Origin of the sequence: Micromonospora sp. NPDC047644 (genome assembly GCF_040704315.1) — a bacterium.
Classification (GTDB): Bacteria; Actinomycetota; Actinomycetes; order Mycobacteriales; family Micromonosporaceae; genus Micromonospora.
This window is the reverse complement of record NZ_JBEYSY010000006.1, coordinates 1-230,686: the sequence shown is the minus strand read 5'-3', so window position 1 is coordinate 230,686 and position 230,686 is coordinate 1. Positions and strand designations below refer to the sequence as shown.

At 70.7% G+C, this 230,686-nt stretch carries 196 protein-coding genes and 3 pseudogenes; 119 read left to right on the top strand and 80 right to left on the bottom strand.

Annotated elements, in window-relative coordinates:
* The first annotated feature begins 230 nt into the window (after nucleotides 1-230).
* The 7 genes from AB0877_RS12200 to AB0877_RS12170 all read left to right on the top strand — a co-directional run bounded on the left by AB0877_RS12200 (nucleotide 231) and on the right by AB0877_RS12170 (nucleotide 6,179).
* Nucleotides 231-866, top strand: coding sequence for a TetR/AcrR family transcriptional regulator (locus AB0877_RS12200; protein WP_366608618.1), 636 nt, complete (start codon nucleotides 231-233; stop codon nucleotides 864-866).
* Entirely contained in the window at nucleotides 839-1,228 is a 390-nt protein-coding gene (locus tag AB0877_RS12195; RefSeq protein ID WP_366608729.1) for a DsbA family protein, read from the top strand. Before AB0877_RS12200 ends, AB0877_RS12195 begins: the two co-directional genes overlap by 28 nt.
* 22 nt (nucleotides 1,229-1,250) lie before the next feature.
* Complete coding sequence (locus AB0877_RS12190; protein WP_366608617.1) at nucleotides 1,251-2,234, top strand: NADP-dependent oxidoreductase; 984 nt, start codon at nucleotides 1,251-1,253, stop codon at nucleotides 2,232-2,234.
* 69 nt (nucleotides 2,235-2,303) lie between these two features.
* Nucleotides 2,304-3,068, top strand: a complete 765-nt coding sequence (locus AB0877_RS12185) for an SDR family oxidoreductase (protein ID WP_366608616.1) — start codon at nucleotides 2,304-2,306, stop codon at nucleotides 3,066-3,068.
* Between the two features lie 71 nt (nucleotides 3,069-3,139).
* Nucleotides 3,140-3,742, top strand: a complete 603-nt coding sequence (locus AB0877_RS12180; RefSeq protein WP_366608615.1) for an HD domain-containing protein — start codon at nucleotides 3,140-3,142, stop codon at nucleotides 3,740-3,742.
* A 722-nt stretch (nucleotides 3,743-4,464) separates the two neighbouring features.
* Nucleotides 4,465-5,037 (top strand): sigma-70 family RNA polymerase sigma factor, encoded by a 573-nt coding sequence (locus AB0877_RS12175; RefSeq protein WP_366608614.1) that lies wholly within the window; start codon nucleotides 4,465-4,467, stop codon nucleotides 5,035-5,037.
* 77 nt (nucleotides 5,038-5,114) lie between these two features.
* Nucleotides 5,115-6,179, top strand: coding sequence for a hypothetical protein (locus tag AB0877_RS12170; RefSeq protein WP_366608613.1), 1,065 nt, complete (start codon nucleotides 5,115-5,117; stop codon nucleotides 6,177-6,179).
* Between the two features lie 277 nt (nucleotides 6,180-6,456).
* Here AB0877_RS12170 and AB0877_RS12165 read toward each other — a convergent pair whose 3' ends face one another.
* Nucleotides 6,457-6,708 carry a hypothetical protein gene (locus tag AB0877_RS12165; RefSeq protein ID WP_366608612.1) on the bottom strand — a complete coding sequence of 84 codons (252 nt, stop codon included), beginning with the start codon at nucleotides 6,706-6,708 and terminating at the stop codon, nucleotides 6,457-6,459.
* Between the two features lie 87 nt (nucleotides 6,709-6,795).
* Between AB0877_RS12165 and AB0877_RS12160 the strand changes: the two genes are divergently transcribed.
* The 5 genes and pseudogenes from AB0877_RS12160 (at nucleotide 6,796) to AB0877_RS12140 (ending at nucleotide 13,542) form a co-directional block, all read left to right on the top strand.
* Nucleotides 6,796-8,928, top strand: a complete 2,133-nt coding sequence (locus AB0877_RS12160; RefSeq protein WP_366608611.1) for an NACHT domain-containing protein — start codon at nucleotides 6,796-6,798, stop codon at nucleotides 8,926-8,928.
* Nucleotides 8,925-11,237 carry an NACHT domain-containing protein gene (locus AB0877_RS12155; RefSeq protein WP_366608610.1) on the top strand — a complete coding sequence of 771 codons (2,313 nt, stop codon included), beginning with the start codon at nucleotides 8,925-8,927 and terminating at the stop codon, nucleotides 11,235-11,237. The genes AB0877_RS12160 and AB0877_RS12155 overlap by 4 nt, the downstream gene beginning before the upstream one ends.
* Nucleotides 11,238-11,243: 6 nt before the next feature.
* A pseudogene (locus AB0877_RS12150) lies at nucleotides 11,244-11,372 on the top strand (IS5/IS1182 family transposase); the annotation flags it as partial.
* A 202-nt stretch (nucleotides 11,373-11,574) separates the two neighbouring features.
* Entirely contained in the window at nucleotides 11,575-12,612 is a 1,038-nt protein-coding gene (locus AB0877_RS12145) for a DUF808 domain-containing protein (RefSeq protein WP_366608728.1), read from the top strand.
* Between the two features lie 300 nt (nucleotides 12,613-12,912).
* A complete protein-coding gene (locus AB0877_RS12140) occupies nucleotides 12,913-13,542 on the top strand; it encodes a hypothetical protein (RefSeq protein WP_366608609.1) in 630 nt (209 codons plus the stop codon).
* 157 nt (nucleotides 13,543-13,699) lie between these two features.
* Here the strand turns inward: AB0877_RS12140 and AB0877_RS12135 are convergent, their stop codons facing one another.
* From AB0877_RS12135 to AB0877_RS12120, 4 genes are all read right to left on the bottom strand, one after another.
* Nucleotides 13,700-14,992, bottom strand: a complete 1,293-nt coding sequence (locus tag AB0877_RS12135; protein WP_366608608.1) for an MFS transporter — start codon at nucleotides 14,990-14,992, stop codon at nucleotides 13,700-13,702.
* Nucleotides 14,989-15,576: a helix-turn-helix domain-containing protein gene (locus AB0877_RS12130; protein ID WP_366608607.1), complete on the bottom strand. Its 588-nt coding sequence runs from the start codon at nucleotides 15,574-15,576 to the stop codon at nucleotides 14,989-14,991. The genes AB0877_RS12135 and AB0877_RS12130 overlap by 4 nt, the downstream gene beginning before the upstream one ends.
* Before the next feature lie 173 nt (nucleotides 15,577-15,749).
* Complete coding sequence (locus tag AB0877_RS12125) at nucleotides 15,750-16,988, bottom strand: hypothetical protein (RefSeq protein ID WP_366608606.1); 1,239 nt, start codon at nucleotides 16,986-16,988, stop codon at nucleotides 15,750-15,752.
* Between the two features lie 179 nt (nucleotides 16,989-17,167).
* Entirely contained in the window at nucleotides 17,168-18,196 is a 1,029-nt protein-coding gene (locus AB0877_RS12120) for a hypothetical protein (RefSeq protein WP_366608605.1), read from the bottom strand.
* Between the two features lie 272 nt (nucleotides 18,197-18,468).
* Here AB0877_RS12120 and AB0877_RS12115 point away from each other — a divergent pair, with 272 nt between their 5' ends.
* Nucleotides 18,469-19,776 carry a hypothetical protein gene (locus AB0877_RS12115; RefSeq protein ID WP_366608604.1) on the top strand — a complete coding sequence of 436 codons (1,308 nt, stop codon included), beginning with the start codon at nucleotides 18,469-18,471 and terminating at the stop codon, nucleotides 19,774-19,776.
* Nucleotides 19,777-19,872: 96 nt separating this feature from the next.
* Here AB0877_RS12115 and AB0877_RS12110 read toward each other — a convergent pair whose 3' ends face one another.
* From AB0877_RS12110 to AB0877_RS12100, 3 genes are all read right to left on the bottom strand, one after another.
* Nucleotides 19,873-20,118 (bottom strand): hypothetical protein, encoded by a 246-nt coding sequence (locus AB0877_RS12110; protein WP_366608603.1) that lies wholly within the window; start codon nucleotides 20,116-20,118, stop codon nucleotides 19,873-19,875.
* A 374-nt stretch (nucleotides 20,119-20,492) separates the two neighbouring features.
* Nucleotides 20,493-21,095, bottom strand: a complete 603-nt coding sequence (locus AB0877_RS12105) for a SigE family RNA polymerase sigma factor (protein WP_366608602.1) — start codon at nucleotides 21,093-21,095, stop codon at nucleotides 20,493-20,495.
* Between the two features lie 34 nt (nucleotides 21,096-21,129).
* Nucleotides 21,130-21,360 (bottom strand): hypothetical protein, encoded by a 231-nt coding sequence (locus AB0877_RS12100; RefSeq protein WP_366608601.1) that lies wholly within the window; start codon nucleotides 21,358-21,360, stop codon nucleotides 21,130-21,132.
* Nucleotides 21,361-21,699: 339 nt separating this feature from the next.
* Between AB0877_RS12100 and AB0877_RS12095 the strand changes: the two genes are divergently transcribed.
* Nucleotides 21,700-22,410 (top strand): MerR family transcriptional regulator, encoded by a 711-nt coding sequence (locus AB0877_RS12095; protein WP_366608727.1) that lies wholly within the window; start codon nucleotides 21,700-21,702, stop codon nucleotides 22,408-22,410.
* A gap of 42 nt (nucleotides 22,411-22,452) precedes the next feature.
* Here AB0877_RS12095 and AB0877_RS12090 read toward each other — a convergent pair whose 3' ends face one another.
* Nucleotides 22,453-23,493 carry an alpha/beta fold hydrolase gene (locus tag AB0877_RS12090; protein WP_366608600.1) on the bottom strand — a complete coding sequence of 347 codons (1,041 nt, stop codon included), beginning with the start codon at nucleotides 23,491-23,493 and terminating at the stop codon, nucleotides 22,453-22,455.
* Between the two features lie 575 nt (nucleotides 23,494-24,068).
* Here AB0877_RS12090 and AB0877_RS12085 point away from each other — a divergent pair.
* Both AB0877_RS12085 and AB0877_RS12080 read left to right on the top strand, forming a co-directional pair.
* A complete protein-coding gene (locus tag AB0877_RS12085; RefSeq protein WP_366608599.1) occupies nucleotides 24,069-24,830 on the top strand; it encodes a GNAT family N-acetyltransferase in 762 nt (253 codons plus the stop codon).
* 112 nt (nucleotides 24,831-24,942) lie between these two features.
* Nucleotides 24,943-26,226 (top strand): MFS transporter, encoded by a 1,284-nt coding sequence (locus AB0877_RS12080; RefSeq protein WP_366608598.1) that lies wholly within the window; start codon nucleotides 24,943-24,945, stop codon nucleotides 26,224-26,226.
* Nucleotides 26,227-26,315: 89 nt separating this feature from the next.
* Here AB0877_RS12080 and AB0877_RS12075 read toward each other — a convergent pair whose 3' ends face one another.
* Both AB0877_RS12075 and AB0877_RS12070 read right to left on the bottom strand, forming a co-directional pair.
* On the bottom strand, nucleotides 26,316-28,235 hold the full coding sequence (locus AB0877_RS12075; RefSeq protein WP_366608726.1) for a penicillin-binding transpeptidase domain-containing protein: 1,920 nt from the start codon (nucleotides 28,233-28,235) through the stop codon (nucleotides 26,316-26,318).
* A 90-nt stretch (nucleotides 28,236-28,325) separates the two neighbouring features.
* Nucleotides 28,326-29,054 carry a tetratricopeptide repeat protein gene (locus AB0877_RS12070; protein ID WP_366608597.1) on the bottom strand — a complete coding sequence of 243 codons (729 nt, stop codon included), beginning with the start codon at nucleotides 29,052-29,054 and terminating at the stop codon, nucleotides 28,326-28,328.
* Between the two features lie 328 nt (nucleotides 29,055-29,382).
* Here AB0877_RS12070 and AB0877_RS12065 point away from each other — a divergent pair, with 328 nt between their 5' ends.
* The gene (locus AB0877_RS12065; protein ID WP_366608596.1) at nucleotides 29,383-29,742 is read left to right on the top strand and encodes a VOC family protein; all 360 of its coding nucleotides are present in this window, start codon (nucleotides 29,383-29,385) and stop codon (nucleotides 29,740-29,742) included.
* Nucleotides 29,743-29,789: 47 nt separating this feature from the next.
* On the opposite strand, the gene AB0877_RS12060 is transcribed toward AB0877_RS12065, so the two are convergent.
* Both AB0877_RS12060 and AB0877_RS12055 read right to left on the bottom strand, forming a co-directional pair.
* Nucleotides 29,790-32,762 carry a BTAD domain-containing putative transcriptional regulator gene (locus AB0877_RS12060; RefSeq protein ID WP_366608595.1) on the bottom strand — a complete coding sequence of 991 codons (2,973 nt, stop codon included), beginning with the start codon at nucleotides 32,760-32,762 and terminating at the stop codon, nucleotides 29,790-29,792.
* 71 nt (nucleotides 32,763-32,833) lie between these two features.
* On the bottom strand, nucleotides 32,834-33,631 hold the full coding sequence (locus AB0877_RS12055) for an alpha/beta fold hydrolase (RefSeq protein ID WP_366608594.1): 798 nt from the start codon (nucleotides 33,629-33,631) through the stop codon (nucleotides 32,834-32,836).
* A gap of 157 nt (nucleotides 33,632-33,788) precedes the next feature.
* Between AB0877_RS12055 and AB0877_RS12050 the strand changes: the two genes are divergently transcribed.
* Nucleotides 33,789-34,424 (top strand): helix-turn-helix domain-containing protein, encoded by a 636-nt coding sequence (locus AB0877_RS12050; RefSeq protein ID WP_366608725.1) that lies wholly within the window; start codon nucleotides 33,789-33,791, stop codon nucleotides 34,422-34,424.
* Nucleotides 34,425-34,712: 288 nt separating this feature from the next.
* Here the strand turns inward: AB0877_RS12050 and AB0877_RS12045 are convergent, their stop codons facing one another.
* The 4 genes from AB0877_RS12045 to AB0877_RS12030 all read right to left on the bottom strand — a co-directional run bounded on the left by AB0877_RS12045 (nucleotide 34,713) and on the right by AB0877_RS12030 (nucleotide 37,946).
* Complete coding sequence (locus tag AB0877_RS12045; RefSeq protein WP_366608593.1) at nucleotides 34,713-35,375, bottom strand: hemerythrin domain-containing protein; 663 nt, start codon at nucleotides 35,373-35,375, stop codon at nucleotides 34,713-34,715.
* A gap of 284 nt (nucleotides 35,376-35,659) precedes the next feature.
* Nucleotides 35,660-36,838 carry a GDSL-type esterase/lipase family protein gene (locus AB0877_RS12040; protein WP_366608592.1) on the bottom strand — a complete coding sequence of 393 codons (1,179 nt, stop codon included), beginning with the start codon at nucleotides 36,836-36,838 and terminating at the stop codon, nucleotides 35,660-35,662.
* 84 nt (nucleotides 36,839-36,922) lie between these two features.
* A complete protein-coding gene (locus AB0877_RS12035; RefSeq protein WP_366608591.1) occupies nucleotides 36,923-37,492 on the bottom strand; it encodes a WHG domain-containing protein in 570 nt (189 codons plus the stop codon).
* 97 nt (nucleotides 37,493-37,589) lie between these two features.
* Nucleotides 37,590-37,946 carry a VOC family protein gene (locus AB0877_RS12030; RefSeq protein ID WP_366608590.1) on the bottom strand — a complete coding sequence of 119 codons (357 nt, stop codon included), beginning with the start codon at nucleotides 37,944-37,946 and terminating at the stop codon, nucleotides 37,590-37,592.
* 91 nt (nucleotides 37,947-38,037) lie between these two features.
* Here AB0877_RS12030 and AB0877_RS12025 point away from each other — a divergent pair, with 91 nt between their 5' ends.
* Nucleotides 38,038-38,235: an epoxide hydrolase N-terminal domain-containing protein gene (locus tag AB0877_RS12025; RefSeq protein WP_366608589.1), complete on the top strand. Its 198-nt coding sequence runs from the start codon at nucleotides 38,038-38,040 to the stop codon at nucleotides 38,233-38,235.
* On the top strand, nucleotides 38,235-39,305 hold the full coding sequence (locus tag AB0877_RS12020) for a winged helix DNA-binding domain-containing protein (RefSeq protein ID WP_366608588.1): 1,071 nt from the start codon (nucleotides 38,235-38,237) through the stop codon (nucleotides 39,303-39,305). The genes AB0877_RS12025 and AB0877_RS12020 overlap by 1 nt, the downstream gene beginning before the upstream one ends.
* A 74-nt stretch (nucleotides 39,306-39,379) precedes the next feature.
* Here the strand turns inward: AB0877_RS12020 and AB0877_RS12015 are convergent, their stop codons facing one another.
* Nucleotides 39,380-39,919, bottom strand: coding sequence for an RNA 2'-phosphotransferase (locus AB0877_RS12015; protein ID WP_366608587.1), 540 nt, complete (start codon nucleotides 39,917-39,919; stop codon nucleotides 39,380-39,382).
* 163 nt (nucleotides 39,920-40,082) lie between these two features.
* Here AB0877_RS12015 and AB0877_RS12010 point away from each other — a divergent pair, with 163 nt between their 5' ends.
* The 4 genes from AB0877_RS12010 (at nucleotide 40,083) to AB0877_RS11995 (ending at nucleotide 45,139) form a co-directional block, all read left to right on the top strand.
* Nucleotides 40,083-40,847, top strand: a complete 765-nt coding sequence (locus tag AB0877_RS12010) for an ATP-grasp domain-containing protein (protein ID WP_366608586.1) — start codon at nucleotides 40,083-40,085, stop codon at nucleotides 40,845-40,847.
* On the top strand, nucleotides 40,844-41,065 hold the full coding sequence (locus AB0877_RS12005; protein WP_366608585.1) for a hypothetical protein: 222 nt from the start codon (nucleotides 40,844-40,846) through the stop codon (nucleotides 41,063-41,065). The genes AB0877_RS12010 and AB0877_RS12005 overlap by 4 nt, the downstream gene beginning before the upstream one ends.
* A gap of 232 nt (nucleotides 41,066-41,297) precedes the next feature.
* On the top strand, nucleotides 41,298-44,075 hold the full coding sequence (locus tag AB0877_RS12000) for a LuxR C-terminal-related transcriptional regulator (RefSeq protein ID WP_366608584.1): 2,778 nt from the start codon (nucleotides 41,298-41,300) through the stop codon (nucleotides 44,073-44,075).
* A gap of 101 nt (nucleotides 44,076-44,176) precedes the next feature.
* A complete protein-coding gene (locus AB0877_RS11995; protein WP_366608583.1) occupies nucleotides 44,177-45,139 on the top strand; it encodes an alpha/beta hydrolase in 963 nt (320 codons plus the stop codon).
* Nucleotides 45,140-45,242: 103 nt separating this feature from the next.
* On the opposite strand, the gene AB0877_RS11990 is transcribed toward AB0877_RS11995, so the two are convergent.
* The 3 genes from AB0877_RS11990 to AB0877_RS11980 form a co-directional block, all read right to left on the bottom strand.
* Nucleotides 45,243-45,968, bottom strand: coding sequence for an alpha/beta hydrolase (locus AB0877_RS11990; protein ID WP_366608582.1), 726 nt, complete (start codon nucleotides 45,966-45,968; stop codon nucleotides 45,243-45,245).
* A gap of 8 nt (nucleotides 45,969-45,976) precedes the next feature.
* Nucleotides 45,977-46,744 carry a carotenoid biosynthesis protein gene (locus tag AB0877_RS11985; RefSeq protein ID WP_366608581.1) on the bottom strand — a complete coding sequence of 256 codons (768 nt, stop codon included), beginning with the start codon at nucleotides 46,742-46,744 and terminating at the stop codon, nucleotides 45,977-45,979.
* A gap of 353 nt (nucleotides 46,745-47,097) precedes the next feature.
* On the bottom strand, nucleotides 47,098-47,274 hold the full coding sequence (locus AB0877_RS11980) for a hypothetical protein (protein WP_366608580.1): 177 nt from the start codon (nucleotides 47,272-47,274) through the stop codon (nucleotides 47,098-47,100).
* 221 nt (nucleotides 47,275-47,495) lie between these two features.
* On the opposite strand from AB0877_RS11980, the gene AB0877_RS11975 reads away from it, so the two are divergent.
* Nucleotides 47,496-48,965 (top strand): NAD(P)/FAD-dependent oxidoreductase, encoded by a 1,470-nt coding sequence (locus AB0877_RS11975; RefSeq protein WP_366608579.1) that lies wholly within the window; start codon nucleotides 47,496-47,498, stop codon nucleotides 48,963-48,965.
* A gap of 92 nt (nucleotides 48,966-49,057) precedes the next feature.
* Here the strand turns inward: AB0877_RS11975 and AB0877_RS11970 are convergent, their stop codons facing one another.
* Complete coding sequence (locus AB0877_RS11970; RefSeq protein ID WP_366608578.1) at nucleotides 49,058-50,710, bottom strand: helix-turn-helix transcriptional regulator; 1,653 nt, start codon at nucleotides 50,708-50,710, stop codon at nucleotides 49,058-49,060.
* On the opposite strand from AB0877_RS11970, the gene AB0877_RS11965 reads away from it, so the two are divergent.
* The 6 genes from AB0877_RS11965 (at nucleotide 50,642) to AB0877_RS11940 (ending at nucleotide 57,087) form a co-directional block, all read left to right on the top strand.
* On the top strand, nucleotides 50,642-51,598 hold the full coding sequence (locus tag AB0877_RS11965; protein WP_366608577.1) for a hypothetical protein: 957 nt from the start codon (nucleotides 50,642-50,644) through the stop codon (nucleotides 51,596-51,598). The two genes, AB0877_RS11970 and AB0877_RS11965, sit on opposite strands and share 69 nt — an antisense overlap.
* Nucleotides 51,599-51,745: 147 nt before the next feature.
* Entirely contained in the window at nucleotides 51,746-52,660 is a 915-nt protein-coding gene (locus tag AB0877_RS11960) for an alpha/beta hydrolase (protein WP_366608576.1), read from the top strand.
* Nucleotides 52,660-53,181 carry a sigma-70 family RNA polymerase sigma factor gene (locus tag AB0877_RS11955; protein ID WP_366608575.1) on the top strand — a complete coding sequence of 174 codons (522 nt, stop codon included), beginning with the start codon at nucleotides 52,660-52,662 and terminating at the stop codon, nucleotides 53,179-53,181. Before AB0877_RS11960 ends, AB0877_RS11955 begins: the two co-directional genes overlap by 1 nt.
* A gap of 102 nt (nucleotides 53,182-53,283) precedes the next feature.
* Nucleotides 53,284-55,173 carry a Na+/H+ antiporter NhaA gene (locus tag AB0877_RS11950; protein WP_366608574.1) on the top strand — a complete coding sequence of 630 codons (1,890 nt, stop codon included), beginning with the start codon at nucleotides 53,284-53,286 and terminating at the stop codon, nucleotides 55,171-55,173.
* Nucleotides 55,174-55,232: 59 nt separating this feature from the next.
* A complete protein-coding gene (locus AB0877_RS11945) occupies nucleotides 55,233-55,946 on the top strand; it encodes an SDR family oxidoreductase (RefSeq protein ID WP_366608573.1) in 714 nt (237 codons plus the stop codon).
* 55 nt (nucleotides 55,947-56,001) lie between these two features.
* On the top strand, nucleotides 56,002-57,087 hold the full coding sequence (locus AB0877_RS11940; RefSeq protein ID WP_366608572.1) for an LLM class flavin-dependent oxidoreductase: 1,086 nt from the start codon (nucleotides 56,002-56,004) through the stop codon (nucleotides 57,085-57,087).
* Between the two features lie 155 nt (nucleotides 57,088-57,242).
* Here the strand turns inward: AB0877_RS11940 and AB0877_RS11935 are convergent, their stop codons facing one another.
* On the bottom strand, nucleotides 57,243-60,065 hold the full coding sequence (locus AB0877_RS11935) for an immunoglobulin-like domain-containing protein (RefSeq protein ID WP_366608571.1): 2,823 nt from the start codon (nucleotides 60,063-60,065) through the stop codon (nucleotides 57,243-57,245).
* 703 nt (nucleotides 60,066-60,768) lie between these two features.
* Between AB0877_RS11935 and AB0877_RS11930 the strand changes: the two genes are divergently transcribed.
* A complete protein-coding gene (locus AB0877_RS11930) occupies nucleotides 60,769-61,494 on the top strand; it encodes a flavodoxin family protein (RefSeq protein ID WP_366608570.1) in 726 nt (241 codons plus the stop codon).
* A 68-nt stretch (nucleotides 61,495-61,562) separates the two neighbouring features.
* Nucleotides 61,563-62,504 carry a DUF5996 family protein gene (locus tag AB0877_RS11925; RefSeq protein ID WP_366608569.1) on the top strand — a complete coding sequence of 314 codons (942 nt, stop codon included), beginning with the start codon at nucleotides 61,563-61,565 and terminating at the stop codon, nucleotides 62,502-62,504.
* Nucleotides 62,505-62,529: 25 nt separating this feature from the next.
* Here the strand turns inward: AB0877_RS11925 and AB0877_RS11920 are convergent, their stop codons facing one another.
* Both AB0877_RS11920 and AB0877_RS11915 read right to left on the bottom strand, forming a co-directional pair.
* Nucleotides 62,530-62,928, bottom strand: coding sequence for a cupin domain-containing protein (locus AB0877_RS11920; RefSeq protein ID WP_357227197.1), 399 nt, complete (start codon nucleotides 62,926-62,928; stop codon nucleotides 62,530-62,532).
* Between the two features lie 125 nt (nucleotides 62,929-63,053).
* Nucleotides 63,054-63,491, bottom strand: coding sequence for a hypothetical protein (locus AB0877_RS11915; protein ID WP_366608568.1), 438 nt, complete (start codon nucleotides 63,489-63,491; stop codon nucleotides 63,054-63,056).
* A 262-nt stretch (nucleotides 63,492-63,753) separates the two neighbouring features.
* Here AB0877_RS11915 and AB0877_RS11910 point away from each other — a divergent pair, with 262 nt between their 5' ends.
* The 5 genes from AB0877_RS11910 to AB0877_RS11890 all read left to right on the top strand — a co-directional run bounded on the left by AB0877_RS11910 (nucleotide 63,754) and on the right by AB0877_RS11890 (nucleotide 71,485).
* Nucleotides 63,754-64,419, top strand: a complete 666-nt coding sequence (locus AB0877_RS11910; protein ID WP_366608567.1) for a DUF4241 domain-containing protein — start codon at nucleotides 63,754-63,756, stop codon at nucleotides 64,417-64,419.
* A gap of 9 nt (nucleotides 64,420-64,428) precedes the next feature.
* Nucleotides 64,429-65,451, top strand: a complete 1,023-nt coding sequence (locus tag AB0877_RS11905; RefSeq protein WP_366608566.1) for a helix-turn-helix domain-containing protein — start codon at nucleotides 64,429-64,431, stop codon at nucleotides 65,449-65,451.
* Between the two features lie 38 nt (nucleotides 65,452-65,489).
* Nucleotides 65,490-67,013, top strand: a complete 1,524-nt coding sequence (locus AB0877_RS11900) for an ABC transporter ATP-binding protein (protein WP_366608565.1) — start codon at nucleotides 65,490-65,492, stop codon at nucleotides 67,011-67,013.
* On the top strand, nucleotides 67,013-68,758 hold the full coding sequence (locus tag AB0877_RS11895; protein ID WP_366608564.1) for an ABC transporter ATP-binding protein: 1,746 nt from the start codon (nucleotides 67,013-67,015) through the stop codon (nucleotides 68,756-68,758). Before AB0877_RS11900 ends, AB0877_RS11895 begins: the two co-directional genes overlap by 1 nt.
* A 255-nt stretch (nucleotides 68,759-69,013) precedes the next feature.
* Nucleotides 69,014-71,485, top strand: coding sequence for a GDSL-type esterase/lipase family protein (locus AB0877_RS11890; protein WP_366608563.1), 2,472 nt, complete (start codon nucleotides 69,014-69,016; stop codon nucleotides 71,483-71,485).
* 82 nt (nucleotides 71,486-71,567) lie between these two features.
* Here the strand turns inward: AB0877_RS11890 and AB0877_RS11885 are convergent, their stop codons facing one another.
* Nucleotides 71,568-72,236, bottom strand: a complete 669-nt coding sequence (locus tag AB0877_RS11885; RefSeq protein ID WP_366608562.1) for a class I SAM-dependent methyltransferase — start codon at nucleotides 72,234-72,236, stop codon at nucleotides 71,568-71,570.
* Nucleotides 72,237-72,295: 59 nt separating this feature from the next.
* Here AB0877_RS11885 and AB0877_RS11880 point away from each other — a divergent pair, with 59 nt between their 5' ends.
* The 5 genes from AB0877_RS11880 to AB0877_RS11860 all read left to right on the top strand — a co-directional run bounded on the left by AB0877_RS11880 (nucleotide 72,296) and on the right by AB0877_RS11860 (nucleotide 77,408).
* Nucleotides 72,296-72,934: a helix-turn-helix domain-containing protein gene (locus AB0877_RS11880; protein ID WP_366608561.1), complete on the top strand. Its 639-nt coding sequence runs from the start codon at nucleotides 72,296-72,298 to the stop codon at nucleotides 72,932-72,934.
* Nucleotides 72,935-73,118: 184 nt separating this feature from the next.
* Entirely contained in the window at nucleotides 73,119-74,354 is a 1,236-nt protein-coding gene (locus AB0877_RS11875) for a cytochrome P450 (protein ID WP_366608560.1), read from the top strand.
* 31 nt (nucleotides 74,355-74,385) lie between these two features.
* Nucleotides 74,386-75,567: an acyl-CoA dehydrogenase family protein gene (locus AB0877_RS11870; protein ID WP_366608724.1), complete on the top strand. Its 1,182-nt coding sequence runs from the start codon at nucleotides 74,386-74,388 to the stop codon at nucleotides 75,565-75,567.
* Nucleotides 75,568-75,589: 22 nt separating this feature from the next.
* Complete coding sequence (locus tag AB0877_RS11865; protein WP_366608559.1) at nucleotides 75,590-76,000, top strand: SgcJ/EcaC family oxidoreductase; 411 nt, start codon at nucleotides 75,590-75,592, stop codon at nucleotides 75,998-76,000.
* Nucleotides 76,001-76,025: 25 nt separating this feature from the next.
* On the top strand, nucleotides 76,026-77,408 hold the full coding sequence (locus tag AB0877_RS11860; protein ID WP_366608558.1) for an FAD-dependent oxidoreductase: 1,383 nt from the start codon (nucleotides 76,026-76,028) through the stop codon (nucleotides 77,406-77,408).
* A gap of 62 nt (nucleotides 77,409-77,470) precedes the next feature.
* Here AB0877_RS11860 and AB0877_RS11855 read toward each other — a convergent pair whose 3' ends face one another.
* Genes AB0877_RS11855 through AB0877_RS11845 form a run of 3 tightly spaced genes read right to left on the bottom strand, consistent with a single transcriptional unit; the run spans nucleotide 77,471 to nucleotide 80,763 of the window.
* Entirely contained in the window at nucleotides 77,471-78,559 is a 1,089-nt protein-coding gene (locus AB0877_RS11855; RefSeq protein ID WP_366608557.1) for an LLM class flavin-dependent oxidoreductase, read from the bottom strand.
* Between the two features lie 36 nt (nucleotides 78,560-78,595).
* Entirely contained in the window at nucleotides 78,596-79,600 is a 1,005-nt protein-coding gene (locus AB0877_RS11850; protein WP_366608556.1) for an acyl-CoA dehydrogenase family protein, read from the bottom strand.
* Nucleotides 79,601-79,611: 11 nt separating this feature from the next.
* Nucleotides 79,612-80,763 carry an acyl-CoA dehydrogenase family protein gene (locus AB0877_RS11845; protein WP_366608555.1) on the bottom strand — a complete coding sequence of 384 codons (1,152 nt, stop codon included), beginning with the start codon at nucleotides 80,761-80,763 and terminating at the stop codon, nucleotides 79,612-79,614.
* Nucleotides 80,764-80,927: 164 nt separating this feature from the next.
* Here AB0877_RS11845 and AB0877_RS11840 point away from each other — a divergent pair, with 164 nt between their 5' ends.
* From AB0877_RS11840 to AB0877_RS11755, 18 genes are all read left to right on the top strand, one after another.
* Nucleotides 80,928-81,125, top strand: coding sequence for a ferredoxin (locus tag AB0877_RS11840; protein WP_366608554.1), 198 nt, complete (start codon nucleotides 80,928-80,930; stop codon nucleotides 81,123-81,125).
* A gap of 26 nt (nucleotides 81,126-81,151) precedes the next feature.
* Nucleotides 81,152-82,306, top strand: a complete 1,155-nt coding sequence (locus tag AB0877_RS11835) for a steroid 3-ketoacyl-CoA thiolase (RefSeq protein WP_366608723.1) — start codon at nucleotides 81,152-81,154, stop codon at nucleotides 82,304-82,306.
* Nucleotide 82,307: 1 nt separating this feature from the next.
* Nucleotides 82,308-83,498 carry a CoA transferase gene (locus AB0877_RS11830; RefSeq protein ID WP_366608553.1) on the top strand — a complete coding sequence of 397 codons (1,191 nt, stop codon included), beginning with the start codon at nucleotides 82,308-82,310 and terminating at the stop codon, nucleotides 83,496-83,498.
* A 116-nt stretch (nucleotides 83,499-83,614) separates the two neighbouring features.
* Nucleotides 83,615-84,355: a 3-oxoacyl-[acyl-carrier-protein] reductase gene (gene fabG, locus AB0877_RS11825; RefSeq protein WP_366608552.1), complete on the top strand. Its 741-nt coding sequence runs from the start codon at nucleotides 83,615-83,617 to the stop codon at nucleotides 84,353-84,355.
* Nucleotides 84,356-84,363: 8 nt separating this feature from the next.
* Nucleotides 84,364-84,747, top strand: a complete 384-nt coding sequence (locus AB0877_RS11820) for a hypothetical protein (RefSeq protein ID WP_366608551.1) — start codon at nucleotides 84,364-84,366, stop codon at nucleotides 84,745-84,747.
* Nucleotides 84,740-85,264 carry a beta-hydroxyacyl-ACP dehydratase gene (locus tag AB0877_RS11815; RefSeq protein ID WP_366608550.1) on the top strand — a complete coding sequence of 175 codons (525 nt, stop codon included), beginning with the start codon at nucleotides 84,740-84,742 and terminating at the stop codon, nucleotides 85,262-85,264. The genes AB0877_RS11820 and AB0877_RS11815 overlap by 8 nt, the downstream gene beginning before the upstream one ends.
* Entirely contained in the window at nucleotides 85,261-85,515 is a 255-nt protein-coding gene (locus AB0877_RS11810) for an acyl carrier protein (RefSeq protein WP_366608549.1), read from the top strand. The genes AB0877_RS11815 and AB0877_RS11810 overlap by 4 nt, the downstream gene beginning before the upstream one ends.
* Nucleotides 85,516-85,518: 3 nt before the next feature.
* On the top strand, nucleotides 85,519-86,724 hold the full coding sequence (locus tag AB0877_RS11805; protein WP_366608548.1) for a beta-ketoacyl-[acyl-carrier-protein] synthase family protein: 1,206 nt from the start codon (nucleotides 85,519-85,521) through the stop codon (nucleotides 86,722-86,724).
* The gene (locus AB0877_RS11800; RefSeq protein WP_366608546.1) at nucleotides 86,721-87,803 is read left to right on the top strand and encodes a beta-ketoacyl synthase N-terminal-like domain-containing protein; all 1,083 of its coding nucleotides are present in this window, start codon (nucleotides 86,721-86,723) and stop codon (nucleotides 87,801-87,803) included. Before AB0877_RS11805 ends, AB0877_RS11800 begins: the two co-directional genes overlap by 4 nt.
* Nucleotides 87,781-88,893, top strand: coding sequence for a beta-ketoacyl synthase N-terminal-like domain-containing protein (locus AB0877_RS11795; protein ID WP_366608545.1), 1,113 nt, complete (start codon nucleotides 87,781-87,783; stop codon nucleotides 88,891-88,893). Before AB0877_RS11800 ends, AB0877_RS11795 begins: the two co-directional genes overlap by 23 nt.
* On the top strand, nucleotides 88,890-89,702 hold the full coding sequence (locus AB0877_RS11790; protein ID WP_366608544.1) for a beta-ketoacyl synthase N-terminal-like domain-containing protein: 813 nt from the start codon (nucleotides 88,890-88,892) through the stop codon (nucleotides 89,700-89,702). Before AB0877_RS11795 ends, AB0877_RS11790 begins: the two co-directional genes overlap by 4 nt.
* Complete coding sequence (locus AB0877_RS11785) at nucleotides 89,699-90,481, top strand: alpha/beta fold hydrolase (protein WP_366608543.1); 783 nt, start codon at nucleotides 89,699-89,701, stop codon at nucleotides 90,479-90,481. The genes AB0877_RS11790 and AB0877_RS11785 overlap by 4 nt, the downstream gene beginning before the upstream one ends.
* A 3-nt stretch (nucleotides 90,482-90,484) precedes the next feature.
* Nucleotides 90,485-91,420 (top strand): thioesterase, encoded by a 936-nt coding sequence (locus AB0877_RS11780; protein WP_366608542.1) that lies wholly within the window; start codon nucleotides 90,485-90,487, stop codon nucleotides 91,418-91,420.
* Nucleotides 91,417-92,106 (top strand): DsbA family protein, encoded by a 690-nt coding sequence (locus AB0877_RS11775; RefSeq protein ID WP_366608541.1) that lies wholly within the window; start codon nucleotides 91,417-91,419, stop codon nucleotides 92,104-92,106. Before AB0877_RS11780 ends, AB0877_RS11775 begins: the two co-directional genes overlap by 4 nt.
* Complete coding sequence (locus AB0877_RS11770) at nucleotides 92,103-92,843, top strand: class II aldolase/adducin family protein (protein WP_366608540.1); 741 nt, start codon at nucleotides 92,103-92,105, stop codon at nucleotides 92,841-92,843. The genes AB0877_RS11775 and AB0877_RS11770 overlap by 4 nt, the downstream gene beginning before the upstream one ends.
* 8 nt (nucleotides 92,844-92,851) lie before the next feature.
* Nucleotides 92,852-94,447 (top strand): AMP-binding protein, encoded by a 1,596-nt coding sequence (locus AB0877_RS11765; RefSeq protein ID WP_366608539.1) that lies wholly within the window; start codon nucleotides 92,852-92,854, stop codon nucleotides 94,445-94,447.
* Entirely contained in the window at nucleotides 94,444-95,700 is a 1,257-nt protein-coding gene (locus tag AB0877_RS11760; RefSeq protein WP_366608538.1) for a cytochrome P450, read from the top strand. The genes AB0877_RS11765 and AB0877_RS11760 overlap by 4 nt, the downstream gene beginning before the upstream one ends.
* A 34-nt stretch (nucleotides 95,701-95,734) precedes the next feature.
* The gene (locus tag AB0877_RS11755; protein ID WP_366608537.1) at nucleotides 95,735-96,886 is read left to right on the top strand and encodes an epoxide hydrolase family protein; all 1,152 of its coding nucleotides are present in this window, start codon (nucleotides 95,735-95,737) and stop codon (nucleotides 96,884-96,886) included.
* Between the two features lie 51 nt (nucleotides 96,887-96,937).
* Here AB0877_RS11755 and AB0877_RS11750 read toward each other — a convergent pair whose 3' ends face one another.
* From AB0877_RS11750 to AB0877_RS11730, 5 genes are read right to left on the bottom strand one after another with little or no spacing between them, the layout of a single operon-like run.
* Entirely contained in the window at nucleotides 96,938-98,317 is a 1,380-nt protein-coding gene (locus tag AB0877_RS11750) for an NDP-hexose 2,3-dehydratase family protein (RefSeq protein WP_366608536.1), read from the bottom strand.
* Nucleotides 98,314-99,375 (bottom strand): glucose-1-phosphate thymidylyltransferase, encoded by a 1,062-nt coding sequence (locus AB0877_RS11745; protein ID WP_366608535.1) that lies wholly within the window; start codon nucleotides 99,373-99,375, stop codon nucleotides 98,314-98,316. The genes AB0877_RS11750 and AB0877_RS11745 overlap by 4 nt, the downstream gene beginning before the upstream one ends.
* A gap of 40 nt (nucleotides 99,376-99,415) precedes the next feature.
* Nucleotides 99,416-100,726 (bottom strand): lipopolysaccharide biosynthesis protein RfbH, encoded by a 1,311-nt coding sequence (gene rfbH, locus AB0877_RS11740; RefSeq protein WP_366608534.1) that lies wholly within the window; start codon nucleotides 100,724-100,726, stop codon nucleotides 99,416-99,418.
* Entirely contained in the window at nucleotides 100,723-101,652 is a 930-nt protein-coding gene (locus AB0877_RS11735; RefSeq protein ID WP_366608533.1) for an NAD(P)-dependent oxidoreductase, read from the bottom strand. The genes rfbH and AB0877_RS11735 overlap by 4 nt, the downstream gene beginning before the upstream one ends.
* Nucleotides 101,649-102,635, bottom strand: a complete 987-nt coding sequence (locus tag AB0877_RS11730; RefSeq protein ID WP_366608532.1) for a Gfo/Idh/MocA family oxidoreductase — start codon at nucleotides 102,633-102,635, stop codon at nucleotides 101,649-101,651. Before AB0877_RS11730 ends, AB0877_RS11735 begins: the two co-directional genes overlap by 4 nt.
* A gap of 312 nt (nucleotides 102,636-102,947) precedes the next feature.
* Here AB0877_RS11730 and AB0877_RS11725 point away from each other — a divergent pair, with 312 nt between their 5' ends.
* Together AB0877_RS11725 and AB0877_RS11720 are read left to right on the top strand one after the other, a co-directional pair.
* Complete coding sequence (locus AB0877_RS11725; RefSeq protein ID WP_366608531.1) at nucleotides 102,948-104,549, top strand: FAD-binding protein; 1,602 nt, start codon at nucleotides 102,948-102,950, stop codon at nucleotides 104,547-104,549.
* 204 nt (nucleotides 104,550-104,753) lie between these two features.
* Nucleotides 104,754-106,655 (top strand): annotated as a pseudogene (locus tag AB0877_RS11720) (KedN5 family methylcobalamin-dependent radical SAM C-methyltransferase); the annotation flags it as partial.
* Between the two features lie 311 nt (nucleotides 106,656-106,966).
* Here the strand turns inward: AB0877_RS11720 and AB0877_RS11715 are convergent.
* Nucleotides 106,967-108,508: a 4-hydroxyphenylacetate 3-hydroxylase N-terminal domain-containing protein gene (locus AB0877_RS11715; RefSeq protein WP_366608530.1), complete on the bottom strand. Its 1,542-nt coding sequence runs from the start codon at nucleotides 108,506-108,508 to the stop codon at nucleotides 106,967-106,969.
* Between the two features lie 174 nt (nucleotides 108,509-108,682).
* Here AB0877_RS11715 and AB0877_RS11710 point away from each other — a divergent pair, with 174 nt between their 5' ends.
* From AB0877_RS11710 to AB0877_RS11660, 11 genes are all read left to right on the top strand, one after another.
* The gene (locus AB0877_RS11710; RefSeq protein ID WP_366608529.1) at nucleotides 108,683-109,684 is read left to right on the top strand and encodes a methyltransferase; all 1,002 of its coding nucleotides are present in this window, start codon (nucleotides 108,683-108,685) and stop codon (nucleotides 109,682-109,684) included.
* 52 nt (nucleotides 109,685-109,736) lie between these two features.
* Complete coding sequence (locus AB0877_RS11705) at nucleotides 109,737-112,982, top strand: BTAD domain-containing putative transcriptional regulator (protein ID WP_366608528.1); 3,246 nt, start codon at nucleotides 109,737-109,739, stop codon at nucleotides 112,980-112,982.
* Nucleotides 112,983-113,076: 94 nt separating this feature from the next.
* Entirely contained in the window at nucleotides 113,077-113,325 is a 249-nt protein-coding gene (locus tag AB0877_RS11700) for a phosphopantetheine-binding protein (RefSeq protein WP_366608527.1), read from the top strand.
* 36 nt (nucleotides 113,326-113,361) lie between these two features.
* The gene (locus AB0877_RS11695; RefSeq protein WP_366608526.1) at nucleotides 113,362-114,732 is read left to right on the top strand and encodes a condensation domain-containing protein; all 1,371 of its coding nucleotides are present in this window, start codon (nucleotides 113,362-113,364) and stop codon (nucleotides 114,730-114,732) included.
* Complete coding sequence (locus AB0877_RS11690; RefSeq protein WP_366608525.1) at nucleotides 114,729-115,994, top strand: GNAT family N-acetyltransferase; 1,266 nt, start codon at nucleotides 114,729-114,731, stop codon at nucleotides 115,992-115,994. The genes AB0877_RS11695 and AB0877_RS11690 overlap by 4 nt, the downstream gene beginning before the upstream one ends.
* Before the next feature lie 10 nt (nucleotides 115,995-116,004).
* Nucleotides 116,005-116,637 carry a dTDP-4-dehydrorhamnose 3,5-epimerase family protein gene (locus tag AB0877_RS11685; protein ID WP_366608524.1) on the top strand — a complete coding sequence of 211 codons (633 nt, stop codon included), beginning with the start codon at nucleotides 116,005-116,007 and terminating at the stop codon, nucleotides 116,635-116,637.
* A 34-nt stretch (nucleotides 116,638-116,671) separates the two neighbouring features.
* Nucleotides 116,672-117,919 (top strand): activator-dependent family glycosyltransferase, encoded by a 1,248-nt coding sequence (locus tag AB0877_RS11680; protein WP_366608523.1) that lies wholly within the window; start codon nucleotides 116,672-116,674, stop codon nucleotides 117,917-117,919.
* A 110-nt stretch (nucleotides 117,920-118,029) separates the two neighbouring features.
* Nucleotides 118,030-118,626, top strand: coding sequence for an NADPH-dependent FMN reductase (locus tag AB0877_RS11675; RefSeq protein WP_366608522.1), 597 nt, complete (start codon nucleotides 118,030-118,032; stop codon nucleotides 118,624-118,626).
* Nucleotides 118,623-120,254 (top strand): MFS transporter, encoded by a 1,632-nt coding sequence (locus AB0877_RS11670; RefSeq protein WP_366608521.1) that lies wholly within the window; start codon nucleotides 118,623-118,625, stop codon nucleotides 120,252-120,254. Before AB0877_RS11675 ends, AB0877_RS11670 begins: the two co-directional genes overlap by 4 nt.
* Nucleotides 120,255-120,304: 50 nt before the next feature.
* Nucleotides 120,305-120,811 (top strand): SRPBCC domain-containing protein, encoded by a 507-nt coding sequence (locus AB0877_RS11665; RefSeq protein WP_366608520.1) that lies wholly within the window; start codon nucleotides 120,305-120,307, stop codon nucleotides 120,809-120,811.
* Nucleotides 120,812-120,814: 3 nt separating this feature from the next.
* Entirely contained in the window at nucleotides 120,815-121,252 is a 438-nt protein-coding gene (locus tag AB0877_RS11660) for a nitroreductase family deazaflavin-dependent oxidoreductase (RefSeq protein WP_366608519.1), read from the top strand.
* A gap of 68 nt (nucleotides 121,253-121,320) precedes the next feature.
* Here the strand turns inward: AB0877_RS11660 and AB0877_RS11655 are convergent, their stop codons facing one another.
* The 10 genes from AB0877_RS11655 to AB0877_RS11610 form a co-directional block, all read right to left on the bottom strand.
* On the bottom strand, nucleotides 121,321-122,595 hold the full coding sequence (locus AB0877_RS11655; RefSeq protein WP_366608518.1) for a nucleotide disphospho-sugar-binding domain-containing protein: 1,275 nt from the start codon (nucleotides 122,593-122,595) through the stop codon (nucleotides 121,321-121,323).
* Nucleotides 122,596-122,625: 30 nt separating this feature from the next.
* A complete protein-coding gene (locus AB0877_RS11650) occupies nucleotides 122,626-123,603 on the bottom strand; it encodes an aldo/keto reductase (protein ID WP_366608517.1) in 978 nt (325 codons plus the stop codon).
* Nucleotides 123,604-123,620: 17 nt separating this feature from the next.
* Nucleotides 123,621-124,334 (bottom strand): class I SAM-dependent methyltransferase, encoded by a 714-nt coding sequence (locus AB0877_RS11645; RefSeq protein ID WP_366608516.1) that lies wholly within the window; start codon nucleotides 124,332-124,334, stop codon nucleotides 123,621-123,623.
* Complete coding sequence (locus tag AB0877_RS11640; RefSeq protein WP_366608515.1) at nucleotides 124,331-125,077, bottom strand: class I SAM-dependent methyltransferase; 747 nt, start codon at nucleotides 125,075-125,077, stop codon at nucleotides 124,331-124,333. Before AB0877_RS11640 ends, AB0877_RS11645 begins: the two co-directional genes overlap by 4 nt.
* Nucleotides 125,074-126,243, bottom strand: coding sequence for a DegT/DnrJ/EryC1/StrS family aminotransferase (locus AB0877_RS11635; protein WP_366608514.1), 1,170 nt, complete (start codon nucleotides 126,241-126,243; stop codon nucleotides 125,074-125,076). Before AB0877_RS11635 ends, AB0877_RS11640 begins: the two co-directional genes overlap by 4 nt.
* A 6-nt stretch (nucleotides 126,244-126,249) precedes the next feature.
* Entirely contained in the window at nucleotides 126,250-126,957 is a 708-nt protein-coding gene (locus AB0877_RS11630) for a DUF899 domain-containing protein (RefSeq protein ID WP_366608513.1), read from the bottom strand.
* Nucleotides 126,941-128,548: a tyrosine 2,3-aminomutase gene (cmdF, locus tag AB0877_RS11625; protein WP_366608512.1), complete on the bottom strand. Its 1,608-nt coding sequence runs from the start codon at nucleotides 128,546-128,548 to the stop codon at nucleotides 126,941-126,943. Before cmdF ends, AB0877_RS11630 begins: the two co-directional genes overlap by 17 nt.
* Nucleotides 128,545-130,101 carry an AMP-binding protein gene (locus AB0877_RS11620; protein WP_366608511.1) on the bottom strand — a complete coding sequence of 519 codons (1,557 nt, stop codon included), beginning with the start codon at nucleotides 130,099-130,101 and terminating at the stop codon, nucleotides 128,545-128,547. Before AB0877_RS11620 ends, cmdF begins: the two co-directional genes overlap by 4 nt.
* 38 nt (nucleotides 130,102-130,139) lie before the next feature.
* Nucleotides 130,140-131,330 (bottom strand): cytochrome P450, encoded by a 1,191-nt coding sequence (locus AB0877_RS11615; protein ID WP_366608510.1) that lies wholly within the window; start codon nucleotides 131,328-131,330, stop codon nucleotides 130,140-130,142.
* Nucleotides 131,331-131,407: 77 nt separating this feature from the next.
* Nucleotides 131,408-132,202, bottom strand: coding sequence for a TIGR03084 family metal-binding protein (locus tag AB0877_RS11610; protein WP_366608509.1), 795 nt, complete (start codon nucleotides 132,200-132,202; stop codon nucleotides 131,408-131,410).
* Between the two features lie 466 nt (nucleotides 132,203-132,668).
* Between AB0877_RS11610 and AB0877_RS11605 the strand changes: the two genes are divergently transcribed.
* Together AB0877_RS11605 and AB0877_RS11600 are read left to right on the top strand one after the other, a co-directional pair.
* Entirely contained in the window at nucleotides 132,669-132,863 is a 195-nt protein-coding gene (locus tag AB0877_RS11605; protein WP_366608508.1) for a DNA-binding protein, read from the top strand.
* 143 nt (nucleotides 132,864-133,006) lie between these two features.
* Nucleotides 133,007-134,206 (top strand): FAD-dependent monooxygenase, encoded by a 1,200-nt coding sequence (locus tag AB0877_RS11600; protein ID WP_366608507.1) that lies wholly within the window; start codon nucleotides 133,007-133,009, stop codon nucleotides 134,204-134,206.
* Here AB0877_RS11600 and AB0877_RS11595 read toward each other — a convergent pair.
* Nucleotides 134,193-135,245, bottom strand: coding sequence for an LLM class F420-dependent oxidoreductase (locus tag AB0877_RS11595; RefSeq protein WP_366608506.1), 1,053 nt, complete (start codon nucleotides 135,243-135,245; stop codon nucleotides 134,193-134,195). The genes AB0877_RS11600 and AB0877_RS11595 overlap by 14 nt on opposite strands.
* Before the next feature lie 330 nt (nucleotides 135,246-135,575).
* Between AB0877_RS11595 and AB0877_RS11590 the strand changes: the two genes are divergently transcribed.
* Together AB0877_RS11590 and AB0877_RS11585 are read left to right on the top strand one after the other, a co-directional pair.
* A complete protein-coding gene (locus AB0877_RS11590; RefSeq protein ID WP_366608505.1) occupies nucleotides 135,576-136,025 on the top strand; it encodes an SCP2 sterol-binding domain-containing protein in 450 nt (149 codons plus the stop codon).
* A 64-nt stretch (nucleotides 136,026-136,089) separates the two neighbouring features.
* Entirely contained in the window at nucleotides 136,090-136,371 is a 282-nt protein-coding gene (locus AB0877_RS11585) for a hypothetical protein (protein WP_366608504.1), read from the top strand.
* Between the two features lie 162 nt (nucleotides 136,372-136,533).
* Here AB0877_RS11585 and AB0877_RS11580 read toward each other — a convergent pair whose 3' ends face one another.
* From AB0877_RS11580 to AB0877_RS11560, 5 genes are all read right to left on the bottom strand, one after another.
* Nucleotides 136,534-137,304 (bottom strand): MerR family transcriptional regulator, encoded by a 771-nt coding sequence (locus AB0877_RS11580; RefSeq protein WP_366608503.1) that lies wholly within the window; start codon nucleotides 137,302-137,304, stop codon nucleotides 136,534-136,536.
* A gap of 157 nt (nucleotides 137,305-137,461) precedes the next feature.
* Entirely contained in the window at nucleotides 137,462-138,298 is an 837-nt protein-coding gene (locus AB0877_RS11575; protein ID WP_366608502.1) for an AraC family transcriptional regulator, read from the bottom strand.
* A 999-nt stretch (nucleotides 138,299-139,297) separates the two neighbouring features.
* On the bottom strand, nucleotides 139,298-140,398 hold the full coding sequence (locus AB0877_RS11570) for a carboxymuconolactone decarboxylase family protein (protein ID WP_366608501.1): 1,101 nt from the start codon (nucleotides 140,396-140,398) through the stop codon (nucleotides 139,298-139,300).
* Between the two features lie 59 nt (nucleotides 140,399-140,457).
* Nucleotides 140,458-142,092 (bottom strand): GMC family oxidoreductase, encoded by a 1,635-nt coding sequence (locus AB0877_RS11565; protein ID WP_366608500.1) that lies wholly within the window; start codon nucleotides 142,090-142,092, stop codon nucleotides 140,458-140,460.
* The gene (locus AB0877_RS11560) at nucleotides 142,089-142,658 is read right to left on the bottom strand and encodes a DUF5987 family protein (protein WP_366608499.1); all 570 of its coding nucleotides are present in this window, start codon (nucleotides 142,656-142,658) and stop codon (nucleotides 142,089-142,091) included. Before AB0877_RS11560 ends, AB0877_RS11565 begins: the two co-directional genes overlap by 4 nt.
* Nucleotides 142,659-143,033: 375 nt before the next feature.
* Here AB0877_RS11560 and AB0877_RS11555 point away from each other — a divergent pair, with 375 nt between their 5' ends.
* The 12 genes from AB0877_RS11555 to AB0877_RS11500 all read left to right on the top strand — a co-directional run bounded on the left by AB0877_RS11555 (nucleotide 143,034) and on the right by AB0877_RS11500 (nucleotide 160,513).
* Nucleotides 143,034-144,098: a carboxymuconolactone decarboxylase family protein gene (locus AB0877_RS11555; RefSeq protein ID WP_366608498.1), complete on the top strand. Its 1,065-nt coding sequence runs from the start codon at nucleotides 143,034-143,036 to the stop codon at nucleotides 144,096-144,098.
* A 129-nt stretch (nucleotides 144,099-144,227) separates the two neighbouring features.
* A complete protein-coding gene (locus AB0877_RS11550; protein WP_366608497.1) occupies nucleotides 144,228-144,806 on the top strand; it encodes a hypothetical protein in 579 nt (192 codons plus the stop codon).
* Entirely contained in the window at nucleotides 144,803-145,375 is a 573-nt protein-coding gene (locus AB0877_RS11545; protein ID WP_366608496.1) for a copper resistance CopC family protein, read from the top strand. The genes AB0877_RS11550 and AB0877_RS11545 overlap by 4 nt, the downstream gene beginning before the upstream one ends.
* A gap of 102 nt (nucleotides 145,376-145,477) precedes the next feature.
* Nucleotides 145,478-146,470, top strand: a complete 993-nt coding sequence (locus AB0877_RS11540; protein WP_366608495.1) for a DUF1702 family protein — start codon at nucleotides 145,478-145,480, stop codon at nucleotides 146,468-146,470.
* Between the two features lie 146 nt (nucleotides 146,471-146,616).
* On the top strand, nucleotides 146,617-147,585 hold the full coding sequence (locus AB0877_RS11535; RefSeq protein ID WP_366608494.1) for a DUF1702 family protein: 969 nt from the start codon (nucleotides 146,617-146,619) through the stop codon (nucleotides 147,583-147,585).
* Between the two features lie 75 nt (nucleotides 147,586-147,660).
* Nucleotides 147,661-153,459, top strand: a complete 5,799-nt coding sequence (locus AB0877_RS11530; RefSeq protein ID WP_366608493.1) for a type I polyketide synthase — start codon at nucleotides 147,661-147,663, stop codon at nucleotides 153,457-153,459.
* A 5-nt stretch (nucleotides 153,460-153,464) separates the two neighbouring features.
* Nucleotides 153,465-153,905, top strand: a complete 441-nt coding sequence (locus AB0877_RS11525) for an acyl-CoA thioesterase (RefSeq protein WP_366608492.1) — start codon at nucleotides 153,465-153,467, stop codon at nucleotides 153,903-153,905.
* Nucleotides 153,906-153,953: 48 nt separating this feature from the next.
* On the top strand, nucleotides 153,954-154,460 hold the full coding sequence (locus tag AB0877_RS11520) for a flavin reductase family protein (protein WP_366608722.1): 507 nt from the start codon (nucleotides 153,954-153,956) through the stop codon (nucleotides 154,458-154,460).
* On the top strand, nucleotides 154,457-155,812 hold the full coding sequence (locus tag AB0877_RS11515; RefSeq protein ID WP_366608491.1) for a cytochrome P450: 1,356 nt from the start codon (nucleotides 154,457-154,459) through the stop codon (nucleotides 155,810-155,812). The genes AB0877_RS11520 and AB0877_RS11515 overlap by 4 nt, the downstream gene beginning before the upstream one ends.
* A gap of 324 nt (nucleotides 155,813-156,136) precedes the next feature.
* Nucleotides 156,137-158,071, top strand: a complete 1,935-nt coding sequence (locus AB0877_RS11510; RefSeq protein ID WP_366608721.1) for a CRTAC1 family protein — start codon at nucleotides 156,137-156,139, stop codon at nucleotides 158,069-158,071.
* A complete protein-coding gene (locus tag AB0877_RS11505; protein WP_366608490.1) occupies nucleotides 158,068-159,114 on the top strand; it encodes an enediyne biosynthesis protein in 1,047 nt (348 codons plus the stop codon). The genes AB0877_RS11510 and AB0877_RS11505 overlap by 4 nt, the downstream gene beginning before the upstream one ends.
* Before the next feature lie 85 nt (nucleotides 159,115-159,199).
* Nucleotides 159,200-160,513: a glutamyl-tRNA reductase gene (locus AB0877_RS11500; RefSeq protein ID WP_366608489.1), complete on the top strand. Its 1,314-nt coding sequence runs from the start codon at nucleotides 159,200-159,202 to the stop codon at nucleotides 160,511-160,513.
* Nucleotides 160,514-160,536: 23 nt separating this feature from the next.
* Here AB0877_RS11500 and AB0877_RS11495 read toward each other — a convergent pair whose 3' ends face one another.
* On the bottom strand, nucleotides 160,537-161,079 hold the full coding sequence (locus AB0877_RS11495; RefSeq protein WP_366608488.1) for an SRPBCC family protein: 543 nt from the start codon (nucleotides 161,077-161,079) through the stop codon (nucleotides 160,537-160,539).
* 248 nt (nucleotides 161,080-161,327) lie between these two features.
* Here AB0877_RS11495 and AB0877_RS11490 point away from each other — a divergent pair, with 248 nt between their 5' ends.
* Nucleotides 161,328-162,872, top strand: coding sequence for an NAD(P)-binding domain-containing protein (locus AB0877_RS11490; RefSeq protein ID WP_366608487.1), 1,545 nt, complete (start codon nucleotides 161,328-161,330; stop codon nucleotides 162,870-162,872).
* Here AB0877_RS11490 and AB0877_RS11485 read toward each other — a convergent pair.
* From AB0877_RS11485 to AB0877_RS11455, 7 genes are all read right to left on the bottom strand, one after another.
* Entirely contained in the window at nucleotides 162,856-163,455 is a 600-nt protein-coding gene (locus tag AB0877_RS11485) for a nitroreductase family protein (RefSeq protein WP_355008772.1), read from the bottom strand. The genes AB0877_RS11490 and AB0877_RS11485 overlap by 17 nt on opposite strands.
* A gap of 162 nt (nucleotides 163,456-163,617) precedes the next feature.
* The gene (locus AB0877_RS11480) at nucleotides 163,618-164,769 is read right to left on the bottom strand and encodes a glutamate--cysteine ligase (RefSeq protein ID WP_366608486.1); all 1,152 of its coding nucleotides are present in this window, start codon (nucleotides 164,767-164,769) and stop codon (nucleotides 163,618-163,620) included.
* Nucleotides 164,770-164,842: 73 nt separating this feature from the next.
* The gene (locus AB0877_RS11475; RefSeq protein WP_366608485.1) at nucleotides 164,843-165,985 is read right to left on the bottom strand and encodes a M20/M25/M40 family metallo-hydrolase; all 1,143 of its coding nucleotides are present in this window, start codon (nucleotides 165,983-165,985) and stop codon (nucleotides 164,843-164,845) included.
* A gap of 91 nt (nucleotides 165,986-166,076) precedes the next feature.
* Nucleotides 166,077-166,643, bottom strand: coding sequence for a carboxymuconolactone decarboxylase family protein (locus AB0877_RS11470; protein ID WP_366608484.1), 567 nt, complete (start codon nucleotides 166,641-166,643; stop codon nucleotides 166,077-166,079).
* 237 nt (nucleotides 166,644-166,880) lie between these two features.
* Complete coding sequence (locus tag AB0877_RS11465) at nucleotides 166,881-167,945, bottom strand: PHB depolymerase family esterase (protein ID WP_366608483.1); 1,065 nt, start codon at nucleotides 167,943-167,945, stop codon at nucleotides 166,881-166,883.
* Between the two features lie 204 nt (nucleotides 167,946-168,149).
* On the bottom strand, nucleotides 168,150-169,073 hold the full coding sequence (locus tag AB0877_RS11460) for an AEC family transporter (protein WP_366608482.1): 924 nt from the start codon (nucleotides 169,071-169,073) through the stop codon (nucleotides 168,150-168,152).
* A gap of 139 nt (nucleotides 169,074-169,212) precedes the next feature.
* The gene (locus tag AB0877_RS11455; protein WP_366608481.1) at nucleotides 169,213-170,013 is read right to left on the bottom strand and encodes a helix-turn-helix transcriptional regulator; all 801 of its coding nucleotides are present in this window, start codon (nucleotides 170,011-170,013) and stop codon (nucleotides 169,213-169,215) included.
* A 106-nt stretch (nucleotides 170,014-170,119) separates the two neighbouring features.
* On the opposite strand from AB0877_RS11455, the gene AB0877_RS11450 reads away from it, so the two are divergent.
* Together AB0877_RS11450 and AB0877_RS11445 are read left to right on the top strand one after the other, a co-directional pair.
* Entirely contained in the window at nucleotides 170,120-170,587 is a 468-nt protein-coding gene (locus AB0877_RS11450; RefSeq protein ID WP_366608480.1) for a VOC family protein, read from the top strand.
* 95 nt (nucleotides 170,588-170,682) lie between these two features.
* Nucleotides 170,683-173,379 (top strand): AAA family ATPase, encoded by a 2,697-nt coding sequence (locus tag AB0877_RS11445; RefSeq protein WP_366608479.1) that lies wholly within the window; start codon nucleotides 170,683-170,685, stop codon nucleotides 173,377-173,379.
* A 66-nt stretch (nucleotides 173,380-173,445) separates the two neighbouring features.
* Here the strand turns inward: AB0877_RS11445 and AB0877_RS11440 are convergent, their stop codons facing one another.
* The 3 genes from AB0877_RS11440 to AB0877_RS11430 form a co-directional block, all read right to left on the bottom strand.
* On the bottom strand, nucleotides 173,446-174,081 hold the full coding sequence (locus AB0877_RS11440; protein WP_366608478.1) for an SRPBCC family protein: 636 nt from the start codon (nucleotides 174,079-174,081) through the stop codon (nucleotides 173,446-173,448).
* Complete coding sequence (locus AB0877_RS11435; protein WP_366608477.1) at nucleotides 174,078-174,563, bottom strand: SRPBCC family protein; 486 nt, start codon at nucleotides 174,561-174,563, stop codon at nucleotides 174,078-174,080. The genes AB0877_RS11440 and AB0877_RS11435 overlap by 4 nt, the downstream gene beginning before the upstream one ends.
* A gap of 431 nt (nucleotides 174,564-174,994) precedes the next feature.
* Nucleotides 174,995-178,111 (bottom strand): hypothetical protein, encoded by a 3,117-nt coding sequence (locus tag AB0877_RS11430; protein ID WP_366608476.1) that lies wholly within the window; start codon nucleotides 178,109-178,111, stop codon nucleotides 174,995-174,997.
* Nucleotides 178,112-178,255: 144 nt separating this feature from the next.
* Between AB0877_RS11430 and AB0877_RS11425 the strand changes: the two genes are divergently transcribed.
* Nucleotides 178,256-179,485: a serine protease gene (locus tag AB0877_RS11425; RefSeq protein ID WP_366608475.1), complete on the top strand. Its 1,230-nt coding sequence runs from the start codon at nucleotides 178,256-178,258 to the stop codon at nucleotides 179,483-179,485.
* 130 nt (nucleotides 179,486-179,615) lie between these two features.
* Here AB0877_RS11425 and AB0877_RS11420 read toward each other — a convergent pair whose 3' ends face one another.
* Complete coding sequence (locus tag AB0877_RS11420) at nucleotides 179,616-180,659, bottom strand: NAD(P)-dependent alcohol dehydrogenase (protein WP_366608720.1); 1,044 nt, start codon at nucleotides 180,657-180,659, stop codon at nucleotides 179,616-179,618.
* Between AB0877_RS11420 and AB0877_RS11415 the strand changes: the two genes are divergently transcribed.
* The 3 genes from AB0877_RS11415 to AB0877_RS11405 all read left to right on the top strand — a co-directional run bounded on the left by AB0877_RS11415 (nucleotide 180,601) and on the right by AB0877_RS11405 (nucleotide 182,485).
* On the top strand, nucleotides 180,601-180,765 hold the full coding sequence (locus AB0877_RS11415; protein WP_366608474.1) for a hypothetical protein: 165 nt from the start codon (nucleotides 180,601-180,603) through the stop codon (nucleotides 180,763-180,765). The two genes, AB0877_RS11420 and AB0877_RS11415, sit on opposite strands and share 59 nt — an antisense overlap.
* Before the next feature lie 149 nt (nucleotides 180,766-180,914).
* Nucleotides 180,915-181,088 carry a hypothetical protein gene (locus AB0877_RS11410; protein WP_366608473.1) on the top strand — a complete coding sequence of 58 codons (174 nt, stop codon included), beginning with the start codon at nucleotides 180,915-180,917 and terminating at the stop codon, nucleotides 181,086-181,088.
* Between the two features lie 161 nt (nucleotides 181,089-181,249).
* Entirely contained in the window at nucleotides 181,250-182,485 is a 1,236-nt protein-coding gene (locus AB0877_RS11405) for a PP2C family protein-serine/threonine phosphatase (protein WP_366608472.1), read from the top strand.
* Here the strand turns inward: AB0877_RS11405 and AB0877_RS11400 are convergent, their stop codons facing one another.
* Nucleotides 182,486-182,851, bottom strand: a complete 366-nt coding sequence (locus tag AB0877_RS11400; RefSeq protein WP_366608471.1) for an STAS domain-containing protein — start codon at nucleotides 182,849-182,851, stop codon at nucleotides 182,486-182,488.
* 188 nt (nucleotides 182,852-183,039) lie between these two features.
* Here AB0877_RS11400 and AB0877_RS11395 point away from each other — a divergent pair, with 188 nt between their 5' ends.
* Complete coding sequence (locus tag AB0877_RS11395) at nucleotides 183,040-183,465, top strand: ATP-binding protein (protein ID WP_366608470.1); 426 nt, start codon at nucleotides 183,040-183,042, stop codon at nucleotides 183,463-183,465.
* A 78-nt stretch (nucleotides 183,466-183,543) separates the two neighbouring features.
* Here the strand turns inward: AB0877_RS11395 and AB0877_RS11390 are convergent, their stop codons facing one another.
* The gene (locus AB0877_RS11390) at nucleotides 183,544-185,046 is read right to left on the bottom strand and encodes a protein kinase (protein ID WP_366608719.1); all 1,503 of its coding nucleotides are present in this window, start codon (nucleotides 185,044-185,046) and stop codon (nucleotides 183,544-183,546) included.
* A 153-nt stretch (nucleotides 185,047-185,199) separates the two neighbouring features.
* Nucleotides 185,200-185,622, bottom strand: a complete 423-nt coding sequence (locus tag AB0877_RS11385) for a GNAT family N-acetyltransferase (protein ID WP_366608469.1) — start codon at nucleotides 185,620-185,622, stop codon at nucleotides 185,200-185,202.
* 87 nt (nucleotides 185,623-185,709) lie between these two features.
* Here AB0877_RS11385 and AB0877_RS11380 point away from each other — a divergent pair, with 87 nt between their 5' ends.
* Nucleotides 185,710-186,210 (top strand): LURP-one-related family protein, encoded by a 501-nt coding sequence (locus tag AB0877_RS11380; protein ID WP_366608468.1) that lies wholly within the window; start codon nucleotides 185,710-185,712, stop codon nucleotides 186,208-186,210.
* A gap of 76 nt (nucleotides 186,211-186,286) precedes the next feature.
* On the opposite strand, the gene AB0877_RS11375 is transcribed toward AB0877_RS11380, so the two are convergent.
* Entirely contained in the window at nucleotides 186,287-187,639 is a 1,353-nt protein-coding gene (locus AB0877_RS11375; protein ID WP_366608467.1) for an FAD-binding protein, read from the bottom strand.
* Nucleotides 187,640-187,686: 47 nt separating this feature from the next.
* Here AB0877_RS11375 and AB0877_RS11370 point away from each other — a divergent pair, with 47 nt between their 5' ends.
* On the top strand, nucleotides 187,687-189,111 hold the full coding sequence (locus tag AB0877_RS11370; RefSeq protein WP_366608466.1) for a PLP-dependent aminotransferase family protein: 1,425 nt from the start codon (nucleotides 187,687-187,689) through the stop codon (nucleotides 189,109-189,111).
* A 127-nt stretch (nucleotides 189,112-189,238) separates the two neighbouring features.
* Here AB0877_RS11370 and AB0877_RS11365 read toward each other — a convergent pair whose 3' ends face one another.
* Nucleotides 189,239-191,515 (bottom strand): glycoside hydrolase family 44 protein, encoded by a 2,277-nt coding sequence (locus tag AB0877_RS11365; protein ID WP_366608465.1) that lies wholly within the window; start codon nucleotides 191,513-191,515, stop codon nucleotides 189,239-189,241.
* Between the two features lie 286 nt (nucleotides 191,516-191,801).
* Between AB0877_RS11365 and AB0877_RS11360 the strand changes: the two genes are divergently transcribed.
* The 6 genes from AB0877_RS11360 (at nucleotide 191,802) to AB0877_RS11335 (ending at nucleotide 196,373) form a co-directional block, all read left to right on the top strand.
* Nucleotides 191,802-192,581: a hypothetical protein gene (locus tag AB0877_RS11360; RefSeq protein ID WP_366608464.1), complete on the top strand. Its 780-nt coding sequence runs from the start codon at nucleotides 191,802-191,804 to the stop codon at nucleotides 192,579-192,581.
* Nucleotides 192,582-192,880: 299 nt separating this feature from the next.
* Complete coding sequence (locus tag AB0877_RS11355) at nucleotides 192,881-194,110, top strand: cytochrome P450 (RefSeq protein ID WP_366608463.1); 1,230 nt, start codon at nucleotides 192,881-192,883, stop codon at nucleotides 194,108-194,110.
* Nucleotides 194,107-194,331, top strand: coding sequence for a ferredoxin (locus AB0877_RS11350; RefSeq protein ID WP_366608462.1), 225 nt, complete (start codon nucleotides 194,107-194,109; stop codon nucleotides 194,329-194,331). The genes AB0877_RS11355 and AB0877_RS11350 overlap by 4 nt, the downstream gene beginning before the upstream one ends.
* Nucleotides 194,332-194,485: 154 nt before the next feature.
* Nucleotides 194,486-194,773, top strand: coding sequence for a hypothetical protein (locus AB0877_RS11345; protein WP_366608461.1), 288 nt, complete (start codon nucleotides 194,486-194,488; stop codon nucleotides 194,771-194,773).
* Between the two features lie 112 nt (nucleotides 194,774-194,885).
* Complete coding sequence (locus AB0877_RS11340; protein WP_366608460.1) at nucleotides 194,886-195,725, top strand: AraC family transcriptional regulator; 840 nt, start codon at nucleotides 194,886-194,888, stop codon at nucleotides 195,723-195,725.
* A 66-nt stretch (nucleotides 195,726-195,791) separates the two neighbouring features.
* Nucleotides 195,792-196,373: a dihydrofolate reductase family protein gene (locus AB0877_RS11335; RefSeq protein WP_366608459.1), complete on the top strand. Its 582-nt coding sequence runs from the start codon at nucleotides 195,792-195,794 to the stop codon at nucleotides 196,371-196,373.
* Nucleotides 196,374-196,404: 31 nt separating this feature from the next.
* Here AB0877_RS11335 and AB0877_RS11330 read toward each other — a convergent pair whose 3' ends face one another.
* The gene (locus AB0877_RS11330) at nucleotides 196,405-197,697 is read right to left on the bottom strand and encodes a serpin family protein (protein WP_366608458.1); all 1,293 of its coding nucleotides are present in this window, start codon (nucleotides 197,695-197,697) and stop codon (nucleotides 196,405-196,407) included.
* A 152-nt stretch (nucleotides 197,698-197,849) separates the two neighbouring features.
* On the opposite strand from AB0877_RS11330, the gene AB0877_RS11325 reads away from it, so the two are divergent.
* Both AB0877_RS11325 and AB0877_RS11320 read left to right on the top strand, forming a co-directional pair.
* Nucleotides 197,850-199,097, top strand: coding sequence for an NAD(P)/FAD-dependent oxidoreductase (locus AB0877_RS11325; protein WP_366608457.1), 1,248 nt, complete (start codon nucleotides 197,850-197,852; stop codon nucleotides 199,095-199,097).
* An 8-nt stretch (nucleotides 199,098-199,105) separates the two neighbouring features.
* Nucleotides 199,106-199,594, top strand: a complete 489-nt coding sequence (locus tag AB0877_RS11320) for a MarR family transcriptional regulator (RefSeq protein ID WP_366608456.1) — start codon at nucleotides 199,106-199,108, stop codon at nucleotides 199,592-199,594.
* A 25-nt stretch (nucleotides 199,595-199,619) separates the two neighbouring features.
* Here the strand turns inward: AB0877_RS11320 and AB0877_RS11315 are convergent, their stop codons facing one another.
* Together AB0877_RS11315 and AB0877_RS11310 are read right to left on the bottom strand one after the other, a co-directional pair.
* Entirely contained in the window at nucleotides 199,620-201,002 is a 1,383-nt protein-coding gene (locus AB0877_RS11315) for a transposase (protein ID WP_366608455.1), read from the bottom strand.
* Between the two features lie 90 nt (nucleotides 201,003-201,092).
* Entirely contained in the window at nucleotides 201,093-203,909 is a 2,817-nt protein-coding gene (locus tag AB0877_RS11310) for a BTAD domain-containing putative transcriptional regulator (protein WP_366608454.1), read from the bottom strand.
* 205 nt (nucleotides 203,910-204,114) lie between these two features.
* On the opposite strand from AB0877_RS11310, the gene AB0877_RS11305 reads away from it, so the two are divergent.
* Nucleotides 204,115-209,502, top strand: coding sequence for a LamG-like jellyroll fold domain-containing protein (locus AB0877_RS11305; RefSeq protein WP_366608453.1), 5,388 nt, complete (start codon nucleotides 204,115-204,117; stop codon nucleotides 209,500-209,502).
* 88 nt (nucleotides 209,503-209,590) lie between these two features.
* Here the strand turns inward: AB0877_RS11305 and AB0877_RS11300 are convergent, their stop codons facing one another.
* Nucleotides 209,591-212,446, bottom strand: a complete 2,856-nt coding sequence (locus tag AB0877_RS11300) for a BTAD domain-containing putative transcriptional regulator (RefSeq protein WP_366608452.1) — start codon at nucleotides 212,444-212,446, stop codon at nucleotides 209,591-209,593.
* 186 nt (nucleotides 212,447-212,632) lie between these two features.
* On the opposite strand from AB0877_RS11300, the gene AB0877_RS11295 reads away from it, so the two are divergent.
* A complete protein-coding gene (locus tag AB0877_RS11295; RefSeq protein ID WP_366608451.1) occupies nucleotides 212,633-213,487 on the top strand; it encodes a hypothetical protein in 855 nt (284 codons plus the stop codon).
* A 99-nt stretch (nucleotides 213,488-213,586) separates the two neighbouring features.
* The gene (locus AB0877_RS11290) at nucleotides 213,587-213,835 is read left to right on the top strand and encodes a DUF1737 domain-containing protein (RefSeq protein WP_366608450.1); all 249 of its coding nucleotides are present in this window, start codon (nucleotides 213,587-213,589) and stop codon (nucleotides 213,833-213,835) included.
* Here AB0877_RS11290 and AB0877_RS11285 read toward each other — a convergent pair.
* Nucleotides 213,782-214,621, bottom strand: coding sequence for an NAD(P)H-binding protein (locus AB0877_RS11285; protein WP_366608449.1), 840 nt, complete (start codon nucleotides 214,619-214,621; stop codon nucleotides 213,782-213,784). The genes AB0877_RS11290 and AB0877_RS11285 overlap by 54 nt on opposite strands.
* 108 nt (nucleotides 214,622-214,729) lie before the next feature.
* Here AB0877_RS11285 and AB0877_RS11280 point away from each other — a divergent pair, with 108 nt between their 5' ends.
* Entirely contained in the window at nucleotides 214,730-215,092 is a 363-nt protein-coding gene (locus AB0877_RS11280; RefSeq protein ID WP_366608448.1) for a helix-turn-helix domain-containing protein, read from the top strand.
* A gap of 908 nt (nucleotides 215,093-216,000) precedes the next feature.
* On the top strand, nucleotides 216,001-219,186 hold the full coding sequence (locus tag AB0877_RS11275; protein WP_366608447.1) for a penicillin acylase family protein: 3,186 nt from the start codon (nucleotides 216,001-216,003) through the stop codon (nucleotides 219,184-219,186).
* A 134-nt stretch (nucleotides 219,187-219,320) separates the two neighbouring features.
* On the opposite strand, the gene AB0877_RS11270 is transcribed toward AB0877_RS11275, so the two are convergent.
* The gene (locus AB0877_RS11270; protein ID WP_366608446.1) at nucleotides 219,321-219,965 is read right to left on the bottom strand and encodes a TetR/AcrR family transcriptional regulator; all 645 of its coding nucleotides are present in this window, start codon (nucleotides 219,963-219,965) and stop codon (nucleotides 219,321-219,323) included.
* A 179-nt stretch (nucleotides 219,966-220,144) separates the two neighbouring features.
* Complete coding sequence (gene msrA / locus AB0877_RS11265) at nucleotides 220,145-220,651, bottom strand: peptide-methionine (S)-S-oxide reductase MsrA (RefSeq protein ID WP_366608445.1); 507 nt, start codon at nucleotides 220,649-220,651, stop codon at nucleotides 220,145-220,147.
* Nucleotides 220,652-221,110: 459 nt separating this feature from the next.
* Here msrA and AB0877_RS11260 point away from each other — a divergent pair, with 459 nt between their 5' ends.
* Nucleotides 221,111-222,034 carry an NADP-dependent oxidoreductase gene (locus AB0877_RS11260; RefSeq protein ID WP_366608444.1) on the top strand — a complete coding sequence of 308 codons (924 nt, stop codon included), beginning with the start codon at nucleotides 221,111-221,113 and terminating at the stop codon, nucleotides 222,032-222,034.
* Between the two features lie 30 nt (nucleotides 222,035-222,064).
* Here AB0877_RS11260 and AB0877_RS11255 read toward each other — a convergent pair whose 3' ends face one another.
* The gene (locus tag AB0877_RS11255) at nucleotides 222,065-223,027 is read right to left on the bottom strand and encodes a zinc-binding dehydrogenase (RefSeq protein WP_366608443.1); all 963 of its coding nucleotides are present in this window, start codon (nucleotides 223,025-223,027) and stop codon (nucleotides 222,065-222,067) included.
* A 188-nt stretch (nucleotides 223,028-223,215) separates the two neighbouring features.
* On the opposite strand from AB0877_RS11255, the pseudogene AB0877_RS11250 reads away from it, so the two are divergent.
* From AB0877_RS11250 to AB0877_RS11240, 3 genes and pseudogenes are all read left to right on the top strand, one after another.
* Nucleotides 223,216-223,260 (top strand): annotated as a pseudogene (locus tag AB0877_RS11250) (hypothetical protein); the annotation flags it as partial.
* A gap of 27 nt (nucleotides 223,261-223,287) precedes the next feature.
* Complete coding sequence (locus tag AB0877_RS11245; protein WP_366608718.1) at nucleotides 223,288-223,677, top strand: TetR/AcrR family transcriptional regulator; 390 nt, start codon at nucleotides 223,288-223,290, stop codon at nucleotides 223,675-223,677.
* A gap of 36 nt (nucleotides 223,678-223,713) precedes the next feature.
* On the top strand, nucleotides 223,714-223,983 hold the full coding sequence (locus AB0877_RS11240) for a hypothetical protein (protein WP_366608442.1): 270 nt from the start codon (nucleotides 223,714-223,716) through the stop codon (nucleotides 223,981-223,983).
* A gap of 85 nt (nucleotides 223,984-224,068) precedes the next feature.
* Here AB0877_RS11240 and AB0877_RS11235 read toward each other — a convergent pair whose 3' ends face one another.
* Both AB0877_RS11235 and AB0877_RS11230 read right to left on the bottom strand, forming a co-directional pair.
* Nucleotides 224,069-225,274, bottom strand: coding sequence for an esterase-like activity of phytase family protein (locus tag AB0877_RS11235; RefSeq protein WP_366608441.1), 1,206 nt, complete (start codon nucleotides 225,272-225,274; stop codon nucleotides 224,069-224,071).
* 193 nt (nucleotides 225,275-225,467) lie between these two features.
* Nucleotides 225,468-226,808 carry a glycosyl hydrolase family 18 protein gene (locus AB0877_RS11230; RefSeq protein WP_366608440.1) on the bottom strand — a complete coding sequence of 447 codons (1,341 nt, stop codon included), beginning with the start codon at nucleotides 226,806-226,808 and terminating at the stop codon, nucleotides 225,468-225,470.
* 346 nt (nucleotides 226,809-227,154) lie between these two features.
* Between AB0877_RS11230 and AB0877_RS11225 the strand changes: the two genes are divergently transcribed.
* Nucleotides 227,155-228,021, top strand: a complete 867-nt coding sequence (locus AB0877_RS11225; RefSeq protein WP_366608439.1) for an alpha/beta hydrolase — start codon at nucleotides 227,155-227,157, stop codon at nucleotides 228,019-228,021.
* A gap of 107 nt (nucleotides 228,022-228,128) precedes the next feature.
* Here the strand turns inward: AB0877_RS11225 and AB0877_RS11220 are convergent, their stop codons facing one another.
* Both AB0877_RS11220 and AB0877_RS11215 read right to left on the bottom strand, forming a co-directional pair.
* Nucleotides 228,129-228,980, bottom strand: coding sequence for an alpha/beta hydrolase (locus AB0877_RS11220; protein WP_366608438.1), 852 nt, complete (start codon nucleotides 228,978-228,980; stop codon nucleotides 228,129-228,131).
* Between the two features lie 15 nt (nucleotides 228,981-228,995).
* A complete protein-coding gene (locus AB0877_RS11215; RefSeq protein ID WP_366608437.1) occupies nucleotides 228,996-229,829 on the bottom strand; it encodes an alpha/beta hydrolase in 834 nt (277 codons plus the stop codon).
* Between the two features lie 208 nt (nucleotides 229,830-230,037).
* Between AB0877_RS11215 and AB0877_RS11210 the strand changes: the two genes are divergently transcribed.
* Nucleotides 230,038-230,686, top strand: a 649-nt coding sequence (locus tag AB0877_RS11210) for a BTAD domain-containing putative transcriptional regulator (protein WP_366608436.1), incomplete at its 3' end; no start/stop codon positions are given.

Below are 230,686 nucleotides of genomic sequence, written 5' to 3'. Positions count from 1 at the left end.
GCCGAGGTCACCTTGCGGAAGGCATGAAAAACGGACGGCTCCCGTCCCATTGAGCTAGAGTCAAATACGGACGACTTCCGTCCGCCTAGAGGTGCTCGATCGAGTGATGGCTGCGCAGGGAGGCTCCGTGAGTCATTTCCATTTCAACGAAACCGTCCGGCCACGGCACGCGTCGGAGGCGGTCGGAGGCAGTGAAGAGCGCCGGATCCCTCATGTCTGGCCTCGGCCCCATGTCTGACGTTCGGGCGGACGCTCGCCGAAACCGACGCCAACTGATCGTCGCGACACGGGAGGCGATCGCCTCCCGTGGGCTCGACGTGTCGGCTCTGGACATCGCCACCGCCGCGGGTGTGGGAGTGGGCACGTTGTACCGCCGCTTCGGCACCAAGGAAGCACTGCTCGACGCCGTGGTCCTCGGCCTCTATGACGAGTTGGGCGAGGCCGCGCAAGCTTGCATCGAGCGCCCGGATCCATGGAACGGGCTCGCCGAGTTCGTGATGGAGTTGGCGGGAGCACATCGGGACAGTCGGGGTCTGGCCGAGGTCACCGCAGCGTGTGAAAGGCCGCCGTCGCCCGAGTTGGCGCAGCGGACCGCCGCACTGCAGGAAGCCGTCATCCGGCTGACCGAGCGGGCGCACGCCGCCGGTGAACTGCGTGCCGACGTGACCTGGCAGGACATCATGATCTGCTCACGGGCGCCGCTGGACACCGACCACTGCCTCGGTGTCGACGCGGGACCCGACGGGTGGCGTCGAGTTGTCACCATCCTGCTCGACGGTCTGCGCGCGCCCGGGCGAACACCCCTTCACGGACCCGGGCCACAGATGAGCCCAGCAGGATCATCGGAAACGCCGCCGCCGACGTAGCTCCGAGCGTCTACGACTCCGAGCAGCAGGTGGAGATTGCCATCCGCGCGGGACTCGACGAGGCCGAGGTACGCGCCGTGCTCGCCCACAGGCGGGCGTACGCCGATGAGGTGCGCAGAGACGAGGACGAGGCCGCGCGACTAGGCATCACCAGCGTGCCGTTCTTCGTGATCGACCGGAAGTACGGCGTCTCCGGCGCCCAGTCGGTCTGGGCCTTCTCCGAGGTACTGAGGCAAGCCTGGGCCCAACGCCAACCGGAGCTGACCGTCCTCGGTGCTGGAGACCAAGCCGGGTGCGACGCGCACGGGTGTGAACTGCCGAGCGGCAGGACCACCGGCGAACCGAGTGCACCAGTTATTTGATGGACCACGAGAGGAAGATGTTGTGCGAGCTGTTGGTCTACACGAATTCGGGGCGCCGGAGGTGCTGCGCGTCATCGAACTGCCGGAACCGCATGCGGGCGCCGGCGAGGTTCGAGTACGCGTACACGCGGCGGCGGTGAATCCGTCCGACACCCTGCTGCGCTCGGGCGTGCACGCGTCGGCCCTGGCCGGGGTGCCAGGGCCCTACGTGCCCGGAATGGACGTCGCGGGCGTGGTCGACGAGATCGGCAGGGGTACGGTCACCGATCTGTCGGTCGGTGACCGGGTGATGGCGATGCTCCTGCCGGTGACGCCGACCCCCGAAGGCACCCTGGAGAACAGCGGTGGCGGTTACGTCGAGTACGTGGTGCGTCCGGCCAACTGGGTCGTCCGCGCGCCGGCCGGCACCAGTCATGAAGCGGCGGCGACGCTGCCGATGAACGGACTCACCGCACTGCTCGCACTCGACCAGATGGCGCTCGCGCCAGGCTCGACCCTGGCCGTGGTCGGGGCCGCCGGAGCGCTCGGCGGCTACCTGGTTCAGATGGCCAGCAACGCCGGGCTGACCGTGGTCGCCGACGCCGCCCCGGCCGACGAGGCACTGGTCCGGGAGTCCGGTGCAGCCATTGTGGTGGCCAGGGGATCCGAGGTCGTCAACGGTATCCGGGCGCACTTCCCGGATGGTGTGGATGCCGTCGCCGACGTGGCGCTGTTCGGAACCATGCTGTTCGATGCCGTACGCGACGGTGGCACCCTGCTCCGGATCCGTCAGGCCGACGAGCCCGGCGGTTACCAGGCCGCGAGCACCCGGGGCATCACGGTGTTGACGCCGTTCGTGCCCGACTACGCCGGCCGGACGGACAAGCTGGACGAGATCCGTCGGCTCGCCGAGGCGGGTGTACTCATTCCGCGGGTGGCGAAGGCGCTCCCCGCCGCCGAGGCACCCGACGCGCACCGCCGATTCGCCGCCGGCGGTGTCCGCGGCCGTCTCGTGCTCACCTTCTGACCCACGCAGCGACCACCCAGCCTGAACCATCCACTGAGACACCCCACTGACAAGAGACAAGGATCAACTGTGTCCACCCGTTTTGCAGACAAGGTCATTCTGATCACCGGTGCCACCTCCGGCATGGGCAGGGCCACCGCCGAGCGGGTCGCCGCCGAGGGAGCAAAGGTCGTCCTGGCGGCCCGCAGCAAGGACACCGGCGACGCGTTCGCCGCCGAACTGCGTTCCGCCGGGCGCGACGCCCTCTTCGTGCCGACCGACGTGACGGTCGAGGCCGAGATGGCGCGGCTGGTCCAGCAGGCGGTCGACCACTACGGCCGCCTCGACGGGGCTTTCAACAACGTCGGCGCGGCCACCGCGTACGGCCCGGTAACCGACATCAACGGTGACGCCTGGGGTGCCGAACTGGCACTCAACCTCAACAGCGTCTTCCACGGTCTGAAGCACCAGATCCCTGCGCTGCAAGGCTCCGGCGGCGGTTCGATCGTGAACAACGCGTCCAACCTCGGTGTCACCGGTATGGCGGGCATGGCGGCCTACAGTGCGGCCAAGCACGGCGTCGTCGGGCTCACCCGGTCGGCGGCACTCGACGTGGCCGCGACGGGCGTGCGGATCAACGCGCTTGTCACCGGTGGTGTCGACACCCCTCTGCTGCGCGGAAACATGGGCCCGAACCCGGAGGAGGCCCTCCGTTCTGCCGGTGCCATGCACCCGGTGGGCCGTATCGCAAGGCCCGAGGAGATCGCCGCGTTCGCGGCCTTCCTCCTGAGCGACGAAGCCCCGTTCGTCACCGGAGCCGCGCTCGCGATCGACGGCGGCCTGACCGCCGTCTGACGGCTCCGTATCCCGCTGAGGGGCGTCGACAGAACTGATCTCGGTGCCTCGGGCACTGCTAGCAGGTTTGGATGGGCATGTTCGACAGTCTCGTGCACACAGTTCCTGGCGGGCCGGCAGCTTTGGCCCTTCTCAACGATGCCTGTGAACCGGCGATCGTTCATCACAGCATCCGGGTTCTGCGGTATGCGCTGGCACTGCGCGAGCAGGACAACCTCGACGTTGAGGACGAAGTGCTGGTGCATAGCTGCCTCCTGCACGACATTGGGGCGTCGAGGCTGGCGAGCGGTCCAGAGCGCTTCGAGGTGCAGGGCGCCGACCTGGCTGTCAACCTGCTCATTGGGCAGGGTTGGAGGACGGACCGACTCGAAGCTGTGTGGACGGCGATCGCCGTCCACACAAGCCCTCATATCGCCGAGCGCATCAGCGCCCCTGCCCGTCTAGTGCGGCTTGCCGTGCGGGCCGACTTCAGCGACGACCTGATCACCCCGGAGCTGCGGCGCGCGACCGAGGATGATCTGCCCCGCCTGGATGTCGAGCGCGTGCTCAGCGGAGTCGTCGTCGCACAAGCGGAAATCGACCAGCGGCGGGCGCCCGGTGGTAGCTGGCCTGGCGATCTGCTGGCCGCCCATCGGTGCGGTTCAGGTCCGGACGCGCGGCTTGCTGGATTTTGACCACAATGCGTGCGGTCGCTGGGCGACCGCACGCATTGTGGAGCGGGTTCAGGCGGCGGTGAGCCCGCCCGGTCAACGCCTCGGCGGATGCGCGCGGGGCGGCGGTAGCGGCGGGTCCTTCGAAGTAGTAGCGCAGAGACGCCGCATGGCAGCATGCGCCGATCAGGAGGGACGCGACCGCGCCAATGCCGCAGGTCAACGCCCGCACACTCGGCCGCAGTCTGCTGATCGGTCAAACGCCGGTCACTCGTGACCACGTTGGCTGTAGCGCATGTCGGTTGATGCTGGTCGAGGCGCACCAATCTGCGCGGACAGCTCAAGGGACCGCCCGATGTGCCGCGCCGGCATTCGGACCAGCCGTAGGCCGTACGCGACCGTGAGCAGTGCGGCGTTCGTCGTCAGACCCCGATGACCGGTCGCCGCCGGCGCGGCCTGCTGCGCCGTACAGCCGGGCCAATGGGGACGTTGCACCCCGTGTGATGGCTGCGCTTCAGGGTGATACGTCAGCCGTCGATGCCGTCGATGAGCTGCCGCTTCTCCCACTTCGGCCCTCGGTTGCGGCCCGGTGCCACGCTCCGGCCCACGCTCAGCGCGCCGCAGCCGCTCATGCCGCCGAGAGGTCGCTGTCGGGCGACCTGCTCGCCGTCGGGCCCCGGGGGCTGAACACTTTCCCGTCTGATCGGCAATGTCAGGGTGAAGCGCGGACTTTGCCGAGGAGGGCCATGGCTTCGGATGCGGATTTGATAGGCCGGTCGCTGGATGGCGATGCCGACGCCTTCGTCGAGGTGGTCGAGCGTCATGAGGCTGCCGTCGGTTCGTACCTCGTTCGCCGGGTTGGGCGGGATGCCGCTGAGGACCTCCTGGGCGAAGTTTGGGTCGCGGCGTTCGAGTCGCGGCGGTCGTACGACCGGTCGTACAACGATGCGCGGCCATGGCTGTACGGGGTGGCAATGAATCGTTTGCGGCGCTACTGGCGGTCCCGGCCGGCCGAGGACCTGGTCGCGGACGTGCCGGACATGGCTCCTGGATGGGATCCGTGGTCGGCGGTGGACCTCGGCGTGGACGCCCGGGCGGTGCTCCGGTCGGCCCTCTCGCGGCTCAAACCCGAAGAGCGGGAGGTCCTGAGGCTCGTCGCCTGGGAGGACCTGACCGCGGCTGACGCCGCGCGGGCACTCGGCATACCGGCCGGCACCGCGCGGCGGCTGCTGAGCCAGGCCAGGACGGCATTGCGCGACGCCCCGGGGGTGTCCGCGCTTCTGAAGGACCGCAACAGCGCGAAGGAGAGACACCGATGACCGACGAGCTCGATCTGGTCGGTGCGTTGGGAAGCGCAGAACCACTACGCCCGGAGGCGTACCAGCGGGCGCGGGCGGTGCTGCGGGCGGCGATGGCCGACCCCGCAACCGTGCCGCTGCTGGGCGCGGGAGCAGCGGCGGACACGACTATGGAGGCGACTTCAACAATGGACAGGACGACAACCGCGCGGGCCCACGAATCCAGCCCGGCGCCTCAGCGCCGCCGCGGGATCGGTATCGCGGGCCGATGGGGCATCGGCGCCGGGGTGGGGGTTGCCGCCGCGGCGGCAGTCGTCGCTGTGGTGCTCACCTCGTCAGCGACCGGGGGCATGGAGGCCGGCAAGGATTCGTCAGCCGCCGCCTCGGGCTCGACCACCGTCGACGGTTCGGCCGAGCACGCGCCGCTGATGACCCTGGCCGGGTCCATCAAGACGGTCACCCCGGCGGCGGGCGACGCGTGGCTGGTGAAGGCGACGCAAGTCCACGGCACCAAGACCATGCAGGTTGTCTACACGCTGTACACCGACGGTCACGCGATCTACACGGGTAGCAGCGTGAAGGACATCAAGCGGGCGATCGTCCGTCAGCAGGACCAGATGACGGACGGTGGTTACGCCCCGCTCCTCGAGGCAGCCGTCGCCGCGGCGGAGAGCAGCCCGGCCGACGGCCGGACCCTCATGCTCAAGGCAGCCGAGGATCCGCTGGTGGGCCTCGACCCCGCAGCGCAGAAGGCGGTGTGGGACAAGCAGCAGGCGGACGCTCAAGTGATCATCAAGCAGAAGGGCGGCAAAGTCGAGCCGAAGCTGTACAGCCCCCAGGCCGTTCAGCGGCACTTCGACAACGCCCTGTGGACGTACAGCACCCAGGCGCTGTCCGCCGGCGACGGCAACACGCAGGTCCGGGCCGGCGTGCTGCGTCTGCTGTCCACCATCTCCGCGGTCAGCGTCGAGAACTCGACCACCCACGGCAAGGCCACCCTGACGATCACCGCCGGCCCCGAGGTGTTCGGCGGTGAGGGCAGCGAGGTGCTGACCATCGACGCTCTGACCGGCATGCTGGTGAAGGACGTATCGACCGTGCCGGGCCTTCCCCGGGCCTCCACGACGTACGAATCCTCCCGCGTGACGACGGCCGAGCTGTAGGCCGGGAACTCCCAGCCACCAGCATTCGGCAGACGGGCGGGCGTAACGCGCCCGGCGTTCGATACGGTGCGGGCCGCCTGCGGGCGGTCCGCACCGTCGGCGTTGGCCGTCGGGTTGACGGGCGTCGCGCCGTCCGCATAGGAAGGCTCAAAGGACGAGGAGTTGGTCTGCCCGGTACCGACTTGTGTCGCGGCGCTGCACGAAAGACGTCCTGAGTAGACGCCTCAGATGGTGACCTCTTCGCTGGGCGGAAATATCAGCCATCGTGTTTCGGTCGTCAGCTGGATGACACCACTTGATCAAGGCCGTTGCCGACGCGGCATGGCTCTGGACGATCGGCATGGCTCTGGACGATGCGGTAGACCGCGAGCTGTACGCCCCGGCCGAGGCTGTGCAGCTCGTCCGGCGTGGAATAGGTGGGTGGCAGCCCGGCTGCCCGCACGCTCGGGACCGGCCGGTCGAGATCGTCGATGCCAACTTGTAGGCCGTTGGCCAGAGACGCCGGGAATGTCGGTTCGGGCTCGTTCACTGCTGACCGTGTCTTGAGCCGCCCGGCGGGCACCGCGCATCTACGCTTCGTCTCTCCGGGCTGATTCAGGATGGGAGGCTGCCGCCGGTGAGTCGGGTCAGCAAGAAGACTGAGCTGCGACTCGCCGACGCGCTGGTGAAGACGCTGGCCGCGGTGGTCTTACCCGGCGTAGGTGGGACTCTGGCGGGCGAGCTGGGTGCCTGGCTCGTCGAGAAGAAGCTCGGGACCGCCGACCAGGGAATACAACTGGCAAAGGAGATCGAACGGACCATCGACGACGTCACAAGGAAGCTTCTGCGCAACCTGGTCAGCACCTTCCCGTCGCATGACATCGAAGCGGCCGCGATAAAAGTCGTCGCGACCATGGATTCCGTCGAACTCGATCTCAGCGGCCTGGTCGACCTCGGCCTCTCGGGCGAGCGGCTGACCGCTTACTACCTTGCTTCCGCGCCACCCGACCTGGAGGCGGAGCTCGGTGAGGCAGCCGCCGCCTACCGCATGCTCCTGGCCGAGATCTGCTATCGGATGGCCCAGCTGTTCCTGGAGAACGCGTACGTTCACGGCAGGATCCTGCGGGAACTGCTGGAACGCCGTCGGGGCGAGGACACTGCCCTCTTCGAACGCAAGATCGAGTGGGAAGACGACGAGTTCACCTGGGATTACCGCTTCGAGGCTCGTGACCTCATGCCGACACTCGATGTGTCCGGCCCGAGCAGGGCGACAATCGAACTTCCGCTGGACACGGTGTTCCAGGAACCGGCAGCCGTCCTCGACATTGACGGCAGCGACTGCGGCTGGATCGTGCGAGGCCCCGCTGGCTCCGGCAAGACCTATCTACTGCTGTGTCTCGCGCTCAAAGCCCTCGCCGGCGGCCTTCCGGGGCATCTCGCCGCGTGGGGTCCGAAGGTTCCGCTCTACCTCGACCTGGGTGGCGACAGCGCCCCGGTGCCGGCGGACGCAATGGCCAGATTCGACGGGCGGCTCGCGAGCCGCGCCCCGAGGGGCTGGGAGGAGCGCCTGATCAGGGACGGTAAGGCGATCCTGCTCATGGACAATGTTGACGTTCACGCCGTTCCTCCCAGATTGAGGAAGATCAAGCAGCTGGTGCGCGACGCGATGGGCTCCGGCTGCGTCGTCCTCGTCAACACCCGTTCGGCCGTGCCCGCCGCCTGGACGGCCGAGCTCGGCCTGCGCGAGATCAAGCTTCGGGAGATGCTGCCGATCGAGGTCGACCGCTTCATTGTCGGCTGGCACGCGGCAGTGGCCGAGGAGTGCGCCACGGAAGAGGAACGGAAGGCGGTACGAGCGGCGCGGGACGGGCTCCTCATGGCCGTCGGTCGGTGCTCGGACATACGTGGCCTGTGCGCCGTCCCGATCTTCCTTGCTGGGCTCTGCCGGGAGCTGCTCGGCGGGGGACTCACACTCCCAGACGACCGGGCCGCGCTCGTCGAGCGGATCCTTCGGGCGACGAGCGCGACCGACCCGCTGAGCCCGGCCGACGGAGAGACGGTTTCGGTTGACGACTGGGACGACCTCATCGAGCTGGCGCACTGGTCGACGCAGAACGACGAGGAGTTCACCGCCGCGCAGGCCGCAGCGTGGCTGAGGACCACGCCGGCGCGTATCGGCGAGTTGGCGCACCGGCATCGTCTCCTCCGACACTGCGACCGTCAGCGTTTTGCCTTCGTTCAGGACACGGTGCGTCAATCGCTGGCCGCCCGATTCCATGCGCAGCGCGAGTTTCTCGGCCAGCTCGTCGATTGGGCGGCGACTCCGGAGAAGCGGCGTGCCGTGGTGGCCGCCGCAGCCTGTCTTCCGAAGTCGGTCGCGAGCGAGCTGCTGAGCCGCCTCGCCAATGCCAGGCAACTCGGCACGGCTCGCGCGGCGCTGCAGGTCATGCAGCAGGTCGATCCCGACAAGCGTGAGCGGATAGCCGGCCTTACGGCCGACCTGGTCCCGCCGCGGTCGCCGGAGCTGGCCGCCCAAGTCGTGGCGATCGGGGAGGTCATGCTCGACCTACTGGCCCAGGAGGAATTCGTTGGGCCTGAGACAGCCGCGTGTGTGATCGCGCTTGCCCGGCCCGAGGACCTCGCAGCCGTGGCGACGGTCGCTGCCACGGCTGACGCGGCGACGCGGAAGATGATCATCGAGTCATGGAATGATCGGCCGGAGAAGGCGGCGTTGGCAGAGATGATCCGGCATCGGGAGGAGCGGGGATGATGGAGATGCTGCCCGTGATGTCGCTCAGCTCCAGCGTCGTCCGCATCGTCATGGAGTATTGGCTTGGCGAGCAGAAGGCCCCGGGCGAGCCGCTAGATGAGTTCCTGGACGCGCAGGTCCCAAACGCCCTCGATCGGCGTCGCCTCACCCGGCAGCTTGAGTCGCTCACCGGCATCGTCATGGCGAGCATCTCCGCTGATCTGGAGTACGAACAGCTCGACGACACCTCGCGGTCGAGAGTCGTCGACACCGTGCGCCTCAGCCTGCACCAAGCCGCCCTGTCACCCGCCGATCTGAAGGACGCCGGGCTTGAACCCGCCCGGCTGATCACGGTCATCTGGGAACGATCGACAGTTGCGAACGCCCTGGACCTCACTGAGCCGGAACGACGCTTTCACGACGTGCTCCTCGCGAAGACCGCCTCCGTGTTGATCACCGCCGCGTCCGCGTTCCCCGAATCCAGCCCGTACGTCGTAGCCGAGCTTCTCCGCGACGGAGGCGAGATCGGCGGCATAGTGCGAAGCAGGCTCGGCGAGTTGCCCACGGCCGGCGACGATGCCTACCGCCTGGCGATCGTCACCAGCCTCGACCAAGCCGAGATAGTCGGCTTCACGCTGCCTGCCGCGATGCGCAAGTTCTCGCTCAGTAAGACTTACAGCCGCCCCCGGATAACGGTCAAGGGCGACGAGATGCCTGTCGAGTGGGCGCTGGCCGATTCCCGCAGGCTTTACCTGACCGGCCCAGCGGGTTCCGGAAAGACGGCACTAATGCGCTGGCTCGCCGTCGACGGAGCGCGCAAGTCCCTCGATGGCCTCCTTGCGACGCACAACGAGCTGCTGCCGATTTACGTGCCCGGAAGCCGGCTGGGTGACACCCCGGAGAAGGAGCCGAGCTCCGTCGTCGACTTCATTTTCCAGTATGCCCGCCCATCGCTGCGGCCGAGCTTGTCGCCCGCAGAGCTGAATCGACGATGCGACCAGGGCAACGCAATTCTGTTGATCGACGGCCTCGACGAGTTTGGGCAGGGGCACCTTCCCAGGATCCGCAAGTGGCTGAACCAGCTTGTCGAGCGTTATCCAGAGTGCCGCTTCGTGGTCTCGTCCCGCCAGGCCGCGATCGACCCGGCGTACCTCGCGGACCTCGGCTTCACCGTCGCCTCACTCAAACCGCTGGATGACTCGGGCGTGACCGACCTGGTCACACGTTGGTTCGCCACGGTTGGCCCGGTTGTACCGGAGCGGACGGGCCGCAGGTTGCCGATCCAGCTCGGCAAGGAAGTCGTTCGACTCATCCGTAGTAATCCGCAGCTACGCGAGCTGGCCACCAGCCCCTTGATGTGCACACTGGTCTGCGGTGTCTATCTCGACCGAGGCCCCGAATGGCTCAGGGGATCCAACGTCTATGAGGCATTCGTGGAGATGCTGATCGAACGTCGGGACGTTGAACGAGGACTTGGCCGAGTGCGGTTGCCTCGTTCCATCGCCTCGATCTTCCTCGAGGAGCTGGCCGGTCTGATGCTTCAGGAGGGATGGATCGAGTTACCCCGCAGCCGGGTGCTGGATCAGTTTGCGCTCACCAGCCGTAGCCTGACCAAGCAGGTACCGGATCCCTCAGAAGTCCTGGACTCGCTCCTGGTGGAGAGCGGCGTCCTCGTCGAGCCGGAGAAAGGCCGAATCCGGTTTCTGCACTTGACCTTCCTGGAATACCTCGCTGCACAGAACATTTTGCACAATGGCCGGGCCGATATGCTGGTGGCACGTGCCCATGAGCCACTCTGGCGTGCGACGTTCGTTATGGCCGTCGCGCAGGCCCGGCACCGCGAGGCCGAAAAACTGGTTCTGCTGCTGGTCGCCCGCTTCGAGGGCGACCCGCACCGGCGCAGGGTGCTCGCGGGCGTGCTGCAGGAGTGCCTACAAAGCGCCCAACGGCTCGAGCCCTACGTGCGGGGGCGGGTGAATGACGTCGTGGAGCAGTTGTCCCACGAGTTCGACGAGTCCTGGCAGCTCTGGCTGAGCACGTCTGAGTCGGCCGTCGCCGACAGCTTGGAGTCCTGGCTGCTAGCCGAGCCGGCCCTTCGGCGTGAAGGTGGCCTGGCCTTCGTCGCGAACCGTCGTGCCCGGCAACACCCGGCCCCGTACGGGATGATGGGCTGTCTGTCTCTCACTATGACTGGTCTGATACCGGTCGGCGACCTTGTGAACGCGATGACCGCCTGGCGAGCGGCCCAGCACGACCAGAACCACTTGGAAATCGTCCTGGTCGTTCCCGAATCCTCTGTGTCTATCCGGATCTCGCCCCATTACCCGTAGCGTCGGGCGTCTCTGACCGGCGGCAACCGCCACGACGCCACCCAGCTACTGCCCCTGGTCGACAAGATCCCGCCGATCACAGGCATCCGCGGGCGACCCGGACAGCGACCAGAACGCATCGACGCCGACCCTGGCCAACGATGACTGCGACGGATGGGTTCGGCCTGAGCTGGCACCAGGTGATGACCCGGGCGCGGTGGTGGCGGGCCGTCGCCGAGCGCGACAATCGCTTACCTCTAGCTCTCGCCCGACATGCGACCGGGTGGTGGCGTGCCGCGCGCAGGAACCTGAGCGAGAATGGGCAGGTTCGAACCACAACCCCTGGAAGGATCCTCCGTTGGCCGGTGGACTCGTAGCCCTGCTGGATGACGTGGCGGTGCTGGCCCGGGCCGCTGCCGCGTCGATCGATGACATCGGGGCGGCCGCCGCGAAGGCCGGCGCCAAGGCTGCGGGTGTCGTCGTCGACGATGCTGCCGTCACGCCGCAGTACGTGCGGAGCCTGGCGGCCGAGCGCGAGTTGCCGATCATCAAGCGCATTGCCGTGGGGTCGCTGCGCAACAAGTTCCTCATCATCCTGCCGGCGGTGCTGCTGCTCAGTCAGTTCGTGCCCTGGCTGCTCACTCCGATCCTCATGCTCGGCGGCGCCTACCTCTGTTACGAAGGCGCGGAGAAGGTGTGGGCCAAGATCGCCCATCACGATGCCCACGGCGCGGGCGAGGAGAAGGTGCAGGACGAGACGACACTGGTGTCCGGGGCGGTACGAACCGACCTGATCCTCTCGGCGGAGATCATGGTCATCAGCCTCAACGAGGTGGTCGATCAGGCGTTCTGGTCCCGCCTGGTGATCTTGGCTATCGTCGCCGTCGTCATAACCGTCCTGGTGTACGGCGTGGTGGCCCTGATCGTGAAGATGGACGACGCCGGGCTGCGCCTGTCGCAGCGTTCCGGCGCCGTCGCCACGTTCGGCCGCGGTCTGGTGAGGGCGATGCCAGTGGTCCTCACCGTGCTGACGGTGGTCGGCACCGCGGCGATGCTGTGGGTGGGCGGGCACATCCTGCTGCTGGGCACGAACGAGCTGAACCTGCACTTCCTGTACGAGGCCGTGCACCACGTGGAGGTAGCCGCCCACGACGCCACGGGTGTTCTCGGTGGGCTCGTCGGCTGGCTCGTCAACACGGTGGCCAGCGCGATTCTCGGGCTCATCGTCGGAGCGCTGGTCGTGCTGGTCATGACTCTCACGCTCCACCGCCGCAAACCCAAGGCTGCGGCAGAGACTGCGACGGCCACGACTCGTACCGACGGCACCATCCCCGCGCCGGCGAGCCGTGCAGCTCAGCGTCCCGACGCTCCTGCGGACCCGGCACCGCGCGGATGACCGTGACATCACCGTAGGTCGACCGCGGGCCTCAGGTGCGGGGTCGGCCTTCACTCCAGCGGCCCGAATGATCTGCTCGGCCCGGCGGATCGCCTCCTCGCGTGTCGGCGGCAAGACCCGGTGCGGCGGGTCACCGAAGGCGTCGCTCGTCTCGCAGATCGGGCGGCGCCTTCTGTGTGGGTGCAGCGGACACGCAGCGAGTCGGCCGGCGGGCCGTCAGTTGCTCAAGCGGATTCGGGCAGGCTGCGCGTCACCGCTGCGGCGCAGGCCGTGCTGACGGGATCATGTTTAGATGCCTCTATGACTCAAGCGACCTCGTTGACGTCAACGGAGGCGCCGACCCTCCGGGTCGTAGCTGACCTCGGCGAAACGCCGCCGCTGGCCAACGTCGCTGACTATCTTCGGTCGCTGCATACGCTGGGCGAAGCTGCGATCTTCATCGTTGACCCCACGATGCCGCTCCGAGAGTTCCTCGTGCGCCGGGCGCTCCCTTCGCAGGAGGATCCGCGACGAGCCGAATTTCGGGTAGCTCGCGTCTCTCTCGCCAGCCCTCTCGAGACAATCCTTGTCTCGGTGGCAGCGGAGTTCACGCCGGTGGCCTACTCCCTTGCCGCTATGGCGGTCGTCAAGCAGGGATTGACCTCCGTCATGGAGTGGCAGAAGCATCGGCTGGACTTGCAACTACAGCGCCAGCACATCCGGATGGCCGCACTGGAGGCCGACGGTATGGCTGAGGCTGCGCTTCGGGACATGCACACCACCGCGGATGAGGTTCTGGCTGCACTCGGACGCGAACGGCAAGATCCGTCGTCCGCGTCGACTGATCCGGCAAGGGTCAGCGCAGTGGCTAGAGGCACCCTCGAAGACCTCGCGGCGTACCGCGTGCTCGCCGCGGAACACGAGCCGCCGAGTCCGCCCCGTCAGCGGTAGGGCGGGGTTTCGCGCGGACGGGCCCACGGCGAGGACCGACTGACCGGCATCCGGCCCGCCGGGGTAGCCGTCAGCGTGCCGGGCACGCGGTGGTCACACCGTACGCGGGAAACGGAGGTCCTCCTCTGGGCCTGCCCCGTTGACGAACATTCAAGGATCAGGGGACCCGGGGTCTTCCGCTTGCAGGTCTGGGTTCCGGCGTGGCTGGCGGAGCGCTGCTCGTGAAGCGTTGATCATCGGACCGGTGAGGAGTCGACTGCGGAAGTCCAGGACGTGTACCACGGCTTCGGAACAGTAGTGCTGCGAGCGCGGGGAGGGCGGCGGCGACGGCGATCGTCGCCCACGGCCCAGTGCCGGCGACCAGCACTCCGCCCGCGGCGTAGGCCAAGGATCCGGCCAGCCCGTTCGCGGACGCCAGCCAAGCGAACGCGGTCAGCCGATGCCCGCCCGTCAGGTTCTCGCTCAGATCGGTCAGCAGGGCCGCTGCCGCCGGGGTGATGAACACGCCGGCGAGGAACGCCAGCGGGTACAGGGCCGGAGCCGACCGCGCGGCGAGCAGCAGGGCGAACCCGACCGCGCTGCCGAGCAGCAGCAGGCGTACCTGCCGGCGCACCGGGGCGTGCCACGACCGCGACCCGTACCACAATCCACCCACCACACTGCCCGCCGCCCACGTCGCGAGCACTGCCCCGCTGGCGGCCGAGGAGCTGAACGTGACCGCGACCGCGATCAACGCGACCTCCACGAGACCGATCGCGGCCATCTGGACCGCCGCCACGCCCAGCCACGGGGAGAGCCGGATCAGCAGCCGGCGGTCCGCGGCCTGCTCCGGCGCGTCCGGCGACGACTGCGGCGACGGGACGCGACGCTGCTGGATCAGCAGGGTGGTGGCACCGACAACCGGGAGCAGCGCGGTTCCGGCCAGGGCAGCCGCTGGGCTGCTCACGGCCACGACCAGACCGACGAGGGCTGGCCCCAGTACGAACAGCACTTCAGTGCCCACGGTGTCCAGGCCGTACGCGGCGATGCGTTCCTGTGGGTCCTCGATGCTGGTCGCGATCGTGGCTCGCAGCGTTGCGCTCAGCGGCGGGATCGCCGCACCCGCCAGCACGACACCGGCCCAGAAGTTCCACGACTGCCACGGTAGGACGATGACCAACAGGCCGGTGCTGCTCAGGATCCCGGCGATCAGGAGGACGAGGTTGCCGTAGCGCTCGGCCAGCCGGGCGATCAGCGGCCCGCTCAGGCTCGCGCAGAGCCCATAGGTGGCGGCGGCCGCGCCTGCGATGGCGAACCCGCCGTACCGCTGGTTGGCCAGCAGCAGGATGAGCAGCGGTGACATCGTCTGGGCGAGCCGTGCGACCAGTGCGCCGATCAGGGCGGCCAGAATCTGCCGGTTCGCGACCACTCCGGCGTAGCGGCGTAGGCCCGTCGTCTCATTACCGGTCATTCGGCAGTCCCCGTCCCTGGCACCGTCTGAGCGAAGCCACGTATGGCCAGCCGGACCGGGCCGCGTCCGTCGCGGCGGGTCCGGCTCGCCTTCTCCACGTGGCAGCGGGTGATGTCCTCGACCGCCTCGCCCCAGGCTTCGAGTTCGGCGGGTGTCATGAGGACGGTCCGGGTGTGCACGGTGGTGCTCGATGCCCAGTCGCCGCTCCCTGCCTGCGGTGACGCCAGGAAGCTCAGGAAGAGCCTGAGGTCGTGCCGGGCCGCCACGCCGAGCGCGTCCGTGCGGGCACTGTCGGAGTCCGCGCCACCGGTCTCTCCTGCAAGGGGCATCCGTACCTCGTCGAAGCGGCGTTGCCAGGGTCGCTGCCGGGTGTCTTCGGCAAGTGGGGCGCCCTGTTCCACCAGGCCCTGTTTGGCGAGCACGTGCAAGTGGTAGGAGCAGGACTTGGGAGAGAGTTTGAGCTGCGCCGCGCATTGCGAGGCGGTCAGCCGGTCGTGGACGCGGAGTAGATCCAGGATCCGGAGCCGCGCGGGATGAGCCAGCGCGCGCAGCCCTTCGACATCTGTGACAGATGTGGAAGACATGTTCCGAATCTACCCGCAGCGCCGGAGCCCCGCCACCGCTCGGCTGCCGCGGTAGAGCCAGCGATGAGGTGAACGGCACGACCTGCGTCAGCTCGGCGGACGATGCGCCGCGAAGTTGAGCGGTGAGAACGTGCGGGCGGCGTCAGTGAGCACACCGCCCGCACAGGCCTCTGTCAGGTGCCGGCGACCACGACGACGGCGCCCGTCGCCGCCTCGATGCGGTGGATCGGGTCGAATTCGGCGTAACTGCTGCGGTCGGAGCAGGTGACGGTGCCCTCGGCGACGAGGTCGTTCGCTGCTGAGGTGGCGGTGTTCCACCTCGTCACCGGCCCGCCGGAGTCACCGCCGAGCACGGGACCGTCCTGCGCGTGGCCGGTGACGGTGTCGACCTCCACCACCGGGGAGCCGGTGCATCCGGTGTTGCCGGTGTCGGTGACCTTGCCGTACACCAGGCCGCCGTTGGAGCCGGAGATGTAGACGGCGGAACCGATGGCGGGCCACCCGGTCAGCTTCGCCGTGACCGGGTTGGCTGTCGACGTGTCGCGCTCGCCGAACCAGGAGTACCGGCTGAAGTAGGCCCCGTTCTCGCCGGCGACCATGGAGACGTCCGTGCCCAGGGTCAGGTAGTTCGAGCTGACGCGGAGGTTCCAGCCGCCGTTGTGCCAGAAGGTGGTGCCATTGGCGCCGCAGTGCCCCGCGGTCGTCACCCAGTTGCTGTTCGTTCCCCCGCGAGTCATCCGGAAGCCGGTCGTGCAGTACGCGTTCACGGTTCGCGGGTTGTCTCCCGCGGCGGTGACGTTGTAGTTGAACATCGCCAGCCCGCCGTAGTACGGGCTGGTGTCGACGCGGCGGCTGGCGGGCGTGATCCCGGCCTGCGAGACCGACACCCGGGGAGTCACGCCGGTAGCCTTGAGGGCGGCGGCGACCAGTGCCTCCGCGTCCCCGGAGGCGTGGATGACGACCTCTCCGGCCAGCCGGTCCAGCTTTACACGGTCGACACTGGCGGCGTGGGAGCCAGCCCAGGCGTGGCTGTTCCCCAGCCGCTCGGCTGCGGCTTCCAGCCGCTTGATCGGTACCGCAGTGGTCTCGAACCGGACCGGGACCTCTCCCGCTTGTTGCGAGCGGGAGCCGGCCGCGGAGCGAAGCCGGGCACCTTCGGCGTTCTGTACCTGGCGGACGACCAGTTGACCGGTCGCCTCGTCGAAGTAGGTGCCGCCCGCGCCGTCGGGGTGCGCCGCGGCGGCGGCTTCCAGTCGGTGGAATTGCGCGGTCATCGCCTCCACGTCGACTGCTGCGGCAAAGCCCGGTTGCGAGGCCGGCTGCCCGGCCGAAGACTCCTTCGCCTGAGCGGTGGACGGCGTGACCGCGATCGTGGTGACTAGGCAGCAGAGCAACACCATGCTTTTACGCATGGAGCCTCCTTAGTGGATGGTGCCCGGATGGTGTGGGGATCGTATAGTCCCGATCGCGGCGACGATGTCCCACGCATTGATAAACGACATAGTCTGACTTGCTTCATTCGTCCAGACACGTAAAGGGTCCAGGGCCCCCACGCGAGGGCTCCTGGACCGGTGTACGACCGTGCGACCCGTCAGAAAATGTTCATGGCGATGCCGTTCGTGAGCGACGTGGTGCTCTGTACGCCGTCGATCTTGATCGGGTTGCCGGAGACGTGCTGCACGAAGATCCGCATGATGAAGGTGCGGGTGCCGCAGGTCGGGTCGACCGGGATGCCGGACAGGGCGAAGTTCGCGACGTAGTGGTGCGCGTCGTCGCGGATCGTCTTGCGGGACGTCGCCGTGCTCGTCGTGCGACAGGTGTGCGCCGTCGTGTCCAACTGGATCATCTCGAAGCGCACATCCACCACGGCGTTCGTGCCGCGCGGTTTTTCGTAGGCGTCGACGCTGCTGCTGCACGAGGCGGTACCCGTGTAGCAGGTGGTGAGCTCAAGATTGGCCAGCGCCTGAACGCTGGTGGCGAGGCTGTGGGCGTTCCACTTGTAGACGGGCGTGCCGTCGTTGTAGAACACCCAGGCCGTGGAGGTGCCCGCCCCGACGTAGGTGCAGGTGCTGGACGTCCCGGTGCTGTTGCAGGAGGGGTTCTGCCACCAGCGTGCGCCCACCTGGTTGGTGTCGCTCACCTCGAGCCAGGTGTTGGTGGCGACGGCGGTCAGATGGTAATCGGTGAGCGAGCTGGAGGCCGTGTATCCGTAGAGGCCGCAGGTGTAGGTGCCGGCCGACGGCGCGGTGAACAGCAGATCGGCGTAGATGGGCAGATGCCCAGGCGTGGCGTAGTACGTGGTGTCCGAGCCCTCGTGGTTGCGGGACGACGTTGAGGTGGTGCCGACCACGGTGCCGCCCGCGTCCACGCACTTGAGCGTGTTGTTCATGGCCACGACCTGCGTGACGCTGCTCGTCGCCTCGAGACGGCCCCGTACGTGCCTCGACTCTCCGGCCGAGAGCGTGACCGTTCGGCTCAGCAGGCGCTCCTCGACTCTTGAGTGGAAGTCGTTCCCGCTCGTCAGCGTCAGTCTCGTCACCGGCCCCGCATCCGCCTGCGCGGCCTGCGCGGACCCGGTGATGATCAGCAGCGCCACGAGCATGCTGAATGCTTTCCGCACGTAACGACTCCTTCAGAGTTGAGGACAGGCGCCCGGGAGGGCGCGTCGTCGGCCGAACTCCCGGCCATGACCCGAATCGGACCGCAATTCGAGGCGAGTGAATGTTAATGCCGGACGGTGCCCCACCTGGTGCCGTCACCGCCCTGCTGGCTGCTCGATGGTCAGCGGGGAACCGGCCGGGCGCTTCGCGTACCCGCTTCCGGCGAGCGGTGCAGCCGGGTCGATGGCACGATGCTCTGGATCAAGCATGTTCATCGATCGAGGGGGCGACGATGCACCGAGCAGACAGAGCAGCGGCCGGACGGCGTGCGCGACGGCTCACCGCCGGCGTGGTCGGCGCGTTGAGCGTCCTGGCGGTCATCCCGGCACCGGCGTGGGCGGCCACCTGGTCCCCGGTCCAGGTCGTGTCGGAAGCCGGTTGGAGCGGGCAGGACCAGCCCTTCGTCGCGGTCGACCGGCAGGGTGACTCGCTGCTCGCCTGGGCTGGCTGCGACAGCGCCGCGAGCGGCTGCTACGACCAGGTGAAGGCGCAGACCGTGTCGGTCGACGGCGTGCTCGGGCCGGTCCAGACCCTGTCGCCGCTCGGCGCGTCCGCGTCCTGGCCCAAGGTCGCGTCCGACGACGACGGTGACTCCGCGGTGGTGTGGACACAGGACGGCCTCGTGGCGGGCCGCCGGGTGTCCGCCACCGGCGACCTGGGGCCGCTGCAGATGATCACGACGTGGCACGGGGTCAGTCCGGCCGTCGCGGTCGACCCCTCGGGTCTGGCGCTGGTCACCTGGACGGAGATCCGCGACGGCGCGTACACGACGAAGGCCCGCTACTTCGGCGCGGACAGCTCGCTCGGCCCGGAGCTGACCCTGGGCGTCGGCGTCGACCAGCCGGTCGTGGCCGTCGACCGCACCGGGACCGCCGTCGTCGCCTGGACGGAGAGCTACGAGCGGGTCGTCGCGCGCCGGGTCCGCCCGGAGGGCGTCTCACCGCTGCGCGTCATCGCCGGGACGGCCACCGATGTCAGGTACGCGAGCGTCTCGCTCGCTCTGGACCGGGACGGAGACGCGGTGATCAGCTACCGCTGGGTGAAGGCGGGTGAGCTGCCTCGCCTGCGGGTGCGCCACTACCACCACACCGACACGTTGGGCAGCGTCATCAGCGTCTCGCCAGCGGCCCACGAGCTGACCCTCTTCGACGAACTCGCCGGCGACCTCGACGGTGACGCGGTGCTGACCTGGGGCCGCTGGACCTCCGACGGCAGGCAGGTCTTCGCCCGCTCGATCTCCAGCACCGGTGCTCTCGGCCCGGTCACCCGACTCGGTGCCGGCGACTGGCCGAAGCTCACCCTCGACGACGACGGCGACGGCCTTGTCACCTGGCAGGCACCCAGCCCGGACTTCTCGACCAGCCAGGTGCACGCCCGGACGATCGGGTCGGACGGCGTGTTCGGGGCGTCCGAGATCCTCGGCCCGGACGGGCGTTACGCGCAGCCGGCGTCCAGCCCGACGGGCCGATTCTCGGTGATCTGGCAGAAGGGTTCCTACCCGAGCGACATCCGCGCCCGCTTCGGCGGGCAGGCGAGCTGACGCGCCACCTCGCCCGCACCGGCCACCCGGTGCGGGCACATCAGACCGCGCTGATCACGACCGTGCCCGTGGCCTACCCGTAGCGACGATGGCTGCTCAATAACAGAACGGTGGCGGGTCGTCCGGGTCCTTCGTGATTCCCAGGTCCGCGCAACTGAACGCGCTGCCCGCTCCATGGATGCGCCAACCCCGGCTCGGCGTGTACCGGAAGAGGTATGCGCCGTCGCCCTCCTGCTTCGGGTCCCAACCGGTCGCCCAGTCCCGCCAGCAAACCACCTTGTCCGGGTTGATCCGGTATCCATCCGGCAGACCGGGGACACGGTTCAAGGTCGCCGCCGTCACCGGGCAGCCATGGTCGGGTCGCCCACCCGCCGTCGTCCTCGAAGGCTGTGGTGGGGATGTCGACGGCGATGGCGGTGGCGATGATGCCGACGGTGTCGGCGAGGCGGAGGTCGGCTCCGTCGAGGGCGGGGGGATGGGGACAACCGTCGGTGGATCGGTGGCCGGCGGCGCTGGAGGACCAGAGATTCGGCCGCCCACCAGCGTCGCGGAGGCGACGATCGCCAGCACGCCCGTGGCCGCGGCGGCGCCCCTCGTGACAACGCTGCGCCGGCGCAGCCGGCGGGACTCGTGCAGGGCGCGCTCATACAGGTCGGTGCTTCCGCTGTGCTCCGCCACATCGGTCATGACGCCGCGCAGCCGGTCGAGATCGTCGGTCAACGGGGGACTCCCTTCGTCTCCGTCGCCGACAGCAGCTCGGGTGCGATCTGTCGCATCCGTGCCAGCGCCTTGCTGGTCTGGCTCTTGATCGTGCCGATCGAGCAGGAGAGCACCTCGGCCGACTCGGCCTCGCTGCGGTCCTCGAAGAAGCGCAGCACCAGCACCGCGCGCTGGCGGCGGGTGAGTTGATCCAGCGCCCGGAGCAGCGACAGTTTCAGGTCGGTGCGACTCGCGTGGTCGCTGTCCGGGTGAGCCCGGTCGGCCAGTTCACCAGACAGGTTCTCGGCAATCCGGGTCCGTCGCCAGCGGCGGACATGCAGGTGGTACATGACGGTGCGGGTGTACGCCTCGAACTCTCCGCCGTCAGCGAGCCGATCCAGCGCCCGGTGGGTGCGCGCCAGCGCGTCCTGCACCAGATCCTCGGCCAGGTGCCGATCGCCGGTCAGGAGGAAGGCGCTGCGTTGCAGCGCCGGCGTCCGGGCCCGGACGAACGCATGGAATTCCGCCTCGGCCGGATCCTCCGGCCGCGCTCTGGTCCTCGTCGCCGGGACAGCCCGACGCGCCAATGGGTCGGCCACCATCGCTCCGTCTCTCGTCATCGGAACAACACCCGCAATCGGGAACTACCACCTGTCATCCGGTTTGCCACGAGCAGAACGGTGGCGGGTCGTCCGGGTCCTTCTCGATGCCCAGGTCGCCGCAGTCGAAGGCGCTGCCTCGTCCGTGGATGCGCCAGCCCTGGCTCGCGGTGTACCGAAAGAGGTACATGCCGTCGCCCTGCTGATCACGGTTCCAGCCGAACGCCCAGTCTCTCCAGCACCCCACAGTGTCCGGGGTGATGCGGTCGCCTTGTAGCCCGGGCACACGGTTCAGGGTCGGTGCGGTCACGGGACAGCCGCCGTCGGGCCGCCTGCTCGACGGCGACGGCAGTGCCGGAGGTGTCGACGGCGATGCCGAAGGGGTCGACGGCGGCGGGGTGGTGGTGATCGGGGCGGACGCCGTCCCGGGCGCGGTCGAGGGGAGTGCCTCGGCGACAGGTTGACCGTCGGAGCAGCCGGCCGAGGCGACCGCGACGAGAGCGGCGGGCACGAGGATGCGTAGTCCGGTGTGGAGAGCCATACCTGGGAAAAGACCCGCCACACCGGAAAGGTTGCCGTCAGCTGAGGAAGACTTTCGCCACCTGGGAGGAGCACAGACCACCAGATCGGGCTCCTGCCCGAGCCGGAGCGGGACGCGTCGGGCTACCGGCGATACGGGGCGACGGCAGTCGTGTCGCTCATCAAGATCCGCACCCTCGCCGACGCCGGCGTGCCACTGTCGCAGATCAGCCGGATGCTGGAAGCCGACGCGCCAATCTTCGCCCAGGCGATCCGCACCATTGACAAGCACCTGTGCGACGAGATCCAACGGCTGGAGACCAGCCGTAGGTATATCGCGCAGCTCACCGCCGGGGACAGCCTGGCGCTTCCACCGGAGGTCGCCGCCTATCTCGACCGGCTGCGGGGCATCGGGGCGTCACAGCGGATGGTGAAGGCCGAACGGGACGGGTGGATCCTGGTCGCGGCGCGCTGGCCCAGCCGGGTCGTCGAGTGGATGCCCGGCAAGATCGCCGCTCTCGACGATCCGCAGGTCGTCCGGCTCTATCGGGTGCTCTCGGAGATCTTCGAAGGGGACGAGGAGGACGATCCGCGGCTGGCGGAGGCCGCCGACATTATGGCCTGTCTGGCAGAGCAGGCATACGCCGCAGGCCAGGTGGTTCCCGGTGAGGTGGTCGACGACGACCTGCCGCACGACCTGATCGACGCGCTTGCCGTCGAGTCCGAGCCGCGGGTGCGGCGGCTGCGGGAGCTGCTGCGCGAGCGCGGCTGGTCCGGGTGGAACCGGATGGAGCGGTTGGCCGAGCCGCCCGGCTGACCTGCCTGACCATCAACACGTAGGCCCACTCGGGCCCATCGCCTAGGGCCGCTCGTTCCCCTCGTAGAGGTCGAGATAATACTGATTGATCTCGTCGGCTCTGCTCCTCAATTCATCGGGATCGACGACGTCGTGCCCGATGCCGAGTTCGCGCGGCAACTCGTGCACCGAGAACGCGGTGTCGTTTCGATCGCCGATGACCCTCGGGATGTCGACGGCCGCCCGCCGGTCGATGAGTTCGTCGTTCGGTGAGGTGACGACCGCCAGTTCTCGCAGGTGCGGGCTACTCGGGTCGGTCGTGAAGTTGCCGACGATGCGCAGGTACTGCGACAGCGCCGCGTTCGAGAAGCCGTCGGAATTGCTTCGGTCCGGGATGAGGTGCGACCCGAAGAGGACGACGAATGGCTTGACGGCCAGGTCAGGGACGTCAGCGGGTCCGGGTTTGTAGAGGGGCGACAGCAGGAGAGCACGGTGCACCGCATCGGGACGGTGGCCGACAAGCCAGGTGGCCAGTACGGCGCCGCCGGAGATGCCCACCACACCGACCGAGTCACCCAGGCCCGCTGCGACGTTCAACGCGTCGTTCGCATAGTCGACCAGCTCGTCGGCGTCGAGCGTCGCGTGCGCAGACCGGTCGGTGACCCCGTGCCGCGGCGCTCGTGGCACCCACACGTTGTAGCCCCGGTCGAAGAACAGCTTCGCCAGGCCACGGTACTGCGCGGGGCAGCCGGTGTAGCCGTGCAGCAGAAGAACAGCCTTCGCGCTCGTGCGCCCGTGTGAGAGGAACCGGCTCCGGCACTCCGGGCGTACCTCAGGATCGGTGGATTCCGCCGAGGCGGTCCGGGTGGCCCGCTCGCTCGCCGCGGCATAGCTCAGGGTCTCCGGCTCCGCGCGCTGAAGCTCGTCGCTCCGCAACGGCCACCCGTACACCGTCAGGACGGCCACCCCGACCAGCGTGAGGACGAGCACCAGCACGAGGGCGATCCGGCCCAGGGGACTGCGACGGGCACGGGCGGGGCTGTCCCGGCGATCTCGGTTGGCCGTCTCCGCGTTCGGGGTGCCGGCCGGCATCGACGTGTCCACAGTGTTCCTTCCCGGTGGGCCTGGCCGCGAACGCGCCACCGGTGGCCGTGAGTCGAGCGCTTGTCGCAGGGACCCACCTTCGGCCTCTCCTCGTCGGAGCTGTTCGCGATCAGTCAACGGGCGCCATTCTGCCCACGACCCACTGGGCGAACTCTGAATCAGCGCCGACCGGGTGGTGAGAGTGAGTACGGGAGGGGGAGGTCGCGCTTGTGACCTCGTCGTCGCGGCGGCGGGGTGAAACCCCTCAGTGCTCTCCGGGACGCGGCAGAAATGCACATGGCCGAATGAGCCGTCGCCGCAGACCGTCCAGTCGCTGTCAAGAGGCCTTTCACTGAACGCGACTAGCGTCGTCTCAGGCGTTGAATCGTGTCAGGGCTCTGGATTGCGGTGACAGAGTTCCCGCAACCAGAAACGCGACGCTGGAGCAGGCGCCCGGAGACGTCGCCGGGACACCAGTGGTTTCCAGCGAGCCAGGGCGCTGCCGGCCGGCTTCCCGAGGGCGGGGCGGAGCGACTGCGGGATCGCTTCGCCTGGCTGGCGCAGAAGACGCCGACCGAACACGAAGGGCAACGACCATGAGCAGCGCCGCCGACCGGATGACGGCTGCCTATTTTGACGGCTTCGAGTCGCTGGTGCGTGCGACGCCGAAAGGCTGGCACGCCGCGCGAGGCACTGCCCGCGCCGCTGTGACTCACAGCGGGGTGCCACCGTTGAACATGGCCTATGACACGACGCCGGAGCCGGATCTCGGGTCGCTCGACGAGATGGCGACCGAGGTCGGCAGGCAGGGTCTGCCGTGGTCGATCATGGTTCGGGGTGGGGTGGGCGACCGGGTCGCCGATCTCGCGGCCCGGCACGGGCTGGTCGAGCGTAGCGCCGTGCCGTTGCTGGCCTGCGCCGCGGACAACCTGGTGTTCCGGGCGAGCGCGGCGCAGCGGGAACTGGTGCACAGGGTCGACGCGGCGCAGAGCGATCTCTACACGGAGATCCTCGCGCAGGGCTTCGAAACCTCCGAGGGCCTCTTCGGCCCACTCATGCGTGGACGTGTGCTCGACGCCCCCTCCATGGCCGGCTACCTGGTCGAGGGGCCTGGCCGGCCCGTCGGTACCGGCTTCGGGATTCGAACCCCGGGTGCGATCGGCGTGTTCAACATCGCCGTCGTCCCGCCCGCGCGGGGTCAGGGTCTGGGGCGGGCGATCACCGAGGCTGTGCTGCACGACGGTGTCGTCGACGGCGCCGACTGGGCCTACCTGCTGCCCAGCGTGATGGGCCAGCCGCTCTACCGGTCGATGGGCTTCCGTCTCGTGACCAGGTGGGCCATGTTCACCTCGCGCTGACCGGCCGCCTGACGCCCGCGCGTGGGCGGCCTCTGGACAACAACTCAGAGCCTGTCAACTGGCCATCGTCAGTATCTGCCCGGAAATGTCACTCCCAGCAAGGACGGGCTCCATGACTGCGTCAGATAGCAGGACGCTGAACGCTCCGGCTCGAGTCGGAATGCACAACAAGGCGTACGAATCCCAGTGTGCCGCCGAAGAGGACCGACACACCCCGGGTTCGGTGTCGGGTCGTCGACGCGGACGGGCCCTGTTCGCACTGGCTCTGGGAACCTTCGCCATCGGCACAGGTGAGTTCGGCAGCAACGGGATCATCCAACTCTTCGCCGCCGACATGGGGGCGTCCATCCCGGTCGCCACGTACGCGATCAGCGCGTACGCGTTCGGCGTCATGATCGGTTCACCAGCGATCACACTCCTCGCGGCCCGAGCCAACCGCCGCACCCTTCTGCTCGGCCTGATCGCCCTGTTCCTGGTGGGTAACGTGCTCTCGGCCCTGGCCCCGACCCTCGCGACCCTCATCATCTTCCGGTTCATCACGGGAAGCGTGCAGGGAGCGTTCTTCGGCGCCGGAGCGGTCGTGGCCGCATACGTCTACGGTCCCGGCAAGGGCGGAAAAGCCTTCGCCACAGTGATGGGGGGCCTGACCGTGGCCACCGTCATCGGGTCACCGCTCGGGACCTTCGTCGGCCAGCACGCCGGATGGCGCGTCATGTACTGGACCGTCGTCGGCGTGGGCCTGCTGGCCGGCGTGGCGCTGCTGGCGTGGCTGCCCCGCACCGACGATCTACGTGGCACCTCAGTGGCACGCGAACTCGGCGCTCTTCGCCGGCTCAACGTCTGGCTCATGGTCGCGGTCGCGGCCCTCGGCATCTCCAGCATCTTCGCCGTCTACACGTTCATCGGGCCGTTCATCACCGACGCTGCGCGGGAGAGCCGGTCGCTCATTCCCATCGCCCTCGCCGTCTTCGGGTTGGGCATGGCCTTCGGGAACTACTTCGGCGGCCGGGCCGCCGACCGGTACGGCAGCCGTCCGTTGATCTACGGCTACGGCTACGTCCTGGTGGTGCTGGTGGCGATCGGTCTCGCCGGCAGCAACATCCTGATCCTCCTGCCGGCGCTGTTCGGCGTCGGAGCGAGCATGATGTTCGCCATCCCCACGATCCAGGTACGGCTGACCGGGTTCGCACCCGACGCGCCCACCCTCATGGGCGCCCTCAACCTGGCCGCGCTCAACCTCGCCAACTCGCTCGGAGCGATCGGCGGCGCCGTCACCCTCGGCCTCGGATGGGGAACCCTCTCCACCGTCTGGGCGGGACTCGTCCTCACCGCCGCTGGCCTGTTCCTCTACCTCACCACAGTGGGTCGGATCAGGCCGACCGTCACGGTTGCCTGACGGTCACACCCGGTCGGCGGGCGGTCGGACCCTGAGAGGCCCGGCCGCCCACCGGCGCGGTTGCCGAGCCGCGCCGGTCCGCCGGGCTGTCAGCGGGGGAGCGCGCGAAGGAACCGTTCCGCGATCGGGACGGCGGCGTCGGTGCCGGATCCGCCACCCTCCACGAAGACGGCGAACGCCACGTCGCCCTGCCAGCCGATGAACCAGGAGTGGGTGTGGGCCGGGTCGTTGTCGTACTCGGCGGTGCCGGTCTTGCCGTGCACCGGCCGGCCCGGTACGTCCTTGAGCGCGGTGGCGGTGCCGGCGGTGACCGCCTCGCGCATCATGGCCCGGACCGCCTTCACCGAATTCGGCTTCAGGCCGGAGGCCGGGGCCGGTGCGGCCGGAGCCGGGTCCAGCAACAGCTTCGGCTGCTCAAAGCGCCCGCGAGCGACGGCGGCCGTGGCGGCGGCCATGGCCAGCGGGCTGACCACGGTCCTGCCCTGCCCGAAGATGGCAGCGGCCTGCTCGACCGGGGACCCGTTCGTCGAGACCTTGCCGGTGAACGCGTCGACGCCGACGTCCCACTGCCGCTCCAACCCCAGCGCGCGACCGGCGAGAACGAGCCCGTCGCCACCCAGCTTCGGCGCCAGGGACGCGAAGGCCGTGTTGCAGGACTTGGCGAAGTCGGTGCGGAACGGCACCCGGCCAAGCGCGAAGTCGTCGGAGTTCTTGAACGAGCGGCCCTGAACCTTCAGGGTCTGCGGGCAGTCGACAACGGCGTCCGGGGTCACCGCTCCCCGGTCGAGCAGCCCGACCGCGCTGACCATCTTGAACGTCGAACCCGGCGGAACCTGGGCGGTGAAGGCCAGGTTCACCGCGGCCGCGCCGGGTCCGTTGGCGGCGGCGAGCACCGCGCCGTCGCTCACCCGCACCGCCACCACGGCAGCTCGCCGCTGCTCGGCCCGAAGCGACGCGTCCGCCGCGTTCTGGACAGCGACGTCGAGAGTGGTCGTGACCGCCTGCCCCGGCTCCGGATCCCGGTGGAACAGCTCGGTGCCGGTCGGCGCGAGCTCGCCGTCCTGGCCCGGCCGCTCGACGGTCACGGTGAACCCTGACCTGCCGCGCAGCCGGTCGTCGTAACGCTCCTGGAGACCGCCCTGACCGATCAGGTCACCGACGACGTACCTGCCGGGGTGTGCGGCCAGGTCGTCGGCCTGCACCGCGTCCACCGAGCCGAGCAGCGCGCGGGCGAACTCCCGGGTGGGGGCGAGGTCCAGCTTCTCGGCCTGGAACCTGGTGCCCGGCAGGGCCTGGAGGCGGGTCTTGATCTGCTGGTACGCCTCGTCGCGCAGCGTCGCCACCTCGACGAACGCGTCCGGGGCGGCCTCCACGAGCTGTTTCGGCAGGTCGGCGACGTCGACGGTGGGCACCAGCGCCGGACGGATCGCCCGCATCGCAGCGTCCAGCTCGTCGACCAGATTCCCCACATCAGTCACCTGGTTCGGCTGTACGCCGACCCGCACCACGGGCCGGGGCTCCACGATCGGCTTGCCGGCCCCGTCCAGGACCCCGCCGCGGCGGGCGGCGTCCCGACGTAGCCCGAGCCGGTCGCCGTTGGTCAGCTTCTCCTGCACCAGTTGCGGCTCCCAGATCACCCGCCACCCGTCGTCGTCGCGGGTCAGCCGCACCTGCCGGTCGTACGTCCAGTGGGTGTCGCCCGGCAGCGTCCAGTCCACCCGGATGGTGCCGGTCGCCGTGTCGTCGTCGACCTTCGGGTCATCCTGCCGGGCGACCGCGGGTGGGGTCCTGGCCAGTTCGCCGGACAGCTCCCGGAGCTGTCGGGTCACCTCGGCCGCCGGCAGCTCTGCGCCCGTGCTGTCGACGAAGTCGACAGCGTGCAGGTCGTTCTTGCGCCAACCGGCCACGAAGGCGTCGATGCTGCCCTCCGGACCGTCATCGGCCGAACAGGCGGTCAGCGCCCCGCCAGCGAGCACCGTCACGGTGATCGCGACGAGCAACCCCCGCATCCGGAGGCGGCCAGCGCACGACGGGTGGAACGGGTGCGACACGCGAAATCTCCTCAATTGTGAAACTGCCCTGCCCGGTGGACGCTGCGGTCAGTGCTGCTCGTCGTCGAGCGCCGTACGCGGATCGAGGTGTCTGCCGCTCGCTCGTGCCAGGGCGAAGGCGTTTACTCCGATCGCCCTCTCCCCGGCGGTCCGCACGGCGGCGAGGTCGGCGGCGTCGTCGGGATCCGGTACCTGACCGAGTGCCGCGAACGCCGTGTCCGCGACGCCGCTCAGGCGTGCCGCGCGCTCGTGGTCACCCTCGGCGGAGGCGAGCGCGGCGCCCGCCACGCAGACGTACGGCACGAAGTCGGTCCAGCCGTTGCGGAAGATCCGCTGGCGGCTCTCGGCCAGCAGCTGCGTCGCCACGGCGAGGTTGCCCAACCCCAACTCGCAGAGCGCGAGGTTGTGCATCTCCGAGGCAACCATCCGGGGCTGGTCCAGAGCCTCGTTGAGGGCGATGCTGTCCTGGTAGAGCACCCGGGCACGTCCCAGGTCACCGGACATGCGGGCCACCGCGGCCAACACGTGCCTCGGCCGTTCCTCAAGGCTCCGGTCGCCGGAGCGCAGCGCGACCGCGAGAGCCTCCCGGGCACGGGCCTCCCCGCGAGGCAGGTCACCGCCGCGGAGGGCGACTCTGGCCAGGCTGTACCGGGCCTCCACCTCGCCGGCCGGGTCGCCAGCCGCCTGGGCGCGCTCGATCTCGGCCTCACTCAGGCGCACGACGGTGTCGGTCTCGCCACGCCGAAAGGCCGAGCGGACGCTCTCACTGAAGCTCACGGGTGTTTCCTCGTATTCGTCGTTCGCCGCTCGGTGCCAGTGCGGGCCGGGAGGCTCGAACCACAGTTCTTGAGGGAACGTCCGCTTCCTACCGGCCACTCTCCTGAGGAGTGCAGGGCTCACCTATCCCTGGAGAGGCTAGGTCGGCCTACTGGAAACCGAGTGGACGCGCACTGAACGCGGAACGACCCCCCGTACCGCGGTCTGCCTGCTCCGCGTGGACCCGGTCACGGTCAAGTCTTTCTACATTCGGCCGCCCTACCGTCCTGGATACCTGCCAGAGTGGTTCATGCCCTTGAGCGCGTACCACCTCAGAACCTCTGTCGCCGTGTCCGACATCCAGCAGGCTGTGGCCTTCTACGAGGGCGCGCTGGGCCTGCGGGCGTTGCGGTCCGGGCCCAGCGCCACCATCGCCGACGGCAGCCGCGTGTACGGCTCCGGTGGCGGGCCGGCGTTGAATGTGTACCAGTCGGTCACCGCCGGGAAGACCCCGGCGACGCTGGCGACGTGGTACGTCGACGACATCGATCAGATTGTCGAGGAACTCTCCTCGTCCGGCGTCGAGTTCGTTCGCTACGACGAGTTCGAGCACGACGCCAAGGGGATCACCGCGCGGGCTGGAGGTGGACGTATCGCGTGGTTCCAGGACCCGGACGGCAACACCTTCGCCCTCGAAGCCGACGTGTGACCCCCTGGATCGCGATCCGGACCGTCACCACCACCCCGTCGTCCCGCTCAGGATCGCGCCGACCGGTGGGTGCCGCGGACTCCCGGGTGGAACTCGATTATCTGGTTCAGCTTCTCGCCCCGTTCGACGATCGCGTCCCGCATGCTCTGGGTCCCGCCGTTCTGCATGGCGTGCATGGCGTCGCACGCGTTCCGCCACGTGCGGCAGGCACCTTCCTTGTCGTCGCGGGACAGCCTGATGTCGTGGAGCAGAATCTCGGCCTGGAAGACATCGAGCGTGTTCTGGGTCTCGGACGCCACTCGACGGGCCTGGTCGAGCTGCTCCACGGCGTCGTCCTGGCGGCCGATCTGGACGAGGTACCGCGCGAGAGACATCCGGATCTCAGACTCGTCCGGCTTGCGCCCGGCCTTCTCGGCGAGCGCGAGCGCCCTCTCCAGACACTGCCGAGCCTGGTCGGTGGCGCCGAGCATCACCAGTGACCGGCCCCGGGTCTCCGACGTCCAGATCTCCGCATCCTCCACGCCGACGGTCCGGTACAGGGCCAGGGCCCGGTCGCTGTGCTCGATCGCGCACTCGTGCCGGCCGAGATCGGTGTAGGTGCGGTGCAGGTTCAAGTGCACGACGGCCTGCTCCAGCAGCATGCCGCTCTCCGCGAAGATCCTCAGCGCGTCCGACAGCAGCTCAAGGGACTCCTGGTGGGCCCCGAAGTAGTGCCGGGCGCCGGCCAGGCTCCGCAGGGCGTGCGCCTCGCCGGCGCGATCGCCACTGTCGCGCGCGGACCGCAGGGACAGGCGCATGACGTCCTGCCAGTCATGGAAGCGACCCCTGCGCTGGAGCCACGCCTGCATTCTGAGGGCGAGCTGCCAGGGGACGATGCCCGAGCCGAGCTCTCCCGCGACGCGTACCGCTTCGTGGAGGGTCTCGTGCTCGTTGTCGAACCAGCGGACGGCCTCGTCGTAGGTGCGGGGCCGTTCCGGGACGACACCGTGGGCCGGGGGCGGCACGGCCAGGGTTCCCTTCGGCATCAGCATCGCCATGGCGTATTGGCTGCTGTGCAGGTAATGCTGGAGTAGCCGGGTGACGGCGGCGTTCCGGTCCCCCTCGGACTCCTCGGCCAGGAACAGCTCCTGCGCGTACGCCTTGACCAGGACGTGCGACGTGAAGTGGCCGCGGTCGTCCTCGTCCAGCAGCGCGGCGTCGGCGAGTTCCGCGAGCAGCGTACGGGCGACCAGCGGCGGGACCCCGGCCAGACTGGCACCTGCCTCGGCGGAGATGCCGGGAGAGAGAGCTGCGGAGAACAGGCGGAACAGTCGAGCCGCCTCCGGGCTGAGCTGGTCGTACGACCAGGCGAAGGCGGCCCGGGGGTCGCGGACTCCACGGCCGCCGGGGAAGGACGCGAGCCGCTGCGTGCCGTCGCGGAGTTCGGCGGCCAGAGCCGGGAGAGAGAGTCGGGGGCGGGCACTCAACCGGCCGCCCAGGATCGCCAGGGCCAGCGGCAGACGCCCGCACAGCTCGATGATCTCGTCCAGGGCATCGCCGGGTGCGGTCAGATCGGCGGCGGACCGGTTGGGCATGCGCTCGATCCGACGCCTGAGCAGCGCGCGGGCGGTCGGCATGTCCGGAGGATCGAGGTGGAGGAGATAGGCGCCGTCGAGAGCCGCGAGCCCGACGAGTGGCTTGCGGCTCGTCACCAGCACCAGGCTCTCGGCCGAGTTGGGCAGCAGAGGACGCACCTGCGCGAAATCCTGGACGTTGTCCAGGAGGATCAGAACCCGCTGTCCGGCGGTCAGACTGCGCCAGGTCCCGACAAGCGCTTCCAGCGTCTCCGGCATGCTCGACACCCGGACACCCTGAGACGACAACAGCGAGCGCAGGGCCTCCGCAGCCGGCACGGTCTCGCTCTCGCCGTCATGCCCGCGTAGATCCAGGCAAAGCTGACCGTCGACGAAGCGGTGGGCGACCTGATGGGCGAAACGAGTGGCCAGGGTCGACTTCCCGACCCCACCCATACCGTCCAGGGCCACGATCAGTGGCCCGGTCCGCGCACCGTCACACGCCCCCAACCACTCGCTCAACGTCGCGAGTTCCTCGGTGCGCCCGACAAAGATGGGCAGGTCGGGTGGCAGCTGCGCCGGCCGTGGTAGCGGGGTCCGCGCGAGCGCGGACGGTACACCGGCGAGGCCGACCGTCGCGGCCGGCGTCACGGCCTGGCTCAGTACCTGCCGGTGTGCCTCCTGTAGTCCTTCCCCGGGGTCGAGGCCCAGATCCTCGGCGAGACGGGCACGGACCGTCTGGAACACCGACAGGGCCTCGGCCTGCTGCCCGGCGGCGGCCAGCGTGTAGATCAGGCTCGCCTGCACCTGCTCGTGCAGCGGCGCGATCGACGTGGCCAGTCGCAGGGCCGGCAGCACGCGGCTGGGCTGCCCGAGTGTCACGGCGAGCTCGGCCGCGACCACGCACACGTCGACAAGCTCACCGTCGAGAGCGGCGAAGACCGAAGTCGCAGCCGGGCAGTACGCCAGCGCGTCACCCGGGGAACCACGCCAGAGCTGGAGCGCCTCGACGTAGTGGTCGAGGGCTTCCTCCCGGCGCTCAGCGCTGAGACTGACCCGGGCGGCCTGCGTGGACTCCCGGAACGCCAGCAGATCCACCACCATGCCGGTTCCGGCGGTCAACAGGTAGCCGTTGCCGTGCCGCCGCAGGTACGAGCCGGCGTCCCGGGTCGAGAGGGTGGGCTCCATCAGCCGCCGCAGTGCTCCCACGTACTTGTGGATGACATTCCGTGCGGCGGCGGGGGCGTCACCACCCCAGATGAGGTCGATCAGGCTCTCGGTGCTGATCGGTCGCCCGGCCCGGGCGAGAAGGAGTGCCAGCAGCAGGCGCTGTTGCTGGGGGCCGGGGTTCACCTCGACGCCGTCCCGCCAGAATCGGAGCGGACCGAGAATCTCAAGGTGCAGATTCTCGGTCGTGGTGTGCCCCGCCCCCCGGTCGGTCCGGGACGTGCTGGTCGATCTGGGCATCTGCGTGGTCCTTCTTCGGTATTTCGTGCGTGCCGCCGCGTCCTGCCTGGCCCGCCGTCAAGCGGGCGAGTCTAGAAGCCTCGCTCACGCAACCAGCCAAGGGTACGGTCGGCGACCTGCCGCCAGCCCTTGTCGAAGACCAGGCTGTGCCCCCGGTCGGCGTACAGGTGGAAGTCGGTGACCGCCGGCGAGCCGGAGTAGAGGTCGTACGCCTCACGAGCGACGGAGCCCGGGACGGTGTGGTCCTTCTCCGCTCCGATGATGAGCAGCGGTCCGCGGTCTCCCCGTGCGGTGTCCACCGCCGCCGGCGAGGACGGGTCCTTCTTGGCCGAGGCGACCTCGAACAGGGGCCGGCCCGGACCCGGAATCGTCCACCGACTGTGCAGTTCGTCGGATTCTTCCCGCGAGAGGACGTTGCCGAACCCGTACCGGAACTGTCGCTGGGTCAGGCTGACCGCGCCGGTCCGGTTCTTCCTGCGGGACAGGACGGGAAACGCGCTGCGCAGTTGGCTCAGCGGGAGCTTGCGGACGCCCCTGATGGGGGCGGGGTCGATGGCGACCGCGGCGGCGGCGACTCCCTCGGTCACCAGCTTCTGAGCGATCAGACCGCCGAACGAATGCCCCACGACGATCGGTGTCGTGCCGGTCGATCGGGCGGCGCGGGCGAACGTGTCGTAGATCTCGGCGATTCCATGGCCGGCGACAGCGGCCGGGTTGGCCCGGGTGGCAGCGACGCTGTCGGCGTCCCCGGGCCAACCGGGGGCCACCGACTCGTAGCCGGCCGCCCGGTAGTGGTCGATCCAGCTCTGCCACGAGCTGCCGTGGATCCACAGACCGTGGATGAAGATCACTGGCTTCTGGTCGCCCATGGGGAGCACTCCTCGGAGGGATTCGAGATAGGTAGAGTTACCGGTCATTCTACCGGCGTTGACCAGGATGCCACGCGGCAATCCCCATCGACAAGCCGACGTGACGGGTACCGTTCCTGGCCGGAGAGAACCTCAGGCAGGAGGCAGTGGCGTGGACATGCGGGACACCTTCTCGTCCGACAGCATCAGGGCCGCCATCGCCGAGCGCGCTGCCTGGACGGCGAAGCGGACCACCCGGGGGTCCGTCCGCGACCAGATCCTCGACGCGGCCACCACCCTCTTCTACGAGCAGGGCATCCGGGCGGCCGGCGTCGAGGCGATCGTGCAGCGGGCCGGCGTCACGAAGGTCACCTTCTATCGGCACTTCTCCGCGAAGGACGACCTCGTCGTCGCCTATCTCGACCGTCGGGCGGCGTGGGAGCGGGAGTCCGTCGAACTCGCGCTCCAGATGACCGGCAACGACCCCGCCGCGGCATTCCGCGTGATCGCGGAGGCGATCGGTGTCGAGAGCTGCGCGCCGGGATTCCGCGGCTGTCCGTTCATCAATGCCGCCGCCGAGTTCCCCGACCCCGACAGCCCGGTCCGGCAGGCCGTCGACCGGCACCGGCGCTGGTTCCTCACACTCGGCGAGTCCCTGCTCGTCGACCTCGGGGTACGGGAGCCGGCGGAGGTCGCCACGGAGTTGATGATGCTGCGCGACGGCGCCATGGTCAGCGGCTACCTCGGCGACCCGAGCAGGGTTGCCACCGCCCTCTACCGGGCCGGTCGGGCGGTCGTCCAGGCGTACCGCTGACGCCCGCCGTCGTCTTCACGCGCCTCCCCGTCGGCAGACCAGAGGAGACCGGCGTGGCCCCCGCCGCTGGAGGAAAGCCGGGGCCACGCCGGAGATCGAGGTGGAGTCGCCGATGGTCCTGGGCCGCAAGGCCGGGGCGCGGCACGGCGGGCCGGCCAACGTCGCCCCCCGGAAACCCGGTCGCGGTTCGCCGCCACGCCGGTCGTCCCCCTACCCAGCCCAGGCGCTACTTAGCGGGCCGGCCCGGGTCATCGGTGGCCGGCCGGACCGACCGCCGTGCTCATCGATTCATCGCTGTTGGGGCTCGCGCAGCCGGGCCACCTGCTGTCGGTACTGGCGCTGACCCACCAGGCGCCACATCACTCGGCCCACCGCGGGCACCTTGGCGAGGAAGTAACGCTGTTCGTCCGGTGTGGCGTCTTCGAGGATCGCGCCCAGCGCGTGCATCACCTTGTTTCGAGGCACGGCCTCCAGGCCGCGGCGACCGACGAGGTTCCACTCGTCCACACTGAGATGTTCCGCGATCAACGGGAGTACCTGCCTCTCTTCCTCGTCGAGGTGTTCGACGAGGACCGCCCGGTGGTCGGCGAGGCTCGCGGCCAGCTCGTCACGAACCTCGGCGGTGGCGTGGCCTTCCCAGCGTGGGAGCAGCGCGTCGAGGGCTTGCAGTGTGGTGTCGAGCTGGCCGTGCTGCTTCTCCATCCGGGTCACCAGCTCACTGTGGAGACTGGCGCGTTCGTGCAGCAAGGGCCAGATCAACTCGTCCTCAAGGTGATGATGGTGGTGCAAACCGCCGACGTACTCCCGAATGGCGGCGGTGACCTGCGTCGCCCGGGCGATGTCACCGGCCCCGGCCGAGGCGACCAGCTTCTGGAGGACGGTGGCTTCCCGGCGGAACACCCGGTGGATGATCACCATCTCGTGGGTGTACGGCCTATCGCTCACGGGCACAGCGGCACTCCTAGTGCAGAGAGGTTGCGAAGAACGCACGCTATCCCAGTGGACTTGACGGCGACTTGACAGCGACTTCCGGCCGTCACTGCGCCGGCCAGAGTCGGTAATGGGCAATCGGCAGCCGGTGACAACCGCCGGGTCGGCTCCAGCGTGGAGGGTGGACGGTGTCAGAACAACCCCCGAAGGCGCCATGGTCACAGGCCCGGGGTTGGGGAGCAGCCGACTGCGCGCCGCGGTCGCCTGCGGCGCGTATCGGTCGCTGCTCGGCGCGCGACAGACGGTCAGCTGGCCTTGGTGGCGAAGGGACCGCCGTCGCCGAACGCGAGCCGCGCGAAGTTCTCGGCGATACGGCGATGTCCGGCCGGGTCGGGGTGCACCTCGTCGGGCAGTGGGAGTTGCGCGTAGTCCGCCTCGCCGTACAGGTCACGTCCGTCGAGGTAGTGCAGGTTCGGGTCATCGGCCGAGCGCTGCTCGACGATCCGGGCGAGTTCGTCACGGATGACGGTGAGGGTCAGCCGCCCAGCGCTGCGTTCGGCCGGATCGCCGGTGGCCTTGAACCGCAGGGTTCCGCCCTCGAAGTCCGGCACGAGAGGACCCGGCGTGTCCTCCTGAACCGGGCACAGGATGGCGGACACGACCAGCAGCGGTGTGGTCGGGTGCCCTTCGCGGACAGTGTCGAGGAAGCCGTGGACCGCCGGGGTGAAGGCGCGCAGACGCATCACGTCGCTGTTGACGATGTTGATGCCGATCTTGACACTGATCAGGTCCGCGGGGATGTCCCGCATCGCTCGGGCGGTGAACGGGTCGAGCAGCGCGCTCCCGCCGAACCCCAGGTTGACCAACTGCACGCCGCCCTCCGCCGCGGCCAGGGCTGGCCAGATCGCGGTGGGATGATCGGCGTTCGAGCCGTGGCTGATGGAACTGCCGTGGTGCAGCCACGTCCTGCTTCCGTTGGGCGGGTTCTGCTCGACGGCCGCGTCGGTGCGCAGCGCGATCAACTCGGTGATCTCGGTGTGCGGAAGCCAGATTTCGACGTCTTTCTCACCCTCCGGCAGATCCGCGAAGCGGGCGGTGCCGGCCGGCCCTTCGGCCAGCACAGAGGTCTGGGTGAACATGTTGGTGACCGTCCGGACGTTGCCGTCGGGCACCGAGGTCTGTGCGGCCAGGCGGCCGTTGATCAGCAGGTCGTAGACGCCGTCGGGTGGGGCCGGGAAGCCTTGGTAGACCCGCTTGGTGGGCAGCGTGTCCAGTTCGATGGTGGTGGCCCGGGTGCGGAAAGCCAGCCGCACCCCGGAGGGCTGGGCCTCAGCCATGGCCAGTTGGTCATCGGGGATCTGCTGGCGCGCCCGGCCGGTCAGCCGATGCGGCAGGAGACCGCGCGCGGTCTCCTCCAGATCGACAGCCCCGCGCACGAGGGCCGCGGTGACCGGTGTGGTGATCCACTGATGTTCGGTGGGCATTGCCTCAAGCCTCTCGATCGAGATCTCGATGTTCGTCGGCGCACCGCGCTGCGAACCGCCGGCGGTGGTGCGGCCGCGGTCGGGTCAGCGAGCGCTGCGGTTGCGTAACACCGCGTCGAGCGAATCCACGATCCATTCCCAGGATTCCAGCGCGGCGGGAGCGCTGTGTTCGAAACCACCGGCCAGCTCCAAGCTGACGTAGCCGTGGAAGACGCTGCCCAGCATCCGGACCGCATGGGTCGCGTCCGGCTCGTCCAACCCGTAACCCCGCAGGATCGCCCGAGCCATCTGCGCGTGCCGGACACCCGCGCTGGCGGCCGCCGTTTCCGGACCGAGCCGGAGCCGGGCGGCAGCGTAGCGGCCGGGGTGCTCCCTGGCGTAGTCGCGGTAGGCGTCAGCGAACGCGGCCAGAGCGTCCCTGCCGGCCCGACCGGCGACGGCATCGGCGACGCGGTCGGCGAGTTCCTCCAGCGCGAACAGCGCGATGCGGATCCTGAGGTCCTGCGAGTTTTTCAGGTGCGAGTACAGGCTCGGGACCCTGACGTCGAACCGCCGAGCGAGCGCCGAGACGGTGACCTGGTCGAAGCCGACCTCGTCGGCCAGTTCCGCCCCCGCTCGGGTCAGACGCTCCGGCGTCAGCCCTGGTCTGTCCACCACACCCCCCCTGTCTGCCTACGGCAACTATGCTCCTGCCTAATACCTGTAGGCAAATCCGACAGTGAAGGTGAAACTGAGGCACTGGTCGCTACCGTCAGCGGTGATACTGGACCAGGCAGAACTCGTGGTCCTCAGGGTCGGCCATAACGACAACCACGCCGTCGTCGTAGTCGTGCCGCTCGCCGGTGAACCGGCCACCGAGTTTGACGGCCAGGGCCATTGCCTCGTCGATCTGGTCGACGGAGATGTCGAGGTGAATCCGCACCTTGCCGGTCCTGGCCTCCGACACCGGCTGGAACACCAGCCGTGGCTGAGGGTCACCGCGTTCACCGAGGTAGACCCAACCCTCCTGCGAGGGACCGGGCTCGCGACCGAGCAGGCCGCTCCAGAACCGGGCTACCCGCTCGGGATCAAGGCAATCAATCGTCACACCGGACCAGACGTTCGCCACCCACCGATCCTGGCGGAACTCCCGTCACTCGACACCTTCCGCCTCCGCGCGCCGTATCGGTCCGTCCGGATGAGCTGACAGAGTTCACGGCATGACCGAGATCCGCGAGTCCCGCACCGACACTGCGCGGGCCGACCTGGACGACCTCACCAACCGGCTCGCCCGTACCCGGTGGTCCGACGACCTGCCCGGCGCACGCGACGACCACGGTGCGCCGAGGGCTCGGGTCCGCGTGCTGGCCGCATGCGGGCAGCACGGGTACGACCGGCGGGCATGGGGGAAACGTTGATGGATCGCCGGGCGCTCAACCGGGCCACGCTCGACCGCCAGCTGCTCCTGCGCCGATCCGACATGAGCGTCCCAGCGGCCCTCGCCCACCTCGTCGGGCTGCAGGCACAGACCCCGCACACCTGGTACGCAGGACTGTGGAGCCGGCTTGCCGACTTCCGGGCGGTCGACGTCGCGGCGCTGCTGGAGAGCCGGGCGGTGGTGAGGATCGCGCTGATGCGGTCCACCATTCACCTGATCGGCGCCGCGGAAGCCGCGCGGATTCGGCCGCTCGTGCAGCCGGTGCTGGACCGGGACCTGTTCGCCAACCACACCCACGGGCGGTGGATGCGCGGGCTCGACACGAGTGCGGTGGCGGCGCACGCGCACGACCTGCTCGCCGAGCGGGCGATGACGCCCGCCGAGACGGGTGCCGCACTGCTGCGGCGGTGGCCGGACAACAACGCGGCGGCGCTCGCGTACGCGGCGCGTAACCTGCTGCCTCTCGTGCAGACGCCACCTCGCGGGGTGTGGGGCCGTAGCGGCCGTACCGTGCACGCGCCGCTCGACGTCTGGGCGAACCCGCCGCTGCACCCGATGACAATCGATGACCTCGTGCTGCGTTACCTGGGCGCGTACGGCCCGGCGACCGTGGCCGACGCGCAGACCTGGAGCGGCCTCACCCACCTCGTCGAGGTGGTCGACCGGCTCCGGCCGCGGCTGCGGGCGTTCCCCGGCGGGTACGTCGACCTGCCCGACGCGCCACGGCCCGACCCGGACACCCCGGCACCGGTGCGGTACCTGTACGACTTCGACAACCTGCTGCTGTCCTATCGTGACCGGACGCGGGTGCTCACCGACGAGTTCCGCGAGCGGGCGGTGACCCGGCACGGTCCGGTTCCCCGAGCGGTACTGGTTGACGGGTTCACCGCGGGAGCGTGGACGGTCGCAGCTGCGGCGCTCACCGTTCGGCTCTTCGTACCGCTGACTGCCGCCGACCGCGACGCGGTGACGGCCGAAGGTGCCGCGCTGCTGGCCTTCCTGCACCCCGACGCCGCGCCCGACGTACGGCTCGTCGAGGAATTCGAATGAGGAGAGGGTGCAGCACACGAACCTTCGTGTCCGCGCCGCCGCGGATCCAGCGTGCCGTGCCGCCGGGCCAGGGGTCAGTCGAGCAGATAGCTGGCGGGGACCGCGTCGGTCAGCCAGACGCCGTTCGCGCTGCGGTGGAAGACGTGCCCGTCGGCGGCCATCGCCGCCGCGTCGACGGTGAGGATCACGACCCGACCGGCCCGCCTGGCGCCCACCCGATAGGCGGTGTCGGTGTCGGCGGAGAGATGGACGTGGTGCCGGCTGCCGCGGTGCAGGCCGGTGGCCCGGATCGACTCCAGTGCGCCGGCGCCGGTGCCGTGATAGAGCCGGTCCGGCGGGATCACCGGGGGCAGCCCGAGGTCCACCGGCACCGAGTGGCCCTGGTTGGCCCGGATCCGCAGCACCCCGTCGGTGCCGCGCTCGACAGCGAACCGCTGCTTGTCGTTGCCGGCGACGACCGCGTCCAGTTCGGCCCGCTCGATCCGTAGGGCGGCGAGCAGAGCGTCGACGGGAGTCCAACCGGCCGGGTCGAGCACCAGACCGGCCCGGTCGGGATCGTGCCGGAGGGCCTTCGACATCCGTTTGCTCACCTTCACCAGGCGCTCGCGATCCACGGTGGCATTGTGCTCGATCCCCGGCGGTCGCATCGAGAGGTTTTCCGACGACACCGAAAACGGGATCTCCTCCGCTGGGCCACCGCAGGATCGTTGCCGGCGACACCGGAACGCCTGATAACCGCTGTCATGGTGACGGCGTAATGGGGCAGGATCATCAGCCGTGACACTGGTCCTGCCGCCACGCCTGACGGCCTCGGCTCGGAGCTTGCGTGACGCCGCTCATCGACGCGGAATAGGCACCGTCCAGCTCGGCTCCTTCGAAGTGCCCGCCGGACTATGTGCTGATCACCTTCATGCGGGTCCGAGCTTCGCCGATGTCGTCGCACCGTTGCTCGGGATCGCGCCCCTGGAAGCGGAACCTGGCTGGCTGACTGGCCTTCCCCGTGAACTTACCCGCCGTGACATCACCCTGGTCGCCATCGGCGAGGCCTACGAACTTCGTCGACCGGCGTTCATCAAGTCGCCCAATGACAAGAACATCCCGGCGATGATCTATACGGATGGCTCCCGTCTGCCCGGCCCGGATGCTGTCGACCGGCAGACTCCGGTGCTCGTCAGCGACATCGTCGACTTCACCGCCGAATACCGGCTACACGTGCTCGACGCTGTTGTCCACGCCGGCAGCCAGTACGCCGCGCGCGGCCGATTGCACCTCGGCCCTCCGTCGAGCGACGCGCTGGCCTTCGGCGCCGATCTCATCGCCGGCTACGGGCACACGTTGCCCTCCGCCATCGTCGTAGACGTGGGACTGGTCGACGGTCACTGGGCCGTGATCGAGGCAAACGCCGCATGGGCCAGCGGCGCCTACGTAGCGAATCCCGACCTGGTCCTCGATGTCGTCCTTCGAGCGGCAAGCCCAACGTCCTCGGTGACCATCCGCGATCAACAGTTCATCCGACGCGGAGCGCCATCATTGGCTCCGTGACCAGCTTCCCTGCGCAGGCGCGCCACGTCCGCGACAGCACGCTCTCGCCGCAGCGCAGGCTCTCCGCATTGCGGGAGTGCGCTCTGCACTGTGCCCCGTACGGATTCCGTGCCACCTGGCACCACCTGGTCGTCGCCGCCCGTATCCCACGCCGTCTCACCGACGACCTCGACGCGCTCGTGCGTGCCGCCGACGAACTGCAGCCACACGCGACGTGATCCCGTCCGGGCCGCGCGTGCCCGACCTGTGGCGTCCATCCGGACGGTCCCGCCGCGCGCTGGCGTGAATTCGCGGCCGAGGAACGCTGGCAACGGATCTGGCGCCGCGAGCTGAACGATCGGCCGTCGCCGCTCGTCTAATGCCGTTGGCTGGGGGGAGAGGGGGATTTGTCGCTCGGGGTTGGCCACCGCGCCGGCTCAGCGGCTACGTCCCCGACTAGGGTTTATGGCGATGTTTCCCCAGGACGGCCGTGATGCGGCCACGAGCAGGCGAAGACGACGCGACGTGCTGTTGGACAGGAGCGTCGAACGTGCGGCGCTCGATCAGCTCCTCGCGGATGGGCGGGTCGGCGTCAGCGGGGCCCTCGTACTTCGTGGTGAGGCGGGAATCGGCAAGACCGCGCTACTGGATTACGCCCTGGCTCAGGCCGGGGACTGCCGGGTCGTCCAGGCCGCCGGGGTGGAGGCCGAAAGTGAACTCGCGTTTGCCGGCCTGCACCAGATCTGCGCGCCGGTCCTGGACCGCCTTGCGCAGCTGCCGGCTCAGCAGGGCCGTGCGCTGAGCACCGCGTTCGGCCTAAGCGTTGGCGAGGCGCCGGACCTCTTCATGGTTGGTCTGGGCGTGCTCGGCCTGCTTGCCGGCTTCGCCGACGGACAGCCGGTCGTCTGCATCGTTGACGACGCCCAGTGGCTGGACCAGGCTTCGGCCCAGGTCCTCGGGTTCGTGGCCAGGCGGCTGAGAACCGAGTCGCTGATCATGATCTTCGCGGTACGCGCAGACCTCGACAGCGACGACATGCCGGAGCTGAAGGGCCTGCCGGTCATGACCGTCACCGGCCTGACCGACGAGCATTCGCGGGCGTTGCTCGCGTCCACGTTTCTCGGGCCTGTCGACGAGAGGGTGCTCGACCGCATCATCGCCGAGTGCCACGGCAATCCCCTGGCGCTCACCGAACTGCCGCGTGGCTTCACCGCTGCTGAACTCGGCGGCGGCTTCGGAATTGTCAGCCACGACGCTCTGCCTCGCCGCATCGAGGAGAGCTTCCGGCGGCAGATTGCCGCGCTCCCTCCGGACGTCAGGACGTTGCTCCTGGTCGCCGCGGTCGAGCCCGTCGGGGATCCCGTGCTGGTATGGGGCGCTCTCACTCGTATGGGCGTTCCCGTCGAGAATCATCTCGCCGCTTCGTGGCTCGCCGCGGAATTCGTGGATTTCGGCTTCGGGGTGCGGTTTCGGCATCCCCTGTTGCGCTCGGCGGTCTACCGGGCAGCCAGCGAAACGCAGAGGCGGAAGGCACATGCCGCGCTCGCCGACACGATGGAGCCCGGCACGGATCCGGACCGGCGAGCCTGGCACCGGGCGCAGGCAGCCGCAGGCCCCGACGAAAGCGTGGCGACCGAGTTGCAGGCGTCCGCCGCTCGGGCCCAGACCCGTGGCGGGTTCGCGGCGGCCGGAGTGTTCCTGGAACGAGCCGCGGAGCTGACTCCGGATCCGGCCCGGCGGGCTTCGCGGCTGTTGGCGGCGGCGCAGGCCCGACACCTGGGCGGTGCTCCGGACGTCGCGCTGCGCCTGCTCGCCTTGGCCGAGGCCGATCATTCGTCCGAGCTTGACCGGGCACGCGCGGATCTCCTGCGGGCCGACATCGCCTTCACGGTCGACCGAGGTCGCGAAACGGCCGACCTCTTCCTGAAGGCGGCTTCGCGGCTCGAGCCGCTGGACGTCGGTCTCGCCCGGAGCACGTATCTCGACGCACTGCGCGCGGCCTGGTACGCGTCAGACTCCGGCAGCAGCGGCACCCTGGGCGATGTGGCCCGGGCGGCCGCTGCTGCGCCGGTCGCCACAGCGCCGGTGCGGCCCTCGGACCTTCTCCTGGACGGTCTGGCAGTGCGGTACACCGCGGGCTTCGCTGCTGCTGTGCCGAAGATGAAGGAGGCGCTGAAGGCGTTCCAGAACCCGGATCTGGCGAGCGAGGAGGGCCTTCGGTGGATGTGGTTCGCCAGCTCCATCGCTACGGACCTCTGCCAGGACGACGCGGCGGACGCGCTCACCGGCAGCTACGTGCGGCTGGCGCGCGAGAGCGGGGCGTTGGCCGACCTGCCCCTGGCGCTGACGACACGCATCCTCATGCACCTGTTCGCAGGCGACCTGTCCGAGGCATCCGTACTGATCATGGAACTCGACGATGTGGCGGATGGAACCGGGATTCCGGTGCCGAGCTACATGGCGCTGTTGCTCGCCGCGTGGCAGGGCGACGAGGCGCGGACCCTCGACTTGGCCGCTGTCAGCACCGCCGACGCCAGCCGCCGCGGTGAAGGGCTGGCCCCGGCCATCGTCGGCTGGGCCCAGGCGTTGCTCTACAACGGCGCGGGCCGGTTCGGTGAGGCGCTGACCGCAGCTCAGCTGACGATCCAGTCGAGCCTGGAACCCGGGGTGTTGACCGGTGCGCCGCTCGTCGAGCTGATCATCGCCGCCGCTCGGAGCGGACAGCCCGAACTCGGGGCTGACGCGTTGGAGCGGCTGTCGATCTCGACGCAGGCGTGCGGCACCGACTGGGCACTCGGTGTGGAGGCGTGCTGCCGCGCCATGCTGACCAACAGCGCGAGGGCGGAGGAGCTGTACGTCGAGGCGATCGAGCGGCTCAACCGTACGATGATTCGGCCGCTGACGGCACGCGCCCACCTCTACTACGGTGAATGGTTGTGCGAGCTCGGTCGACGCGATGATGGCCGGGACCAGCTTCGGACGGCCTACGACATGTTCGCCGGGATGGGCATGGAGGCGTTCGCCGCCTCAGCCGCTCATCGGCTTGGAATGAACGTCCGTCAACGGCCGAGCAACGACGCCGGCCCGCTGACGCCACAGGAGACCCACATCGTCAAGCTGGCCCGGGAAGGGCTCTCGAACGCGGAGATCGGAACCCGTCTGTTCATCAGTCCACGAACGGTCGAGTGGCATCTGAGTAAGATCTTCGCCAAGTTGGGCATTACCTCACGGCGTCAATTGCGTCGCTGACCCCGGGACACTGGCGGTGCGGGGAAGCTGCGGCGCACCTGGTCGCGATCGGCAACAGCCTGCCGTCTCGGGTCGCTCACCACGAAGCACACTGGAGTCGCATGTCGCAGAGTCGTCTCGTCGCGACCAACGGTATCAATATCAGGATTTCGGAGGCGGGCGACGGGCCTCTCGTCCTCCTGCTGCACGGCTTTCCGGAGTCGGCTCACTCGTGGCGGCACCAGATTCGCCCGTTGGTGGAGGCTGGCTACCGAGTGGTCGCTCCCGAGCAACGAGGCTATGGCGACAGCTCGCATCCGACAGCGGTCGACGCTTATTCGATCATGCATCTGGTTGCCGACATCACCGGCCTCATGCGGGAGCTGGAGGCCCAGGATGCCGTGCTGGTCGGCCACGACTGGGGCGCCACTGTCGCGTGGAACATCGCCCTTATGCGTCCTGACCTCATCCGGGGGGTCGTGGGGCTCAGTGTTCCCCCGTATCTGCGGGGAGAGGCTGGACAGCTGAGCACCATGCGCGCGATGCACCGCGGGCGGTTCTACATCAACTACATCGAGGAGCCTGGCGTCGCGGACGAAGAGTTCGGCCGAGACCCGATGACGAGCCTGCGTCGTACCTTCTATGGCGTGAGCGGGGACAACCCGGCGAACCGCGCGCCCCGGGACATGCTGGTCCCCGTCGGTGGCGGGCTGCTGGAGGCGATCGACCCGGAGCACAGCGCGGCGCTGCCGGGCTGGCTGACCGAGGAGGACCTGCGGGTTTATGCCGCCCAGTTCGAGGACGGCTTCACCGGAGCATTCAACTGGTATCGCAACCTCGACCGCAACTGGGAACTCACCGCTGCCTTCGACGGGATCCGTCTGCCGATGCCCGCGCTGTTCGTCTCGGGCGATCTGGACCCGGTACTGGCGTTCCGTGGTCTCGAAGACTATGTGCGGACCCTTCCCCGTCGGCATGACCACTTCGCGGAGCCGATTTTCCTGCCGGGGTGCGGACACTGGATTCAGCAGGAACGCCCGCAGGAGGTCAACCGTTTGCTGCTCCAGTTTCTTGCGGCTCTCTGACAGACCATCCGGACACTGACCGGTCCGGCCGCGGAACGGCCGGACCGGCAATGGCGTCCTCGATCGGGACCGGTTCGTCCGGCCGGTCAGTCGGCTCGCATCCTCAGCGCCGCACTGCTGTGCCCGCACGAGCTGTTAGGATGTCCGCGACCTGGTCCGGCGCTGACAGCATCGGTGAGTGGCCCGTCCCAATCCGCACGACGTCGCTCGTCTGCGACGCGTACTGCTCCTGCAGGGGGACCGGGAACTGCTTGTCCTCAGTGCAGATCACGTAGGTCGAGGGGACCCTGCGCCAGGCCGCCCGCGTCGTCGGCTGCACACACGACAGCAGGCTCTGGTCGACGAGTTGGTCGATGGCCACCTTCGCGTCGACGTCCGAGAGGTCCGAGTAGAACGTCTCCCGCGGATTTCCGTACGCCTCGCGCGGCGCGAGGCCGCTGGGGTCGTCGGGAACCGGAATGCCGAAGGCCGTCGCGGCGGAAACCCCTTCGGCCGGCATGAACGCGGCGACGTAGATCAGACGGACGAGGTTCGGGTGGTCATCGCCGAGCTGGGTGATGGTCAGACCTGCGTGGGAGTGACCGACCACCACGACCGGGCCTTCGATCTCCCGCAGCCTCGCGGCCAGCGCGTCGGCGTCCTCGTACAGGCCTGCCGTGGGCTGTTTGCCCGCGCTGGGCATGCTGATCGCCTCGGACGTCCATCCCTGGGCGTCGAGAATGCCCTGTACGGGCAGCCAGGCGGACGCGGTGTGGTAGCCGCCGTGCACCAGCAGGAAGGACGGGGGAGGAGCGGAGTCAAGCAAGGTGGAACTCCTTCTATGGGACATGCGACCGCCTAGGAGCGGTGCTGATCGGCCAGCCGGAGAGCGGCCAGCAGGGCAAGGAAGCCCATTCCGTAGATGGCGGAGAGGGCCGAGCTTTCGTAGACGTCCGTGGTGCGCCACAGGTGTCCGGTGGCATCCATGACGTGTGCTGGCACACCGTCGTGGCCGCCGGTCAGCCAGGTGACGACGTAGTCGCCGGCCACCACCACGTACGCGACGATCGGTAACGGGAGGTAGCCACCGCGGGTCCGTCCGAGACTGTCGGCCTCGGGTCCCCACCGGCGCAGGTACAGCGCGAAGAGCTGGTAGAAGACGTAGACGGTCAGGCTCCAGCCCAGGAAGTTCGTGAGCGGCACGCCGAAGTACCCACCGCCGTCCTCCCACTCCCAGCGACCCCGCAGGGTCGACGACGACGGATCCAGGGCCAGATCCCAGGCCACCATCGCGAAGGAGGCGACGAGAGGTGTGCCGATGACTGCGACGACAGGGCTGCCCCGGTGCACCGGGCGGAACAGGATGCTGGCGATGGACCAGGCCAGGTAACCGACGGCGACGTAGGCCGGCCCGATCAGCACGGGCACCTCGATCAGCTTGGCGCCCAGCTCGTCGGTGTAGTGATAGTGGCCGAACGGCACGCCGGTCAGCACGCCGATGTCCTCGATGACGTTGCTGACCACCAGCGCCAGCAGGAGGAAGACCAGAATCCCCCGCCATCGGTAGGCCACGGCGCCGTGCGACAGGGCGAACGTCAGCTCCATCAGCAGGCTCACCACGGTCACCACCGAGCCTGCCAGAGGCAAGGGGATCAGGTTCGCGATCGCGTCCACGCCGACGGCGAACCACATCACGACGAGGACTGCCCGGGTGGGGCGCCGCCGTTCGCGCCGACCCCCGGCCTCGATCTGTTGTATTTGAGCACTCACAACCAACAGGTACGAACCGACGCGGGCGAAGTTCTCCCGGTGTGAGAGATCACAGAGGTGGGCTCGTCTGACGAGGTTCAGGTCGCCGTGCGCGCCGGACGTGGTGGCGTTTCACGCCGCGGCGGGTGCGTGCTCCGCTCGATCAGCGCAGCAGGCAGATGACAACGCGCAGCCCGTCGGCTTCGGGCTGCGCGTCGTGTTCGCCGATGTCAACTGGTGATGGCGCCCATGATGGCGGCATTCGTCCCGCCGTTCTCCGCCCGGTCCGCAGCCTTACGAGCCTCTTGCGGGGTAGCTCCTCGTGCGGATGCCCGCAGGTACGCCTCCTGGCGCCGCTGCTGGATCTGCTTGTTTCGCCGGTCCTTGAGCCTGCTCCATATGGTCATGACAAGATCCTTTCCAGATCGGGGCGGCGACAAACCGCGAGGTCCCGTCGTGTAGCGGGCTGAGGCGGCAGGCGACGCGCAACGTGTCGGTAGGCGCAGGCCGATCGACACCTGACGGGAGCCCCGGGGTTGGTCCGGGGTCAATACGGACTCGCTCGAGGCGGCCGACTGCGACAGTGGCCGAAGCTGACCCGACTGTGCGATCCCGAAAGGCGAGAAGGATGCAAAATTCCGAGTTCGAGGGCTCCGCGGGCAGGACCTACGACGTGATCGTCATCGGCGGTGGTCCCGTCGGACAGAGCGTCGCCGCTCGCGCCACGGCAGCTGGCCTGACCGTGGCGCTGGTCGAGAGGGAACTCGTCGGCGGTGAGTGTTCCTACTGGGCGTGCATTCCGAGCAAGGCGATGCTTCGCCCGGTCGTGGCGGTGGACGAGGCTCGCCGGCTCGACGGTGCACGGCAGGCCGTCACGGGGCCCGTCGACGCTGCCGGCGTGTTCCGCCGCCGGGACCTCGCCGTCACCGGGTGGGACGACTCCGGGCAGGCGCGGTGGGTCAAGGACATCGGCGCCGACCTGTTTCGCGGCCACGGCCGTGTCGACGGTCCACGTCGTGTCGCCGTCGTGACCCCGGAGGAGCAGATCGTCGGTCTGACGGCCCGACACGCGGTAGTGGTCTGTACCGGCAGCCGCGCGGCGATCCCGGACATGCCGGGTATCGCCGAGGCGTTGGTCTGGACGAACCGGACCGCCACCGACACATCGGCCGTTCCCGCCCGCTTGGCCGTCATCGGTGGCGGCGCGGTCGGTGTGGAGATGGCCACCGCCTGGCAGGGGCTGGGGTCCGCGGTGACGCTGCTGGCGCGAGAGTCGCGTCTCCTACCGCGGCTCGAATCCTTCGCCGGCGAGATGGTCGGCGCGGGTCTGCGGAAGGCGGGGGTCGACGTCCGACAGGGTGCGACCGTGATGTCGATGCGCCGGCCGTCACCCACCGGTCCCGTGACGCTGGTGCTCGACGATGACACCGAGGTGGAAGCGGACGAGGTGCTCGTTGCCGTCGGACGCGTCCCGCTCACCGGCGACATAGGTCTTGAGACGGTGGGACTCAGGCCGGGGTCCTGGCTCGACGTGGACGACACCTGCCGGGTTCACGGCGTCGAGGGCGGCTGGCTGTACGCGATCGGTGACGTCAACCACCGCGCACTGTTGACCCACCAGGGCAAGTACCAGGCCCGCGTCGTCGGCAACGCCATCGCGTCCGTTGCCGCAGGTCGGGCCCTGGACGCCTCAGCCTGGGGTCCGCACGCGGCTACGGCTGACGTGCACGCCCTACCGCAGGTCATCTTCACCGATCCCGAGGTCGCGGCGGTGGGGCTCGCCGCTGAGCAGGCGCGCCGCAATGGTCATGACGTGCGGGTCGTCGACGTCGACATGGCGGCAACCGTCGCTGGCGCTCGTCTGTTCGCGGACGACTACGAGGGCCGTGCCCGCATGGTCGTCGACAGCGCAACCGAGCACATCCTCGGGGTGACCTTCGTGGGGCTCGGAGTCGCCGAACTGCTTCACTCGGCCACGGTGGCCGTGGCCGGGCAGGTGCCCATCAGCCGGTTGTGGCATGCCGTGCCGTCGTTTCCGACGGTCAGTGAGGTGTGGCTGCGGCTGCTGGAGGCGTACCGGGACGGAAAAGACGGTTGAGCAGCATCACTGCCCTGCGGGAATCCGCCCGCAGGGCAGGTGACAACCGGCTTGCGGATGCCGTTGGCCGGCCCGCCCCGATATCGACGCTGCTACAGCTTCGCGCGGGACCTGATGCCGAGTTTGGCGAAGGCCTTATACAGGTGATATTCCACCGTACGGGTGCTGATGGCCAACTGGGCGGCGATCTCGGCATTGCTCGATCCGGCCCGAGCCAACGATGCGACCTGGGTCTCCTGCGGGGTCAGCTGCCGTCGAGCCCCGCCGGTCTGCTGACGCGTGTTCTCCCCGGTCGCGAGCAGTTCCCGGCGGGCCCGCTCGACGAAGACGTCGGCGCCGACCTCGCCGAAATGCCCGCTCGCCGAGCGCAGCTGAGCCCGCGCTTCGACGCGGCGGTTACGCCGACGCAACCACTCGCCGTAGAGCAGTTCGGCCCGTGCCAGCCGCTCGAGCAGGCCGGTGCGACCGAGCCGCTCGATGGCCTCCCGGTAGGACGCCTCCGCGTCCCGTTCCTCGGCGAGTAGCGCCTCGGCGGTTGCCTGGACGCCCATCGCCCAGTCGCTCCCCGCCGCTGTGGTGCGCCGCGAGAGCCGGGCCGCGGCTTCTGCGGCCGAACTCTCGTCACCCGAGCGGACCGCCGCTTCGACCAGCTCGATCAGCGCCCCGCCGGTGAAGCCGGGATGCTCCGACCGTAGCGCCGTGCGAGCCGCCCCGACGGCCAGGTCGTACCGCCCTGCCGCGTTGTGCAGCGCCGCAGCCGCGAGCACCTCGGCGGTCCCGCTGTCGTGACCGCGAGCCCGCAGGGGAATCAGCGAGAGCCGGTTGTCGGGTCCTGGGCCTCGTCCGGTCGCGAGGTGACGCTGAGCCAGGTCCCGCCACGCCTGGCTGTCCCACACGTCCGCGGCGAGCAGACCCGCGAGGCCGAGCCACCGTGCCTCCCGACGGTCGAGAGAGGGCTCCCGGAAAGCCGAGATTGCGGCCCGCAGCGGGGCAACCGAGCGGGCGTAGCCGTCGAGTGCCCGCGTGGCCAGCCCGAACAGAAGCTCATCGGCCGGTCCGCAGCCGCTTTCGCGCACGGCGGCTCGGGCCTCGGTCGCCGTGACGAGCAGCAGCGCGCGATCCGTGGGCCCGCTGGCGAGCATCGCTGCGAGGAGGGCATCGAGGTACGCCTCCCGTGCGTCGGCCGGGTCGAGTGGCCACAGTCGTCGGGCGGCCTCCAGCAGGTGGCGTGCGGGCTCCTCGCCGGAGCACACGACGGTCTGGATCCGAGCTCGGTGCCAGTTGCGCCGAGCGGCGCTGACGGTGTCCTGCGACTCCGGCGTCACGCTGGCCAGGAGCCGCTGGGCACCGGCGACGTCGCCGTGGTCGTACATCGCCGCCGACGCCGCGAGCGCGCGGTCGGCGCGTACGGCCGGCTCGCTGGTGAGCAGGGCGGCCCTCTCGAGGAATGCGGCACGGGCCGCTGTGCCACCGCGCGTCTGCGCCAGGTCGGCGTGGGTCGCGAGATCATCGGCGAGAGCGTCGTCGTGGGCGGCGGCCGCCAGGCCGAGGTGCCACAGTCGCCGCGTCGGATCGCCGGTCGTGTTCTCGGCGAGCGTGCGGTGGATCAGTCGCCGTTCACCGGGCCCGGCCGAGTGGTAGCTGACCGATCTCAGCTCTGGACAGGTGAAGGTGACATGATCGCCGACCTCGACCAGATGGGCCGCGACGAGGATTTCCGGGTCGGCGCCCAGCGCGGCGGTCACCCGCTCGAAGAGTGCGACGTCACCGGTCGGGTCGGCCGCCGCGGCGAGCAGCAGCCGCCGCGACACCGGGGTGAGCTGACCGATACGGCTCGGACAGTCGCCCGCGTGCGAGCACGAACGGGCGCGACGTGGGCCGGGGATCGCGAATCCACCGCGGAGCTCGCTGCGATCGATCGGCCGCACGTGGATCGCCGGGAACTGCCCGAATGGGGCGAGCCGCGGCGTACGCACGCCGGCGATCACGATCATCAGGGCTCGCTGGGTTGCGTGGGCGGCGACGAAGGCCAGAACCTCGGCGGTGGCCTCATCCAGCCAGTGGGCATCGTCGACGGCGGCGCAGACGGGCTGCGCCTGGGCGATGCCGCTGAGCAACTCGAGCACAGCGGGCGCGACCACCCCAACGCACGGCCTGGGCTCGTCGATCAGGCCGAATGCGGCCTTCAGTGTCGCGAGATGAGCGCTCGGAAGGAACGCGCAACCCTCAAGCAGCTCACCACAGAGCAGATGCAGCGCTGCGAAGGGGATCTCCTGCTCGGCAGCGACCGGCCGAATCCGGAGTACGCGGAGATCGGCAGCCTGGTCGATCAGCTGGTCCAAGGCTGCCGAGCTGCGGTGTCCGACGATGCGCACCCCACCGCCGCAACCGGCGGCCGTACGCCGCCTCAGCTCTTCGAGCCGGAACTCGTCAGGCCCGTGGAGCGGCGGTCGAGGGCTTGCCGGCAGACCCTCGGCGTCTGGGTCAACGTCCATCGGGCAATCCTGCGCGCCGTCGGCCGCATCGCGCCACGGGTCCGCCACCGGTCGTACCCCCGGACGTGGCAACCTTCCCCGGGGGATGCCCGCGAACAGGACAATATGCCTGAAAGGTGCGGCCGGCCTCGCTGCTGACTGACGTGTCGCCCGGCACCCCCGGGTCGAGACCGGGGGTCGACCCGGGGCTGATTCGGAGGCGAAGCCCTTTCTCGCCGAGCCAAGCTCACAGCCGTACAGGTCGAAGACCGTCCTGACGGTCCACCGCAGTGAAGAGGAGGAGTCGTGCCGAACGTTCACCACCGGTATGCCTCAGTGGCAGGGCGTCAACTGTTCTACCGGGAGGCCGGCCCGACCGACGCGCCGACCGTGGTCCTCCTGCACGGGTTCCCGACGTCGTCGTTCATGTTCCGCAACCTCATCCCGGCGCTGGCCGATCGCTATCACGTCATCGCGCCCGACCACCTCGGGTTCGGGTTGTCGGACGCTCCGACAGCCGACGAGTTCGGCTACACCTTCGACGCGTTGACCGACCTCACCGCCGACCTGCTCAAGCAGCTCGGCATCGCGCGGTACGCCATCTACGTCCAGGACTACGGGGCGCCCGTCGGATTCCGGCTGGCCCTGCGCGACCCTGGGGCGATCACGGCGATCATCACGCAGAACGGCAACGGGTACGAGGAGGGCTTCGTCGACAGCTTCTGGCAGACGGTGTGGAACTACCAGAAGGAGCAGACCCCGGAGACCGAGTCCGCCATCCGTGCGGCGCTCACCCTGGACGTGACCCGCTGGCAGTACCTCACCGGCACGCCCGACGAGACCCTGGTCAGCCCGGACACCTGGCACCACGACTACGCCCTGTTGAGCCGCCCCGGCAACGACGACATCCAGCTCGCCCTGTTCCGCGACTACGCCACCAACCCGCCGCTCTACCCCCGCCTGCACGAGTACCTGCGCAGCAGTGGCGTACCGGTGCTGGCGGTGTGGGGCCGTGGTGACGAGATCTTCGGCCCGGACGGTGCGCGGGCCTTCGCCACCGACGCCACCGACGCCGAGATCCACCTGCTCGACGGCGGGCATTTCCTGCTCGAAAGCGCCGGCGACGAGGTTGCCACGATCATCCGCGACTTCCTCGGCCGCCGGCTGTCCGTGGCCATGCCCGACAGTGGGAAGGCGACCACGCGGTCCAGGAGTTCCTGATGACCAGTCCTGCTCCGCGCCCCGATGACGTGGACACGTTGCGGCAGATCTTCGAGGAACGCTCCGGCGTCCTGCTCCGGTACCTCAAACGAATCAACATCTACCGGCCGCAGATCGTCGAAGACCTCCTGCAGGAAACGATGCTGAAGGTCTGGCGGCACATCGGCGACGTCCCCGTCGACGAGGACCACATCCAGCCATGGCTCTTCACGATCGCTCGCAACGTGTCGGCGGACGAGGCGCGCAAGCGCGTACGGCGGCCCCAGGAGTTCCCGGGCGAACGCGAACTACAGAACTACTCCTCGCCAGCGGACCCGATGGACTTCGTGGTGGCCCGCGAGTCCATGCTGGACGCGTTCCGCAAGCTGAGCCCCGAGCGCCGCAGAGCGTTCGAGGAGGTCTACCTCCAGAGCCGCAGCGCAGGCGACGCCGCCGACCTCCTCAGCGTGCCGATCGGGACGGTCAAGTCGCGAGCCTTCCACGCGATGAGCTCCCTGAGATCAGCGGTTCTCTCCGCCTGACGATGCCGGCACGCCGAGCCCGGGGCTGGCCGGTGGACCTGCGGAAGCGGACGGCAAGGCTCTCACCCGACCGGACCGGTCACGAGGAAAGCGAAGCGGCAGGTGCGACAAGCGATCAAGTCCGACTCGATGACGTCGATGGTGATGACGCCCCTCGGGACGACGGCGCGCCGCAGGTTTCCCCGTACCCGATCCGCCGATGCCACGCTCCTCGTCGCCGCCGTCGCCGTCGCTCTCGTCTGGGCGAACCTGCCCTCGCTCGACTACGACGGCTTCTGGTCCTGGATCTTGACCGTCCAGCTCGGCCCCTGGGCGGCGCACCTCGACCTACGCACCTGGGTCAACAGCGGGTTGATGACGGTGTTCTTCCTCGTCGTCGGTCTCGAAGCGCGCCAGGAGTTCGACCTGGGCGATCTGCGCGAGCGGCGACGCCTGGCCCTCCCGGTGCTCGCCGGCGCCGCGGGGATGGTGATTCCGGTCAGCATCTATCTGATCGTCAACCACGGGGGAGCCGGCGCCGCGGGCTGGGGAATCGCGATGTCCACCGACACGGCGCTCGCGCTGGGAGCTTTCTCGCTGATCGCGGCACACGCGCCGGAGCGAATCCGAACCTTCGTCCTGACCGTGTTCGTCGTCGACGACCTGGTTGCCCTGATCGTGATCGCCCTCGCCTACAGCGAGCACATCGCGGTGCCGGGCATGGTGGTGGCCGTGGTGGCCTACGCCGGCCTGCTGGCAGGCCGGCGCCTGCCGCACCGGCTCCGAGGCTGGAGCTTCGCGCTGGGTACCGTCCTGACCTGGGCTGGGCTGCTCTCGGCCGGCGTCGACCCGGTGGTCGCCGGGCTGGCGGCAGGGCTGGCCACGACGGCGTACACGCCCAGCCGCACCGAGCTTCAGGAGGCAACCAGGCTGGTCCGGCTGTTCCGGGAGCAGCCGTCGGCGAAGCTGGCGGCCGTGGCCACCCGGGGCCTGACTGGTGCGCTGTCGGCCAACTCCCGGATGCGCCATACCCTGCACGCCGCGACCAGCTACGGGATCGTCCCGCTGTTCGCGCTGGCCAACGCGGGCATCGTCATCGACGGTGACTCGCTGCGCCAGGCCCTCCGATCGCCGATCACGATCGGCGTCGTCCTCGCCTACGTCGTGGGCAAGCCGGCTGCCGTCGTCGTCACCTCCTGGCTGGCGGAACGCCTCAGCGGAGGCTCGCTGCGCCCACCCGTCGGTTGGGGCGCGGTCCTGGAGAGCGGCACGATCGCCGGGATCGGCTTCACGGTATCGCTGTTGATCGCCAACCTGGCCTTCACCGGTGATGCGCTCGACCAGGCGAAGACCGGGATCCTTGCGGCGGCGGCCGGTGCGGCTCTGTTGAGCTTCGCCGTCTACCGCGTCATCGAGACCCTTCCGGCGGGAGTACGGGCGCGGGCGCTGCTCGGCACGGCGGGGCGGCTCGTCGACCTGGCCGAGCCGGTGGACGACAACCGTGACCACATCCAAGGCCCTTCCACCGCCGTCGTCACCGTCGTCGAGTACGGCGACTTCGAATGCCCGTGGACCGCGATGGTCGGGCCCACCGCCCAGGAGTTGCTCGTCGCGAACACCGACGTGCGGTACGTGTGGCGGCACCTGCCGCTGCCGGACGTCCATCCGTACGCGCAGACAGCGGCCGAAGCAGCCGAGGCCGCCGGGGACCAGGACGCCTTCTGGCCAATGCACACCCTGCTGCTCGACCGCCAGGACCGGCTCGCCCCCGAGAACCTGATCGGGTACGCCGAGCAGCTCGGCCTCGACCTCGACCAGTTCCGCGACGACCTGGCCCGCCACCGGCACGAGGCCCGGGTTCAGCGCGACATCGATTCGGCCGACCGCAGCGGTGTGGCCGGCACTCCCACGTTCTTCGTCAACGGCCGACGTCACGACGGACCTCAGGACCTCACCACTCTCAATCGCGTCATCGAGGAGGCGCGGGCCCAGGCCACCGTCGTGCACCGCTGATCAACTCCGCCTGGCGGCCCTCGACGGCGTCCGCCTGAATCCCGAGAAGGAACCGAGTCATGAACACCGACCTGCACAACCGAACAGTCCTGGTCATTGGCCGGGCCGGCGGCATTGCCGGCGCGATCGTCACCGCCGTACGCGCCTGCGGCGCCACAGTGGTGGTCGCCTCCCGCAACCGTGGTGCCCTGGCGGACGCGTACGGCGAGGAGCTGACCGTCGAATCCGTCGACGTCACGGATGAGGCGAGCGTGGCGGCGCTCGCTCAACGGATGGGTCGTGTCGACCATGTCGTGTCGACAGCATCGGCCCGGGCTCGCGGACGTCTGGGCGACCTGCAACCGGCCGCCGTGCTGCAGTCCCTGTCGACCAAGGTGCTCGGCCCGATCCTGCTGGCCAAACACCTCGGGCCGCGGATGCCGCAGGACGGCAGCTTCGTCTTCTTCTCCGGCGCGACGGCCCGCAAGCCGGTGCCGGGCATGCTGGCGGTCGCAGCCACCAACGGCGGCGTCGACGCGGTCACCCGGGCCCTGGCCGTGGAACTCGCACCGCTGCGGGTGAACGCGGTCTCGCCGGGCACCATCGACAGCGGTGCCTACGACGCGCTCGGCGAGGAGCAGAAGGCCGAGCTCTTCGCGAGTCGGGCGGCCCGCAACCCGGTCGGTCGCGTGGGCGAGCCGGACGATGTCGCCCGCGCGGTCCTCCATGCCCTCACGAGCACCTTCACGACCGGCACCACGCTGGCCGTCGACGGTGGCGAGACGTTGGTCTGACGACGGTGCCCCAGTAGCCCCACGTTCGTTTCGGTTCAAGGTCAGGGGAGTGGCGATGGAACAAGGACGTGGCACCGATCTGCCGACAGGCGCGGCCGCCGACGGACGGCACGGGACGAGTCCCGCACCCCTGTCGATTCTCGATCTGGTCATCAGGGGCACCGGGAGCCAGCCGGCCGAAGCGCTCCAACTGACCACGACCCTGGCGCAGGCCGCCGAGCGTTGGGGTTATCGGCGCTTCTGGGTCGCCGAGCACCACAGCTTCCCCGCCTCCAGCAGCCCGGCCCCTGCCGTCCTCCTTGCCCATCTGGGTGCCGCGACCCGCTTCATCAGGTTGGGGTCGGGAGGGGTCATGCTCACCAACCACGCGCCACTGATCGTGGCCGAGCAGTTCGGCGTCCTGAACGCTCTCCACCCCGGCCGTATCGACCTGGGTGTCGGCCGAAGTCCCGGCGGTCTGCCGTCGGTCATGCGGGCGCTGCGTCGCAGCGGCGAGGGCTCGGACGGCAGCGCTTTCGGCGACGACGTGGAGGAGCTTCTAGGCTTCCTTCGGAACAACTTCCCGGAAAACCATCCCTACCGGCGCGACAACGTGCACGTGGTGCCGGCGGCGCCCAGCCTTCCCGTCTGGACACTTGGCTCGGGAACCACGGGTGCGGAGGTGGCCGCACGCCTCGGCCTGCCATTCGCCGCTGCCTTCCACATCAATCCCGTGCAGTCCCTGCGGGCCGTCGACGAGTACCGGAGAACGTTCCGGCCGTCCGCTGCCCTGGCCACACCACACGTGATGGTCTCCGTGAACGTCACCTGCGCCCCGACCGCGCCCGAAGCGGAACGTCTGGCCCGGCCGGGTGCGCTGATGATGATGCTTGCGCGGCAGGGGAGGCAGACCGCCCTGCCCAGCCCGGACGAGGCGGAGAGCCGCCCGTACGCGCCGGAGGAGAAGGACTTCGTCGACAGCTGGCTGGGCAACGTCATCCACGGAACGCCCGACACGGTGCGCGCAGGTCTGACAGAACTGCAGAGGCGAACCCAGGCCAACGAACTGATGCTCACCTCGTTGATCTACGACCCCGCCGACCGGGTACGTTCCTTCAGCCTCGTCGCCGAGGAGTTCGGACTTGCCCCAGCTCCTTCCTGACCCCGGCCGGCGGCGACGACGGCCCGAGCCGGTGGGCGCAGCTGTTCGTCGAAGAGCCGAACGTCACCGACGCCGAGTGGTCGAAAAGGGTGGGACCGTGGGCGGGCGAGATCGAACTCGCCCGCCCACTGCTGTGGCGCGTCCCGTCGGGGTGCCTACCGCTTCCGTACCGTCAACGTCTGGTAGTCGGCGGCGTGGGGTCGATAGGTCGGGTTGCCGGAGTAGGCGACGTGGACCCGGTAGGCCCCGGGCGGCAGGTCGGCGGTCGGCAGTTCGACGACGGCCTTACCGTGCGCCAGTGGTACCACCTGCACGGTGCCGCCGAAGGTGACGGTGACCTCGCCGGTCGGGATCGGAGGGTGCTGCTTCGGTCCGCCCGCCGGCCCGACGGTCACGTTCAGTCGGAACGTGTCCCCACGGACAACCGACGCCGGTGTGGCCTTCGCCTTGACCCTGACGGCGGCCGGGCCGGAGGGCACCTCGAACGACGCCGTACCGTCCGACGCCTTCAGGTAGTCGAAGCCGAGGTACTCGGCCTTGACCGTCCGGGCACCCGCGGGCAGACCCGTCGGCAGCGTGACGGACGCCGCACCGTCGCTCAGGTGGGCGAGCTTCGACCACGCGCCGACGCTGACCCGTACCTGACCGCCGGTCTCGAAACCGTCGGCTGCCGTGACCGTCACGGTGGCAGTGGTCGTCTGGGCCCCACTCGCGTACGGCTCGACAGCCACCTCGGTCGTCGTAGCGACGTCGCTGTTCGGGATTCCGCGGATGTCGTTCCACTCGCGGACGGTCAGCGGGATCACGGTGCCGTGACGCGGACGGACGACACCCGCGTTGGTCATCGTGATCGCCTTGGCGTTCCACGTCGGAGCCTCGATGTTCTCGTGGCACGCGGCCTGGTAACCCCCACCGTTCGTGTACCGGTCACCCCAGAGGTAGAACTGGCTGGGGCAGGCGGTGTCACCGGGGTTGGCCTTGAAGATGACCGGTCCCTCGTACCCCTGGTTGGCGACCCACGTCGTGCGCCCCAGAGCCGGCGCGACCAACGTCCAGTTGTCGATGTCGCTGTCAAGGAAGTCGGTGTGCTTCTCCGAGAAGATGTCCGAGCCCTGGTTGCCGGCCTCGTTCTTGGTCACCCGGTAGTAGTTGTCGCCGACCCGGATCGCGGTCGTGTCGATCCGCGACAGCGGGGCCGGATCCTGCCAGACCCGGGGAGCGGAGAACGTCTTGAAGTCTCGTGTCGTGGCGTACCACATCTGCGCGTTGCCCTGACCGGTGCGGTTCACGGGGTCGTTCCACAGCGACTGGGCCCAGAACACGACGTAGGCGCCCAGTTCTTCGACCCACAGCGACTCTGGTGCGAAGGCGTTGCCGGCGTTGTCGGGCGCCACCTTCACGTGCCGTTGAGGGGTCCAGTTCACCAGGTCGTGCGACTCGAACACCTCGATGTACTGCGTGTCGTTGATGGCGTACCCGCCCTGGTCGTACCAGTTCAGGTCGGTGGCGATCATGTAGAACGTGTCGCCGTCGGGGGAGCGGACGATGTGCGGGTCACGAAGCCCCTGGTCGCCCAGCTGGGAGATGAGTGACGGCCGACCTCCGGTCAGACCGGTCCAGTCCAGAGCGGTGTTTCCGTTCGAGGTGGCGAACATGATCTGCTCGCCGTCGGCGATTCCCTCGCCCTTGAAGTACCCCATGAAGTACCGCTCGTACTCCTCCGAGCGCGGCATCGCGGTGATGGTCACCGGGAACGACTTCTTCTGCGAGGCCCTGCCCTTGGTGATGGTCGCCGTCAGGGTGGCGGCAACGTCCGCCCGGCCGAAGGCCGGGCGGCTGACCACGCCGGTCGGGGTGACGAGGCCGGTGGACGACCTCCAGGTGATCGTGGAGCCGAACTCGCCCTCGGCGGTGAGGTCGAGGTTTCCGCGTACGCCGTCGGCGCCGTCCACCCTCAGATCGAAGGCGTCCCGGTCGACAGCCTGCGCGTCGTCGAACTCGGCCTTCACCACCACGGGGATCTCTCGCGTGGCAACCTCCTGCGCGCCCTTGCGGACAGTCGCCGTGAGCGTGGCTGTCGCGTCGGCCTTTCCCTGTGCGGGCCGGGTGATCCGGCCGGTCACCGCGACCTTTCGGGCGCTGGCGACGGCCGGCGGGGTGTTGACCTCGACGACGGAGGGGTCGGAACTCGTCCAGGTGATGGCCGAGCCCGCCACGGAGCCCACCTTGGGCAGAACGAGGTCGCGTACGACGGCGCTGGTGCGGCCGAGGTCGATGGCCGCGGCGTCGGCGCGGACGCCGTCGGAGACGGTCTTCTCTGCCAGGAGCAGTGTCTCGTCGAGACTCACGGCCCGGTCGTACACGCGGAAGTCCCGGATCGTTCCGCGGAACGAGTAGTGACCCGCTGTCTGCGAGCGACCGAGGAAGTTGCAGTTGGTCCCCGCGGCGTTCACCGACGGCGCCGTCGTCAGGTTCGTCGACGTCGCGTGCAGCACACCGTCGAGGTAGACCCTGCCGGTCCAGCTCGTTCCGTCCGAGTTCAGTGACTGGGTGTAGGTGACATGGGTCCACGCTCCCTCGAGCATGCGGACCCTGCTCTGTTGGAGGTTCGTCGGGCCCACCGCCACGCGGAACCGCTGGGTGTTCGACGCGAAGATGGAGCCCTCGGCGCCGGTGTCGACGTCACACGAGCCGGACTTACGGCCGAAACCCCACATCTGGTGCTCGCCGACGTTCGCCGGGTCGACCCACACTTCGTAGTCCACCGTGAGGTTGGACATGCCGGCGGTGATGTCGTTCGGTAGCGCCACGTATGCGCCGTCGAGGGCGCTCTCGTAGGAGTCGGGGTTGAACCTGACTCCTTGGCCGGTCAGGGCCGCCTTCTCGGGATTCACGAGGGTGGCGTTCGCCGCCGCACCCGCGCTACCCGAGTTGACCAACGTCGTCCCACTGGTCTCATCGAGGGCGAAGTGATGCACCAGGCCCTCGGTGAGCTGCTCCTCGGCAGCGTACGAGGGCGTCGCCGCTATCGAGACCGAAAGAAGCGCACCCAGTGCCAGGACCGCGACACCTCTGCCCTTCCGACTCCGCCCGAGACGCGGTCTTGGCTGTCGCAGTCTCAATTGATCCTCCTTGGCCGGGGGTGCGTTTCTCTCCAAACTGGACGGGCCGGTTAACGCTAACTACGGGGTGCTGCCGGGTCAACGCGATGCGTTGCAGGCAAGCCCCCGCAGGCCCGCGCCTGATGGGCTCCCAACCGCTCGACCGGTCGAGGGCTGGACGGTGATCCGATACGCGGTCGTCCGGGGCGGGTCGGCCTGGGCGGCCGAGGCGCCAGTGGCGTGGTGTCACGTCCGCTGGTGACGTGGTGTCACTGTTCGCTCGCCGGTGAGCACCGAATAGTGGGGTGGTCACCGCACCATTGCCGCTTACGCCCGCGTCGATCGCGGCGGCCGCGGCGGCGCTCAGCGCGTAGGCGCTGCGTCCGGCCCGCCGTGGCCGACCCGTTGACCGGCCGATTCGGCACAGGTCACGACATACCACGCTCGTTACGTTGATCCACCGGATGCGCCGCCGCGCTCGGGAGCTGGACGGTGCTTCGTCGGACCCTGCCCAGGGTGTGACGCTCGTTGAGCCGACCGGCAGGCCGGGGCGCGACCGATAACCAGGAAGGACCCGCCCATGACCGCGTCGATGATCTCCAAGCCCGACTTCACCGGGCTGCGTGCGATGTACATCAACTGCACCCTCAACCGTTCTCCCGGCCGTAGCCACACGCAGGGGTTGATCGATCGCAGTGTGGCGATCATGGAGGCGAACGGGGTCGCCGTGGACCAGATCCGCGCCGTCGACCACGACATCGCCACCGGCGTCCGACCCGACATGACCGAGCACGGGGCGGACAGCGACGAATGGCCCGCGTTGCTGACCCGGGTGCTCGCCGCCGACATCCTGGTCATCGCCGGGCCGATCTGGCTCGGCGACAACAGTTCGGTGACCCGTCGGGTGATCGAGCGGCTCTACGGCTACTCCGGCGTGCTCAACGAGCAGGGCCAGTACGCTTACTACGGGCGGGTCGGGGGCTGCCTGCTCACCGGCAACGAGGACGGCCTGAAGCACTGCGCGATGAGCATTCTCTACAGCTTGCAGCACATCGGCTTCACCGTCCCACCGCAGGCCGACGCGGGCTGGCTCGGCGAGGTCGGCCCCGGCCCCTCCTACCTCGACGAGGGCTCCGGCGGGCCGGAGAACGACTTCACCAACCGCAATACCGCGTTCATGACCTACAACCTGCTCCACCTCGCGTCGATGATGCGCGGCGCTGGAGGCTTCCCGGCCTACGGCAACCAGCGCACGGCCTGGGACGCGGGAGTTCATCCGGACGCCGCCAACCCCGAGTACCGCTGACGCCGACGACCGGCCACGACAACGACTTCTGTCACCCTCTCGTGACAGCGCCAAGGATGTGAGTAGTGATGACGAGCCCGGCAACGACGACCTGGCCGAGCCTGCGGGTCTCGGACTGGACCGCCACCCGCGACACCCTGCACATGTGGACCCAGATCGTGGGCAAGATCCGGATGGCACACGCGCCGTTTCTCAACCACTGGTGGCAGGTGCCCCTGTACGTGAGCCCGCGCGGGTTGACGACCTCCGCCATCCCGTACGGCACGGGAGCCTTCGAGATCGAGTTCGACTTCATCGGCCATCGGCTCGACGTGCGGACCAGCGACGGCGGCACGCGGAGCCTCGCGCTCCGGCCGATGCCGGTCGCCGAGTTCTACTCGCGGGTCATGGCCATGCTCGACGAGCTCGGGATCGAGGCCCCGATCCGGCCGTACCCCAACGAGGTCGACCCGGCGATCCCGTTCGCCGAGGACCACGAGCACGCCTCCTACGACGGCGACGCGGCCGCCCTGTTCTGGCGTCAGCTGTTGCAGGCGAACCGGGTCATCGGCGAGTTCCGGTCGCATTTCGTGGGCAAGGTCAGTCCGGTGCACTTCTTTTGGGGCGGGATGGACCTCGCCTGCACCCGCTTCTCCGGCCGGTCGGCCCCGCCGCACCCCGGGGGTGTGCCCAACTGCGGGGACTGGGTGATGGTCGAGGGCTACTCCCGGGAACTGTCCAGCTGCGGGTTCTGGCCCGGCGGCGGCGAGGAAGGCGCCTTCTACTCGTACGCCTACCCCGCGCCCGACGGGTTCGCCGAGCGGCAGATCGGTCCCGAAGGCGCCTACTACAGCTCCGAGTTCCAGCAGTTCCTGCTGCCGTACGAGGTGGCCCGCGCCGCACCGGACCCCGATCGCGCGGTCGCCGAGTTCCTCCGCACCACCTACGAAGCCGCCGCGGACCTCGGGCACTGGGACCGCTCCGTGCTGGAGGACGACCCCCTCCGGTGGCATCGTGGTCCCGCCCGGTGAGGACCGTCAACGGCGACGTTCGTGCTCACGGCATGGTGAAGTCGGCGAAGTCGAAGCCCGGACTCACCACACAACTGACCAGGACGTGCTCGTCGCCCGCCGGTTTCGCCGACTGCCACTCGCCCGCCGGAACCAGGATCTGCGGGCACTCGGCGCTCAGGATCGTCGGCCGACTGTCCCTGCCGACTGTCAGCGCCAACGGCCCACCCGAGTGCCAGAACCAGATCTCGTCCGACCGAACGGTGTGCCAGGCCGACGAGTCACCCGGCTCGAGGAGAAAGAGGATCGCGGTCGCGGCGGCACGGCTGCCCGGGTAACCATCGGGCTCGAACGTGACAGCGGACCGATAGGTTTCCCGGAACCAGCCGCCTTCGGGATGCGGGCGCAGATCGAACTGTTCGGCGAGCGGCGGACGTACGGACATGAGGGCCACTGTAGTGGCCGACACCGCCGAGGGGCGCGGCACCGAGCCGCGCCCCTCGCTGACGGGAACGCCAGCGCCGGGCGTCGGCGGGCGGTCCGTCAGCGGGGAACACGCACCGGGTTCGATCAGCGGTTGTCGTCGGGTCCCAGCGCGTCGCGGCGCCAGGTGTACCAGCCACGGCAGAGCAGGTAGGCGACGAGGGTGGTCAGCGACACGAGTCCATCGGCGATCAGGGTGCGGTCCGCGTGGGGGACATCCAGGATGAACGCGGCCTGGATGGTGACGGCGATCTTGTGGAACAGCAGAAGCTCCCACATGCCGCGCTGCTTCCGTGGCGCGACCGCCAGCAGAGCCCACATCCCGGCGAAGACGATGTAGGCGCAGGTTCGCCAGTACTCGGTCAGGATCAGGTCATCGGAGAGGCCGCCGAGGCGGGTGACGCCCTCGACGAACGGCACCAGGGTCGCGGCTGCCGTGATGGCCATCAGGATGCGCCCGGTTCGATCCTGCCAGCGGGTCGGTGCTGTGGCGGCGGTGGTGGCGACGTCGGTCTGGGTGGTCATGTAGCTTCCCCGTCTGCTCGATCACGTCGTACTCGTGGACGGGAAGATCATCCGTCAGCGGGGCGCGGCACCGCGTCGGTGGAAATTGCCTAGTCGCCCGCGTGGCCGGCGCGGCTCCCGGTGAGACCGCACGCCGTCGTGGTGGCGCGGGTGATCCGAAGGTAGGTAGTTGTCGCCGACGCGACGGACGTGCCGGCCGCGACATGGTCATTCCCACGACATGTCGCACCGAGTCGAAGGTCTTCGGGAAGAGGGTGGGCGCGTGCGGAGCGATCCGATCGAGTACGACAAGCGGTTCGCGCTCGGTGCGGGTGCCAGCGATGCGGGGTGCACGATCGACCGTACGTGGCTTCTGTTGCCGACCGGTCGAGTTGTCGCCACGGATCCGCTCGGAGGACCGTACGACGAACCACCGGCCCCCTTCGTCCAGGCAGTGCCGGCCGGCCGTTACCGGGTGGACCTGCTGATGATGGACGGACTCGTCGCCGCGGCACGGCTCTGTGTGCGGGATGAGCGGGCGGCGACCTGGGAGGAGGCGTTGCCGGGGAGTCTTCGTGACGGCGACCCGGAGGTCGCCGGGTACGACGTCAATGCCGGTGCGGGTTGTTTCACCGACGAACAGACCTTCCGCCAGCTCCGCGAGGAGTCCGACAGCGGCTGGAAGCTGACCCTCCTGGAGGATCTGGCCTGGCTGCGCGACGGACCCACCGTCATACCGCGCTGCGAGGTGGATGGCTGCTCCGGCGACGAGGGCGACGAGAACGTTCTGGTCGCGTTCGCGTCCGGCGAGGGCGACGGGACGTACCGGACCTGGGTCGGCCGCACGCGGCACGGAGAGATCACCTGCTTCGTGACCGACTTTCTCCTGTCCGACGCAGAGGCTGTCCCCCGGGCCGGGCAACACCTGACGGAGCCCGCACCGAGCTAGGCTCCCGGCGTGATCCGGATCCGATTCGACGACTCCTCGATCGACCGCACCCGGATCGCCGTCAGCCCGATCACCGAGCTGGTCGGCGGCTTGGAGATGGTGCATCGCGAACGGAGCCGCCGGGCTGCGCCGTGGCCGTACACGGCATGGGTCGGGCGGGCCCGTGAGGTGCTGCGGACGGTCCCCGAGACGGCTCCGCTGAAGATCTACGCGCAGCTGTACGGCGAGAGTCACAACCGGCCGACCCCGGACGTGTTCACGCCGGTGCCATCGGCGGCGCACTCCACCGTGAGTGAGCAGCTCGACGACCTGCGCCACACGCCGCACGCCGTCGTGCGGGAACAGTTCGCGAAGCACTATCCGCAGGAGCTGCCCGCCTTCCTCGCGCCCTACCGTGACGACCCGGATCGCGCCTTCGGCCGTCTCGCCGATGCCCTCGCCGCGTTCTGGCAGCTCACGACCGCCGCGCACTGGCCGGCAATGCGGACCGCGCTCGACGAGGAGGTGCTTCTGCGCGCCCGCACGCTTGCCGTGGCCGGCCCCGAGGCCCTGCTGAGCGGCCTGCGCGGACCCGCGCGGTGGGAGCGGCCCGTGCTGTCGCTGTCGAGGCAGCACGAGTCGGTGCTCGATGCGCGCGGGCGGCGGCTGGTGTTGGTGCCCGTGCTGCTCCTGCAGAACAGGATGACCTGCTCGACCGACCACCCCGAGGTCCTGATGGTGACATATCAGGCCCGGGGTGCGGCAGCGCTGGCCGAGCGCCCGGCGCCACCCGATCGCGAGCGCGATCGGCTCGCCCGGCTGATCGGGTCTGGTCGGGCCGCCGTGCTGCGCGCCCTGACCGAACCCACGACCACCACGAGCCTGGCCGCGGCTCTCGGCCTGTCGTCCGGCACGGTTTCCGAGCACCTCAGTGCCCTGCGAGAGGCCGGCGCGGTCAGCCGGACGCGGTTCGGGCGGCAGGTCTTCTACGCGCGCCGGCCCGAGGGCGACACGCTGCTGGCTACGTTCGAGGATTCGGCATCCGCCGAGTAGTTGGAAGCCGCCGAGGGCGACTCCTAGCGTCCGGAGTCATGCACCCCGTTCTCGCGGGCATCCTGCACCGCAGGGCACGCCCGCTCGCCCTTGCCTGTGCCGCCTCGGCCGGTCACCAGATCTGCGAGGCCCTGATCCCACTGGCCATCGGGCTGACCGTCGCCCACGCCGTCGACGGTGGCCCGCCCATGTCTATCGTCCTGGCTGTCGGGGGAGTGCTGACCCTGTTCGCTGTGCTCGCGACCGGCGGTGGCATCAACTACTGGAGGCTGACCTCCGACACCACCCGGGAAGCCCACCACCTGCGCATCCACGCCGCCGGCCGCATCCTGAGCGGCGGCGTCGGCGCGGAGCGGCTGCCCGGGGACCTGTCGACGGTCCTGGTCTCCGACGCCAAAGCCACCGCCGAGGTGCTGCGGGCGGCCGTGCTGCTGGTTTCGGGAACAGCCGGACTGCTCGTCACCGTCGCCGTGCTGCTCTCCATCGACCCCTGGCTCGGCCTCGGCGTCGCCGCCGGGGTGCCCGCGCTCGGGCTTGCCGTCAGCCGACTCAGCCCCGTGCTTGAGCGGAGGATCGCCCAACGGCAGCGCACCGCCGGGTCAGCCGCCGCCCTCGCCGCCGAACTGGTCCAGGCCCTGCGACCGCTGCGCGGCTTCGGCGGCGTCGGGGAGGCGGTCCGCCGCTACCGTACGGTGAACCTGACCTCCCGCGATGCGGCGCTCCGAAGCGCGACGGCAGCAGCGGCCGCCGAAGGCATCGGCGCGGTGGCCAGCGGCCTCGTGCTGGTCGGCACCACCGCCGTCGCGGCCTCCATGACGCTCTCCGGACGCATCGACGTCGGCGGCTTCGTCACCGTCGTGGCCATGGTCTCGTTCGCCGGCGAGCCGGTCGACCGTATCGCCGCCGGCATCAAGCAGTTGGCGATCTCCAGGGCCAGCGCCATCCGTGTCGCCGTCCTGCTCGACGCCGCGCAGCCGACCCGCGACGACCCGACCCGCGCGGATGCCGCTCACGGTCTTGCCGTGCGCGAGGGTGAACTGCTTGGCGTCGTCGCCACCGGCACCGGGTCCGCCGACGCCCTGATCACCGCTCTCGCGGCGACGCACCCGGACGCGCTGGTGGAGCCGCATGTGGTGCACCTGTTCGGCCGCACCCTCACCGAGGCCCTCGACACCGGCCGCGACACCGAACCGGCCACCCTGCGTCGTGCCCTCGGCGCGGCACAGGCCACCGACATGACCGGGGCGCTGCTCGACGGCGGCGCCAACCTCTCTGGCGGACAGCGCCAGCGGGTGGCGCTCGCCCGTGCCCTGGCAGCCCAGCCGTCGCTGCTGATTCTGCGCGACCCGCTCACCGCAGTCGACGCGGTCACCGAAGACCGGGTTGGCGCGGGACTGGCCGCCATGCGAGGCAGCAGCAGCACCGTCATCGTGACCACGTCCCCCACGATGCTCGTCCGTTGCGACCGTGTCGCCTTTCTGTCCGGGGCCGGGGCCGCGCACGTGTCCACCCACGATCGGCTCGTCACCGACGCCGGCTACGCCGCGGCGGTCCTGCGATGATGACGCTCCCGATCGCCACCGGCCGGCAGAGCGTGACTCTGCTCGCCAGGGCCCTGAGGCCCCATCGAGGCGCAGTCGTCGCCGCCCTGCTCTGGACCGCGCTGAGCGCCGCCGGTGCCGTCGCCGCCCCGCTGCTGCTGGGCTGGCTGGTCGACGCGGTCCGCGCCGACAGGGCACCGCACGCGACAGGCCTGGCCGCCGGGCTCTGCGCGGTAATCCTGGCTGGCACCGCCGCTACCGCCTTGTCAGTACGCGCCACCGAACGTCTCGGCGCGCACGTCGCGGCGGACCTGCGCGCCCTGGCGGTCCACCGCACCCTCGAGCTGCCACCGGCCGTACTCGAGAACGCCGGCCGCGGCGAGGTGGCGTCGCGGGTGACCGAGGACCTGGAGAATCTCGTCGCCTCGGTCCCGTTGGTGGCCGAGGTCATGCGCGCACTGGTCACCGTCATGCTGTCCACCGTGGGCTTCCTGACCCTGGACTGGCGGCTGGCGCTCGCCTTCCTGGTGGTCTTCCCGATCTACGCACTCAGCCTGGGTGTCTATCTGCCGCGGGCAGCCCTGCTGTGGGCACAGGAACGGTCGCTCGCCGCCGAGCGCGGACGGGTGCTGCTGGAGTCGCTTCAGGGCCGGGAGACCGTGTCCGCGTACCGGATGGCCGCGCTGCAGACCGAACGGCTGGCAACGGCGTCGCGGAACAACCTGGTCGCATCCCTGCGCGCGGCGCGCAGCTTCCTGTGGTTCAGCAAGAGCATGAACGCGGCCGAGGCGATCGGGCTGTCTGCCGTCCTGCTGACCGGATACTGGCTGGTCCGCGCCGACCTGGTCACCGTCGGCGCGGTGACCGCCGCGGCCCTGCTGTTCCACCGGCTGTTCACGCCGCTGGGGACCCTGCTCCTCTCCTTCGACGCCGTGCAGCGCGCCCAGGCATCGATGGCGCGTACCGCCGGAGTTCTGCTGGTGCCGCCGCCCGCCCCCGGCAGGCGAGTGCGACCCGGTACGCCGGGAACGGTCGCGGTCACGGTGCGCGGGCTGCGGCACGCGTACGACGGCGAATCCGACGTCCTGACCGGCATCGACCTCGACGTGCCGGCGGGTAGCTCGCTGGCGCTGGTCGGCGGCAGCGGCGCCGGTAAGACGACAGTGGCGAACCTGATCGCCGGCACCTTCCCCGCGAGCGCCGGCCGGATCACGCTGACCGGCCCAGACGCCCCGGTCGGCGTCGCTGAGCTGGACCGCGCCGTGCTGCGTGACTGGATCGGTCTGGTGTCGCAGGAGACACACGTCTTCACGGGCACCCTGCGCGACAACCTCACCTACGCCGCACCGGACGCCGGCGACGCCCGTCTTCTCAGCGCCCTGGCGGCGGTCGGCGCGAGCGACTGGGCGTCGCGCGACCTGTTGGACAGGGCAGCCGGCCCGCTGTCGCCCGCGCAGGCGCAGCAGCTCGCGCTGGCCCGGCTGCTGCTGCGCGACCCGCCCGTCGTCGTGCTCGACGAGGCGACCGCCGAAGCGGGCAGCGCGGGTGCCGGTGACCTGGACCGGGCGGCGGCAGCGCTCATCGAGGGCCGCACGGCCGTGGTGATCGCGCACCGGTTGACCCAGGCCCGTGGGTGCGATCGCATCGCACTGCTGGAGGCCGGAACCATCGTCGAGATCGGTACGCATGACGACCTCATCGCCCGTGGCGGGGCCTACACCGCCCTGTGGTCGGCCTGGTCGCACTCCGCGACGTCGACGACCTGACCCGCCGGCGGCGGCCGGTCGGGCGTACCTCCAGGTCTCCGGGCTGGCCGCGCGGCGACGTCGCGAGTTGTCGGGGCATGGTCCGGGAGTTCATCCTAAACGTCCACATTGGACAAACGTTCGGTGCCTGGCGGACCGTACGTCGCGCTGACATGAGGAGATCGCATGGCAATCCGATCCGGCCGGGCTTTGTCGTCCCCGGTGGTGTCACGACAACGAAGACTCCTGGCGGGCATTCTCTGTGTCCTCGTACTGTTGCTGGGACTGCCTCCCGGCCGGCCGGCGCTGGCCGCGGGCCTCGACCCCTGCGACCGGGGGGAGAGCGCGTTCACCCTGCCGACGGGAACGTCGGCCGGTGACGTCACACTGCGGCTGGGGTGCGCCAGGCACGCGGGCGACCTGCGGGCGTTGGCCGACAGCGACGACGACGCGATGTTCCAGATCACCGGTCACGGCGCCGAGTACCAGGACCATTTTCACGACTCCATGCAGAGGCTCACCGACGACTCGCGGCGGGCGAAGGCCAGCGGCACGTCGCTCGGCGAGTTCCTCGGGGACCGGTTCACGTTGCGCCTTCCCGGCGTCGTGCCGCCCACCGGTGAATGGGCGCCCCCTGCTCTCGACTTCGAAGGGAAGTTGGTCACCGTCGGCGCCACCCTCGTGGTGGTGATCCCGGTGGGGGAGGTCCAGGCGACCACGAACTGGTGGCAGAAGTCGATATCCCTCATCGGCGGTGCGGCGATCGGCTACCTGATCGATATCGTCTGCTTTGCCGCGGCAGGAGTTCTTCCCCCGCTCCTGCCCGCCTGTGCCATTCTCACCGGGTTCTTCGGTGGCCTCTTCGCCGACCTGTTCAACTCGATGTTCGAGGGCAAGTCGCTCGGCGACTACAACGTCTGGGTCGAGGCGATCTGTATGGCAATCCTGGGGGGCGCTATTGCTGGTCTGGCACCGTACGTTCAGGCGTGGGCCAAGGACTTCGGCGCAAGGCTCGCCGCGAAGCTGGACGATTATCTGGGCAGCGCGTTCCTCAGCATGCTCAAGTGGTTGCGTGCCGGTCAGTCGATTCTGTCGGCGTTCTCCTCCCTGCAGGCCGGGATGCGGCGGTTCATGCCGGCTCTGGCCGAGCGACTCGGCCAGGCGATCGGGCAGTCCTCCACCGAGCTGCGGGTCATGCCGCTCGGTGACTCGATCACCGCAGGTATGGAGAGTTCGGACAACAACGGCTATCGCCGAAAACTGTTCGACGCGCTGGACATCGTCGCCGGCGACGTCGACTTCGTCGGCTCGCAGGAGGCCGGCACCATGGACGACCCCGATCACGAGGGGCACCCCGGGTGGCGGATCGACCAGATCACACGGGTGGCCGACTGCAAGGTGGCACAGTACAAACCGAACGTCATCACACTGATGGCCGGCACGAACGACATCAACCAGAGCTACGACCTGTCGGCCGCACCGCAACGCCTCAAGAACCTCATCAACAAGGCGCTCGCCTACTCTCCCCGGGCCACTGTCGTTGTCGGCAAGCTGTTGCCCACCGACAAGTCCGGCCTCCAGCCCCGCATCGACGCCTACAACCCGGGAATCTACACCGTGGTGCGCGACCTGCGGGCCGAGGGCAAGCACGTCCTGTGGGCGGACACCAGCACAGTCCAGGCCAGTGAGGGCATGCAGAACGACGCCCACCCGAACGACGGCGGCTATGCGAAGCTCGCCCACGCCTTCTACTTCGGCATCCGGGAGGCCATGGACCAGGGCTGGATCCGGACGCCCGAGATGCCGGAGCCGGGCGAACCGTGCGACGCGACCGGCAACCCGGTCGACGACGGCACGGCGCTGGGGTCCGGTTGGAGCCGGATCGGCGTGATCGCTCCGGGCATGCAACGGCCGGCGAACTACGTCCGGACCGAGATCGCGGAGATGAACGGCGACCGGCGGCAGGACTACGTCCAGATCCGCCAGGACGGCTCGATCCGGGTCGCGATCAACACCGAGGACGAGCCCGGGCACATCACCTGGCCGCTCTGGCTCGGTGGCACCGGGGTGTTCAACCCCTGCTCCACGTGTGCGCAGGTCGGCACCGGCTCGAACCCACCCGAGTACGGCAACCAGATCCGCCTCGCCGACATCGACGGCAACGGCCGCGACGACGTCGTCTTCGTCAGCGAGGACGGCGCCATGGACGCCTACCTCAACCTCTCCCTCACGAACACCTCACCCCCGGGGTGGACCAAGATGGCGAACGCGGGCCCGGCGCAGTTGCAGGGCGTCAAGCGCGCGCACATCCGGTTCGCCGACGTCAACGGCGACGGGCGCGACGACGCCCTGCGCATCGGTGACAACGGCCGGGTCCACGCCTACTACAACACCGACGACGGGGACTCGGGCACGCTGATCAAGAAGCCGAAGTGGGTGGAGAAGCTGAGCTGGGCCCCCGGGGTCAACGGCGCCTCGCTCAACAGCCTCCGCTTCTCCGACGTCGACGGCGACCGCCGGGCCGACTACCTCATGGTCGGCACCGACGGCAGCGTCCACGCCTTCCTCAACCGGGGCGGCAAGGACGCCGGCGGCTTCGAGCAGCACCTGAACTGGTCCAACGCCTCGCACTACCCGCGCGAGTACGTCCAGTTCAACGACGTCACCGGTGACGGTAAGGCCGACTACCTGGTCGTCTACCGCCAGGGGGCGGTCCGGGCCTGGCTCAACCGCGGCGGCAACCTCTGACCGTGGCGGGCCGCCGTCCACCCGGACGGCGGCCCGCGCCAGGGCGCACGTTGTCGGCTCCACCCCCCTGATGAAACAGGCCTCAGGCGTCGCGGCGCAGCGTGAACCAGAAGGTCGGCACCGGGTTGGTGCCCGGCGTGACGTCGGTCAGTTCCCAGCCGGGGAACCTGGCGCGGAGCTCGTCGGCGGTGACGCCCGCCGCCCACGACGTGATGTCGGGCATCGGATTGCCGAGCGGCTCGGGGCCGTACCCGAACATCAGCAGTCGTGCTCCGGGGGCGGCGCGCTCGGTGAGCCCGGCGGCGTAGGCGTCGCGGCGGTGCAGCGGGATGCCGCAGTAGCAGCTCAGGTCGAAGAACAGGTCGAAGGGACCCGGCACGTCCAGCTCGTCGAGGCGGGTCGCGTCTCCGTGCCGTAGGTGTAACGCCACTCCCGCCTCCGCGGCCTTCTCCCTGGCCTGGTCGACGGCGGAGTCGATCAGGTCGATGGCTGCCACCTCCCAGCCGTGCCGGGCGAGGTAGGTGGCGTTGGTCCCGGTGCCGCAGCCGAGTTCGAGGGCGCGGCCGGGCGGCAGCGCAGCGTTCCCCTCCACCAGGGCGACCAGTTCGGGTGGCGTCACGCCGGTGTCCCAGGGTGGCTTGCCGGTGCGGTAGTAGCTCTCCAGTGCGCGGTGGACGGCCTCCTCCTCCGGGTCCCGCCGCGTTGGGGCCGGGTCCGGCTCCGGCTTCTGGATGGCGTGGGGATGGTCCATCGTCTCCTCCAAATTTAGAGTCAAACTCTAGTGACCGTCTCTAGATATAGACTCGCGACATGGACAAAGTCAAGCGGCCGGACAAGCGGACCGAGCGCTCGCGCCGCACCCGTGAGAAGGTCGTCGAGGCGGCTCGCGAGCTGTTCCTCGCGCAGGGTTACGGGGCGACGAGCCTGCAGGAGGTCGCGGACCGTGCGGGCGTGGCCGTCCAGACGGTCTACTTTGTCTTCCGCAACAAGCGCACGCTGTTCAAGGACGTCGTCGACACGTCCATCGCCGGGGACACCGAGCCGGTGGCCACGATGGACCGCGAGTGGTTCCGTGCCGCGTGCGCCGAGCCCACGGCCGCCGGGCAGTTGCGCGCGCACGTGCACGGCACCCGCGAGATCCTCGGCCGGGTCGCTCCGATCATGCCGCTGATCGCGGCCGCGGCAGCCACCGATCCCGAGATCGCCGCACAGTGGCCGGACGGCCCCGACCCGCGTTACACGGTGCACCACGCAGCCGCAGAAGCACTGGTCGGCAAGCCCGACACCCGTCCTGGCCTCTCCGTCGAGATGGCGGCGGACCTGCTGTTCGGCCTGCTCAGCCCGCAGCTCTATCTGATCTTCGTCCGCGACCGGGGCTGGTCACCGGACACCTGGGAGGAGTGGACCCGCGCCGCCCTGACCTCCCACCTCTGCGCCGACGCCGGCTGAGCGGACCGGCCTCACGGCCACGGAAACCGAGTGCGCACACCGAGAGATGCACCGCCGGATCGGCTGGTGACACGCTCGTGCAACGCCACCGGTCGATCCGCTGCGCCCGACGGAACGGGCACTTCGGCGTCGCCGGGCGGACCGGCGCGTGGCCGAAACACTCCGCCGAAACTGGGAGTCATCCATGGACAGTTGCCCGTTCTCTCTGGACACCACCGGAAAAGATATCCACGGTGAGGCCGCGAAGCTGCGTTCGCAGGGTGCCGCTACTCAGGTGGTCCTGCCCGGTGGCGTGGTGGCGTGGTCGATCAACAGCTATGCGGTGATCAAGCAACTGCTCACCGATCCGCGGGTGACCAAGAGCGCCCGCAACCACTGGCCGGCGTTCATCAACGGCGAGATCCCGCCGGACTGGGAGATGATCAGCTGGATCGCGATGGACAACATGGTCACCGCGTACGGCAAGGACCATGTGCGGCTGCGCAAGCTGGTCGGCAAGGCGTTCACCCCGCGGCGTACGGAGGCCATCCGACCGTGGATCGCCAAGATCACCGAGGAGCTTCTCGACGGGCTGGCCGCCGCCGCCCCCGGTGAGGTGGTGGACCTGCGTGAGCGGTTCGCGTACCCGTTGCCGGCCCGCCTGGTGGCCGACCTCATCGGCATGTCCGAGGAGGCCCGCGCCAAGACGGCGAAGGTGATCGACATGATGGTCGACACCACCGTCACCCCGGAGCAGGCGCAGGCCGTGCTGGCCGGATGGCGCGGTGCGATGGCCGATCTCATCGCCAGCAAGCGGGAGAACCCGGGTGAGGACATCACCAGCGACCTCATCGCCGCGCGCGACGAGGACGGTTCCCGGCTCAGCGAGGAGGAGTTGACGGACACCATCTTCGCCATCCTGGGCGCCGGCTCCGAGACCACCATCAACTTCTTCGACAACGCCATCACGGCCCTGCTCAGCGACCCGGAGCAGCGGGACCTCGTGCTGTCCGGCGAGGCCACCTGGAACGACGTCATCGACGAGACGCTGCGGGTCGAGTCGCCGCTGGCGCACCTGCCGTTGCGGTACGCCGTCGAGGACATCGAGCTGGACGGCGTGACGATCCCGCAGGGCGATCCCATTCTGATCAACTACAGCGCGGTCGGTCGTGATCCCGCCCTGCACGGCGACGACTCCGACCGCTTCGACCTGAGGCGCGCCGACAAGGAGCACCTCTCCTTCGGCCACGGACCGCACTACTGCCTCGGCGCCGGGGTGGCCCGGGCGGTCGCGACCACCGGTCTCTCCTCGCTGTTCGAGCGCTTCCCCGACATCGCGCTGGCGGTGCCGGTCGCCGACCTGCAGCCGTTGCCCACCTTCATCATGAACGGCCACCGGACGCTGCCGGTCCGGCTGACCGCCCCCGTACCCGCTGCCTGACAACCACCGACGACCTGAGGGAGCCGCCGTGCTGACCACCACCGACACACCCAGGCGCGAGGAGATCGTCGCGCGCGTCACGGACCTCGCCCCGCTGCTGCGCAAGAACGGCGTGCAGGCCGAGCGGGACCGCCGACTGCCCGACGAGACGATCGAGGCACTGGCCGACGCCGGGGTCTTCAAGCTGCGGGTGCCGAAGCGGTTCGGCGGCTACGAGGCCGACACCCGCACGCTCGCCGACGTCGCGACCGCGCTCGGCCGGGCCGACGGTGCCACCGCGTGGACCGCCTCCGTCTACTGGATTCCGACGTGGATGGCCGGCCTGTTCCCCGAGGCGGTGCAGGAGGAGGTTTTCTCCACGCCGGACGTGCGGATCTGCGGCACCCTGAGCCCGTCCGCCATGGCGGTCCCGGCCGACGGCGGCATCGTCGTCAACGGCAAGTGGGGCTTCATCAGCGGCGCGTTGCACAGCCACTGGCAGGAGATCATCGCGGTGCTGGTCGGCGGTGACGGTCCGCCGATGCCGGTGATGGCGCTGGTGCCGACCTCCGAGTTGCAGATCGTCGACGACTGGCACACGTCCGGCCTGCGCGGCACGGGCAGCGTCAGCACCGTCGCCCAGGACCTGTTCGTGCCGGCCGAGCGGTTCCTGCCGCTGCCGGTGGCGCTCCAGGGCCGGACCGGACCGGACGCGGCCGGCGCGCCCGCCATGTACCGGGCGCCGCTGCTGCCGGTCGCCTCCGCGTCGTCGGTGGGCACCGTGCTGGGCCTGGCCCGCGCGGCCGGTGAGACGTTCCTCGAGCGGCTGCCCGAGCGCAAGATCACCTACACGGGGTACGAGAAGCAGGCCGAGGCGCCGCTGACCCATCGCCAGGTGGCCGAGGCGGAGCTGAAGACCGACGAGGCCGAGTTCCACGTGCACCGCCTCACCGCGCAGGTCGACGACAAGTCGGCCGGCGGCCAGCCGTGGAGCCTGGCGGAGCGCGCCCGGGCCCGGGCCGACCTGGGGGCCGCGTGCCGCCTGGCGAAGGAGGCGGTCGGCATCCTCGCCGGCGCCAGCGGTGGCTCCTCGCTCTACGACGACGTGCCCATCCAGCGCATCGCCCGCGACGTGCAGGCGGTCAACCTGCACGCGCTGATGAACCCGGACACCAACACCGAGTTGTACGGCCGGATCCTGTGCGGCCTCGAACCCGACACCCTCTATCTCTGAGCCGCCGAGAAAGGACACCAGAATGACCACGAGCACCTTCAACGCCGACGCTCAGGCCGCCGTGGCCGCGGTACCGCGGCACATCGTCGCCGCGTGGGCGGAGCACGACGCCGACGCCTTCGCCCGCACGTTCACCGATGACGCGACCATGATCCTGCCCGGGGTCTTCTGCCGTGGCCGGGACAAGATCCGCGGCTACATGGAGCAGGCGTTCCAGGGCCAGCTCAAGGGCACCCGGGTCACCGGCACGCCGGTCGACGCCCGCCTGATCGCGCCCGGCGTCGCGGTGCTGACGACCGAGGGCGGTGTCCTGGAGCCCGGCTCCGAGGACGTGTCGCCGGCCCGGGCCATCCGGGCGTCCTGGATCCTCGTCGAGCGCGACGGCGAGTGGTTGCTGGCGGCTTACCAGAACAGCCCGCGCGGCGAGTCGTGAGCAACCAGGCCAGGAAGGGGCAGCCGTGAGCGCACAGGTGGGAGAGCGTGCCGTCGTTCTCGGCGGCAGCATGGCGGGCCTGCTGGCGGCGCGGGTACTGGCCGACGCGTACGCCGAGGTGGTCATCGTCGACCGCGACCGGCTCACCGGCGTCTCCACCGCCCGACGTGGCGTGTCACAGGGCCGGCACGTGCACGGCCTGCTCGCCCGGGGCCAGCAGATCCTGGACGAGCTGTTCCCCGGATTCACGGCGGAGGCGGTGGCCGCCGGGGTGCCGACCGGCGACCTGGGCGAGCTGCGGTGGTTCTTCAACGGACGCCCGCTGGCACCGGCCAGCACCGGGCTGACCTGCGTGTCGGCCGCCCGACCCGTGCTGGAGCGGCTGGTGCGCGAACGGGTGGCCGAGCTTGCGGCCGTACGCTTCGCCGAGGAGCGCGACATCGTCGGGCTGACCACCACCGGGGACCGCCGGCGGGTCACCGGGGTGCGGGTGCAGGGGCGCGACGGCACGGCCGAGGAGACGATCACCGCGGACCTGGTGGTCGACGCCACCGGCCGCGGGTCGCGTACCCCGGTCTGGCTGGAGGAACTGGGGTACAACCGGCCGGACGAGGACCGGATCCGGATCGACCTGACCTACACCACCCGCCTCTATCGGCTGGCCTCGGACGACGTTCTCAAGGGCGACCTGTCGATCAACCCGGTGTCGTCGCCGTCGCACCCCCGTGGCGCGTTCCTGTCCCGCATCGACGGCGGCCGGTGCATCGTCTCTCTGACCGGGGTGCTCGGCGACAGCGCGCCGGCCGACCCGGCCGGCTTCCTGGAGTTCGTCAAGTCGCTGCCGGTTCCGGACATCTACCAGGCCATCCAGGACGCCGAGCCGTTGGACGAGCCGGTGTCCCTGCGGTACCCGGCCAGCGTCCGTCGCCACTACGAGCGGTTGTCCCGGCTGCCGGACGGCTTCCTGGTCCTCGGCGACGCGGCGTGCAGCTTCAACCCGGTCTACGGCCAGGGCATGACAGTGGCGGCGTTGGAGGCGCTGACGCTGCGCGACCACCTGGCCGGCGGCACGGCACCCCGGCCGACCGACTTCCAACAGGCCGTGTCCGCGGTCACCGACGTGCCCTGGGAGATCTCGGCGGGTGGTGACCTGAGCTTCCCGCAGGTGCAGGGCCCGCGACCGCTCAAGGTGCGGATGGCGAACGCGTACATGGCCAAGATGCAGGCGGCCGCCACCCGCGACCCGCAGGTGACGCGGACCTTCATGCGGGTGGCGGGGCTCGTCGAGCCGCCACAGGCCCTGATGCGGCCCGCGATGATGCTCCGGGTGCTGACCCGCAGCCGCCGTCCGGCACCGGAGGTGCCGGCGTGGCAGCCCGACGCCGTCGGCACCGCCTCGGAGGTCTGATCCCGCAAACCCGGTGCCCCGGCCCTTTCAGGGCCGGGGCACCGACGGGTTCTGGGCCGGCATCAGCCGGCGAGCACGCCACGCTTGCGCAACAGCGGGAGGACGCCCTCCCCGACGACGTAGGCCTCTTCGAGGTGCGGCTGCGCCGACAGGATCAGGTGGTCCAGGCCGAGCCGGTGGTATTCCTCGATCCGGTCCGCCACGTCCTCGTGACTGCCCACCAGCGCGGTGCCCACGCCGGGACGGACCAGGCCGTACCCGGCCCAGACGTTCGGGTAGACCTCCAGGTCGTCGGTACGCCCACCGTGCAACGCCGCCATCCGCTGCTGCCCCTGCGACTCGGTGGATCGGAAGCGCTGCTGCGCCTGCCGGATCCGCGCCGGGTCCATGCCGTCGACCAGTTGCCGCGCCACCTTCCATGCCTGCTCGGACGTGTCCCGGGCGATGACGTGGAAGCGGGTGCCGAAGCTCAGCGTCCGTCCGTGCGCGTCGGCGAGTTCGCGGGCCCGGCCCATCGCCTCCGCCATGGCCGCCGGTGGCTCGCCCCAGGCCAGCAGCACGTCGGCGTGCGCGGCGGCCACCTCCCGGGCCGCGTCGGAGGAGCCGCCGACGAAGATCTCCGGAGCGACCGGGTACGGCCGGGTGAGCAGGCCCGCCCGGATGCGGTAGTGCGTGCCGGTGTGGTCGAACCGCTCACCGGTCCAGGCTCGGCGGAACACGTCGAGGAACTCGCCGGTGCGGGCGTACCGTTCGTCGTGCGACAACCAGTCCCCGTAGCGCCGCTGCTCGTCGGCGTCGCCGCCGGTGACCACGTTGAGCTGGAGGCGACCGCCGGAGAGACGTTGCAGAGTCGCCGCCGACTGCGCGGCCAGCACCGGCGAGATGAGCCCGGGGCGCATCGCCACCATGAAGCGGATCCGCCGGGTGTCCGCGGCGAGCGCGGCCGACACCAGCCACGGGTCCTCGCAGAACATGCCGAAGGGCACGAGCATTCCGGTGAACCCGAACCGGTCCGCCGCGAGGGCGACCTGACGCAGGTAGTCCGGGTCGACGTCGCGGCGCGCGCCGGGCGGTGGCGGGCCGGAGGAGGGCTGGGCCACCTCGCGCCCGTCCCCGTGCGTGGGCAGGAACCAGTGCAGCTGCAACGACATCTGTCGTCCTCTCGATTCGGCGGTGCGCGCCGGCGGTCAGCTCAGCAGCAGGGCCGCGAGCACGTCGTGCGGTGGCACGGAGGTGACCCGGTGGGCGTCCAGCCACAGCGCCCGCCGGTAGCGCAAGTGCAGACCGAACTCCCAGGTCATGGCGATGCCACCGCAGACCTGTAGGGCCACCTCGCAGGCCAGCACGGCCGCGCGCGGACCGGCCACGGCGGCACAGGCCACCGCCTCGACGGCGCCGTCGCCGTTCAGCGTCACCGCCGCCCGGTAGGCCAGCGACCGGGCGGTCTCGATCTCCGCGTACGCCTCGGCCAGTTGGTGTCCCACCGCCTGGAACGAGCCGATCGGCCGGCCGAACTGGGTCCGGATTCCGGCGTACCGCACGGCTTCGGCCAGGGCGCCGTCCGCGACACCCACCGCCTCGCAGGCCAGCAGCATGGCACTTCGCAACCGCAGCGCGGGCAGCAGTTCGGCGGTACGGGCCGGGTCGGCCAGCAACCGGGCAGGCGCGTGCAGCATCCGGACGGTGGCGTACCGGCGCAGCGGATCGATGTCGTCCCGCTCGGCGACGGAGACCTCGGAGGGAGCGACGCCGAACAGCGCCACCCCCTGGCGGGTCGTGGCGGCCACCACCAGTTCCGTGGCCAGGTGAGCGTCGACCACGCCGGGCGCGCTCCCGCTGATCCGCCAGTCCGGAGTGTCGTGCGCGGCGCACGTGTCCGAGGAATCGACCAGCGCGGCCGGTCCGGGTAGCGCCAACCCCGCCGACTGGTACACCGGCAGAGCCGACCCGGCCGTGCCGACCCAGGGTTGCGGGAGCAGCGCCCGTCCGCTCTCCTCGGCCAGCAGGGCGAGATCCACCGGTCCGAGGTCCGCGTCCAGCCAGCCCTGCCGGTCCAGCGCGGTCCAGTCCTCCGGATCGAGGAGGCCGTGATCCGCCGTCGCGGCGAGCCGGGCCGGTGGGAAGCGGTCGCTCAGGTGGCGTCGGGCCGCGTCGGCCAGGTCCCGCTGTGCGGTGGTGGTGGCGAAGTCCATGGTGCACGCTCCTAACGGTGCCGAGGCAGGCCGAGAACACGTTCGGCGACGATCCCGCGCAGGATCTCCGAGGTGCCGCCCTCGACGCTGTTCGCGCGGCTGCGCAGCTGCGCCCGCCGCCAGTACGCCGCCCACTGCCCGGCGTGTCCGGCGGTGTCGCCCTGCACCAGGCGCAGTCCCAGCCGGCACATCTGCTGGTGGGTCTGCGACCAGCGCAGCTTGAGCACCGAGCTCTCCGGGCCGGGCTCACCGCCCCGTTCGAGCTGCGCGAGCGCGCGGTAACCGGTGAAACGCAGCCCCTGAAGCCGCACGTGCAGATCGGCGATCTCCCGGCGCACGGCCTGGTCGGCGGTGGCGCCGACCGCGTGCGCGGTACGGATCAGCCGGTCCAGTTGCACCGCCAGGCGAGCGGTGAGCGTGATGCCGAACGTGCCGCGTTCGTGCGAGAGAGTCGTGAGCGCCACCTTCCAGCCCTCGCCGCGCGCACCCACCACGCTGTCCTCGGGCAGTTCCACGCCGGTCAGCACGATCTCGCTGAAGTCGGTGTCACCGGAGATCTGGCGCAGCGGGCGTACCTCGACACCGGGCGCGCGCATGTCGAGCAGGAAGCAGGTCAGGCCGCGATGCTTGGGCGCGTCGGGTTCGGTGCGGGCCAGCAGGAGACAGCGGTCGGCGAGGTGGGCGTACGAGGACCACACCTTCTCGCCGGTGACCGTCCACCCGTGCGCGGCCCGTTCCGCCCGGGTGCGGACCGCGGCCAGGTCCGAGCCAGCCTCCGGCTCCGAGAAACCCTGGCAGAAGATGAGGTCGCCGGACAGGATCCCCGGGAGGTTGACGGCCTTCTGGGTCGCGGTGCCGTACCGGATCAGCGTGGGACCGACCATGTGCAGGCCGATCACGTTGAGATGGTCCGGGGCGCCGGCCAGGGTGCTCTCCTCGGCGTGGATCGCCTGGTACAGCGGTGGCAGGCCCCGCCCGCCGTGCTCCCGGGGCCACGTCAGACCGGCGTACCCGGCCTTGCCGAGGGTGGCGCTCCACTGCCGCATCTCCGACTCCGGCCACGGCTGTGGCGGACCCGCGGAGGGGGCCGGCACATGCGCGCGCAACCAGGCGCGCAGCTCGGCCCGGAATTCGCCTTCTTCGTCGCTGTCGTCCAGCCGCATAGAGGCACGCTAATGCCCACGCAGGCCGGCGTCGCCATTTGTCGGCGAATTCCGCAACGTGCGAGAAGAAGCGGCACCGAAAATGCGAGGCGGCAATTTTGAAGATGCGCGCCGACGGGCCGGGCGGCGACGATGGCGTCGGATACGGACCCGGGGAGGCACTCGTGCACGTCATCGTCGATTTCGACCAGTGTGACGGCAACGGCCTGTGCGCCGACGCCGCCCCGGAGGTGTTCGAGTTGGGCGAGGACGACGTGCTCCGGGTCCGCGCGGAGCACCCGGCGCCCGAACTCTGGCCGGCGACGGAGATCGCGGCCCGGGGCTGCCCCAAGCTCGCCATCACCCTGCGGACCGACGCGTGACGACGTCCGGTGATCGGCTGCCGGTCATGGTCGCCGCCACCCGTACGCCGATCGGGCGGCGGGGTGGCGCGCTGGCCGGTCTCAAGGCGGTGGAGCTGCTGCGGCACGTGCTGTTGGCGGTGCTGGACCAGAGCGGCACCGACCCGTCCGACGTGGAACAGATCATTGGCGGGTGCGTCACCCAGTCCGGCGAGCAGAGCCTCAACGTCACCCGCAACGCCTGGCTGAGCACCGGGCACGACCCGGCCGTCGGCTGCACCACTGTGGACGTGTCCTGCGGCTCGGCCCACCAGGCCAATCACCTGGTGGCCGCGCTGATCGCGGCCGGGGAGATCGACGTCGGCATCGCCTGCGGCGTCGAGTCGATGAGCCGGGTGCCGGTCGGCACGAACCTCTACCAGGGCCCCGGGCACTACAAGACCGCCGACTATCCGTGGGACGACCCGCCCCAGGCGCAGTTCGGTGGCGCGGAGCGGATCGCCCGGCGTGAGGGCATCACCCGCGCCGACGCCGACGCGTACGGGTTGGCGTCCCAGCAGCGGGCCGCCGCGGCGTGGACCGAAGGCCGTTTCACCGAGGAGGTCACGCCGGTCCGCGCGCCGGTGCTCAACGGCGACGGCACCCCCACCGGTGTGGTCCGTCTGGTCGAGCGCGACGAGGGGCTGCGCCACACGACCGCCGCAGGGCTGGCCGCGCTGGCGCCGACCATCGAGGGAGGGGTGCACACCGCCGGGACCACGTCGCAGATCTCCGACGGCGCGTCCGCCGTGTTGTGGATGTCCCAGGGGCGGGCCCGGGCCGCCGGCCTGCGCCCGCGGGCGCGGATCAGCCACCAGGTGGTCACCGGCGCCGACCCGTACTACCTGCTGGATGGCCCGGTCGCCGCCACCGGTCGGCTGCTCGCCCGAGCCGGACGCAAGATCAACGACATCGACCTGTACGAGGTCAACGAGGCGTTCGCCGGCGTCGTGCTCACCTGGCAGGCGGCGTACGGCGCGGACCTGGAACGCGTCAACCCGAACGGCGGCGCGATCGCCCTCGGCCACCCGCTCGGTTCCACCGGCACCCGGCTACTGGTGACCGCACTGCACGAACTGGAGCGCTCCGGCCGGGAGTCGGCGCTGATCACCATGTGCTGCGGGGGCTCTCTCGGCACCGCCTCCCTGCTGCAGCGGCTCTGACATGCGGGCCGAGGACTTCTACGCCGAGGCGCGGACCGACCTGTCCGGGCCGCTGCACGGCGTCCGCGTGCTCGACGTGACGAAGGTGTGGTCCGGGCCGCTGGCCACCTGCGTCCTGGCCGACCTGGGCGCGGACGTGATCCGGGTGGAGCTGGCGCACGGCCGCGACGGCGAGGTGCCCCCGGTGATCCCGGGCACCTCGCTGTCCTGGTTCCGCCAGACGGTGCACCGCAACAAACGCAGCCTCGCCCTCGACCTGCGCACGACCGAGGGTCGCGCCGAGTTCCTCCGGCTGGTCCGGGTGGCCGACGTGGTGGTCGAGAACTACCGACCGGGCACGCTCGCCAAGTGGGGCGCCGGATACGCCGACTGCCGTGCCGTCCGCCCGGACGTGGTGTTCGTGTCCGTCTCCGGGTGGGGCCAGTACGGTCCCGGCCGGGACCGGCCCGCGTACGACCCGGTGGTGCAGGCGGCCGGCGGCTGGATGGCGCTCAACGGGCCAATCGACGGCGATCCGGTGCGCGCGCCCACCTTCATCGCCGACGAGTTGGCCGGGCTGCACGCCGCGATCGGGGCGCTCGCCGCGCTCGCCCATCGGGACCGGTCCGGCGAGGGCCAGCACGTCGACGTGTCCATGCTGGACGCTCTGCTGTTCGGTAGCAGCGGCCTGCCGACCCTCGCCGCCGCCGGGGACCCGCCCGCCCGGCAGGGCAACGAGACCCCGTTCGCGGTGCCGTCGAACGTCTACGCGTGCGCCGACGGGCACCTCTACCTCGTCGTGGCGCTGAACAAGCACTGGCGCGCGCTGGCCCACACGATCGGCCGCCCCGAACTGGCCGACGCCGACGGGTTCCGGACCGGCGACCAGCGGATCGCCAACCGCGACGCGGTCAACCTCGTCGTGGCCGGCTGGTGCGCGGGACGCCCGGTCACCGAGGCGGTCGACGTGCTGACCGGCGCCGGGCTGGTGGCCGCTCCGGTCCGGACGCTGAGCGAGGCGGTCGCCGACCCGCACGTACGGGCCCGCGGAATGCTCCAGGACACCGTGCTGAGCGACGGAACCACCGCGCCGCTCGTCGGTCCGGCGGTGAAATTCTCGCGTACCCCGACCCGGATCCGCCGTGGCGCACCCGCGCCCGGCGCCGACTCGGAAGAGATTCGCAACGAGCTGAAAAGTGATGTCGCAACGTGAGAGAAGGACCCCGGCCGGTCGGCCGATAAAGTAGGCGAGTAGCGATCTCCACCATTTAAGGCCAATTCATCAATGCGGCCGTTAATGGTTCGCGCGCAAATGACGACGGAGGCGAAATGGCCGAACAGCACCGGGTTCTGATCACCGGGGCGTCGCGCGGCATCGGCCGGGCGGTGGCCCTGCGACTGGCCCGCGAGGGGTACGCCGTCGCCGGCTGTCACCACACCGGCGGCGACGCCGCCCGGCGTACCGAACAGGACGTCCGGGTGCTCGGCGTGCCGTGCTACTTCGCGCGCTGCGACGTGGCCGACCCGGCCGCCGTCGAGGACTTCGTGCACGCCGCCGAAGAGCACCTCGGCACGTTCGACCTCGTCGTCAACAACGCCGGCATCACCCGCGACGCGCCCCTCGTGCTGGCCCCCGCGGACGACTGGGACGCCGTGCTGGCCACCAACCTCACCGGAACCCGCAACGTCTGCCGGGCCATGGCGTTCCGCTTCATGAAGCAGCGCAGCGGCGCCATCGTCAACATGTCGTCCGTGGCCGGGGTCTACGGCAACGTCGGCCAGACGGCCTACGCCGCCAGCAAGGCCGGCATCATCGGGTTCAGCAAGTCGCTGGCCAAGGAGGTGGCCCGGCACGGCGTACGGGTCAACGTGGTGGCGCCCGGCTTCATCGAGACCGAGATGACCGACGCGCTCCCGGACCGGCTCCGCCAGCAGGCGCTGGGCCAGATTCCGGTACGGCGGTTCGGCCGGGCCGACGAGGTCGCCGAACTGGTCGCCTTCCTGCTCAGCGAGCGCGCCTCCTACATCACCGGCCAGGTGTTCCAGGTCGACGGGGGGATCACGCTGTGATCCGGGCGGTGGCATCCCCGTTGTGCGACACCGACCTGGTGCGCCTGGACTCCGCCGGGGCGGCCTTCGCCGTGCGGGTCCCCGTGCGCGGCGACGATCCGTACCTGCGCGGCCACTTTCCCGACCTGGCGGTGTTCCCCGGGGTCTTCGTCGTGGAGGCGCTGTGCCGGGCGATGGCCGGCGCCGCCGGGGACCGCCCGCCCGAGCTGGCCGAGCTGCGCTCGGTGCGGTTTCTCGCGCCGCTGCTCGACGGTGACACGCTCACGCTCGAGGTACGGGCCGAGGAGTCGCCCGGTGGTTGGGACGTGCGCGCGGTGGCGTACCGCGCCGACGGCACCACCACCGCCAAGCTGCGTGCCCTCTTCGCCGCCGCCGGAGCCGGCGATGGGTGAGCACGCCGAGATCCGCTCGGTTCTCCCGCAACGTCATCCGATGCTGCTGGTGGACCGGGTGCTCGCGGTGGAGCCGGGACGCCACATCCGGACGGTCAAGCTGGTCAGCGCGACCGAACCCTGCTACGCCGACCTGCCGGAGAACGCTGAGCCGTGGCGGTTCGCGTACCCGCGGTCGCTGTTGATCGAGTCGTTCGGGCAGAGCGCCGCCCTGCTCTGGCTGGGCGACAGCCCACCGCCGGACGACGACGGCGTCCTGATGTTCGCCGGCGCCCGCGACTGGCACTTCGCCGGCTCGGCGTACCCCGGTGACGTCCTCCGACACGAGGTCCACCTCGACTCCGTGGTCGCCGACACCGCGTTCGCCCACGGCGAGACCTGGATCGGCGATCGCCGGGTGGCCACCGTGGGCACCCTCATCGCCACCCGCCGCCCCGTCGCCCGGCCGGCGGTCCCGCCGTCCGGCGTCGCCCACCCCCATCCAATGGTTTCGGTCAGCACGGAAGGACAGCGATGACGATCAAGGAACAGCAGCTGGAGGAGCTTCGCGAGATCGTCGCGGAGGTGCTGGAGGTCGAGCCGGAGGAGCTCAGCGACACCGGCGACTTCATGGACGAGTACGAGGCGGACTCGCTGCGTGCCATCGAGATCCTGGCCCGTATCGACAAGCAGTTCAAGGTGGAGATTCCGCAGGCGGAGCTCCCCGAACTGCGCAACCTGAAGGCCGTGCACGCCGCCCTGACCCGGCACGCCACCGGCCGGGACTGAGCCGTGGTCCGCGTCGCGGTGACCGGGCTCGGTCCGGTTTCGAGCATCGGGGTCGGCGTGTCGGCGTTCGCCGACTCGCTGCGCTCCGGGCGATCCGGCATATCCCGGATCACCAGCTTCGACACCTCCGGGTTCCCGTTCGTCAAGGCAGGTGAGGTGCACGGGTTCCGGCCCGGTGACCACCTGTCCAGGCTGGACCCGTCCCGGTGGGGCCGGTCCAGCCTGTTCGCGGCCACCGCGGCGCGGCTCGCGGCTGCCGACGGCGGTCTCGACCCGGACGGGATCGACGCCGGACGCGCCCACGCGGTGATCGGCACCACCAGCGGCGAGTCACAGGTGCTGGAGGCGCTGACCGCCCAGATCCTCGCCGAGGGGTTCGCCGGCCAGGACCCGGCCCTGCTGGCGCAGCTACCGGCGAACCGGCTCGCGCACGCGGTGAGTGAGGAACTCGGCCTCGCCGGTGAGTCGCTCACCCTGGCCACCGCCTGCTCCGCCAGCAACTACGCGATCGGGTACGGCTACGACCTGCTCGTCGCCGGTGAGGCCGACGTGGTGTTCGCCGGCGGCGCCGACGCGGTGTGCCGGTGGGCGCACGCCGGCTTCTTCCGGTTGGGCGCGCTCACCGAGCACGCGTGCGCGCCGTTCGACCGGGACCGCTCCGGCATTCTCACCGGCGAGGGCGGGGCCGTGCTGATGTTGGAGACGTTCGAGCACGCCCGCGCCCGCGGCGCGCGGATCTATGCCGAGCTGCTGGGGTACGGGCGCAACTGCGACGCACACCATCCGGTGGCACCGCACACACCCAGCATCGCGGACTGCATCCGGCTGGCGCACCGCAACGCCGGGGTGAAACCCGAGGACGTCGACTACATCTGCGCGCACGGCACCGGCACACCCGCCAACGACCTGGTGGAGGGCGCGGCCATCCTCGAGGTCTTCGGGCCCGAGCCGCCGCCGGTGAGCTCGATCAAGTCGATGATCGGGCACACCATGGGCGCGGCGAGCGGGTTCGGCGCCATCGCCGGGGTGCTGGCGATCGACCGGGGTTTCCTGCCGCCCACCGTGAACTGGGAGCATCCCGACGAGGGGCTGCCGGGTCTCGACCCCGTGCCGAACGTGGCCCGCGACGCCACCGTGCGCGTGGTGCAGAACGACGGGTTCGCCTTCGGCGGCAACAACGCCATCGTGATGCTGGGAGCGGTGGCATGACCGGCGTCAGCGTGTTCGGCTGGTCCGCGCTCACCTCGGCCGGCATGGCCACGTCCGCGGCCACCGCGTCGCTGCCGCGCTCCGACGCCCCGGTCGCCCCCGGCACCGGTGGCCTGTCCACCGAGTCGCTTCCGTCGCCGCGCGGACACGTCGTGCCGGGCTTCGACATCCGGGCCCGGCTCGGCCGCAAGGGGACCAGCACGTACGACCGGGCCACCGGGCTGGCGGTGGCCTGTTGTGAGGACGCCCTCGGCGCGGCGGAACTGGCCGCCGACGCCGACCGGGGTCGCGTCGGCGTGGTGCTCGGCACCACGATCGGCAGTTTCCGGTCCACCAGCGACTTCAGTCGCGAGACGCTGGTGCAGGAGAAGCCGTACCTGGTGAACCCGATGCTGTTCCCGAACACCGTGATGAACGGCGCGGCCGGCCAGGTCGCCATCCGGCACGGCCTGCGCGGTGTCAACGCCACCGTCGCGGGCGGCGCGCTCGGCTTCCTCAACGCCGTCCGGTACGCCGAGATGGTGCTCGCCGGCGGGTACGCCGACGTGATGCTCGCCGGTGCCGTCGAGGAGTTCTCCGCACACCGGGCGTGGGCCGCGCACCTCACCGGCACGACGGCCGAGGTTCCGCTCGGCGAGGCGGCCGCCGTGTTCGTCCTGTCCGCGCCCCGGCCACCGGCCTGGGTCGGCGCCGCCCCGGTCGCCGACCTCGTCACCGCCACCGGGTTCGGTCCGGGTGGCACCGGGGCGCGGGCACTCCTGGCCTGCGCCCGACGCGCCCTGGACCGGGCCGGCGTCGCACCCTCCGACGTCACCGCGGTCCTCACCGGCGAGGCGGACGAGGCGGGTCGGGACGAGTACCTCGCGGTCGCCGGGCTGCTGCGCCACCGACCTCGCCGGGTAGCGGCGAAGAGGCTGCTGGGGGAGTGCGACGCGGCCTCGTCCGCCGCCGCGCTCGCCGTCTGGCTGGCCGACCCGGAGCCGGCCGGACCGGCCCTGCTCACCGCCCGCAACGCCGACGGCGCGGTGGCCGTGGCCGTCGTGAGGAGGTGCGCCGATGCCGGCACTGGTGACCGGTAGCGCCGTCCGTACCTGCCTGGGCGACGGCCAGCGGACGTTCGCGGCGCTGCTCAGCGGCGCCTGCGGCGCGGCACCGTTGCGGCACCCCGGCGGGGCGCTGCTGAACGTCTCGCACGGCTACCACGCCGCCGGCGCGGCGCCGTTCGGCGCCGCCCGGATGTTGTCGGCGTGCGTGGCGGAGGCGGTGGCCGCGTCCGGGCTGAACGCCGGCCGCCGCCGGGTCACCGCCCTGGTCGGTACCGGGCTGCGGGAACTCGGCGCGGTCGAGGAGTTCGCCCTCAGCGGGGTCCGCCCGCCACGCTCGAAGCTGCACTTCGCCGATGCGGTGCGCCGCGTGCTGCCGGGCGTCACCGACGTCATCACGGTGTCCAACGCGTGCAGCGCGGGCGGCCACGTCCTCGCCCTGGCCGAGGACCTGCTGGCCCTGGGCGACGCCGACGCCGTCGTGGTCGCCGCCGCCGACACCATGACACGCTCCATGCTGGCGATGATCGGGCGGGTGAGCGACCCGCCCACCACGCGGGTCCGCCCGTTCGACCGGGACCGCACCGGTGTGCTGCTCGGCGACGGCGCGGCGGCGCTGGTCGTGGAACCGGCGGACGCCACCGGAGCGGCGCTCGCGCGGGTCGCCGGCACCGGCCTGTCCTGCGACGCCCGGCACGAGACCGCGCCCGACGTGGACGGCATCTGCCGGGCCATGCGCGACGCGTACGCCCGCGCGGGGCGGGAGCCGTCGGAGACCGATCTGGTGATAGCGCACGGCACCGGCACCGCGCTCAACGATCCGGCCGAGTGCCGGGCACTGCGGGCCGTGGTCGACGCAGCGGGCGGCACGCCGCTGATCACCGCGGTCAAGGGCGCGGTGGGGCACACCTCCGGTGCCGCGGCGCTCGTCAACGTCGACGTGGCGATCCGTTGCCTGGCGACCGGGCTGGTGCCGCCGGTGGCCGGTCTGCGCACGGTCCTGCCCGAGGGCGCCGGACTGCGGTTCGTCGTGGGCGACTTCGTCGGGTCGCGGCCCGAGCTGGTGCAGGTGAACGCCTTCGGGTTCGGCGGCGTCAACGCGGTCTCCCTGCTGGAGGCGTCGTGAGCACCGCCATGTACGTGACCGGTTGGAGCCTCCACCTGCCCGGTGCCGACCTGAGCGCCGCGGGGACGGGGCAGTGGGCGCGCGCGGAGGCCGCCACCGCCGACCGGGCGGCCACGCTACTGGGTCGCAAGGGCCTGCTCTCCAAGGACCCCGCGACGCGGCTCGCGCTCTGCGCCGTGCACCGGGCGCTGGGACTGCCGCCGGGCCGTCACCCGCTGCCGACGCCGCTGCCCGCAACCGCGGTGGTGGCGTGCAGCAATCTGGGCAACGTCGAGACCGTGGCCCGGGTGGCCCGGACGGTCACCGAGGAGGGTGGGCGCGCGGTCAGCGTGCTCGACGCGCCGGGCGTGTCCAGCAACGTGGTGTCCAGCGCGGTGGCGCTGTGGTTCGGCTTCGGCGGCCCGAATCTGATGATCTGCTCCGGTGCCCGGTCCGGGCGGGCCGGCCTGCGCACCGCCGCGCTGCTGCTGGCGGCGGGCCGCGCCGACCGGGTGGTCCTGGTCGGCGTGGAACCGGCCGACGAGATCGCGTCGGCGCTGCACGCCGGTGCCCCGCCGCTGCGCGCGGGTGCCGCCTGCGTCGTGCTCACCGCCCGCCCGGGCCCCCTCGCCGTCCACTCACGACCGCCGCTGCCCGCGGCGCAGCCGTTGCCGTCGGGCCCGGTCGACGACTGGGGTGACTCCTACGGCGCCCGCGACGTCGTCGCCCTCGCCCTGGCCGCGCACCTGGTGGCCGACGAGGGACACGGTGCCCTGGCCGTGGGCGATCCCGGCGACCTGCCGTTCGCCGTGCTCGGCGGTGCGTCATGACCGTCCCCCTGCACGTGCTCAACGAGGGTGAACCGGGTGCCCCGCTCGTGGCGTTCGCGCACGGGCTGGAGGACACCTGGCAGAGCTGGCGACCCATCGCCGGGTGGCTCGGCCCGCGCCGGCGTCTGGTCGCCCTGGACCTTCCGTGGCGTGCCGGCAACGACTACCGGTGGCGGCACCGGTCGCCCGCGGACTGGCTGCGCTCGGGCCTGGCCGCGTTGCCGCGGACCCCGGACGTGCTGGTGGCGCACTCGTTCGGCGGTAACGCCGCACTCCAGCTGCTCTGCGCCGACGAACCCCTGGCCGGGCGGGCCGTCGCGCTGATCTGCCCTCTGTACCGACCTCCCGGAGGACCGGTCACCTGGGCACTGTTCGACCGTTCCCGGGAGACGTTCGTGCAGCACATCCACGACGGCCTGCGCGCCCGGATGGGCAGCCGGGCGACCCGCATCGACGCCGGGCTGCTGGCGGCGATGACCGACCTGGCCATCGAGCGGGTGGGACCGGCCGGGTTCCTCACCGTCTTCGAGCAGTACCTGGCGACCGCCGATCTGTCGCTCGACGCGGTGGGCAGGCCGGTCGCGGTGCTCGCCGGCGGCGCGGATCCCACGCTGACCCCGAAGGCGGCGCAGGTGCTCGCCGCCGGTATGCCGGGCGGCCTCCTGCACCTACGCGACGACTACGACCACTTCTGCCATGTACGGCACGCCCAACAGATCGCCGACCGGGTCGCCGACCTGGCCCGGCTGGCCCGGGCGACGATGGGAACGGCGGGATGAGCAATGACCGTGACGATCACACCAAGACCCACAGTGGTGCACACCGAACCGGGGTACGAGGGCGCCAACATCCGTACCTGGATCGGTTTCAAGCACTTTCTCTACCTGGTCGAGCAGGGCGTGCTGCGCTGGCTGCGCGACCAGGGCGCCGGCGCCGGTGAGCTGTACCTGCGGCACGGTCTCGGCCTGGAGATCGTGGAGAGCTCCGTGCAACTGCCCGCCGTGCTCGAACTCGACGACGAGGTGCGGGCCGAGGTCACCGCGGCCAAGGACAACCTGCTGAGCGTCCGGCTCGTGTCGACGCGGGACGGACAGGAGGTGACCGCGCTGCGGGGCCGGGTGCGGGTCGCGCTCGTCCGCGAGCGCACCGCCGAGACCTACCGTCGCGCGCCCGGCGGGCTCGATGCCCTGGAGGTCCCCGAGCTGGCCACCGCGACGACGGTGAGCCACCCGGACCACCGGTCGTTGGCACCCGGTGAGACCGCCGAGGACGTGCTGGGCGCGGAGCCGGGCGCACACCTGTGGTCCTGGCGGGCGCCGTACTTCTACTGCCACTACTCCGACCGGGTCCAGCACTCCGGGTTCGTGCGCGCCCTGGAGGAGGTGGTGGACCGGTTCCTCGCCGACCGCGGCATCTCCGTCGGCCGCCTGCTGACCGAGCGGTCCTGGATCCCGGTGGTGTCGCGCAGCCACCTGCAGCTCGTCGAGGCCGCGCGGATGGAGGAGACCGTGCACACCGTCTTCACCGTCACCGACATCCTGCGCGGCACGCTGTTCGACGGACGGATGCGCTGCCACGTCCAACGCGGCGACCGCCTGGTGCAGGTCGCGCAGGCGCGGATCCTGCACGGCTACGCCATCGCCGCCGGACCCGGCGCGGGCGGCATGGCCGAGCTCGACGACGAGGTGGTCGCGGCGCTGCGAGGAGATCGACGGTGAGCGCCCGGCCGCCGCGGCTGTACTTCTCGTTCCGCAGCCCGTACAGCTGGCTCGCCGTGCGGCGGTTGCGCGAGGCCGTACCGGATCTGTTCACCAGGTTGGACCTGCAGCCGTACTGGGACCCGGACGAGCGGTCGACGGCAGCGCTGGCGGCGCGCGGCGGCGAGTTCCACTACGTGCAGATGAGCCGGGCCAAACACCTTTACATGCTGCTCGACACCAAACGCCTGGCCCAACGCCAGAACCTGACCATGGCCTGGCCGATCGACCGGGACCCGTGGTGGGAGCTGCCGCATCTGGCCTGGCTGGCCGCACGACGCGAGGGTCTGGCCGAGGCGTTCTACGACGCGCTGACGCAGGCCCGCTGGGGGCGGGGTGAGGACATCTGCCAGCCCGACACGGTGCGCCGTGCCGCCAAGGAGGCCGGGTTCGCTCCGGAGACGGCCGTGCTGGCCGCCGAGTCGGCGAGCATCCGGGAGGAGGGCGTGGACTGCCTGTACCGCGCGTACCTCGACGACATCTTCGGCATCCCCTACCTGAAGCTGGGGCGGCACCGGTTCTGGGGGCTGGAACGGGTCGACGCCTTCCTGGAGGTGTGGCAGGCGGGTGACGACCGGCCGGTGGTCACCGAGTCCGCCCGGCTGACCCCGCCGTACGACCTCGACACCCCGGGCGGCTGCGGATGAGCACGCGACGCGAACCGCTCGCCGAACGGCGCTACCGCAAGCAGCGGCTCGCCGCGACATTGCGGCTGTTCGCCCGCTTCGGCTTCGACCACGGCGCCGGCGGACACGTCACCGCCCGCGACCCGATCGAGCCGGACCACTTCTGGATCAACCCGTTCGGCATGCACTTCGGACACGTGCGGGTCGCCGACCTGCTGCTGGTCGACGAGTCCGGCGCGGTGGTCGCGGGCGAGGGCAGCGTGAACCCGGCCGGGTACGCGATCCACTCGCACGTACACGCCGCCCGGCCGGACGTGGTGGCCGCCGCGCACACGCACTCCACGTACGGGCGGGCCTGGTCCACCCTCGGCCGGCCGCTCGACCCGCTCACCCAGGACGCCTGCGCCTTCTACGAGGACCACTCGGTCTATGACGGCTTCGAGGGCGTGGTCCTGGAGTCGCAGGAGGCGAAGCACATCGCCGACCGGCTCGGCGACAACAAGGCGGTGATCCTGCGCAACCACGGCCTGCTCACCGTCGGCGGGAGCGTGCAGGAGGCGGCGTGGTGGTTCATCACCATGGATCGCAGCTGCCAGGTGCAACTGCTCGCCGAGGCGGCCGGACGGCCGGTGCCCATCCGCCCGGACGCCGCGCGGGCCACGGCGGCCGTGATGGGCACGCCGGGCATGGGCCGGCTCAACTTCTCCCCGCTGTACGACGACATCATCCGCGCCCAACCCGACCTGATCGAGGAGTAGACGCGCCCATGCCGACGTTGATCAACGACCTCATCGCCGCGAACGGACTCCGCACAGCCCTGGTCGACAAGAGCGGCCGTTCCAGCTGGCCGGAGCTCGGTTCGCGGGTGCATCGCTGGATGGGCGTCCTGGCCGCCGAGGGGCTGGGCCGCGGCGACCAGGTGGCCTGCGTGCTCGGCAACCGCCGGGAGACGTTCGAGATCCTGCTCGCCTGCCTGCACCGCGGGATCACCGTGGTGCCGGTGAACTGGCACCTGACCGAGCCGGAGATCGCCTACCTGATCACCGACTCGGAGTGTCGGGGGCTGATCGTCGAGGAGCCCTACGCGCAGGTGAGTGGTCGGGCCGCCGCCCGTGCGACGGGGGAGGTGCCGACGCGACTGGTGCTCGGCGACCGTGACGTGCCCGGCTTCCGGGCGGTGGAGCCTCTGCTGGCCGCCGCGGATCCGGCCGAACCGGCCGAGCAGGTCTGCGGCTCCACCATGCTCTACACGTCCGGAACCACCGGCGCGCCCAAGGGCGTGCTCAACGGCATGTTCGTGGTCGGAGCGCCGTTCACCCGGGTGGCCAAACTGCTGGAGTACGCCCGCGTGGTCCTCGACGTCCCGGCGAACGAGCGGTTCCTGCTCGACGGGCCCTGGTACCACTCCTCGCAGCTGTTCCTCGCGCTGCTCGCCCTGCTGCGCGGCTGCACGCTGCACATCCAGGAGCGGTTCGACCCGGAGGCCACGCTCGCGGTCATCGACGCGGAGCAGATCTCCGCGGCGCATCTGGTGCCGACCCAGCTGGTGCGGTTGCTCCGGCTGCCGGAGCACGTCCGCCGCGGCTTCTTCGGCGCATCGCTACGGCGGGTCTGGCACGGCGGCGGGCCGTGCCCGCCGGACGTCAAACGGGCCATGATCGAGTGGTGGGGGCCGGTGTTCCTGGAGTACTACGGCGCCACCGAGGGCGGCGTCGTGAGCCTGATCAACTCGAACGACTGGCTGCGCCGGCCGGGCAGCGTGGGCCGCGCCGTGCCGCCGTACGAACTCGTGGTCGTCGACGAGGAGGGTGCCCCGGTGCCCGCCGGTGTGTCCGGGCGGGTGTTCGTCCGGCGCCTCACCGGGCGCACGTTCCAGTACCACAAGGCACCCGAGAAGACCCGGGCCGTGCATCTGTCCGCGGACAAGTTCACCTACGGCGAACTGGGACACCTGGACGAGGCCGGCTTCCTGTACCTCGACGGCCGTGCCCAGGACCTGATCGTCACCGGGGGCGTGAACGTCTATCCCACGGAGGTCGAAGCGGTGCTGCTGGCCCATCCGGCGGTACGGGACGCGGCCGTCATCGGCGTGCCGGACCACGAGTTCGGGGAGCACGTGGTCGCGGTGATCGAACCGGCTCTGCCCGAGCCGGCTGACCTGTTCGCGCTGCTCGATCCCCACTGCCGCCGCTCACTCGCGGGTTTCAAGACACCTCGGGCGTACCACGTGGTGGCCACCTTGCCGCGGGACACCTCCGGCAAGTTGCGCAAGGACGCGCTGCGCCGCGCCATCGCGCCGCCCGCGCCGGACGACCCGGATGCGGTGCTGGAGCGGACGTCGTCCGCGGAGCCGGTGCCGTGACCGCCGTGTCGGGCGTCACCCGGCCGGACATCGCCCATCCGGCCACCTACGCGCACGGGGTGCCGCACGACGAGTTCGCCCGGCGGCGGCGCGACGAACCGGTGGCCTGGGTCGACGAGCCGCTCCTGACCCGGCACAGCGCGAGCGGCCGGATCACCGAGCGGGGTCGCGGGTACTGGGCGGTCACCACGCACGCGGCGGTGCAGGAGGCGTCGCGGCGCACCGGCGACTTCTCGTCCGGGCGGGCCGGCGCCTTCCTCGTCGACCCGCGGACACCGGCGGACCTGCGGCAGACCCGGCAGCTGCTGATCAGCATGGACGCACCGCAGCACGTCCAGATCCGCCGCCTGGTGACGTCGGTCTTCACGCCCCGGGCGGTGGGCGGTCTCGCCGACGGGGTCGCGGCACACGCCACCGAACTGGTCCGGCGCGTCGTGGCCGCCGGCGAGCTGGACGTGGTCACCGACCTGGCGGCCGAGTTGCCGTTGCTGGTGCTCTGCGACCTGCTCGGCGTCCCCCGCGCCGATCGCCACCTGCTGTACCGGTGGAGCAACCATCTGGTCGGCTTCGACGATCCCGAGTTCGGCGGCGGGGACGTGGACGCGTACCGGCGGACGTTCGCCGAGGCGTTCACCTACGCGCTGGAGCTGGCGGCCGAGCGCCGCGCGCACCCGCAGCCCGACCTGATCAGCCGGCTCGCCGTCGCCGAGGTGGACGGCCGGCGGCTGTCCGACCGCGAATTCTGCATGTTCTGGCTGCTGTTGGTGGTCGCCGGTAACGAGACCACCCGACACCTCATCGCCGGCTCGCTGTCGGCCCTGGTCGACGACCACGAGCAGCGCGACCGACTGGTGGCTGGCACGGTGCCCATCGCCGCGGCGGTCGACGAGCTGGTTCGCCATGTCACGCCGATCATGCAGTTCCGACGGACCGCCACCTGCGACACCGAGCTGGCCGGGCAGGCCATCGCGGCCGACGACAAGGTGGTCCTCTACTACACCTCGGCGAACCGCGACCCGGCCGTCTTCACCGAGCCGGACCGGCTCGACCTCGGCCGCAGTCCCAATCCGCACCTGGCGTTCGGCATCGGGCCGCACTTCTGCCTGGGCGCCCACCTGGCCCGGCACGAGCTGACCGCCCTGCTCCGGGCGATCCTTCCGCACCTGCCGTCGCTGGTGCGTACCGGACCGGAGATCCGGTTGGAGTCGAACTTCGTGAACGGCTTGAAGTCTTTTCCCGCACAGATCCGATAAGCGCGTGCTTCAGCCTATGGAAGGGAATTGCGCGATGGAAGAGTTCCGGATCGACATCCCCCAACCCGACGTCGACGACCTGCGTCGCCGACTGGCGGCCACCCGGTGGCCCGGCGAGCTCGCCGACGTCGGCTGGGAACGCGGCGTGCCGCTGGCCTACCTGCAGGAGCTCACCGACTACTGGGCCACCACCTTCGACTGGCGGGCTGCGGAGGCTCGGCTCAACCAGTTGCCCCAGTTCCGGACCGAGATCGACGGCGCGAGCATCCACTTCGTGCACGTGCGCAGCCCGGAACCGGACGCCGTGCCGCTGATCCTCACCCACGGCTGGCCCGGCTCGTTCGCGGAGTTCACCCGGATCATCGGCCCGCTCACCGACCCGCGCGCACACGGTGGCGACCCGGCCGACGCGTGCCACGTCGTGATCCCGTCGCTGCCGGGGTACGGCTTCTCGTCCCTGCCGGACACCGGCTGGGACGTGGTGCGGATCGCCTCCGCCTGGTCGGAGCTGATGCGCCGGCTCGGCTACGACAGGTACGTGGCGCAGGGCGGTGACGCCGGATCGGTCATCTCCCAGGCGCTCGGCGTCATCGACCCGACGCACTGCGCGGGAGTGCACGTCAACATGCTGATGACCTTCCCGTCCGGCGACCCGGCCGACCTGGCCGACCTGAGCGAGCGGGACATGGCGCGGCTGGGCCGGCTGCGCGAGTTCGACGAGCACCTGTCCGGGTACATGAAGATCCAGCAGACCCGCCCCCAGACGCTGGCGTACGCGCTCACCGACTCACCGGTCGGGCAGCTCGCCTGGATCGTGGAGAAGTTCCGGGAGTGGACCGACAGCGAGAAGGTGCCGGAGGACGCGGTGTCGCGCGACGACATCCTGACGCTGGTGTCGCTGTACTGGTTCACCGCCACCGCCGGGCCCTCGGCGCAGTTCTACTACGAGGGAGCGGCCGCGGTGAAGGCGGCGGCCGCCGGGGCGGCACCCCCACCGATCACTGTGCCGGTCGGTGTGGCCGTGTTCCCGAAGGACATCTTCCTGCCGGTGCGCCGATTCGCCGAGGCGCACATCCCCACCATCGCCCGGTGGACCGAGTTCGACCAGGGCGGCCACTTCGCCGCCCTGGAGCAGCCCGGCCCCCTGGTCGACGACGTCCGGGAGTTCGTGCGTCTGGTGCGCTGACCGACCAACGCCACGGCCGGCCGGGATCAACCCGGCCGGCCGTGGTGTGTGTCAGAGGACGACAGCGCCGGTGGTGATGGCGGACAGCAACGTCCTGGCCTGAACGTTGACATAGTGCCCGTGCCGCAGCAGCGCGGTCAGCTGCCCCGGTGTCAGCCAGCGGTATCCCGGCGGCGGATCGGCCGGCGCCGCGTCGGATTCGAGGACGACGCAGCGGTTCTCCGCGTGGTAGAAACGCCCGCCCTCCTCGGCGTGCACCACGTCGTAGCGGATCTGGCCGGGTGCCGCCGACCTGATCAGGTCCAGGAATGCCGGCCCGGTGCCCGAGCCGTGGTGCGCGGGTGTGCACTGCACGGTCGGTCCGAGCTCCACGGTGTTGTGGAAGCCGGCCTCCACCCGGGCGTGCGTGAGCAGATGCGGCACACCGCCGAAGCGGCGGGTCAGGAACGCGATCAACCCTCGTTCCAGCGGTTCGAAGAGGGGCTGGGTCCAGCCGCGCACCTCGCGGTTGTCGGCCTCGACCGAGACCGCCATCACCCGGAAGTAGCGCGGCGGAACGTGGTCGATGGTCCGGTCGCCGATGGACCAGCCGGGCAGCCCGCGTAGCGGCACGAGCCGGCCGTGGAGGTCGTGGCGGGTGCGTTCCGCGGTGAACCAGGACCGCACCTCGGTGTCGTCGTGCCGGGCCACCGCATCGCCGTAGTCCACCGGCGCGCAGGCCAGAACCGTACGGGTGTCCATGTTGACCAGGTTGTCGACCTGCATCAGACGGCCGATCTGACCGAGGGTGAGCCAGCAGAAGTCGGGGCCTGCGTCGATCGCGGCGCCAGTCTCGACGATCATGTTCCGGTTCGTCTTGTGGTGGAACCAGGACCCGTGCTCGGACTGCAGCACGTCGGTGAGCGGCCGGCCGCGATGCGGATCGGTGAAGAGCTCCAGGTGGCGCACCGGCGCGCCGCGGTGAGCCCCGGTGTAGTTGCTGCGGGTGGCCTGAACCGTCGGTGAGAGCTGCACCGGTGTCGGGTTGCCGGGCTCGGCCTTGGCCTGCAGGAGGAAGTGCAGGACGCCGTCGAACTCGGTGGCGACGATGCCCAGGATGCCCACCTCGGGCTGGTTGATGATCGGCTGCCACCACTCCAGGTGCGGCGACCCACCGGTGCGCACGTGCAGGCCCTCCACGGTGAAGAAACGGCCGCTGTGGTGCGCCAGGTTGCCGGTGCCCGGGGCGAACGCCCAACCGTCCAGCTCGTCGAACGGGATCGGCGTCACCCGGAACCGCTGGGCGCGCGCCCGCTCCGCCAGCCAGCCCGGCACGTCCGCCGTACGGATGGCCGCGCCGGCCTCGGTCTCGGCCGCCGAACGGGCCAGGCGTTGCGCCAGCCCGTCGTCCTCACGCGGACGCAGCCGGAGCGCCGCCCCCGGCGCGCTCATGCGGCCAGCTCGATCCGGGTGTCGTCACCGATCACCAGCCGGTGCGCGAGGCCGTCGCCCGCACTGACCGTCGCGGCACGCCCGATCAGCGACCGGGCCAGCGGCGGCACCGCCGAGATGGTGGCGCCGGCGAGCACCACCGAGTCGGCCACCGAGCACCGACGCAGGGCGCAGTCCGGGCCGACCGCGGTGAACGGACCCACCGTGCTGTCCTCCACCAGGGTTCCCGCCCCGATGACGGCCGGGCCGTCGATGCGGGAGCGCACCACCCGGGCGCCGGGCTCGACGACGACCTGCCCGGTCAGGATGCTGGCCGGGTCGACGTCGCCGGCGACGCCCGGCGTCAGATCGGCCAGCATCCGGCGATTGCAGTCGAGCAGGTCGTCGACCTGCCCGGTGTCCTTCCAGTAGCCGTCGTAGACGCTGGCACGTACGTCCGCGCCGGACGCGAGGAGCCACTGGACCGCGTCGGTGATCTCCAACTCCCCGCGGGTGCTCGCGTCGATCGCGGCCACCGCCTCGTGCACCGCGGCCGTGAAGAAGTAGACGCCGATCATCGCCAGATCGCTGCGCGGCCGGGCCGGCTTCTCCACCACGCGCAGCACGGTGCCGTGCGGGTCGAGTTCGGCGACGCCGAACTCCTGCGGGTCGCTGACCTTGTGCACCACGATCTGTGCGGCCGGGCGGTGCACGCGGAAGTCGGCGGCGATGTCGGCGACACCGTCAGGCAGCACGTTGTCGCCGAGGTACATGACGAAGTCGTCGTCGCCGAGGAACGAGCGCGCCAGCCTGACGCAGTCCGCCAGCCCGCGCGGCTGGTCCTGGTGCAGGTACGTGATCGGTACGCCGAAACGCTGGCCGTCGCCCAGCGCCGCCCTGATGTCGGGCCCCCACCGACCGACCACCACCCCGATCTCGGTGACGCCGAGGCCGCTGACGGTTTCCAGCACCAGTTCCAGTACCGGTCGATTGGCCACGGGGAGCAGTTGTTTCGGCATGGAATGACTGAGCGGGCGGAATCGCGTGCCGGAACCGCCCGACAGGACCAGAGCCTTCACCGTGGGAATTCCTTTCCTTGCAGGAAGTGTGGACGCTCGTTCAGTGGCGTCCGGCGACGAATTCCCGGATGGTCCGCCCGACGTGGAGGATCATGTCGTCGGTGATGCCGGGATAGACGCCGATCCAGAAGGTGCCGTGCACCACCGCGTCGCTGTTGGACAGGTCACCGGCGACCCGGAACTCGACGTCCCGGTAGGCCGGGTGCCGGGTCAGGTTGCCGCTGAACAGCAGCCGGGTACGGATCTGCCGCTCCTCCAGGTGCTGCTGCAGCTCACCGCGGCCGAACGGCGCGTCCGGCGTGACGGTGATCGCGAACCCGAACCAGCTCGGATCCGAGCCCGGTGTGGGACGTGGCAGCAGCAGTCCCGGCACTCCGTCGAGTTCCTCGCGCAGCCGCTGCCAGTTCTTGCGCCGGGCCTCACCGAACGCCTGGATCCGCTCCAGCTGGCTCAGCCCGAGCGCCGCCTGCAGGTCGGTCGCCTTCAGGTTGTAGCCGACCTGCGAGAACGTGTACTTGTGGTCGTATCCGGCCGGCAGCGTGCCGAGCTGCCAGTCGAACCGCTTCTTGCAGCGGTTGTCCTCCCCGGGCTCGCACCAGCAGTCGCGCCCCCAGTCCCGGAAGGACTCCACGAGGTGGGCCAGTTCCACGCTGTCGGTGAGCACGCAGCCGCCCTCGCCGGTGGTGATGTGGTGGGCCGGATAGAAACTGACAGTGCTGAGGTGGCCGAACGTGCCGGTGAGCCGCCCGCGGTACAGCGAGCCGACCGCGTCGCAGTTGTCCTCGATCAGCCACAGCCCGTGCCGCTCGGCCAGGTCGGCGATCTCGGCCGCCTCGAACGGGTTGCCGAGCGCGTGGGCGATCATGACGGCGCGGGTGCGGGGCCCGATCGCCGTGGCCACCCGCTCCGCCGTGGTGTTGTACGTGCCGAGTTCCACGTCGACGAACACCGGAATCAGGCCGTTCTGCACGATCGGGTTGACGGTGGTGGGAAAGCCGGCGGCCACCGTGATGACCTCGTCGCCGGGCCGCAGCCGCCGATCTTTCAGCTCGGACGCGCGTAGCGCGGACAGGGCGAGCAGGTTCGCCGACGATCCCGAGTTGACCAGGTGCGCCTTGCGGAGGCCGAAGTACCGCGCGAAGGAACGCTCGAACCGCAGCGCGTGGAACCCCGCGGCGATCCGCATGTCCAGCGCCGCCTCGACCAGCGCCAGCCGGTCTTCGGCTTCGAGCACCGCGCCGGACGACAGCACCGGTGTGACGCCCGGAACGAACTCCTGGTCCGAGGGTGTGCGTTCGTTGTGATAGGCCCGGACCAGGTCCAGGATCATTGCCTTGAGGTCCGGGGTCATGGTGTGCTCGCCTCCTGCGCGGGATTGCCGGGGAACGGGTGGGACCGGGCGGCCTGCCAGATCCCGAGCAGCGTCTCGGGCAGCTCCCGGCGCGCCGACCAGCCGAGCACCGTGTACGCCCGGCGGGTGTCGGCCCGCTGCCAGTCGCCGTCGGCGGAGCGTGCGCCGGTCGTCGGCGCCGGCCGCAGCTCCAGTCGGTAGGGGACACCGCTGACCTCGGCGAGTGCCCGGACCAGTTCCTCCGCGGTCCGGGTGACACCCGACCCGATGTTGAACAGCCCGGGAGCGATCTGCCGTGCCGTGCCGGCGGCCAGGACGGCGTCGGCGGCGTCGCGCGCGTCCACGTAGTCGCGGTACTGCGCCAGGTCCGTCAGCTCCAGGTGTGCTGTCGTGCCGGTCCGGTGCGCCGCCACCAGACGGTTCACCGTCCGGCCCAGCACGCTGACCGGTGACATGCCGGCGCCGATGACGTTGAACAGTCGCAGCACCACGGCCTCGACGCCGTGCCGGGCCGCGAGACGGCGTACCAGCTCGGTGCCGGCCAGCTTCGACCGTCCGTACGCGCTGCGCGGCGCTGCCGGGGAGTCCTCGGTCAGGGCTGTCGGCGGTGGCTGCGGCGCGTACTCCAGCGACGAGCCCAGATGCACCAGCCGGGCGTCGACACCGGCCTCGGCCACGGCCCGCACCACGAGTCCGGCGAGTTCGACGTTGGCGGCGGCGAGCCGGTCGGGATCCGGCCGCCAGATCTCACCGGCGGCGTTGACCACCACGCCGGGTCGCGCCGCGCGGAGCGCCTCGGTCAACGACCGGCTGGTGACCTCGGACCGCCGCCCGGCCACGACCACGTCCCAGCCCGCCGAGGTCAGCCGGTCACGGACGTGCCGGCCCAGCAGACCCGTCCCGACCACCAGGGCGCGCCCGGTCACGGCTCGCCCAGGCCGGCCGCCCGGCGGATGGTGTCGATCAGCCGCGCGTGGCCCAGCATCTCGGCGTGGTGTCCGGACAGGTCGTGCTCGCCGGCCACCGCCGCCACGAAGGTGCGGACCAGCGCGGCGAACTGGTCCTCGGCGGCCAGCGTCCGCGACTCGCGGCGGTCCTGCTGCCGCAGCCCGAGCACCGGCCGGTGTTCCGGCGGTGGGGTGAACGCGCGCTCCAGGCGCAGCTCACCGGTGCTGCCCCACAGCTCGTACCCGCTGCGGTAGAAGTGCTCGAAGCCGAACCCGACCTGCACGGCGACCTGGTTCGGCCCGCTCAGCAGCACGGTGCCCGCCACGTCCACGCCGGACGGTCCGGTGCGCAGGTCCGCGCCGACCACCCGCAGGTCCGGGCCGACGAAGTGCCGGGCCGCGCGCAGCGGGTAGAAGCCGACGTCGAGCAGCGCCCCGCCGCCCAGGTCCGGGCGGTACCGGATGTCACCGTTGTGCAGCGGCGGAATCCCGAACACGCTGCTGAAGGCGCGTAGCTCCCCGATCTCGCCGGCGTCGTACGCGCGGCGCACCGCGGCGTGCTGGCCGTGCAGGAGGAACGCGGAGTTCTCCATCAGGGTGAGGCCGCGCTCGGCCGCCTGGGCGACCAGATCCGCGGTCTGCTTCTCGGTGCCCACCATCGGCTTCTCAGCCAGCACGTGCTTGCCGGCGGCCAACGCCGCGCCCGCCCACCGGTGCCTCAGGCCGATCGGCAGCGGCAGGTAGACCGCCTCCACGTCGGAACGCTCGAGTAGCTCCTCGTACCGGTTCACCGCGGCGCAGCCGAACCGGGCCGCGAAACGGTCGGTGCGTGCCGGGTCACGTCCGGCGATCGCGACGGTACGCAGACCCGGTTCGGCCGCGGCCGCCGGCAGCAGCTTGCGCCACGCGATGTCCGCGCAGCCGAGCACGCCCAGGCCGACGGGGACCGGCACGTGGTTCATCGGCGTCGCCCCAGAACGAGAGCGACCCGCAACCGCACGTACAGCATGGGAATCACTCGATCACCATCGCGGAGCACCGCCCGGGACGGCATCTCACACGTTGCGCAGCCGGGCCGTCGGCCCGCTGAGCGCACCTTGCGAGATGCCCGGGATGTCGCGGCTGCGGCACAGTGGTGTCATCGCAGGCAGCGTCGCTTGTCGATGTCCGGTCCGGGCGCCGGGCGGCACCGCAATCTGGAAGAAGATCGCGAGTGGCCAGAGCAAGCAGACTGAGCCGGATCAGTCGACTTATTCCGATGGGTAGGTGCTCACATGGTTGCATCGCGCCGGCAGTTCCTCGGCTCGGCCGCTGCTGTCTCCGGCGCTGCTGTCACCGGCTTGGTCCTGCAGCCCGGCGCTGCGCAGGCCGTCGGTCACAGCGGTGGGGCGGCCTTGCCGAATGTGGTGGTGCGTCCGGACGACCCGCGTTACCCCGAACTGCTGACGCGCGGGTTCAACGCGCGTTTCGTCTTCTCCCCGGATTCGATCGTGCTGGCCTACTCGGCCGGCCAGGTTCAGGAGGCGGTGCAGAAGGCGGTCAAGGAGGGCCGCACGTTCACCGTCCGCAGCGGCGGGCACTGCCTCGAGGCGTTGGTCGCCGACCCGCGCTTCGACATGCTCATCGACGTGTCCCCGATGCACCACGTCTCCTGGGACGCCAAGATGAACGCCTTCTCGGTCGGCGCGGGCAGCACGCTCGCGCAGGCGTACAAAGCGCTCTACCTGGGCTGGGGTGTGACCGTCCCTGGTGGGGTGTGCCCACCGGTGGGCATCGGCGGACACACCGCCGGCGGGGGATACGGGCCGCTGTCGCGGCGGTACGGTCTCATCTCCGACCACCTGTACGCGGTCGAGGTGGTGACCGTCGACGCCAAGGGCAAGGCCCGCATCGTCGTCGCCACGCGCCGCCCCGACGACCCGAACCGCGACCTGTGGTGGGCGCACACCGGTGGTGGCGGCGGCAACTTCGGCGTCGTCACCCGGTACTGGTTCCGCGACCCGCGGGCCACCGGAAACAACCCGACCAAGGCACTGCCACGGCCGCCGGCACGGCTCCTGATGACCTGGGTGACCTGGCCATGGGAGTCGCTGAGCCAGGCGGACTTCAAGCGGCTGGTGCAGAACCACGGCGCCTGGCACGCCGCCAACAGCGGGCCGGACTCGCCGTACGTCGCCATGCACAGCGCCCTGCATCTCAACATGAAGAGGGACTACGCGCTCTACCTCGAGTGCCGGATGGACGCCACCGCGCCCAATGCCCGCCAGATGGTGGAGGACTACGTCGCCGCTGTCTCCGAGGGCGTGTCCGTGCAGGGCTACGTCGAGACGAACGAGGAACTCTGGCTCGTCAACGCGTTGTTCGAGTACCCCCGTTCGCTCGGCGCCCGAACCAAGTCGGCGGGCAGCAACCTGCGCAAGCCGCTCACCGACCACCAGATCGACATCGTCTACGGAGCACTGACGGACCCGGACGCCAAGAACTCCTGCCTGGTCTATCTCGGTGCCTACGGCGGGCAGGTCAACGCGGTCGCGTCGGACGCCACCGCGGTGCCGCAGCGCGACTCCATCCTGCGCTTCTGGATCGACTCCACGTGGGCCGATCCGAATGCCGACGCGGAGGCCGTGGAGTGGACCCGCCGGCTCTACCGGGACGTGCACGCCGCCACCGGCGGGGTGCCGGTCCCGAACGACCAGTACGACGGCTGCTACATCAACTACCCCAGCAAGGACACCAAGGACCCGGCGTGGAACACGTCAGGGGTGCCCTGGCACGACCTCTACTACAAGGACAGCTACCCGAAGCTTCAGCGGATCAAGAAGAAGTACGACCCGTTGAACACCTTCCAGCACGCCATGTCCATCGAGCCCGCCTGACCGGGCGGTTCGTCCAGGTCTTGCCCGCCGACCGCTGACACAGCCGGTCGCGAAGCGGCCCCACGCCCGTCGACATCACGGGTGTGGGGCCGGTTGCGTCCTGCCCTGACGACGGTGTGACGGAAGAGGTGGCGGTCCTTGCCGGACAGCCGGGACGACCCGAGTCCCGGCCGACCCGATCCGATCAGCAAACGGAGGACCGACATGACGAGCCCGGACGACAATGCGAACGCCACCACCAAGGTGTTCCTGGTGCAACAGGGTGTCTGGGAGATGCCGCTGGAGTCGATGCCGCTGGCATCGGGCTACCTGAAGTCGACGGCCCTGGCCGACGACCGGATCCGCGACGCCTGCGACATCAGCATCCACAACTTCCGCGGCGGCACCACCAACGCCACCATGGCCAACGCCCTGTTCAGCGACGGGCCGCCGGACGTTCTCGCGTTCAGCGTGCTGGGTTGGAACTACCGGTCCTTCGGATCACTGGCCGCGACGTTCAAACAGCTCAACCCGGACGGCTGGGTCGTCTTCGGCGGCACCCACGTGGCCGAGCAGGCCGACCGGGTGTTCCGGATGTTCCCCGAGGTCGACATCGTGGTCAACGGGGAGGGCGAGCTGACGTTCCGCGATCTGCTCAACTGCTACCTCGACGGGGTGGACAAGCACGCGCTGCACGCGGTGGCCGGTGTGTCGTTCCGCGAATCCGACGGCGCCACCTGCCACAACGTCGGCCGGGACCGGATCGAGGACCTTGAGATCATCCCGTCGCCGTTCCTGACCGGGGCGCTGGAGATGACCGACGCCGACGGCAACTTCCGGTACGACGTGGCGCTGATGGAGACCAACCGGGGCTGCCCGTACAAGTGCGCGTTCTGCTACTGGGGCGGCGCCGTCGGGCAGAAGGTCCGGGCGTTCTCGCCGGAGCGGATGCGCGCCGAGCTGGAGATGTTCGGCCGGCTCAAGGTGCACACCGTGGTCGCCTGCGACGCCAACTTCGGGCTCCTGCCCGGTGACGTGGAGTTCGTCGAGATGCTCATCGAGACCCGGGACCGGCTCGGCTTCCCGCGCGCGCTGGAGACGTCCTGGGCGAAGAACAAGTCGAAGACGTTCTTCCGCATCGTCAAGATGATGAAGGAAGCCGGCATGCGGAGCTCCTTCACGCTCGCGCTGCAGACGCTCAGCGACACCGCACTGGACACCATGAACCGGCGCAACATGAAGGTCAACGAATGGGAGGATCTCGCCGCCTGGCTGGACGAGGAGGGGCTCGACTGTTACGCCGAGCTGATCTGGGGCGCACCGGGCGAGACGGTGCAGTCCTTCATGGACGGGTACGACCGGCTGTCGCGCCGGGTGTCGCGGATCGCGGTCTACCCGATCCTGCTGTTGCCCAACACCGACTACATGGAGAAGAAGGAGCAGTACGGCATCAAGGCCGTCCGCGGTGACACCGACGACTTCGAGTACGTGCTCGCCCACAACACCATGACCTTCGCCGAGAACCAACAGATGCAGCGGTTCCTCTTCATGGCGCGGGTGGTGGCGGAGAACGCGGTCCTGCGCTGGATCTGGCCGGCGCTGCGGCACCTCGCCGGCATCACCCAGTCCCAGGTGCTGCGCCACCTGGACACCTGGATCAGCACCACGGACGACCCGGCGGCCGCGCCACTGCGGGGGTACGCCGCGACCGCCGTCGGCGGAACCGGCGCGTTCGGGGCGGCGATCACCTACCTCTACACCGACCCGGACGCGGAGCGGATGCTGCACCGCTGGTGGGACGAGGCGATCCGGCCGCTGGTGCCCGCCGAGGCGGCGCCGGTGCTGGACGAGGTGTTCCGGTACGACCTGCTCACCCAGCCGGTCTACCGCCCCGCCGACCAGCCGGTCGGTGAGGACCTGCCGGTGGTGCTGGTTCGCGACGAGGAGTACTACCTGCGCAGCGGCGTACGGCTCCGCTACGACGTGCCGGCCATCGTCGCGGCCATCCGGCGCGGCGAGGAGCCGGACCTGTCGCCGGTGGACGTCACCGTCGACCTGTACTACCGCACCGGATCGGAGTCGGCGGTCACCTCGACCAACCACGAGATCGTCGTGCACTTCATGGGGATGACCGCGGCGGAGGTCCACGACAACGCGCGGGGGAGTGCCGAGGGCCTGAGCGAGGCGGAGTTCGAGGCCAGCTCGGCGTCGCGGTCCGCGGAGGCCGGCTCGCCGACTCCGGACGGGCGGACCACGCTCGGGATGCTCAAGGCGGACAAGGGCGGCTGTTCCTGAGACATGCCGCGGGCCCGGCGCCTCAGTGCGAGGCGCCGGGCCCTGGCATGTCGCGCCGGCGGGCCGGTCGCGGGCAGACTGAGGCGTGGACGCTCGACGAGCGCCCACGCCGGCTCAGGGTCCGCGGCGATCGCCGCCGGCGACTACGTCGCCAGGTGCGGCGCCGTCCAGCCGTTCAGGTCGTACTCGGACAGGCACTGCTCGACCAGGGAGATCATGTCGTCGGTGACGCCGGCCTGGCTGCCACGGCGTAGCACCTGGGCCCGGTTGTCGTCCGGGTTGCCGGCGTGGTTGCGCTCGTACAGCTCCTGACGCCCGCCGAACTCCGTGCCCACCGCGTCCCAGAGCAGCTTCATCACCTTCACCCGCTGCTCGGCGTCGGTGCCGTGCGAGCCGCGCAGGTACCGGTCCAGGTACGGGCGGACCTCCGGGTTGTGGAAGTCGGCGACACCCGAGTTCAGGTAGATCAGCCCACTGCCTGCGGTGTGCTGGACGATCTCGCGCATCTTGCCGTACGCCATCGGGGCGAGGGTCCGGTACGTCAGCGCGTACTCCTCGTTGGGCTGGACGTAGCCGTCGGCCCACGGCCGGCACCGCTCGATCATGGCGTCGGACAGCGCCCACATCAGATGCCGCCAGACCATCAGCTCGCCGATGTTGCCCTGTACCTGCCGGAACTCGTCGGTGCCGTTGATCTCCACGGCCTTCATCAGCAGCCCGCAGATGAAGTCGAACTTGACCGCCAGCCGGGTGGCGCCGTGCAGGGAGAACCGCGGCATGAAGCCGGAGTCGTGGAAGAACGTGTTCGCCTTCTCCAGGTCGCCGTAGACGAAGACGTTCTCCCACGGGATCAGGGCCTGGTCGAACACGATGACCGCGTCGTTCTCGTCCATCCGGCTCGACAGGGGATAGTCGAACGGGCTGGCGGTGCGGGCCGCCGTCATCTCGTACGAGGTGCGGCAGAGCAGCTTCACCCCGGGGACGTTCATCGGCGCCATGAACACGACCCCGAACTGCTTCTCCTTGATCCGGAGCCCGTGGTGGGCGATGAAGTTGTAGTTGGTCAGCGCGGACCCGGTTGCCACCACCTTCGCCCCGCTCACCACGAGCCCCGCGTCGGTCTCCCGGTCCACGTGCACGTACACGTCGGCCACCTGCTCGGGGCGCAGGTGGCGGTCCACCGGCGGGTGCACGAGCGCGTGGTTGACGTGCAGCACGCGCTCCTGACACTCCCTGTACCAGCGCCGGGCGTTGTCACCGAACGGGGCGTAGAAGTCGGCCTTGGCGCCCAGGGTGGCGAGGAACGACGCCTTGTAGTCGGGCGAGCGGCCGAGCCAGCCGTAGCACCGTCGCTGCCAGGCCGCGATGGCGTCGCGCGAGTGGCGCAGGTCGGCCGCGTCGACCGGGGCCCGGAAGAACGGATGGGTGAAGCCACCGTTGCCGGTGTCGGTTCCGACGGTCAGCACGTCGCGGTCCGGCGATTCCCAGAGCGCGTCGTACATGTTCGCGATGGTCCGGGCATTGTTGCGGAAGGCCGGATGCTCGGTGACGTCCTTGATTCGCTCGCCGTACAGCCAGATCTCCCGACCGTCGCGCAGACTTTCCAGATATTCGGCACCGGTAAATGGCCGTAGTCCGGACGGTTGCGCCTCCGGCGTCTCCGTCGTGGATTCTGCGCTCGGCATCGGCAATCAGCTCCTCGGCGTGGCGGTGCGGATATTCATGGAGCGTGCCAGCCGGCTCGGTGGCGCGACAAGGAAACGGAAGCGGAACGGCAATTCAGGAGATGCCGCCGCCACGCAAGGAATGCGAGCGTGAGCGGGCGATGACGAGATTCACACGACCCACGAGGGGGCACGGTGGCACGGGACGAGATGAGCGCCAAGATCTGGTCCATGGCGGGGCTCGGCACGCCGATGGCGATCCGGACGGCGGCGACGTTGCGCCTGGCCGACCACGTCGACGGCGGGGCCGACACCGCTGAGGCGATCGCGAGGGTCGAGGGGGTGGACGCCGACGCGCTGGAGCGGGTCATGCGGTACCTGGCCGTTCGGGGCCTGCTGACCCGGGAGAGCGGCGGGCGGTACTCGCTGACCCCGCTGGGCGCGGTGCTGCGGGAGGACCACCCGTCGAAGGCCCGCGCCCGGCTGGACATCGAAGGCTCCGTCGGCCGGGCCGAACTGTCGTTCGTGCAGTTGCTGCACAGCGTGCGGACGGGCGAGGCCGGTTTCCCGGTCCAGTTCGGTCGCTCCTTCTGGGAGGACTGGGCCGCCGACCCGGAACGGGCCGCGAACTTCAACCGGCTCACCAGCGACCTGGAGTCACGGTCTCCGGAGATCGTCGAAGGCATGGACTGGGGTCCGCTGGGCTGGGTCGTCGACGTCGGCGGCGGCAACGGCGCGCTGCTGATCGGGCTGCTCAACGCCTACCCGACGCTGCGTGGCACGGTGCTCGAGATGCCGGACAACTGCGAGGCCGCCCGCAAGTCGGTCGCGGAGTCGGACCTGGGGGACCGCCTGGACGTGGTGGCCGGCAGCTTCTTCGACCCGCTGCCGGCCGGCGCCGGCGGGTACGTGCTGTCGTTCGTGCTGCACAACTGGGCGGACGACCCCGCGCGGGAGATCCTGCGCCGGTGCGCGGAGGCGGCCGGGCCGACCGGCGCGGTGCTGGTGGTCGAGCAGACCGGGCCCGGCGGGGAGGCCACCCACACCGGGATGGACCTACGCATGCTGACCGCCTGCGGTGGTCGGGAACGGACCGCCGCCGATCTGACCGCCCTCGCGGCATCCGTCGGGCTGCACGGCGTGGCCGTCCACCCGGCCGGCTCGTTCTCCATCGTGGAGCTGCGCGCGGCAGGCTGACCTGCCATTCCGTCGCAGGTGTCGCGCCACCGGGTGGGATACCCTGTGCCGCATGCGCTTCGGGATGCTCGGTCCGCTCGAGGTCTGGACCGCCGACGGCAAGCCGGTGCGCATCCCGGAGCTCAAGGTCCGCGCGCTGCTGGCCGACCTGCTGGTCCACGGCGGTCGGCCGGTGGCGGCGCACCGGCTCATCGACGACCTCTGGGGCGACCGGCTGCCGGCCAACCCGGCCAGCGTGCTCCGCAGCAAGATGTCGCAGCTCAGGCGCGCACTGGACGACGCCGAGCCGGGGGCACGCGATCTGGTCACGCATTCCCCGGCCGGGTACGCCCTCACGGCCGGCGACGACGCGGTGGACGTCGGCCTGTTCACCGAGCTGGTGGGCCGAGCCCGCCGCGCCGCCCACCCCCGGGACAGGATGGCGCTGCTGACCGACGCCCTGGCGCTGTGGCGCGGCCCCGCGCTCGCCGATTTCCCGGACGAGGCGTTCGTCCGCCCGGCTGTCACGCGCTGGTCGGAGGCCCGGCTGATCGCCCAGGAGGAGTGGGCCGAGACAGCACTCGACCTGGGTCGACACGCCGACGTGCTGGCCGACCTCGGCGACCTGGTGGAACGCCATCCGCTGCGCGAGCGTTTCCGCGCGGCGCGGATGCGGGCGCTGTACCAGTGCGGCCGGCAGGCCGAGGCGCTCGACGAGTTCCGGGTCTTCGGCGAGCGCATGCGCGACGAGCTGGGGCTCGACCCGGGGCCCGAGCTGGTCGCCCTGCACCGCGCCCTGCTCCGCCAGGACCCGGCGCTCACCGGCCTGGCCACGACGCCGGCGCCGATCGAACCGGAACGGGGCAACCTGCCGGCCCCGCTGACCGGGCTGATCGGCCGCGACGCCGCGGTCGCCGACGCGGCCCGACTGCTGGAGGCCGGCCGCCTGGTCACCCTGACCGGTCCGGGCGGTGTCGGCAAGACCCGGCTCGCGGTGGCCGTCGCCGCGCGGATCGCACCCGGGGTGCCGGCCGGCGCGTGGATGGTCGAGTTCAGCACCGTGCCGCGCCCGGCCGGCGGGCGGGGGCCGTCCGCCGTGATCGACGCCGTCGCCGGCACGCTCGGGCTGCGGGACGACGGTCGCTCGGGCAGCGCCGGCGGTGTCGACCGACTGGTGGCGGCCCTACGGGGTCGGCGTCTGCTGCTGGTGCTGGACAATTGCGAGCACGTCGTCGACGATGTCGCGGAGCTCGGCCGTGAACTGCTGGATGCCTGCCCTGACCTGCGCATTCTTGCCACCAGTCGGGAGTCGCTGGGGGTGCCCGGCGAGGCTCTGGTGCCGGTGCCGCCCCTGGCGCTGCCGGAGGCGGGTACGGCGACGGTCGCGCAACTGCGCCGGTCCAGCGCCGGGGAGCTCTTCCTGGCGCGGGCGGCCGCCTCCGAGCCCGGCTTCGCCCCCGACGACGAGAACGCGGCCGCGGTGGCCACCGTCTGCCGGCGGCTCGACGGCATACCGCTGGCCCTGGAACTGGCCGCCACCCGGGTGCGCACGATGGGGATCACCGAACTGGCCGCCCGCCTCGACGACCGGTTCCGACTGCTGGCCGCCCACCGGCGCGGCGGCCCGGCCCACCACGCCACGCTGCGCACCATGATCGACTGGAGCTGGGCCCTGATCGGCGCGGACGAGCAGGCCGTGCTGCGACGGCTGTCGGTGTTCACCGACGGCTGCGCGTTGTCATCGGCCGAGGAGGTGTGCGCGGATCCGCCCGCCGCCGGCGGAGTGTCCCGTGCCGACGTGGCGTACCTGCTCGGGCGACTGGTGGACTGCTCACTGGTCACGCTCGTGGAGAACGCCGACGGGGTGCGGTACAGGATGCTCGAGTCGGTGGGGGCGTACTGCGCCGAGCGGCTGCGGGAGTCCGGCGAGGACGAGGCGGTGCGGCTGCGGCACGGCACCTGCCAGGCCGCCCTCGCCGAGGAGGCGGACCAGAATCTGCGTGGCCCCGCCCAGCGGCGGTGGCTGCGCCGGTTGGATGCCGAACAGGCCAACCTGCGGGCGGCCCTGGCCGCGGCGATCGAGCGTGGTGAGGCGGTGCTCGCCCTCCGGCTGGCCTGCGCCTGCGCCTGGTACTGGGTACTGCGCGGCCAGTTGGGCGAGGGCCGTCGTGCGCTGGCGGCGGCGGCCGGGGTGCCGGGCGAGGCGCCGGCCGGCCGGCGGGCTCTGGCGCTGCTCTGGGAGGCGGGCATGGCCGCGCTCGGCGGCGACGACCCACACGACCTGCTGTGCCGGGCGGAGGCCGAGGGTCTGGCCGGTGCCGACCCGCACGCCGTGGCGCGGGCCCGCTGGTTGCTCGCCTCGGCGCTGCCCGAGGATGTCACCGCCCGGCCCGGCGACGGCCGGTTGGACGGGGTGCTGTCGGACTTTCGTAGCCTCGGTGACCGCTGGGGGGCGGCGGCCACGCTGAGTAGCCTGGCCTGGACGGCGCTGCTGCGCGGAGACGTCGCCGCGCTGCGCCGCGACGCGGAGCGGAGTCTGGAGGAGTTCCGCGACCTCGGCGACCACTGGGGAGTCCTGCAGGCCACCAACCCGCTGGCCGCGCTGGCCCGGATGACCGGGGACGGTGACCGCGCTGCGCGGCTGCACCGCGACGCCCTCCGCATCGCCCGCGAGCTGGGCCTGTGGCCGGAGGTGTCGTACCAGCTGAACGAACTGGGACGGATCGCGCTGGACGCCGGCGACCACGCCGCCGCCGCCGACCTGCACGCCCAGGCCCGGCGCATGGCCGCGGAACAGTCCAATCTGGCCCTGGAGCAGTTCGCCGACCTGGGACTGGCGATCACGGCGCGCCGGCAGGGCAGTTGGGACGCCGCCGAGCGGCTGCTGCACCGGTGGCTGGAGTGGAACCGGCAGGCCGGCTGGCATGCCGGCGTGGCCGCGGTCGGCGCGGAGCTCGGCTTCGTCGCCGAGCAGCGCGGTGCGGCCGACGACGCGCTGCACCGGCACCGGGAGGGCTTCGCCGCGGCTTCCGACAGCGGTGACCCGCGGGCGGTGGCGCTCGCCCTGGAAGGGCTCGCCGGGGCGTACCGGCTGGCGGGTGACCCGGTGCGGGCGGCCCGACTGCTGGGGGCGGCCGACGCCGCGCGCGACGCGGCGGGACTGCCGTCACCGGAGGCGGACCGGCACGACGCGCGACGCGTCGCCGGGCTTCTGGCCGCCGATCTGGGGCCGACCCAACTGGTCGCCGAGCGCGCGGCGGGGGCCGGCGCGCCGATCGACGACCTGCTGCGTGACGACCGGTCGATGGCCCGGCGCTGACGCGAGTCTGCGCAACGCAGGAGATGAACACCGGGTCGCACCCGTGTGATGCTTCAGCTCGCGAGACAGTGAATTCCCGGCCGAGGGGATCCGAATGTCAGAACAATCGCGCAGCGATCTCGAGAAGCACGTCACGGCGATCTGGGAGGACGTTCTCGACACTGCGGCCGGCCCGCCCGACGCCACATTCTTCGAATTGAACGGACAGTCGATAGCGGCTTTTCGCATCGTCGCGCGGATAAGTGACCGGACCGGCATCGACGTACCCGTCGAGGAATTGTTCAAGGATCCGACACGCGCCGCCTTCACCCGGGTGGTCCTCGCGTGTGCCCAACGACGCTGACCCGAGCGGCTCGACCACGTGGAAAGGCACGGTGGAATGGTGTACGCAGAGAACCGCTTCCCGTTCTCCATCGAGCAGGAGTTCCTGCGCGGGCAGCATCAGGAGGACGGCTCCACGGCGGGGTTCGGCCCGCGCCCCATCTCCAGCGGTGGCTGGCGGCTCACCGGGCCGGTCGACGCTGACCTGCTCCGCGGGGCTCTGGAGGACGTCATCGCCCGGCACGAACCACTGCGGACCATGGTGATCCGGGGCGCCGACGGCTGGGAACAGGAGGTGCGGGACCCGTGCCCGGCCCGGCTCCAGGTGCACGACCTGGGCGACGACCCGGACGGCCGGGGCGTACGGGCCGAGCGGTTCCTCGACAAGGCGGAGTCCGGCCACTTCGACGCGGACCAGCTTCCCCTGCTCTGGGCGTACCTGGGCCGTTTCGACGACCGGGACGCGGTGCTGGTGCTGGTCGCGTACCTGCCGCTGATCGATGTGTGGTCACTGGGCATCGTCATGGACGACCTGGCCGCGTGTTACGCCGCCCGCCTGGCCGGCGGCAAGCCCGAGCTGCCGGACCCGCCGCGGTATCGCGACTACGTGCGACGCGCCGCCGCCGGTGGATCCGACTCGTCCTTCGAGTACTGGCGGGAGCGGCTGGCCGGGGCGCGCCCCGTCGTCATCGCCGCGGACCGGCCGGCCAACCCCGACCATCCGGGCGTCACCCGCGTCGACCGTTTCCAGATCGACGCCCGACTCGGCTCGGCCGCCCTGCGCCTGGGCCGTGCGACGGGAAGCTCGCCGTTCATGGTGATCTTCGCGGCGCAGCTCATCCATCTCCAGCGGATGACCGGTGTCTCCGACGGGGTGGTGTGGACACTCACCCCCGGGCCCGGCCGCCGGCACGAGTGGGCCGAGGCCACCGTCGGCTACTTCGTCAACATGTCACCGCTGCGAACCGACATCTCGGGCTGTGTCACCTACCGCGACGTCCTCGCCCGGGTGCGCGCCACCTGCCTGGAGGCGTTCCCGCACGAGGTGCCGTTCGTCGGGCTGGCGCAGCGGGCGCCGGAGGTCATCGCCGGGCTGGAGCAGGGCGGCATGGTCGTGCCGGGCTTCGCGGTGTTCCAGAACCCCGCGGCGTCGAAGACCCGGTCCGCCGGTGCGGTCGAGTACGCGCCGGTGCGCCGGCGGTTGTCCCAGGCGCAGGGCCCGGGCATCCCCGACGACGCGATCCTCTGGACCATCGACATCGACCCGGACGGTGAGATCTTCTGCGCCGTCAGCTCGAGCACGGACCGGTTCGAGCAGGCCACCGTGGACCGCATGCTGGCCGAGTTCCGCGACCTGTTCGGCAGGGTCCTGGCCGACCCGGACGCGCCGCTGGCCGGCGCCCGTACCCACGAAGGGGCGCACTCGTGAGGACGCTGCCTCCCGGCTATCAGCTGGTCACCGACATTCCGGACGACCGGTACGGGGAATGGCTGGACTGCTGGCTCGGTGCCTTCGGCAACCCGGTCAGCGCCGATCCCGAGATCCTCGACTTCTACCGGCGCACCCACCCGCCGGATCGGGCCGTGGCGGTCGCCGACGACGACCGGTACGTCGCCACCAACACCGCGCTCGACCGTGACCTCGTGCTCCCCGGCGGGAACACGGTACCGGCCGCCGCGTGCACCGGTGGTTCCGCGCACCCGGTGGTGGCCCGGCGTGGGTTGCTACGCGCCACAGTCGCGCACCTCAACCGGCGGGCCGTCGACGAGGGCAAGGCGATCGTCGTCGGGGGCGCGTCCGAGTGGCCGATCTACGGCCGGTTCGGTTCCGGCCCGGCGACCTGGTCGGACGCGGTCGAGTTCGACGTCCGGGCGGTCGGCCTGCGCGACGACGTGCCGGGCCGCGACCTGCGTCCGCGTCGGATCGACGGTACGCAGGCCCGGGACCTCGGGTACAAGCTGTACTCCCAGCAGGCGGCGCAGACGCCCGGGGAGGTGCTCACCCCCTCGTGCTACTGGGACCGGCTCGCCGGCGACCCCGCGTCCGGTGCGTTGGAGGAGGCTCTCGCCCTGGGCGCCCCGGGGTACGGGCCCCGGCACTGCGCCGCGATCGACGACCGTGGGCTGGTGACATACCGGATCATGCCGGACTGGACGGCGGAGTCCGCGCCGCAGAGCAAGCTGCACGTCATCGACTTCCTCGCGGCCGACCAGGAGGCGGAGGGCGCGCTCTGGCGGCACCTGTTCTCGATCGACCTGGTCCGCGAGATCGACGTGTGGCGGATGCCGGTGGACAGCCCGCTGCGCTGGTGGGTCGACGACGCGCGACGGATGCGTGTCCGCCGCCAGGACGCCCTCTGGATCCGGCCGCTGGATGTGCCACGGCTCCTGCGCACCCGCGGCTGGGCCTGCGACGGTGTCCTCACGCTCACCGTGCACGACCCGGAGGGCCTGGCGGCCGGCACGTTCCGGCTGGAGGTGACCGACGGGCACGCCACGTGCGAGCCGGTCACCGCCGCGGCCGACCTGGAGATGGGCGTCGGCGCGCTGGCCGTCATCCTGCTCGGTGGCACCCCGGCGGCGGCGCTCACCCGGGCCGGTCGGATCAGCGCCCCGGACGCGCGCAAGGTGCGACTGTGGGACGCCATGGCGGTGCCGGAGCGCAGCCCGTACATCAGCTACTGGTTCTGACGAGGTCACCGTGACAGTGAGCCCGCTCGCCGTGACCGGTGCCCTGCACTTCACCGCGCCGGTGTTCCCCGACGACCGGGGCTTCTTCGGTACGCCGTTGCAGGCTGGCCTGTTCGCCGCGACCACCGGCCGCCCGCTGTTCCCGCTCGCGCAGGCCAGCTACAGCCGATCCCGGCGGGGAGTGGTTCGGGGGGTGCACTACACGGCCGCACCCCCCGGCGCCGAGAAGTACGTCTACTGCGCGCACGGCGCCCTGCTCGACATCATGGTGGACCTCCGGGTGGGGTCGCCCACGTACGGCCGGTGGGACGCGGTGCGGCTCACCGGCGACCGGATGGACGCGCTGTACCTGCCGGTCGGCGTCGGCCACGCCTTCGTCGCGCTGACCGACGACGCCGTCATGCAGTACCTGCTCTCGCGGGAGTACGAGCCCGCCGACGAGCGCGCCGTCTCCGTCCTCGACCCGCGGCTGGGTCTGCCGGTCGGAAAACCCGCGGGGAGCGAGCTGTCCGAGCGCGACCGCGCCGCGCCGACCCTGGAGCAGGCGCGGGAGGCGGGGTTGCTGCCGGACTACGCCCGCTGCCGGGAGATCGAGGTGCGCAATCTGCGAGATGCCCCGGCCAGGGCGGCTGGTGGACGGTAGGCGGGCACCCGACGACCCGACCGAAAGGGCACCGATGCGCGTTCTGTTCGCCACCTATGCGGAAACCACCCATTACTACAACATGGTCCCGCTGGCCTGGGCCCTGCGCACCGCCGGCCACGAGGTCCGGGTCGCCACCCAACCGGCCCTCATGGACGCGGTCGTGCAGTCTGGCCTGACCGCCGTGCAGGTCGGGGAGGACCACGACTTCATGTCGGTCATCGCGGCCAAGGCCGACGACCCGACCTGGGGCGAGCGGATCACCACCGCGTTGCGGACCGGCGGCGCCGACATGGACTATCCGGCCCTGCTGGCGTTCTTCGACGAGGCCGTGGAGACCTCGGCCAAGGTGTTCAACGACCCGATGGTCGACGCCCTCGTCGCGTACGCGCGGGAGTGGCAGCCGGACCTGATCATCTGGGAGAACTTCACCCTCGCCGGCGCCATCGCGGCTCGGGTCACCGGTGCCGCGCACGCCCGCCTGCTCTGGGGGGCCGACGCGCAGACCCGCATCTACAACCGGTTCCAGGCGTTGCTCGCCGAGCAGCCCGAGGATCAACGGCGTGACCCGATGCGGGACTGGGCCGCCGCGCACCTGGAGCGGTTCGGTGCCACCTACGACGCCGACGTGCTGACCGGGCAGTACACCCTGGACCAGGCACCGCAGAGCATGCGGCTGGACGTCGGGCTGCGGATCGTGCCGTTCCGGTATGTGCCGTACAACGGTCCGGCCCGGGTCCCCGGCTGGCTGCGCGAGCACCCGGAGCGCCCGAGGGTCTGCGTGACCGCCGGCATCTCGATGCGGTACATGCTGGGCTACGACCCGATCCCGGTCTCGACGCTCAAGCTCTTCGCCGACGCCGACGTCGAGGTGGTCGCGACGCTGGCCGTCGACGAGAGCGAGCTGGCCGACGTGCCGTCCAACGTCCGGGTGGTGAACTTCGTGCCGATGCACGCGCTGCTGCCCAGCTGCGCGGCCGTCGTGCACATCGGCAGCGCCGGCGTGGTGTCGACCGCGATGGCGTACGGCGTGCCGCAGTTGACTCTCGTCCCCGACCTGTGGGACGCCGTCGTGCGCGCCGACATGATGCGCGAGCAGGGCGCCGGCCTGGATCTGACGCTCGACCGGGCGACGCCCGAGGCGATCCGCGACAACGTGCTGCGGCTGGTGCGCGAGCCGGAGTTCCGGGCGGCGGCGAACCGGATCCGGGGCGAGATGCTCGCCGAGCCGGCACCGAGCGAGATCGTTCCGGTTCTCGAGAAGATCGCCGCCCAGCGGTGACTCCGGGGTTCCGGCCGGCGCACGTCCGGCCGGAACCGAACCGGAACCCCGGCACGGAAGGCTGACCACTGCGGCGGGAAGCCGGCGAGCCGGGGAGAGGTGACGCCAGGATGAGCGAGGACCATCTGCGGCTGGTGATCGTCATCGCCAGCATCCGCCGAGGCCGGTTCGGTCCGGTCCCGGCGCGCTGGCTCTGCGACGAGACCAACCGTGGTGGGCGCATCGAGGCGGACGTGATCGACCTCGCCGAGGCCCGCCTCCCCGAGGTCGCCGGCGATCCGGCTCCGCCCGCCGTTCGCGACCTCGCACCATGGCTGGCCGCCGCGGACGCGTTCGTCGTCGTCACACCGGAGTACAACGGCAGCTTCCCCGGCTCGTTGAAGACGGCCATCGACTGGTTCCGCGACGAGTGGCGTCGCAAGCCCGTGGGCTTCGTCTGCTACGGCGGTCCGGCCGCGGGCCTGCGGGCGGTGGACCAGCTGCGCCAGGTGTTCACCGACCTGGACGCGATGACGGTGCGCGACCCGGTGACCATCCCGCACCATCGGTCCGCCTTCGATCTCGCCGGCCGGCCGGTCGATCCCGGTCTGACGGTCGCGGCTGGTCGCATGCTCGAACAGCTCGTCTGGTGGGCCGACACGTTGCGGCGCGGACGCCTCGCACCGACCGACACCCGACTCGGGACACTTCAGGAAGGAATTCGATGACAACCGAAGGCACCACCGCGGCCGTACCGCGGGCGGGCCGCCGGGAATGGATCGGGTTGGCGGTGCTCTGCCTGCCCACCCTGCTGGCCTCGGTGGACCTCACGGTCCTGTATCTCGCACTACCGCATCTCAGCGCCGACCTCGGCGCCACCACGACCCAGCAGTTGTGGATCGTGGACATCTTCGGGTTCCTCACCTCCGGCCTGCTGGTCACCATGGGCACGCTCGGTGACCGATTCGGCAACCGCCGGATGCTGTTGATCAGCTCCGCCGCGTTCGCCGCGGCGTCGCTGCTGGCGGCGTACGCCACGACGCCGGAGATGCTCATCGGCGCCCGCGCCCTGCTCGGCGTGGCCGGTGCGGCAGGAATGCCCGCCGCCCTGGCCCTGATCACCCACATGTTCCGCGACCCGGCGCAGCGCGGCGTGGCGATCGCGTCGTGGATGAGCTGTTTCATGGGCGGCCTGATGCTCGGGCCCCTGGTCGGCGGCATCATGCTCGAGTACTTCTGGTGGGGCTCCGCGTTCCTGCTCGCGGTCCCGATCATGCTCCTCGTCCTGGCGGTGGCCCCGGTGCTGTTGCCGGAGCGCCGCAACCCGGGCGCGGGCAAGCTCGACCTGCTCAGTGTCGCGATGTCGCTGGTCGCGATGATCTCGCTGGTGTACGGGCTGAAGAAGCTCGCCCAGGACGGCTTCACGGCACCGGCGCTGCTGGCCATGGTGTTCGGCGTTCTGGTCGGCGTGCTCTTCGTGCGGCGGCAGCGGAGCCTCACCGACCCACTGCTCGACCTGCGCCTGTTCGGCATAGCCACGCTGCGCGCCGCGCTCATCCTCGGCCTGCTGGTCAGCGCGCTCAACGGCGGCGCGTCTCTGCTGGTGACCCAGTTCCTCCAGGTGATCGAGGGGCTGTCACCGCTGCGGGCGGGCCTGTGGCTGCTGCCGCCGTCCCTGGCCATGATCATCGCGTTGTTCCTGGCGCCGGGCCTCACCGCCAAGCTCAAGGCGGGCCGGGTGATCGCGCTCGGGCTCGGCATCGGGGTGGTGGGCTACCTGATCCTGGCCCAGGTGGAGAGCGTGGACGGTCTCGGGCTGCTCGTCGCGGGCTTCGCGGTGCTGCTGTTCGGGATGGGCCTGCCCTCGTCGCTGGGCACCATGCTGGTGATGGGCGCCGCGCCGCCGGACCGGGTCGGCTCCGCGTCGTCGTTGCAGCAGACCAGCAACGAGTTCGGCATCTCGATCGGCATCGCCACGCTCGGCAGCATCGGCATGGCGACCTACCGCAGCGAGTTGGCGGACACGGTGCCCGACACAGTGCCGCCCGAGGTGGTGGAGGCCGCCCGTGAGGGCATCGCGCCGGCCAGCGTGTTGTCCGCTCAGTTCCCCGACCTGCTGGCGCCGGCGCGGGCCGCGTTCACCGTCGGTCTGAACAACGTCGCCTGGGTCAGCGCGGCGCTGATGATCGCCCTGGCCGTCTTCGCGTACTTCGCGCTGCGGCACACCCAGCTGAGCGAGATGACGCCGCCGACCGACATGCCGCCGCTTGCCGAGCAGGCTACGGCCGCGGACGCCGCCGGCGTCGAGGCCGGCCGCACCGACGACGCCCCGCAGACCGTTCCGCCTCAACGCTGACGCCGATGCCCGGCGGGCCTGGCCCGCCGGGCATCGCGGAAGGAGTAACCATGTCACTCGACGTGGATGGCACCCAGGTGACGCTGTGCCGCGACAGCGCGCGGCCCAGCGTGCGGCTGCGGCGCCGCTATCCGGCACCGGTCGCCGCGGTGTGGCGGTGCCTCGTCGAACCGGATCAGGTCAACGCCTGGTGGACGCCGATGACCGTCGAGCTGGTGCCGCAGGCGGGCGCCGAGATGACGTTCACCTGGCCCGGTGGCGACACCGATCCGGGCCAGGTCCTCGCCGTCGACCCGCCCCACCTCTTCGCGTACACCTGGGGTCCGGACACCCTGCGCTGGGACCTGTCCGCCGCGGACGGCGGGACCGACCTCACGTTGCTGACCACGGTGGCCGATCCGGGCCACATCGCCTACAGCGCGGCCGGCTGGCACGCCGGCCTCGACCTGCTCGGAGACCACCTGGCCGGCCGCGAGGTCGTGCCACCCGGCCCCGATCCGGCACCACCGGCGCTGGTCCAACGCTATCGTCGGCTGCTCGACGGAGAACAGGAATGACACATGGCTGACGAAGAGATCCACGACAGTCCCACCAAGTGGGTGGCCGACCACGTGCGCTCCTACGTGGAGACCGATGGCGCCAAGGGACACGACTTCCAGGGCAAGCTACCCACCCTGCTCCTGACCACGCGGGGCCGCCGGACGGGCAAGCTGCGCCGCACCGCACTGATCTACGGGCGGGACGGCGACCGGTACGTGGTGGTGGCCTCGGCCGGTGGGCAGGAGACGAATCCCGCCTGGTACCTGAACCTCTGCGCCGAACCGGAGGTGTCCGTGCAGGTGTACGGCGAGACCTTCCAGGCCAAGGCGTCGGTCGCCGCCGAGGCGGAGCGGCCCGCGCTGTGGGAGCAGATGACGGGGATCTTCTCCACCTACCGCCGCTACCAGAAGAAGGCCTCCCGGGAGATTCCGGTGGTGCTGCTGGAACCGCTGCGTTAGGCCCCCACCCCTGAACAGGCTGTGCGCCTCCGTCGGTCCCCCCGTCCGCGGAGGCGCACAGCCCTGCCTCAGCTCGCCCGCCGGTAGGCCGCGGTCAACTTCTCCACGGCGGGCACCACGTCGTTGGGCGTGGGCAGGCCCATCATCTCGGTACGCAGACGGACCGCGTTCTCCTTGAACGACGGGTCCTTGAGCACCCGCATCAGGTCCTCGCGCAGCCCCGCGGGGGTGAGGTGGTCGGAGTCGTAGGCCAGCCACACCCCGGCGCCACGCTCCTGCAGCCCGTTCGCCTGCGCCACCGGGCCGAACCACTTCTCGCTCCAGTACGCGCTCGGCACGATGAGCTGCGGTACGGCGTGCTCGAAGGCCGAGGCCATCGTCGAGGATCCGCCGTGGTGCACGATGGCGCTGCACGTCGGCAGCAGGACGTTCATCGGCACGAAGTCGACGACCCGCACGTTGTCCGGTATCCGTGGCGCGGAGGCGAGCTGCTCCGCGCTCATCGTGGCGACCACCTCGATGTCCAGGTCGCCCACCGCCTCCAGCAGGTCCGCGGCGGATGCCTCGGCGACCTCCGCCTCGCGGTGGGTCATGCCCAGCGTGACGCAGACCCGCGGCCGGACCGGCGGCTCGTAGAGCCACCGCGGCACCACCGAGGGGCCGTTGAAGGCGAGGTGACGCATGCGGATGTAGTGCGGTGCGCTGGGGCGCCAGGTCCACGGCGGCATGGTGTCGATCGTCCACTGGCCGTGCACGACGTCGTCGGCGAACGGGCCGCCGCCGTGCGTGCGCAGCAGCGGCTCCAGCCAGGCGCGCATCGGGTCCGGCCGGGATCCGCCGGCCGCCTTGACCGCCTCCCAGAGCTGCACGAAGGCGTCCGTGCCGAACAGGATGCGCGCGTGCGCCGCGCCGCAGGCCCGGGCCACCACCGGTCCGGCGTAGGTCATCGCGTCCCAGAGCACCAGGTCCGGCTGCCAGGCGCGGGCGAAACCGATCAGGTCGGTGAGCATCGCGTCGGTGTGCAAAAACGGGAGGAGGTTCGTGGTGAGGTACTCGAGCTCGGCGTACGGATCGTCCCGGGCGTAGTCGGTCTGCACCGGCAGCGTGGGCGGTGCGGCCGGGAGCTTCGGCGGCTCGGACACCTCGTCGACCTCGGCCAGCGTCTCGGCCATGGGCTCACCGGCCAGGACGGCGGTGAGCCCCGCCTGCGCCAGCGCCTCGGTCGAGCCCGGCTGGCAGGCGACGCGGACGTCATGACCGGCGGTGCGCAGCGCCCAGGCCAGCGGCGTCATGATGTAGAGGTGTGACTTCAGGTCCGGGGGAGCGACGAACAGGACACGCATGGCGGGTCTCTCCTTCGGGTTCGAGGTGATTCACCAGCCCGCCGGCGGGTTGACGCCGGCGGCCGGGGGGAACAGCTCGTCGAGGCGTCGGGTCACCGCGGGGTCGAGCGGGCTGTCGAGCGCGGCGAGGGCGCCGTGCAGGTGCGCCACGGTGCGCGGGCCGATCACCGCGCCGGTCAGTCCGGGGCGGCCCAGCACCCAGGCGAGCGCCACCTCGGCCGGGTCCAGCCCGAGACCGGCGCAGTACTTCTCGTAGTCGGCGACGGCCTCGTACCGGTCCTCCAGGGCCCGCATCGCGCGCCCCTGCGCCGTCTTCACCGCCGTGCCGTCGGCCAGCTTCCGGAGCGCGCCGCCGAGCAGCCCACCGTGCAGCGGGGACCAGGCGAACACCCCGACGCCGTACGCCTGGGCCGCCGGGATCACCTCCGTCTCGGCCTGCCGGGTGACCAGGTTGTAGGCACACTGCTCGGCGACGAGCCCGAGGTGACCGCGTCGGGTCGCCGTCTCCCGCGCCGCGGCGATGTGCCATCCGGCGAAGTTCGAGGAGCCGACGTACCGGATCTTGCCCTGTCCGGTGAGCGTCTCCATCGCCTGCCAGATCTCGTCCCAGCCGGCGTGTGGATCGAAGTGGTGCATCTGGTACAGGTCGATCCAGTCGGTGCGCAGCCGCCGCAGGGAGTCCTCGCAGGAGGCGACGATGTGCCGGGCGGACAACCCGCGGTCGTTGGGCCAGTCGGTCATCGGGTTGAAGACCTTGGTGCCCAGCACCACCTTCTCCCGCCGGCGGTCGCCCTGGTCGAACCACGCGCCGATGAGTTCCTCGGTCAGCCCTCGATGCACCTGCCAGCCGTAGTGGTTCGCGGTGTCGAAGAAGTTGATGCCGTGGTCCAGCGCCTCGTCCATGAGGCGGAACGCCTCTTCGCGCGTGGTGCGCACACCGAGATTGAGCGTGCCCAGGCACAGCGGGCTGACCTCCAGGGCGGTACGGCCGAGTCGGGTGTAGCGCATCGTCGCTCTCCTTCGTCTCAGCCGCGCTGCCCGACGAACAGGCCGCGCCCGGTCAGCCCGTCATCCAGGAACTCGGCCGGACAGCCGGCGTCCGCGAACGCGCCCAGGTACTCGTCGCGGCTGAACAGCATGAGGTGCGACGTCTGGGTGAACTCCCGGATACCGCCCGCGTCGCCCACCAGGAAGCGCACCTCCAGGTGCGACACCCGACCGGTGCGGGTGGTGTGCGACATCCGGGCCACCGCCCGCGTCCCGTCGGTGTCGGAGTCGACGGCCAGATGACCGTCGAGAAACCGCTCGGGAAACCACCACGGCTCCACCACCAGCACGCCGCCCGGCTCCAGGTGTTGCGCCATGGACGCCACGGCCTGACGCAACTCGGTCACCGAGCCCAGGTAACCGATGGCGTTGAACATGCAGGTGACCGCGTCGAAGCGGCGGCCCAGGCGGAAGTCGCGCATGTCGCCGTCGTGCACGGGCACCCCGGGTAGACGCGCCCGGGCCGTGGCCCGCATCGGCTCGGACAGCTCCACGCCGGCCACCTCGTCGAAGGTGCCGGCGAAGGTGGCCAGGTGTGCGCCCGTCCCGCAGGCCACGTCGAGCAGGCTGGCGGCCTGCGGACGCCGGTCGCGGATCAACCGGGTCAGGGCCTCCGCCTCGGCGGCCCAGTCCTTGCCCCGGCTGCGGTAGATGAACTCGTAGATCTCGGCGAACTCGGCGGTGTAGGTCATCGGCGTACCCCGGCGAACAGGCCGCGGCCGGGCAGGCCGCCGGCGTCGGTGAGATGCTCGGCGGTACAGCCCGCCGACCGCAGGGCGTGGAGATAGTCCTCCCGGGTGAACAGGGTCAGCATCTGCACGTGGGAGAAGTGCCGGATGCCGCCGTCGTCGGCGACGACGTAGTGCGCCTCGTGCCGGGCCGCGGGCCCCTGCCGCGCCGAGTGCGAGACCCGCACGACGGTACGGGTGTCGTCGCGGACCACGTCGTGGGCGACGTGCCCGTCGAGGAAGGTGTCCGGGGACCACCACGGGTCGATCACCAGTACGCCACCGGGAACGAGGTGTGCGGCCATCGTCCGGACCGTCGCACAGAGCTCGTCGACGTCGTGGGCGTAGCCGATGGTGCCGGTCAGGATGCACACGGCATCGAACTCGCGGCCCAGCGCGAACGACCTCATGTCGCCGACGTGGACGGCGCCGGACGGCAGTTTGGCCTGCGCCACCGTGCACATCGCCGGGGACAGTTCGAGCCCGGCCACCTCCACGAACGTCGCCGCCAGCCGCCGCAGGTGCTCGCCGGTCCCGCAGGCCACGTCCAGCACGGACCGGGCCTGCGGCCGGCGCTCGCGGACCACGCGCGCCACGGCGTCCGCCTCGGCGGCGAAGTCCTTGCCCCGTCCCGCGTACAGCAGGTCGTAGATCTCGGCCACGTCGGCGTCGTACGCGGCCGAGGTCACCGTGTGTTGGCCGGTCACCGGGTGCCGCCCGCCGCGACGGTGTGCCGGCCGAGCCGACGGGTGAGGGATGCGCGCAGCGCCGCGACGACCACGTCCACGTCGTCGTCGGTGAGCGCCTGGTGCATCGGCAGGCACAGGGTGCGTTCGGCGGCCCGCTCGGCCCGGGGCAGCCGCGCCGTCGACCCGTACGCGGCCACCCGGTGCAGGGTGGGATAGCGGAACGTCGTGTAGATGCCCTGGGCGTACAGGTCGCTGGCCACGTCGTCGCGGATTCCCTCGTCCATCTGCACCCAGTACAGGTAGTGCGAGCTGCGCTGGCCCTGCGGCAGCGGCGGAGGCAGGGTCAGACCGGGCACGTCGGCGAGGCCGCTGTCGTAGCGCGCCTCGACCTCCCGCCGTCGGGCGGCGAAGTCCGGCAGTCGACCCAGTTGCACCAGGCCGACGGCGGCCTGCATGTCGTTCATGATCGAACGCCTGGAGAACGACGAGATGTCGAAGTCCCACCAGCGGTGCGCCGACTGCCGGGCCTGGGAGAAGCCGCTGAACTGCTCCAGACCGAAGTACGCGAGCTTGGCGGCCCGCGCCACCAGGTCGGGATCGCGGGCGGTGAGGATACCGCCGTCCCCGGCCACGACGATCTTCTGCGCGTCGAAGCTCCACACGCCGATGTCGCCGAGCGTGCCGCAGGGCACCCCGTCCACGCGGGAGTCCACCGCACAGGCGGCGTCCTCGATGAGCAGGATCCCGCGTTCCCGGCACAGCTCGGCGATGCCCGCGATGTCACCGGGACGGCCACCGTAGTGCAACGCCAGCACGGCGCGGGTGCGCGCGGTGAGTGCCGTCGCCACGTCGTCGACGGTGGGGTTGAGGGTGTGCGGATCCACGTCGCAGAAGACCGGACGGGCACCGTGCGCCGCGACGGCGTTGCCCGCGCCGACGAAGCTCACGGTCGGCAGCACCACCTCGGTGCCGGGCCCCACACCGGCGAGCTGCATCGCGATGAACGTCGCCTCGGTGCACGAGTTCACCGCCGTGACCCTGCCGGTGTCCACACCGAGGTGGCCGGCGAAGGCCGCCTCGAACGCGGCGGTGCGCGGTCCCTTGCCGACCCAGTTGCTGCCGAACACCTCGGCGATGGCGCTCAGCTCCGCCTCACCGAGGGACGGCTGAAAGACATTGATCATGGCCCGTCACGACCTCTCGTAGTCGTCGTGGTGGCGGACCCAGTCCATCTTGTCCTCCAGGTGATCTTCCTGGCGACCCAGCGGGGTGAGGTCGAGGTAGTTGTAGGTGTTGTTGAGCAGGTCGCTGCCGCGCCGGTAGGTGGAGTAGGCGTAGCGCACCACGTCGCCCTCGCGCAGGAACGTGCTGACCCCGGGCATCTCCGGCTCCGGCTCGTCGTCGTCCAGGCGTACGTGGAAGTCCTCGTAGAACGTCGTGCCGTGGCAGGAGACGAACGGCACGGTCCAGCCCATCCGCTTGACGAACTGCTCGGTCTCCGCCGGCGGCTCCGGCGACACCACCACCAGCGTGGTGTCCCGGGCGTGCAGGTGTGCCAGGTGGCCGATGTTGTCCACCCAGAACGAGCAGATCGGGCACCAGCCGTACCCCTCCAACGAGCCCATGAAGTGGTACGTGATGAGCTGGCGTCGGCCGTCGAACAGGTCGAGCAGGCTCAGCCGGCGATCGCCCGGGGCGATGAAGGTGTAGTCCGTGTCGATGGTCAGCAGGGGCAGGGCCTGCCGCTCACGGGTCACCGCGTCGCGGGCCCGGGTCAGTTCCTTCTCCCGCTCCAGCAGCGCCTTGCGGGCGGCCAGCCACTGAGCCCGGTCGGCCGGTGCCGGGGCGGTGGCGGTGGCGGTCGCCCTGCCCGTACCCCCGTCAGCGCAGCACGACATCGGCCCGCTCCAGCTCTGCCAGGAACACCCCGCGCGACAGCGCCTCGGCGGTCCGCTCGATGTCGTCGGACATGTAGCGGTCCTCGCTCAGCGTGGAGACCAGGCCGCGGACGGTGTCATAGGTGGCCCGAGCGGCCGGGCTGAGCTTGTCGGGCCCGCCCCGCAGGTCCACCGCCTGCGCCGCGGCCAGGAACTCCACGGCGAGGATGCGGTCGTTGTTGTCCAGCACCCGCCGGGCGTTGCGGGCCGCGATCAGGCCCATGCTGACCACGTCCTGGTTGTCGCCGTTGGACGGCACGCTCTGGGTGCTGGCCGGCCCGATGGTGCGGTTCTCCGCGACCAGCGCGGTGGCCGGGTACTGCGCGCCGGCGAACCCGCTGTTCAGGCCCGGGTCGCCGGCCACGAGGAACTCCGGCAGCCCGTCGCTGAGATGCCGGTTCAGCAGTCGGTTGGTGCGCCGCTCGGAGAACACCCCGAGCTGGGTGAGCGCGATGGTCAGGAAGTCCATCACGAAGGCGATCGGCTGGCCGTGGAAGTTGGCGCCGTGGAAGACCTCCTTGCCGACGAAGAACAGGGGGTTGTCGTTGGCCGAGTTGACCTCGGTCTCCAGCTTCTCCATGGCGTGGTAGACGGTGTCCCGGACGGCGCCCACCACCTGCGGGATGGCCCGCAGCGTGTACGCCTTCTGCATGTAGATCTCCGTACGGGAGACGCCGGTGGCGGCCCGCTCGGTGGCCTGCAACTGCCGGCGCAGGTCCACGTGATCCAGCGCCAACCCGCTGCCCCGCATCAGGGTCCGCATGTTCGCCGCGGTGTCGATCTGGCCGCGGTGCGGGCGCGCGATGTCGTGGCCCTCGGCGAGGAACGGACTGGTCGACGCACGCATGGTCTCCAACACCAGCGCGGTGACGACCTCCGCCTGGCGTACCTGGTCGAGCGCGCGCTTGGCCACCAGGCAGCCCAGGCCGGTCATGCCCGAGGTGCCGTTGATCAGGGAGAGGCCCTCCTTGAAGCGGAGCTCCAGCGGCTCGATGCCGAGCTTGCGCAGCACCGGGCCGGTCGGCACGCGGCTACCACCCTGCAGCAGATAACCCTCGCCGATGAGGGTGGAGGCGATGTGTGCCAGCGGAGCGAGGTCACCGCTCGCCCCCAGCGAGCCGATCTGCGGGATGGCCGGCGTCAGGCCCTCGTTCAGATACAGCGCCAGCCGCTCCAGCACCTCGGGGCGGACCGCGGAATATCCCTTGGCCAGGGCGTTGAGCCGGGCCGCGACGATCGCCCGGGCCTCGTCCTCGGCGAAGTCCGGCCCCACGCCGGCGCTGTGACTGCGCACGAGGTTGGTCTGGAGCTCCACCTCCTTCGAGGTGTCGACGAGCATGTAGACCATCTCGCCGTAGCCGGTGGTGACGCCGTACACCGGCTCACCGCGTCGTACGGTGTCCTCGAACATGGCCCGGCTGCTGGCCGCACGGCCCAGCGCGTCCCGGTTCACGCCGCAGCGGACGCGGTCCACCGCGACCTTCCACACATCGGGCACGCCGACGGTCTCGCCGTCGAAGTCGATGGTCGTCTGGGTCTCGACAAGGGTCACAGTGCACACTCCATCGGATCGCGGTGTTTCGTTCTTCCGGTACGGAGGCCGGCCAGGGCGCGCCGGTCGACCTTGCCGCCGGTGTTGCGCGGCAGGGAATCCACGGTGGTGAAGGTGACCGGCAGGGCGGGATCGCCGAACCGGCGGCGCAGTGCCGAGCGCCAGTGGGCCGGGGTCCCGCCGGGGCCGGGCACGACGTAGGCGTCGAGGCGGACGACCAGGCCGTCGTAGCCGGTCACGGGGACCACGGCGCAGGCGGCCACGGCGTCGTCCGCGGCCAGGGCGGCCTCGACATCGGCGAGCTCGATCCGAACGCCGTACATCTTGATCTGCAAATCCCGGCGGCCGTGAAACTCCAGCACGCCGTCCGGGCGCCACCGGCCGAGGTCACCGGTCCGGTAGTGCGGGGTCACGCCGTCGTCGCCGGCCGGCGGGTGGAACACCCCGTTGTCCGCGGCCGCCGCCCCCACGTACCCGGTGGTGACGTAGCGGCTGCGGATCACCAGGTGACCGATCTCGCCCGGCGGGCACGGGCCGTCGCGGTCGTCCAGCACGAGCAGGTCGCGTCCGGGGATGGGCCGGCCGATCGCGACGGTCCCGGGACCGGTGTCCGCGACGGACACCTCGTGCCAGGTGGCGAGAATGGTCTCGGTCGGTCCGTACAGGTTCACCAGCCGGGTCCGCGGCAGCCGCGCCCGCAGCCGGCGGGCGAGCGGGCCGGGCAGCGCCTCGCCGGCCAGCAGCAGGGCGGCCAGCCGGGTCGACGCCGGATCGCCGGCGAGCAGTGGTTCCAGCTCACGGGCGAAGCTCGGCACGGTCTGCAGCACTGTCACGCGCTCGCTCGACAGCCACGGCACCAGGCGATCCGGGTCCGCGCGTATCCGCCACGGCACCGGGCACAGCGTGGCGCCCGCGCGCAGGGCCGCGAACACCTCGACGAGGCAGGCGTCGTAGCCGGGTGACGCCCACTGCGCCAGCCGGGTCCCGGCACCGATGCCGAACTCGGCGGCGAACCATCCGGTGAACTGCGCCAGCGCGGCGTGGGTCTGCCGAATGCCCTTCGGCCGGCCGGTGGTGCCCGACGTGTACGCCACGTACGCGGTGGCCTCCGCGGCGACGGCGGACACCGTGGTGTCGGTGGCGCCGGGGATGCCAGCGAGCTCCAGCACGGGCACGCCGGTCGCGTCGACCGCCCGGCGTACCGGATCGTCCGGGTCCGAGTCGGTGAGGACGCATGCCGGCCCCAGATCGGCGAGCGCGGCGTGCGCCGTCCCGGTGCCGGCGAGGCACACCATCGGCGCCCCCGAACCGAGCGCGCCGACGAGCGCGACGACCAGGTCCGCGCCGGGGGACGCGAGCACGGCCACCGGTCGTCCGGACCCGGCGCCGTGGGCCCGTACCGCCGCCCGCACACCGGCCGCCCGGCGCGCCAGCTCGCCGTAGGTGAGCTCGACGTCGCCGGCCGACACGGCGATCGCTTCGGGATGCCGCCGGGCCCGCGCCCGGATCAGGTCGGCCACGGTCGGCTCCGGACCCTGGCTGTTCGCGGTCACGCCTCCTCCTTTCCAGATCGGGTACGGCGACGGGGAGATCAGCGCAGCCGCACGGGAAGCGCGCTCAGGCCGTGCATGACGACGCTCGCCCGCCAGGCCAGCGCTTCGGCCGGCTTGGCCAACCGCAGGTGCGGATAGCGGCGCACCAGCGCGCGAATGGCGATCGTCGCGTCCAACCGGGCCAGCGGCGCCCCGATGCAGTGGTGCAGTCCGTGCCCGAACGCCACGTGCGCGTTCTGCGGCCGGTCGACGCGCAGCGTGGCCGGCTCGGCGAACCGCTCCGGATCGCGATTGGCCGCCAGCAGCGAGACCAGCACCACCGCGCCGGCCGGAATGGTGGCCCCGCCGACGGCCACCGGCTGCCGCGCCCGCCGGGCGGCCACCTGCACGGGACTCTCGTACCGGAGAACCTCCTCCACGGCGTCGGGCACGAGGTCCGGATCGGCGCGCAGCCGCTCGAGCTGCCGACGGTCGGTCAGCAACGCCAGCATCGCGTTGCCGATCAGGTTGACAGTGGTTTCGTGTCCGGCGATCAGCAGCAGGAACACCATGGAGGTGAGCTCGTCCTCGGTGAGCCGGTCACCGCCGTCCCGCACCTGTGCCAGGGCGGAGAGGAGGTCGTCACCCGGCTCACGGCGTTTGTCGCGCAGCAGGCCCTGGGCGTAGTCCAGCATCTCCCCGGCGGCCGCCTCCAGCTCGGCGAGGCTCAGCGCGCTCGCCGTCAGGGTGGTGGTCCAGCGGTGGAAGGCGGCGTCGTCGGACTCGGGGATGCCGAGCAGCCCGCCGAGCACCCGGATGGGCAGCGGCAACGCGTACGCCGCGACGAGGTCGACCTCGTCCGTGCCGGCCATCGCGTCCAGCAGATCCTCGGCGATCCGCTCGATGCGTGGCCGCATGTCCTCCATCCGCCGCCGAGTGAACGCGGCGGAGATCAGCCTGCGCAGGCGGGTGTGGTCCGGCGGTTCCCGGTTCAGCATGTGGTTGTTCATGCCGAGGCGGAGCCGCTCGGAGAGACCGCGCCGGTCGGCCACCGCGCCGGTGCGGCCCTCCAAGCGGGTGTCGGCCAGACACCGGCGCACCTCGTCGTACCCGACCACCAGCCACGCCGGACCGCCGGACGGCAGCGCCACCCGGTGCACCGGTCCCAGCTCCGCCAGGCGTGCGGAACCGGCGTGCCGCTGTGCCGCGTCACCCAGCAGGAAGTCCGCGGCGTGCGGCGCGACGCTCATGCCGTCATCCTGGCAACAGCGGGCGTCGCGCAGCGCCTTCGTGGTTGCGCTGCTGGAACGAGGTGCCTCCGGCATGATCAGGACCGGCCGAACTGTCCCGGCCTGCGACCCGCGCCGGCCGGTCCGCGGTACGCCTGGGCGATGTCCAGCCAGTGCTCGGCGTCGGCCCCCGTCGCGGTCAGGGACAGGTCGTCGCGGTGCCGGCGACGCGTGACGAGCAGGCAGAAGTCCTCGGCCGGGCCGGAGATCCGCTGCTCGGCGTCCTCCGGGCCGAACTGCCAGACGGCGCCGGACGGGGCGGTGAGCGTGTATCCGAACTCGACGTCGGGGGTCGACTCGCCGCGCGCCTGATAGCCGAAGTCCCAGGTACGCACGGCGAAGCCGCACAGGAACCGGATCCGGTCCGTCCGCACCTGACGTACGCCGAGCGTGTCGGCGATGTCCTGGCCGTGGCCGAACAGCTCCATCATGCCGGCGCAGGCGAGCACCGGCGCGGGCAGTGGCCGCACCAGCCAGGGCACCACCTGACCGTCCGGCACGGCCGCGAGCGCCTTCTCGGCCGTGACGCGTTCCTCCCGCCACCGGTTGAGCAGCACCTGCGGCGGGTCGGAGAGGTAGGCCGACAGCGCCACGTCGACGTTGCGGTCGAAGTCACCGCTCATCGTCGCGACGCGGGCGCGGAAACCGTCCGGGTCCGCGGCGGCGAAGCCGGCCAGCCGGAATGTCGCGGCCAGGTGGGCCACCTGGTGGGCGATGGTCCAACCGGGAGCCGGTGTGTCCAGCTTCCACTGTGCGTCGTCGAGGCCGGCGAGCAGCCGGTCCAGCTCGTCACCGTCAGCGGTCAGGGCGGGGATCGGGTCGGGTCCGGTCACCGTGAGGTCCTCTCGATCGGGCGTACGGGTGGCGTCGGGCGGCGGTGCGTGTGGACTGGATCGGCGTCGGTTCTCTGCGGCATCGAGGCCCTCCGGTCGTCGACGTGTGAAGTGCGGTCCCGGGACCGTGGATGGTTCCGGCGGAGCCCGTGCGCCATCCCCGGAAAACGTCTCCATGGTCGACCTCGCACGGATGTGACGCACCTTCGTCAGTGCGCTGCGCGGCGGTGTGGATCTTCGTGGCCGGGGTGTCCGGGGCGACTGCGCACGAACGCGTACGCGCGGCGCGGGTGGCGTTGGGCAGACGTGTCCCGGCGTCGCCGCTGGACCCGGACCGTGGTCCGCCTCTTCGCGGCGCGGCGCGCGACTCACCGGGACCGGAACGTTTCCGGACCGTCTTCGCACCGTCGCTGGGGCACCATGAACGCCGGACGGGCGCGTCCGAAGAACCGAAGGGAGTCACACGATGGCGGAAAGCACCGATTTGCCGAGCTCACTGGGCAAGCCCGCGCTGCGGGCGCTCGAGGGCGCCGGCTACACCAAACTGGAGCAGTTCACCAAGATCAGCGAGTCCGAGGTCAAGGAGCTGCACGGGATGGGCCCGAAAGCTCTGAGCACGCTCAAGTCGTCGATGAAGGCGAAGGGCCTCTCCTTCAAGTGAACCGTGACGACCGGGTGGGTGGCTGTTCGTCACCCGCCCGGTCTCGTCACCGCACTTTGGAAGACGGCATCAGGTGGTAAACGGGTACGAAGGCCACACACCAGCTCCATCGAAGTGTGGGGCGTCGACCCGGAGGAAGCGGCATGACACAGGCCAGAACAGCCATCATCATCGGTAGCGGCATCGCCGGCAGTGTGGCGGCGCTCGCGTTGCGCCGGGCGGGCATCGAGCCGACGGTGTTCGAGGCGTACGACCGACCGTCCGACGATGTCGGCGGCGAGTTGATGCTGGCGCCCAACGGCATCGACGCGCTCGGCGTCGTCGGGGTCGAGGACGACGTGCACCGGCTTGGCAGCCCCATCCGCCGCACGGTGATGACGGACGGCCGAGGCCGCCCGTTCGGCGAGTTCGAGCACCTGCCCGACCTGCCGCCGAGCCGCGCGGTCAAGCGTGCGGACCTGCAACGACTGCTGCGCGAGCGGACCGAGGCGGCGGGTGTCCGCATCGTGTACGGCCGGCGTCTCGTCGGCGCCACGGACTCGCCGGACAGCATCACCGCCAGCTTCGCCGACGGCAGCAGCGCGACCGCCGACGTCCTGATCGGCGCGGACGGCATCCGCTCGGCCGTCCGGCGTCTCATCGACCCGGGCGCACCCACCGCGCAGTACACCGGGATGCTCGGCCTGGGCGGCGCCGTGGAGGCGCCGTCGGTCGGTGAGCCGGGCGTCATGCATCTGGCGAACGGGCACGACGCGTTCTTCGGCCACTGGATCGGGTCCGACGGGCGCCTCAACTGGTTCAGCAACATCACCAGCGACGAGCCGATGGCGATGTCCGAGGCGCGCCGGGTGCCCGCGGACCGGTGGCTGAACCGGTTGCGCCGGGTGCACGCCGAGGACGTACCGGCGCGCGACGTGCTCGACCGGGCCGGGCCGCAGGACGTGTTCCCCTTCGGCGCCATCGAGATCCTGCCCCCGCTGCGGACCTGGTACCGCGGGCGGATGGTGCTCATCGGGGACGCCGCGCACGCGCCCTCCCCGGTGTCCGGTCAGGGCGCCTCGTTGGCCTCGGAGAGCGCCGTGCAGCTCGCCCGGTGCCTGCGTGACGTGCCCGGGGTGCAGGCGGCGTTCGCCACCTACGAGATGATGCGCCGGCCCCGGGTGGAGAAGATCGCCGCCGATGCCGCGCGCGCCAATCAGGCCAAGGCACCCGGCCCGGTCGCGTCCGCGTTCATGCGGCTGCTGGCCCCGGTCGCGCGGCACACCGTGTTGAGGCCCGAGCGGATGTTCGGCCCGGTGCACCGGCACCGGATCGACTGGAACCGGACGGTCACCCCCGCCTGAGCGGCGTCGACCGGTCCGCGGTGTACGCCTCGTGAACCTCCCGCAGGGCACCGATGCCGCCGCCGAAGACGGTGACCGCCAGCTCGGTGACGCCGGCCTCGGCGAACTCGCGGAGCCGTCCGGCGATCCGGTCCACCGGCCCCAGCAGCGACGTACGGTCGACGAAGTCCGCCGGTACGGCGGCGGCCGCCTCGGCGTACCGCTTCGCCAGGTACAGCTCCTGGACGTCACGGGCCGCGTCCGCGTACCCCATGCGTGCGGCGAGAAGGTTGTAGAAGTTGCGGTCTCGGCTGCCCATGCCGCCGAGATAGAGGGCGACGTGCGCGCGGACCCGGTCGACGCACCGTGCGACGTCGTCGCCGACGGCGAGCGGCACCGAGGCGATCACCTCGAACCCGTCCATGGTCCGGCCGGCGCGGTGCCGGCCGGACCGGACGTGCCGCAACTGCTCGGCGGCGAACTCCGGGCTGAGGAATGCGGCGAGCCAGCCGTCGCCGATCTCCCCGGCCAGCTCCAGGTTGCGCGGGCCGACCGCGGCCAGATAGATCGGCAGGTCCGGTCGGGGCGGATGGACGGTCAGCCGTAGGGCTCGACCGGCACCGCCGGCCAACGGCACCGGGTAGTGCCGGCCCGGGTGGGCGAGCGGGCGCCGGGACAGGGCGAGGCGGAGCACGTCGACGTACTCACGGGTCCGCCCGAGCGGGTCGGCGAAGGGCACGCCGTGCCATCCCTCGGAGACCTGTGGTCCCGAGACGCCGAGGCCCAGCCGGAACCGACCGCCGGACAGGCGATCGAGGGTCGCGGCGGTCATCGCGGCGAGGGCGGGGCTGCGTCCCGGCAACTGCATGACGGCGGAGCCGATGTTGACCGACCGGGTGTGCGCGGCGATCCAGGTCAGCATCGTCACCGCGTCCGAGCCGTACACCTCCGCCGCCCACACGGTGTGGAAGCCGAGCCGCTCGGCCTCGACGGCCAGCCGCACCCGGCCAGCGGCATCGCCGGCGCCCACAAGATGTCCCAGATTCAGCGACAGTCGCATCCGACCATCGTGTCGCCGGGTCGCAGCGGCGGGCATCTCGCGCCGTGCCGTTTCCGCAGCGCAGGGCCCAGGCGACGCCCGATCAGACGGGGCCTTGCACCTGCGCAGCCTGGGAGGTGCCTCCGGTCGAACTCGGGGCCAGGATGTGTGACGAGAGCAGGGGGTGGCGATGACCGGAGGGCGCGGAAGTCGCACCGCTGCTGTGGTGAGCACGATGGCGGGACCACACATCAAGGTCAGCCTCGTAGGGGCAGACGGAGGGTCGTCACCGCCGCGGGCGGGTGCCGGCGGTCCAGCGACGTGTCTCTCATCCGGCGTTGGAGGAGTCTGATGTCCATCCACGATTCACGTGTCGAAGCTATGGATCCGGTCGAGTTCGCTCGTCTGGTCAAGCACACTCCGGACGACGAACTGCGCGAGGTGATGCGCGGTGAGCGGCGGACCGAAATCCTCGACCACCTGATCGGCGGGATGCTGTCCGCGTTCCGGCCCGAGGTCGCCGGACGGACCCGGGCGGTGGTGCACTGGCGCATCGGCGGTCGACCGGACGGCGGGGTCGACACCTACCAGATGGTCATCGCCGACGGCGTCTGCACTCTGTCGTCCGGCGTCGACGGGCAGCCACAGCTGACCTTGAACCTGGCCGCGGCCGACTTCGTCCACCTGGTCACGGGCAACGCGCACGCGGTGATGCTGGTGATGAAGGGCCGGTTGAAGACCCGCGGTGACCTCGGTCTGACCGCCCGGTTCCCCACCTTCTTCGCCGCCCCCCGGCCCTGAGCGGCGCGGCCCGGACCGCGGCGTCCGTGTCCATCTGGCGATTCGACACGTGAGGAGCGAGAGCATGACCGGCACCGGTGGGCACGGTGGAGGTGGGCGCGATGCCGTGAATTCGGCCGCCGACTCTGGCCACGAGGACCACGACGACCCGTGGCGCGGTATCCCGGCCACACTGCTCGACGGTTCCGGCTACCACATCGGCGGGCCGGCTGGAGACGGGCGGGACACTGACGAAACGCTCGGACACTCGCGCGCCGAGAACGTCGAGGACCGCTGGCGCGGCATTCCGGCAACCCTGCTCGACGGCCCCTCCTACGACATCGATCCGGCGGGTGATTCCCGATGAACGGCGGGCTCGCGACGCGCGCCGTCGGGCGGTACGACCCGGGCAGGACCCGCGGGCGTCACCGGGTCCCGTATGCCGGCTGAGGTGCGCGCGCCGCGGTCGGTGTGCTGGTCGCCGCTTCCCGGCCGGGCGGCGTGCCGGTGCCCGTCTCCCACGTGCCCCTCAGCTGGCACGGTCGGCCCGGCGGGGAAGCTGTTGCGCCACCGCGGGCGCTGGGTCGCAGACCTGCCGGGTGCCGTTGGTCGGCGTCGCGTCGGTGGTGGGGGAGCGGCCGTGCGTCGACGGGACCGTGTCGGACGTGTCGGCCGGTCTGCCGAAACGCTTGGTGACCAGGTGCTCCTGCGCCATTCCTCGAAGCGCGGCGAGCGCCGCGTCGAGCAGCACCGCGCGGGCCACCGCGGCGGCCCGCTCCACCTCCATGTCGTCGCGCGGAAGCAGGCTGAGCTCGCGGTCCGCAGACTGCTCCGCGAGTTGTGCGTACGGTTGGAAGAAGTCGGCGCCGTGGCTGCAGCCGAGTTGGCGCAGCGCCGCGAGGACATGGGCCAGCCGGTTCCGGCCCGGGACGTCGTCGCCCACCTGCCAGCCCAGCTCGTTGATGAGGCGGTCGACCTCGACTCGTTCGGCCGTCACGTCGTTGACGGCCTTGGATTTGTCGAGGTCCGGGTACACCACCCGGTTGGCGGTCCGGTACAACCCGGGCAGTGGGAGGTCGTCGTCCTCGATGGCCGTGAGCAGTTCCATCACCGTGGACAGCTCAAGCTGGCCGATGCCGGTCATCGCCCGGATGAAGAGTAGGCGCCGTCGGTGCGCCTCGCCGTACTGCGCCTGGTTGCGGCCAGTCGGTCGGCCCGGTGGGACGAGGCCCTCCCGGAGGTAGAACTTGATCGTTGCGACGGGCACGCCCGTATAGCGGCTCAGGTCAGAGATGCGCATCGAGTTCCCCCAGCTGGTCGACACAGCCCCGCGGTGCGATCCTCCCATGTGGAAAGGGTGGAGATTGATGGCGATCCCATGGCACGCTCGTGGCGGAAGCGTTCGGACCGTCACCGCGTCGCGGTTGCGGCCCGGGTGGGACCGGCGGGTCGAGCCGTCAGGCAGCGGTACGGTCGGCCTCGCGGAGCTTCGTGATCATTACGGGCGCGGGGCTCAGGGGCGTCTCGGCGGCCTGCTGTTCCGCCGCGACCCGGGCCAACGCGAGTTTTCGACTGTCCATCAGGGCCAGTAGCACGGGCGGATCGATGCTCTGGATCGGCTGCAGATCGAGGTCCACCCGGATGTCGGAGTTCCAGGCAACCGTCAACGGCCCCTCCGAGGCCACGGCGATCGGCCGGTTCGCCTCATCGGGACGCCCGCCTCCGTTGGCGTCGACGGCTTGAGCGAGCAGGTACCAGGTGCCTGGCGGCACCGTGCCGAAGTTGAAGTAGCCACCGTCGGGTAGCACCGCGCAGCGCACCGGACGACCTTCGGGGATGCGGTCGGTGAAGAGGCCGACGAAGACCGGCCCGTTCGGCCGGCCCGGCTGCGGGGGGATGCGGCCGTGTACCCGGGCCTCGGAGGGCGGGGCGGGTTCCGGGTCGGTCGCGATCTGTGGGGCGTAGCCGGCGCGGCGCCGGTAGGTGGTCGGCGACATGCCGACGCTGCGGGTGAACCGCGAACTGAAGGTGCCGACGCTGTTGTAGCCCACCCGGAGGCTGATGTCGGCGACGTTGAGTGTGGTGGAGATCAGCAGCTGCTTGGCGCGTTGCAGACGCAGTGCCGACAGGAAGCGGCCCGGGGAGACCCCGGTGGTCCGCTGGAAGATCCTGGTGAAGTGGAACTTGCTGAACATGGCCGCCCTGGCCATGTCGTCGACGGTGAGCTGCTCGCCGAGGTTTTCTCGCATGGTGCTGATCGCGCGATTCACGGCCTGCTTGGTCGATTCCTCCATGATGCCTCCCCCTGACCAGTCCGGCGATTTTTCGTACTAGGTGGTAATAATTGTCGTGTAAAGCATCGCGGTTTCGGTCCCATCGGGCGCGGTAGTGATGCATATGATTGTGCTGGTATGCCCTGCTGTCTCACTCCCGCCGCCCGGAAGGGCTCCGCTTCCGGTCGAGGCTAGCCCAGCCCCGAGCGATTGACAATAGTGCTGATCATTGGGGGCAATAGAGCGCAATCGTGAAGAGAGGAACGCCTTGAGCAGTGCTTTCAACACGTATATGCGGCTCGACGGTCATCCATGCGGATAGCGGTGCGACCCACTTTCCACGGGGGGTGCCGAAGGTGGTCAATTCGGTATCTGGTCACGGATACGGTGCCGCTGGGCTGCGGTTTGAAGCGAAACGTCGGTAATTGTCGATCATGTACCCGGCTGTCTGGCTACCTTCAGTGAATCTGGCGGTTTGCCGACTGAAAAAGAATATTGACCCGAGCGACGGACGGACGGTAGGATTATTTGTTCACGCTTTGGGGTGGATTTAATGAAATGGTTAGTCAGAGTTTCCCGGATCGCCAATACCTGTTATTTAATTAAAAGAAATAGCTGCCGGAATTCCTCAAACGGGGATTGTGTGACCAATGTTCGCCAAATTTCCGGTCAGGCGCAGAATGCCTCAACAAGCCGCTCTTCGCGCCGGATCTCTGCCGGCCCGCGAATTCAGTCGGGGCTGATTCCACAAACTGTCGTCCGACTCGGTCGACAATAGGAGAGGTGGCAGTGGAATCCCGTCGGCCGCACCGCCTCGTGCCACCCGGCACGGTCCCCACCAGGATGGGGGCGAGGGTTGCCGGACCGGCCCCGTTCGAGTATCCCGTCCATGGGACACCCGTGTGTGACACCCGCCGAGCGGCGCCTCCCGCTGCTCAGGAAGGCGTCCGACACGGGGCCGCGTCGTTGCCACCTCACGCGAACCCAGGAGCCGCCAGGCGGGCCGTACGCCGTCGCGGATCAACCGATGGTGCGCCGGCTCCAGCCCGCCGTCGGGGCCGGCGCGACGCGTTGGGCGCGCGCGCCCAGGTGACGGGCGGCGGTGAGGCTCGACCAGGCGGCCAGTTCGACGAGGCCGCGGTCGTCGTACCCCCGGGCGCGTACCCGGTCGACGTCGGCGGCGGCGACCCGGTACGAGGCGAACGCCACCAGCAACGCCAGGCGCCCCGCCGGGCGGTCCGGCTCCGGCAGGCCCGCGACGCACTCGTCGAGCCAACCGAGTCGCAGGGCGGCCGGGCGCGTGTCCAGGACCGACGGGGGCGCGCCAAGGCGAGGGAGCTGCGCCGTCAACAGCCGGCGTACCGCTGCCGGGACGGTGCGTTCGCCTGCCGCGTCGACTACCGCCGCGGACCGGGCGAACGCCGCCACCAGGTGCGGCCGGTCACCGGTCCAGGACAGGTCCGGCGGCACCGTCGCCGGAGGCAGCAGGCCCGGGGACTCGCCGGGGACCACGCTCCTGCGGGCCAGCCCGGCCAGGATCCGGGTCGCGCCCCGGCGCAGCACCGCCGCGACCGGGCCGGGCACCGGCGGCAGGGGCGAGTCCGGCAGGAAGACGTTGACCATCCGGTTCAGGTAGTGGAACACCACCGCGACGCCGACGAGTTCGGGACCGTGCTCGGGTGGGAACGGCGGCGGCCCGCCGTGGGCGGCCCAGCCGGCCAGCTCGCGCAGCCGCGGGTCTTGCAGGTCGGCCAGCTGCCCGGTCAGCATGGCGGCGGCGTCCGGGCCGCGCAGCAGACCGGCGAGGGTGCCACCGTGCACGTCCACGCAGTACGGGCAGCGGTTGGCCTGGGACACCCCGGCGGCCACCACCTCCCGGGCCTCCCGGCCCGTCCGCCCGGACGCCAGCAGGGCCTCGCGCAGCATGGTCCAGGCCGCAGCGAGCACGACCGGAGAGGCCGCGTGCAGCGCTACCGGCGGTGCGAGCATCCCGAAGTCTCGTTCGACCTGCTGGTACACGGCCGCCACCGGGCCGTCGGCCCGGCCCGGCGCGACTGGCGCGACGTGCTGGAGTTGCAACGCCGTGGCGGGTCGGGTGACCCTCGCGATGAGCTTTCGCACCGATTCCCCCTCGGAAGAACGGGCGTCGGCCGGAGCCCGGCTGGCCGACGCCCGACAGTTCAGCGGGCGAACACCGCCCGGCGGCCGGCGGTCTCGCCGTCCGGCGAGGGCGCGCCGTAGGTGACGGACACCCCCCGCTCCTGGGCGGCCCGAATGATGCCCGGCATGGCGCGTTCGGCCAGGGCGGCGATCGTGAACGCCGGGTTCACCGTGAGCGCACCGGGGACGGCCGACCCGTCGGTGACGAAGATTCCGGGGTGCCCGCGCAGCTCGTGCCGGTCGTCCAGCGCCGAGGTGGCCGGGTCGTCGCCGATCCGGCAGGACGCCAACGGGTGCACCGTGTACGCGCCGACCAGGTCGTTCGTCCACGGCTCGACCCGGGCCAGCCCGTCGCGCTCCAGGATGTCCTTGATGTCGGCGTCGGCCAGCGACCATCCCCGCCGGGTGTTCGCGGTGGGCCGGTAGCTCAGCGGACCGTGCCCCAGCATCTGCTGGGAGAAGCGGTGCGCGTTGCCGGTCTCCGGCGGTGGCCCGAAGACGCCCTCGTTGTCGTCCTCGGACATGATGAAGATCGTCAGCCAGGACTTCCAGCGGCGCAGCATCTCCTTCTTGTCCACCCCGAACCAGGTCGGGCCGCTGGCGTCGGGCGCCTGCGCCAGGATGGTGCCCAGCCCCGGCGGGAAGTAGAGCTGCTCCAGTGAGTAGCGCTCGAACTCGGGCAGGTTGCCGTCGAGCCGGTCCCAGCTGGCCACCGTCGGGCCGCGCCCGATCTGGTACGCCTCATAGGCCCGCCCGTCCGGTCGGGACAGCCCGAGCACGTCGCGGACCCGGTCCTCGTCGAAGACGGCGGTGTTCAGCCGCTCCCCGTTGCCGGAGAAGTAGCGCCCCACCGCGTGCGGCATGGTGCCCAGCACGGGCTCCGACCGTTGCAGGATCACCGGCGTGGCACCGGCGCCCGCCGCGACGATGACGAGCTTCGCGTCGATCGCGCCTTCGTCGTGCAGGATCCGGTAGTCCTCGCCGTCCACGATCCGGTAGTGCACCCGGTAGCCGCCGTCGTCGTTACGGGAGATCTGCTGCACCTCGTGCAGCGGCCGGATCTCCGCGCCGTGGGCGAGCGCCGCCGGCAGGTAGTTCAGCAGCAGTGACCGCTTGGCGTCGAACCGGCAGCCGGACATCATCCAGTTGCAGTTGGTGCACATGTCCACGTCGACGGCGGACGGCGCCGGGTTGGCGGTGCGCCCGGCGTGCCGACAGGCCGCGCCGAACAGGCCACCGGCGTACGGGATCTTGTCCCAGGTCTGCCGGGTGATCGGCAGTGCCTCGGCGACCCGGTCGTACCAGGGTTCGAGGGCGTCCCGGCTGATCGAGCTGGGCCACATCCGGCGGCCGATGCTTCCGTGTCGCTCGAAGACGAAGCGCGGCGCGCGCGGCATGGTGGCGAAGTAGACGACGCTTCCGCCGCCGACGCAGTTGCCGCCGAGCACGCTCATCCCGTCGCCCACCACGAAGTCGAAGACCCGGGTGTACGACGAGCCGAGCAGGAAGTCGTGGTCGAACTCCTCGCCGCGCAGCCACGGGCCGCGCTCCAGGACGGTCACGCGGGCGCCGCCCGCGGCGAGGTGGTACGCGGGGATGGCCCCGCCGAAGCCGCTGCCGATGATGAGAACGTCGGTCGATTCGATGCTGGTCATGCGGGGCTGCCCGTCGCCGTCGTGTCGGGGTGGAGGTCGGCCAGTTGCCGGCCGTAGGAGAAGGACTCGAACCGCCAGAGGCCGTCGGCCTGCGGCTGTTCGTAGCCGATGGTGAGCAGCCCCGGGTGGCCGGCGGCCAGCGCGGCGGGCGTGCTGAGGTGGGCGGCGCTGTCGAAGGCCATGTTGCTGAACAGGGCCAGGCCCACCCACATCTGCTTCTCCGGGTGATCCGGGTGGGTGAGGTCGGTGACCAGGGCGGTGCGGTGGTCGAACGGCAGCGCCACGAACGGCGGCACCGTCGCGTCCAGCGTCAGGTCGTGGCCGGACGCGTACTCCCGTGCGTGGTCGTTGAGGGAGAACACCAGGGAGTCCAGCCCTTCGGCCAGGCCGCCGGCCGGGTTCTCGAGAAGCTCGACCGCGCCGGCCGCCACCGCACCACCGCCGGCTGACACCCCTGCCACGCTGCGGTCCCCGGGAAACCGTTTCTCGCCGGGAATGATGGTGTCCGCGAACGCCTCAAGCACGAGGGTCCGATCCGGGTTGCGCTCGGATTCGTCGGGCTGCACCGCATCGCCTCCTGTCCGTGGTCGGCGCGCCGGTACGGGTCGTCCGTCTGGCGGACGCGCGACCGGAGGAGGTGCCCGCCGGGCCGGTCGGTGCCGTGGCCGTCGTGCCGGACCCGCGGCGGTGACCCACCGGACACCGCTCACGGATCGCTTTCCCACATCGTGACGGCAGCACGACTGGGGCCGCATCTTCGTCGTTGCGCTCGCACGGAACACCCCGAATCCGGAGAAAAACCCCGGGTTCGGGGTGGGGCTTCTCCGGTCGTGCGCTGGACCGGCCGCCCCCACTCCAACCGACCTCCGCCCGCTGATACTGACCGGGAACACGACGACGGATGGAGGACGGACATGGTCGCCGGGCGGGTAGCGTCCTCAATGGTGCGTCGGCAGGTCAGGTACGTGTCACCGGTTTCCCCCGGATCGGCCGACGGGCTGGTCGCCGAGGTGTACGAGCAGGTGGCCGACGAGATGCGACTCGTGGTGCCGCCCGCGTTGATGCACTCCCCGGCACCGGACGTGCTGGCCGCGTACTGGGCGCTGACCCGGGAACCCCTGGTCACGGTGGGGCCGGTGGACCGGGCCACCAAGGAGGCGGTCGCCGCTGCGGTGTCGGTGGCCAACACCTGCCCGTACTGCGCGGACATGCACACCGTCGGCATGTACGACCTGTCCGGCGAGCACGCCGCCGAGGCGGTCGCCGGCGACCGAGTGCAAGACATCACCGAGCCGGCGCTGCGTGTCGCGGCGGCGTGGGCGCGTACCGCACACCAGTCCGACGACGCCGCGCCGCCGCCCGCGGGGCTGTCCCCGGCAGACCGCGCGGAACTGGTCGGGGTGGTCGTCGCCTTCCATTACCTGACCCGCATGGTGAACGTGTTCCTGGCGAACTTCCTGCTGCCGCCGGGCCTGGCTCCGTGGTCCCGTCGCCGACTCAAGCAGGGGATCAGCCGGGTCCTGCGTCCCACCCTGCGGGAGCCGCGCGAGCCGGGCCGGGCCGCGGGCCTACTGCCCGCCGCGCCGCTGCGCGCGGCCACCGCCTGGGCGGCGCCCCGGCCGGCGGTGGCCGCCGCGGTGGGCCGGGCCGATGAGGTCTTCCGCGCCGCCGGCGACCGCGCGCTCTCCCCGGCGGTACGCGACCTGGTCACCGCGCATCTCTCCCGGTGGCGAGGGACGGACACCGGAATCAGCACCGACTGGTGCGAAGGGCTGATCGCCGACCTGGCACTGGCGGACCGGGCCGCCGCGCGGTTGGCACTGCTCACCGCTGTCGCCTCGTACCAGGTCGACGAACAGGTGGTCCGGGAGTTTCGCCGTCACCACCCGGCGGACGGGTCGCTGGTCGACGCCGCGGCCTGGGCTGCCTGGTCGGCGGCCTGCCTGGTCGGTGCCCGGCAGATTGCCGACCCGGCGACCGGGTCGACGCCGGAACGCCACGGCTGACGCCTCGCCTCCGATCCAGCGCGAACTGAGCATTGTGGAAGTAAGACAATGCGCCGCGACCCGGAAGAGTGCGAGGGGATGCCGTCCGCAGGGCTCGGGTGGCAACGGCTACGGCTTACGGAGGCCAGGATGAGTGTCGATGCGGCGCGAACCGGGAAGGTCGGCCCGACCAACTGGTGGAACGGTGCCCACCACCGTACCGCGCTAAACCTGTTCATGGTCGTGGTGTTGGCACACTGGGCCGAGCACCTCACGCAGGCGTTCCAGATCTGGGCGCTGGGCTGGCCCGTGCCGGAGGCGCGTGGCGTGCTCGGCCTGTACTTCCCCTGGCTGGTCACCTCCGAATGGCTGCACTACGCGTACGCGCTGGTGATGCTGGTCGGCCTGTGGCTGCTGCGCGGCGGTTTCGTGGGCCGGTCGCGCACGTGGTGGATGATCGCCTTCGGGATCCAGTTCTGGCACCACATCGAGCACCTGATGCTCTTCGTGCAGGCTCAGACCGGCACGTTCTTCTTCGGCCGCTCGGTTCCCACCAGCATGTTGCAGCTGGTCCTGCCCCGGGTCGAGCTCCACCTGTTCTACAACACCGTGGTGTTCCTGCCGATGGTGATCGCGATCATCCTGCACCTACGGCCGAACCGGGCCGAGTCCGCGCTGATGACCTGCAGCTGCGCCCCACGGCTGACCGTGGCGCCCAGCATGCCGTGACGGCGCCGGAAGCAGCGCGTTCGAGGCCCGGGTCCCGCTGGTTCGGGTACCTCATCGCCGCTGTGGTCTGCGCGGTGGTGGCGCTGGCCGCCCTCACCGACCAGCCGAGCGCCCGGGTCGCCGCGGTGACGCCGGCGGACGGCGCGACAGTGGCCGGTCCGCCGGCCGAGGTGGTGGTCACCTTCGAGGGCACGGTGCGGGCGAGGGAGTTCCATCTGGCCGTCGCGCCGGCCGGGCAGAGCCGGTCCATAGCGGCCGGTCCGGCGAAGCTGGAGGAGCAGCGGCTGGTGCTGCCCGTCCGCGTGCAGACCGCCGGGGCGTATCTGGCCGCGTACCACGTGCTGTTGACCGACGGACGACAACTGAGTGGCACGACCCGGTTCACCGTGGCCGCTGGCGGGCCGCCCGTGTCGGTGGCCGCCGACGCCCCCTCGGTCGGGCCCGGTGGGCACCAGCACGGTGCCGACGACCCGCTCAGCGTGGGCCTGCTCGTGCTGGACCTGCTGCTGGTCGTGGTGGTGGCCGTCGTGCTGCTACGCCGGCCCCGGGTCCGGGCGGAGCGACGCTGACGGTGACCGGGAGCGCATGAACGAAGGCGCGCGAGACGCGGCCGGCGTACGACGATGGGTACGCCGGCCGCGGCACGTCGCCGGGCCGTGAGGAGGACGACGATGCCGACGACCCTGGGTTCGATCCGGCGGCTGGTCCTGACGCCGTCACTGGCGGAGACGACCTTCGCCCGTCGCGGCTTCCCCGTGACGCCCGGCCCGGTGACCCGCCGCCTGGAGGCGATTCCGCAGGCGGTGATCTGCGGGTTCGAGTGGGGCATCGACATGCGCGACCAGTGGGAGCTGGAACGTCGTCTGGAACTGGTCGAACCGGAGATGCGCGGCTTCGCGTACGAGGGTGCGGCGATGGCGCTCACCGTCATCGACGCGATGCCGGGGCCACGCCGTCACCGGGCCCGGGAGCTACTGGCCGGTCCGGGCCGGCCACACACCTTCCTGACCTACATCGGCATCGGGTTCGCCATGGCCCGCCTGCCGCGACCACTGTGGAAGGGTGTGCTGCCGGATCTGACCGGCACCCCCTACTACCCGACGATGAGCTGGCTGGCCGTCGACGGCTACGGCTTCGACCGGGCCTACTTCGAGACCGAGCGGTGGGTGACCCGACAGGAGTTGCTGCCGGCGTACCCCTGGCAGGGGCGGGCCGACTACTTCCCGCGCGCCGTCGACCAGGGCATCGGCCGGGCACTCTGGTTCATCCACGGGGCCGGCGCGGCGGACGTCGCCGCGGCGGTGCGGCGGTTCGCGCCGGCGCGGCAGGCGGACCTGTGGAGCGGCGTGGGGCTGGCGGCCACGTTCGCCGGCGGCGCCGACCTCGGCAGCCTGCGCTCGCTGGTGGACGCCGCCGGAGAGGACCACGCGCACCTGGCGCAGGGCGCGGTCTTCGCGGCGAAGGCCCGGCACTTCTCCGGTTTCCAGCCGGCGCACACCGAGGTCGCGTTGACGGCACTGGCCGGCATGTCGGTCGAGGCCGCCGCCGCCCTGGCCGACGACGTCGCGGTCGACAGCTTCGCCGACGACGCCGAACCGGACTACGAAGTGTGGCGCCGCCGCATCCGCGCTCATTTCCCGGTGCCCGCGACGCGCGTGTCGTAGCGATTCCCGCTACCCATTTTTACGCCCCTTTTCCGGGCGCAGCCCCTGCCTGCCCGGGATCGGTGCAAAGCGCCGCAACAATGAAGAAGAATGTCATCGCCGGGGCTGCGAATATTGGCGATATATCTATTGCCCTGGGGGTGCTGATGAGAGCTTGGCGAAGGCTGCGACGGCGTGTCCTGACCCCTGACATCTCCCAGACGACGTGTGACGTCCGGGGCTTCCACGTCAAGGACGAGGCGACGCGTGAGCGCTTGGAGACCGTCGGCGCGTCCTTCCTCGCCGGCTTCGGCGAAGCCGCGGAGGCCCGCGTCGTGGCCGACGTCGTGGCGCCGCTGGAGCGGTTGGCGCCCACCTGGCGCGGCTTCGCCTACGAGGGCGCGGCCATGGGTCTGAGCATCCGCGACGCGATGCCCGGGCGCGGCGGGCGGGTGGCCGAGTTCGTCTCGGGCCCCGGTGACCCGCACGTCTACATGGCGTACGTCGGGGTGGGCTGGGCGATGGCCCGGCTGCCCCGATTCCTCTGGTCCCGGCTGTACGCGCCGGACCCACTGCTGCGCTGGCTGGTGCTGGACGGCTACGGCTTCCACCAGGCGTACTTCCGCACCGCGAGCTACATCGAGCAGCGCTACCGCGAGGAGAGCTTCCCCTGGCCCGGTGACGACCCGGGCGGTTACGCGGTGCGGGCGATCGACCAGGGCGTCGGCCGGGCCTCCTGGTTCGTGGTCGGGGCCGATCCGGACCGGCTGGCTCGCCTGTTCGCCGGGTTCCCCGAGCGGCGTCGGGCGGACCTGTGGGCCGGTGCCGGGCTGGCCGCCACCTATGCCGGCGGCGCCGACGAGGCGGGGCTGGAACGGCTGCGCGAGCTGTCCGGGTCGTACCGGGGTGAACTGGCCCAGGGGTCGGCCTTCGCGGCCGGGGCCCGGGTGCGCGCCGGCCTGACGGTGCCGCACAACGAGGTGGCCACCCGGGTGCTGTGCGGGTTGTCCACGTCCGACGCGTCCGCGGTCACCGACGACACCCGGGTCGGGGTGGCCCCGGCGAACGGTCTCCCCGCGTACGAAGTGTGGCGGCAACGGATCAGGAACGCGCTCGTGCCGATTCGGAAAAATTGATTTGCTTCATTCACCGAAAACCGTGCGCGAATTGTTCCGTGCTGCGCCGGGCATGTGAGGAAGGGCGTAGTCAGTATGACAAGAATCGCTGTGGTGGGCATGGCGTGCCGCTATCCCGACGCCACGTCTCCGCGGGAGTTGTGGGAGAACGCGCTGGCTGGCCGGCGGGCCTTCCGGCGGCTGCCCGACGTGCGGTTGAAGCTGGACGACTACTGGGACGCCGATCCGAAGACCCCGGACCGGTTCTACTCGCGCAACGCGGCGGTCATCGAGGGGTACGAGTTCGACCGGGTGGCCTACAAGATCGCCGGCAGCACGTTCCGCTCCACCGATCTCACCCACTGGCTGGCGCTGGACGTGGCCGCCGCCGCGCTCGCCGACGCCGGCTTCCCGATGGCCGAAGGGCTGCCCCGGGAACGGACCGGCGTGGTCATCGGCAACAGCCTCACCGGTGAGTTCTCCCGCGCGAACCAGCTCCGCCTCCGCTGGCCGTACGTGCGGCGGATGGTCGGCGCGGCGCTCAAGGAGCAGGACTGGGACGACGACCAGCTCGCCACCTTCCTGGACGACTTCGAGGCCACCTTCAAGAGTCCGTTCCCGGAGGTCGACGAGGACACCCTCGCCGGCGCCCTGTCGAACACCATCGCCGGGCGGATCTGCAACCACTTCGACTTCAACGGTGGTGGTTACACCGTCGACGGTGCCTGCTCCTCGTCGCTGCTGTCGGTGGCCACCGCCTGCAAGACGCTGATCGACGGCGACGTGGACGTCGCCGTCGCCGGCGGCGTCGACCTCTCCATCGACCCGTTCGAGATCATCGGCTTCGCCAAGACCGGTGCGCTGGCCACCGGCGAGATGCGGGTCTACGACCGCTCCTCCAACGGCTTCTGGCCGGGCGAGGGCTGCGGCATGGTGGTGCTGATGCGGGAGGACGAGGCCCGCGCCGGAGGACACCGCATCTACGCCTCGATCGCCGGCTGGGGCATCTCCTCCGACGGCAAGGGCGGCATCACCCGGCCCGAGATCAACGGCTACCAGCTGGCGCTGCGCCGCGCGTACGAGCGCACGGGCTTCGGCATCGAGACCGTCGGGCTGTTCGAGGGCCACGGCACCGGCACCAAGGTCGGCGACGCGACCGAGTTGGAGGCGCTGTCGCTGGCCCGCGCCGAGGCGGACCCGTCGGCGCCGCCGGCCGCGATCGGTTCGGTGAAGGGAATGATCGGTCACACCAAGGCAGCCGCCGGAGTGGCCGGCCTGATCAAGGCGGCGATGGCGGTGCACCAGGAGGTGCTGCCGCCCGCCATCGGCTGCGTGGACCCGCACGCGTTGATCAGCGAGGGCACCCCCGCGCTGCGGGCGCTGCGCCGGGCGGAGGCATGGCCTGCGGACACACCGGTTCGCGCCGGGATCACCGCGATGGGGTTCGGCGGCATCAACACCCACATCGTCCTGGACAACTCCCGCTCACGGCGAAGGTCGACGCTGGACACCCGTACGCGCGCGCTGGCCACCGGCCTCCAGGACGCCGAACTGCTGGTGGTCGACGCGCCCACTCCGAAGGACCTGGCGCAGCGGCTGGACCAGTTGATCGAGTTCGTGCCGTCACTGGCGTACGCCCAGCTCGCCGACCTGGCCGTGACCCTGCACGGTGAGCTGCGTGAGCAGCCCTTCCGGGCGGCCGTGGTCGTCTCCTCGCCCGAGGACGCCGAGCGGCGGCTGCGCAAGGTCCGCGACGCGGTGGAGGCCGGCGAGACCCGGATGTTCTCCGCCGACGGCCGCTGCCTGCTCGGCCACGTCAGCGGGCCGGGACGGATCGGTTTCCTCTTTCCCGGCCAGGGCTCCGGACGGGGCGTCAGCGGCGGCGCGTTGCGTCGCCGGTTCGCCGAGGCGGAGGAGGTGTACCAGCGGGCGAACCTGCCCAACGGCGGCGACGTGGTGGCCACCGAGGTGGCCCAGCCGCGCATCGTCACCGGCTCCGCCGCGGGTCTGCGGACGTTGACCACGCTCGGCATCGAGGCCGCCGTGGCGGTCGGTCACAGCCTGGGCGAGATCGCCGCGCTGCACTGGGCCGGCGCGATCGACGAGGCGGGCCTGCTCCGGATCGCCGCCGTGCGGGGCCAGACCATGGCCCGGCACAGCGCGTCCGGCACGATGGCCAGCCTCGGTGCCGCGCCGGAGGCCGTCGACTCGCTGATCGCCGACCTGCCGGTGGTGATCGCCGGCTACAACAGCCCCGACCAGACGGTGATCGCCGGTGCGCAGGACGCGGTCAAGGCCGCGTGCCGGAGGGCGTCGGACGCGGGGTTGAACGCCTCCGTCCTGGCCGTCTCGCACGCGTTCCACTCGCCGCTGGTGGCCCCGGCCGCCTCGGCGTTCGGTGCGGCGCTGGCCGACGAGCCGTTCCGGCCGCTGGACCGGCGGCTGGTCTCCACGGTCACCGGCGACGTGCTGCCGGCCGACACCGACGTGCCCGCCCTGCTGAGCCGCCAGATCACCGACCCGGTGCTGTTCACCCCGGCGGTCACCCTCGCCGCGAAGGACGTCGACCTGTTCGTCGAGGTCGGGCCGGGCCGGGTGCTGACCGGGCTGGCGTCCCGGATCACCGACGTACCAGCGGTCGCCCTGGACACCGACGAGGAGTCGATCGCCAGTCTGCTCAAGGTGGTCGGCGCGGCGTACGTGGTGGGTGCGGCACCGGTGGACAGCGGACTGTTCCACGGCCGGCTGATCCGGCCGCTCCAGATCGGCCAGCGGTTCTCCTTCCTGGCCAGCCCGTGTGAGCAGGCGCCGCCGCTACGGCTGCCGGAGTCCGCCGCCGCGCCGGCGCTCACGCCGGCCGCCCGGCCCACCGAGCCGATGGTCGCCGACCTGCTCGGAGAGTCCGCCGAGGAACAGCTGCGCCAGTTGGCCGCCGAGCGGGCGGAACTGCCGTTGGAGACGGTGCAGCCGGACAGCCACCTCTTGGACGACCTGCACCTCAGCTCGATCACCGTCGGCCAGGTGGTCAACGACCTCGCCCAGCGGATGGGTGTGCCGACCGCGGCGCTGCCCACCAACTTCGCCACGGCCACCGTCCGCGAGCTGGCCGAGGCGTTGGACGAGTTGGCTGCTACGGCGGGGCAGGCCGGGTCGGTGACCGAGCCGTTGGTGGCCGGAGCCGCCGCCTGGGCCCGGCCCTGGCGGCTGGACCTGGACGAGGTGCCCACGCCCGCGCGGGTGGCTCCCGAGGAGAGCGGCCGGTGGCGGGTGCACGCGGAGCCCGGACACCCCTGGGCCGACCGGTTGGCCACCGCCCTGCAGCGAGCGAACCTCGGCGACGGGGTGCTGGTCTGCCTGCCCGACCCCTGCCCGGAGGAGGCGCTCGACCTGGCGCTGACCGGGGCCCGGGAGGTACTGGGCGGCGCCCCTGGCACGAGGTTCGTGCTGGTCCAGTACGGTCGCGGCGCGGCCGGCCTGGCCAAGACCCTGCGCCTGGAGGCGCCCCGCGCCCGGGTCACGATCGTCCACCTCTCCGACGACGCGGCCGTGGTGGACCGGGTGGTGACCGAGGTGGCGGGCACCGCCGACTACCGCGAGGTGCACTACGACACCTCCGGCGTACGCCGGGTGCCGACGCTGCGCGCCATGCCGGTGCGGGCCGCCCGGCCCCGTCCCGCGCTCGGCGCGGACGACGTGCTGCTGGTCACCGGCGGCGGCAAGGGCATCACCGCCGAGTGCGCGCTCGCCATGGCCACCGACAGCGGGGCGAGCCTGGCCCTGCTCGGCCGTTCCGACCCGGCGGCCGACACCGAGCTGGCGGCCAACCTGGCCCGGATCGCCGAGGCCGGGGTGACGGTTCGCTACGCCCGCGCCGACATCACCGACGCCGATCAGGTACGTCGTGCCGTCGCCGAACTCACCGCGCAGCTCGGCCCGGTCACCGCGGTCCTGCACGGTGCCGGCCGTAACGAGCCCGCCTCGCTGGCCAGGTTGGACCTGGCGGACTTCCGGGCCACGCTCGCGCCGAAGGTCGACGGGCTGCGGGCCACCATGGAGGCGGTCGACCCGGACCGGGTCAAGCTGCTGGTGACCCTGGGCAGCATCATCGGCCGTGCCGGGCTGCGCGGCGAGGCGCACTACGCCACCGCCAACGACTGGCTGGCCGGGACCACCGAGGAGTTCGGCCGGCGGCACCCGGGGTGCCGGGCCATCTGCCTGGAGTGGTCGGTCTGGTCGGGTGTCGGCATGGGCGAGCGGCTCTCCGTGATCGAGTCCCTCACCCGCGACGGGGTCACCCCGGTCACGCCGGATCAGGGCATCGCGATCCTGCGCCGGCTCCTGGCCGACCCGGACGTGCCCGGCACCGTGGTGATCAGCGGCCGCACCGAGGGCATCGACACGGTCCGCTACGACCTGCCGGAGCTGCCGCTGCTGCGGTTCGTGGAACGGCCGTTGATCCGGTACCACGGCGTCGAGCTGGTCACCGAGGTCGACCTCAACGTCGGTACCGACCTCTACCTGGCCGACCACCTCCTCGACGGCAACCTGCTCTTCCCGGCGGTGTTCGGCATGGAGGCGATGGCCCAGGTGGCCGGTGCGGTCACCGGCGACGGACGGGTCCCGGTCATCGAGCGCCCTGAGTTCCTCCGGCCGATCATCGTCCCGCCGTACGGTCGCAGCCGGATCCGGGTGGCCGCGACGGTGACCGACGACGACACCGTCCAGGTCGCCATCCGCAGCGAGGAGACGGGCTTCGCCGCCGACCACTTCACCGCGACGATGCGCTTCACCGACACGGTGGTCCCCGACGGCCCACCCGACCAGGTCTGCGACGAGATCGCCCCGCTGTCGATGTCACCGGCCGACGAACTGTACGGCGACGTGCTGTTCCAGGGCGACCGGTTCCAGCGGCTGCGCCGCTACCGGCGGGCCGCCGCCCGCCACGTCGACGTCGAGGTGGAGGCGCTCGACGACGTCGACTGGTTCGCCCGGTTCGTGCCGGACCGCCTGCTGCTCGGCGACCCCGGCGTGCGGGACGCGCTGATGCACGGCAATCAGGTCTGCGTGCCGGACGCCACGCTGCTGCCGATCGGGGTGGAGCGGATCCACCCGGCGGGGGAGAAGCTGACCGGCCGGAATGACCTGCGCTACTGCGCCACCGAACGCAGCCGCGACGGCGACACCTACGTCTACGACGTCGTCCTGCGGACCACCGCCGGCGAGGCCGTGGAGCGCTGGGAGGGCCTGCGACTGCGCGCCGTGCGCAAGCAGGACGGTCGCGGCCCCTGGGTGGCGCCGTTGCTCGGGCCGTATCTGGAGCGGGCGCTGGGCGACGTCCTCGGCGCGCAGGTGGCCGTGGCGGTCGAACCGGACGGCCCGATCGAGCCGGACGATCAGCCGGGCGGGCACCTGGCCGTGCGGCGGGCCCGGTCGCGGATCGCGGCGCGGCGTTCGACCGGTGAGCCGGTCGAGGTGACCTACCGCCCCGACGGCCGCCCGGAGATCGCGGGCGGGCGGACGCTGTCCGTGGCCCACGGCGCGGGGCTGACCCTGGCGGTGACCGCGACCGGGGCCCTCGGTTGCGACGTCGAGACGGTGCTGCACCGCGACGACGCGGTGTGGGACGGCCTGCTCGGCGAGCACGCCGGCCTGGCCCGGCTCGTTGCCGCGGACACCGGTGAGGACGCCGACACGGCCGCGACGCGGGTCTGGACGGCGCTGGAGTGTGTGCAGAAGTCCGGCGGCCAGCCCGGCGGACCGTTGACCCTGCTGCCCTCGCCGCGTCCCGGCTGGACGGTGTTCGGGGCCGGCGAGCTGCGGGTGGCGGCCTTCGCCACCGCGGTACGCGGCGTCGGCGAGCCGGTGGTGTTCGCGATCCTCACCGAGGGGAGGTGACGACGATGGAGCGCTGGTTCGAGTACCGGCACACGGTCGGGTTCGAAGAGACCAACCTCGTCGGCAACGTCTACTACGTCAACTACCTGCGGTGGCAGGGGCGGTGCCGGGAGATGTTCCTCAAGGAGCGGGCGCCGGCGGTCCTGGCCGACCTGCGGGCGGATCTCAAGCTGTTCACCCTGCGGGTCGATTGCGAGTTCTTCGCCGAGATCACCGCCTTCGACGAGCTGGCCGTCCGGATGCATCTGCGTGAGCTGGCGCAGACCCAGGTCGAGTTCGGCTTCGACTACGTCCGGCTGGACGCCGGCGGCGGCGAACTCCTCGTCGCCCGCGGCTCGCAGCGCGTGGCGTGCATGCGCGGCCCCAACACCCGCACCGTCCCCACCCGGGTGCCCGAGGCGTTGGAGGCCGCGCTCAAGCCGTACGCCGTGGGCGTACGGGCCTGACCGGCGACCTCAGGAGTCACTGTGACTGCTCATCCCCAACCCACCGGCCTGGTGACCGACTCGAAGACACTCCGCTGGGCACTCGCCGCCTTCGCCACCGGCGTCACGGTGGTCACCGTAGGCGGCCCGACCCCGCACGGCATGACGGCCAACTCATTCACCGCGGTCTCCCTGGATCCGCCGCTGGCCCTGGTCTGTGTCGGCCGGGACGCGATGATGCACGGCGCACTGACCGAGGCCGGGAAGTTCGGGGTCTCGGTGCTGGCCGCGGCGCAGGAGCCGGTGGCCCGTTACTTCGCCGACCGGCGCCGGCCGTTGGGCCGGGAGCAGTTCGAGTTCGCCGAGTGGCGGGCCGGCAGCCGGACCGGCTCGCCGCTGCTGGTCGGCGCGATCGCGCACTTCGAGTGCGAGTTGTGGCAGGCGTACGACGGTGGGGACCACAGCATCTTCATCGGCCGGCTGGTGGCGCTGGACCGCAACGCCGACGATGCGCTGGTCTTCGTCGACGGTCAGTTCCGCCAGCTGGAGCGTGAGCGCAGCGGGGCGACGACGTGAGCCTCGCGACGCGGGCCCGCCGGACGCCGCCCGGTCCGCCGCGCCTCGCGGCGCTACGGATGCTGATGGTGATGAATCGCGACCGGCTGGGCATGATGACCTCGGCCGCCCAACGGTACGGCGACGCGGCGCGCCTGCCCGTCGGCCCGAAGAGCCTGTACTTCTTCAACCACCCGGATCACGCCAAGCACGTGCTGGCCGACAACGCCGCCAACTACCACAAGGGCATCGGCCTGGTGCACGCCCGGCGGGCGCTCGGCGACGGGTTGCTCACCAGCGAGGGCGAGCTGTGGCGCAAGCAGCGCAAGGTGATCCAGCCGGCGTTCCAGAGCCGGCGGATCGCCGCCCAGGCCGGTCAGGTGGCCCAGGAGGCCGCGGCCCTGGTCGAGCGCCTCCGCCGCCGGGCCGGCGACGTCGTCGACATGTCGGACGAGATGACCTCGCTGACGCTGGGGGTGCTGGGCCGTACTCTGCTCGACACCGACCTGGGCCGGTTCCCGACCATCGGGGGTGACTTCGCCGCGGTGCAGGACCAGGCGATGTTCGAACTGGCGACGTTGAGCGCGGTGCCGCCGGTGCTTCCGCTGCCCCGGCAGCTGCGGTTCCGGCAGTCCCGGCGGCGGCTGGAGGGGATCGTCGACCAGATGGTGGCTGAGCGCGGGAGTGCCGACGACGACCGGGCGGACGTGCTGTCCCGGCTGATCGACTCCGCCGGCCGGGAGCGGGATCCGCGCATCGGGCGCGCCCGGCTCCGCGACGAACTGGTCACCCTGCTGCTCGCCGGCCACGAGACGACCGCCAGCACACTGAGCTGGACTCTGTACCTGCTCGACCGGCACCCCGAGGTACGCGAACGGCTGCGCGCCGAGGTGGTCTCGGTGCTCGGTGACCGGCTGCCCACCGTGGACGACCTGGGCCGGCTGCGCTACACCATGATGGTGCTGGAGGAGGTGATGCGCCTCTACCCGCCGGTGTGGCTGCTGCCGCGCAAGGCCCTGGCCGAGGACGAGGTGGGCGGCTACCACGTCCCCGCCGGCGCGGACGTGCTCATCTGCACGTACACCCTGCACCGCAATCCGCAGTTCTGGACCGACCCGGAGCGGTTCGACCCGGAGCGGTTCGACCCGGCCCGCTCCGTCGACCGACCCCGGTACGCGTACATCCCGTTCGGCGCGGGGCCCCGGTTCTGCGTGGGCAATCACCTGGGTCTGATGGAGGCCACCTTCGCCACCGCGTTGCTGGTGCGGGATCTGCGCCTGACCCGTCCGGCGGATCGTCCGGTGGTGCCTGAGCCGATGCTGTCACTGCGGGTGCGTGGCGGCCTGCACATGAGCGTCGGCCTGCCCGACTGACAATGCTCCGCCGTCGTCCCCGCCCGGTCCTCCGGGTGGGGACGACGCCGTCCACGACTGTTTCCGGTGCGCTTTCCTTCCGCGTCATAACCGTCGTGAGCAGTGGCACTCGCCGCTTTCGAAAAACATTTCTTCATCCGTGCGCCTTTCGCCGAAAACGGCTTCGAGAGCAATTCCTGAGAAGACACCGCGCCGCACCGGACGAAAACATGGCGATGGTTCGTACCGAGACGCCGTGTCTGACCGCACCGCCCGCTGCCGGCCGACCCGTATGTCCCGGCGCCGTCTACCCGAGGGGGACACTTGCCACCGCAATCCGTCGGCATCCTGCGCCGACTCATCCCACCCGTGTTCGTCCTGGTGCTGGTCGCCGGACTGTTCTCGGTGGCCCGGCTGCCCTCGGCCTCTGCCGAGGAGCGCAGCGCGCTGGCCTCCCGATACGCGTTCACCGAACGCCCGATCGCATTGCCGCCCGGTCTGCCGGAGCGCACCGTGCGTCAGGTGAACCCCCGGTACGAGCACATCCGTTCCTGGATCTCGTCGGTCGGCGCCGCAGTGGCGCTCAACGACCTGGACGGCCAGGGTGGCGCGAACGACCTGTGCCTTGTCGACACCCGCAGCGACGCGGCGATTGTCACCCCGGCCCCGGACAGCGGTGCCACCTACGCGCCGTTCGTGCTGGATCCGGCCCCGCTGCCGATGGGTCCGGCGATCGCCCCGATGGGCTGCACCCCCGGCGACTTCAACCTCGACGGCCGGATGGACCTGCTCGTCTACTACTGGGGTCGTACGCCGGTGGTGTTCATGCAGCGCCCCGGGGTGACCTCGCTGAGCCTCGCGGCGTACCACCCGGTCGAGTTGATCCCGCAGCAGAGCACCGACCCCGTCTACCGCGGTCCGTTGTGGAACACCAATGCCGTCGCGGTCGCCGACTTCGACGGTGACGGCCGTCCGGACATCGGGATCTTCAACTACTTCCCGGACAGCCAGGTCCTCGACCCGCAGGGCCTGCCGCACGTGCAGATGAACCACTCGATGTCGCACGCGCACAACGCCGGTGGCGCGTACCTCCTGCGGTGGACCGGCGCTACCACCGGTGACTCACCCTCGGTGAGCTACGAGAGGCAGGTGGGCGGCGATCCGGAATTCTTCACCGGTTGGACCCTCGGCGCCAGCTCCGCGGACCTGGACGGCGATCTGCTTCCGGAGCTGTACCTGGCCAACGACTTCGGACAGGACCGGCTCTTCCACAACCGGTCCAGGCCCGGCCAGATCCGATTCGACCTGGTGGAGGGGAATCGCGACCCGATCACCCCGAAGTCACTCGTGCTCGGACACGACTCGTTCAAGGGCATGTCCATCGACTTCGCCGACCTGGAGGGGCGCGGACGGTTCGACGCGTTCGTCAGCAACATCACCGAGTCCTGGGGTCTGGAGGAGAGCAACTTCCTCTGGCAGAACACGGCCTCGACGCCGGAGCAGGCCCGGAAGATGCTGAGCAGGGGCGAGGCGCCGTTCCGCAACCAGGCCGGCGCCAAGAACATGGCCTGGGTCGGTTGGGGCTGGGATGCCAAGATGGCCGACTTCGACAACAGCGGACGGTTGGCGGTCGTCCAGGCCACCGGCTTCGTGAAGGGCACCATCAACCGGTTCAACTGGTTGCAGGAGCTGGCGATCAGCAACGACCTGCTGCTCTCCGACCCGGACATGTGGCCCAAGGCCGAACCCGGTGACGACATCGCCGGCGACAACGAGCTCGCGTTCTGGGTACGCGAGGACAACGGCCGGTACGCCAACATCAGCAAGGAACTCGGTCTGGCCCTTCCCGTTCCCACCCGGGGTGTCGCGGTGGCCGACACCAATGGCGACGGCGGCCAGGACTTCGCCGTGGCCCGCCAGTGGGGTCCGCCGGCGTACTACCGCAACGAGAAGCCCGGAAACGGCAACTTCCTGGGGCTGCGGCTGACCCGGCCGGCGCTGTCCGGCGACGGTGCCTCACCGGCGTACGGCGCGCAGGTGCGGGTCACCACCGCCGACGGCCGCACCCAACTCGCCCAGCTCGACGGGGGCGGGGGTCACTCCGGCAAGCGCAGCTTCGACGTGTTCTTCGGCCTCGGCGCCGCCGGGGACCGGCCGGTCAAGGCCGAGCTGTGTTGGCGCGACCTCAACGGTGCCACTCAGCGGCAGACGGTCGACCTGACCGCCGGGTGGCACGACTTCATGCTGACCAGTCGAGCCGAGGAGTTGACCAAGCGATGACGGACGTCAAGCAACCCGAGGCGACCAGGGAGCTGTCCCTCGCCACCCCGGTCGCGCCGTCCGCGACGGCAGCGCAGCCGACGCCCACCACGGACCGGCCCGCCGTACCGCGGGTCGACAGCAAGGACCCGCGCTACATGGCGCTGCGCAACTTCGCCATGTCGATGACGGTCTTCAACATCCTGGGTTACACAGTGCTCGGTTTCGAGCAGCCCTGGCTGTGGCCGATCCTGGCCCTGGCGGTCGGATACGGCACCGAGATGATCGTCGAGATGATCTCGGCGCGGGCGCTGAAACGGCCGGCGGCCTTCACCGGCAACGGCGCGTGGGGGGTCTACACCTTCCTGCTGCCGGCGCACATCACCGCGCTGGCCGCGAACATGCTGCTGTACGCCAACGACAACTTCTGGCCCATCGCGTTCGCGGTGGTCGTGGCGGTCGGTCAGAAGGCGGTGCTCCAGGCGCCGATCAAGGGCCGGATGCGGCACTTCATGAACCCGTCGAACTTCGGCATCACCATCACGCTGCTGGTGTTCTCCTGGGTCAACATCGCCCCGCCGTACCACTTCACGGAGAACGTGCCCGGGGTGATCAGCATTCTGATCCCGGTGATCATCGTGACGGCGGGCACGGTGATCAACGCGATGCTGACCAAGAAGGTGCCGCTGATCGTCGGCTGGCTGGGCGCGTTCGTGATCCAGGCGGTCCTCCGGCACTTCATCTGGGACGTCTCGTTGGTCGCCGCGCTGGTCCCGATGACCGGGGTGGCCTTCGTCCTGTTCACCAACTACATGATCACCGACCCGGGCACGACCCCGGCGGCACCCCGGATGCAGTTCATGTTCGGTGCCAGCGTCGGCATGGTCTATGGCCTGCTGATGGTGTTCAACGTGGTCTACACGCTGTTCTTCGCCGTGACCCTGGTCTGCCTCGCCCGTGGGCTGTTCTGGTGGGGCAGGTGGTTGATGCAGCGCAACCGGCCCGAGGAGAACCTGACACCCGCACCGCCGCCCGCGGCGGTGGCGCTACCGGTCGCCCGTTGACCGTCCGCCGGTCCCGGTCACCGGTCGGCCCGCTCGTCGTGGGTCCGCCGGTCGCCGGGACTGGCCGCTTTCCTGGAGGTGCACCATGAACCTGCTCGTCGTCGGCGCCTCGTACCGGAGCACTCCGGTCGACGTACTGGAACGGCTCGTGGTCGGATCCGCCGAGCTGCCAGGGCTGCTGCGCACACTGCTCGACCAGCCGGCGGTCGAGGAGGCGGTGGTGCTGTCCACCTGCAACCGGGTGGAGGTGTGGGCGGCGGTCGGCGGCTTCCACGCCGGGCTGCGCGAGATCGGCGCGACGCTCGCCACGCATGCCGACGCGTCGACCGACGTGCTGGCCCGGCACCTGTACGCGCACTACGACGACGCCGCCGTCGCGCACACCTTCACCGTCACCGCCGGTCTGGACTCCATGGTGGTCGGCGAGGCGCAGATCCTCGGGCAGGTGCGCGCCGCGTACCGGGCCGCGGTGGCGCACGGGAGTGCCGGCCGGCTGACCCACGAGCTGGTGCAGCACGCGCTGCGGGTCGGCCGACGGGTTCGGGCCGAGACCGACATCGGGCGCTGCGGCGCCAGCACGGTGACCGCCGCCCTCGACGTGCCGGCGGGACACCTGCCCGGTGGCCTCGCCGGCCGACCCGCCCTGGTGGTCGGTGCCGGGGCGATGGGCGGGATCGCCGTCGCCGCGCTGACCCGCGCCGGCGCCGGACCGATCGCGGTCGTCGGCCGCGGCGTCGAGGGCGTCCGCCGGCTCGCCTCGGCGTACGGCGTGCGGCCCGTGCCCTCGGCGGACCTGATGCCGGCTCTCGCCGCCGCCGATGTCGTGGTGACCGCCACCACCGCACCGGACCCGGTGCTCACCGCTGAGCTGGTCGCGCCCGCGCTACGTCGCCGGCTGACCCGCGGCCCGGACGTGCCGCTGTTCGTGCTGGACCTGGCGATGCCCCGGGACGTGCACCCGGCGGTCGCCCGGCTCGACGGGGTGGTGGTCGTCGACATCGGCGGACTCGGCGCGGTGGCGCGCGATGGTGTCGAGCGCCGGGACCGGGACGCCGCCGAGCGGATCGTGGCCGCCGAGCGCGACGCGCTGGCCGGCCGGATCCGCGGGGCGGACGCCGGGCTGACCGTGGCCGCGCTGCGCCGCCGGGCCGACCGGACGGTCAGCGCGGAGCTGCGCCGGCTGGCCCAGCGCCGACCTGACCTCAGCGAGGCGCAGCGGGCCGAGGTGGCGCACACCGTCAACCGGGTGGTCCAACAACTGCTGCACCCTCCGTCGGTACGCGTCCGTCAGCTCGCCGGCGAGCCGGACGGCGAGCGTTACACCGCGGCGCTGCGTCAGCTGTTCGACCTGGAGGTGCCGCACAGCACCCCGGTCGCCGACGTGCCCCGGGTGGCCTGACCGTCCGCAGCGGCCCCTCGTCCTCAGCGACCGTCGTCGGCGGGCGTCTCGGCGAGGGTCTTGATGCCCTCCAGAGTGGTGAGCATGGCCTCCCGGAGGGCGGCCGAGCGCCGTTCGATGATGACCTCCTCCTGCTCGGGTGCGCGGTCGATGACGAGGCTCAGGCCGGTGCGGCCCGGCCCGATGCGGACCGAGTGGGTCAGTCGGCATCCGCCCGCCTCCTCGACGAGCTGGAACTGCCAGGTCGAACCCGGACGCTCCGGGTCGGCCGGGCCGCCTCCGAACCGGCCGGCCTCGTCGACCACCACCCAGCCGAACACCCGCGGCGCGTCGAGGCGCACCACGTGCGAGACGGTCTGCCACTCACCCAGCAGGGGGTGGTGGTTGTGGCCCTCGAACCGAGCGCCCAGCGTCGGCCTGTCGCAGTCGTCCAGCCACCGCACGTGACGTAACTCCGGGCTGAACCGCGCGGGCAGTTCGATGTCCGTCACCAGGTCCCACACCCGGGCGGGGTCGGCCGCCACATGCAGGTCACACTCGATTGTCGGGCCGTCGGCATACCGCACGTCACCGCTCCTCTGTTCGTTTCCGACTCGTGCCGGTCCACTACAGCGCATGACATGATCGGAATTCAAGTACGCGAATTCTTGATCGCGCGGGGCGGACGCGTTGCTTCGTCATTGCACGAACAGGCAATGCGCGGGTTGCGGTGTTATGGGTCGTTCGCCCCCCGATCCGGAGACCACGGCATTGACACACGCCGACATTCATTCCAAGGTCGATGGAATCGTCTCTCCGTCGAAGGGGCCGCAGGATGGTCAGCAACGAGCATCGGTACGTCATCGTCGGGGCGGGTCCCGCCGGCGTTCAACTGAGCTACTACCTACAGCAGCACGGTGCCGACTACCTGACGCTCGAAAGCGGAGACGCGCCGGGCGGGTTCTTCCGGCAGTTCCCACGCCATCGCCGGCTGATCTCGCTGAACAAGGTGCACACCGACAGCCCCGATCCGGAGATTCGCCTGCGCTGGGACTGGAATTCGCTGCTCAACGACTCGCCGGACCTGCTGTTTCCCAATTTCAGCCAGGAATACCTGCCGGCCGCTGATGACCTGGTCCGCTACCTCGCCGAGTTCCACCGTGTGCACAAACTCAACATCCGATACGGCACGACGGTCGAGCAGATCACGCGTACGGGCGACGGCTTCACCGTGCGCACCGACCAGGGTGAGGTGCGCGCGCGCTGCCTGGCCGTCGCGACCGGCTGGGGCAAGCCGTTCGTTCCGGCCATCCCGGGCATCGAGCACGCCATCGGGTACGAGGACATGGTCATCGACCCCTCGGCGTACGACGATCAGCGGGTCCTCATCATCGGTAAGGGCAACTCCGCGTTCGAGACCGCGTCGGCCATCCTCGGCCACGCGTCGATGGTGCACCTCGCCAGCCGGCAACCCCTGCGACTGGCCTGGAACACCAAACACCCCGGGGACGTCCGTGGTCAGTACGGCGCGATTCTGGACAGCTACCAGTTCAAGACGCTGCACGCGGTGCTCGACTGCACGATCGACGAGATCCGGCCGGTCGACGGGCGGTTCCAGGTGTCGATCACGTACACCCACGCCCAGGGGGAGACCGCCGTCCTCGACTACCACACGGTGCTGAGGTGCACCGGCTTCCGGATGAACACCGCGATGTTCGACGAGACGTCCCGACCCGACATGGTGCGGGACGGCCGCATGCCCGGGCTCCGCCCCGACTGGCAGTCGAGCAACGTCGACGACCTGTACTTCGCCGGCACCATCGCCCAGGCCCGGGACGTCAAGCACGCGTCATCGCCGTTCATCGACGGCTTCCGGTACAACCTCCGTACGTTCACCCGGATCCTTCGTGAGCGCTACGACGACGTCCCGTTGTCGTACGCGACGACGCCGGCCGACGCCGCGTCGCTGACCAAGCTGATGCTCGACCGCGTCAACTGGTCCTCGGCGCTGTGGACCCAGTTCGAATACCTCTGTGACGTCTTCGTCCGCGACGACGCCAGCGGCGACTTCCACCACTACGAGGACCTGCCGGAGGACTACGCCGTGGAGCGCTTCGGGGCGGCCACGCAGTGGTACACGCTCGCGCTGCGGTGGGGCCGTGACGACTACGGCGACGTCTTCGCCATCGAGCGGCATCCGACCCCCGACCGGGCGCGGGAGAGCGCCTTCATCCACCCGGTGATCCGGCGCTACCGCGGTGCCGAGCTGGTGGCCGAGCAGCACCTGCTGGAGGATCTGCTGGCCGAGTGGCGGCGCACCGATCGGCACGTCGAGCCCCTGGTCGATTTCCTGACCAGGGACCTCACCAGCGGATCATGACCTCGTCGAGGGGTTTGCGGGTCAGGTCGGGGACGTGGGCGTCCGGCGTGGGATACCCGACGGGCATCACCACGTACGGGCGCTCCTCGGGTGGACGCTCACACACCTCGTTGAGAAATCGCATCGGGCTGGGCGTGTGGGTCAGTGTGACCAGGCCGGCGTGGTGCAGCGCGGTGATCAGCAGGCCGACCGCCATGCCGACGGACTCCTTGACGTAGTACGGCTTCGGGGTGTTCGGCCCCTGGTGCACCTCGAACACGACGATGACGGCCGGTGCGGTCTCCAGGAACGGTTTCCGCCAGTCGGTGCCGAGCCCGGCGATCGCACCGAGCCACTCCTGCGAGGCGCGGCGGTCGTAGAACGCGCGTTCCTCGGCCTCGGCCGCCTCGCGCAGCCGGCGCTTGCGAACCGGGTCGGTCAGCACGACGAACCGCCACGGCTGCACGTTGGCCCCACTGGGCGCGGTCGACGCGGCCCGGATAGCCGCCTCCACCACCCCGTCCGGCACGGGGTCGCTGGCGAAGTCGCGCACGGAGCGGCGCCGCGCCATGCGGTCGGCGAACGCCTCCGCCTCCCGCACCATGTCCGCGGGGGACCGACGCTCGAACTCGACGGGAACCTTGGAAAGCAGGTCTGTGTCGTGCACCTGGAACCTCCCCTGATCCGGCGTGCCGGTTTCCGCGGGAGGGTCATCTGCCGCCGGCATCCGGTTCGTTCAGCATTTCGGAGGTCCGACGGCATGTCGTTACGCAGGTGTGCGGTCTTCGCGGGTCGGCACCTCGGGCGCGGTCCGGGTGGCGAGGTCGTCGACCACGTCGGTCAGACGTCCACGGAGCGCCGCCGCGGCCCGCTGGCGGGTCGCCCCGTCGCCGTCCACGGCGAGCCGCCTCAGCCATGCCTCCACCCGGTGGCGGTCACCCGCCTCGTCCAGCGCCGGTCGGGCGAGCGCGACCAGCCGTTCGGCGAGGGCCGTCGCGGGCAGCAGTCGGCCCGTGGCGGCGTCGACGCCGTGGCCGCCCATCCCGTCGCGGGCGGCCCGCCAGTACGCCAGTCGCATCAGCTCCGGGACCAGCTCCGGCCCCTCGTCGCCCTGGTCGACGGCATCCCCGCAGACGACCACCAGAGCCCGCACCAGGGCCGCGAGCGCCGCGGATTCGGCGGCGTCGACGGGTACGTCGGCCACCCGTACCTCAAGCGTGGGGTGGTTGGTGGAGAGCCGGAGATCCCAGAAGATGGTGCCCTGGTCGACCAGCGCGCCCGCCTCGAGCAGCATGTCCACGTGGTCGTCGTACTGCTGTGCCGACCTCAGGAACGGCGGCGGGCCGGCCACCGGCCAGCGCCCCCACGTGACGCTGCGCCAACTCGCGTACCCGGTGTCGCGTTCGGGCCAGTAGGGCGAGTTGGCCGTGAGGGCGAGCAACACCGGCAGGTGCTGGCGCAGATGGTTGCCGATCAGCACCGCCCGGTCCCGGTCGGGCTGCTCCACGTGGACGTGGACGGCGCAGATCGCCAGCTCGTCGTGCAGCCCACGGTAGGTCGCGGTGCCCCGGTCCTGGCGAGGCCCCTCGGTGAGGGGCGGCGGCACGGCGCGGCCCAGCACCGGTGAGCCGCTGGCGATCACCCGTAGACCCGCCGACAGGGCTGCGGCCTGGACGGCGGCGCGGCCCTCGGCGAGCTGCGCGTCGATGTCCTCGACGCTGCGGCACGGGTCGGTTCGCGTCTCGACCTGAAACTTGGTGATCTCACCACCCACCCGGGTGCCGAGGGCCGGGCGCGCGCGGTCGACGACGACGGCCGCCTCCGGCACGAGCTCACCCCGGTCGACGTCGACGACGAGGAACTCTTCCTCGATGCCGAGCAGGGGAATGGACGATCCCGCACGCTGTCCCGTAGTCATGCCGACGCCGACCTCTCGCTGCCGGCCGTGTGCCGGCGGTGAGCACGTTACGTTACGGGATCGCGTCGGTGGGTCAAGATCCCGGACGCTCTGTTGTGGACAGAACATCGACGAGCCCGGCCAGCAGCGCCGTCCGTTCGGGCATCCGGTCGAGGCAGACGTACTCGTCGGCGGCGTGCGCTCCGCCGCCCACCGCGCCCAGGCCGTCCAGGGTCGGCACGCCCAACGCGGCGGTGAAGTTGCCGTCGGACGCGCCGGCCGCGTACGCGCCGACGAGGCCCGGGATGCCGAGTTGACGGGCGACCGACTGAGCCAGCTTCAGTAGCGGTCGCGCGAGTTCCTCGGACATCGGGTAACGGTTGATCCCTCCCTGCACGTCCAGTGTCGCCTCCGGCAGGAACGGCACCAGCGCGCGGATGGCGTGATCGACGCGTTCCAGCTCGTCCCTGGTCCAGGCCCGCACGTCGACGGCCAGACTGGCGCGCTCCGGCACCGTGTTCGTCGTGGTGCCGGCGGAGAGCAGGGTCGGTGTGACGGAGGTGCCGCCGCTGTCCATCGCGCCGAGCGCGCCCAGGGTGAGAACCTGGTGGGCGACCTCGACTGTGGCGTTCACTCCGCGCTGTGGTTCGACGCCCGCGTGGGCGGCGCGCCCCTCGACGACGACGCGGTAGACCGACCCGCCCTTCCTGGCCACCTTCACCTGCCCGTCCGGGGTGGCCGCCTCGCAGACGAGAACCGCACCCGAACGCCGGGCCTCGCGTTCGATCAGTGGCCGCGACGTGACGGAGCCGCTCTCCTCGTCGCAGGTGAGCAGGACGCCGACGGACGAGGTGTCCTCGATCAGTCGCAGCGCCGTGAACATCTGCACGATCCCGGCCTTCATGTCGCAGACGCCAGGTCCGGTCGCCACGTCCCTGCGTACGGTGAAGGGCCTGGATCGGATCGTGCCGACCGGGAAGACCGTGTCGAAGTGGCCCAGGAGCAGCACGCGCTGATCGACGGCCGGCCACAGCAGGTGCGGCAGGCCGTCGACCACGACCCGACGGGCGGGCCGGCCGAGCGCCTCCTCGCCCCAGCGGGCGAGCAGGTCGGCGCAGGACTCGAGATGGGGTAACGAGCCCGGTGCCGACTCGAGCGTGACGAGCGCGCCCAGCCGGTCGACCATGTCAGCTCGGAGCTGCTTCGTCGCGGGGAGCAGCCGGCGTGCGAGGTCCATCGATCCCTCCAGCGTCACAGGTGCCGGGCATGGCCGGGCCTGTCCGTCGACCATCGCAGAGGGACCGGGCTGTCATCACCCGTGTCTGTGCTCAGGCGGCCGGTTGCTGGCTGATCGCGGCCCCGTAACCAACCTCGACGATCCGGCGTGCGGTCTCGGCGTAGGCGTCCCGACCCTCGGGCGCGAAGGTGCCGAGCCCGTCGACGTAGCGGTTGAACATGCAGAACGCGGCGGCGATCAGGACGGTGTCGTGGATCTCCACGTCGGTGGCGCCCTCGGCGCGGGCGTCGGCGACGAGCTCGGTGGTGACCTCTCGCCCACTGATCTGCACCGCACCGGCGATGCGCAGCAGTGCCCGCAGTTTGGCGGAGATCGGGGCGGTGTCCAGGTCCGCGCGTACCTGGTCGACGAGGGTGTAACCCTCGTCGAGTTGCGCCGCGGCGAATGCCGAGTGCGAGGCGCAGCAGAAGTTGCAGTCGTTACGCCCCGACACGTACGCGGCGATCAGTTCGCGCTCACCGGCGGGAAGCGAGTGAGGAGCGCGCAGCAGCACCTCGGCCAGTTCGTTGAGGGGCTTCGCCGTCTCCGGACGGTACCGCATCGGTCCGGAGATGCCGGGAAACTGCTTCTCGTCCAACCCGAGATCGATGTGCGCCATGGTCCTCAAACCCTTCGCTCATGGGTCACGGCCGCGCCGAACCGATGTCCACAGCAGACAGTGGGGTACGCGGCCGTGCGGCTGTTGCCGCGCAGCCACGATCCCACTCGGTCCACCGCTCGGATCTCTTCATTCGTGCTCTCTTTCCGTCGAGGTCGCGTCGGCGCACCGTGACCACAGAGGGCGCGGCCGGTCGACCTCGCCCACGGGGCGACCGATCTCCGGCCGACGCGGTCCTCACGGCATCGGGTTGCGCTCGGCGAACTCCCACATGATCGCGCTGGCGTCCGGGCCGGCATGGTCGGTGTACCTGCCGTCGCCGTCGGGGCCCGGCCAGGCGTGCCCCATGTCCTGGACGCGGTACGCCTCGACGATCGACGAGCCGTCCGGCGCGGTGATCGTCGTCCGCGTGTACGCGTGCCGGTCGGCGGCGCCTGGCACGGACACGGTCTTCGTGGTCGGGTCGAGGCTGCCGTTGGGCAGCCCGTCGTCGACGAGGTCGCTCACCGCAGTCCAGTGGGCGACGAGTCGGGTGCCGACCAGGGGCGGCACGACCTCGTCCTGCTCGCCCTGAACGACCAGCAGCGGCACCCGTCGGGCCCGGTCGCCCATCTGTGCCCAGCCCTGACGCGCCGTGTCCAACGGCGGCGTGGCGTCCGGGTTGTCCGGGTCGACCTGGTTGAGCCCGTACTCGCCGCCGGCGACCGAGGTCACCGTGGCGAAGACGTCGGGGTAGGTCACGCCGAGGATGACCGCCGTCCCCGCGCCCGACGAGGCACCGGCCACGTGCACCCGCGCCGGATCCGCGTCGTACTCCCGGACCACCTCGCGGGCGACTCCGGCCAACAGCGCGGGTTCGCCGGTATGCCGTTGCTGATGCCGTGGGTCGGCGGAGCTCCAGCAGGCGATGACGTTGCGGGAGATCAGTTGCGTGGGGTAGACGACGATGAAACCCTCCCGGTCGGCCAGGCTGTTGAACTGCGTCGTCGACGTCATCGAGTTCCACCCGTAGCCGGTCATCGCGCAGCCGTGGATGGCCATGACGACCGGAAGCCGGGCCGTCCCGTCGTGCTGGGGTGGAAGGTGGACCTGGTAGCGCTGCGAACCCGCAGCGCCTTCGTAGACGTGGTTCCGGTCGTTCTCACCCAGCTGCCAGGGCAGGCCGAGCTGGAGTGCGGCGACGCCGAGGCTGACGGCGGCCACCACGATGGCGAGGGTGCCGGAGACGATCCAGAGCCACCGCCGCCGCGAAGGACGGGTGGGCTCCAGGTCGGTATCCGGCGCGGAAGGCGGGGAGGTCACGCCTGTCTCCTTTCTCGGATCTCTGGTTCAGCCGGTCAACGTCGATGGCGGGTGTCCTGGACCTGCACCCATCACAGCAGCGTTCGCGCTCACCCGTCAGTGCAACCACGTCACCGATGCCGGTGACGCTGCGTCACTGGTCGCGGCCGGGTTGCCGACGCGCGGCCGCCCGCCATGCGGTTCGGAACGGGTCAGCTGACCGGCCTACCCGAGCAGCGTCGCCGCCGCGGTCAGTGTTGCCAGCGACAGCGTCGTGGTCACCACCACCGCCCGGTTGGCCACCGCCTCGCCGACGCCGTACTCCTGCCCGTAGATGAAGGTGTTCTGCGCCGTTGGCAGGCCCGCGCACACCACCACGGCCAGCAACTGCGGCGCGGACAGGTGCAGGGCCAGCCCGGCCGCGTACGCGATGATCGGCTGTGCGACGAGCTTCAGCGCGGTGATCACGGCCAGCTCGCCCGGCTCGGCCGGCTCAGCCTGCGGCAGCGCCCTGCGGTGCAGCGACGCGCCGAGCGCGACCAGGGCGGCCGGAACCGCGGCCCCCGACAGCAGGGTGAGCGACGCGCCGACCGCCGACGGCAGGTGCAGGCCGGTAGCCGAGCACGCGAGACCGAGCAGCGACGCCAGGATCACCGGGTTGCGCACCGGCAGGGAGGCGATACGGCCGACCCGTACCCGCCCGGCCGGGTCGCTGTGCCGGTCCAGGGCGACCAGGATCACGGGCGTCACCACCAGCACCTGCAGCAGCACCACCTCCGCCAGGAAGGACACGTCGCCGAGAACCTGCGTGGCGATCGGGATGCCGAGGTTCGCCGAGTTGACGTACCCGGCAGCCATGCCCCAGATCGGCCGTTCGCCGGGCGTGCGACCGAACAGCCAGCTCGCGCCGACCCATCCGAGCCCGATCACCGTGGCAGTGCTTGTCCCGAAGGCGAGCAGCGGGCGGCCGGCCAACCCGGAGAGCGGCATTCGGGACAGGGCGAGGAACAGGGCGGACGGCATCGCAAGGTGGAACACGAATCGGCCGAGCACCGACGCCGCCGCGTCGCCCAGCAGGCCCCAACGACAGGCCGCGTAGCCGACCGCGGTAAGGATCCAGATCGGCACGAACGCCGCTACCAGGCTCATACGGACACGCGCGTCGATCGAGAAGCCACGTGTTCAGCCTCGCACCCAGCCCGGACGGGGCGAACGTCCCGCACCTCCGCACCCTCGCGGAGCACCGTCACAGGGTGACCTGCCGGCGGGCGGAACGCCGGTGCGAGCGTCAACCCAGTCGATCCAGCTTCTCGCGAGCGCCGGTGTCGGGCCGAGGTGTGAGGACCACGAGGCGCAGGTCGGTGTTCTGAGTGGTCAGGACGTTGGCGTCGAGTGGGATGGCGCCCACGTCCGGGTGCACGGCGGTCTTGTGCGCGCTCTCGTGACTGGCCACCGCGCCCAGGGCCCAGAGGTGGCGGAATCTGTCGTTCCCGGCCATCCGCGAGATCAGTGCAGCTACGTCGGGGTCGTTCGGATAGCGGGCGCTGGTGGCGCGCAGATCGGCTACCAACGACTGCTCGAAGTAGGCGCGCTCGGTGTCGGTCTGCCGCACTCGGGGGTTGCGGGATTCGAACTGGACGATCAGGGCGTTGCGATCGTCGCCGCTGGCGCCCGCCGGGTCGCCGAAGACGGCCGCGAACAGCCGGTTCCAGTGCAGCAGCCGCCACGCGGCGTCGTAGACGGCCGCGGGGGTGTCGCCGAGGTGGTCGATGACGCGGTGCAGGCTGCTGGGGATCAGGTGGGGTATCCGGTTTGGGGCCGCGGCGAAGCCGGCGAGGCGCATCAGGTGCGCCTCCTCGTCGTCGGAGAGTCGCAGCGCGCGGGCCAGCGAGGTGCACACCTGCGCGGATGGTGTGGCGGCCCGGCCCTGCTCGAGGCGTGCCACGTACTCGGGGGAGATGCCGGCCAGTGCGGCCAGCTCGCCGCGTCGTAGCCCGACGACGCGGCGAGGTGATGCGCTCGTGAGGCCGACCGCGGCCGGGTCCGTGCGGTCCCGCCAGGCCCGCAGCGCCGCGCCGAGGTCATTCATGAACACCATGATCCGCCATCGGCGCGCCAACAGCTGGGTGGTACCAGCGGTACGCGGAAGATCTGTGCCTTCCACAGTGGTCGTTGCTCCGTCGAGGATGGGGATCATGAGCAAAGTGACCAGGATGCATCACATCGGAGTGCCGGTCAGCGATCTGGCACGGTCGGTGCGGTGGTACGAGGACGTGCTCGGCATCGCGCCGACCGGCGTGACGATCTCGGCGGCGAACCCGGCCATCGGTGCGGTCGTCGAGGTCGAGAACGCGTCGATGCGGGCATCGTTCGCACTGGCCGGTGACAACGTCCTTCTGGAACTCATCCAGTACGACAGCCCGCAGCCGAGGCCCTTCACCGGGCGCAACTGTGACGTCGGGGTGATGCACCTGTGTTTCGAGGTCGACGACCTCGACGCGGCGCACCGTGCCCTGGTGGAGCGGGGCGTGCACGTCAACGCCGACCCGGTCGTGCTCCAGGACGGGGACGGCGTCGAAGCGGGCCCGCTGGCCGGGACGAAGATCCTCTATCTGCGCGACCCCGACGGCATCCAGTTGGAACTGTTCGAGTTGCGCTCGTAGGAGCACCGACTCCAGCCCCGGTGACGGTCGAACCGACCGGGACGCTGCCGTGGATACCATCGATCGACCATGCGTCCGCCGACATTCGGAAGGTGATGACAGCTATCAGGTCGGGTTTCTTCGTCGCTCGCGAGACGGAGCTGGGCGAGATCGCCTCGATGACGGACCCCGCGGCGCGAGGCCGTGGCGGGGCGATGCTCGTGCTCGGTGACGCGGGGATCGGCAAGTCGACGCTCATCGGTGTGGCCGCTTCACGGCTCGACGGATGGCAGGTGCTACGGGCCGGTGGTATCGAGTTCGAGAGCGAGCTGCCCTACTCGGCCCTGCACCAGTTGTGCGCGCCCGTGCTCGACCGCCGCGCTGTGCTCCCCGCGCCGCAGCGGAGCGCGCTCGAGGCGGTGTTCGGGCTGCACGCCGGCGTCACGCCGACCCCGATGCTGGTCGGCGTGGCCGTCCTGGGCCTGCTCAGTGCCGTGGGCCGTCGCCGACCGGTGCTCTGCGTCGTCGACGACGTGCAGTGGACCGACGCCGGCTCGCGGCAGGTGCTGGCCTTCGTCGCGGCACGCGTGGCGGCGGAGCGCGTCGCCATGGTGTTCGCCGCCCGCGATGCCGCCGCGGTGCCGGAACTCGGTCGCCTACCCGCCCTCCCTCTCACCGGGCTCACCGACTCGGAAGCCCTCACCCTGCTGCGACATCGGGCGCCGTTCGGCCACGAGGCGGCGATCCTGCAGCGGATCCTCGCCGAAGCGGCCGGCAATCCTCTCGCCCTGGTGGAGATCGCCCGTGACACCGGGCCGTTCGGACTACCCGCCGACGGCGGCCACGGCGCGGTGGAGCACCGGTTCGCGAAGCGGTTCCTGCGGCTGCCCGCACCCACGCGCTCGGTTCTGACGCTGGCCGCGGCGGAGCCGACGGGCGATCTCGTACTGCTGCGGCGTGCCATGGCGATCCAGGGACTCGACGCCGCGAACCTGGCCGCGGCCGAGGACAGCGGCCTGTTGGTGATCGGGCCCCGGGTGCACTTCCAGCATCCGTTGGCGCGTTCCGCTGTGTACCGGTCGGCTGGTGCCGAGCCGCGACGGCAGGCGCACGCTGCGCTCGCCGCCGGTACGGACGTCGACGTCGATCCCGACCGGCGCGCCTGGCACCGGGCGAACGCGATCACCGGCCCGGACGAGGGGACAGCGGAGGAACTGGAGCGTTCGGCCGGCCGGGCACAACGCCGCGGCGGATTCGCGGCCGTGGCCGCGTTCCTCGAAACCGGGGCCCGACTGACACCGGGCCGGTCGGAGCAGGCACGCCGCCTGATGGCCGCGGCCCGGACACGGCTGAGTTCGGGGGCGCCTTCCGCCGCCCGGGAGCTCGTGAACGAGGCCGAGCGTCTCCAGCCAGATTCGGCCGACCACCGCGCCGCGCGACTGCTGCGCGCGACGATCGACTATCACGTGACCCGCAGTATCCCGGCGACGATCGCCCTGATCGACGCTGCCGACGGCGTGGGGCCCGATGAGGCCCGCGAGACCTACCTGGAAGCCTTCGCGTCGCTCATGTTCAGCGTCGACGACCCCGGAAGGCTGCGGCGGCTCGCCCTCCAGATCCGGGAACGGGTGCCACATCGTCAGCCGCCACGTCCGGTCGACCTGCTGCTGCACGCGTTGGTCGAGCAGAACCTCCGCCCGGTGGAGGAGGCGATGCCCCTGATGCGCCGCACTGTCGACGCCTTCCGGGAGTACGCCCGCACGCCCGACGCCGATCCGTGGTGGATGGAGCGTGCCTGCGCGTTGAGCGTCGACCTCGGTGACAGCGATGCCATGGAGGAGATCGTCGACCGTCAGGTGGAACTCGCCAGGGCACAAGGCGCCTACGCGATCCTTCCCCATGCGCTGCGTTTCCAGGCGGTCGCCCGGACAATCGTGGGTCGCTTCGCCGACGCGCAGGTCTGCGTCACCGAGGCGCGCGCTGTCGACGAGGCCGCGGGGACGTCGAACCTCGTCGGGTCCGACCTGATGCTCGCCGCATGGAGCGGAGACGTCGACCGGTTTCGGGAGATCCAGGAGAAGCTGCGCGGCTGGGAAGGGGTGAACCCCACAGCGCTGCCCTACGCGAACGGCGTGCTGTGCAACGGCAGCGGCGACCACGAGGCCGCGCTGAACGGGTTGCTGCTCGTGCGGGACCAGCATCGGCGTGGCGCGTACGTGGTCACCGCATTCCACCACGAGCTGGTCGAGGCCGCAGCGTGCGTCGGACGTCCCGAAGCGGCGAAGGAATCAGCGGAGTGGATCGGGGCTGTCGCACGGGTCAATCCGAACGCGTGGACGACGGGTGCGCATCTGTTGGCGTGTGCGCTGCTGGACCCGGGGCTCGGCGCGCAGGACCGCTACCGCGAGGCGATCAGCCGCTTCGCCGGGAGCAGGATGCGAGTCCACTACGCGCGAGCCCGCCTGCTGCACGGGCAGTGGCTGCGACGGGTCGGCCGCCGCGCCGAGGCGCGGGTGGAGCTGCGCGCCGCACACGACCTGCTCTCCACCATCGGCGCGCGCGGGTTCGCCGCCCGCGCCGCCCGCGAACTGGATGCCATCGGCGAGCCGACCCTGGCCGACCACGCCGATCCGCTGGCGGGGTTGACCGCGCGGGAGCTGCTCGTCGCCCGCAAGGTCGCCTCGGGCGCGGGCACCAAGGAGGTCGCCGCGCTGCTGTTCGTCAGCCCGCGAACGATCGACGCCCACCTGCGCAACCTCTACCGCAAGCTGGGCATCACCTCACGCCGGCAGCTGCGCGAACTCCTGCGCTGACGGGTCCGCGTCGATCGGCCGACGAACGGCCCCGCCGGCACGAGACCGGCGGGGCCGTGAGTCGCGTCAGCGGCGGGCCCGCTCACACTCCCGTTCGGCCCGGGTCTTCAGCTCCGTCAACCATGTCTTCAGACCCTCGGCGAGAGCCACGGTGGAGAATTCCGCGTCCTGCTCCACCTGCTCACCGCGCCACGTCTCCTCGGTACGCACGAGAACCCCGCCGTCGATCTCGGTGAACGTCCACACGTGCACGCCCTCGTCGATGCGCAGCCCGGCACCGATCGCCGGGCCGTCCCACCGAAGGCACCTCTGGTGCTGAAGCTGCCGGACGGTGGACGTGACGACGAGGGTCGTGGCGGGGTTCAACGCGGTCTCGGGCACCGGCGTCGTCCATCGGAACGACGAACCGGGACGCAGTGGACCACGATCGAGCCGCTTGCTGGAGAGGACCGGCTTCTGCCATGACGGCCAGCCTTCGACATCGCTCTGGATCTTCCAGACGGTGCGTAGCGGGGCGTCGATCGTCGTCTCCGTCCGGTAGCGGATCTTCGCCGCGGTGTCGACGGTCTTTCCCGCACACCGCAGCGCCGCGCGGTCGGAGCCGCCACCGTGCCGGGCCTCGGCCCGAGCCGGTGCACCCGCGGCGCCCATGACGCCGGCAACGACCACCGCCGTCGCGACGGCAACCATACGGTTCTTCATGAGGCGGTCACCGCCTCGGCGGTGCGCTTGAGCCGATCCAGCCACCCGGCGAGGGTCGTGTCGAGCCCCCCTTGGAAATGCAAAGGGTCGGCATCGACGGGCGGGCCGGCGAAGGACTCCTCGGTCGACACCTCTACCCCGTCGCCGGCCGGAGTGAGCGCCCAGACGTGAACACCGAGAACGCCGTCCGGCCCGTCACCGTATCCCCGCCACACGAGGCGTCCCTGCGGTCGTATCTGTACGATCGTCGACTCGATCTCCATGCCCGCTGCGGACCAGCGGAACACGGAGCCCGGCGCCAGCGGACCGGGTGTTTCCACTCGCGCGTACGGGATCTCCGGCAACCAGGTCGTCCATGCGTCAATGTCCGTGAGGATCCGCCAGACGGTGTCCGCCGAGGCGGTCACCGTGACGCTGTGACGGCTGACCACCGGCGCTGACACGTCAATGCCAGCCTCGTCGTCGTCCGTGATGTTCCTCATCATGAAGCCCTTCCGCGGTCACTGACGATCGGTTCGCCGGGCATGAGTGAGCCGCTGGATCCACACCCGGTAGCAGCGATCGTGCCAAGACGGCTACCGCCCCACATCGGCAAGAATTACGTAGTTCGCGCTACGGGTGCAGCCAGGGTGATCTGCCAGTGAGCGGGCCGGTGCCGCCAGGGCCGGAGGCGAGGGAAGGCCGCGAAGCTCGCAGGCCCGACGAGCGGCAGCGCGCAAGGCGACGGATACTCACGTGATGACTGGACCCGATCTCGACCCTGACCAGTATCCGCCCATCGACCCGCGCGAACCGGTGCCTGACGACCCGGGGGTCCTTCTGCCTGACACGCCGGACGAGTTGCCAGAGGCCCCGGTCGAACCGATGCCGGACGACGGCGGAAACGCCGGTGGCGTGCGCGAGCCGGCCTAGCTCAGTCCGTGAACGCCGACGGCCGGCCGCCGCGGTCGCCTTGCCGGTGTCGGCCGACGGACAGGAGCAGGCCGGCCGCGGCCAGGGCGATTCCGGCGGCGGCGGTGTACGCGGGGAGTTGGGCGGGGATCCCGAGGTGGACGGTGATGCCGAGGATGCGGGACAGGCCCCAGGGCAGCAGCGCGAGCTGGTCGTTCCACACCGTCAGCGCGCGTTCCAGGCCCACGACCGAGACCAGGGCGGACAGCACGCCGAGGGGCACACCCGCAGCGGTGAGGGTCAGCCCGACGGCGCTTCGGCGGCGTAGGTCGTAGCGGTCGCGCAGGACCACGGCGACGGCCACGAACAGCCAGCAGAACGCCGCGAACGCGACGGTGACGTACGCCGCCCGCAGACCCGGCGCGGTCCAGAAGGCGAACCAGTAGCCGCCCGGTCCCCGTCCGGCGAGCGCCGCCAGCAGGAGCACGCTGCGCAGCAGTGCGACGCCGCCGACCACGGCCCACAGGTGGAACGGATCCCGCCGGCCGACGACGAGGCGTACGACGAGGGCGAACAGCGCCCACCCGCCGAGGGTGACGAGCAGGTGCGCCGGCGCGGCGAACCAGGTCAGTGCGAGCCGGCTCGCCACCAGCACCAGGGCCGGGACCAGCCACACCACCACCCGGTCCGCCCGCGTCGTGGGCGTCGGCAGCGCGGCGACCCGCCACGGCCGGAGCGCGCCGAGCAGCAGCCCGCGCGCGGCGGCCCCGCCGAACCCGCGCCCGTAGAGGCCGAGCAGCACCACCAGCAGGATCGACCCGAGCATCGCTCGGGCCGCCCAGGCCATCGCCGGGTCCCGGTCGGCACGCTGCGTCCCGAGGTCGGCGGCGGTGAAGTTGTACGCGGGCAGGTCCAGGTCGGCGGCGTAGCGCTGCCGGTGCGCGTCGCGCGCGTCGTGGTACGCCGCTGCGGCCGCCCGCCACTCGTGGCGGGCGGCCGGGGCACCCGTGTCCAGCCACTGCGCGTGCCGCAGGACCATGGTTCGGTAAGCGCTCAGCGTCTCGAACAGGTTGACCTGGTAGTCGAGAGTCGCGGTGAAGCGGCCGTGCAGGTCGGCGTCCCGCCAGGTCGCCGGCTCGGTGGCGGCGACCAGGTCGCGCATACGCCGGGCCAGCGCGACGGCCTGCGTACCCTCCTCGATCGCCTCGTCGACGCGACCGCCGGTCACCGCGTAGATGCTGTCCAGGGCGGCGGAATCACCGGTCGGGATGTCCCACTCGAAGATCCACATCATGGGCGGCGGTTCCAGCCCGAGTGCCCGCACCGACCGGTCGGCGTACGGGCCGATGTAGAGGCCCTTGGTGACCGCCTGCCGGGACAGCGCCATGGCCTGCCCGATCGCGGCGACGGTGTCCGGGTCGCCGGAGAACGTGTGGTACGCCCAGTCGGCCGTGACCCGCGCCGGGTCGGCGGACGGGTCCCAGGCGAGTCGGCCGACGGCGTACGTGTTGAGGTCGTAGAGCTGCCAGAACCCGGCGCGCAGGTACAGCGACATGGGTCCGGCGCGCAACGGCCCGCCGTCCTGGGTCCAGTTCCAGACACCCTCGACGTTCGGGTTGGCCGCGAGGAAGGCGCGCAGCGCCTGGCTGTGCAGCGGGCCAAGGTCGTTGGGCAGCGACCCGAACGCCTCGAACTCGCGCCGGGCCTGGAACTCCACGATGCGGCGGTGCCCACCGCCCAGCAGTGTGGTGTTCAGCGGTAGGTGGCTGTAGAAGTCGCCCAGGGTGTACTTGGTGGACACGATCAGGTGCGGATCGTCGAGCCCGCCGAGCACCTGCGCGTACGACGCCGGGTTGGTGTGCAGGTCGCCGACGGCGCCGACGCCCACCGTCCAGGTACGGAAGATGATCTCCTTGCCGGCTGGGCCCGCGGTGTCCAGCAGCGCCCGCAGCATCGCGCGTACCGACGCTTCCGTGGTGACCGCGAGCCGTGACGAGTAGTCCCAGCCGGTCCCGGCGTACACCTCGCCGCCCTCGCCGACACGGACCATCAGGCCGTCGACGAACGGCATGTTCTCGAACAGCTCGGCCAGGCCGGCCTGGTAGACCGACCACAGTCGAGGGTCGGCCACGTCGAGTCCGCCGACTGTCCGCGTCAGGTAGGCCTCCAGCGGGGGCGACACCGCGAGCATGTCGGTCAACAGGAAGACCCGCATCCCCATGTCCTCGGCGTACCGGAAGACGGGGCCGAAGGCCGCGACCATCGCCCGAGCCCGGTCGACGTGTGTGTCGCCGGGCGGGTAGACGGCGCGCCCGTCGCCGACCTTCGCGAACGTGACGTACTCCAGGAAGCCGGGTACGACGATGCCGTTGAATCCCTGCGCCGCCGAGTGATCGACGAACTGCCGGAACTGCGTATCGATGCGGGCCACCGCGCCGGCGTCCACCCACGGCGCGCCCGGCAGCACCGCCGACCCGACCACGTCCGTGTTCAGGCTGTAGTCGTCGCCGGTGGCGAAGACGGTCGGGTCGGGCTCGCGTCCGACTGAGCCCGCGTCGGTCAGCCGCAGGCCGAGCCGGGGGATGACCACCCGACCCGCGTCCGACGCGGGGAGCGCTTCGGCGCCGGATCGAATCCGGTCGGCCAGCCGGTACATCCCGGCCGCCACACCCGCGACGTCGCCGCCCTGGACGGTCAGTTCGGCGCCGTGCACGTCGAGCTTGTACGACTCGGGCGTCCCGCTGAGGGCGGCCAGCACGCCCGCCCGCAGCGTCCGCACCGCTGACAGGTCCAGCGCCGTGCCGGTGTTCGGCGCGGCCGTCGCGGACCTGGCCGGGCTCGACGTGGTCGACACGAGCGCCGGCCGGGGCAGGCCGCGGAAGCCGACCGCGTCGGCGACGGCGGCTGCGGCCTTGCGGACGCGTGGCTCGTCGGGCACCACGAGGGACGCCAACGGCGGGACCGGTGCGGGCGTCCGTGCCGGCGCGGCGACAGCGTCCTCGCGCGGCACATCGGCGGGGGAGTGGCTCAGCCCGAGCGTGTCGCCAACTCCCCACGCCGTGGCCGCGCCGAGCGCCAGCAGGACCACGGCGACGACGAGCAGGGGGTACGGCCTGCGGACCTGGGCAACATGAGCCACGCTCGCATGCTAGTGGCCGCACCGGCCTCCGTCAGGCCGGCACGGCTGGCAGTTATGACATAGACGGGATTACATGTCTCGGGTGAACTCAGGTATGAAGGCCGAAGGCACGTCTCGGTGCTGATTCCTGAGAAGGAGCGACAGATGAAACATGCCCTGCGCCGCCTGCGATCGGCGGCGGTCGTGCTCGCTGCCTGCACACTGGGGCTGAGCCTCCTGTCGGTGCCCGCCGCCGAGGCGTACTCGGTCGCCCCCCTCGCGCCACGATCCGAGCGGGCGCCGGAATCGAACCAGTTCTCGGCAGAGGGTGTGACGACGGTCGGTGAACTCCGCACCGTCGACAGCTCTCTGTCCTACGCCCCCAGCGGGGGGACACAGATCATCCAGCACCCCGGTGCCACCTACGTCAAGGTGCACTTCAGCTCACTGCGACTGGCCGACGGCGACTACGTCACCGTGTCGAGCCGCGACGGCAAGGAGAGCTACCGGTACGACCGTCACCTGAGCCGGGCGACCGGTTCGGACTACACCACCGACGGACAGCCGGGTTTCTGGGCGATGTCGGTGGAGGGTGACACCGCCGTCGTGACACTGCACAGCAGCCGCCCCCTACGTGGCAGCGCCGCAACCATCGACCGGTTCTGGCGCGGGTACGACCGCACGGAAATCGCCGCGCACAACTTCTCCACCCAGTCGGTGTGCAGCACCGACGCCCGCCGGGACGTGGTCTGCTACCAGAACAGCCACCCCACCGAGTACGCCCGCGGCGGGGCGGTGGCACGGCTGCTGATCAGCGGCGGTGGCCTGTGCACCACCTGGCGGATCGGCAGCACCAACCGGATGCTGACGAACAAGCACTGCTTCTCGACCCAGGCCGCCGTGAGCGGCAGCGAGATGCAGTTCAACTACCAGTGCGCCACCTGTGGCGGCGCGAACCCCGGTGCCGGCACCAAGGTCAGCGGCGCCACCCTCTACCGGGTGAGCAGCGGCGGCTCCAGCCAGTTGGACTACGCCCTGTTCTCGGTCAACAACTTCGCCACCATCCAGGGATTCGGCACGCTGTACCTGGCGACGACCGCCACCAGCAACGGCACCCGGATCTACATCCCCGGGCACGGCGACGGCACCGCGAAGCGGCTGTCGATCTACGAGGACACCCAGAACGGCACGACCTGCGCCGTCCGGAACGCGAACTACAACACCTGGAACATCAGCTACAGCTGTGACACCTCCGGCGGCAACTCGGGTTCGCCCGTGCTGAACGCCAGCCACCGCGTGATCGCCCTGCACCACCTGGGCGGTTGCCCGTCCAACCAGGGTGCCAAGGCGCACCTGATCTACAACGAGATCGCCAGCCTGATCGCCAACGGCTGAGACGGAGGGCCGCCGAGGCGCGCCCCTGCGCCTCGGCGGCCCCACGGCTCACCACCGGCCCCCGCGCACTCCGGCCCGGCCGCGCGCCAGAGCCCGCCCGTTCGGCGGACCCTGGCGACCGCGGAGAAGCTCAGCGCAGGGTGTCGACGTCGATGACGAACCGGTACCGCACGTCGGAGGTGTGCACCCGCTCGTACGCGTCGTTGACCGCCTCGGCGCCGATGACCTCGACCTCGGCAGCGATGCCGCGCTCGGCGCAGAAGTCCAGCATCTCCTGCGTCTCGGCGATGCTGCCGATGCTGGAGCCGGCGAACGACCGTCGATTGCCGAACAACGCGAAGACGGGCACCGGCAGCGGCTCCGGCGGGGCACCCACGCTGACCAGCGTGCCGTCCAGGCGCAGCAGACCGAGGTAGCTGGCCATGTCGATCGGTGCGCTGACCGTGTTGATGATCAGGTCGAAGCTGTTCTTGAGCACCTCGAACGTCGCCGGGTCCTTGGTGGCGTAGTAGTGCTCGGCTCCGAAGCGCAGGCCGTCGTCCTTCTTGCCCAGCGTCTGGGACAGCACCGTCACCTCGGCCCCCATCGCTGCGGCGATCTTGACAGCCAGGTGGCCCAGACCGCCCAGCCCCACCACCGCGACCCTCCTGCCGGGACCGGCATTCCAGTGCGCCAGCGGAGAGTACGTGGTGATGCCCGCGCACAGCATCGGCGCGGCCGCCTCGTACGGGATGGTCTCCGGCACCCGCAGCACGAAGTCCTCGTTCACGACGATGTGGGTCGAGTACCCGCCCTGGGTCACGGTGCCGTCGCGGTCGACGCCCGCGTACGTCTGGGTGTTGCCCTTGAGGCAGTACTGCTCGTTTCCGGTGCGGCAGTTCTCGCACTCGCGACACGAGTTGACCATGCAGCCGACACCGGCACGGTCGCCCACCGCATGGCGGGTGACGTCCGCGCCGACCTCGGTGATCCGGCCGACGATTTCGTGGCCGACGGTGAGCGGGTAGGGAACGCTGCCCCAGTCGCCGCGCACGGTGTGGATGTCAGAGTGGCAGATGCCGGCGTAGCGGATCTCGATGAGAACATCGTGCGGGCCCAGGTCCCGCCGTTCGATCGTGGTACGCACGAGAGGTTCGGTGGCGGACGGCGCGGCGATGGCGTTGACGGTGAAGATGATGTCCTCCGGTGAGGTGATGCTGACCTACCTGCACCTCACCACAGCCGCGGCGACGATCGTCGGCCCGGGTGCGCACCCTCTGGACCAGGAACGCGCTCCGTAGCCACTGTCAGCGACTGCCTCGCCGAGCCCCTCCCGGCAGACCCGGGGGTCGAGCCGTGGCTACGGCCTCTGATCGAGCCGTGGAGGTGCTCGGCTTCGACACCGGCCGCTTCCACACGGCAGGCGGGCTGGTCCTTCGGTCCCAGGGCAGTGGACTGCGTCGAGACCTGGGCGGCGGCCGACGTGCAGCGTCCGGACGCCAGCGGCGTCATCTACCTGTTCCATTGCACGGCCGGCACGGGCTGGCGATTCCACGACCAGGGCACCGGATGGGACTGCACGGATCTCGGCCTGACCGTGCCGGCGTCGTTCTGCACGTCCTGACCGCCGGTCTGCGAAATTGTCGCGCTGAGGACGGGCGGCCCGGCCACCTGTGCGCCTGCGTGGTCCGCGGGGGTGGCAGCGCGTCGGTGACGGTCCTTGTGCTCGGCGATGGCCGGCAGGTCTCGTAGGCTCTGTCAGTGCAGAGCAGTCGAGGACGGATCATGACGCAGATGTTGGACGCGGCGGAGAACGCCTCGCCGGTCGAGGCGGTCGAGGCGGTCACCCGGGAACTCGGTGCGGCGCTGGGGGCGCGTAGCGTGGCGTTCCTGATCGCGGACCTCAGCGGTCGGGCGCTGGTCCGGTTGGCCCATGTGCCGCTCGGCGGCGACGGTGACGGCCGCCGGGACGGTGACGAGGTCGCCACCGTGATGCCGTTCGATGGCGGCCCCGCCGAGCAGGCGCTACGCAGCCAGAAGGCGCAGGTTTTCGCGCAGCCGGACGGATGGACGGTGCTGGCGCCGGTGACCGACCGTGGTGAGGCTATCGGTCTGCTCGAGATGATCCTGCCGGACGAGCCCGCTCCGGCGACTCTGCGGGAGATCTCCCGCACGGCGCACGTGTTGGCGTTCGTGGTGATCGCCAACCGGCGGTACACCGACCTGTTCGAGTGGGGGCAACGCACGACCCCGTTCACCCTGTCCGGCGAGATCCAGCGCCGTCTGCTGCCCGCCTCGTTCACCTGTGAGAGCAGTGCGTTCACCCTGTCCGGCTGGCTGGAGCCCGCCGCCAGCGTCGGCGGGGACACCTTCGATTACAGCCTCGCCCGCGACGTGTTGCATTTCAGCGTCACCGACGCGATGGGCCACGGGGTGGCCAGCGCGCTGACCGCCACCCTGGGCGTGGGCAGCCTGCGCAACAGCCGTCGCCGCGGCGCGGCTGGTCTGGTGGCACAGGCTGACGCCGCAGATGCCGACGTCGCCGAACACGCCGCCGTGCCGGGCAGTTACATCACCGCGATCCTCGGCCGTCTCGACCTGCGTACCGGGGTGTGCGCGCTGCTCAACGCCGGGCACGTGCCGCCGCTGCTGGTGCGCGAAGGGGACGTCCGGACGCTGCCGCTACCGGCCAACTTCCCGCTGGGTATGTTCGCCGGGGCAGGTTACCGCGATGGCGAGATCGCGCTGCGACCCGGCGACCGTCTGGTAGTGGTCACCGATGGGATGCGGGAGCGTAACGCCGCCAAACTGGATCTGCCGAACATGCTGCGGTCGATTGCTCACCTGCACCCGCGTGAGGCTGTCCGGGCCCTGGCCGACGCCGCACTGGAGGTCAGCGGGCCGACCCTGGCCGACGATGCCACGCTGTTCATCCTGGACTGGCACGGCGGGCACAGCGAGGAGCGGCGGAGCAGCGCCGGCGCCGACCAGGCGCGTGCCAGCGCCGCGTTGCCTGACTGACTACCGGCCCGTCGCGTCATCCGCGGACGGCACGCTCGCTTCAGCGGCCTGCACGCTGTCATACACGTCAATGACCCGATCCACTGATGTGACAGTCAGCACGTTGCGCACGGCGGGCTGCACCGCGGCGAGGCACAACCGTCCGTCGGCGTCACGCATCGCCTTGAACATCACCACCAGCGCACCCAGTGCGCTGGAATCCAGGAAGCCCACCCCGGCCAGATCCACCACCACCTGCTGTTCGCCGGCGTCGACCATCCGTTGCAGAGCCTCGCGCAACCGCGGAGACGTCGCCATGTCCAGCTCGCCGCGCACCTCGAGCACGGTGCAACCCCGGCCCGGCCGGTCCGACAACAGCAAGTCCACGACACGCTCCCCACGCCGGTGATCCCCGCATACTCTATTCTGCCGGCGGGCGAAGCGTCGCCGGCCGTCGTACGTCGAGCCGAGATCCTGACCGTTTCAGCTCAGCAAGCTCGGGTAAGGCTGACAACAACCGGTGCGTTCCGCTTCAGCCCGGCGCGGTTGCGTACGGGCCGAGGAGGAACTTCGCGATGCGCGTGACCATGACGCTGTCACTGCCGCGGCAGCCGACCTCGGTGACCCGTGCCCGCCACACGCTGGTGACCCTGTTGAGCCTCACCGAGGCCACCGAGGAGTCTCGTGGTCACCTCGCCGTGCTGATCACCGAGGCGTGCGCCAACGCGGTGATGCACGCCGATCGCGACAGCACCGTCGACATCACCATCGATATCGATGATCAGGTGTGCCTGCTCGAGGTCGGCAACCGCGGCAGTAGCCCCAACGGCGCTGGCCGTCTCGACGTCGGCCTCCCCGACCCGCTCACCGTCGGCGGCCGCGGGCTGCCCTTGATCGCCGCACTCGCCGACACGGCGGCCTTCGTCGCCGGGCCACCGGATCAGGTGCTGCTCCGCATGACCAAACACCTCGCCGACGCGGGGCCCCGAACGACCCGATGACCGGAAATGCCCCGCCCGGCTCCGCGTCCGTCACCAGTCGGTCGGTGCGATACGACGGCCACAGGGCGGATCATCAGTTCACTGACGGCTCTCCTTAATCTTCGGCACCAGCGTGCCGTGGTCACAGCGCGCCTTGATCTCGCTCCGGTTGCCCGGGGACAGCAGCACCACCTGGATCTCCTTGGCCGGCCCGGGGTGGTAGTCCTTGAGGCGGTAGCCGGCGGCAGGAGCGACGTCCACGACGCGAGCCTGATCGCCGGTGCAGAGCACCGTCACCACACCACCGAGTGCCCGCAGGGCTGTGCCTGGCCTCGGGGAGGTCGGCGGCGGCGGCGCGGCACTGGTCGGGACCGTCGACTGTTCGGCACTGGGTGACGTCGTAGGGCCAGGACGGGCCGATGAGCCGGCGCTGGCGCTCGCCTCGACCGGCCCAGCCGGAGCGGCCACCGTGCGGCTCGGTCGAGAGACCGGTGCGGGCTCCGCGGACGTCCGCCGGGCACCAGGTGTCTCGGTGGCAGACACATCGAGGGCAGCATCGGGCGGGGCGGCGCCCTCACGTGTGGCGATCCCGCCCGATCCGCCGTCGACAGGTACGAACTGGGGGAGCAGAAGAGCAACTGTCCCTGCCGTCGCCAGGAGAACGGGGATCAACACCGCGTTCGGGATGCGGCGACGCCGACCGGAAGAGGGGCCGGCGGTAGGCGGGGCCGACACGGGCGGAACGGACGCCGACTGCGCCGCCTGTTTCACCCGGCGCTCGGCGTCATCGGCGAAACCGTGCAGGGCCGCGGCCACCTGCGCGGCGTCCGGTCGATCCGCCGGCTCCCGGGCGAGGCAACGGTCGAGCAGGCGGTGAACCTCCGGTGACACTCCCTCGACATCCGGCAGCGGTGCCGGATCGACGTACACGTGAGCGGTCAACATCTGCGTGGGGGTCTCCGCCGACCAGGGCAGCGCATTGGTCAGCGTTCGGTACAGCAACAGCCCGAGCGCGTAGACGTCGGAAGCGGGCAGGACGGTGCCACCGGCGAGCCGTTCGGGCGCGAGGTAGGCCGCGGTGCCCAACAGCTGTCCGTCCGCCTCCAGCTCCGGCCGACCGACAGTGGTGGCGATGCCGAAATCGACCACCTTCACACCGGCCGGCGTCAGCATCACGTTGGACGGCTTGATGTCCCGGTGCACCAGCTTGCGTTCGTGCGCGGCGGCGAGCGCTTCGGCGACCTGCGCGCACGCCCGCATCGCGGCAGCCGGCGGCAGCGGACCGGCGGCCAGTCGCTCGGACAGGGCCTCGCCGGGCAGCAGTTCCATCACCACGTACGAGACCTGGCGGCCGGCCGCGTCGGTGTGCTCGCCGTAGTCGTACACACTCGTCACGTGCGGGTGCCAGAGGCCCGCTGCGGCCCTGGCCTCTGCCTGGACGCGTTGCCGCGCCCCTCGGGCGGCGGCCTGCGCGCCGGCCAGAACCTTGACCGCCACCCCGCGTTCGAGGACGCGGTCCCACGCCCGCCAGACGACCGACATGCCGCCAGCGCCGAGACGGCTCTCGACCTGATACCTGCCGTCCAACAGATCACCGACCATCACTGGGACAGCTTGCCAGAGTGGACTGTCGGCGGCAGGGCGACCTCCATCCATGCTGGTCAGAGGCCGTCCCGGGCAGGGTCCCGTCGCTTGGTGCCACGGGCTGTCCGATGATCCGGGCGCTCCGGTGGCCAAGCGGGCTGGCCCGGCGCCTCAGGAACCGGTCGGCTCCCAGAGCAGGATCTCGCGGTGGTGACTGAGGCCGTTGCGCAGGTAGAAATCGACAGCGCGGCGGCTGGAGTGGACGGTTACGTGCAGCAACCCCCGCGCGCGGGCCTCGGTCAGGATCGCGGTCACCAGAGCACCGCCGATGCCGCGGTTGCGGTACTCCTCGCGGACCTCGACCGACTGGATGTCGCCGTACCGACGATCCAGCGAATCGTTGCTGGGCACTCGTTCTGCGACGTGGAGCCAGGCGACGCCGACGACGTGTCCGTCGATCTCGGCGACGAACGGCAGATGGGTGTCCCGGTGGGAGGCCACCCAGCCGATGTACGCACTGAGTCTGCCCTCGTCGATGCCGCGTAGTTCCGCGAGCGCCGCCACGTCTGCCGCGCTGGCCCTCCGCACGATCACCCAGGGGAGTCTAGGCGAGCCGATCCCTGGCGGTGCCCCCAGTCGGCCCGACCAGCAGATCGGTGTGCGGTGGGGGACAATCGACTCATGTTTGTCATCAAGGAGCGGTTCTTCTCGATCGGCGACGACTTCGACGTGCTCGACGAGCACGGCACCAAGGTCTTCCACGTCGACGGCAAGGTGCTCAGCGTCCGCGACAAGGTCGTCATCGAGGACGCCACCGGCCGTGAGGTCGCCACGCTGCACCGGCACCTGGTGGCGCTGCGTCCCACCTACGAGATCCGTATCGGCGGCGAGAAGGCCGCCGAGGTCCGCAAGAAGCTGCTCACGCCGTTCCGTGACAAGTTCACCATCGACGTGCCGGGGCCCGATGACCTGGAGATGAAGGGTGACCTGCTCGACCACGAGTACGTGATCGAACGCGACGGCACCGAGGTGGCCTCGGTCTCCAAGCGGTGGCTGACGATCCGGGACACCTACGCCGTGCAGGTCACCGCCGGCGTGGACCCGCTGCTCATCATCGGTAGCGTCCTCGCGCTCGACCTGGCCATGACCCGTGACAAGAAGAAGAAGGCCGACGAGGACTGACTCCCTGCGGGCCCGTGGCCGGGGATCTCCGACACGATCCGCGCCGGCTGGCAGCCCGCAACCGGAGCGGGCTGTGCTACCGGTCGTGGGGCCGGATGTTGTGGTTGAGATGGAACACGTTGTGCGGGTCCCAGATCGTCTTGAGCGCGGTGAGCCTGGCGAGCTTGGCGGCCGGATATGCGCGGCGTACCCCGCTCTGTCCCTCGTCGGCGGCGATCGAGTTGACGTAGACGCCGTCGGCGTACGGGTCGAGCGCGGCCGCGGCACCGCGAGCCGCTGCCATCCGGATGTCGTCTTCGGATGGCTCGATCCAGCGGGAGCCGGCGCCGAACTCGAACACGGTGCCGCGGTGGCTGAAGGCCGCGTCGGCGTCCGCGACGTCGGCGATGGCGCCGCCGTGCGCCTGCAGACCGACGTTGGCCAGGCCCGCGCCGGTGTGCAGGTCCGACGCGCCGCGCAGCAGGAACGCCTCGATCGCCGCGGCGGGAAACCGCCGCAGGTAGTGCGCGCTGGAGTACCGGCGGTAGGCGTGGCCGCCGACTGTGTCGTCGCGTTGCTGTAGTTCCAGGTACGAGGGGGTGGTGACCCGCTCAGCGACCGGGCGGCCGAGCGCGCGCAGCGCCGGCAGCAGCCGGTGGCCCGGTGCCGGGTCGCCGACCCATACGAAGCCGACGGTGGCGATGGGACCCCGGGCCGTGCTGTGGACGTCGGCGGTGAACGTCGCCTGCCGCGGCGCGACGGCGTTGAGGTCCCGCCAGCCTTCGAGCACCGGCACGGCGTCCTCGGCGCGGAAGTCGACCTCGGCGACCAGGGTCTCCGTTCCGGTGTGGTGCAGTTCGAATTCGAAGTCGGTGACGATGCCGAAGTTGCCGCCCCCGCCGCGCAGGCCCCAGTAGAGGTCGGGGTTCTCGGTCCGGCTCGCGGTCACCACCTCGCCGTCCGCGGTGACCATCGTGTAGGAGACGACGTTGTCGCAGGCCAACCCGTGTTGGCGGGCGAGCCAGCCCATGCCGCCGCCGAGGGTCAGGCCGCCGACCCCGGTGTGCGAGACGTTGCCGGCGGTGGTGGCGAGGCCGTACGGCTGCGACGCCCGGTCGAGTGCGCCGAGCAGCGCGCCGCCCTGGACCCGGGCGCGTCGCCGGATCGGGTCGACCCGAACGCCGTTCAACGGGGTCAGGTCGATCATCAGGCCGTTCGCGGGGACGGCGAGACCGGCCACGTTGTGCCCGCCGCAGCGCACCCCGATCTCCAGGTCGATCTCGCGGGCCAGGCGCACCGCGGCCACCACGTCGGCGACGCTGACGGCCTGCACGATCAGCTGCGGGCGTCGGTCGATCATCGCGTTCCAGACGGTGCGGGCCGCGTCGTAACCCGGATCGCCCGGGGTGAGGAGGCGGCCGTCGAAGCGGGGGCTCGTCGTTGTCGGCATACGTCAGAGCCTCATGGAAATCGGTACACCCGGTAAGGTCCGATTTCATGGTCCGAATCAGAACCAATTCGAGCACGGCGGAGGATTTGCTCATTCATGTCGACCGGTCCGCGGCCGAAGCGCTGCATCGGCAGATCGCCGCCTCGATCCGGGGCAGCATCCGGGCCGGCCGGTTGCGTCTCGGGGCGTCCCTGCCGCCCACCCGTACCGTCGCCACCGATCTGGGGGTCTCCCGCGGCGTCGTGGTGGAGGCCTACCAGCAACTCGCCGCCGAGGGCTACCTCACCAGTCGGGCAGGTGGTTACACCCAGGTCGCTGTCGAGCCGCTGCCGCCGTCGACGGGTCGGCGCGGTGCGGATCGGCCGGCGGCCCGGATCGACTTCGGGTATGGCCGCACCGACGTGTCGTCATTCCCCCGGGCCGCCTGGCTGCGTTCGGTGCGAACGGTCCTCACCACCACGCCGAACGAACGCTTCGCCTACCTCGACGGGCGTGGCGTACCCGAACTGCACGCAGCCCTGATCGACTACCTCAGCCGGGTGCGTGGCACAGCGGCCCGCGCGGAGAACGTGGTGATCTGCAGTGGCTACGGCCAAGGCGTCGCGCTCGTCCTCCAGGTGCTCGCGGCGCGCGGCGCGCGCAGGGTGGCCGTCGAGGACCCATCCGCGGACGACGACGCCCGCCTCGCCGCGACCGCCCTCGGCCTGGACGTGATCGGCGTCCCGGTCGGGCCGGACGGCATTCTCGTCGAGAAGCTCGAACGGACCGACGCGGACGCCGTCGTGCTGACGCCCTCGCACCAGTGGCCCACCGGTGGCGTCCTGTCGGCCACCGCACGGGCCCGCGTGCTCGGTTGGGCGCAGCGCCGTGACGCCGTGGTGATCGAGGACGACTACGACGCGGAGTACCGCTACGACCGCTCGCCCGTCGGCGCCATGCAGGGGCTGGCACCCGACTCCGTCGTCTACTGCGGCACAGCGAGCAAGACCCTGGCGCCCGGGCTGCGTCTGGGGTGGCTGCTGGCACCGTCACACCTGGTCGACGACATCACGGCGGCCAAGGTACGGGCCGACCGCGGCTCGCCGGTCATCGACCAGTTGACCTTCGCCGACTTCCTCACCCGCGGCGAGTTCGACAGGCATCTACGGCGCATGCGGCCGGTCTACCGCCGCCGCCGCGACGCGCTTCTGACCGCGCTGCGCACACGCCTGCCCGACCTGGAGCCGGTCGGTGTCGCGGCCGGCCAACACGTCGTCGCCTGGCTCCCGCGCGACCTCGACGAGGCTCCGGTCGTGGCTGCCGCCGCCCGGCGCGGACTGGTCGTGCAGGGCGTTTCCCGGTACCGACTGAGCCCCGCCGGACCGGGTGGGCTGATCTTCGGCTACGCGACCCTCACCGAACGATCCATCGCCGATGGAGTGGAAGCGCTCGCCGACGCGGTCGCAGCGGTCCGTGCGCAGATCCGCCACTGATGGCGGCCGAGCACCCGGGAATCCACCGTCCGGGCCGGAGCCGCCGCTCGAGACCGAAGGGGTCGGGGCGCTGCTGCGCCCCGACCCCTGGCCTGCGCCGTCGGCGCGGGAGAAGGGATCTCTCCGGTCACCCGCAGCGGTGACCGTTGAGGTTGAAGGCGGTCGGCGCCGGATTCGTGCCGCTCCAGGTGCCGTTGAAGCCGATGCTGGTGGACGCGCCGGGGGCGAGTCTGCCGTTCCAACTCATGCTGTCCGCAGTGACGCTCGTTCCGCTCTGCTTCCAGCTGGCCGACCAGCCTTGGCTGACCTTCTGGCTGGTGCTGGGGAAGTCGAAGGCGAGTTTCCAGCCGTCGACAGCGGTGGTGCCGGTGTTCTTGATCGTCACGGTCGCGGTGAAGCCGCCCGGCCAACTGTTCGCCGAGTAGGCGACCGTGCAGCCGCCGGTCGGGGCGGTGGGCGCGGTCCGCACGGTCAGGCCGGGCGAGGCCGCCGAGACGTTGCCCGCCGCGTCGCGGGCGGTCACCACGAAGGTGTACGGGGTGTCCGGTGTCAACCCGGTCACGGTGTACGCGGTGCCGGTGGCGCTGCCCACCTTCACGGAGCCGGCGGTGTCGACCCGGTGCACGTCGTAGCCGGTGACGGCGGTGTCGTCGGTGGACGGTGCCCAGGTCAGCGCGACGCTGTCACCGGTGATCGTGCCGGCGGTCGGCTTGCCCGGGGCGGTCGGCGCCTGGGTGTCGCCGGGGGTGGTGCCGCGCGGCAGCACCAGGTGGGTGATCGAGTTGGCCGGGAAGGTGGCCGTGAGGCCGCCCGCGGTCACCGGAAGGTCGGCTTCCCGGACGACGCCGGCGAGGTTCGCCCCGCTGTAGCGGTAGACCTGGGCGGTGCTGGCGGAGGCGCCGGTGAGGGCCACCGGGCTGGTCAGGTCGTCGCCGGTCTTGTTCACGACGACCACGGTGAGCGCCTTGTCGGCGCTGCGCTCGGCGGCGTACACGGCCAGTGTGCCCTGGTCGGCGCTCGTCGCCCGGACGGACGTCTCGCCGAACGCGCCGCCCTTGCCGTCGTAGTTGCGGTAGACCCGGAAGGCGTTGGCCACCGGCTGGTCGGTCGTGGGCGCGGTCCAGAGGGTGGCCAGGTCGAGCCCTTCACGGCCGAAGATGCCGAGGACGTCAGCCTGGGCGAGGGCGCCGTTGAGAGACCCGAAGCCACCCCAGTTGTACTCGGTCATCGCGACCTTCGTGCCCGGGTAGTGCTGGTCGACAAGCTCGCGCAGGCGCGGAATGAACCGGACCGGGCTGTTGATCCAGCTTTCGTCCACGTAGGTCGGGTCCCAGAGTTGGCGGGTCGAGCGCAGCCGCAGCGCCTGGGTGGTGGCGTCACCGGCCGCGTCGCCGAGCACCCCGGACTGCTGCGGGTAGAGGTGCACGTCGAAGTAGTCGAGGATGCGGGTGCCGTGCTGCTGCTCGTACTCGCGCATCCGGTCCAGGTACCACGGGCCGAGGTCCTGGCCGCCGTGCGCGGCCTTGTCCGGTGGGTTCGACCAGCATCCGGTGCGCGAGCAGGTGTCCTGGTCGAGGCCCGAGAAGATGATCGAGTTGAGCCCCCAGCCGACCGGGCCGAGCGTCCTCGCGCCGGGGTCGGCAGCCTTGATCGCGGCGGCGTACTCGTAGGTGCGGTCGCGTAGCTCGTCGTAGCCCATCCCGGTCGGGCGGACGTCGCGATGGGTGGATTGCCACAGGTCCGGCTCGTTGTCCAGGTTGTAGAACTGGACCCCGCCGTCGGTGGCGGCGCCGAACCGACCCTTGAGGTGGTTGACGAAATCGGTGACGTACTCCGGACCGACGGCGACGCTGGTGTCCGTCGGATCGTTGCCGGTGACCAGCGACCCGTCCGGCTTCTTGCCGTTGCCGCAGTCCGGTGCCCACTGGTCGGTGGACTCCTGCGGGCCGTACTTGGCGACGCTGAAGCCACAGGCCCGCGACCGGTCCTTGGCGATCCAGCCGAGCATCGGCACCGTCATGACCGTGGCGGCGCCGGTGGTCTTGTTCTGCTGCACGAACCGATCGCTCTCCGAGCCTTCCGGGAGGTCGCCCGGACTCGGGTTGTCGTTGGGGATGTTCTCGAAGTACCAGTCCGACGCGCGGTTGGTGGTGTCGGCACGGAAGTTGTAGCGGGTGGTGGCGTTGCCGCCGTAGCGGTGTACCGGCAGCCGCAGGTCGCTGGCGAGCGCCTGGTCGGCGAAGTTCATGCCGTAGATGTACGGGCTGATCTGGTGGCGGGCGGCAGTGGTGTCCACGGCCAGCGCCGGGCCGACCGCGGCCAGGGCGGGCGCCGGCAGGGCCAGGCCGCCGAGGGCCGTGGCGAGCACGACCGGGAGTAGAGCGGTGGTGGGACGCACGAGCATTCCTTTCGCATAGGAGCTCGACGATGGGAGCGCTTCCACAGCGTCATGCCTTCCCGGCTCCGAGTCAACGCCCAACTCGCGGGGCGGTTGGAGAGTGGCGGGTCGGGTTCACTTATGATGACGTTCATCAATGCGTCCACCGCTGATGCGATGCCGGAACGGCTCGGATCGCCGCAGCTCGGAGGGCACCACGCCGCAGCGGTGCGAGCGGGTGCACCTCAGCGTCGCATGACCGCAACGTTCCTGCTGGCCCGGCCCCGGTGGTGGGGACCAGCCGTTCTGGAGGATGACAGTGCGCAGATTTTTCGCGGTGTTCAGCGCCGCCCTGATCCTCGGCGCCGCCGTCGGTAGCGTCCCGGCCGGGGCATCGGGGGCCTCCCGGCCCTCGTGCCCCCGTGGCCTGCTCTTCTGTGAGGACTTCGAGCGACTGCCTCCCGGAGGGCCCAGCACGTTGAACTGGGGCGTCGACACCCGCCACGGCACGCTCACCGTCGAACGTACCCGTCGTGGCAACCAGGCGCTGCACATCCACACCGTTGACAACGGACGGGCCTTCCTGCGCGTCGACGACTTCGCCGCGCCGGGCAACCGCTTCTACGGCCGGATGCGTCTGCGGGTCGACGCCTTCCCCACGGCCCCCGACTGGGCGCACTTCACCCTGGTGGAAGCGACCGGCACCGGCAGCGCGGAGGTCGTCCGTCCGATCGGTGGGCAGTACGCGCCCACGGTCCCCGGAACCTTCTGGGGGATCGGCGCGGACGGCGGTCCGACCGGCGACTGGACCAACTGGCGGGAGTCCGCCCCGGTCGTCGAGGACACCTGGCAGTGCTTCGAGTGGAAGATCGACTCGGCGGACAACCGCGTCGCGGTGTGGATCGATGGCGTGGCGAACCCGGAGTTGACGGCCTCCACGACCGACCACGGCGGCAACGACGTTCCCTTTGTCCTGCCGACGGTCGACACGGTGAAGATCGGCTGGCAGCTTTACCAGGGCGGCACGACACCGGGCGAGTTCGACCTCTGGATCGACGACATCGCCCTGTCGAGCAAGCGGCTCGGCTGCTGACCTGACGCTCGGGTGCCTCTCAGGCTCTCTGCCGGGGTGCGGCCTCGCTGCCGCACCCCGGCGGATGGTCGGTCGTCGAGGACGAGGCCGCGCACATCGTTCGCCGCAGGCACGTCTCTCCGTACGGACGCGGAGCGGACTCCATGGCGATCATCGACATCTCCCGCTACGATCCGACATCGATGGATTACTGAGCGTTGATGTGTTCTGTCCGCAAGCCCTGGACGCTGGCAATCCGGCGCCGCTACGAACGTGGTGCCGACCTGAGGATCCACGCCGTCTCGACGAAGGGAACCCGGATGACGGAGAGCGCGCAGACCACCGAGAGTCGAAGCGTCCCGCCCGCGCGGCCGTACCCGTTCAGCGTGCCCGACCGCCTGGTCGTCGATCCGACCTACGGCGAGCTGCGCGAGACTGAACCGATGACCCGGGTGAAGCTTCCCTACGGCGAGGAAGCGTGGCTCGCCACCCGGTACGAGGACGTCCGTACGGTCCTCGGCGACGTGCGGTTCGGCCGCGCCCCGGCCGTCCAGCGCGACGAGCCCCGGCTCACCGCGCGCCAGCAGTACAGCGGGATGCTGACCATGGACCCGCCCGATCACACCCGGCTGCGCCGGCTGGTGGCGAAGGCGTTCACGGCACGTCGGGTGGAGGCGCTGCGACCCCGCACCCAGGAGATCGCCGACGCGCTGGTCGACGACATGGTCCAGCTCGGTCCGCCGGCCGACCTGGTGGAGCACGTCGCCACGCCGCTGCCGATCCAGGTGATCTGCGAGCTGCTCGGAGTCCCGTACGCCGACCGCGACCGCTTCCACATCTGGTCGGAGGCGATCGTGTCGACCACCTCCCTGCCCGGGGAGACGATCCAGGAATACCTGAACAACCTCTGGGGCTACATCGGTGCTCTGGTCGCCGAGCGCCGCCGCGAGCCGGGGATCGACGACCTGCTCGGCGCGTTGGTGCGGGCCCGCGACGAGAACCAGGATCGGCTCAGCGAGACCGAGCTGGTGGAGCTGGCCGCGGGGCTGCTGGCGGCCGGCCACGAGACCACCGTGACCCAGATCCCCAACTTCGTGTACGTCCTGCTGCACAATCCGGACCAGCTCGCTCGGCTGCGGGCCGACCCGTCGCTGGTGCCGGCCGCGGTCGAGGAACTGCTGCGGTACGTGCCGCTCGGCGTCGGCTCCTCGTTCGCCCGGTACGCCAAGGAGGACGTCGAGGTCGGCGGGGTGCTGGTCCGGGCAGGTGAGCCGGTTCTCGGCTCACTGTCGTCGGCGAACCGGGACGGTACCGTCTTCGCCGACCCGGACCGGCTGGATTTCGCGCGCCAGCAGAACCCGCACCTGGGCTTCGGGCACGGCGTGCACCACTGCGTCGGCGCACAGCTGGCCCGCATGGAACTACAGGTCGCCGTCGCCACCCTCGTGACCCGCCTGCCCGGGCTGCGGCTCGCCGTGCCGGAAGCCGATCTGCGGTGGAAACGGGGCATGTTGGTGCGGGGCCTGCTCGGCATGCCGGTGGCCTGGTGAGCACCACCTGGCGAGTCGGGGTGGACTCGGGCCGCTGCATCGGCACGAGCATCTGCGCCGGCACCGCGCCCGAGCACTTCCGCCTGGTCGACGGCCTGTCCACGCCGCTGGCTGACGTCGTCACCCCGGCCGACGTCATCCTCGACGCCGCCGACTCGTGCCCGGTGGAGGCGATCACGGTCCACGACGCCGACGACCGGCTGATCGCGCCGCAGGAGTGAGCTGACATCGAGCCGGGCCGTCCGCACCCACGAGACGGGCAGGTGCGAGAGCTCCGGCAGATCAGCGATGACGCGGTCGCGGTCGCCGGTCAGGGGCCACACGGCTCACCGTGCCCCTCTACTCTGGACCCACGCGGCTCAGCGGGGGGTTGAGATGCCGGACAAAGAACGCAGGTCCAATCAGCCGTACAAGGACGCCAAAGGTAATTGGCAGAACGTTCCGCCCCACGTCCTGGAGCCCAGCGAGGCCGTTCCAGCCAATCGGGACGACGGCCCCTCCCTGTTCGGCCCGCTGGTGGGCTTGACCATCATCGGTCTGTGCCTGTGGGGCGTTGTGAAGGTCGCAAACTTCCTCCAGGAGTGGACCTGTCCCGTGGTGTTGCTCCTGCTCGTCGTGGCGGTGGCAGCCATCGTGCGGCGGCGGCGGAGGCGGCGGCGCTGACCAGTGCCGCCCCGGCAGAGCCGAGCGAAGTCCTGCTGGGGGGTTCGGAGCGACTGGGATTCTGGTCGTGGCGGACAGCTCTCCGTCGCGCGGCGGCGGCGATACTGTGGGCGTGGAGTACGTGTCCAGAGTGCCGCGACCGCCGCTGGACGGGCTGATCGACGACCTCTACTACCTGGAGGGATCGCCGCCGTACGCCCGGCTGACGCTGCCGGCGAGTCCGGCGGCGTTCCTCGTCGTCAACCTCGGCGCACCGTTCCGCATCCGCGCCGGCACCGATGTCGAGGCGGCCGAGTACGCCGACGGCTGCGTCGTCACCACGCCCACCCGCGCGCTCGAGTTCGGCTACCCACCCCGGACCCGGTCCGTCGGCGTGCACTTCAAGCCGTGGGGGCTGGCACCGTTCCTGCCGATGCCCGCGGTGGAGCTGTGTGACCGGCCGGCGACGATGGAGCAGGTGTGGGGCCGGCCCGCCATCGCTGAGCTGCGAGACCGGCTGGCCACGGCCGAGGGGCCGCACGAGATGCTGACGCTGCTTGAGGACGAGCTGATGCGGCGGCTGGGCGATGCGGCTGGCCTGGGGCTGGTCCGCCGTACGAGCCGCATCATCGCCGCGACCGGTGGGGCGGTGGCGATCGACGACCTGAGGGTCTCCGCCGGTGTCAGTAGCACTCACCTCGCGCAGCGGTTCAAGGAACTGGTCGGCGTCACACCGAAACGGTTCGCCCGCGGCTACCGCTTCGCCGCCACCGTGCTCTCGATCAACCCCGCCGAACCGATCGACTGGGCCGACCTCGCCGCTGCCGCCGGCTACTTCGACCAGGCGCACTTCGGCCACGAGTTCCGGGCCTTCACCGGGCTCACACCCACCCGGTACATCGAGGTCCGGCGGCGGTTCCTGCGCGAACATCCCGGCCACGTGCTGGACGGCTGGCCGCTACCGACCGATTGATTCCTTACAAGAGCGACAGCTCACGGAACTCTAGCCTGAGAGCATCCCCAGCAGAGGAGCGCGCCGATGGGCGACGTGGTCATGTACAGCTCGGTGTCGGTGGACGGCTTCATCGCAGACGAGAACGACCAGCCCGGACCACTGTTCGACTGGTTGACCAGCGGTGACGTCCCGTTGGACGAGAGCGGCGCGCTGAAGGTGTCACAGGCGTCCCACGACTACGTCCGGCCGTACTGGGACCAGATCGGGGTGACGATCGTCGGCCGGCACGTCTTCGACATGACCGACGGCTGGGACGGAAAGCCGCCGAGCGGGATCGACCACGTGGTCGTCGTGACGCACCGGCCGAAGCCGGAGGGCTGGGATCCCGAAGCACCCTTCCACTTCGTCGACGGCGTCGCGGCAGCCGTGGCCAAGGCGCGGGAGCTCGCGGGTGACCGTGTCGTCGAGGTCGCCGCTGGCGACGTCGGCGGCCAGGTGCTTGCCGCGGGCCTGGTCGACGAGGTGCGCATGGACGTCGTACCGGTGGTGTTCGGGTCCGGCAAGCGCTACTTCGGGTCCGTCGACGCGCAGCACCTGTTGGGGGATGCTGATGTCGTCATTCAGGGCAGCCGGGTGCTGCACCTGCGCTATCGGGTGCGCCGTTGACGATCTGAGCGAGCCGGCTGGCCCCGTCCGCTCAGGCTGCGCCGTCGACCAGCGGGTCGTGGACCCGGCCGAGGAACAGCGGTACGCCGGTGAGCCGGTCGTGGATGACGTACAGGAATGGTCGGTTGACGAAGAACTGCGGGCCTTGCGGGATCGACGGCGGCCGGACGATGACGGCCGACGCGGCCGCGGCCTCGGTACCCTTCTCGTCCACCGCGATGAACGTCTCGTGCACCACGTCGTCGATGGACAGGGCCGGTTCGGTGCTCATGCCGGTGAAGTCGGCCTGTGAGGTGAATGCGCTGGGCATGCCGAGGCTGCTCAGCGCGGCACGTAGTTCGGCCGGCAGGCGGAACGTCCAGCGGGGCAGGCGCAGTTCGACGTCGGTGATCTGGAACCCGGTCAGCAACGCGCCCAGCCAGGTCGCATCGACGCTCGCCTCGACGGCGGCGAGATCGTCCCGGGTGGGCATGACGATGGCCATGGCCAGCCCGTCGCCCGCGTACGGCACGTCGACCGCGCGCCAGCCGTCTCCCTCGAGGTAGCCCATCCGGTCGAACGGCCCGCGCATGATCGGGACGTCGACGACGGTCCCGTCATCTCGGGTGAACGCTCCCGTCGCGGTGGCCGCGGCGGTGAACGGGTACTTCCAGGCCGCCTTGAGGTAGAGCGTGTTTGTCAGGATCAGGCTGGTGTCGGGGCTCACGGCGTCGGACTGCAACAGCTCTGGGATCTTCGCGTTGGTCCGGTCGGACACCCAGCTGTTGATCTCCTGGCGGGCCACCTCGGGCGCGCCGCGGAAGTCGACCAGTCGTGGCGTGGCACCGTAGTAGCCGGCCAGGGTGTCCCGGAACCTGGGTCGCAGGGCCAGATCGAGCCGTGTCCACAGCGCGTTGGCGGTGGTCAGCCGAGGTTGCTTGACTCCGTCGCCGTCCTGGTAACGGCCGGCGAGTGTCTGCTCGACGGTGTTGAGCCCGCGGTCGAGCGCGCGGGGGCGCGGACACGGCGCGTGCAGCACCGTGTCCATCTCGTCCGCGGTGGTCGAGCGGGCGCCCGCCCTGGTCATCGCCAGCGCGAGCCCGACCGAGTACGGCGCGCACACCACGTTGCCGCCTGCCCGGGTCGCCGCCACCGTGCGGTAGAGGTCGGCCGTGAAGCCCCGAACGGCGGTGGCGGTGGCCTGCATCGTGGCCGGGTCGGGCGGTATGCGGTCCGTATCCGCCGAGGTGGACGGCGGGCCGAGCCAACGAAGATCACCCGGGGCGGCGGTGAGGGCAGCTGCGGCGAGCGGGACCGCCCGCAGAACGGATCGACGCGAGACCATATATCGAGGTTAGGGCAGTCCCACGGAAACCCACCAGGCCCGAACCCGAATTCATCGAAACTCGACGATGCCTCTCACTCGTGTCGGCGCTTCGGTTCGGCCGCCTCGGCCGGCGGCCTTGCCCCAATCATCTTAGTCATTAAGATAATACCGTGACCATATCGACGGGCTTCTCAGTGGCGATCGCCGGCGCCGGCCTATCCGGCCTCTGTCTCGCCCAGTACCTGATGCGCGCCGGCATCGATGTGCACGTCTACGAGCGGGATCCGGGCCCCTTCGTCCGGCGGCAGGGCTATCGGATCATCCTCGACCGGTACGGCCTGCAAGCGCTGCGTGAGAGCCTGCCGCGCTCGCTCTACAACCTGGCCCTGACCACCGGCGACGAGCCCGGCGGGCACCTACGCTTCACCGACAGCCGGCTGCGGGACGCCTTCACCATCACCTTCAGGGACGAGCCGCACGCGACCCGTCAGGTCGACCGGCTGACTCTGCGCTCGATCCTGCAGTCCGGGCTGAACGGGCGCATCCACTACGGCAAGGACGCCGTCGGCGTGGACAGCGGTGACCCGGCACGGCCGCGGCTGCTGTTCTCCGACGGCACAGCCGCAGCGGCAAGCGTCGTCGTGGGTGCCGACGGTGTCGGCTCGGCGCTGCGCGCGCAGATCATGCCGGACGCGCACCCGGAGAACACCCCGATGGCGGGCATCTACGGCCGGTCGCCCCTGTGGCGCAACGGCGCGAGCATCATCCCGGAAGCGCTGCACAGCAGCGGGGTCCTGTCCATCGCCGACCGGCCGGGCCGCGCCTTCTTCTTCACCTCCATGCGGTTCGGCGAGAGCCCGTCGGAGGCGTTCGCGCGCCTGGCCCCGGGCAGCTATGCGCCCACCGGCGACGACTACGTCATGTGGGGACTGCTGCTCCGGCAGGAGGAGGTGCCCATGGGCATCCGAGGTGACCTGCTGACGCTGTGGAGACTGGCCTCCGGGATGAGCATGGACTTCCACCCGGTCATCCGGCGGCTGGTCGGCACGGCCGAGCTGGACGCCACGGTGCTCAACCTCTTCGCCGCCGGCCAGCGCCCGCGACGGTGGGCGGTGCCCCGGGCAACGATGATGGGCGACGCCGTGCACGTCATGCCGCCGTTCGGCGCGCACGGCGGCAACACGGCGCTGCGTGACGCCGCACTGCTCGGCCACAAGCTGGTCGAGGCGCGGGCCTCCGGCGCGTCGGTGGAGGAGGCGATCGCCAGCTACCAGGACGAGATGGTGCGCTACGCCTTCCGGGCCGTCGACACCGCGGCCCGGCTGATGCGCCGCCTCACCGGGGGAGCGGCCGCGCCCCACTGGGTGCTGACCCGCGTGCTACCTCGGCTGCACCGGGTCACCGTACCAAAGGGATGATTGCCGGCATGTCCCACGAGCCGGCCCGCGCGTCAACGATCACCGACCTGATGCGCGCCGGGCGGGAGACGTCGCGGCTGTCCATGGTGTTCCGGTACGCCGTGGCGGAGCGGCTGGGCCTCACCGTGAGCGACCTGGAGTGCCTGGACTACCTGGCGGACGTCGGATCCGCCACCGCGGGGCAGGTCGCCGAGCGGACCAACCTCACCACCGGAGCGGTGACCAGCATGCTCCGCCGGCTCCAGCAGGCGGGCTACCTGACGGCCGAGCGCGATCCGGCGGACCGGCGGCGGTTGATCGTCGCGCTGCGGCCGGAGCGGGCCGCCGAGTTGGAGCGACCGTACGAGCGGTTCGCCGAGCGGGCGGAGCGGCTCATCGAGGGCTACAGCGTCGAGGAGGTCGGGCTGCTGGTCCGGCACCACGACCGCATGCAGGCGATGTACCTCGCCGAGTTGGACCGCCTGCGCGGCGGCGAGACCGCGCAGGGGTCTGTGTGAGGTCGGTCAGCTAGTGCTGTGACCACTAACGTTCACCGGGTTGTCGGTGGTGTTGTGGTTCCTCGCCCAGACGTTGTCGGAGCGAGCGACTCCCCACCGGTAGTGGGGCGGGCCTCAGCCGGCCAACCGACCCTGACACCGCTGGTGGGCGGCGTGGGTCACGCCGGGACAGCCCGGCACCGGGAAGGTGTCGGCCTGCTCGACGGTGCGTGATGTCCGCACCCATGTCGGGTGCGGTGGTGGTGACGCCGCCCGGGGTCCGGGTGGCGATGGTGAACGCCGCGGCAACATCGCGATGCCCGACGAACCCGCAACTCCTGCACATCATGGTCCGCCCGTGGGGCTTGACCACTCTGCGCCGGCACACCGGGCAGGTCGACGACGTACCCCGCTCATCGACCAGATACACGGTGATCCCGGCCAGCTCCGCCTTGTCCTTCAGGACCGCGATCGCCCGGCCGAGTTGCCACTGCCGCAACCGCAGGTTGTGCCGCCGACCCGCCGGAAGATCGAGGACACCACGCGGGTCACCGACGGTCAGGGTCCCGACCCGGTGCTGCACTGCCCAGCCGATCACGGTCTTCGCGGCCTCGTGCCCGGCCTGCCGTACCCGACGCCGATGCCGCCCCTCCATCAGCCGAGCCCGCCGGCGGGTCTTGCGCCACCGCCGCGAACCCCGCTGGCCCCTCGTCGGCGCACGGGCGGCGCTCGCCCGGCGGCGGCCTTTCGTGTCGGCCAGGTGCTGACGGTGCTCGGCGCGGATCGCCCGCCCGGACACCAGCAACATCTGCCCGTCACCGGTTGCCACTGCGTACGGGTGAATGATGCCCAGGTCGACCCCGGCGACCCGCCCCCGCTGCGGCTCCTGACCCGCAGGGTAGGTCGCGACCGGAAGCTCCGCGGTGACCTCGACCCACAACCGCCCCTGATCGAACACCAACGTCACTGACCGCACCGCATCATGGGGGTAGGGAACCGCCCGGTCCAGGCGCACCACCAGCGGCGGGCTCCCGGCCGAGGTCGGCAACCGCAGCCGCCGTTCACTCAGACCGAACGTGCCGTGATACCAGCGGACCGGCATCAACGACCGTCGCCGCCGCGGATACCGCACCTCACCATGCCCCGCCCTGCGGCGGGCGGCAGCGCTGAACCACGCATCAGAATAGCGACGCAACACCGACCGGGCGCCGGTCGAGTCGAGCTCACCGAACGTGCCCGGACCAGACGCGGCGAGCAGTCGGCACAACTCCTGATAGCTCGCGACCGGCCGATCGTGACGACGATGCCGCCAGCTGTTGTATTCCAATACACACGCCCAAAGATCCCCGGCCGCGCGGAGCAGGCCGAAGCGGCGTTGCCGCTGCGACCGGGTCAGACGCAGGCCGACCCGGGCGGTGCGATGCACCACCCGCAGCGCTCCTGAATCCCTACGTCTGGGCATACCCGAAGCCAACCATGAGGGTCTGACACAACCCGGCCAACGTTAGTGGACACAGCACTAGCGGGAGTCGGGGCGTTCACGCCCCACCAGTGCCGCCAGTTCCAGCTTCTGCAGCTCGGCCCGCACCTCGTCGGCCGCGCTGTGGCCGATCTGGTCGAGCGAGACGACCGCATCCTCCAGCGCCTCCCGCGCGCCGTCGCTGTCGCCGATGGCGGTAAGGCTCTCCGCGAGGTGCCGCAGGATGTCCGCCTCGTTGAAGTGGTCGTCGAAGCGGCGGATCAGCGCCCGCGCCCGGCGATAGCAGTCGATGGCCTGCTCGTACTCGCCCAGGTGATGGTGGGCGTAGCCCATGGTGTCCCAGGTGCCCGCTTCGGCGTGTTCGTCGCCGATTTCCTGGTTGAGGGCCGTCGCCTGCGCGCCGAAGCGCAACGTCTGCCGATGGTCGCCGAGCATGCTGTACAGCCAGCCCACGTTGTTCAACGCCGCCGCCTGCCCCGTCCGGTCACCGAGCCGGCGGTAGAGCTCCAGCGCCCGTTCGTTGTGGCCGAGCGCGCCCGGCCAATCGCCCTGGTTGTGGCACACCCACCCCAGGCCCCGGTGGGTGTCGGCCTGTTTCGCGTGGTCGTCCAGCTCGGCGAAGATCTGCAGTGCGTGCTGGTGTTGCTCGTAGCCCACGTCCAGACGCCCCAGCTGGGTGTGGGCTACGCCCAGACTGCGATGGGCCTGCGCCTGCCGGTGCCGGTCTCCCATCCGCCGCGCCGCGGCGAGCGCCAGGTGCTGGGTGTCGATCCAGTCGTTCCAGTGCCCCTTGTAGTCGAAGAAGGTCTCCAGCGTCCGTGCCAACTGCCACACGTGGAGGTCACGGCCGTGCTCCGCCGCGTACGCCAGGATGCCCAGCAACATCTGGTGTTCGGTGACGAACCAGGCGAGGGCCTCGGCGTGGTCGGCCAGCGAGTCGACGCCCATCGGCGCGTCGGTCCCGGCCGGGACGTCCGGCTCGGCCCCGTCGCGGTTGGGCTCGACGAGCCGGGCCGCCCGGCCGGCGGTGTGCAGGAGAAAGTCCAGCAGCCGGTCCAGCGCGTCGTTGCGGGCCTGTGCCGGCTGGTCGTCGTCCACCCGATGCCGGGCATAGAGGCGCACCAGATCGTGCATCCGGTAGCGGGCCTGTCGCGGCACCCCGACCAGATGCGAGTCGCGCAACTCCGTCAACAACAGCCGGCTGCGGTCGCGGGGGCGCCCGACGAGGCTGGCCGCGGCGGCCAGCCCGATCTCCGGTGCGGGCACGAGTGAGAGCAGGACGAACAGCCGGGCCGCCTCGGCGCTGAGCGCGTGGTGCGAGGCGGCGAACACGGCGCGGATGTCGCCGTGCAGATCGCCCACGGTCAGGGCGTCGAGCCGGGTCGCTTCCTCCCGAAGCTCCTCGCTGACCACGCTCAGCGGCAGGTCGGGCTGCATCGCCGCTCGGGCCGCCACGATGCTCAGGGCCAGGGGAAGGCCGGCGCACCGGGACGCGATGTCCCGTACGCTCTGCGGCTCGACCGCCGCCCCGTGCCGGTTGAGCAGGTGGATCAACAGGTTGCGGGCCTCCGGCTCCGTCAACACCTCCAGGTCGACCGGCCGGGCGCCGTACGCGGCGACGAGCCCGCCGAGGCGGGCCCGGCTGGTCACCAGCACCGTGCAGTGCTGCCCACCGGGAAGCAGTGGAATCACCTGGGTCACGTCGCGGGCGTTGTCGAGCACGATCAGCATGCGTTTGTCGGCCACCAGGCTGCGATAGAGGGCGGTCTGCGCGTCCAGGTCCACCGGGACCGTCTCGGCGGGCACGTGCAGCGCGTCCAGCAACCCGCGCAGCACGACCTCGGGTGACACCGGAGCGGCAACCTCGAAGCCGCGCAGGTTCACGTACAACTGACCGTCCGGAAAACGCTTCAGGTTGTCGTACGCCCAGTGCAGCGCGAGCCAGGTCTTGCCGACGCCCCCGGGACCACCGATGGTGGCCACCCCGCCGCCGTCGGCGCCGGAGGCGGCCGACAGCGCGGCGAGTTCGTCGGCCCGGCCGACGAAGCCCGCGGGTGGCGCGGGCAGTTGGCGGGGTACGTCACCGCGGGCGACGACGGTCTCCGGGCTGGGCGCGGCGAGCGTCGGGTCGCCGCTGATCATCCGGAGGTGCAGGCGTTGCAACTCCGGCATGGGATCGACGCCGAGTGAGTCCGCCAGTCGCCGGCGTAGGGCCAGGTAATGGTCGAGCGCGTCGGCCTGCCTCCCGGACCGACACAGCGCCAGCATGAGCTGACCGATCAGCCGTTCGTCGAACGGGTGCTCCGCCACGGCGCGCAGGAGTTGCGGCACCAGGGCGGCGTGCTGGCCGCAGCGCAGCGCGACATCGGTGCGGTCCCGGTCGGCGGCGACCCGCTCCCGATCGGCGGCCGTCCGCACCTCATCGAGCCACGGTGTGTCGAGCTGGCCCAGCGGAGTGCCTCGCCACAACCCCAGGGCCTCGTCGAAGATCCGCAACGCCCGTCCGGCATCGTCGGTGGTCCGGGCCACAGCGAGCAGTTCGCGGAACCGGTGCAGGTCGATCGCCCACGGATCCACCTGGAGCAGGTAGCCGCCGGACTGCCGCCGGATCGACACATCGGTGGCCTCACCGAGACTGCGACGCAGTCGTGACAGATAGCTGTAGAGCGAACTCGACGCCGACTGCGGTCGCAGATCACCCCAGGCCCGGCCGATCAACTGATCGGTGCGGACCAGCTGATTGGCGCCGATGAGCAGGACCGCCAGCACACCCCGCTGTCGAAGATGCCCCAGGTCGATCGACCGGCCCGCGACGCGAGCCTCGACCTCACCCAGCAGTCTGAACTCGACAGCCATCGCCGCGACCCCATTCGTCCCGGCGCGCCCCCGCACGCTCAACCGTCATAAGGTTGCTCACGATGGTTCCAGGTGGACGGCGACGCCGCCGCCCCCCTTCCACAGTCTGGAAGTGCCCGGACCGCACCTGGCCGGCCCGCCACCTGACTAGCGGATTCAAGGTACGTACAAGGTTCGCGGCAGTGCTTCGACAAATACTCGGCCGATGTCACTCCATCCGTTGTTCAGAGGCGCCCTGACGCTGGCGCTCCTGTTGCCGTTGACACTGGTCGCGGCGGAGAAGATCCCTGGTGCCACGCCGGCCGCTCAGGCGAGCGGTCGCGGGCTCGAAGCCGCCTGGGCGAAGGCGGCCAAGGCCGGCGCGCCCGTCGAAGTCCCCGATCGCTTCACCGAGACGATGAAGGTATGGGCCGATCCCGACGGCAAGCACCTGCGGGCTCAGCTGCACACCCGCCCCGTCCAACTCAAGAACCCGGGCACCGGCGTGTGGGAGCCCATCGACACCACCATCGTCGCTCGCGACGGTGTGCTGCAGACGGTCCGTACGAAGGTTCCGCTGAGCCTCGGCGGGCGCGGCAGCAAGAGCCTGGTCTCGGCAGCCGGTAGCAACGGCACGGTCAACCTGCGAGTGAAGCAGGCGCTGCCGGAGCCGAAGATCTCCGGCAACACGGTCACCTACCCCGACGCGGTGTCCAGGGGAGTGGACCTCATGGTGCGGGCCGAATCCGACGGGTTCGTCTCGCAGGTCGTCTTCCGGCAACGGCCGACCGGCCCGGTGACGGTGCGGATGCCGCTCACGCTGCCCAAGGGAACCACCTTCGGCAAGACACCGCAGGGACTACCCCAGCTGAAGGACGGCAAGGGCGCGGCGAAAGCCGCACCGGTCGTGCTGACCGCGACCGACGCCAAGCTCGGCAAGACCTCTCCGGTCGCGGCGCGCGTGGAGAAGTCGGAGCTGGTCTTCTCGCCGGACGCGACGTTCCTCGCCGACCCGGCGGTGGCCTATCCGGTGACGGTCGCCGCCGCCTCGGAGTGGTTCGGCGGCGGCGTGCCGCAGGATGCCTGGGTCAGCAAGAACGACCCCTACAACAACCATGCCGCTGAGGGATGGTTGCGCGCCGGCACCACCCAGACCAGCGCCGACATCGCTCGGGTCTACCTGAGGTTCAACACCGACGCACCGGAGCTGGCGGGGGCATCGGTCGTCCAGGCAGACCTGATCATGTGGAACTACAAGTCCGGCGGCCCCAACGGAGCCCTCTGCGGTGACCCGTTGGGCGCGGGCATCGTCGCCGCGCGCCTCGGCTCCTCGTGGAGTCCATCCACATTGGACTGGTACAACCAGCCCTCGACGACCGGCAGCGCCGAAGGCCTGAACCGGGCGGGCTACAACTACGACGCCGTCAACACCTGGTGTGCCAAGGACGAGGAGGTCTGGCACCGGGTCACCGGCATGGCCCGGGCCTGGATCGAGCAGGACGCGCCCAACCACGGGCTGGTGCTGCGGGCGGCCAGCGAGACCGCCGCGACCAACTGGCGCCAGTACTACGCCAGCGAGTTCGGTGGCGGCGACCCGTATCCGGGCTACCGTCACCCGCCCGCGCTCATGGTCGAATACACGCCGCCACCCACGCGTACCGAGTGGGTGAAGTTCGAGTCGGACGCCGATCTGACCGAGTTCCCCAGCTACGAAGAGGCCAAGGCGATGGCCGCCCAGCCGCTCGACGACGCCAGCTGGGGGCTGACCAACGAGGAGGCCGACGCGTTCGAGAGGCTCGGCGTGGGCGTGCCCAGCGAGGTCGACTCCCGGCGACTTCGACCCATGCCGAGTGACGAGGAGATCGACCCGGCCGACATCGAGCCCGACGAGGTGCCGTCCGGAGACCTTCCGGTCGACGAGACCAAGCCCACGGTCACCGGCGTGCAGCCGGTGGCCGGCAGCACCGACGTCCCGGTCGACACCACCGTCACCGTGACCTTCGGCGAGAAGGTCTGGAACCCGAAGATCATCGTTAAGGACCCCAGCGGGACCGCAGCGCCGGGCACGACGACCTCGGACGCCACCGGGCAGATCGTCACCTTCACTCCGTCGCAGCCGCTGAAGGCCAGCACCGCGTACAGCGCTGAGGCCCGTGAGGCGCACGACGAGGACGGCAACGAACAGGACCCGCACGGCTGGCAGTTCACCACCGAGAACGACACGAAGGCCCCGGCCGTCTCCGCGGTGACCCCGGCGGCCCAGGCGACCGACGTTGCGGTGGCCACGGCAGTCACAGCGACGTTCACCGAGCCGGTCGACGGCGCCCAGCTCACGCTGAAGAACCCCGCTGGCACGTCGATCACTGGAACATCCGCCATGGACGCCGCAAAGCGGGTGCTCACCTTCACCCCGGCGGGGCCGCTGGCCGAGACCACCGCGTACACCGCCGAGGTGTCAGGGGCCACGGACGGCGCGGGCAACGCGATGTCCTCCGCGCACACGTGGTCGTTCACCACCGGTGTGAAACCGCCGACCGGGCTCGTGGCCGCCTATGGGATGAACGAGGGGACCGGGACGAGAGTGGGTGACTCGTCCGGCCAGAACAACGCCGGTACGGCCACCAACACGACGTGGAGCGCCACCGGCAGGTACGGCAAGGCGTTGTCGTTCAACGGCACCAGCAGCCTGGTCACCGTCGCCGACGCGCCCTCGCTGCGGCTCACCGGCGGGCTGACCCTGTCGGCGTGGGTGCGGCCCTCCTCGGTCGTGAGTTGGCGCAGCGTGGTCGCCAAGAACCTCGCCACCGGGGAAGGCGCGTCCTACGTGCTGTACGGCTCGAACGGCGACGCGCCGTCGGGCTGGCTGCAGCGCGGCGGCCAGTCGTACCAGGTGAGCGCTGGCACGCCGCTGGCCGTCAACGCCTGGAGCCATCTGACGGTCACCTATGACGGCACCAACGCCCGGCTGTACGTCAACGGAACCCAGGCTGCCCGGACACCGCTCACGGGGGCGCTCGACGTCGACGGCGGGAAGCTGACGATCGGTGGCAACACGGTCTGGGGCGAGTACTTCAGCGGCCTGGTCGACGAGGTACGCGTCTACAACCGCGCCCTCGACGCGACCCAGATCCAGGCCGACATGACCACTCCGGTCGGCGCCACCGGCCCCACCCCCACACCGACTCCGACGCCAACGCCCACTCCCACCCCGTCGCCCACCGACCCGTCGGACCCGGTGCCCGGACTGGTCGCGGCCTACAACATGAACCAGGGCTCCGGCACCACGCTCTCCGACTCGTCCGGACAGGCCAACAGCGGAGCAGCCCACGACACGACCTGGGCCACCAACGGCAAGTACGGCAAGGCGTTGTCGTTCAACGGCAGCAGCAGCCTGGTCACTGTCGCGCACGCGCCATCGTTGCGACTGACCACCGCGCTGACCCTGTCCGCCTGGGTCCGACCGGACGAGCAGTCCGACTGGCACACGGTGGTCATGAAGAACCTGGCATCTGGAATCAACGCCTCGTACGGCCTGTACGCCTCCGACCGGGACGGCCCCGCGGGGTGGCTCACCACCAGCGGTGAGCCGGTCACCCCCCAGGGTCCCACCGCCCTGCCGGACGCCACCTGGAGCAATGTGGCGCTCACCTACGACGGCAGCAGGGCCACCCTCTACGTCAACGGCACAAAGGCCGGCGAGGTCGCCGTCACCGGCACCATCGACGACGACGGGGGCACGCTCACCATCGGTGGCAACGAGATCTGGGGCGAGTACTTCAGCGGCCTGATCGACGAGGTACGCGTCTACAACCGCGCGCTCACCGCGGCGCAGATCCAAAGTGACATGAACACGCCGATCGGTGCCGCCCCGGCGGCCCAGCGCGCCACGTCCTCCAGCAGCACCTCGGAGATCGCGAAGCTTGCGATCTCCGGTGGCGAGGGGACCACGCCGGCGTTCACCACCTGGCTGTCGCGTCCACCGAACCAGCCGGCGAAGGTGCAGGTCGAGGTGGCCGCACTGCCGGAGAAGTCCCCGACGGGCAAGGCGGCGGTCGACGCGAAACCGATCTGGTCGGGCACGATGACCAGCGCGGGCGGCGCGGCACGCCACACGCTGCGGATGCCATCCGGCAAGCTCACCAAGGGCCAGTGGGTGCGGTGGCACGCTCGCACGACGGCGCCCGACGGAACCAGCGCGTGGTCGAAGTGGCAGACGTTCCAGGTCGGCGACGCCCACTCGGCCGGAAAGCTCCCCCCGCACGGCACGTTCGCGGCGGCCGACGAGAACACGGGGGCGCCGTTCGACTACGAGCGGATCGACCGCCCGGGCTGCAACGCCGCACGTCTGAGCTCGCCCCGACCCAACCACGCGTTCGGCTGGACGGTCCTGCGCCCCTATTCGGCCTGCCACAGCAAGATCCTGGGTTGGGTCGACTTCGAGGTGAATCAGTACACCGGCCTGCCGACGTCCCGGTGCCCGAAGTCCAAGGGCGTGATGATGACCGTCAACACGATCGTGTTCACCAACCTGGGCACCTCGAACGGCAAACCGGTTGTCGACGCCCCAGCGAACTCGACCCTCACCGCCAGGGACATCAGCCTCTGGACCAGCATCACCAACATCAAGACCGAGGCTGCCAACTGCACGCCCACGAACGCGTTCGACGGCGACACGCTTCGGCTCCGGATCGACGCGCAAGGGTCCGACAACTCCGATTGCGAGATGATCAAGGGAGCCAACCGGGACGCGACCATCGGCGCCTTCAAGCGCGACGGTGAAGACGATTTCGTCTTCCAGTCGAAGACGAAGGCATGGGGGAACTGCACCCTGCGGCCCAAGCTGTTCAACGCCGACAGCTTCCTGTTCGTCGATCCGACGCCCTTCCGACTGTGGCAGTATCTCGTCACCGAGAACGGACCCCCGACCAGGCGGGGCGATCTTCCCTTCGTCGCCCGCTGCGACAGCGAGCGCATCAGGTACCGCACGTTGATCGGGGGAGAGCTGAAGTGGGTCGGCAACACCGGAGGGTGCAGGTTCCTGGGTGCCGACCGGGTCTACACGATGTACTCCCAGGACCCCGACCGGTGGGAGGTGGCGCAGCACATCCAGTTCGCGTTCCAGAACCCGCAGGGCACCGAGCCGAAGGTCAACCTCCAGGGTGCGCCCATCACCAAGAGCTTCCCCGGCAACTACGACGCCTGCGGGGCGACGCCGTGCGCGAAGATACCGCTCACCAAGCGGGCGAACACCGCGAGGGTACCCCAGCCCGACGGGGCGCTCTACACCTCGAAGAACAAGTATTTTCGCGACAAGTACCGGGTGAACCTTCCCGGATTCGGTCCGGGTAGGCAGTGCGACGAGTACCCGTTCGCATCTACCAATCAGGCGCTCGGTGTCGAGGGGCAGATGGTCAACAACGTCTGGACTCCGACCCACAACGCGTCACTACGCATGGTGACCACCGCCCAGAACGCGGCTGCCGGACGTGACCTCGGGGCCTTCTACGCCCGATATCGAGTGTTCACCAGCCCGCAGCTCGAAGGAGGACTGCAGAACAGGCCATCCAACGCCTTCTTCGTCCGGATCAAGCCGGGCCTTCCACCGGCCTCGTAGCGACCGGCCTCGTAGCGACTGGTTGAGGAGGGGAGCCCGTCCGGGCTCCCCTCCGACCCGGTGATTCCCAACCCTGCGCGGCTTGCCGCTACGGTTCCCCGCCGCCCGCTGACGCCGCGGGGACGGCCGGGGCGGCCAGCTTGACCCTGGGGCGGTCGGCGTCCGGATGGCGCAGCTCGTCGAAGATCGTCAGCGCCTCTCGCCACGCCCGACGCGCGGCGTCGAGGTCACCCGCGGCCCGCAGGCTGTCGCCCAGGTTGTCCAGCACCTCCGCCTCGTCGTAGCGGTCGCCGAGTTCCCGGTGCAACTCCAGGGCCCGCCGGTAGCAGTCCGCGGCCCGGTCGTGGTCGCCGAGGCCGTGGTGGACGAAGCCGAGGCTGTCCCAGGTCAGCGCCGCCCCGTGCCGGTCGCCGGTCTCGTCGTGCAGCCGCAGGGCCGCCTGGCAGCAGTGCAGCGCCGGCCCTGGCTCGCCGAGCCGGGCGTGCATCCAGCCCAGATTGTTGAGCGCCTTGGCCTGCCCGACCCGGTAGTCGGCGACCCGGTAGAGGTCGAGGGCCAGCCGGGTCTCGTCGAGAGCCGCCCGCAGCCGGCCCTGCCGTGCGAGCACCCAGCTCACCCCGAGGTGCGTGTGCGCCCGTCCGGTGTCGTCGCCCAACTCGCGGTACAGCTCCAGGTCGCGCCGGTAGTGCCGGTGCGCCGCCTCGTGATCGCCCGACCATGTGCAGGCGATGGCGAGGCCCCGGTGCGCCAGGGCCTGACCGGCCAGGTCACCCCGGCGCAGCGCCGCCGCCAGGGCGGTCCGCTGGGCGGTGGCCAGCTCGGGCCAGTGCCCGCTGCGATCGAGGTACGTGGTGAGGGCCGCCGCCAGCGTCCACGCGTGCCGGTCCAGGCCGCCGCCCGCCGCCTGCTCCACACACGCCAGCAGGACGTGGTGCTCGGCGGCGAACCACGCGGTCGCCCACGCGTGCTCCGGGCGGTCGCCAACCGTCACACCCGGCTCGGGGGCGGGCAGCGCGGCCGGCCGCGCCAACCGGTACGGGTCGAGCAGGTGGTCCGCCGCGTGCGAGGCGTGCAGGTAGTGGTCGAACAGGCGGCGTCGGGCGGTCTTCCGCTCCTCCTCGGGGTCGGTGCCGTGACACAGCTCCGAGGCGTACGCGCGAAGCAGGTCGTGCATCGCGTACCGGCCGGGGGTGCGCTCGGTGAGCAGGTTCGCCCGGGTGAGGTCGGCCAGCAGCGGTTCGACCCGAGCCGGCGGCAGGCCGGCGAGGCTGGCCACCGCCGCCCGTCCGGCATCGGGGCCGGGATGCAGCCCGAGCAGCCGGAACAACCGGGCCGGGTCGGCGTCCAACGCCCGGTACGACCAGGAGAAGACCGCCCGTACGTCGGTCGTGGGATCGCCGGTGGACAGTGCGGTGAGCCGAACCGGGTCGGTGTCCCGCAGTTCGGTGGCGAACGCCCCCAGCGGTACGTCGGGCTGCCCGACGGCACGGGCCGCGACGACGGCCAGGGCCAACGGCAGGCCGGCGCAGCGGCGCACGATCTCGTCCAGCGCCGCCGCCTCGCGCCCGACACGGCGGCGACCGAGCCGATGGGCCAGCAGCTCCCGGGCCTCGGCCGGCCGGAGCACGTCGAGGGTCACCGGGTGGGCCCCGGCGTTGACCACCAGGCCGGTGAGCCGATTGCGGCTGGTCACCACGACCAGGCTTCCCGGGGATCCGGGCAGCAGGGGTCGCACCTGCTCTTCGTCGCGGGCGTTGTCGAGCAGCACCAGAACGCGGCGGTCGGCCAGCAGGGTCCGGAACAGGGCGGTCTGCCGGGGCAGGTCGGTGGGCATCCGCTGGGGCGGCACGTGCAGCGCCTCCAGGAAGCCGCGCAGCGCCTCGCCCGGCGACACGGCCCGGCCGTCGAGGTCGAACCCGCGCAGGTTGACGTAGAGCTGCCCATCCGGGTACCGGTGCGCGACCCGGTAGGCCCAGTGCACCGCGAGGGTGGTCTTGCCGACCCCGGCGGTCCCGGCGATGGCGGAGATGACCACCGCCCGGCCCGGATCGCCCTCGCCGCCGCCCGGGGCGGCTCCCGCCAGTTCGGCGGGCAGCAGCGCATCCAGCTGCCGCAGCGCCGACGTACGGCCGGTGAACCAGGCGGGGGCGCCGGGAAGCTGCGCCGGAGACGGGCCGTGGGGCTCGGCAGGTGCGGGCTCGGCCGGCATCCGCCCCCGCAGCACCCGCAGGTGGGCCTCGCTCAACTCGGGGCCGGGCTCCACGCCCAACTCGTCGACGAGGTGGCGGCGGGTCTCGGTGTAGAGCTGCAGCGCGGCTGCCCGCTGACCGCAGCCGGCCAGGGCCAGCAGATATCCGGCCACCAGCGACTCCCGCAGCGGATGCTCGGCCACCAGGGGGCGTAGGGCACGCGCCGTCGCGGCGAACCGGCCGAGGTCGAGTTCCACGGCGGCGAGCCGCTCGTACGCGAGCAGGCGTTGCTCGTCGAGGCCGGTGGCGGCAGCGTCGACGAAGGCTCCGGTCGCTCCGGCCAGCGCCGGCCCCCGCCACAACGCCAGGCCGTCGCGGAGCAGTCGCGCCGCCTCCACCCGTCGGCCGGCTGTCTCCTCGGCGCGGGCCCGCTCGACCGCCACGGTGAACTCGGCGAGGTCCAGCTCGTCCATGGGTACGGTGAGCCGGTAGCCGCTGCCCTGGGTCGTCAGCAGGTCGGCCGCTCCCACCTCGCGCAGGGCCGACCGGATTCGGGAGACGCAGACCTGCACCTGGGTCCGGGCGCTGGCTGGTGGTTCTTCGGCCCAGAGCGCCGACACGATCTGCCCGAGGGGCACCAACCGGTCGGCGTTGAGGAGCAGTAGCGCGAGCACCGCGCGTTGCTGAGGGCGGTCGATCGGAAGGACCCGCCCCCCGGCGTTCACCTGGACGGGGCCGAGGAGGGACCACCGCATGGCTTTCCTGTTCGGTCGTGTTCGGACGTCCACAGTCTAGGGATGGCGCGGCCCGGCACGGCGGCGCCAAGCGGTCGGATAGCGGACGACAAGCGGGCCCGCCCAGGCTCTCCTCAGCCGCCGGATCCGTGGTCCGGCGGGAGGCGGGCCGGCACGGCGTCGGCCGAGGCGGACAGGGAGAGCGACATGCGAGTAACCAAGGGACGGGGCGCGCTGGCGGCCGTTGTGTCGACGGCTGCCGTGGTGGCCGGCTTGGGCTGGGCGGCACCGGCCTCGGCGGAACCGGCGGGGCTGGAGACGGTGACCCAGTCGGCGGCCGAGAGCAGCCTGGACAAGTCGGCGTTCGCCTCCTGCCCGACCGGCAAGGTGGTCACCGGGGGCGGCGGCTTCCTCGTCTCCGGCTCGTCGGCCAATGGACGGGTCGGGCTGGACCGGTTGGAGCCGCTGGCGAACGGCAGCGGTTTCTTCGTGACCATGCGCGAGGTGGGCCCGGTCAATTTCGCCGGCGACTGGGCTCTGCAGGCCCTGGCCCAGTGTGCCACCGCGCCAGCCGGGTACCAGGTCGTGGCCACGACCGGGGCGGTCGGCACGGAGTACGTCACGGCGAGCTGTGGCACGAAGAAGGTCATCGGCATGGGTGGGCGGATCAACAGCGGCCTGGGCGATCTCGTGCTCGACCAGGTGGTGCCGTCGTCCGACCTGACGTCGGTGACCGTCCGGGCGGTCCCGGTGCAGGGCACCTCGCCGTCCGGCTGGAGCGCCACCTCGATCGCCGTCTGCGCCAACGGGCCCGCCGGGCTGGAGCGGATCGTGGGGACGGCGCCGAGCGCGAGCGATTCGGCCGACACCCGCGTCAAGACGTGCCCGGCCGGCAAGGGCCTCTACAGCGCGGGCGCGGACATCAACGCCGGCAATGGTCAGGTGCTGCTGACCGCGGTCAACATCACCGGAGGAACCACCGCGCGGGTGCGGGCGGAGGAGGACGCCGACGGTTTCGCCGGCTCGTGGAGCCTCAACGCATACGGCATCTGCGGGAGCTGATCGGAGCTGATCCGGGCCGGGGCCGCCGCTGGCGGCCCCGGCCGACTCCGACCCGTCAGACCGTTGGCCACACCGGAACCGGGCAGGCACAATGCGGCGGTGTCAGATTTCGCCGAACCGCTCGGCTACCGCCTCATCACCGGGCCTGATGACGCCGAGTTCTGCAAACGCGTGAGCGTCCTTCTCGACCAGGGCTATCAGCTGCACGGGTCGCCGGCGCTCACCTTCGACGGCGAACGCGTCATCGCCGCTCAGGCGTTGGTGCTGCCGCACTCCATCGGCTCCGCGCGACCGTCAGCGGAAGGCGTCGACGTTGCGCGCGGCCCAGGCGGCGAAGGGGCGTGGTGATCGCCCCAGGACCTCGGAGACGTCCGGGCTGATCCGCTGTTCGGCCTCGGTCGGCGCACCGAGGATCGCCAGCGTCCCCTCGACCACCGGCGGCGGCATGAACTGCAGCATCTGCTCGCGGGCTTCCTCGGGCGGCTGCTCCACGAAGGCGATCGGCTCGCCGAGCGCGGCGGCGAGGTCGGCGACCCGCTCGCGTGGCGTGCGCAGGGCCGGGCCGGTCAGTTCGTAGGTACGGCCATCATGCGAGCGGTCGAGGAGCACGGCGGCCGCCACTTCGGCGATGTCGGCCGGGTCGACCACGGGCAGACCGACGTCGCCGAAAGGTGCGGCCACGGCCCGCTTGCCCCGGACCGGTTCGGTCCAGGCGAAGGAGTTGGAGGCGAAGCCGCCGGGGCGAAGGATCGTCCAGCCGAATTCGGACCGACGAACGAGATCCTCGATGGCGCGCAGCGGCGCGTGTGACGGCGAGTCCGGTCGGGTCGCTACGGCCTGCGAGGACTGGAGCACAACGCGCTTCACGCCGTCGGCTGCCGCGACCCGCAGGATTTCGCGCATGTCGAGGTGGGCTCCGGCGCCCTCCACGAGCAGGTACAGCGCCTCGGCGCCGGCGAGCACCGGGCGCAGGCTCTGCGGCTGCTCGAGGTCCGCGCGATGGTGGCGGATGCCCTCTGGTGCGGGGCCCGGCCGTCGCCCCCGGGACACCGCCGTCACCGAGGCACCCGTGGCCGCGAGGGTTGACGTGAGCGTACGGCCGACGTTTCCGGTTGCTCCTACCACGACGAACATGTCTGGGTCTCCAGTCCGACCGTGTCGTTCGCACGGCCGAAGGAGACGCTAGTAACGTCGACATAGTAGGTACCTAGAGGATAGTAATGGATTTGTGACGGGGGGCACATGAAGCAGTCGACAGATCCCGAGTTGGCCTGCCCGGTCGCGCCGGTTGTCGACATCGTCTTCAGCCGGTGGACCACACCGATTCTGTGGGCTCTCCACGAGTACGGTCGGCAGCGCTTTGTCGAGTTGGAGCGCCGACTGACGAGCATCACGCCGAAGGTGCTCACGCAGCGGCTTCGCCAACTCGAACGTGACGGGCTCGTGTCACGCACCTACCACGCCGAGGTGCCTCCCCGGGTCGAGTACGAGATCACCGAGTTGGGCGCCAGCCTCGGCCCGCTCTTCGCGCACCTGACCACCTGGGCCGAGGCCAGCCTCGGAGAGGTGGAACGAGCACGGCGCGCCTACGACGCCCAGCGATGATGCCGCGCCGACGTGACCGGGACCTCAAGCGACGCCAACACGGTGCCGTCAGCCGACGCGTCACCCCTGTGTCCTGACGAGATCGGTTCGGAGCGGGCCGAGGGTAGGCGCTCCGGGCGGTCACCTCCTCCGTCGGTATCGGGCCGGCCCGGACGCTCGTTCGCGCCTCAGGAGTGACCGCGCGCGGACCGCGGCCTGATGCAGCCGCGGGCAGGACCAGCGATGCTCTCGCCCCAACTGCGGCCGACGCCCCGAGGACCTGCCGGAGTGGCCCGTCACGAGGATCGGGTGCGCGTGCCGGCCCGGGAAGCTGGCGCCGTAGGCAACCGGGGGCCTGTTGTGGACGAGTTCGCCGTCGATCGTGATGCGGAACGGCCGGTCGCCGATGCCGGAATCGCGGTGGACGCAGCCGAGTGCGAGCAGGGTAAGCCCGGCGGGCCAGGGCAGCGCGGGATGAGGACGCGTAGACATGATCTCTCCAAAGACCTGACGGAAGGCATGGGAACGGGCCGACGGCGACGTCGGCAACCCAGGCGTGGGGAACGTGTCAGGTCTAGAGAGCAGGCGGTGTCACGCGGGGTGAGGTCCTCTCGTGAATGCGTCGGAGACGGATACCTCGTTGCACGCTAGGTCGGAACGGGTCGCGACGCCATCCATTTCGATGCGGTCGCCGGCCACCACCAGAGCCGTGATCCGGGAAGTCGGTGAGTGGAAATCGGCGAAACGTCGGCATTGGCGCGTGGTGAACGACGGGTATCCCGGACGGGGTATCTGCGTCGATCATTGCCCGAGGATAGATGCGAGTCACTCTCACCTCCTGGCGGAACGCCCGGGCGCGGAGGACGAGACGTCGGCACCGGAGCCGGGCGTGACCGAACGGCCCGACTCCGCGTCCCCGGAGGATCGCCATGCCCCGTCCCGCTCTCCGTAACCGGCTCGCGGCGTTCACCGCCGCAGTCCTGACCGCGAGCGTCCTGACGGTGACCCCGCCGTCACCGGCGCTGGCCGCCACGACGTTCGCCGCCAACGACTACTGCCTCGGCCAGTGCGCCGACATCCTGCCCCCCGGGCAGAACGGCAACGCGACGCTGGTCGCCATCCTGGCGCACCAGGCGCTCGGCACCCGCCCGGCGCACTCCAGCGACCAGCTCGACGAGTACGCGAACCTGGTCTACAACTACGCCGGGCTGACCGACGAGCAGATCGCCCACTTCTACAACGACGCCTCGTTCGGCGTTCCGGCCGCACAGGTGGAGAGCACCGTCTCGCCGCGGTCGGACGTCACCATCGTGCGGGACAAGGCCACCGGCGTCCCGCACGTCACCGGCACCACCCGCGCCGGCACCATGTTCGGCGCCGGTTACGCCGGAGCCCAGGACCGGCTCTGGGTGATGGATCTGCTGCGGCACGTCGGGCGTGGAAACGTCACCTCGTTCGCCGGCGGCGCGCCGGGCAACCGCGAGCTGGAGCAGAGCGTCTGGGCCAACTCGCCCTACACCGAGGCGGACCTCCAGGCCCAGGTGAACGCGCTGCGCACCAAGGGCGCCCGGGGCCAGCAGCTCTACACCGACGTGGTCGACTACATCGCCGGCATCAACGCCTACATCGACAAGTCGATCGCCGACGACAACTACCCGGGCGAGTACGTGCTCGCGGGCGCGGGCAAGCCGAAGCACTTCACGATGACCGACCTGATCGCCACCGCCGGTGTGATCGGCGGGCTCTTCGGCGGGGGCGGGGGCAGCGAGATGCAGTCCGCGCTGGTCCGGGTGGCGGCCCGCGCCAAGTACGGGGCGACCGAGGGCGACCGGGTGTGGGCGGCGTTCCGCTCGCAGAACGACCCGGAGACCGTGCTCACCCTGCACGACGGACAAAGCTTCCCGTACGGGGCGACGCCACCGGGCGCGACGAGCGCGGTGCTCCCCGACGCCGGCTCGGTGGTCGCCGAACCCCTCGCGTACGACGCCACCGGCGGGGCCGCCGCCCGCACCGGTGCCAGCACCGCCACGAAGGAACTGCTCGGAGGCCTGTCCAACCTGCGCGCGCACGGCATGTCCAACGCGGTGGTGGTCTCCGGACGGCACACCACCACGGGCAATCCGGTTGCCGTGTTCGGGCCGCAGACCGGCTACTTCGCGCCGCAGTTGCTCATGCTCCAGGAGTTGCAGGGGCCGGGCATCAGCGCGCGTGGCGCGGCGTTCGCCGGGCTGAACCTCTACGTGCTGCTCGGCCGGGGCCAGGACTACGCGTGGAGCGCCACCTCCGCGTCCCAGGATCTCACCGACACGTACGCGGTGCCGCTGTGCACCACCGACGGCAGTGCCCCGACGCTGCGCACCAACCGCTACCTCTACCACGGGCAGTGCCTCGCCATGGAGGCGCTGGAGCAGCGCAACTCCTGGACCCCGACGTTGGCCGACTCCACCCCGGCCGGCTCGTACACACTGCGCGCGTTGCGCACCAAGTACGGGCTGGTCTCCTACCGGGGCCTGGTCAACGGGCAGCCGACGGCCTTCACCAAACTGCGCTCGACCTACCGGCACGAGGCGGACTCGGCGATCGGCTTCCAGGCCTTCAACGACCCGTCGGCGATGGGCAGCGCGGCGGCTTTCCAGGCGTCCGCAGCCGACGTGGGGTACGCGTTCAACTGGTTCTACGTCAACTCGACCGAGGCGGCGTACCTCAACTCCGGCGCGAACCCGGTCCGTCCGGCCACCGCCGATGCGAACCTGCCCACGAAGGCCGAGCCGGCGTACGAGTGGGCCGGCTGGAATCCGGACACCAACGACGCCACCTACACCCCGGCGTCGGCGCATCCGCAGTCGGTCAACCAGGACTACTACGTCAGCTGGAACAACAAGCAGGCGCGGGACTTCGGGGCGGCGGACGGCAACTTCAGCTTCGGCTCCGTACACCGGGCTCAGCTGCTCGACGGCCCGGTGCGGGCGGCGATCGCGCAGCGCAAGCTCGGCCGCGCCGACGTCGTGAAGATCGTGGCGGACGCGGCGGTGACCGACCTGCGCGGCCAGCAGGTCCTCGGTGACCTGCTGCGGGTGCTGGACAGCACGCCGATCACCGATCCGGCGCTGGCCGACGCGGTGGGCAAGCTGCGCGCCTGGCAGCAGGCCGGAGTCCGCCGGGTGGAGACGTCCCCCGGCTCCAAGGTCTACCAGCACGCCGACGCCATCCGGATCTTCGACGCCTGGTGGCCGCTGTTGGCCTCGGCGCAGTTCCGCCCCGGCCTCGGGCCGGACCTCTACGCCGCGCTGGTCGACGCCATCCAGGTGAACGAGGCCCCGTCGGGCGGCCAGAACGGCGGGCGCGACGGCGCCGCGAACTGGGCGTTGCAGGGCCAGGCGCACAAGGGCTCGTCATTCCAACACGGCTGGTGGGGGTACGTCGACAAGGATCTGCGCACCGTGCTCGGCGACCCGGTGGCCGGAGGGCTGGGCCGCGCGTACTGCGGCAACGGCAACCTCGGTGCCTGCCGGCAGGCCCTGCTCGACGCGCTCGGCCAGGCCGCCGCGGTGCCGGCCACCACCGTCTACCCGGGTGACAAGTCGTGCGGGGCCGGCGACCAGTGGTGCGCCGACGCGATCGCCCACTCCGGGCTCGGCGGCATCACCCACCCGGTGATCGCCTGGCAGAACCGCCCCACCTACCAGCAGGTCGTCTCGTTCCCGGCGCGCCGGGGCGACGACGTCACCAACCTGGCGCAGGGCCGTCCGGCGACCGCGTCGAGCACCCAGTTCCTGACCGGCCACACGCCGGACAAGGCGGTCGACGGCAGCCTCGGCAGCCGGTGGGCGAGCAGCTACAACGACAACCAGTGGCTCCGGGTCGACCTCGGCGCGGCCCGCACCGTCAGCCGGGCGGTGCTGCGGTGGGAGGCCGCGCACGGCACCTCGTACCGGATCGAGGTCTCCGCCGACGGCAGCTCCTGGTCGCCGGTGTTCGCCACCACGACCGGCAACGGCGGCGTCGACAACGCCACCTTCGCCCCGGTCACCGCCCGCTACGTGCGGGTGTACGGGGTCAAACGCGCCACCTCGTACGGGTTCTCGCTCTACGAATTCGAGCTGTACGGCACGTGAGCCTGCCCGGAGGGGGCGGCGGAATCGCCCGCCGCCCCCTCCGGTGCGCGCCATCACTGCCGACCGGTGTGTTGTCGGGTCAACAGAACGCGCTCACGTCGGGGCCGCTGGTGTTCCGTCGGTGGCGGGCCCGATCAGCGAGAGGGTGCAACGAGGAACGATCTGATGTGGTCCAGCGCCATGTCCAGGGCGACTTCCATGGGTGCGACGTCGTGCGCGGTGTTCGCCAACAGGTAGCCGCCCTGCAGAGCGGCCATCAATCCCGTGGCCAACTTCTCCGGGTCGGCATCCTGGCGCAGCAGGCCACCGTCGCGCATCCGGTGCAGACCATCACTGATCAGCTTCTCCCACGCCGCGAATGTCTCCGACAGGGACGATCGCGCCTTCTCGTCCTGATCAGACAGTTCGAGGGCCATTGACCCGAGGCCGCACCCGTATCGGCCGTTGTTCAGCGAGTTGGCCTGGACCAGCGCGTTACGCCACCGGATCAGCCCTGAGAACGATCTCAGTCGTTCGAGCCCGGCGCTTTCCCGCTGAAGCACCAGCGCGCCCCGATAGGTGACCAGGGCGCGCACCAGTTCCTGCTTGTCGGCGAAGTGGTGGTAGAGCTGGGACTTGCTCGTCTGGCTTGCCTCGCGGATGTCGTCGAGGGTGGTCGCGTTCACTCCGCGCACGAGCGTCAGCCGGTTCGCTGCATCGAGGATCCGCTCTCGCGTCGCGATGCCCCGCTGACTGATCCGCCGCCTGTTCGTCGGCGCAGTCACCTGCTCGTCGCTCATCAATCGAGTCTATCCAGCAGAATTTGGACTTCGGAGTCCAGCGGGTGGACGTGCATTCCGCTCCCTTGATGAGCTGCGACCATCACCAGAGTCATCGTTGGTACGGGATTACCGGGGACCATCCGGTCCCAGAGCGCGCGCGGGCCGGCGCGCGGACCGGGGTCCGCGCGCCGGAGGTGTCAGGCCGATGCCCGCTTCGGGAGCTTCCACCCGGGGCGGGGGAAGTGGCAGGTGTACCCGTTCGGGTAGGTCTGCAGGTAGTTCTGGTGCTCCGGCTCGGCCTCCCAGAAGTCACCCGCCGCGGTGACCTCGGTGACGACCTTGCCGGGCCACAGGCCCGAGGCGTCGACGTCGGCGATGGTGTCCTCGGCGACCCGCTTCTGCCCGTCGTTGGTGTAGAAGATCGCCGAGCGGTAGCTGAGGCCGATGTCGTTGCCCTGGCGGTTCTTCGTCGACGGGTCGTGGATCTGGAAGAAGAACTCGAGCAGCGCGCGGAAGTCGGTCTGGTCGGTGTCGTAGACGACCTCGATGGACTCCGCGTGGGTGCCGTGGTTGCGGTAGGTGGCGTTCGGCACGTCGCCGCCGCTGTAGCCGACGCGCGTGGACACGACGCCGGGCTGGCGGCGGAACAACTCCTCCATGCCCCAGAAGCAGCCGCCGGCGAGGATTGCCTTTTCGGTGTTCACGTCGTCTCCTTGCCTGTCGTCGTGCCAGCCCACCTGGACACGCAGGTACAGACGCTCGCCGGGTCGGTGGTATTCCCGCAGCCTCCACCCTACCTGGACTCCAGAGTCCACGAGCGCGGGTCTCACCGACGTCGGGCCGCTGCGCAGCGATGATTCTGACCTGGCACTTGAGCCTGACCACAGGGGTAACCAGATGAAACAATAGTGGACTTGACAGACCAGTTTTACCGTGGCTAGGTTCGGGACGCTCGACCGGGTGGCTCGGGGAGCGATGGGTGCCTGACCTGCCCGTCTGCGTCGAGTCGACACAAGCCCCGCCACCCTCGGCGATATCCGCGCGCCCCAACCGCTGCCGACCTGATGCGGCACGGTGCCGAGGCGTGCCGCCGTCAATGCTGGGAAACGGAACTGCGCTCCTCGTGCCAGCGCGGACGAGGGCTGGATACAGGGAGGTGTCTGATGAAGGCGATCGTGGTGACGGACGAGGCTGCGGGAACGGCCGGGATGACGCTGGTCGAGCGGCCTGAGCCGGAACCGGCCCTCAACGACGTCGTCGTCCAGGTTCACGCGTCGGGGTTCGTCCCGACCGAGTTGGCGTGGCCCTCGACCTGGACCGATCGCCTCGGCCGTGACCGGACGCCGTCGATACCCGGGCACGAGCTGGCCGGAGTGGTCAGCGCTCTCGGGTACGGCACGACGGGACTGTCGGTGGGACAGCGGGTGTTCGGGCTCACCGACTGGACCCGCGACGGCACCCTGGCGGAGTACGTGGCCGTCGAGGCCCGCAACCTCGCGCCGCTGCCCGGCGACGTCGACTTCACTGTGGGAGCGAGCCTGCCGATCTCTGGCCTGACCGCCTGGCAGGGGTTGTTCGAGCACGGCCGCCTTCGGGCGGGGCAGAGCGTCCTCGTGCACGGCGCGGCCGGCGCAGTCGGGTCGATGGTGACGCAGCTCGCGCGTGAGTTCGGCGCCCACGTCATCGGCACCGGGCGCGCTGCCGACCGTGACCGGGCGCTGGACTTCGGCGCACACGAGTTCGTCGACCTCGGCAACGAGGCCGTGGAAGACGTCGGTGGAGTCGATCTCGTCTTCGACGTCATCGGCGGTGAGATCGGGAAGCGTTCGGCAGGCCTCATCCGAGCCGGAGGATCACTGGTCTCCGTTGTCGGGCCGTCCGAGGCGCGGCCCGCGAACGTCCTGTCGACAGATTTCGTGGTGATGCCTGATCGCCCCCAACTGGGGGAAATCGTCCAGCGGGTACGGGATGGGCGACTGCGGACGAACATTGGCACCGTCGCAGACCTCGACGACGCCGTCGCCGCTCTCAACCCGACCGAGCGGATCACCGGAAAAACGATCATCCGCACTCGCTCCCCGCGCTGAAGTCGACGAGCCGCTGCACGGGTGTGTTCGCTACGACGTCAGGACGATTCGTCCGAAGACCTCGCCAGCGTCCATCTTCTGGTGCGCCACCACCGCCCGCTCCAGCGGCATAACCTCGTGCACCACGGTCTGGAGCTCCGCGCGAGCGGCGGCGGCGAACTGCTCCGTGCGCACGGCCTGCCGGGCGGCCGCCGTCACCGTCGCGGCGCTGAAGGTGGCGAACGACATCGACTTCTGGAACGCGGTCATCAACCTCGTCCCGAAGTCCGCGGGCGGTTGGCCGCCCACCGCCCCGACGGCCACGAGCCGGCCGTTGGGGTTGAGTCGGTCGAAGAACGCGGGCAGGTCCCGGCCCGCGACAACGTCGATGATGACGTCGTAGCCGGTGGGATCGTCCGAACCCCCTGCCCCGGAGCGGTCCAGCACGTGGGTCGCACCAAGGCGGCGCAGCCGGCGGCCGCGCTCCGGCGACGAGGTCGTGACCGCGACGGCACTGGCGCCACCGCGGACCGCGAGCTGCACCGCCGTGATTCCGATGCTGCCGGCCGCACCGCGGACCAGGACCGACTCGCCTGGCGAGAAGTGCGCGTGAGCGAGGCCGAAGTGAGCCACGACCCCGGAGCTGCCGAGCGTCACGGCGTCGACCGCGGAGAGGCCCGCCGGCAGGGACAGAACCTCGGCGATCGGGGCGACCACCTGCTCGGCGTAGCCGCCGCCCGTACCCGTGAAGGCCCAGACGCGTTGCCCGATCCAGGCGGGGTCCCCGCCGTCACCCACGGCCGTGACCGTGCCGGCAACCTCGCCGCCGGGGATGTGACCCTCGCGGAAGCCGTACGCGGCGAGAGCGCCGCTGCGGATCAGGACGTCGGCGCCTGCCACGCCGACCGCCTCAGTGGTGATCAACGCCTCCCCGGGAGCGGGCACCGGGGCCGGGAGGTCGACGACCGCCAGCCCGCGGGGATCGCCGAACTCCTTGATCATTACTGCCTTCACTGTTCGTCACCCTTTCCACGCCAGTCCTGCGGACGCCCGAACGGTAGTGGACGCATGCGTCCGTTTAGCTAGAGTGAGAGAGTGGGAGGCCAGTTGACTCAGAACCTGCGGTCGGACGCGCTGGACAACCGTGAGCGCATCCTCGACACCGCCCGGGCGGTCTTCGCCGCCGAAGGCATGTACGTGCCGTGCGTGAGATAGCCCGACGAGCCGGAGTCGGCCCCGCCACTCTCTACCGCAGGTTCCCCACCAAGCAGGCGTTGGCCACGGAGGCGTTCGCGGATCAGATGAACGCGTGCGTCGCCGTCGTCGACGAAGGGCTCAGCGACCCGGACCCCTGGCACGGCCTGTGCCTCGTGATCGAGCAGCTCTGTGAGCTGCAAGCCCGAAACCGAGGCTTCACCGCGGCGTTCACCTCGGCATTTCCCCACGCCGTGCACCTCGCCGCGAAGCGTGAAGCCGCCCTCGCCTCGCTCGCCGAACTGATGCGCCGGGCCAAGGGCACCGGCCATCTACGGGCGGAGGTGGGCCTGGACGATCTCGTTCTCATGCTGATGGCCAACGGTGGCCTGTACGCCACCTCGACGAACGCCCGGGTTGCCGCCTCTCGGCGCTTCGCCGCGCTCACGATCGAGGCGTTTCGCGGCTGATCGGCACCCGGGCGGCGGCACGCGGACAATGGGGCGATGAAGCGAGACGTGAACCTGATGCGGTGGACCGGAACGCGTGCCGACGGCGCGGTGGCGACGGGCGCGGCGGCTACCGGCGCGCGGGCTGCGGGCGCGGCGTCGGTCGGTGCCCTCGCCGTGGGGGCGCTGGCCGTCGGGGCCGTGGCTGTCGGGGCGCTGGTCATCGGGCGGCTGGCGATCCGCCGGGCGGTCGTGCGGGAGTTGCGCGTCGGCCGGTTGGAGATCGACGAGTTGGTGGTGCACAGCCGACCCACTGCTGAGGAATGACCCACGCGACACCGTTCGGCCCGCGCTCGCGCCGCGCTGGGCGGGGTGGACAGCCTGTCGGTCCGCCCACCCCGCTGACAACGGTTCAGTAGCGACGCAGGACGTGCTTGTCCGCGTTCAGGTGGCGGTCGAGTTTGATCACGATGAACTCGTTGTCGTCCGCCTGGCCGGCCGTCCGACCGGCCGACGACGGGAAGTTGTTGTCATTCAGGACGGCGAGCGTGCGGTCGTCGAGGATCACCACGTCCTCGATCGTCTGGAACGGGAACGTGAACGGGTCACCGAAACCGCCGACGTGCCGAGGGTTGGCGATTGCCATCAGGTCGGCGACCAGCGTCTTGTCGAGCAGCCCGTCGCGGTTACGGTCGCGCTTGTCGGCAAGGTAGATCTTCTTGACCTTGGCCGTCTCGCCCTGGCCGTTGTCCCGCTCGATGATCAGGAAGCGGTCGCGATCGACCATGATGGCGTCACCGATCGCGTTTGCGGGAGAGTCGAGCGCGTAGCTCCAGCGCCGTCCGGTGTAGGCGTTGGTCCGGATGTCGAATTCGTTCAGCCGGAGGGTGCCGGCCGGATCACCCGTGATCGTGCCCTCAAGCAGCGGGTAGAGCGTGCGACCGTCCGGCGACTGGGCCATGCCCTCGAAACCCTTGCTGCTGCCAAGGTTGGCCGGGGTCGCACCGCGGCTCGGGTTCTCGGGGGCGAAAACCCCGGGCAACGGCACCGGCGCCTGCAGCAAGCGACCCGCCCGGTCGAAATGCAGCAGGTACGGGCCGAACTCGTCACCGATCCAGTACGTGCCATCCGCCGTCCGGGTGATCGACTCGACGTCGAAGTCCGCCCCGGTGAGCACGCGGTCGGCACGAGTGAGCGGGAAGGGCACCTTGCCGTACGGGTCGGTCAGGTTGATGCCACCGAGCACGTCCACGGCGCCGCTGCCGAAGTCGGGCGCGACCCGCTGCACACGCAGCACGAAATCGGCACTGTTGGCCTTGTTGCCGAAGCCGTTGTCGGACAGCACGTCGAAGGTGCCGTCGGCGTTGCGCAGGACGCCGCTGAATCCCTGGATCGGTTGGTCGGCGAACGGCGGGATGATTCCATTGATGGGGGCACTGCCGAGCGACGAGCCGGACGGTTCGCTGCCGGGAACGAAGGTTGCCGCCGGCAGCGCGGCGAACCTCAACAACTCGGCCTGGTCCCACGTGTTCCGCTCGGCCGCGGTCGCGGTGCCCGGCAGCGTCAGGGTCAGCGCGACCGCCGCAGCGGTCAGGCCCATCCGCTTACTAACTGCCATCGATCCTCATCTCTCCAGGTGCCAGCAGGACGTTTTCGGTCCGCTGGCACCGTAGAGCGATGCGGTGAACTCGAACTGGCCACAGGGGAATGCCCGCCCAAACCGCCGGCGGATGCCGCACGGCTGTCAGCCGCGCCGGGCCTCCCGCCTGCCTGTACGTACGGCAGGCGGGAGGCCCGGTGTCGGTCAGCCGTCAGCGGCCCTGCAGGCGCTTCACGTTGTCGCCGAAGGTCCACCCCTTCGACCCGTCCCAGTTCGCCGACCAGGTCATCAGACCCTTGAGACCGGGTACGGAGTTCCACGCCTGCGTGACCAACGACGTCGACAGGTGGCCGCCGCCGGCCCCGATCTGCGCGGGCAGGCCCGGGACCTGCTTGTCGTACGGCACCCGGATGGTGGTGCCCTGGATGGTGAGCCCGTTGTTCAGGCACTGCGTCTGCACGGTGAAGCCCTGCACGGTGCCCGCCGGGTACGAGTCGCCGGCGCAGCCGTACATGCTGCCGTTGTAGTACTGCATGTTGAGCCACCAGAGCCGGCCGTTGTCCACGTACTTCTTGATGATCGGCAGGTACGAGCCCCAGATCGAGCCGTAGACCACGCTGCCGCCGGTGACGTAGGCCGTCTCCGGTGCCATGGTCAGGCCGAAGTTCGACGGCATCCGGGCCAGCACGCCGTCGATGATCCGGATCAGGTTGGCCTGCGACGTGGACAGGGTGTTGATGTTGCCGCTGCCGGTCAGGCCGGTCTCGATGTCGATGTCGATGCCGTCGAAGTGGTAGGCCGTCAGGATCGGCACGATCGTCGCGATGAACCGGTCGGCGACGGCGGTCGAGCTCAGGTCGATGCCCGCGGCGGCTCCGCCGATCGACATCAGGATGGTGGCGCCGGCCGCCTTGGCCTGGCACATCTCGGCCGGGGTGGCGACCTTCACGCCGGCGTCCATGCCGTTCTCCCAGAGGACCGTGCCGTCCGAGCGGATCACCGGGAACGCCGCGTTGATCACGTTGTAGCCGTGCTGGTTGAGCCGGCTGTCGGTGATCGGGATCCAGCCGAGGCCGGGGTGCACGCCGTTGGAGGCCCCGTCCCAGTTCTCCCAGTAGCCCTGCAGCACCTTGCCGGTGGGCCGCGACTTCACCGCGCAGGTCCCACCGGTGGGTGGTGGCGTGGTGGGAGGAGGAGTGGTCGGCGGTGGGGTGGTGGGTGGCGGCGTCGTCGGTGGTGGCGTGGTGGGTGGCGGGGTGGTCCCCGAGCACGCGCCGAGGTCACGCCAGAGCGATGGAGTCGAGGCGGGGTTCCAGCCGGCGCCGGGGTGCGCGGTGTGGGTCACCAGCGCCTGGTAGAGCCGCCCGCCGTAGGTGACCTGCGCGCCCGCCTGGTAGGTGGGTCCTTCGGCCCAGCCGGGGGCGGCGCAGGCGACCATCGGAACGGCGTTGGCCGAGGGTACGGCCGCCATGCTGCTGGGGACGAAGGCGACGGCGGCCGTGAGGGTCATCGCCGCCCCGGCCACCGCTGCGAAAATCCGATGTCTTCTCATGGCTCACTCCCCAGGCTTCGACGACCCGCGACCTCCACATATTGACGTTCGTGACGTCTAATATCAAGGGTTGTTTACAGATAACGGGAAGTGGGGGAGCGGTCGGCGCGAGGGGGGTCGAGAACCTGTTTGATGGCGTGTCCTCCGGTAAGGTGAAAGTTGAGTTATTTTCCTCTTCTATCCTGAGATGCGCGGTTGGCGTGAATACGGTGAGGTCGGGCGATCAGGCGCGTCATCGCGGCAGCTCGGCGGTGCTCTCGACCGGTACGGCGTGGGCCGGGTCGCGGTGGCGGCTGCGCACATCTGCCCGCGTTCGGAAACCACTGACCAACGAGGGAGAAGAGACATGCTCGGTATCTCGCTACGTCGGCCGAAGACCATCGCCGCAACGCTCGCCGCCGCCACGCTGGTGACGGTGCTCGGCTCAGCCGCCCCAGGCGTGTCCGCGGACGGCGGCCCGCGACCAACCCCGGACGAGGGGCATCGCAGCAGACCAACCATCGTCCTGGTGCACGGCGCTTGGGCGGACGGCTCCAGTTGGAGTGGGGAGGTCAAGAGACTCCAGGCCCGCGGTTTCGATGTCCAGGTCGCGCCGCAACCCAACCGGGGGCCGACGATCGACAGCGGCTACCTGAAGGACTTCCTGTCCACCATCGAGGGTCCCATCGTGATCGCCGCCCACTCCTACGGCGGTTTCGTGACGAGCGACGCCGCGACCGGCAACAAGAACGTCAAGGCACTCGTCTTCGTCGACGCCTTCGCCCCGGACAAGGGGGAGACCGTCGAAGAGCTCACCGCGGGCTCCGGCTCGATTCTCGAACCGGCCCTGACCGACCCCACGAGCGTCTTCAAGCTCGTACCGTTCCCCGGCGCCCCGGAGGGCGCGGCCGACGCGTACGTCCTGCCGAAGGTGTTCATCCCCGGCTTCGCCAACGGTCTGCCCCGGCGGCAGGCGGAGGTGCTCGCCGTGACCCAGACCGCCCTGGCCACGAACGCGCTGGGGGTGCCGGCCACCGAGCCGGCGTGGAAGACGATCCCGGTGTGGGCGGTCATCGGCACCGAGGACCGGGTCATCCCGCCGGCCAGCCAGGAGGCGATGATGAAGCGGGCGGGAGCCGACATCACCCGGATCGACGCCGGCCACCTGGGCCTGATCTCGCATCCCGGCGAGGTCACCGAGGTCATCCTGGAGGCGGCCCGGACGACCGCCTGACCGTCTCCTGACCTCGGCGGCAACGGGAGCCGGGTTTGCAAACGGCCGGCCGTGGCATCGCGGTGAGCGATGCCACGGCCGGCCGTCGTGTCAGTCGTGCCGTCGGGTCAGTCGGTCGCCTTGGCGGCGGCCTCGATCTGGTTGGTGACCACGCCCGCGTCGGTGACCATGGACAGGTGAGGCGCGTTGATCTCGGTCGTGTGCGCCTTGGCCCTCCTGGACATGGCGATCTGCTGGGCGGCGGGGATGACGGCGTCCTGCTTGCCGACCACCGACCACGAGGGGATGGTCAGCCAGGCGGGCTCCTTGGACTCCTCGACCAGGGCACCGAAGGCCAGCGGACGCTGCCGGGAGGCCAGCACCGCCACGTCCTTGGCGGAAATGCTCTTGTCGGCGAACGCCTTGCCGAAGATCGACGGCTTCACGTAGAGGTTCACGTTGTGCGGGTCGTCACCGGGGATCGCGACCTGGTCGAAGACGGTGGACACGTCGGCGGCGAAGATCGAGCCCGGCACGGCCGAGGTCAGCGACAGCACGGTGTCGTGCTCGTCCGGGATGTACGCGTCGACGTAGACCAGGGCCTTGACCTGCTCGTCGCCCCGGGCGGCGTTCGTGATGACCATGCCGCCGTACGAGTGCCCGACGAGGACGATCGGTCCGGTGATGGTGTCCAGGTAGGCGCGCAGGTTGGCGGCGTCGTTCTCCACGCCGGACAGCAGATTCGGCGGCGTGACCACCCGGTAGCCGTCGTGCTGGAGCTTGGCCGCCACCTTGTCCCAGCTCGACCCGTCCGCCCACGCCCCGTGCACGAGCACGACTGTCGGCTTGGCCGTTGCGGGCCGTGAGTGCAGGGTGTGAGCCGTCGAGGCCTGTGCGGTGCCGATACCGGCACCACCCAGGGTGAGCGCGCCGATGACCACGCCCACGGAGATGAGGCGCCGCCGGGAAAACAATTTCACGGTGTTTCCTTTCACTTACTTCGCGCAGAAGTCGAGCAGGGCGGCGTTGACCTGATCGCTGTGGGTCCAGGCAATGGCGTGCGGCCCGCCCTCGATGACGAGCAGGCGCGAATCCGCGATGAAGGCGGACAGTCGCTGGCCGGTGACCCCGATGGGTAGGACCCGGTCCTCATCGCCCTGGATCACGAGTACCGGCACGTCGATCTTGGGCAGGTCGGCGCGGAAATCGGTGAGCCACGTCGGGATGCAGGCCACCGCGGCGACGGGAGATCCGGCCACCGCCACGTTCACACTCGCCTGGAACGCCTCCTCGCTGACCAGCGAACCGCCGTAGACGTCGACGTTGTAGAAGTTCTCCAGGAACTGCTTGAGCCACCCGTTCCGGTCCGCCCGCGCGGCCTGGACGAACCCGTCGAACAACGACTGCGGTGCGCCTTCGGGGTTGTCGTCGGTCTTCAGGAGAAACGGCGGGATCGGCGACATCAGCACAGCCTTCGCGACCCGGTCGGTGCCGTGACGACCCAGGTAGCGGGCAACGTCGCCGGTTCCCATCGAGTGACCCACGAGGATCGCGTCGCGTACGTCCAGTTGCGTGAGCAGCGCGTTCAGGTCGTCGGCGAACGTGTCGACGTCGTATCCACCGTCGGGCTGGCTGGAATTGCCCCAACCCCGCCGGTCATACGTGATGGCCCGGTAACCGGCCGCGACCAGTGCGGAGACCTGCTTTTCCCAGGCCTGCCCACTCAGCGGGTAGCCGTGGCTGAGTACCACCGGCCTACCGGCACCGTGATCCTCGTAGTAGATCTCGATCGGGTCGGCTCCCTCTGAGCCAACTGTGACATGGGGCATGCGCACTCCTTGGGCTTGCGTTCCGCGTTGGAACCATGCCGAAGGTACGGAGATGACACCGTTTCCCGAATCACCCGAACCACGTAGTCTCCGTTTCGGCGACCGACTCGACGGACAACGAGAAATGGGCGATGCGGTGGCGCCGGGGCGAATCGCAGGCTGGGCCGAAAAGCGAAGCCGCTGCCCTTCCATCCCTAGGATGTCAATCGTGACGACGCCCGACCGCAGGCCCCCGGACGCGCCGCGGTCCCGCTGCGAGTTCAAGGTCTTCGGCGGTCTCGGCTGCCGGCGGGACGGCTCGGACGTCGATCTTGGCCCGGTGCGCCAGCGGATCATCCTGGCCAAGCTCCTTGCCGCCGGCGGTGACGCGGTCAGCCTCGACGCCATCATCGACGGCGTATGGGACGAACAGCCGCCGCCCAGCGCCGCCAACCAGGTCCACCGACACGTCGGGCAGATCCGGCGGATCTTCGAACCGGACCTGGACGTCCGTGAAACCGGTCGCTACCTGATACCGGCCGGTACGGGCTACCGGTTGGTCCTCGCGACCGAGGACTCCGATCTGGCCATGTATCGCGAGTTGGTTCGACGAGCCCGCGCAGCGCTCGCCGGCGGTGACGTCATGGTCGGCGTCCGGGCGTACCTGACCGCTCTGGAGCTTGGCCGCAGCCCCGCGTTCACCGACCTCCCCGCCAGTGCGTCGAGTTCGCCGGAGTTCGTCGCCATCGAACGGGAGCGTGTCGCGGTGGGGGGGGGGGCCCCCCCCGGGGGCCGCGCGGCGGCCCCGCAAGTGGCCGGCGGTGTTCGGTGTTTCTCTCTTGTTAAATTACCAAAACCAGGATTTGATTTTGTATGGG

Coding starts and splice junctions, on each gene's coding strand:
- AB0877_RS11580 (WP_366608503.1), bottom strand. CDS start 137,304: ATGCGCATCTCTGACCTGAGCCGCTATACGGGCGTGCCCGTCGCAACG.
- AB0877_RS12135 (WP_366608608.1), bottom strand. CDS start 14,992: ATGACCGGTAATGAGACGACGGGCCTACGCCGCTACGCCGGAGTGGTC.
- AB0877_RS12105 (WP_366608602.1), bottom strand. CDS start 21,095: ATGACGAGAGACGGAGCGATGGTGGCCGACCCATTGGCGCGTCGGGCT.
- AB0877_RS11880 (WP_366608561.1), top strand. CDS start 72,296: ATGGACAAAGTCAAGCGGCCGGACAAGCGGACCGAGCGCTCGCGCCGC.
- AB0877_RS11230 (WP_366608440.1), bottom strand. CDS start 226,808: ATGAGAAGACATCGGATTTTCGCAGCGGTGGCCGGGGCGGCGATGACC.
- AB0877_RS11240 (WP_366608442.1), top strand. CDS start 223,714: ATGAAGCGAGACGTGAACCTGATGCGGTGGACCGGAACGCGTGCCGAC.
- AB0877_RS12180 (WP_366608615.1), top strand. CDS start 3,140: ATGGGCATGTTCGACAGTCTCGTGCACACAGTTCCTGGCGGGCCGGCA.
- AB0877_RS12060 (WP_366608595.1), bottom strand. CDS start 32,762: ATGCCCAGATCGACCAGCACGTCCCGGACCGACCGGGGGGCGGGGCAC.
- AB0877_RS11900 (WP_366608565.1), top strand. CDS start 65,490: ATGCACCCCGTTCTCGCGGGCATCCTGCACCGCAGGGCACGCCCGCTC.
- AB0877_RS11575 (WP_366608502.1), bottom strand. CDS start 138,298: ATGGAGGAATCGACCAAGCAGGCCGTGAATCGCGCGATCAGCACCATG.
- AB0877_RS11730 (WP_366608532.1), bottom strand. CDS start 102,635: ATGAACCACGTGCCGGTCCCCGTCGGCCTGGGCGTGCTCGGCTGCGCG.
- AB0877_RS11920 (WP_357227197.1), bottom strand. CDS start 62,928: ATGTCCGTACGTCCGCCGCTCGCCGAACAGTTCGATCTGCGCCCGCAT.
- AB0877_RS11835 (WP_366608723.1), top strand. CDS start 81,152: ATGGTCGCCGCCACCCGTACGCCGATCGGGCGGCGGGGTGGCGCGCTG.
- AB0877_RS11995 (WP_366608583.1), top strand. CDS start 44,177: ATGTCGCAGAGTCGTCTCGTCGCGACCAACGGTATCAATATCAGGATT.
- AB0877_RS11875 (WP_366608560.1), top strand. CDS start 73,119: ATGGACAGTTGCCCGTTCTCTCTGGACACCACCGGAAAAGATATCCAC.
- AB0877_RS11925 (WP_366608569.1), top strand. CDS start 61,563: ATGACGAGCCCGGCAACGACGACCTGGCCGAGCCTGCGGGTCTCGGAC.
- AB0877_RS11615 (WP_366608510.1), bottom strand. CDS start 131,330: ATGAGCGTCGCGCCGCACGCCGCGGACTTCCTGCTGGGTGACGCGGCA.
- AB0877_RS12200 (WP_366608618.1), top strand. CDS start 231: ATGTCTGACGTTCGGGCGGACGCTCGCCGAAACCGACGCCAACTGATC.
- AB0877_RS11930 (WP_366608570.1), top strand. CDS start 60,769: ATGACCGCGTCGATGATCTCCAAGCCCGACTTCACCGGGCTGCGTGCG.
- AB0877_RS12155 (WP_366608610.1), top strand. CDS start 8,925: ATGATGGAGATGCTGCCCGTGATGTCGCTCAGCTCCAGCGTCGTCCGC.
- rfbH (WP_366608534.1), bottom strand. CDS start 100,726: ATGACCCCGGACCTCAAGGCAATGATCCTGGACCTGGTCCGGGCCTAT.
- AB0877_RS11765 (WP_366608539.1), top strand. CDS start 92,852: ATGCCGACGTTGATCAACGACCTCATCGCCGCGAACGGACTCCGCACA.
- AB0877_RS11455 (WP_366608481.1), bottom strand. CDS start 170,013: ATGAATGACCTCGGCGCGGCGCTGCGGGCCTGGCGGGACCGCACGGAC.
- AB0877_RS12050 (WP_366608725.1), top strand. CDS start 33,789: ATGCGGGACACCTTCTCGTCCGACAGCATCAGGGCCGCCATCGCCGAG.
- AB0877_RS11990 (WP_366608582.1), bottom strand. CDS start 45,968: ATGTCCCATAGAAGGAGTTCCACCTTGCTTGACTCCGCTCCTCCCCCG.
- AB0877_RS11800 (WP_366608546.1), top strand. CDS start 86,721: ATGACCGGCGTCAGCGTGTTCGGCTGGTCCGCGCTCACCTCGGCCGGC.
- AB0877_RS11895 (WP_366608564.1), top strand. CDS start 67,013: ATGACGCTCCCGATCGCCACCGGCCGGCAGAGCGTGACTCTGCTCGCC.
- AB0877_RS11215 (WP_366608437.1), bottom strand. CDS start 229,829: ATGCCCCATGTCACAGTTGGCTCAGAGGGAGCCGACCCGATCGAGATC.
- AB0877_RS11885 (WP_366608562.1), bottom strand. CDS start 72,236: ATGGACCATCCCCACGCCATCCAGAAGCCGGAGCCGGACCCGGCCCCA.
- AB0877_RS11500 (WP_366608489.1), top strand. CDS start 159,200: ATGAACCTGCTCGTCGTCGGCGCCTCGTACCGGAGCACTCCGGTCGAC.
- AB0877_RS11365 (WP_366608465.1), bottom strand. CDS start 191,515: ATGCTCGTGCGTCCCACCACCGCTCTACTCCCGGTCGTGCTCGCCACG.
- AB0877_RS11490 (WP_366608487.1), top strand. CDS start 161,328: ATGGTCAGCAACGAGCATCGGTACGTCATCGTCGGGGCGGGTCCCGCC.
- AB0877_RS11270 (WP_366608446.1), bottom strand. CDS start 219,965: ATGAGCGACGAGCAGGTGACTGCGCCGACGAACAGGCGGCGGATCAGT.
- AB0877_RS11630 (WP_366608513.1), bottom strand. CDS start 126,957: ATGTCGTGCTGCGCTGACGGGGGTACGGGCAGGGCGACCGCCACCGCC.
- AB0877_RS11335 (WP_366608459.1), top strand. CDS start 195,792: ATGGGCGACGTGGTCATGTACAGCTCGGTGTCGGTGGACGGCTTCATC.
- AB0877_RS11275 (WP_366608447.1), top strand. CDS start 216,001: ATGCCCCGTCCCGCTCTCCGTAACCGGCTCGCGGCGTTCACCGCCGCA.
- AB0877_RS11715 (WP_366608530.1), bottom strand. CDS start 108,508: ATGCCGAGCGCAGAATCCACGACGGAGACGCCGGAGGCGCAACCGTCC.
- AB0877_RS12000 (WP_366608584.1), top strand. CDS start 41,298: ATGTTTCCCCAGGACGGCCGTGATGCGGCCACGAGCAGGCGAAGACGA.
- AB0877_RS11830 (WP_366608553.1), top strand. CDS start 82,308: ATGCGGGCCGAGGACTTCTACGCCGAGGCGCGGACCGACCTGTCCGGG.
- AB0877_RS11370 (WP_366608466.1), top strand. CDS start 187,687: ATGGTCCGAATCAGAACCAATTCGAGCACGGCGGAGGATTTGCTCATT.
- AB0877_RS11795 (WP_366608545.1), top strand. CDS start 87,781: ATGCCGGCACTGGTGACCGGTAGCGCCGTCCGTACCTGCCTGGGCGAC.
- AB0877_RS12025 (WP_366608589.1), top strand. CDS start 38,038: ATGACCGAGATCCGCGAGTCCCGCACCGACACTGCGCGGGCCGACCTG.
- AB0877_RS11915 (WP_366608568.1), bottom strand. CDS start 63,491: ATGACCACCCAGACCGACGTCGCCACCACCGCCGCCACAGCACCGACC.
- AB0877_RS11785 (WP_366608543.1), top strand. CDS start 89,699: ATGACCGTCCCCCTGCACGTGCTCAACGAGGGTGAACCGGGTGCCCCG.
- AB0877_RS11940 (WP_366608572.1), top strand. CDS start 56,002: ATGGAACAAGGACGTGGCACCGATCTGCCGACAGGCGCGGCCGCCGAC.
- AB0877_RS11845 (WP_366608555.1), bottom strand. CDS start 80,763: ATGCGGCTGGACGACAGCGACGAAGAAGGCGAATTCCGGGCCGAGCTG.
- AB0877_RS11605 (WP_366608508.1), top strand. CDS start 132,669: ATGGCGGAAAGCACCGATTTGCCGAGCTCACTGGGCAAGCCCGCGCTG.
- AB0877_RS11345 (WP_366608461.1), top strand. CDS start 194,486: ATGCCGGACAAAGAACGCAGGTCCAATCAGCCGTACAAGGACGCCAAA.
- AB0877_RS11355 (WP_366608463.1), top strand. CDS start 192,881: ATGACGGAGAGCGCGCAGACCACCGAGAGTCGAAGCGTCCCGCCCGCG.
- AB0877_RS12080 (WP_366608598.1), top strand. CDS start 24,943: ATGACTGCGTCAGATAGCAGGACGCTGAACGCTCCGGCTCGAGTCGGA.
- AB0877_RS11655 (WP_366608518.1), bottom strand. CDS start 122,595: ATGCGTGTCCTGTTCGTCGCTCCCCCGGACCTGAAGTCACACCTCTAC.
- AB0877_RS11525 (WP_366608492.1), top strand. CDS start 153,465: ATGGAGCGCTGGTTCGAGTACCGGCACACGGTCGGGTTCGAAGAGACC.
- AB0877_RS12075 (WP_366608726.1), bottom strand. CDS start 28,235: ATGCGGGGGTTGCTCGTCGCGATCACCGTGACGGTGCTCGCTGGCGGG.
- AB0877_RS11285 (WP_366608449.1), bottom strand. CDS start 214,621: ATGTTCGTCGTGGTAGGAGCAACCGGAAACGTCGGCCGTACGCTCACG.
- AB0877_RS11725 (WP_366608531.1), top strand. CDS start 102,948: ATGGTTGCATCGCGCCGGCAGTTCCTCGGCTCGGCCGCTGCTGTCTCC.
- AB0877_RS11450 (WP_366608480.1), top strand. CDS start 170,120: ATGAGCAAAGTGACCAGGATGCATCACATCGGAGTGCCGGTCAGCGAT.
- AB0877_RS11645 (WP_366608516.1), bottom strand. CDS start 124,334: ATGACCTACACCGCCGAGTTCGCCGAGATCTACGAGTTCATCTACCGC.
- AB0877_RS11585 (WP_366608504.1), top strand. CDS start 136,090: ATGACCGGCACCGGTGGGCACGGTGGAGGTGGGCGCGATGCCGTGAAT.
- AB0877_RS11865 (WP_366608559.1), top strand. CDS start 75,590: ATGACCACGAGCACCTTCAACGCCGACGCTCAGGCCGCCGTGGCCGCG.
- AB0877_RS11675 (WP_366608522.1), top strand. CDS start 118,030: ATGAGCGAGGACCATCTGCGGCTGGTGATCGTCATCGCCAGCATCCGC.
- AB0877_RS11530 (WP_366608493.1), top strand. CDS start 147,661: ATGACAAGAATCGCTGTGGTGGGCATGGCGTGCCGCTATCCCGACGCC.
- AB0877_RS11235 (WP_366608441.1), bottom strand. CDS start 225,274: ATGGCAGTTAGTAAGCGGATGGGCCTGACCGCTGCGGCGGTCGCGCTG.
- AB0877_RS11980 (WP_366608580.1), bottom strand. CDS start 47,274: ATGACCATATGGAGCAGGCTCAAGGACCGGCGAAACAAGCAGATCCAG.
- AB0877_RS11395 (WP_366608470.1), top strand. CDS start 183,040: ATGCGCGTGACCATGACGCTGTCACTGCCGCGGCAGCCGACCTCGGTG.
- AB0877_RS11405 (WP_366608472.1), top strand. CDS start 181,250: ATGACGCAGATGTTGGACGCGGCGGAGAACGCCTCGCCGGTCGAGGCG.
- AB0877_RS11425 (WP_366608475.1), top strand. CDS start 178,256: ATGAAACATGCCCTGCGCCGCCTGCGATCGGCGGCGGTCGTGCTCGCT.
- AB0877_RS11635 (WP_366608514.1), bottom strand. CDS start 126,243: ATGATCAATGTCTTTCAGCCGTCCCTCGGTGAGGCGGAGCTGAGCGCC.
- AB0877_RS11480 (WP_366608486.1), bottom strand. CDS start 164,769: ATGACTACGGGACAGCGTGCGGGATCGTCCATTCCCCTGCTCGGCATC.
- AB0877_RS11505 (WP_366608490.1), top strand. CDS start 158,068: ATGACGGACGTCAAGCAACCCGAGGCGACCAGGGAGCTGTCCCTCGCC.
- AB0877_RS11650 (WP_366608517.1), bottom strand. CDS start 123,603: ATGCGCTACACCCGACTCGGCCGTACCGCCCTGGAGGTCAGCCCGCTG.
- AB0877_RS12130 (WP_366608607.1), bottom strand. CDS start 15,576: ATGTCTTCCACATCTGTCACAGATGTCGAAGGGCTGCGCGCGCTGGCT.
- AB0877_RS11380 (WP_366608468.1), top strand. CDS start 185,710: ATGTTTGTCATCAAGGAGCGGTTCTTCTCGATCGGCGACGACTTCGAC.
- AB0877_RS11475 (WP_366608485.1), bottom strand. CDS start 165,985: ATGGACCTCGCACGCCGGCTGCTCCCCGCGACGAAGCAGCTCCGAGCT.
- AB0877_RS12175 (WP_366608614.1), top strand. CDS start 4,465: ATGGCTTCGGATGCGGATTTGATAGGCCGGTCGCTGGATGGCGATGCC.
- AB0877_RS11680 (WP_366608523.1), top strand. CDS start 116,672: ATGCGCGTTCTGTTCGCCACCTATGCGGAAACCACCCATTACTACAAC.
- AB0877_RS11700 (WP_366608527.1), top strand. CDS start 113,077: ATGTCAGAACAATCGCGCAGCGATCTCGAGAAGCACGTCACGGCGATC.
- AB0877_RS11485 (WP_355008772.1), bottom strand. CDS start 163,455: ATGGTGCGGGAGGCGGAGGCGTTCGCCGACCGCATGGCGCGGCGCCGC.
- AB0877_RS12040 (WP_366608592.1), bottom strand. CDS start 36,838: ATGCCCACCGAACATCAGTGGATCACCACACCGGTCACCGCGGCCCTC.
- AB0877_RS12125 (WP_366608606.1), bottom strand. CDS start 16,988: ATGCGTAAAAGCATGGTGTTGCTCTGCTGCCTAGTCACCACGATCGCG.
- AB0877_RS11810 (WP_366608549.1), top strand. CDS start 85,261: ATGACGATCAAGGAACAGCAGCTGGAGGAGCTTCGCGAGATCGTCGCG.
- AB0877_RS11390 (WP_366608719.1), bottom strand. CDS start 185,046: ATGGTCGGTGATCTGTTGGACGGCAGGTATCAGGTCGAGAGCCGTCTC.
- AB0877_RS11565 (WP_366608500.1), bottom strand. CDS start 142,092: ATGACCAGCATCGAATCGACCGACGTTCTCATCATCGGCAGCGGCTTC.
- AB0877_RS11855 (WP_366608557.1), bottom strand. CDS start 78,559: ATGTCGTTGCAGCTGCACTGGTTCCTGCCCACGCACGGGGACGGGCGC.
- fabG (WP_366608552.1), top strand. CDS start 83,615: ATGGCCGAACAGCACCGGGTTCTGATCACCGGGGCGTCGCGCGGCATC.
- AB0877_RS11550 (WP_366608497.1), top strand. CDS start 144,228: ATGAGTGTCGATGCGGCGCGAACCGGGAAGGTCGGCCCGACCAACTGG.
- AB0877_RS12020 (WP_366608588.1), top strand. CDS start 38,235: ATGGATCGCCGGGCGCTCAACCGGGCCACGCTCGACCGCCAGCTGCTC.
- AB0877_RS11595 (WP_366608506.1), bottom strand. CDS start 135,245: ATGCGACTGTCGCTGAATCTGGGACATCTTGTGGGCGCCGGCGATGCC.
- AB0877_RS11945 (WP_366608573.1), top strand. CDS start 55,233: ATGAACACCGACCTGCACAACCGAACAGTCCTGGTCATTGGCCGGGCC.
- AB0877_RS12085 (WP_366608599.1), top strand. CDS start 24,069: ATGAGCAGCGCCGCCGACCGGATGACGGCTGCCTATTTTGACGGCTTC.
- AB0877_RS11850 (WP_366608556.1), bottom strand. CDS start 79,600: ATGGACTTCGCCACCACCACCGCACAGCGGGACCTGGCCGACGCGGCC.
- AB0877_RS11660 (WP_366608519.1), top strand. CDS start 120,815: ATGGCTGACGAAGAGATCCACGACAGTCCCACCAAGTGGGTGGCCGAC.
- AB0877_RS11955 (WP_366608575.1), top strand. CDS start 52,660: ATGACCAGTCCTGCTCCGCGCCCCGATGACGTGGACACGTTGCGGCAG.
- AB0877_RS11665 (WP_366608520.1), top strand. CDS start 120,305: ATGTCACTCGACGTGGATGGCACCCAGGTGACGCTGTGCCGCGACAGC.
- AB0877_RS11470 (WP_366608484.1), bottom strand. CDS start 166,643: ATGGCGCACATCGATCTCGGGTTGGACGAGAAGCAGTTTCCCGGCATC.
- AB0877_RS11590 (WP_366608505.1), top strand. CDS start 135,576: ATGTCCATCCACGATTCACGTGTCGAAGCTATGGATCCGGTCGAGTTC.
- AB0877_RS11540 (WP_366608495.1), top strand. CDS start 145,478: ATGCCGACGACCCTGGGTTCGATCCGGCGGCTGGTCCTGACGCCGTCA.
- AB0877_RS11445 (WP_366608479.1), top strand. CDS start 170,683: ATGACAGCTATCAGGTCGGGTTTCTTCGTCGCTCGCGAGACGGAGCTG.
- AB0877_RS11375 (WP_366608467.1), bottom strand. CDS start 187,639: ATGCCGACAACGACGAGCCCCCGCTTCGACGGCCGCCTCCTCACCCCG.
- AB0877_RS12140 (WP_366608609.1), top strand. CDS start 12,913: ATGACTCAAGCGACCTCGTTGACGTCAACGGAGGCGCCGACCCTCCGG.
- AB0877_RS12055 (WP_366608594.1), bottom strand. CDS start 33,631: ATGGGCGACCAGAAGCCAGTGATCTTCATCCACGGTCTGTGGATCCAC.
- AB0877_RS11555 (WP_366608498.1), top strand. CDS start 143,034: ATGGTGCGTCGGCAGGTCAGGTACGTGTCACCGGTTTCCCCCGGATCG.
- AB0877_RS11320 (WP_366608456.1), top strand. CDS start 199,106: ATGTCCCACGAGCCGGCCCGCGCGTCAACGATCACCGACCTGATGCGC.
- AB0877_RS11695 (WP_366608526.1), top strand. CDS start 113,362: ATGGTGTACGCAGAGAACCGCTTCCCGTTCTCCATCGAGCAGGAGTTC.
- AB0877_RS11295 (WP_366608451.1), top strand. CDS start 212,633: ATGCGAGTAACCAAGGGACGGGGCGCGCTGGCGGCCGTTGTGTCGACG.
- AB0877_RS11780 (WP_366608542.1), top strand. CDS start 90,485: ATGACCGTGACGATCACACCAAGACCCACAGTGGTGCACACCGAACCG.
- AB0877_RS11535 (WP_366608494.1), top strand. CDS start 146,617: ATGAGAGCTTGGCGAAGGCTGCGACGGCGTGTCCTGACCCCTGACATC.
- AB0877_RS11750 (WP_366608536.1), bottom strand. CDS start 98,317: ATGAGCGCGCCGGGGGCGGCGCTCCGGCTGCGTCCGCGTGAGGACGAC.
- AB0877_RS11755 (WP_366608537.1), top strand. CDS start 95,735: ATGGAAGAGTTCCGGATCGACATCCCCCAACCCGACGTCGACGACCTG.
- AB0877_RS11260 (WP_366608444.1), top strand. CDS start 221,111: ATGAAGGCGATCGTGGTGACGGACGAGGCTGCGGGAACGGCCGGGATG.
- AB0877_RS11280 (WP_366608448.1), top strand. CDS start 214,730: ATGAAGCAGTCGACAGATCCCGAGTTGGCCTGCCCGGTCGCGCCGGTT.
- AB0877_RS11225 (WP_366608439.1), top strand. CDS start 227,155: ATGCTCGGTATCTCGCTACGTCGGCCGAAGACCATCGCCGCAACGCTC.
- AB0877_RS11600 (WP_366608507.1), top strand. CDS start 133,007: ATGACACAGGCCAGAACAGCCATCATCATCGGTAGCGGCATCGCCGGC.
- AB0877_RS11670 (WP_366608521.1), top strand. CDS start 118,623: ATGACAACCGAAGGCACCACCGCGGCCGTACCGCGGGCGGGCCGCCGG.
- AB0877_RS11330 (WP_366608458.1), bottom strand. CDS start 197,697: ATGGTCTCGCGTCGATCCGTTCTGCGGGCGGTCCCGCTCGCCGCAGCT.
- AB0877_RS11435 (WP_366608477.1), bottom strand. CDS start 174,563: ATGAGGAACATCACGGACGACGACGAGGCTGGCATTGACGTGTCAGCG.
- AB0877_RS11360 (WP_366608464.1), top strand. CDS start 191,802: ATGACAGTGCGCAGATTTTTCGCGGTGTTCAGCGCCGCCCTGATCCTC.
- AB0877_RS11460 (WP_366608482.1), bottom strand. CDS start 169,073: ATGAGCCTGGTAGCGGCGTTCGTGCCGATCTGGATCCTTACCGCGGTC.
- AB0877_RS11310 (WP_366608454.1), bottom strand. CDS start 203,909: ATGGCTGTCGAGTTCAGACTGCTGGGTGAGGTCGAGGCTCGCGTCGCG.
- AB0877_RS11705 (WP_366608528.1), top strand. CDS start 109,737: ATGCGCTTCGGGATGCTCGGTCCGCTCGAGGTCTGGACCGCCGACGGC.
- AB0877_RS11965 (WP_366608577.1), top strand. CDS start 50,642: ATGATCGCCGACCTCGACCAGATGGGCCGCGACGAGGATTTCCGGGTC.
- AB0877_RS11770 (WP_366608540.1), top strand. CDS start 92,103: ATGAGCACGCGACGCGAACCGCTCGCCGAACGGCGCTACCGCAAGCAG.
- AB0877_RS11300 (WP_366608452.1), bottom strand. CDS start 212,446: ATGCGGTGGTCCCTCCTCGGCCCCGTCCAGGTGAACGCCGGGGGGCGG.
- AB0877_RS11305 (WP_366608453.1), top strand. CDS start 204,115: ATGTCACTCCATCCGTTGTTCAGAGGCGCCCTGACGCTGGCGCTCCTG.
- AB0877_RS11975 (WP_366608579.1), top strand. CDS start 47,496: ATGCAAAATTCCGAGTTCGAGGGCTCCGCGGGCAGGACCTACGACGTG.
- AB0877_RS11440 (WP_366608478.1), bottom strand. CDS start 174,081: ATGAAGAACCGTATGGTTGCCGTCGCGACGGCGGTGGTCGTTGCCGGC.
- AB0877_RS12115 (WP_366608604.1), top strand. CDS start 18,469: ATGCACCGAGCAGACAGAGCAGCGGCCGGACGGCGTGCGCGACGGCTC.
- AB0877_RS11815 (WP_366608550.1), top strand. CDS start 84,740: ATGGGTGAGCACGCCGAGATCCGCTCGGTTCTCCCGCAACGTCATCCG.